The organism is Proteus sp. CD3 (assembly GCF_008808075.1).
Taxonomy (GTDB): Bacteria; Pseudomonadota; Gammaproteobacteria; order Enterobacterales; family Enterobacteriaceae; genus Proteus; species Proteus appendicitidis.
On the sequence record NZ_CP019686.1, the window covers coordinates 2,825,904 to 3,056,589 of the forward strand.

At 38.8% G+C, this 230,686-nt stretch carries 180 protein-coding genes, 5 tRNA genes, 3 rRNA genes, 1 pseudogene and 2 riboswitches (1 of these 191 running past the window's edge); of the genes and pseudogenes, 69 read left to right on the forward strand and 120 right to left on the reverse strand.

Features of this window, described 5'->3' with window-relative positions:
- Positions 1-95 carry the 3' portion of an NfeD family protein gene (locus tag BTA34_RS12735; RefSeq protein WP_151435896.1) on the forward strand. 394 nt of this gene lie to the left of the window's left edge, so only the last 95 of its 489 coding nucleotides appear in the window; its start codon lies off the left edge, out of view; it ends in the stop codon at positions 93-95.
- On the opposite strand, the gene cueR is transcribed toward BTA34_RS12735, so the two are convergent.
- The gene (cueR, locus tag BTA34_RS12740) at positions 49-462 is read right to left on the reverse strand and encodes a Cu(I)-responsive transcriptional regulator (protein ID WP_151435897.1); all 414 of its coding nucleotides are present in this window, start codon (positions 460-462) and stop codon (positions 49-51) included. The two genes, BTA34_RS12735 and cueR, sit on opposite strands and share 47 nt — an antisense overlap.
- Before the next feature lie 132 nt (positions 463-594).
- Between cueR and copA the strand changes: the two genes are divergently transcribed.
- The 4 genes from copA to ybaK all read left to right on the forward strand — a co-directional run bounded on the left by copA (position 595) and on the right by ybaK (position 6,607).
- Entirely contained in the window at positions 595-3,537 is a 2,943-nt protein-coding gene (gene copA, locus BTA34_RS12745; RefSeq protein WP_151435898.1) for a copper-exporting P-type ATPase CopA, read from the forward strand.
- A 368-nt stretch (positions 3,538-3,905) separates the two neighbouring features.
- Positions 3,906-5,165: a YadA C-terminal domain-containing protein gene (locus BTA34_RS12750; protein ID WP_151435899.1), complete on the forward strand. Its 1,260-nt coding sequence runs from the start codon at positions 3,906-3,908 to the stop codon at positions 5,163-5,165.
- A 118-nt stretch (positions 5,166-5,283) separates the two neighbouring features.
- Entirely contained in the window at positions 5,284-6,093 is an 810-nt protein-coding gene (locus BTA34_RS12755) for a TraB/GumN family protein (RefSeq protein ID WP_151435900.1), read from the forward strand.
- Between the two features lie 34 nt (positions 6,094-6,127).
- Complete coding sequence (gene ybaK / locus BTA34_RS12760; RefSeq protein ID WP_151435901.1) at positions 6,128-6,607, forward strand: Cys-tRNA(Pro)/Cys-tRNA(Cys) deacylase YbaK; 480 nt, start codon at positions 6,128-6,130, stop codon at positions 6,605-6,607.
- Positions 6,608-6,727: 120 nt separating this feature from the next.
- On the opposite strand, the gene ushA is transcribed toward ybaK, so the two are convergent.
- Positions 6,728-8,392 carry a bifunctional UDP-sugar hydrolase/5'-nucleotidase UshA gene (ushA, locus tag BTA34_RS12765; RefSeq protein ID WP_151435902.1) on the reverse strand — a complete coding sequence of 555 codons (1,665 nt, stop codon included), beginning with the start codon at positions 8,390-8,392 and terminating at the stop codon, positions 6,728-6,730.
- A 261-nt stretch (positions 8,393-8,653) separates the two neighbouring features.
- Here ushA and BTA34_RS12770 point away from each other — a divergent pair, with 261 nt between their 5' ends.
- Both BTA34_RS12770 and ybaL read left to right on the forward strand, forming a co-directional pair.
- The gene (locus tag BTA34_RS12770; protein ID WP_151435903.1) at positions 8,654-9,892 is read left to right on the forward strand and encodes an MFS transporter; all 1,239 of its coding nucleotides are present in this window, start codon (positions 8,654-8,656) and stop codon (positions 9,890-9,892) included.
- Between the two features lie 238 nt (positions 9,893-10,130).
- On the forward strand, positions 10,131-11,891 hold the full coding sequence (ybaL, locus tag BTA34_RS12775) for a YbaL family putative K(+) efflux transporter (RefSeq protein ID WP_151435904.1): 1,761 nt from the start codon (positions 10,131-10,133) through the stop codon (positions 11,889-11,891).
- A gap of 119 nt (positions 11,892-12,010) precedes the next feature.
- Here the strand turns inward: ybaL and BTA34_RS12780 are convergent, their stop codons facing one another.
- The 5 genes from BTA34_RS12780 to htpG form a co-directional block, all read right to left on the reverse strand.
- A complete protein-coding gene (locus BTA34_RS12780) occupies positions 12,011-13,321 on the reverse strand; it encodes an inosine/guanosine kinase (RefSeq protein WP_151435905.1) in 1,311 nt (436 codons plus the stop codon).
- 103 nt (positions 13,322-13,424) lie between these two features.
- Entirely contained in the window at positions 13,425-14,543 is a 1,119-nt protein-coding gene (gene wzz(fepE), locus BTA34_RS12785; protein WP_151435906.1) for an LPS O-antigen length regulator Wzz(fepE), read from the reverse strand.
- A gap of 163 nt (positions 14,544-14,706) precedes the next feature.
- Entirely contained in the window at positions 14,707-15,687 is a 981-nt protein-coding gene (gene hemH / locus BTA34_RS12790) for a ferrochelatase (protein ID WP_151435907.1), read from the reverse strand.
- A 169-nt stretch (positions 15,688-15,856) separates the two neighbouring features.
- Complete coding sequence (gene adk / locus BTA34_RS12795; RefSeq protein WP_151435908.1) at positions 15,857-16,501, reverse strand: adenylate kinase; 645 nt, start codon at positions 16,499-16,501, stop codon at positions 15,857-15,859.
- Between the two features lie 182 nt (positions 16,502-16,683).
- The gene (gene htpG, locus BTA34_RS12800; RefSeq protein WP_196735987.1) at positions 16,684-18,561 is read right to left on the reverse strand and encodes a molecular chaperone HtpG; all 1,878 of its coding nucleotides are present in this window, start codon (positions 18,559-18,561) and stop codon (positions 16,684-16,686) included.
- 217 nt (positions 18,562-18,778) lie between these two features.
- Between htpG and BTA34_RS12805 the strand changes: the two genes are divergently transcribed.
- Together BTA34_RS12805 and BTA34_RS12810 are read left to right on the forward strand one after the other, a co-directional pair.
- A complete protein-coding gene (locus BTA34_RS12805) occupies positions 18,779-19,831 on the forward strand; it encodes an ABC transporter substrate-binding protein (RefSeq protein ID WP_151435910.1) in 1,053 nt (350 codons plus the stop codon).
- A gap of 11 nt (positions 19,832-19,842) precedes the next feature.
- Positions 19,843-20,562 carry a substrate-binding domain-containing protein gene (locus BTA34_RS12810; RefSeq protein WP_151435911.1) on the forward strand — a complete coding sequence of 240 codons (720 nt, stop codon included), beginning with the start codon at positions 19,843-19,845 and terminating at the stop codon, positions 20,560-20,562.
- A 38-nt stretch (positions 20,563-20,600) separates the two neighbouring features.
- Here the strand turns inward: BTA34_RS12810 and purT are convergent, their stop codons facing one another.
- The 3 genes from purT to BTA34_RS12825 all read right to left on the reverse strand — a co-directional run bounded on the left by purT (position 20,601) and on the right by BTA34_RS12825 (position 24,014).
- On the reverse strand, positions 20,601-21,788 hold the full coding sequence (gene purT / locus BTA34_RS12815) for a formate-dependent phosphoribosylglycinamide formyltransferase (RefSeq protein WP_151435912.1): 1,188 nt from the start codon (positions 21,786-21,788) through the stop codon (positions 20,601-20,603).
- Positions 21,789-21,921: 133 nt separating this feature from the next.
- Complete coding sequence (gene rarD, locus BTA34_RS12820; RefSeq protein ID WP_151435913.1) at positions 21,922-22,833, reverse strand: EamA family transporter RarD; 912 nt, start codon at positions 22,831-22,833, stop codon at positions 21,922-21,924.
- Positions 22,834-23,066: 233 nt separating this feature from the next.
- Positions 23,067-24,014 (reverse strand): aminoimidazole riboside kinase, encoded by a 948-nt coding sequence (locus BTA34_RS12825; protein ID WP_151435914.1) that lies wholly within the window; start codon positions 24,012-24,014, stop codon positions 23,067-23,069.
- A gap of 273 nt (positions 24,015-24,287) precedes the next feature.
- On the opposite strand from BTA34_RS12825, the gene BTA34_RS12830 reads away from it, so the two are divergent.
- Positions 24,288-25,754, forward strand: a complete 1,467-nt coding sequence (locus tag BTA34_RS12830; protein ID WP_151435915.1) for a glycoside hydrolase family 32 protein — start codon at positions 24,288-24,290, stop codon at positions 25,752-25,754.
- A gap of 36 nt (positions 25,755-25,790) precedes the next feature.
- Here the strand turns inward: BTA34_RS12830 and BTA34_RS12835 are convergent, their stop codons facing one another.
- Complete coding sequence (locus tag BTA34_RS12835) at positions 25,791-26,786, reverse strand: LacI family DNA-binding transcriptional regulator (RefSeq protein WP_151435916.1); 996 nt, start codon at positions 26,784-26,786, stop codon at positions 25,791-25,793.
- A gap of 468 nt (positions 26,787-27,254) precedes the next feature.
- On the opposite strand from BTA34_RS12835, the gene BTA34_RS12840 reads away from it, so the two are divergent.
- The 6 genes from BTA34_RS12840 (at position 27,255) to allS (ending at position 33,595) form a co-directional block, all read left to right on the forward strand.
- Complete coding sequence (locus BTA34_RS12840; protein ID WP_151435917.1) at positions 27,255-27,890, forward strand: response regulator transcription factor; 636 nt, start codon at positions 27,255-27,257, stop codon at positions 27,888-27,890.
- A gap of 942 nt (positions 27,891-28,832) precedes the next feature.
- Positions 28,833-29,495 carry a CDP-alcohol phosphatidyltransferase family protein gene (locus tag BTA34_RS12845; RefSeq protein ID WP_151435918.1) on the forward strand — a complete coding sequence of 221 codons (663 nt, stop codon included), beginning with the start codon at positions 28,833-28,835 and terminating at the stop codon, positions 29,493-29,495.
- Positions 29,496-29,498: 3 nt separating this feature from the next.
- A complete protein-coding gene (locus BTA34_RS12850; protein ID WP_151435919.1) occupies positions 29,499-30,221 on the forward strand; it encodes a lysophospholipid acyltransferase family protein in 723 nt (240 codons plus the stop codon).
- Positions 30,208-31,143, forward strand: coding sequence for a phosphatidate cytidylyltransferase (locus BTA34_RS12855; RefSeq protein WP_151435920.1), 936 nt, complete (start codon positions 30,208-30,210; stop codon positions 31,141-31,143). The genes BTA34_RS12850 and BTA34_RS12855 overlap by 14 nt, the downstream gene beginning before the upstream one ends.
- Before the next feature lie 330 nt (positions 31,144-31,473).
- Positions 31,474-32,295, forward strand: coding sequence for a CPBP family intramembrane glutamic endopeptidase (locus tag BTA34_RS12860; RefSeq protein ID WP_151435921.1), 822 nt, complete (start codon positions 31,474-31,476; stop codon positions 32,293-32,295).
- A 385-nt stretch (positions 32,296-32,680) separates the two neighbouring features.
- Positions 32,681-33,595, forward strand: coding sequence for an HTH-type transcriptional activator AllS (allS, locus tag BTA34_RS12865; RefSeq protein ID WP_023582643.1), 915 nt, complete (start codon positions 32,681-32,683; stop codon positions 33,593-33,595).
- Positions 33,596-33,653: 58 nt separating this feature from the next.
- Here the strand turns inward: allS and BTA34_RS12870 are convergent, their stop codons facing one another.
- Genes BTA34_RS12870 through BTA34_RS12890 form a run of 5 tightly spaced genes read right to left on the reverse strand, consistent with a single transcriptional unit; the run spans position 33,654 to position 39,692 of the window.
- Positions 33,654-34,898, reverse strand: coding sequence for an MFS transporter (locus tag BTA34_RS12870; protein WP_151435922.1), 1,245 nt, complete (start codon positions 34,896-34,898; stop codon positions 33,654-33,656).
- A 25-nt stretch (positions 34,899-34,923) separates the two neighbouring features.
- Positions 34,924-35,829, reverse strand: coding sequence for a carbamate kinase (locus BTA34_RS12875; protein ID WP_100160113.1), 906 nt, complete (start codon positions 35,827-35,829; stop codon positions 34,924-34,926).
- Between the two features lie 47 nt (positions 35,830-35,876).
- Positions 35,877-36,704, reverse strand: a complete 828-nt coding sequence (locus BTA34_RS12880; RefSeq protein WP_151435923.1) for a DUF2877 domain-containing protein — start codon at positions 36,702-36,704, stop codon at positions 35,877-35,879.
- Positions 36,705-36,746: 42 nt separating this feature from the next.
- Positions 36,747-38,012 (reverse strand): DUF1116 domain-containing protein, encoded by a 1,266-nt coding sequence (locus BTA34_RS12885; RefSeq protein WP_151435924.1) that lies wholly within the window; start codon positions 38,010-38,012, stop codon positions 36,747-36,749.
- A gap of 12 nt (positions 38,013-38,024) precedes the next feature.
- Positions 38,025-39,692, reverse strand: a complete 1,668-nt coding sequence (locus BTA34_RS12890) for an acyl-CoA synthetase FdrA (RefSeq protein WP_151435925.1) — start codon at positions 39,690-39,692, stop codon at positions 38,025-38,027.
- A gap of 1,310 nt (positions 39,693-41,002) precedes the next feature.
- Here BTA34_RS12890 and BTA34_RS12895 point away from each other — a divergent pair.
- Positions 41,003-42,475: an anion permease gene (locus tag BTA34_RS12895; protein WP_151435926.1), complete on the forward strand. Its 1,473-nt coding sequence runs from the start codon at positions 41,003-41,005 to the stop codon at positions 42,473-42,475.
- Between the two features lie 173 nt (positions 42,476-42,648).
- Here BTA34_RS12895 and BTA34_RS12900 read toward each other — a convergent pair whose 3' ends face one another.
- Together BTA34_RS12900 and BTA34_RS12905 are read right to left on the reverse strand one after the other, a co-directional pair.
- Entirely contained in the window at positions 42,649-43,254 is a 606-nt protein-coding gene (locus BTA34_RS12900) for a histidine phosphatase family protein (protein ID WP_151435927.1), read from the reverse strand.
- A 22-nt stretch (positions 43,255-43,276) separates the two neighbouring features.
- Positions 43,277-44,770, reverse strand: coding sequence for an SLC13 family permease (locus BTA34_RS12905; protein WP_151435928.1), 1,494 nt, complete (start codon positions 44,768-44,770; stop codon positions 43,277-43,279).
- Positions 44,771-44,879: 109 nt separating this feature from the next.
- Between BTA34_RS12905 and BTA34_RS12910 the strand changes: the two genes are divergently transcribed.
- The 4 genes from BTA34_RS12910 to BTA34_RS12925 all read left to right on the forward strand — a co-directional run bounded on the left by BTA34_RS12910 (position 44,880) and on the right by BTA34_RS12925 (position 48,655).
- Positions 44,880-45,794 (forward strand): LysR family transcriptional regulator, encoded by a 915-nt coding sequence (locus BTA34_RS12910; protein ID WP_151435929.1) that lies wholly within the window; start codon positions 44,880-44,882, stop codon positions 45,792-45,794.
- A gap of 119 nt (positions 45,795-45,913) precedes the next feature.
- Positions 45,914-46,738 carry a VanW family protein gene (locus BTA34_RS12915; protein ID WP_265576088.1) on the forward strand — a complete coding sequence of 275 codons (825 nt, stop codon included), beginning with the start codon at positions 45,914-45,916 and terminating at the stop codon, positions 46,736-46,738.
- A 226-nt stretch (positions 46,739-46,964) separates the two neighbouring features.
- Entirely contained in the window at positions 46,965-47,552 is a 588-nt protein-coding gene (locus tag BTA34_RS12920; protein ID WP_196735988.1) for a YebB family permuted papain-like enzyme, read from the forward strand.
- 173 nt (positions 47,553-47,725) lie between these two features.
- Positions 47,726-48,655 (forward strand): Dyp-type peroxidase, encoded by a 930-nt coding sequence (locus BTA34_RS12925; protein WP_151435930.1) that lies wholly within the window; start codon positions 47,726-47,728, stop codon positions 48,653-48,655.
- Positions 48,656-48,727: 72 nt separating this feature from the next.
- On the opposite strand, the gene BTA34_RS12930 is transcribed toward BTA34_RS12925, so the two are convergent.
- The 5 genes from BTA34_RS12930 to BTA34_RS12950 form a co-directional block, all read right to left on the reverse strand.
- Positions 48,728-49,075 carry a hypothetical protein gene (locus BTA34_RS12930; RefSeq protein ID WP_151435931.1) on the reverse strand — a complete coding sequence of 116 codons (348 nt, stop codon included), beginning with the start codon at positions 49,073-49,075 and terminating at the stop codon, positions 48,728-48,730.
- 171 nt (positions 49,076-49,246) lie between these two features.
- Positions 49,247-51,625: a penicillin-binding protein 1C gene (pbpC, locus tag BTA34_RS12935; protein WP_151435932.1), complete on the reverse strand. Its 2,379-nt coding sequence runs from the start codon at positions 51,623-51,625 to the stop codon at positions 49,247-49,249.
- Positions 51,626-51,667: 42 nt separating this feature from the next.
- Positions 51,668-57,613, reverse strand: coding sequence for an alpha-2-macroglobulin family protein (locus tag BTA34_RS12940; RefSeq protein WP_151435933.1), 5,946 nt, complete (start codon positions 57,611-57,613; stop codon positions 51,668-51,670).
- A 341-nt stretch (positions 57,614-57,954) separates the two neighbouring features.
- Positions 57,955-59,085, reverse strand: a complete 1,131-nt coding sequence (locus tag BTA34_RS12945; RefSeq protein ID WP_151435934.1) for a DUF3829 domain-containing protein — start codon at positions 59,083-59,085, stop codon at positions 57,955-57,957.
- A gap of 205 nt (positions 59,086-59,290) precedes the next feature.
- A complete protein-coding gene (locus tag BTA34_RS12950; RefSeq protein WP_151435935.1) occupies positions 59,291-60,058 on the reverse strand; it encodes a Fic family protein in 768 nt (255 codons plus the stop codon).
- 368 nt (positions 60,059-60,426) lie between these two features.
- On the opposite strand from BTA34_RS12950, the gene BTA34_RS12955 reads away from it, so the two are divergent.
- Positions 60,427-61,044 (forward strand): Fic/DOC family protein, encoded by a 618-nt coding sequence (locus BTA34_RS12955; RefSeq protein ID WP_151435936.1) that lies wholly within the window; start codon positions 60,427-60,429, stop codon positions 61,042-61,044.
- Here the strand turns inward: BTA34_RS12955 and BTA34_RS18440 are convergent.
- Together BTA34_RS18440 and BTA34_RS18495 are read right to left on the reverse strand one after the other, a co-directional pair.
- Entirely contained in the window at positions 61,041-61,205 is a 165-nt protein-coding gene (locus tag BTA34_RS18440; RefSeq protein WP_166185107.1) for a hypothetical protein, read from the reverse strand. The genes BTA34_RS12955 and BTA34_RS18440 overlap by 4 nt on opposite strands.
- 168 nt (positions 61,206-61,373) lie before the next feature.
- On the reverse strand, positions 61,374-61,544 hold the full coding sequence (locus tag BTA34_RS18495) for a hypothetical protein (RefSeq protein WP_322618349.1): 171 nt from the start codon (positions 61,542-61,544) through the stop codon (positions 61,374-61,376).
- 313 nt (positions 61,545-61,857) lie between these two features.
- Between BTA34_RS18495 and mutS the strand changes: the two genes are divergently transcribed.
- Positions 61,858-64,422, forward strand: a complete 2,565-nt coding sequence (mutS, locus tag BTA34_RS12965) for a DNA mismatch repair protein MutS (protein WP_151435937.1) — start codon at positions 61,858-61,860, stop codon at positions 64,420-64,422.
- A gap of 85 nt (positions 64,423-64,507) precedes the next feature.
- Here mutS and BTA34_RS12970 read toward each other — a convergent pair whose 3' ends face one another.
- From BTA34_RS12970 to cysJ, 17 genes are all read right to left on the reverse strand, one after another.
- On the reverse strand, positions 64,508-65,662 hold the full coding sequence (locus BTA34_RS12970; RefSeq protein WP_151435938.1) for a hypothetical protein: 1,155 nt from the start codon (positions 65,660-65,662) through the stop codon (positions 64,508-64,510).
- Entirely contained in the window at positions 65,659-66,918 is a 1,260-nt protein-coding gene (locus BTA34_RS12975) for a hypothetical protein (RefSeq protein ID WP_151435939.1), read from the reverse strand. The genes BTA34_RS12970 and BTA34_RS12975 overlap by 4 nt, the downstream gene beginning before the upstream one ends.
- 167 nt (positions 66,919-67,085) lie before the next feature.
- Positions 67,086-68,069, reverse strand: a complete 984-nt coding sequence (gene rpoS, locus BTA34_RS12980; protein ID WP_151435940.1) for an RNA polymerase sigma factor RpoS — start codon at positions 68,067-68,069, stop codon at positions 67,086-67,088.
- Positions 68,070-68,758: 689 nt separating this feature from the next.
- A complete protein-coding gene (nlpD, locus tag BTA34_RS12985) occupies positions 68,759-69,889 on the reverse strand; it encodes a murein hydrolase activator NlpD (RefSeq protein ID WP_151435941.1) in 1,131 nt (376 codons plus the stop codon).
- A gap of 153 nt (positions 69,890-70,042) precedes the next feature.
- Positions 70,043-70,669, reverse strand: a complete 627-nt coding sequence (locus BTA34_RS12990; RefSeq protein ID WP_075673789.1) for a protein-L-isoaspartate(D-aspartate) O-methyltransferase — start codon at positions 70,667-70,669, stop codon at positions 70,043-70,045.
- Positions 70,663-71,427 carry a 5'/3'-nucleotidase SurE gene (surE, locus tag BTA34_RS12995; RefSeq protein WP_151435942.1) on the reverse strand — a complete coding sequence of 255 codons (765 nt, stop codon included), beginning with the start codon at positions 71,425-71,427 and terminating at the stop codon, positions 70,663-70,665. Before surE ends, BTA34_RS12990 begins: the two co-directional genes overlap by 7 nt.
- The gene (truD, locus tag BTA34_RS13000) at positions 71,405-72,457 is read right to left on the reverse strand and encodes a tRNA pseudouridine(13) synthase TruD (RefSeq protein ID WP_151435943.1); all 1,053 of its coding nucleotides are present in this window, start codon (positions 72,455-72,457) and stop codon (positions 71,405-71,407) included. Before truD ends, surE begins: the two co-directional genes overlap by 23 nt.
- Positions 72,454-72,939, reverse strand: a complete 486-nt coding sequence (gene ispF / locus BTA34_RS13005; RefSeq protein WP_023582677.1) for a 2-C-methyl-D-erythritol 2,4-cyclodiphosphate synthase — start codon at positions 72,937-72,939, stop codon at positions 72,454-72,456. Before ispF ends, truD begins: the two co-directional genes overlap by 4 nt.
- Before the next feature lie 4 nt (positions 72,940-72,943).
- Positions 72,944-73,690, reverse strand: a complete 747-nt coding sequence (ispD, locus tag BTA34_RS13010; RefSeq protein ID WP_151435944.1) for a 2-C-methyl-D-erythritol 4-phosphate cytidylyltransferase — start codon at positions 73,688-73,690, stop codon at positions 72,944-72,946.
- Positions 73,691-73,729: 39 nt separating this feature from the next.
- Positions 73,730-74,020 carry a cell division protein FtsB gene (gene ftsB / locus BTA34_RS13015; RefSeq protein ID WP_036913758.1) on the reverse strand — a complete coding sequence of 97 codons (291 nt, stop codon included), beginning with the start codon at positions 74,018-74,020 and terminating at the stop codon, positions 73,730-73,732.
- Between the two features lie 331 nt (positions 74,021-74,351).
- Complete coding sequence (cysC, locus tag BTA34_RS13020; RefSeq protein WP_416202681.1) at positions 74,352-74,969, reverse strand: adenylyl-sulfate kinase; 618 nt, start codon at positions 74,967-74,969, stop codon at positions 74,352-74,354.
- On the reverse strand, positions 74,966-76,417 hold the full coding sequence (gene cysN / locus BTA34_RS13025; protein WP_151435946.1) for a sulfate adenylyltransferase subunit CysN: 1,452 nt from the start codon (positions 76,415-76,417) through the stop codon (positions 74,966-74,968). The genes cysC and cysN overlap by 4 nt, the downstream gene beginning before the upstream one ends.
- Before the next feature lie 11 nt (positions 76,418-76,428).
- On the reverse strand, positions 76,429-77,337 hold the full coding sequence (gene cysD / locus BTA34_RS13030) for a sulfate adenylyltransferase subunit CysD (RefSeq protein ID WP_151435947.1): 909 nt from the start codon (positions 77,335-77,337) through the stop codon (positions 76,429-76,431).
- A gap of 12 nt (positions 77,338-77,349) precedes the next feature.
- Positions 77,350-78,771, reverse strand: a complete 1,422-nt coding sequence (gene cysG, locus BTA34_RS13035; RefSeq protein ID WP_151435948.1) for a siroheme synthase CysG — start codon at positions 78,769-78,771, stop codon at positions 77,350-77,352.
- 205 nt (positions 78,772-78,976) lie between these two features.
- A complete protein-coding gene (locus tag BTA34_RS13040; protein WP_151435949.1) occupies positions 78,977-79,708 on the reverse strand; it encodes a phosphoadenylyl-sulfate reductase in 732 nt (243 codons plus the stop codon).
- Entirely contained in the window at positions 79,705-81,435 is a 1,731-nt protein-coding gene (cysI, locus tag BTA34_RS13045; RefSeq protein WP_151435950.1) for an assimilatory sulfite reductase (NADPH) hemoprotein subunit, read from the reverse strand. The genes BTA34_RS13040 and cysI overlap by 4 nt, the downstream gene beginning before the upstream one ends.
- Entirely contained in the window at positions 81,436-83,247 is a 1,812-nt protein-coding gene (gene cysJ / locus BTA34_RS13050) for an NADPH-dependent assimilatory sulfite reductase flavoprotein subunit (RefSeq protein ID WP_151435951.1), read from the reverse strand.
- Positions 83,248-83,543: 296 nt separating this feature from the next.
- On the opposite strand from cysJ, the gene queD reads away from it, so the two are divergent.
- The gene (gene queD, locus BTA34_RS13055) at positions 83,544-83,909 is read left to right on the forward strand and encodes a 6-carboxytetrahydropterin synthase QueD (RefSeq protein WP_151435952.1); all 366 of its coding nucleotides are present in this window, start codon (positions 83,544-83,546) and stop codon (positions 83,907-83,909) included.
- Positions 83,910-83,990: 81 nt separating this feature from the next.
- Here queD and queE read toward each other — a convergent pair whose 3' ends face one another.
- Positions 83,991-84,662, reverse strand: coding sequence for a 7-carboxy-7-deazaguanine synthase QueE (queE, locus tag BTA34_RS13060; protein ID WP_151435953.1), 672 nt, complete (start codon positions 84,660-84,662; stop codon positions 83,991-83,993).
- Between the two features lie 166 nt (positions 84,663-84,828).
- Here queE and BTA34_RS13065 point away from each other — a divergent pair, with 166 nt between their 5' ends.
- Entirely contained in the window at positions 84,829-86,196 is a 1,368-nt protein-coding gene (locus tag BTA34_RS13065; RefSeq protein WP_151435954.1) for an amino acid permease, read from the forward strand.
- Positions 86,197-86,290: 94 nt separating this feature from the next.
- Here BTA34_RS13065 and BTA34_RS13070 read toward each other — a convergent pair whose 3' ends face one another.
- The 10 genes from BTA34_RS13070 to gmhB form a co-directional block, all read right to left on the reverse strand.
- Entirely contained in the window at positions 86,291-87,472 is a 1,182-nt protein-coding gene (locus tag BTA34_RS13070) for a methionine gamma-lyase (protein ID WP_151435955.1), read from the reverse strand.
- Positions 87,473-87,491: 19 nt separating this feature from the next.
- Positions 87,492-87,890, reverse strand: coding sequence for a hypothetical protein (locus tag BTA34_RS13075; RefSeq protein WP_151435956.1), 399 nt, complete (start codon positions 87,888-87,890; stop codon positions 87,492-87,494).
- A gap of 11 nt (positions 87,891-87,901) precedes the next feature.
- On the reverse strand, positions 87,902-89,095 hold the full coding sequence (locus BTA34_RS13080; RefSeq protein WP_109371461.1) for an NAD(P)/FAD-dependent oxidoreductase: 1,194 nt from the start codon (positions 89,093-89,095) through the stop codon (positions 87,902-87,904).
- Positions 89,096-89,279: 184 nt separating this feature from the next.
- Positions 89,280-90,065, reverse strand: coding sequence for an endonuclease/exonuclease/phosphatase family protein (locus BTA34_RS13085; RefSeq protein WP_151435957.1), 786 nt, complete (start codon positions 90,063-90,065; stop codon positions 89,280-89,282).
- 217 nt (positions 90,066-90,282) lie between these two features.
- Positions 90,283-90,359: transfer RNA gene (locus BTA34_RS13090), tRNA-Asp, on the reverse strand.
- 49 nt (positions 90,360-90,408) lie between these two features.
- Positions 90,409-90,524 (reverse strand): 5S ribosomal RNA (rrf, locus tag BTA34_RS13095).
- Positions 90,525-90,638: 114 nt separating this feature from the next.
- Positions 90,639-93,541: ribosomal RNA gene (locus tag BTA34_RS13100) — 23S ribosomal RNA — on the reverse strand.
- A gap of 367 nt (positions 93,542-93,908) precedes the next feature.
- Positions 93,909-93,984 (reverse strand) — tRNA-Glu (locus BTA34_RS13105).
- 84 nt (positions 93,985-94,068) lie between these two features.
- Positions 94,069-95,611 (reverse strand): 16S ribosomal RNA (locus BTA34_RS13110).
- Together the 16S, 23S and 5S rRNA genes with 2 tRNA genes alongside form the textbook arrangement of a ribosomal RNA operon.
- A gap of 392 nt (positions 95,612-96,003) precedes the next feature.
- Positions 96,004-96,570: a D-glycero-beta-D-manno-heptose 1,7-bisphosphate 7-phosphatase gene (gene gmhB, locus BTA34_RS13115; RefSeq protein ID WP_151435958.1), complete on the reverse strand. Its 567-nt coding sequence runs from the start codon at positions 96,568-96,570 to the stop codon at positions 96,004-96,006.
- A gap of 192 nt (positions 96,571-96,762) precedes the next feature.
- On the opposite strand from gmhB, the gene metN reads away from it, so the two are divergent.
- From metN to proS, 6 genes are all read left to right on the forward strand, one after another.
- Positions 96,763-97,794 (forward strand): methionine ABC transporter ATP-binding protein MetN, encoded by a 1,032-nt coding sequence (gene metN, locus BTA34_RS13120; RefSeq protein ID WP_151435959.1) that lies wholly within the window; start codon positions 96,763-96,765, stop codon positions 97,792-97,794.
- Positions 97,787-98,440: a methionine ABC transporter permease MetI gene (locus tag BTA34_RS13125; protein ID WP_023582692.1), complete on the forward strand. Its 654-nt coding sequence runs from the start codon at positions 97,787-97,789 to the stop codon at positions 98,438-98,440. Before metN ends, BTA34_RS13125 begins: the two co-directional genes overlap by 8 nt.
- Before the next feature lie 66 nt (positions 98,441-98,506).
- Complete coding sequence (locus BTA34_RS13130) at positions 98,507-99,322, forward strand: MetQ/NlpA family lipoprotein (protein WP_075671666.1); 816 nt, start codon at positions 98,507-98,509, stop codon at positions 99,320-99,322.
- Positions 99,323-99,456: 134 nt separating this feature from the next.
- Positions 99,457-99,867: an Rcs stress response system protein RcsF gene (gene rcsF, locus BTA34_RS13135; RefSeq protein WP_109373131.1), complete on the forward strand. Its 411-nt coding sequence runs from the start codon at positions 99,457-99,459 to the stop codon at positions 99,865-99,867.
- Positions 99,864-100,571: a tRNA (N6-threonylcarbamoyladenosine(37)-N6)-methyltransferase TrmO gene (gene tsaA, locus BTA34_RS13140; RefSeq protein ID WP_151435960.1), complete on the forward strand. Its 708-nt coding sequence runs from the start codon at positions 99,864-99,866 to the stop codon at positions 100,569-100,571. The genes rcsF and tsaA overlap by 4 nt, the downstream gene beginning before the upstream one ends.
- Positions 100,572-101,050: 479 nt before the next feature.
- Positions 101,051-102,766 (forward strand): proline--tRNA ligase, encoded by a 1,716-nt coding sequence (gene proS / locus BTA34_RS13145; protein WP_151435961.1) that lies wholly within the window; start codon positions 101,051-101,053, stop codon positions 102,764-102,766.
- 90 nt (positions 102,767-102,856) lie between these two features.
- Here the strand turns inward: proS and nlpE are convergent, their stop codons facing one another.
- On the reverse strand, positions 102,857-103,537 hold the full coding sequence (gene nlpE / locus BTA34_RS13150; RefSeq protein ID WP_151435962.1) for an envelope stress response activation lipoprotein NlpE: 681 nt from the start codon (positions 103,535-103,537) through the stop codon (positions 102,857-102,859).
- Between the two features lie 262 nt (positions 103,538-103,799).
- Here nlpE and rof point away from each other — a divergent pair, with 262 nt between their 5' ends.
- Positions 103,800-104,060, forward strand: coding sequence for a Rho-binding antiterminator (rof, locus tag BTA34_RS13155; RefSeq protein WP_151435963.1), 261 nt, complete (start codon positions 103,800-103,802; stop codon positions 104,058-104,060).
- Between the two features lie 33 nt (positions 104,061-104,093).
- Here the strand turns inward: rof and tilS are convergent, their stop codons facing one another.
- The 19 genes from tilS to rpsB all read right to left on the reverse strand — a co-directional run bounded on the left by tilS (position 104,094) and on the right by rpsB (position 126,114).
- The gene (gene tilS / locus BTA34_RS13160; protein WP_151435964.1) at positions 104,094-105,425 is read right to left on the reverse strand and encodes a tRNA lysidine(34) synthetase TilS; all 1,332 of its coding nucleotides are present in this window, start codon (positions 105,423-105,425) and stop codon (positions 104,094-104,096) included.
- Between the two features lie 168 nt (positions 105,426-105,593).
- Complete coding sequence (locus BTA34_RS13165; protein ID WP_151435965.1) at positions 105,594-106,337, reverse strand: SDR family NAD(P)-dependent oxidoreductase; 744 nt, start codon at positions 106,335-106,337, stop codon at positions 105,594-105,596.
- Between the two features lie 240 nt (positions 106,338-106,577).
- Positions 106,578-107,537 (reverse strand): acetyl-CoA carboxylase carboxyl transferase subunit alpha, encoded by a 960-nt coding sequence (gene accA / locus BTA34_RS13170; RefSeq protein ID WP_151435966.1) that lies wholly within the window; start codon positions 107,535-107,537, stop codon positions 106,578-106,580.
- A 12-nt stretch (positions 107,538-107,549) separates the two neighbouring features.
- Complete coding sequence (gene dnaE / locus BTA34_RS13175; RefSeq protein WP_100158749.1) at positions 107,550-111,032, reverse strand: DNA polymerase III subunit alpha; 3,483 nt, start codon at positions 111,030-111,032, stop codon at positions 107,550-107,552.
- A gap of 21 nt (positions 111,033-111,053) precedes the next feature.
- Positions 111,054-111,644: a ribonuclease HII gene (gene rnhB, locus BTA34_RS13180; RefSeq protein ID WP_151435967.1), complete on the reverse strand. Its 591-nt coding sequence runs from the start codon at positions 111,642-111,644 to the stop codon at positions 111,054-111,056.
- Positions 111,644-112,816 (reverse strand): lipid-A-disaccharide synthase, encoded by a 1,173-nt coding sequence (lpxB, locus tag BTA34_RS13185; protein ID WP_151435968.1) that lies wholly within the window; start codon positions 112,814-112,816, stop codon positions 111,644-111,646. Before lpxB ends, rnhB begins: the two co-directional genes overlap by 1 nt.
- A 7-nt stretch (positions 112,817-112,823) precedes the next feature.
- A complete protein-coding gene (gene lpxA, locus BTA34_RS13190; RefSeq protein ID WP_151435969.1) occupies positions 112,824-113,627 on the reverse strand; it encodes an acyl-ACP--UDP-N-acetylglucosamine O-acyltransferase in 804 nt (267 codons plus the stop codon).
- A gap of 3 nt (positions 113,628-113,630) precedes the next feature.
- A complete protein-coding gene (fabZ, locus tag BTA34_RS13195) occupies positions 113,631-114,083 on the reverse strand; it encodes a 3-hydroxyacyl-ACP dehydratase FabZ (RefSeq protein ID WP_006535887.1) in 453 nt (150 codons plus the stop codon).
- Between the two features lie 122 nt (positions 114,084-114,205).
- Complete coding sequence (lpxD, locus tag BTA34_RS13200) at positions 114,206-115,234, reverse strand: UDP-3-O-(3-hydroxymyristoyl)glucosamine N-acyltransferase (protein WP_109420095.1); 1,029 nt, start codon at positions 115,232-115,234, stop codon at positions 114,206-114,208.
- Between the two features lie 3 nt (positions 115,235-115,237).
- On the reverse strand, positions 115,238-115,735 hold the full coding sequence (locus BTA34_RS13205; protein ID WP_151435970.1) for an OmpH family outer membrane protein: 498 nt from the start codon (positions 115,733-115,735) through the stop codon (positions 115,238-115,240).
- A 92-nt stretch (positions 115,736-115,827) separates the two neighbouring features.
- Positions 115,828-118,230 (reverse strand): outer membrane protein assembly factor BamA, encoded by a 2,403-nt coding sequence (gene bamA, locus BTA34_RS13210; RefSeq protein ID WP_151435971.1) that lies wholly within the window; start codon positions 118,228-118,230, stop codon positions 115,828-115,830.
- Between the two features lie 39 nt (positions 118,231-118,269).
- Entirely contained in the window at positions 118,270-119,622 is a 1,353-nt protein-coding gene (gene rseP, locus BTA34_RS13215) for a sigma E protease regulator RseP (protein ID WP_151435972.1), read from the reverse strand.
- A 9-nt stretch (positions 119,623-119,631) separates the two neighbouring features.
- Positions 119,632-120,495 carry a phosphatidate cytidylyltransferase gene (cdsA, locus tag BTA34_RS13220; RefSeq protein ID WP_151435973.1) on the reverse strand — a complete coding sequence of 288 codons (864 nt, stop codon included), beginning with the start codon at positions 120,493-120,495 and terminating at the stop codon, positions 119,632-119,634.
- A gap of 1 nt (position 120,496) precedes the next feature.
- Complete coding sequence (gene uppS / locus BTA34_RS13225; RefSeq protein WP_265576340.1) at positions 120,497-121,198, reverse strand: polyprenyl diphosphate synthase; 702 nt, start codon at positions 121,196-121,198, stop codon at positions 120,497-120,499.
- A gap of 283 nt (positions 121,199-121,481) precedes the next feature.
- Positions 121,482-122,675, reverse strand: coding sequence for a 1-deoxy-D-xylulose-5-phosphate reductoisomerase (gene ispC / locus BTA34_RS13230; RefSeq protein ID WP_151435975.1), 1,194 nt, complete (start codon positions 122,673-122,675; stop codon positions 121,482-121,484).
- A 192-nt stretch (positions 122,676-122,867) separates the two neighbouring features.
- Positions 122,868-123,425: a ribosome recycling factor gene (frr, locus tag BTA34_RS13235; RefSeq protein WP_099074409.1), complete on the reverse strand. Its 558-nt coding sequence runs from the start codon at positions 123,423-123,425 to the stop codon at positions 122,868-122,870.
- Between the two features lie 111 nt (positions 123,426-123,536).
- Entirely contained in the window at positions 123,537-124,265 is a 729-nt protein-coding gene (gene pyrH, locus BTA34_RS13240) for a UMP kinase (protein ID WP_023582710.1), read from the reverse strand.
- Positions 124,266-124,401: 136 nt separating this feature from the next.
- Positions 124,402-125,253: a translation elongation factor Ts gene (tsf, locus tag BTA34_RS13245; RefSeq protein ID WP_072064261.1), complete on the reverse strand. Its 852-nt coding sequence runs from the start codon at positions 125,251-125,253 to the stop codon at positions 124,402-124,404.
- A gap of 135 nt (positions 125,254-125,388) precedes the next feature.
- Positions 125,389-126,114: a 30S ribosomal protein S2 gene (gene rpsB, locus BTA34_RS13250; protein WP_023582712.1), complete on the reverse strand. Its 726-nt coding sequence runs from the start codon at positions 126,112-126,114 to the stop codon at positions 125,389-125,391.
- Between the two features lie 596 nt (positions 126,115-126,710).
- Here rpsB and map point away from each other — a divergent pair.
- The 4 genes from map (at position 126,711) to BTA34_RS13270 (ending at position 131,627) form a co-directional block, all read left to right on the forward strand.
- Positions 126,711-127,508 (forward strand): type I methionyl aminopeptidase, encoded by a 798-nt coding sequence (gene map / locus BTA34_RS13255; RefSeq protein ID WP_075671708.1) that lies wholly within the window; start codon positions 126,711-126,713, stop codon positions 127,506-127,508.
- A gap of 157 nt (positions 127,509-127,665) precedes the next feature.
- Positions 127,666-130,311 (forward strand): bifunctional uridylyltransferase/uridylyl-removing protein GlnD, encoded by a 2,646-nt coding sequence (gene glnD / locus BTA34_RS13260; protein ID WP_151435976.1) that lies wholly within the window; start codon positions 127,666-127,668, stop codon positions 130,309-130,311.
- 34 nt (positions 130,312-130,345) lie between these two features.
- Positions 130,346-131,170, forward strand: a complete 825-nt coding sequence (gene dapD / locus BTA34_RS13265) for a 2,3,4,5-tetrahydropyridine-2,6-dicarboxylate N-succinyltransferase (protein WP_151435977.1) — start codon at positions 130,346-130,348, stop codon at positions 131,168-131,170.
- 70 nt (positions 131,171-131,240) lie between these two features.
- Positions 131,241-131,627: a DUF3461 family protein gene (locus BTA34_RS13270; RefSeq protein ID WP_006535910.1), complete on the forward strand. Its 387-nt coding sequence runs from the start codon at positions 131,241-131,243 to the stop codon at positions 131,625-131,627.
- A 145-nt stretch (positions 131,628-131,772) separates the two neighbouring features.
- On the opposite strand, the gene BTA34_RS13275 is transcribed toward BTA34_RS13270, so the two are convergent.
- From BTA34_RS13275 to syd, 6 genes are all read right to left on the reverse strand, one after another.
- On the reverse strand, positions 131,773-132,216 hold the full coding sequence (locus BTA34_RS13275; RefSeq protein ID WP_151435978.1) for a flavodoxin: 444 nt from the start codon (positions 132,214-132,216) through the stop codon (positions 131,773-131,775).
- A gap of 89 nt (positions 132,217-132,305) precedes the next feature.
- Positions 132,306-133,838, reverse strand: a complete 1,533-nt coding sequence (locus BTA34_RS13280; RefSeq protein WP_151435979.1) for a hypothetical protein — start codon at positions 133,836-133,838, stop codon at positions 132,306-132,308.
- 158 nt (positions 133,839-133,996) lie between these two features.
- Positions 133,997-135,442: a PTS glucose transporter subunit IIBC gene (gene ptsG / locus BTA34_RS13285; RefSeq protein WP_151435980.1), complete on the reverse strand. Its 1,446-nt coding sequence runs from the start codon at positions 135,440-135,442 to the stop codon at positions 133,997-133,999.
- Positions 135,443-135,744: 302 nt separating this feature from the next.
- Positions 135,745-136,509, reverse strand: coding sequence for a tRNA pseudouridine(65) synthase TruC (truC, locus tag BTA34_RS13290; protein ID WP_151435981.1), 765 nt, complete (start codon positions 136,507-136,509; stop codon positions 135,745-135,747).
- Positions 136,510-136,517: 8 nt separating this feature from the next.
- The gene (locus BTA34_RS13295) at positions 136,518-136,841 is read right to left on the reverse strand and encodes a YqcC family protein (protein ID WP_151435982.1); all 324 of its coding nucleotides are present in this window, start codon (positions 136,839-136,841) and stop codon (positions 136,518-136,520) included.
- A 464-nt stretch (positions 136,842-137,305) separates the two neighbouring features.
- A complete protein-coding gene (gene syd / locus BTA34_RS13300; RefSeq protein WP_151435983.1) occupies positions 137,306-137,857 on the reverse strand; it encodes a SecY-interacting protein in 552 nt (183 codons plus the stop codon).
- A 156-nt stretch (positions 137,858-138,013) separates the two neighbouring features.
- Between syd and queF the strand changes: the two genes are divergently transcribed.
- From queF to xni, 3 genes are all read left to right on the forward strand, one after another.
- On the forward strand, positions 138,014-138,859 hold the full coding sequence (queF, locus tag BTA34_RS13305) for an NADPH-dependent 7-cyano-7-deazaguanine reductase QueF (protein ID WP_151435984.1): 846 nt from the start codon (positions 138,014-138,016) through the stop codon (positions 138,857-138,859).
- A 90-nt stretch (positions 138,860-138,949) separates the two neighbouring features.
- Positions 138,950-140,317 (forward strand): nucleotide 5'-monophosphate nucleosidase PpnN, encoded by a 1,368-nt coding sequence (ppnN, locus tag BTA34_RS13310; protein ID WP_151435985.1) that lies wholly within the window; start codon positions 138,950-138,952, stop codon positions 140,315-140,317.
- A gap of 6 nt (positions 140,318-140,323) precedes the next feature.
- The gene (gene xni, locus BTA34_RS13315) at positions 140,324-141,073 is read left to right on the forward strand and encodes a flap endonuclease Xni (protein WP_151435986.1); all 750 of its coding nucleotides are present in this window, start codon (positions 140,324-140,326) and stop codon (positions 141,071-141,073) included.
- Between the two features lie 131 nt (positions 141,074-141,204).
- Here the strand turns inward: xni and rlmM are convergent, their stop codons facing one another.
- From rlmM to BTA34_RS13330, 3 genes are read right to left on the reverse strand one after another with little or no spacing between them, the layout of a single operon-like run.
- Positions 141,205-142,302, reverse strand: coding sequence for a 23S rRNA (cytidine(2498)-2'-O)-methyltransferase RlmM (rlmM, locus tag BTA34_RS13320; RefSeq protein WP_151435987.1), 1,098 nt, complete (start codon positions 142,300-142,302; stop codon positions 141,205-141,207).
- Positions 142,295-142,690, reverse strand: coding sequence for a DUF423 domain-containing protein (locus tag BTA34_RS13325; RefSeq protein WP_036913817.1), 396 nt, complete (start codon positions 142,688-142,690; stop codon positions 142,295-142,297). Before BTA34_RS13325 ends, rlmM begins: the two co-directional genes overlap by 8 nt.
- 43 nt (positions 142,691-142,733) lie before the next feature.
- Positions 142,734-143,654, reverse strand: a complete 921-nt coding sequence (locus tag BTA34_RS13330) for a transcriptional regulator GcvA (protein WP_023582728.1) — start codon at positions 143,652-143,654, stop codon at positions 142,734-142,736.
- A gap of 663 nt (positions 143,655-144,317) precedes the next feature.
- Here BTA34_RS13330 and csdA point away from each other — a divergent pair.
- Together csdA and csdE are read left to right on the forward strand one after the other, a co-directional pair.
- Positions 144,318-145,529, forward strand: a complete 1,212-nt coding sequence (csdA, locus tag BTA34_RS13335; protein ID WP_151435988.1) for a cysteine desulfurase CsdA — start codon at positions 144,318-144,320, stop codon at positions 145,527-145,529.
- 5 nt (positions 145,530-145,534) lie between these two features.
- Positions 145,535-145,975 (forward strand): cysteine desulfurase sulfur acceptor subunit CsdE, encoded by a 441-nt coding sequence (csdE, locus tag BTA34_RS13340; RefSeq protein ID WP_151435989.1) that lies wholly within the window; start codon positions 145,535-145,537, stop codon positions 145,973-145,975.
- Positions 145,976-146,066: 91 nt separating this feature from the next.
- Here the strand turns inward: csdE and tcdA are convergent, their stop codons facing one another.
- A complete protein-coding gene (tcdA, locus tag BTA34_RS13345) occupies positions 146,067-146,879 on the reverse strand; it encodes a tRNA cyclic N6-threonylcarbamoyladenosine(37) synthase TcdA (protein ID WP_151436772.1) in 813 nt (270 codons plus the stop codon).
- A gap of 110 nt (positions 146,880-146,989) precedes the next feature.
- Positions 146,990-148,084 carry a murein transglycosylase A gene (gene mltA / locus BTA34_RS13350; RefSeq protein ID WP_151435990.1) on the reverse strand — a complete coding sequence of 365 codons (1,095 nt, stop codon included), beginning with the start codon at positions 148,082-148,084 and terminating at the stop codon, positions 146,990-146,992.
- 283 nt (positions 148,085-148,367) lie between these two features.
- Here mltA and BTA34_RS13355 point away from each other — a divergent pair.
- From BTA34_RS13355 to BTA34_RS13365, 3 genes are all read left to right on the forward strand, one after another.
- Positions 148,368-148,444 (forward strand) — tRNA-Met (locus BTA34_RS13355).
- Between the two features lie 30 nt (positions 148,445-148,474).
- A tRNA-Met gene (locus BTA34_RS13360) sits at positions 148,475-148,551 on the forward strand.
- Positions 148,552-148,573: 22 nt separating this feature from the next.
- Positions 148,574-148,650 (forward strand) — tRNA-Met (locus tag BTA34_RS13365).
- A 212-nt stretch (positions 148,651-148,862) separates the two neighbouring features.
- On the opposite strand, the gene amiC is transcribed toward BTA34_RS13365, so the two are convergent.
- Positions 148,863-150,125: an N-acetylmuramoyl-L-alanine amidase AmiC gene (gene amiC / locus BTA34_RS13370; RefSeq protein WP_151435991.1), complete on the reverse strand. Its 1,263-nt coding sequence runs from the start codon at positions 150,123-150,125 to the stop codon at positions 148,863-148,865.
- Between the two features lie 240 nt (positions 150,126-150,365).
- Between amiC and argA the strand changes: the two genes are divergently transcribed.
- Entirely contained in the window at positions 150,366-151,700 is a 1,335-nt protein-coding gene (argA, locus tag BTA34_RS13375) for an amino-acid N-acetyltransferase (protein WP_151435992.1), read from the forward strand.
- Between the two features lie 73 nt (positions 151,701-151,773).
- Here the strand turns inward: argA and recD are convergent, their stop codons facing one another.
- The 12 genes from recD to rppH form a co-directional block, all read right to left on the reverse strand.
- Complete coding sequence (gene recD / locus BTA34_RS13380) at positions 151,774-153,684, reverse strand: exodeoxyribonuclease V subunit alpha (protein WP_151435993.1); 1,911 nt, start codon at positions 153,682-153,684, stop codon at positions 151,774-151,776.
- 2 nt (positions 153,685-153,686) lie between these two features.
- Positions 153,687-157,298: an exodeoxyribonuclease V subunit beta gene (recB, locus tag BTA34_RS13385; RefSeq protein ID WP_151435994.1), complete on the reverse strand. Its 3,612-nt coding sequence runs from the start codon at positions 157,296-157,298 to the stop codon at positions 153,687-153,689.
- Positions 157,295-160,183, reverse strand: coding sequence for a pitrilysin (ptrA, locus tag BTA34_RS13390; RefSeq protein ID WP_151435995.1), 2,889 nt, complete (start codon positions 160,181-160,183; stop codon positions 157,295-157,297). The genes recB and ptrA overlap by 4 nt, the downstream gene beginning before the upstream one ends.
- Before the next feature lie 15 nt (positions 160,184-160,198).
- Positions 160,199-163,582, reverse strand: coding sequence for an exodeoxyribonuclease V subunit gamma (recC, locus tag BTA34_RS13395; RefSeq protein ID WP_151435996.1), 3,384 nt, complete (start codon positions 163,580-163,582; stop codon positions 160,199-160,201).
- A 15-nt stretch (positions 163,583-163,597) separates the two neighbouring features.
- Positions 163,598-163,939: a hypothetical protein gene (locus BTA34_RS13400; protein ID WP_265576089.1), complete on the reverse strand. Its 342-nt coding sequence runs from the start codon at positions 163,937-163,939 to the stop codon at positions 163,598-163,600.
- Positions 163,927-164,388: a DUF2509 family protein gene (locus BTA34_RS13405; protein ID WP_151435997.1), complete on the reverse strand. Its 462-nt coding sequence runs from the start codon at positions 164,386-164,388 to the stop codon at positions 163,927-163,929. Before BTA34_RS13405 ends, BTA34_RS13400 begins: the two co-directional genes overlap by 13 nt.
- Positions 164,385-165,029 (reverse strand): prepilin peptidase-dependent protein, encoded by a 645-nt coding sequence (locus BTA34_RS13410; RefSeq protein WP_151435998.1) that lies wholly within the window; start codon positions 165,027-165,029, stop codon positions 164,385-164,387. Before BTA34_RS13410 ends, BTA34_RS13405 begins: the two co-directional genes overlap by 4 nt.
- Positions 165,023-165,532, reverse strand: a complete 510-nt coding sequence (locus BTA34_RS13415) for a potassium:proton antiporter (protein WP_265576090.1) — start codon at positions 165,530-165,532, stop codon at positions 165,023-165,025. The genes BTA34_RS13410 and BTA34_RS13415 overlap by 7 nt, the downstream gene beginning before the upstream one ends.
- Positions 165,533-165,715: 183 nt before the next feature.
- A complete protein-coding gene (locus BTA34_RS13420; RefSeq protein WP_151435999.1) occupies positions 165,716-166,567 on the reverse strand; it encodes a thymidylate synthase in 852 nt (283 codons plus the stop codon).
- Positions 166,568-166,612: 45 nt separating this feature from the next.
- Positions 166,613-167,503, reverse strand: a complete 891-nt coding sequence (gene lgt, locus BTA34_RS13425) for a prolipoprotein diacylglyceryl transferase (RefSeq protein ID WP_151436000.1) — start codon at positions 167,501-167,503, stop codon at positions 166,613-166,615.
- A 79-nt stretch (positions 167,504-167,582) separates the two neighbouring features.
- Positions 167,583-169,829 (reverse strand): phosphoenolpyruvate--protein phosphotransferase, encoded by a 2,247-nt coding sequence (gene ptsP, locus BTA34_RS13430; RefSeq protein ID WP_151436001.1) that lies wholly within the window; start codon positions 169,827-169,829, stop codon positions 167,583-167,585.
- 8 nt (positions 169,830-169,837) lie between these two features.
- The gene (gene rppH / locus BTA34_RS13435; protein WP_036934096.1) at positions 169,838-170,368 is read right to left on the reverse strand and encodes an RNA pyrophosphohydrolase; all 531 of its coding nucleotides are present in this window, start codon (positions 170,366-170,368) and stop codon (positions 169,838-169,840) included.
- Positions 170,369-170,480: 112 nt separating this feature from the next.
- Positions 170,481-170,572, forward strand: a riboswitch (TPP riboswitch).
- Between the two features lie 106 nt (positions 170,573-170,678).
- Between rppH and thiB the strand changes: the two genes are divergently transcribed.
- The 6 genes from thiB to rluA all read left to right on the forward strand — a co-directional run bounded on the left by thiB (position 170,679) and on the right by rluA (position 180,165).
- Positions 170,679-171,650: a thiamine ABC transporter substrate binding subunit gene (thiB, locus tag BTA34_RS13440; protein WP_151436775.1), complete on the forward strand. Its 972-nt coding sequence runs from the start codon at positions 170,679-170,681 to the stop codon at positions 171,648-171,650.
- Complete coding sequence (gene thiP / locus BTA34_RS13445; RefSeq protein WP_151436002.1) at positions 171,650-173,230, forward strand: thiamine/thiamine pyrophosphate ABC transporter permease ThiP; 1,581 nt, start codon at positions 171,650-171,652, stop codon at positions 173,228-173,230. The genes thiB and thiP overlap by 1 nt, the downstream gene beginning before the upstream one ends.
- The gene (thiQ, locus tag BTA34_RS13450) at positions 173,223-173,924 is read left to right on the forward strand and encodes a thiamine ABC transporter ATP-binding protein ThiQ (protein WP_151436003.1); all 702 of its coding nucleotides are present in this window, start codon (positions 173,223-173,225) and stop codon (positions 173,922-173,924) included. The genes thiP and thiQ overlap by 8 nt, the downstream gene beginning before the upstream one ends.
- 91 nt (positions 173,925-174,015) lie before the next feature.
- Positions 174,016-176,367 (forward strand): DNA polymerase II, encoded by a 2,352-nt coding sequence (locus BTA34_RS13455; RefSeq protein ID WP_151436004.1) that lies wholly within the window; start codon positions 174,016-174,018, stop codon positions 176,365-176,367.
- A 185-nt stretch (positions 176,368-176,552) separates the two neighbouring features.
- Positions 176,553-179,456 (forward strand): RNA polymerase-associated protein RapA, encoded by a 2,904-nt coding sequence (gene rapA, locus BTA34_RS13460; RefSeq protein WP_151436005.1) that lies wholly within the window; start codon positions 176,553-176,555, stop codon positions 179,454-179,456.
- A 55-nt stretch (positions 179,457-179,511) separates the two neighbouring features.
- Entirely contained in the window at positions 179,512-180,165 is a 654-nt protein-coding gene (gene rluA, locus BTA34_RS13465; protein ID WP_151436006.1) for a bifunctional tRNA pseudouridine(32) synthase/23S rRNA pseudouridine(746) synthase RluA, read from the forward strand.
- 243 nt (positions 180,166-180,408) lie between these two features.
- On the opposite strand, the gene djlA is transcribed toward rluA, so the two are convergent.
- On the reverse strand, positions 180,409-181,209 hold the full coding sequence (gene djlA / locus BTA34_RS13470) for a co-chaperone DjlA (protein ID WP_023582748.1): 801 nt from the start codon (positions 181,207-181,209) through the stop codon (positions 180,409-180,411).
- A 430-nt stretch (positions 181,210-181,639) separates the two neighbouring features.
- On the opposite strand from djlA, the gene lptD reads away from it, so the two are divergent.
- The 6 genes from lptD to apaH are packed head-to-tail and all read left to right on the forward strand — an operon-like array spanning position 181,640 to position 188,426.
- Positions 181,640-184,012 carry an LPS assembly protein LptD gene (gene lptD / locus BTA34_RS13475; protein ID WP_151436007.1) on the forward strand — a complete coding sequence of 791 codons (2,373 nt, stop codon included), beginning with the start codon at positions 181,640-181,642 and terminating at the stop codon, positions 184,010-184,012.
- Positions 184,013-184,062: 50 nt separating this feature from the next.
- Positions 184,063-185,400 (forward strand): peptidylprolyl isomerase SurA, encoded by a 1,338-nt coding sequence (gene surA, locus BTA34_RS13480; protein ID WP_151436008.1) that lies wholly within the window; start codon positions 184,063-184,065, stop codon positions 185,398-185,400.
- Positions 185,390-186,388, forward strand: coding sequence for a 4-hydroxythreonine-4-phosphate dehydrogenase PdxA (gene pdxA, locus BTA34_RS13485; protein ID WP_151436009.1), 999 nt, complete (start codon positions 185,390-185,392; stop codon positions 186,386-186,388). Before surA ends, pdxA begins: the two co-directional genes overlap by 11 nt.
- On the forward strand, positions 186,381-187,199 hold the full coding sequence (gene rsmA / locus BTA34_RS13490) for a 16S rRNA (adenine(1518)-N(6)/adenine(1519)-N(6))-dimethyltransferase RsmA (protein WP_088494662.1): 819 nt from the start codon (positions 186,381-186,383) through the stop codon (positions 187,197-187,199). Before pdxA ends, rsmA begins: the two co-directional genes overlap by 8 nt.
- Positions 187,200-187,224: 25 nt before the next feature.
- Positions 187,225-187,602 (forward strand): Co2+/Mg2+ efflux protein ApaG, encoded by a 378-nt coding sequence (apaG, locus tag BTA34_RS13495; protein ID WP_006535978.1) that lies wholly within the window; start codon positions 187,225-187,227, stop codon positions 187,600-187,602.
- Positions 187,603-187,604: 2 nt separating this feature from the next.
- Positions 187,605-188,426, forward strand: a complete 822-nt coding sequence (gene apaH / locus BTA34_RS13500; RefSeq protein WP_151436010.1) for a bis(5'-nucleosyl)-tetraphosphatase (symmetrical) ApaH — start codon at positions 187,605-187,607, stop codon at positions 188,424-188,426.
- Positions 188,427-188,864: 438 nt separating this feature from the next.
- Here the strand turns inward: apaH and folA are convergent, their stop codons facing one another.
- A complete protein-coding gene (folA, locus tag BTA34_RS13505; RefSeq protein WP_088494660.1) occupies positions 188,865-189,350 on the reverse strand; it encodes a type 3 dihydrofolate reductase in 486 nt (161 codons plus the stop codon).
- 175 nt (positions 189,351-189,525) lie between these two features.
- On the opposite strand from folA, the gene BTA34_RS13510 reads away from it, so the two are divergent.
- On the forward strand, positions 189,526-190,140 hold the full coding sequence (locus BTA34_RS13510) for a LysE family translocator (RefSeq protein WP_151436011.1): 615 nt from the start codon (positions 189,526-189,528) through the stop codon (positions 190,138-190,140).
- 41 nt (positions 190,141-190,181) lie between these two features.
- Here the strand turns inward: BTA34_RS13510 and BTA34_RS13515 are convergent, their stop codons facing one another.
- From BTA34_RS13515 to nudF, 10 genes and pseudogenes are all read right to left on the reverse strand, one after another.
- The gene (locus BTA34_RS13515; protein WP_151436012.1) at positions 190,182-191,300 is read right to left on the reverse strand and encodes a hypothetical protein; all 1,119 of its coding nucleotides are present in this window, start codon (positions 191,298-191,300) and stop codon (positions 190,182-190,184) included.
- Between the two features lie 101 nt (positions 191,301-191,401).
- Positions 191,402-194,632 carry an autotransporter Pta gene (gene pta / locus BTA34_RS13520; RefSeq protein ID WP_151436013.1) on the reverse strand — a complete coding sequence of 1,077 codons (3,231 nt, stop codon included), beginning with the start codon at positions 194,630-194,632 and terminating at the stop codon, positions 191,402-191,404.
- A 452-nt stretch (positions 194,633-195,084) separates the two neighbouring features.
- The gene (ftsP, locus tag BTA34_RS13525) at positions 195,085-196,506 is read right to left on the reverse strand and encodes a cell division protein FtsP (RefSeq protein WP_151436014.1); all 1,422 of its coding nucleotides are present in this window, start codon (positions 196,504-196,506) and stop codon (positions 195,085-195,087) included.
- A gap of 342 nt (positions 196,507-196,848) precedes the next feature.
- Positions 196,849-197,598, reverse strand: a complete 750-nt coding sequence (locus BTA34_RS13530) for a 1-acylglycerol-3-phosphate O-acyltransferase (RefSeq protein WP_151436015.1) — start codon at positions 197,596-197,598, stop codon at positions 196,849-196,851.
- Between the two features lie 64 nt (positions 197,599-197,662).
- A complete protein-coding gene (locus BTA34_RS18545; protein WP_416202682.1) occupies positions 197,663-198,388 on the reverse strand; it encodes a DNA gyrase C-terminal beta-propeller domain-containing protein in 726 nt (241 codons plus the stop codon).
- Positions 198,389-198,439: 51 nt separating this feature from the next.
- Positions 198,440-200,620, reverse strand: a pseudogene (gene parC / locus BTA34_RS13535) (DNA topoisomerase IV subunit A); the annotation flags it as partial.
- A 32-nt stretch (positions 200,621-200,652) separates the two neighbouring features.
- Positions 200,653-202,548 (reverse strand): DNA topoisomerase IV subunit B, encoded by a 1,896-nt coding sequence (gene parE, locus BTA34_RS13540; RefSeq protein ID WP_109373070.1) that lies wholly within the window; start codon positions 202,546-202,548, stop codon positions 200,653-200,655.
- 124 nt (positions 202,549-202,672) lie between these two features.
- Complete coding sequence (gene yqiA, locus BTA34_RS13545) at positions 202,673-203,248, reverse strand: esterase YqiA (RefSeq protein WP_151436017.1); 576 nt, start codon at positions 203,246-203,248, stop codon at positions 202,673-202,675.
- Positions 203,249-203,251: 3 nt separating this feature from the next.
- Positions 203,252-204,091, reverse strand: coding sequence for a 3',5'-cyclic-AMP phosphodiesterase (gene cpdA / locus BTA34_RS13550; RefSeq protein WP_151436776.1), 840 nt, complete (start codon positions 204,089-204,091; stop codon positions 203,252-203,254).
- Positions 204,092-204,317: 226 nt separating this feature from the next.
- The gene (gene nudF / locus BTA34_RS13555) at positions 204,318-204,953 is read right to left on the reverse strand and encodes an ADP-ribose diphosphatase (RefSeq protein WP_151436018.1); all 636 of its coding nucleotides are present in this window, start codon (positions 204,951-204,953) and stop codon (positions 204,318-204,320) included.
- A gap of 213 nt (positions 204,954-205,166) precedes the next feature.
- Here nudF and tolC point away from each other — a divergent pair, with 213 nt between their 5' ends.
- The 3 genes from tolC to BTA34_RS13570 all read left to right on the forward strand — a co-directional run bounded on the left by tolC (position 205,167) and on the right by BTA34_RS13570 (position 208,792).
- Positions 205,167-206,564 (forward strand): outer membrane channel protein TolC, encoded by a 1,398-nt coding sequence (gene tolC / locus BTA34_RS13560; RefSeq protein WP_151436019.1) that lies wholly within the window; start codon positions 205,167-205,169, stop codon positions 206,562-206,564.
- A gap of 327 nt (positions 206,565-206,891) precedes the next feature.
- On the forward strand, positions 206,892-207,620 hold the full coding sequence (locus BTA34_RS13565; RefSeq protein WP_072070058.1) for a DUF1190 family protein: 729 nt from the start codon (positions 206,892-206,894) through the stop codon (positions 207,618-207,620).
- Between the two features lie 8 nt (positions 207,621-207,628).
- The gene (locus BTA34_RS13570) at positions 207,629-208,792 is read left to right on the forward strand and encodes a glutathionylspermidine synthase family protein (protein WP_151436020.1); all 1,164 of its coding nucleotides are present in this window, start codon (positions 207,629-207,631) and stop codon (positions 208,790-208,792) included.
- A 65-nt stretch (positions 208,793-208,857) separates the two neighbouring features.
- On the opposite strand, the gene BTA34_RS13575 is transcribed toward BTA34_RS13570, so the two are convergent.
- The 4 genes from BTA34_RS13575 to ribB form a co-directional block, all read right to left on the reverse strand.
- Positions 208,858-209,415, reverse strand: coding sequence for a helix-turn-helix transcriptional regulator (locus tag BTA34_RS13575; RefSeq protein WP_151436021.1), 558 nt, complete (start codon positions 209,413-209,415; stop codon positions 208,858-208,860).
- A 60-nt stretch (positions 209,416-209,475) separates the two neighbouring features.
- Positions 209,476-209,700 carry a hypothetical protein gene (locus BTA34_RS13580; RefSeq protein WP_072070061.1) on the reverse strand — a complete coding sequence of 75 codons (225 nt, stop codon included), beginning with the start codon at positions 209,698-209,700 and terminating at the stop codon, positions 209,476-209,478.
- Positions 209,701-209,996: 296 nt separating this feature from the next.
- Positions 209,997-210,782: a 4,5-DOPA dioxygenase extradiol gene (ygiD, locus tag BTA34_RS13585; RefSeq protein ID WP_151436022.1), complete on the reverse strand. Its 786-nt coding sequence runs from the start codon at positions 210,780-210,782 to the stop codon at positions 209,997-209,999.
- A 178-nt stretch (positions 210,783-210,960) separates the two neighbouring features.
- Positions 210,961-211,614, reverse strand: a complete 654-nt coding sequence (gene ribB / locus BTA34_RS13590) for a 3,4-dihydroxy-2-butanone-4-phosphate synthase (RefSeq protein WP_151436023.1) — start codon at positions 211,612-211,614, stop codon at positions 210,961-210,963.
- Positions 211,615-211,738: 124 nt separating this feature from the next.
- Positions 211,739-211,898: riboswitch (FMN riboswitch) on the reverse strand.
- Positions 211,899-212,100: 202 nt separating this feature from the next.
- Here ribB and ubiK point away from each other — a divergent pair.
- Positions 212,101-212,412, forward strand: coding sequence for a ubiquinone biosynthesis accessory factor UbiK (ubiK, locus tag BTA34_RS13595; RefSeq protein WP_151436024.1), 312 nt, complete (start codon positions 212,101-212,103; stop codon positions 212,410-212,412).
- Between the two features lie 103 nt (positions 212,413-212,515).
- On the opposite strand, the gene BTA34_RS13600 is transcribed toward ubiK, so the two are convergent.
- Together BTA34_RS13600 and BTA34_RS13605 are read right to left on the reverse strand one after the other, a co-directional pair.
- Entirely contained in the window at positions 212,516-213,838 is a 1,323-nt protein-coding gene (locus BTA34_RS13600) for a 6-phospho-alpha-glucosidase (protein WP_151436025.1), read from the reverse strand.
- Positions 213,838-215,466 carry an alpha-glucoside-specific PTS transporter subunit IIBC gene (locus BTA34_RS13605; protein WP_151436026.1) on the reverse strand — a complete coding sequence of 543 codons (1,629 nt, stop codon included), beginning with the start codon at positions 215,464-215,466 and terminating at the stop codon, positions 213,838-213,840. The genes BTA34_RS13600 and BTA34_RS13605 overlap by 1 nt, the downstream gene beginning before the upstream one ends.
- Before the next feature lie 301 nt (positions 215,467-215,767).
- Here BTA34_RS13605 and BTA34_RS13610 point away from each other — a divergent pair, with 301 nt between their 5' ends.
- Positions 215,768-216,472: a GntR family transcriptional regulator gene (locus BTA34_RS13610; protein WP_151436027.1), complete on the forward strand. Its 705-nt coding sequence runs from the start codon at positions 215,768-215,770 to the stop codon at positions 216,470-216,472.
- A gap of 108 nt (positions 216,473-216,580) precedes the next feature.
- Here the strand turns inward: BTA34_RS13610 and hldE are convergent, their stop codons facing one another.
- From hldE to BTA34_RS13625, 3 genes are all read right to left on the reverse strand, one after another.
- Positions 216,581-218,005: a bifunctional D-glycero-beta-D-manno-heptose-7-phosphate kinase/D-glycero-beta-D-manno-heptose 1-phosphate adenylyltransferase HldE gene (gene hldE / locus BTA34_RS13615; RefSeq protein ID WP_151436028.1), complete on the reverse strand. Its 1,425-nt coding sequence runs from the start codon at positions 218,003-218,005 to the stop codon at positions 216,581-216,583.
- A 95-nt stretch (positions 218,006-218,100) separates the two neighbouring features.
- Entirely contained in the window at positions 218,101-220,941 is a 2,841-nt protein-coding gene (gene glnE / locus BTA34_RS13620; RefSeq protein ID WP_151436029.1) for a bifunctional [glutamate--ammonia ligase]-adenylyl-L-tyrosine phosphorylase/[glutamate--ammonia-ligase] adenylyltransferase, read from the reverse strand.
- Between the two features lie 26 nt (positions 220,942-220,967).
- Positions 220,968-221,891 carry an inorganic triphosphatase gene (locus BTA34_RS13625; protein ID WP_151436030.1) on the reverse strand — a complete coding sequence of 308 codons (924 nt, stop codon included), beginning with the start codon at positions 221,889-221,891 and terminating at the stop codon, positions 220,968-220,970.
- Positions 221,892-222,110: 219 nt separating this feature from the next.
- On the opposite strand from BTA34_RS13625, the gene BTA34_RS13630 reads away from it, so the two are divergent.
- Positions 222,111-222,731, forward strand: coding sequence for a TIGR04211 family SH3 domain-containing protein (locus tag BTA34_RS13630; RefSeq protein WP_100158810.1), 621 nt, complete (start codon positions 222,111-222,113; stop codon positions 222,729-222,731).
- Between the two features lie 26 nt (positions 222,732-222,757).
- Positions 222,758-223,996, forward strand: coding sequence for a multifunctional CCA addition/repair protein (locus BTA34_RS13635; protein ID WP_151436031.1), 1,239 nt, complete (start codon positions 222,758-222,760; stop codon positions 223,994-223,996).
- Here BTA34_RS13635 and folB read toward each other — a convergent pair whose 3' ends face one another.
- Complete coding sequence (gene folB, locus BTA34_RS13640) at positions 223,997-224,347, reverse strand: bifunctional dihydroneopterin aldolase/7,8-dihydroneopterin epimerase (protein ID WP_099074474.1); 351 nt, start codon at positions 224,345-224,347, stop codon at positions 223,997-223,999.
- Between the two features lie 104 nt (positions 224,348-224,451).
- On the opposite strand from folB, the gene plsY reads away from it, so the two are divergent.
- Complete coding sequence (gene plsY / locus BTA34_RS13645; RefSeq protein WP_023582777.1) at positions 224,452-225,108, forward strand: glycerol-3-phosphate 1-O-acyltransferase PlsY; 657 nt, start codon at positions 224,452-224,454, stop codon at positions 225,106-225,108.
- A gap of 80 nt (positions 225,109-225,188) precedes the next feature.
- Here plsY and tsaD read toward each other — a convergent pair whose 3' ends face one another.
- Positions 225,189-226,211 (reverse strand): tRNA (adenosine(37)-N6)-threonylcarbamoyltransferase complex transferase subunit TsaD, encoded by a 1,023-nt coding sequence (gene tsaD / locus BTA34_RS13650; RefSeq protein ID WP_098941951.1) that lies wholly within the window; start codon positions 226,209-226,211, stop codon positions 225,189-225,191.
- A 342-nt stretch (positions 226,212-226,553) separates the two neighbouring features.
- On the opposite strand from tsaD, the gene rpsU reads away from it, so the two are divergent.
- The 3 genes from rpsU (at position 226,554) to rpoD (ending at position 230,673) form a co-directional block, all read left to right on the forward strand.
- Entirely contained in the window at positions 226,554-226,769 is a 216-nt protein-coding gene (rpsU, locus tag BTA34_RS13655) for a 30S ribosomal protein S21 (RefSeq protein WP_001144069.1), read from the forward strand.
- Between the two features lie 112 nt (positions 226,770-226,881).
- A complete protein-coding gene (gene dnaG / locus BTA34_RS13660; protein WP_151436777.1) occupies positions 226,882-228,630 on the forward strand; it encodes a DNA primase in 1,749 nt (582 codons plus the stop codon).
- A 186-nt stretch (positions 228,631-228,816) separates the two neighbouring features.
- Positions 228,817-230,673, forward strand: a complete 1,857-nt coding sequence (gene rpoD, locus BTA34_RS13665; RefSeq protein ID WP_151436778.1) for an RNA polymerase sigma factor RpoD — start codon at positions 228,817-228,819, stop codon at positions 230,671-230,673.
- Positions 230,674-230,686: the final 13 nt, after the last annotated feature.

Below are 230,686 nucleotides of genomic sequence, written 5' to 3' on the forward strand. Positions count from 1 at the left end.
AGGTAATAGTAACTGCGATTGATGGTATTACCTTACAAGTGATTGCGCTTAAACCGACTGTTTCTGGTGATGACAACACCCTGACAAATGATTGATGATTGGGCAATCTGCACCATCATCTCCGGGGCATTCGCTGGCTAATAACAGTAATCGCTGGCGAATGGCGTTAAGCTCATTAATTGTTTTCTCAATTTCAGCCACTTTTTTTAAGGTGGCTTTTTTCACGTCAGCACTATGACGAGAAGGATTTCTTAACAACATTAATAAAGCTCGACACTCTTCTAAATTAAATCCGACCTCTCGCGCTTGTCGTAATAAAGTTAACTCTTCAATATGTTGAGCCTGATAATAGCGATAGCCGTTTTCACCTCTTCCCGGTGGCGTTATCAAGTCTTTTTCTTCATAAAACCGAATAGCTTTAGCCGTTAATCCTGTTTTACTTGCGATTTCACTAATATTCAAAATTCCCCCTTGACCTTCCCCTTGCGGAAAGGTTTAGCCTTTATCTCGATAAGAAAAAACCTTTAAAGAAAGCAAGTTACCGAATATTGAGCAATAATAGAGGTAACGCTTTTATGTCGGAGATAAATTAACATGGCAAAAACTACGATACTCGCACTACAAGGACTTTCATGCTCCCACTGTGTTAACAGTGTAAAAAAAGCACTTGATGCTCGCAATGACATAGAACAGGCAACTGTGACTATTCAATACGCTAAAATTGACAGCGATGCAACTGCTGAAAGCTTAATCAAAACAATTGAAGATGCAGGCTATGAAGCAAGTGTTGCAACACAGCCTGATGTAAAATTAAGCCTAAGTGGGCTTAACTGCATGAAGTGTGTCGGTAAAACTGAAAAAGCATTATTAGCGGTTGAAGGTGTTGCCGCTGTTAATGTGACAAAAGAGTCAGCTGAAATTTTTGGTGACGCAACTGCAGATACTTTAATTGCAGCGATTACGGCAGAAGGCTTTCAAGCAAGCTTAGCGCCCACTGACAACGCAATTCATTTAACGCTATCTGGCTTAAATTGTGGTCACTGTGTCGCTTCAGTTAAAAAAGCACTAGAAAATACAGCGGGCGTTGAAACCGTTGAAGTTGAATTAACACACGCAAAAGTCACTGGTTCTGCAACCGCTGAAACCTTAATTACCGCCATTACAGAAGCCGGTTTTGAAGCACAACTTGCAGGTACTGATTTCCCAAAAACTGAGCCGCTGACGCAAACGCATGCACAACTGGAAGCATCGTCAGCGGCTGTTTGTGATATTCCAGTTGAGAATGCTGATATTGATAATGGCGCTGAAATCGATACTGACGATGACAGCAGTGTTCAGCTTTTAATTGATGGCATGACCTGTGCAAGTTGCGTAAGTAAGGTTCACAAAGCATTACAATCTGTTGATGGCGTTGAAAATGTGCGTGTAAATCTTGCTGAACGTAGTGCATTAGTGACTGGTGATATCGATCATGATGCACTTGTGACTGCCATTGAAAAAGCAGGTTATGGCGCTGAAATTATTCAAGATGATGTAAAACGCAGAGAACGTCAGCAAGAAGTTGCTGTTGCCAATATGAAACGTTTTCGCTGGCAAGCGGCATTGGCCTTAGTTGTTGGTATCCCAGTCATGATTTGGGGAATGATCGGCGACAATATGATGCTGACAGAGTCCAATCACAACATCTGGTTAGGCATTGGTATTGCAACGCTGTTTGTGATGGTTGTTGCGGGTGGTCATTTTTATCGTAGCGCGTGGCAGAGTTTAAAAAACCGCAGTGCGACAATGGATACCCTTGTTGCATTAGGAACAGGAACCGCGTGGCTCTATTCCATTACCGTGAACTTATGGCCAGAAGTGTTCCCCGTTCAAGCTCGACATCTCTATTATGAGGCCAGTGCGATGATTATCGGTTTAATCAATCTGGGTCATATGCTTGAGCAAAGAGCGCGCCAGCGTTCATCCAAAGCACTAGAACGACTATTAGATTTAACGCCACCAACAGCAAGAGTCATAACTGAAAATGGTGAAGTTGAAATGCCATTAGCTGATGTTAAACAAGGAATGACCTTACGTTTAGCAACAGGTGATAAAGTACCGGTTGATGGTGAAATTATCCAAGGTGAAGTATGGATGGATGAGGCAATGCTAACAGGCGAGCCAATTCCACAGCAAAAAACAGTGGGTGACACTATTCATGCTGGTACAACGGTTCAAGATGGCTCAGTGCTATTTAAAGCCGCCGCCGTGGGAAGTAAAACAACGCTTGCTCGTATTATTAAATTAGTTCGCCAAGCACAAAGTAGTAAACCTGAAATAGGTCAGCTAGCGGATAAAATTTCAGGTGTGTTTGTACCTGTTGTCGTTGCTATCGCTCTTATTGCGGGTGCTATTTGGTATTTCTTTGGTCCTTCGCCACAAATTACCTATGCACTGGTGATTATCACAACCGTTCTTATCATCGCTTGTCCTTGCGCTCTAGGTTTGGCTACTCCTATGTCGATTATTTCAGGTGTAGGTCGTGCGGCTGAATATGGTGTGTTAGTTCGTGATGCAGATGCACTACAACAAGCGAGCAAACTGGATACTTTAGTCTTTGATAAAACAGGAACACTGACAGAAGGTATGCCTCAGGTCACTGAAATTCATACTTTCAACCAAGTAGATGAAACTCAAGCACTTGCATTGGCAGCATCGTTGGAAAATGGTTCTAATCACCCATTAGCTAAAGCCATTTTAACGCGAGCTGAAGGCATTGATTTACCTGAAATAAGCCAATTCCGCACGCTTGCAGGAATGGGGTTAAGCGGCGAAATTAACGGAAAAACAGTGCTTTTAGGCAACCCTAAATTGATGCTTGAATCGGGTATTGATATTAGTGAAATTAATCCACTTATTGACACTCAAGCAGCAAAAGGCGTTACTCCTGTCTTATTAGCTCAAGAAGGTAAGATTGCCGCCCTTCTCTCTATCCGTGATCCACTTAGAGAAGATACAGTAAGTGCATTGCAGCGTTTACATAATCAGGGCTATCGCCTAGTGATGTTAACCGGTGATAATCCAATTACTGCAAATGCAATAGCAAAAGAAGCGGGTATTGACCAAGTGATTGCAGGTGTTATGCCGGAAGGTAAAGCACAAGCAATTACTGAACTTCAAGCCGAAGGGCGTCGTGTTGCAATGGTTGGAGATGGTATTAACGATGCCCCTGCATTAGCTAAAGCAGATGTCGGTATTGCCATGGGCGGCGGTAGTGATATTGCGATTGAGACTGCCGCAATCACGTTAATGCGTCATAGTTTACATGGTGTTGCTGATGCTGTTGAAATATCAAAAGGCACACTACGTAATATGAAACAGAATCTATTTGGTGCGTTTGTTTACAATAGTTTAGGTATTCCCATTGCAGCAGGTATTTTATATCCGTTCACTGGCACACTGTTAAATCCCGTGGTTGCCGGTGCCGCAATGGCACTGTCTTCAATCACTGTTGTGAGTAATGCTAACCGTTTACTGCGTTTTAAACCCAAGCAATAACACTTAACAACATATAAATAAATATTATATTTAAACCTCTTTTACTTATCGGTAAAAGGGGTTTTTTATTATTTATTGAACAATGATTATTAATATTTTCAAAAGGTTAAAAAAAAGCCGATATTTCTATCGGCCAGTCAAAGAGGAATTTCTCATTATACAAGAGAGTCATTACTCCGCCCTCTTAACGCTAGAATAGCAATATATTATAACTATTTCATTATTTTTTATTATTCATAAAATAAAGACCATATTGACATTAAAATTATTCTGATAATAAGGCGGTTTATTTATATCAATTAAAAAATTAACACTCAGAATATATAAATGAAAAATCAACACCATTTTACTTTTAAAAGGATTTAAAATTGAAATATAAAAACATTTTTATCGCAACAATATCTATTGTTTATTCTTCTTGTGTTTTTTCAAACACATTAAATCCGAACGTTTCTTCTGATTTAATCACTCCTGAATATGAAGAGCTTGAAAATAAAAAAAGCTATTTAACATCAACGATTTTTAATCAGATAGTTGATAATAATTTAATTACTATAGTAAAAGGAACAAATAAAGATAAAGAAGCCTATGGTATTGAATTAAATAGTGGCGTAGCTAAAGATTTAGAAAAATACTTAAGAAGTCGAAATTTAACCGATTCTGCCGATCTTATAAAGAAAAATATCGTTAATAAAAATGGTTATATTGATATTCAATCTAACAATAGTGATTTAAAAATGGGGATGGTGGGTTATTTATTAGAAAAAGATTTATTGACCGAGAAAAACCGTAATGAAGTTATTAACCTAATCAAGCATGCGGAAACAATGATCTACAGTACTCAAGATAGTGCATTAACATTAGATGATCTAGAGTCTCCCGAGAGACTACATAAAATAATCGATAATCAAAATACCAAAAACCGTTCTTTATTGTTATTAGAAAAAAATACAAAACAAGATCTAGCTCAAATGAGTCAATTACAAGAGCAAGATTATTCCTTACTTAAAAATTTAGTTTCAGACAATAAAAAAAGATTATCAGAAGATCTTCAAAATAATTCAGAAAAAATTAAAAACAATGAAAGTATAATTAAAAAAAATACCACTACTCTTGATAAAAACAATAATCTCATAGAAAAAAACACAACTGATATTGAGAAAAATACTCATGCTATTAATAGTAATGCTAGCAATATAAGAGAAAATAGAGATGATATTAGTGATATCAAAGAAAACTATATTGACAATTTAAATATCAATGGAAGCAATATTTCATTAAAAAGCCATTTTGCTACTCTTTATACTGAGCAATCAGTCTCAAGAAATGAATTTAAAACATTGAAAAGTGACTTTGAATATTTTAAATCTGACACCCAAAACCGTTTTTATAAAGTGGAAAAACGTGCCAATCAAGGTATTGCCTCTGTTGCTGCAATGAGCAATTTACCTTTTACCGATAACGCGACATTTAGCACCGCTATTGGTATCGGTAATTATCGTAATGCCACAGCCCTTGCTTGGGGTATGCAATATCGTATTAATGAAAATATTAAAGTCAGAGCATCTACAGCATGGAATGAAACCAATAGCTGGGTCTCTGCCGGGGGTGTTGGCATTAGTTGGTAGTCATTCAGCCTAAAGTAAAAACAGAGAAAGCTAAGTAAAGCTTCGTTTTCTCTGTTTCATTCAATCAAAAATCCGTTATGCTGAGGCTTAGTGATCGACACTTAAAGGAGCATATCAAATGACGGGTATTTTTCAGAAAATCAAACATTGGGTAGGCATAAAAAATACTGTCCATTACCCTTATCCCGCCGTTGATATTACGCTACCTAATAATATCTCTTTACATCTTGTGGGCAGTATCCATATGGGTGTTCCCACAATGTCACCACTTTCCAATGTGCTTATTAACCAAATAAAAAATGCAGATGCGGTTATTGTTGAAGCTGATATTTCAACGGATGTACAGCCTTTTGATCAAGCCTCTCTTTTTAGAGAGCCTTTAGAAACGCGTTTAAATGAAACGCTTTTTTCTCAAATTACTCAATATTGTGAAGACCTCTCACTTTCTCTTTATCAAATTGAAAATAAACCACTTTGGCAAATTGCGTTAATTTTACAATCGACCCAAGCCATGCAACTCGGATTACAACCTCAACATGGCATTGATTATCAAGTCATTCAACATGCTAATGAACACAAAAAAAATATTATAGAACTTGAAGGCATTGAGAGTCAGGTCGCATTGTTATTGGATTTTCCTCATGATGGTCAACAATTACTCGAAGACACACTAAAAAATTGGCACGAGAACGCACGTACATTGCAAATCATGATCAATTGGTGGTTAAATTATAATAGTAGAGAGAAACAACCGCCGTTACCGAATACCTTTAGTAAAGCTGTATTTGATATCTTAATGGAAAGCCGTAACCAAAAATGGGTAAGCACGTTATCAGCATTACCTGCCGGTCGTTATGTAGTCACTGTCGGCGCTCTTCATTTATTTGGCGAAGAAAATTTGATCGATTTATTAACATCCCAAGTATAAAAATATTGTTCTAACCTTATAAGTAGGAATAACTATGACTCCCGCTGTAAATTTACTGGAAAAACAAAAAATCAAATTTACCCTTCATCCTTATGAGCATGATGCTAATGTCCATAATTTTGGTGATGAAGCCGTTGAAAAATTAGGTTTAGATAATCGCCAAGTATTCAAGACACTTTTAGTTTCTTTAAATGGTGATGCTAAAAATCTTGCTGTGGCAGTAACACCCGTTTCTGGTCAGTTAGATTTAAAACTCGTTGCTAAGTGTTTTAAGGCCAAAAAAGCAGATATGGCAGATCCCCAAATTGCACAAAAGGTTACGGGTTATTTAGTGGGTGGAATTAGTCCACTAGGTCAGAAAAAACGCTTACCAACAGTGATTGATGAACAAGCACTTGAATTTGACACTGTCTTTGTTTCGGGTGGTAAACGTGGCTTAGATATTGAATTATCAGCAAAAGATTTAGGCTCTGTATTAGGCGCCCAATTTGCACTTATTCGTAAAGAGTCATAACCCATAATGATTTTTTATTTTAAGGCTCTCCCTCAAAATAAGAAATTAACGTGATTTAAACTCAAAATAAAAGGCGACATTAAATGTCGCCTTTTGTCTATTAAGCGTGACTAGTAAGATTTATTTTTTGTAAACAATTTCGCCTTTAGGTTCGAAATCATCAGCTTTCAATGGAGAATGTGATTCGATATAACCTTTTAATACTTCAGCATCAACGAAACCAGTGTTTACATAACCTGGGTGCGTATCAATTTTCGGATAACCATCACCACCAATACCGTTAAAGTTGAGTGTTGCCATACGGTAAGATTTTGTTTTATCTAATGGTTTACCCGCAATTTTAACATCGCTAACTTTACAGTCTGCATCTACTGTTAAGCTAACATTGTAGAATTGTGCATAAGCACCAGAGTCAACTTTCATACATGCAACAGCTGATAAATAAGGCTCGACTTCTTCACCTTTAAAATCAACATAAACTAGTTCGTTCGCGAATGGTTGAACTTTCAGAACATCTTTGTAAGTGATATCACCAGATTCAATAGAATCACGAACACCACCACCACTCATAATGGCAAAGTCCGCATTCGCACGTTCAGCTTGAGCTGATAATAATAGACGTGCCATATTGGTTTGAACAAAGCGAACTTTACTACGATCACCTTCTAATTTACCAACAACCTCACCCACTTTAACATTCAGTTGCTCGCCACCTTTTTCTTGGTAAGGTGTCAGCAGTTTCATCATTTCAGGGTTATGAGGAATTTCTTTTGTATAGTAAACAAGCTCCGTTGTACCGTCGTCCTTCTTCACTTTCTGATTTAAGTTGATTGGGATTAATTGGTAATGTTTTAACGTAAACTCGCCATTACGGAATTCGAAGTCTGCACGACCAACATATTTACCCCATTCATGAGCCTGAACAATCCATGTACCATTTTGGTTATCTGGAGCACAAGGTGTTCCTGGTACATAATCAGCTTGTTTGTAGTTTTTATTCTCTTGAGACATACAAACAGGATCTTGTGAGTGACCACCCACAATCATATCAAGGTAACCTTTTGGTAACGCACGCGCCATTTCCACATCGCCCGGTGCGTTAGAGCCGTGATTACCATCATCGTAGTGACCCATATGAGTTGCTGCGATAATAATGTCTGGTTTTTCCGTTGTGCGCAGTTCTTCTACAACTTTTTTAGCTTCATCAGAAGGTTTGCGGAATTCAGTATCAGGGAAGTTTGCTGGGTTACCAATACGCACAGTATCATCAGTCGTTAAGCCTAATACTGCAATTTTTACACCTTGCTTATCAAAAATGGTGTAAGGCTTGAATAAACGCTCACCCGTACTTTTTTGATAAATATTTGCAGATAAGAATGGGAATGTTGCCCATTTTTCTTGTTGGCGTAAAACTTCTAATGGATTATCGAATTCATGGTTGCCAAGTGCCATTGCATCATAACCGACAAGATTCATACCTTTAAAATCAGGCTCTGCATCTTGTAAATCAGATTCTGGTACACCCGTATTGATATCACCACCTGATAACAGCAGTACGCTACCGCCTTTTTTAGCCACTTCATCACGAATGTTATCAACAACCGTTTTTTGTGCCGCTAAACCATATTCGCCATGATCGTTATGCCAGAAATGGCCATGGTGATCATTGGTATGCAAAATAGTAATTTCGTAGGTTTTATCCTTTTCCCATGCCTGAGACATCGCAGGTGCCATCGCTAAAGAAACTGTCAAGGCGCATGCTGATAATTTAAAAGATAAGCTCATGGTATATCCCCATGTATATTATTTATTGAGAAGGTTCTGCCATGGTTCTACAGTAGAAAAAGAAGACAGAAGTTAAACAGTTTTGCTGTATTTTATGACGTAGGTTATATAATTTTTTTATTATTTCATTGATCCAATAGTTTTTTTGAGACATGAATCAAACTCTATTTCTCACAAAAGCACTCAACTCCAAATAGATGTAAACTAGACCAATAAAAATAGAAACAATTTATTAACAAAATAATGTGACAGGGAATTAAAATGAGCAATGCCGAACCAACGCTTCCCATAGAAGAAACTGACGTTTTACAACGAAAAGCCAATAAGCGTAATACGGTTTTTAGTATTTTAACTGCTATCAGTTTTTCACACCTTCTCAATGATATGATCCAATCATTGATATTAGCTATTTATCCTATGTTGCAATCTGAATTTTCTCTCAGTTTTGTGCAAATAGGAATGATAACGTTGACGTATCAAATTACAGCATCCTTATTACAGCCTTTTATTGGTCTTTATACTGATAAATATCCTAAGCCTTACTCATTACCTATTGGTATGGGTTTTACGCTAACAGGGATTGTTCTCCTCGCCTTTGCTGATACATTCCCAATGTTATTACTTGCAGCAGGATTAGTCGGTACAGGCTCTTCTGTTTTTCATCCTGAATCATCTCGTGTTGCAAGGATGGCATCAGGTGGAAGACACGGGCTGGCACAATCACTCTTTCAAGTTGGGGGCAATTTAGGTAGCTCTTTAGGTCCTCTTTTAGCAGCTTTACTGATAGCTCCTTATGGCAAAGGCAATGTCGGTTGGTTCTCCCTTGCGGCATTACTGGCCATTATAGTGCTATTACAAGTGAGCCGTTGGTATAAAATTCAACAAGAAGCTCAGAAAAAACAACCAATAGTGCTAAACAACAAAGCAATATTGCCACGTAAAGCCCTTTTTGGCTCTTTAGCCATTTTACTTATTCTGATTTTTTCTAAGTATTTTTATCTTGCGAGCATCAGTAGCTACTATACTTTCTATTTAATACATAAATTTGGCGTTTCAGTACAAAATGCACAAATCCACCTCTTTGTTTTCCTCTTTGCTGTCGCCGCTGGCACCATGATTGGTGGCCCTGTAGGCGATAAGATTGGCAGAAAATACGTTATTTGGGGATCTATTCTTGGTGTTGCGCCTTTTACGCTGATACTCCCTTACGCTAGCCTTTACTGGACTGGTGTACTTACTGTATTCATTGGTGTGATTTTGGCTTCAGCATTTTCTGCTATCTTAGTTTATGCTCAAGAGTTAATTCCGGGTAAAACAGGCATGGTTTCAGGGCTTTTCTTCGGACTTGCTTTTGGGATGGGAGGGATTGGTGCTGCAGTCTTAGGATATGTTGCTGATCAGAAGAGTATTGAATATGTCTATCATATTTGTGCTTATCTCCCACTATTAGGTATTTTCACCATTTTTCTTCCTAATATTGGGGTGGATAAAACTGAATAGCTTGTAATTATCCCTGTTATCTAAATGAACTAGTAACAGGGTATTTCTTACTTTAAAAGGTAAGACTGATTAAAATAACATAAAAAAGTGCATTTGCATCAAAAAACTCAATCAACTTGCTATTTTTATAAATAATCAATAATTTTTAGCGAATTTATTGCATGAATACGTTAAACTATCAGCCTGCTATATTACTCGCCCCCCGATACATGTAGTTTTATAAAAAGAAGGAGAATTGATGCCGCATTCAACACCCCTCATTACCACCATTGTTGGTGGGTTAGCACTTGCTTATATTTTAGGCATGATCGCTCAACGGCTAAAAATCTCACCTTTAGTAGGATATCTTGCTGCGGGTGTACTCGCTGGTCCATTTACTCCCGGCTTTGTCGCTGATACATCTCTCGCTCCTGAACTCGCTGAAATTGGCGTTATTCTGCTTATGTTTGGTGTAGGTTTACACTTTTCATTAAAAGATCTGATGGCAGTAAAAGCCATCGCTATTCCGGGTGCTATTGCCCAAATTACAGTAGCAACACTATTAGGACTCGGATTATCAGCATTTTTTGGCTGGGGCTTATTTAGTGGCATTGTATTCGGTTTGTGCCTATCAACAGCGAGTACCGTTGTTCTTTTGCGCGCGCTTGAAGAAAGAGGCCTGATTGATAGCCAACGAGGTCAAATTGCTATTGGTTGGTTGATTGTTGAAGACTTAGCAATGGTGTTAGCCCTTGTTTTACTCCCTGCTATCGCCAATATGCTAGAAAGTAGCGATCAAACCAATATTTCTCAACTCATGATCAATTTAGGTATCACCATCGGTAAAGTGATAGCCTTTATCTTAATCATGATGATTGTTGGTCGTAAGCTTATTCCTTGGATTTTAGCTAAAACCGCGGCAACTGGCTCTCGTGAGCTATTTACACTAAGTGTACTCGCTCTAGCTTTAGGTATCGCTTATGGCGCTGTAACCTTATTTGATGCTTCCTTCGCATTAGGGGCATTCTTTGCGGGTATGGTGCTGAATGAGTCTGAATTAAGCCATAGAGCGGCTCAAGATACTTTACCGCTGAGAGATGCTTTCGCGGTGCTGTTCTTTGTGTCTGTCGGCATGTTATTTGACCCAATGGTATTAATTGAGCACCCTCTTGGGATCTTAGCAACACTGGCTATCATTATTATTGGTAAATCAGCCGCTGCATTAGTTCTTGTACGCATGTTTGGACATTCCAGACGTACCGCCTTAACTATTTCAGCCAGCCTTGCTCAAATTGGTGAGTTTGCCTTTATTCTTGCTGGTCTTGGTGTGGCGCTAAACGTTTTAGAGCCAGATGCACGTAATCTTGTTTTAGCCGGTGCTTTAGTCTCGATTATGCTAAACCCAGTTCTGTTCTCTTTATTAGACCGTTATCTGGCAAAAACAGAAACCAAAGAAGAAATGGAACAGCTACAACAAGAAGAGCTGGAAGAAGAGATGCCTGTCCCAGTTGATATTTGTGGTCACGCCATTATCGTCGGTTATGGACGTGCAGGAAGTATGCTAGCTGAAAAATTATTAGCTCAATCCATTCCATTAGTGATTATCGAAAATAGTCGTAATAAATTTGCTGAGTTAAAAGAGAAAAGTTTAAACACCGTACTGGGTAATGCATCGACTAAAGAGTCACTTGCTTTAGCCCGTATTGATTGTGCTAAATCTTTATTACTGACGATACCTAATGGTTATGAAGCAGCCGATGTCGCCGAAACGGCAAGAAGTATGAACCCTGATTTAAATATCATTGTTCGCGCCCATTTTGACGATATTATTGTGCGAGCTAACTATGATGAAGAAGCTTCTTTTATCCTTGAAAAAGGTGCAAATCACGTTGTTATCGATGAAGATCAAACAGCATCTGCAATGGCGGATATGCTAATTAAAGAAGTTGAGTTTGGTTGTGCTATTGATGATACACCTGAAAATGGTCAACAAATCATTGCACCAAGTGCAGCGCAATAATCAAACACAGGTAATCACTTAAATCCATAGAATTTAAGTCAATAAAAAACCTATCAATAAATGTTGATAGGTTTTTTTTATTTCACACTGATAAAACAAGACTTAGAAACAATATCAACTTAACGTTCCCAATAGGCTTCTTCCAAGCTGTCTTCTTTTTCAGGTAAACCGCGCGTCAAGCGTGGAGAATGCTGGCTTAGTACTTGATAACTCACTCGGTTAGCATATTTACATACTTGCGCTAATGATGAGTAAGTTAAATAAGTCCGAGGATGCTTACTTGAATTTGGCACATTAATGCGATGATAGCTATTTGCTGTAATATCATGCAGTAATGCTGATAATGCGGCATCACCCGCACCATTTGTATTCATGATCTTTTCAGGGCCACCCATATAAGGTTCTATATGAGAATAGACTTTCTCTGGCTCTTCACAATCTTTACGACGCATTGCTCGACTAAATTCATAACGATTAAATTCAGCAATCGCACCCGGTAATAAAGGATGTGTGGTTTGGCGCTTAAAACTGTGTTCTGTATAACCGCCCATATAAAGACCCGCAGGTCCCGCAGTACAAAGCACTAAATCAACCCATTCTAAAGCGACATCAGAAGCCAACAGAGGATCTGCATGCCCGGTTAATTCAAAAGCTTCATCTTCATTCATGGCGACAACAGAAACGTGCTCTTTTAAGAAATCACGCCACCATTGTGGATCATCGGCAATAACATATTTTGTGCCAAGGGTGAGAACGACAGGCACATCATATTTTTTCGCATACTCAATCGCTTTCATGGTTGCTAGCGGCATCGGTTCACCAGGTTTACAGCGAACTAAGTAAGCCGTTAACACCAATGCGGAGGCTTCTGCAATCACCTCTTCCGGAATGCTTTCAGGTCTAAGTTGATTCATTTGACCGGGGCTAATAGCAAATGTGCGTTCACCATTTTCCGTGATCAGCGTAAAACAGCGCCCAATAGCACCATCAACACCTTGGAGATAATTGAGATCAGTACGGCTAGAGGTGTTACATAAATAACGATAAGCATAGCTACCAATCTGAATATTATTACACATAGTGCCTAATAACACAGAGCGGTCGTCAGCCAATACAGAATAGTTATGTAGCGTATTACCAATAGTGCCACCAGCAAATTCGTGAGTTATCAGATTATTATCTGTTAACTCACGATAAAGTGCCTCTGCGACATCATCTTCAATAACAAGAGAGTGTCCCTGACTCAAGTTATAACGGTTAATAAACTCTTCATCAACTTTCGCTTCAATATCAACCAATGTTTGGTCAATACCCACGATATAAGCGCGAGAGGATTCGCTCTCCGTCATATTGATGATGGGTTGTAATAAAGGATCTCGTAAACTAACGGGAAAATAGTGTTTGGATTTTCGTTTGCCAGGGAATTTCATTGTGAACGATGCTACACAGCTAAAAAAGATGCGCAATGTTAACACAATATTATGGGAGAGACAGTAGGTGTACGTCAGTACACCTACTTATTTAAAGATATTTTTATGCGGTTTTACGACGGCTTCTTGCCATATAGCTCAGTAAAACACCCATAACAGACAGAATGAAACCAACAAAAGCGGCACCAACTAAAATCAGAGCGCGTTTAGGTGCGTCTTTTTTAGTCGGTTCGTAAGGCTTCAACATATATTTGAACGGTACAAATTGAAGCTCGTCTAATTTCACTTTTTCTAACTGTTTCATATTATATAAGCGGTTTTTCAGATCAGCGCTCACTGTTGTTGGATCAGTTATAGCTTCAGTAATCGCTAATTTACTTGTTAAAGCATCAGAACCCATGGCAATCGAATAATCAGGATCATCTTTAATTTGTGCGCCTTCACTGGAAATAGGTTTTTTCACTCCAGCGGCATTAGCAATTTCTAACGCATATTTTAAACGTTGCACATTTACATTACGCGCATTCGCGATACGCTCTAAATCCATTTCATAGGCTTTTTGCGCAAAACTCAATTTACGTTCAATTTGGTCATCAATTTCGTCTTTTACTTCCACGCGTACTTTGGTAGAAATAAAGCGAATATAACCAGAAAGTAAATCGTAAGCTTCTTCAGAGGTTGGTGCGGTAAAGCTTAAATTGATTTCACCACTAAACTCTTCTTCACTGTTTTTACTATCTGAAGCTTTTAAATTAATGTCTTTGGTGACAATTTCTTCAATTAGTTTGCGCTGATCCAATGGTGTTGGATTTTCCATTTTAGCCAGCAAACTTTTGTAATAGTCTGTACTTATTAAATATTCTTCACGTAAAACACGAGAGTTATAGTTATTGATAAACTTTTGATAAACAGATGAGCCATTCACACCAGTATCAACATCCACCAAGCTAAGTTCGGTCAATGTGGCTCTTAATTGCTTCATTTCATCAAGCATTGGCTTGGTAATTGCAGCTTGGCTCGTCCATTTTTGTGGTAAAAAGCTTGCAACAGTAAAGCCAACGATAGCAAATAATAACGTGATACCAATAATGACAAATTTTGATTTATAAATAACAGAAAATAATTCAAAAAGATCGATTTCATCATTCTGTTTTAGATAGAAATCCTCAAACTGCCCTTTATCAATTTCTGAAGATTGTGGTTTTGAAAGCTTACTATTCATTTTCCTGCCTAAATTTAGGTAATGCAGTGTCCGTTTATCAGCACTTTTAGCGATTTCCACTAAAAGACTTAAAAAATGAGAAAAGATAAGTTTATATATAACTGAAATATGATCAAATTAATATATCACCAAATCCGATAATTTTATTTATTGAATTCAGCAATTATTTTTTGCATACCTCTCGGATCATCGCTTCTAACAAGTCGATATGCTCTGGAGCATCATTTAATGCAGGAATGTATTCATACTGTTTTCCACCACCATGCATAAAGAACTCTCGGTTCTGTTCATTAATTTCTTCTAATGTTTCCAAACAATCAGATGAAAATCCCGGGCATACAACCTGCACATGTTCAACCCCTTCACTTCCCAGCTTTTCCATCGTTTTGTCCGTATAAGGCGATAACCAAGGTTCACGGCCAAAACGTGACTGGAATGTCAACATGACTTGCTCTTTAGGATAACCTAATTGCTCCTCTAATTGTTCTTTCAGTTTTTCTGTTGTGAGACAACATTCATCATAATAAATATCACCTGTTTTGATAAAACGCTCAGGAATACCATGGAAAGAGAGAATTAAGCGATCGGGTTTACCATATTGCTGAAAGCTTTTCTCAATAGAGGTGACCAGTGCTTTGATATAAAGCGGATGTGTAGGATAACTACGAATAAAGTGAAGAGAAGGCATTGTACGCATGTCTTTAAAAATTCGACTGACACCATCAAATACCGCGGCAGAAGTAGAGCAAGAGTATTGAGGGTAAAGTGGTAACAAAATAATGTTATCAACACCTTGTTGTAATAGTTTTTCAACCCCTTCATTTAATGATGGATTGCCATAACACATCCCTAACTCCACGGGGATATTAGGTAGTCGCTGAGCAACAGCGCGTTGTTGCGCTCGGCTAAAAACTAAAAGGGGAGAGCCATCATCCATCCAAATCTGTTGATATAACTTAGCCACTTTAGGTGAGCGAAACGGTAATATCGCCCCTTGTAATATTGGTTTCCAAATCAAAGGAGAAACATCAACAACACGAGGATCGCTAAGAAATTGAGCCAAATAACGTCGAACAGCCCCCGTTGTCGGCGCATCAGGTGTGCCAAGATTAACCAAAAGAACACCATACTGAGCATTATTCATACTATGACTCCTTAGAGTTATTTTATTAGGATAACCAAAAGGTAGAAGAATAAAGGAAAATAATGGATTGTGCTTGTCAATTTATTGGATCGTGCTTTTTATCTCATCTTCTTATTTTTAAGATAAAAAAAATCCCGGCTCTACCGGGATTAATCATCACAATGACGAATTAGCCAAGGATACTTTTCAGTTCAGCGTTAATTTCGCTTACTTTTTGTGTACCATCAACTTTGAAGTATTTCGCATTGTTTGCTTTAGCTTCATTTTGGTAATAAGAAACTAACGGTGCAGTTTGAGTATGGTACTCAACTAAACGTTTACGAACCGTTTCTTCTTGGTCATCTTTACGTGTTGTTAATTCTTCACCCGTCACGTCATCACGATTTTCCACTTTAGGTGGATTAAATTTCACATGATAAACACGGCCTGATGGTGCGTGAACACGACGACCAATAATACGATCAACAATAATTTCATCAGGTACAGCGAATTCCAGTACGAAATCCACGTTGATACCCGCTTCTTTCATTGCATCAGCTTGTGGAATTGTTCTTGGGAACCCATCCAACAAGAAACCATTACGGCAATCGTCTTGTTTGATGCGCTCTTTCACTAACGCAATAACTAATTCATCAGTCACTAACTGACCATTGTCCATCAGTGCTTTTGCTTTCAGTCCTAGTTCTGTACCTGCACTTACTGCCGCACGTAACATATCACCAGTTGAAATCTGTGGGATACCATAGCTTTCTTTAATGAATTGAGCCTGAGTGCCTTTACCAGCGCCTGGAGCGCCTAGCAGAATGATACGCATCGCGTAAATCCCCTTGCATTTAATTTTTTATATTTAAACTCGAAAACGCATTACCATACCATTTTGTGAGGTCATCGCTCAACAAATCACGGTAGCGATTGCATTTTATTTTTTATCGAAAAAGAAAAAACCACGCTCTCTTTTCAGATAAACGTGGTTTAAATGTTTGAAAACGAAAACAGTTACGCTTTTTGAACTAACAGTTTATTCACTAAGCGAATAAACTGGTTTGGGTCCTCTAAAGAGCCTCTTTCAGCAAATAAAGCCTGATCCAGTAGTAAATTTACCCAATCGGCAAACAGTGCTTCATCTGTGAGTTCTGCTGTTTGTTTCACTAATGAATGATTAGGGTTCAGCTCAAAGTTGTATTTCACTTCTGGCACTTCTTGTCCAGCGGCTGCAAACAATTTGGCCATTTGTGTTGTCATTTCATCAGCACTGGTGGTCACAATTGCCGGAGTATCTGTTAAACGATGTGTTAATTTCACATCTTTAACTTTATCCCCTAATAAGGTTTTAATGCGTTCAACAAAAGGCGCTAATTGTTTATCAGTTTCTTCTTGCTCTTCTTGCTTCTCTTCATCAGCAAGTTTATCAAGAGATTCATCTGCTTTACTGACAGACTGGAATGATTTGCCATCAAACTCAGTCAGGTAATTCATCATCCACTCATCAATACGATCAGATAACAGCAGTACTTCGATACCTTTTTTGCGGAACAGCTCTAAATGAGGGCTGTTTTTCGCAGCAGCATAGCTATCAGCAGTGATGTAATAGATTTTTTCTTGCCCTTCGACCATACGGCTAACGTAATCTTCCAGTGAAACAGTTTGAGCATCACTGTCGTTATGCGTTGACGCAAAACGCAGTAATTTTGCAATAGTTTCAATGTTAGATGAGTCTTCTGCCGGACCTTCTTTTAAGACTAAACCAAACTCTTTCCAGAATGCTTGATACTCTTCTGGCTTGTTCTCTGCCAATTTTTGTAACATTTGCAATGCACGTTTGGTTAATGCGCTACGTAAATTACGTGTAACAGAGCTATCTTGTAAAATCTCACGAGAAACGTTTAGTGGTAAATCATTAGAATCCACTAACCCACGGATAAAACGTAGGTAATTAGGCATAAACTGCTCAGCTTCATCCATAATAAAGACGCGCTGTACATACAGTTTTAAACCATGACGTTGTTCGCGGTTCCATAAATCCCAAGGCGCTTTTGAAGGCACATATAATAAGCTAGTGTACTCTTGCTTACCTTCTACTCGGTTATGTACCCAGCTTAATGGATCTGCAAAATCATGAGAGATATGTTTATAAAACTCTTTATACTCTTCATCACTCACTTCAGCTTTATTACGAGTCCACAGCGCTTGCGCTTTATTAATTTTTTCCCATGTTACTGTGCCGTCTTCTTCATTTTTCGTTTCAATTTCAACAGGCAGAGAAATATGGTCGGAATATTTACTAATAATGCTACGCAGGCGCCAATCATCTAAATACTCATCTTCACCTTCACGCAAATGAAGCGTAATTTCAGTACCACGATCAGCTTTTTCAATATCAGCAATGGTGTAGTCACCTTCGCCTTCAGATCCCCAAAAAACACCCTTATCTGCGCTTTCACCAGCAGCCCGAGTGCGTACTGTCACTTTATCTGCAACGATAAACGCAGAATAGAATCCAACACCAAACTGACCAATTAGTTGGCTATCTTTAGCTTGATCTTGTCCGATAGATTCTAAAAATGATTTTGTACCTGATTTTGCAATAGTACCGAGATTATCAATGACTTCATCACGAGTCATACCAATACCATTATCACTGATAGTCAGAGTACGCGCTTCTTTATCAGTGGAAATGCGCACATGCAACTCGCCGTTATTTTCATAAAGCGCTGCATCTGATAATGCACGGAAACGCAATTTATCAGCCGCATCTGATGCGTTCGAAATCAATTCGCGAAGGAAAATTTCTTTATTGGAGTAAAGAGAATGGATCATTAATTGAAGAAGTTGTTTAACTTCTGACTGAAATCCTCTTGTTTCCTGACCTTTCATACTCATTTTTACCTCAATTAATCCTAATTTGGCGAAAAAAATCAATATGAATAAAAAGTGGGGATAGTTAAGCAAGTTTCAAGGGTTGAGTAAAAAATTAAGCTAATAAAAGTGATTACACATCTTATATGATTAAAGTTTGAGCCAAAATAATACTTGCTGTCTATTTTTAGCTGTATATTTTATTATACAGCGATATTAACTTAGGTTTATGACTATGAAAGCATTATTACAGCACTGTTTATTAGGTATTGGCTTACTCTCCCTCTCTTCTTTTTCTTATGCAGATAGACAAATCGTAGACCAAATTGGTCGCACCGTTACCATTCCAGACAAAGTAGAAAGAACGGTGGTTTTACAACATCAAACACTAAACTTACTGGTTCAACTTGATGCAACGGATAAAGTTGTTGGAGTGATGTCCAACTGGAAGCAACAACTTGGTGATGGGTATGCACAATTAGCACCATCGCTAGAGAAAACGCCTAAAGTTGGCGATCTCACCAGTTTTGATGCTGAAAGCTTAGTCAAACTGCAACCTCAAGTCGTCTTTGTCACCAATTATGCCCCTAAAGAGATGATTGATAAGATTTCTGCATTGGGTATTCCTGTTGTTGCAATTTCATTACGTAAAGAGAGTAACGACGATAAATCAAAGCTTAATCCAACATTACAAAACGAAGAACAGGCTTATAACGAAGGGCTAAAAGAAGGGATTTTATTGATTGGTGATATCGTCAATAAATCAGAAAATGCACAAGCATTAGTTAACGATACCTTTAAACAGCGTGAGCAAGTTAGTCAGCGCTTACAAAATATCCCCAAAGAACAACGCGTCCGTGCCTATATGGCCAATCCTGACTTAACCACTTATGGCTCAGGAAAATACACCGGGCTTATGATGGAACATGCTGGCGCCCTTAACGTCGCAGCGTCAACAGTTAAAGGGTATAAACAAGTTTCTCTTGAACAAATTATTGATTGGAACCCTGAAGTTATCTTTATCCAAGACAGATACCCTCAAGTTGTTGATGAAATCAAACAAGATGCTCGTTGGCAAGTGATTAGTGCAGTTAAAAATAACCGAATTTATTTAATGCCTGAATATGCAAAAGCATGGGGTTATCCAATGCCAGAAGCCATGGCAATCGGTGAATTGTGGATGGCAAAAAAACTCTATCCTGAAAAATTTAGCGATATTGATATGCAAAAAGCCGCTAATGATTGGTATCAAAAATTCTATCGCACTCAATATCAAGGGAAGGAATAGGATATAACACTATGACGTTTTCCCTTTTTGCAGCAGGTAGCTTAAAAACGACACTACCTGCTTTTATTGAGCATCATCAGCAAAAAACAGGTGAAAAGTGGGCGCTTACATTTGGACCTGCTGGACTTTTGCGTCAACGGATTGAACAAGGGGAAACCTGTCATTTGTTTCTTTCAGCGGATGAAAGTAATGCAAAGCAATTAATTGATAAAGGTTTCGCTCTACAATATGCCCCTTTTATTGCCAATCAGCTTTGCATTACCGCTCGTTGTACTGCTGTAAATAAAGAAGATAACTGGCTTAGTGTATTATCAAATACCGCATTAAAATTAGCGATATCCACTCCTAAAGCAGATCCATCAGGGGATTATAGTTGGCAACTATTTGATAATATTGCGCAAATTAATCCACAGTTAAGTCAGGCATTAAAAATGCGAGCGCTTTCTTTGGTTGGAGGTAAGCATTCACTTATTATTCCTCAAGGTAGGATGGCTGCACACTATTTAATTGCCACACATCAGACGGATGCATTTATTGGTTATCAGCACTACCAAGCACAATTAAGCCAATTTCCTGAATTAAAGATATTCGATATTCCAAAGCCTTTTAATGTTACCGCACACTATTGTGCAACACTTATTCATTCTCAGGCTTATAGTTTATATCAGGAGATATTATCTCCTTATGCTAAAGCGCATTTTATTAAAGCAGGGTTTTTACCACTAAGTTAAGTTCCCTTTTTAGCGGTAAGTCACCTTATGTTATATCGTTATTTTTGAGCGTCACTGGCAATAATAGTCTTGGCACCTGCTGTTGCTTCATCCAATGCATGTTTTATTGTATCAGCATGAGCAAGCACCACACCTAAACGGCGAGTGCCAGCAATTTCAGGCTTAGCGAAAAGGCGAATTTGACGATTTGCCTTCAACGCTTTTTCAATACCAGAATATACGATATTTGTACTATAAAGCGCCGGTAAAATAACCGCTGATGCGCAAGGACCTAATTGGCGAATTCCACCAATGGGATAGCCTAAAAAAGCACGCACATGAAGCGCAAACTCTGATAAGTCTTGAGAAATTAGTGTCACCAATCCTGTGTCATGAGGGCGAGGTGAGACTTCATTAAAGAATACCTCATCACCTTGAACAAATAACTCAACACCAAATAAACCATAGCCCCCTAAGTTCTCAACCACTTTACTCGCAATATGCTGTGCTTTAGCAAGCGCGATATCACTCATTTTTTGAGGTTGCCATGATTCACGGTAATCTCCTTTCTCTTGTCGATGACCAATAGGGGCGCAAAAATGGATACCATCAACAGCGTGAATAGTCAGTAACGTTATCTCAAAATCAAACGGGATCATTTTCTCAACGATCACGCGCCCTTTTCCCGCTCTCCCACCTTCTTGAGAATAAGTCCAAGCGTGTGATAAATCGCTTTCACTACGAATAACACTTTGCCCTTTTCCGGATGAGCTCATGACAGGTTTTACAATACAAGGGAAGCCTATTTCTAGTGCTGCTTTTTTAAAGCTCACTTCATCATCAACAAATTGATAGTTCGATGTAGGTAAATACAGTGTTTCCGAGGCTAAACGACGAATACCTTCTCTATCCATTGTTAGTTTTACAGCACGGGCGCAAGGAACCACTTTTTGCCCCGCTTGCTCTAATTCAACCAGTAACGTTGTTGCAATAGCCTCAATTTCAGGAACGATAAAATCAGGTCGCTCTTGTTTAATAACTTGCTTTAATGCATCGCTATCAAGCATATTTACAACATGATGACGATGAGCAACATGCATAGCAGGAGCATTGAGATAGCGATCAACGGCAATCACTTCAATTCCTAAGCGTTGGCATTCTATCGCAACTTCTTTGCCTAATTCACCGGCACCCAATAACATCACTTTTGTTGCACTTGCCGTAAGAGCCGTACCCAGCACTGTCATTTTTTATCCTCACCATTAATAAAAACCGCAACTACGCAAACGATTGCTTTTGATATAGCATAGCGGATTTAGCTTGATAGAAAAATAGCTAGATAAAAAAATAATCAGGCAGAGAAATAGATAAATAAAAACATTACATCGTTTGGCTACGTTTTCCTTTTTGAATTTTTAGATAATTAAGGCGTTTGCGGATAAGTGCTAAGATACAGCATAAAAGCCCTAACCAAATCAGTGAGAAACTCACGCCTTTTACTTCATCAAAAGCTTCATGGAATAAGAAAACAGCCAGTAAAAATTGAATGGTTGGTTCAATATATTGTGCTAATCCGATGACAGTTAATGTTGTTCGTTTGACTGCGGCGGTAAAAAACAATAACGGCAGTATAGTGACCGGAGCTGTTAGAATATAATAAAAACGAGTCAGATTATCTGCAGAAGGTAGTGCGCTTTTCTCTGTAATCAACAGCCAAATAGTGGCAGCTATGGCTAAAGGCAGCAACCAAAGTGTTTCCATAAACAAAGACGTGATCACATCAAAACGAATAAACTTACGGATCAAGCCATATACAGCAAATGCGCCCCCCATCATGATAGCGAGTACGGGTAATTCACCGTACATCCACAATTGATAGCCCACACCGGCACAAATTAAGGTAACAGCCCATTTTTCTGCTGGATTCAGCTTTTCTTTAAGAAATATGACGCCTAATAAAATTGAGAAAAGTGGATTAATAAAATACCCCAAGCTCGCTTCTAATACTTGTTGATGAGTTAATGCATAGGTAAATGTACACCAAGAAACGGCCATAGCCATTGAGCTAAATAGACACATAAAAACAGAGCGCTTATCTTGTAAAACAGCGCGCCATCGTGTTCTATTTTTAATAAAGAGTCGGACGAGTAATAAAAGAGGGATAGACCAGATCAAACGCTGAGCCAGCATTTCTAATGGCTGCGCTCCGGGTAACAGCCGATAAAACAGAGGGGTTATTCCCCAAAGAATATAAGAAAAAATGGCTAATACCGCGCCCGATTGAGCCAACATTTAATGTTCCATCAATAAAAGTCAATAAGATTGAATATCATACGCTTAAAATAGACAGAACAATATGATCATCATCGCTGATTGATTGATCAAACATCAGTGCGACGGCATAGACAAGATAAAAAAATCTCCACAAATAACCACTCCGAGAAAAGTCGTTATAAATGGAGAAAAAAAGATACCATTAAGGGAAAACCGTGGTAAAAACCACAACCAGAAAAAAGGGTAAGTTGTTAGAAAATCTCCCTAACATGTAAAGGCGGTTGCTGCTGAACAAAATCATGTAATTTTTTACGACTTGGTGCCGCTGCTATCGCCCCTTTTTGAGTGGTGGCTAAAGCGCCACAAGCAGCTGCTTGCGTTACTATTTTTGATAAATATTGTTCATCTTCAGCAAAACCATATTCAGCAAGCGCAGCTAACAGACCTGACATAAAGGCATCGCCAGCACCTGTTGTATCAATACATTCAACGATAAAGGCACTAAATGCGACTTGCGTATTTGGCGTTAAAACTAAACAACCTTTAGAGCCTTGGGTGATCACTTTTAAACGAGCGGGATAATCTTCTAATTTTTTAAGTGCATTATTCAATGTCACTTCTTGTGTCATCCACGTAAGCTCATCTTCTGATAATTTTAAAATGTCAGCTTTATGCGCATAATTATCGATAATTTCGCGCATTTCCTCATGATCACGCCACATTTGAGGACGTAAATTAATATCAAAACTCAGTAGTGAACCGCTTTCTTTAATATTTTTGATTGCACAATCTAAGGTCGAGCGACAAATGGGATTCACTAATGCTAAAGAGCAAAAATGCAAAATATCTTTTTCAAACGCAGGTAAAGATTTTTCTGTTAAAAATTGATCAGCAGACTCAGCGACTAAAAAAGTAAAATCACGCTCACCATTTTCTTGTAAAGAGACAAGAACAGTACTGGTACGATGAAATTCATCAAATTCCATTGTCCGAGTATCAACGCCCAGATCAAACAATGTTTTTTGCATAAAATGGCCGAACGCATCTTCACCGACACGTCCAATAAAACCACTTTGTTGACCAAGCTTAGCAACGCCCGCAGCAACATTGACTGGCGCACCACCAGCACATGCTTCATATTGCATGTTTTGCAATGGGATCAAGTCAACAACAGCGTCACCTAAAGACCAGACTTTCATAATCTCTCCTGAAGATAAGCAATTATTTTTCTTAACTATATTCTGTTTTTATGACTATTCATAACGAATAAGTAAAGATATTGCTCGTAAATCCACACTGATAACGTTAACATAATGAGATAAGATGATAAAGTCAATCTCATACATCGTATTTTTTTCACTCTAAATGTTATCGTTAACAACAAGAGTCATAGTGTGATTACGTCTGTTCTTTACCCTTTATATGATCTTAAAAACACACTAATAACTCTGAAATATAATAAGGATAATGATATGAAACACCGCTTAGAACAATCAACAAAAGCCTTAAATACCTTGATTGAAAAACGAGGCAATAAATTTTATCCCCAGTTTCATTTGGCAGCACCTGCGGGCTGGTTAAATGATCCTAATGGTCTTATTTATCATGATGGTTTATATCATGCCTTCTATCAGCACCATCCTTATTCTCAAGATTGGGGACCAATGCATTGGGGACATGCCACAAGTGCCGACATGATCCACTGGCAGCACCAACCTATTGCGTTAGCGCCGGGAGATGACTACGACAAAAGTGGTTGTTTCTCAGGATCAGCTATTAGCCATGAAGGTAAACTCTATCTTTTCTATACCGGACACAACTGGTTAGCTACTGAAGGAGATGATAGTCAAATCTATGAAGCGCAATGTGTTGCTGTTAGTGAAGATGGTATTCATTTTGAGAAAAAAGGGATCGTTTTAGAACCCCCTAAAGGTTATATGCATTTTCGTGATCCTAAAGTTTGGTATCAAGAAGGTAGATGGTGGATGGTTGTTGGCGCTCGTGATGAAAAAGATCAAGGACAAGTCCTACTCTTCTCAAGCGAAACCTTATTTGAGGAAGGGCAGCAGTGGAACAACGATTACACTGTTTTAGGAAAAACGGATGATAAAAATGTCTATATGTGGGAGTGCCCTGATTTCTTTCCTATCAGCCAAGAAAACGAATTTGCGATCGTCTTCTCACCACAAGGTAAACGAGCTGAAGGCTATCAATATCGCAACCTCTTTCAATCAGGTGCATTAATTGGCCAGTGGTCGCCAAATCAACCTTTTAAACCACAAGGGCATTTTATTGAGCTTGATAATGGGCATGACTATTATGCGCCACAATCATTTATGACACCTGATGGTCGTCGCGTTTCAATGGGATGGATGGATATGTGGAATTCGCCAATGCCTTCAAAATCTGAATTTTGGTCTGGCTGTTTTACACTCCCTCGTGAAATCACATTTGATAAATCGAAAAATCGCTTACGCATGATCCCCGTTAAAGAAGTCGAATCATTGCGCCAAGAAAAACAGACTATTCAACCAGTAACACTCAGTAATCAATCTATCGAGCTAATAAATAATACTGCCGCTATCGAACTCGACTTAACGTTATCTTTAGACAGTCATGCTGAAAAATTTGGTTTATGGATAGGTGAAGGGCTAGAGCTATTTGTTGATAATCAATCACATCGTTTAGTTCTTAACCGCCATTATCCTCAGCACAATATGAGTGGCGCTAGAAGTATTCCATTACCTGAAGGTTGTGAATTGAATTTACGTATTTTCATTGATCGTTCATCAATTGAAATCTTTGTAAACAAAGGTGAATTCACCTTTAGCAGCCGATATTATGCTCAACAAGATGCTCAAACTTTACGTCTTTTTGCCATGAATGGTGATGCAACACTGATCGATGGTCAATATTGGCAGCTAAATAGTATTTACTGATATTGAGAAGATAAGTAAGAAGTAAGACGTGAGTCTTTAAATAGACTCACGTTCAACTAATTGACAAGGTACATGTACGGTATTTCTATGGTTTCGCTCTTGAATAATATGTAACGTTGCTTCTTTACCTAATTCATAATGAGGAAGTTGTACCGTCGTTAATGGTGGATAAAACAACTCTCCTGTACCAATCATATTATCGTATCCCAAAACAGCTACTTGCTCTGGAATACGTAACCCCATAGAAAGTAAAACTTGGTAAGCTAAAAATGCAATACGGTCATTACCACAAATGAGAATATCGAAGTCAGCTTTTTGATGAACACAATGCTTTTTCAATATTTCAATCACATCACGATAGTGTTCATCACCAAACATCATCGTATATTGTTGTAGATCTGCCAATGGCAATCCAGCCTCTTGCCAAGCATCTTCAACGGCTTTACGACGAATAGGACCTGCAACAGATTCTTCAGGTATATAAAAGCACAAAGGGCGGCGATACCCTTTCTCGATAACTTTTTTCATCGCAAAATACTGCCCATGATAGTCATCGGGAATATAAGTTGGAAAAGCGTGCGTTTTATCCAAGCAGTTTGCTAACACTAAATTCTTATCAAGCAGCTTTTCATGTACGGTGATTTCACGCAACCCCATCGTGGTATAAATAATACCATCTGGGCGTTGAGCCAAAAGTTGCCAAATGGCATTTTCATAACAATCTTGTGCAGTCAAATTAACAACAAATGAACTCCAACCAAATTCTCTGGCGGTTTGTTCTATCGATAAAATCATTTCCACAGAAAATGGTGTCGTTGCGGTATCAATTGCCAGAACACCAATTGAGGATACCTTTGTTCCTTGACCACGAATTTTTCGTGCAGAATAATCTGGAACATAGTTAAGTTGATCAATCGCATTTTGGACTTGTTTCAGTGTTTCTGGTTTTAATAACTCAGGGTTATTAATCGCTCTTGAGACTGTCATCAAAGAAACGGATGCAAGTCGAGCTACATCTTTCAGTGACGCCATAGTATTGGCTCGGTTGGTTTATTAAAAAGGGTCAATAGAAATAAAGTGCTATTTTACAAGAAGTAAAGTCAAAAAGCCACAAAGGGAATTGTATTGTAACCAAATTAGACTATTAATTACTTCATGGAAAAACACCTAAATATATTATTTTTTTTACTTATTAGATGAGTTTAATATAGTTAAAATCACTTACGAGAAAAAACTTAGTTACAATTAATAATAGTTATCTCATCCTTTCATTATAGAAATAAATTATTCTTATCTATAAAATACAAATATTGAAACAAAACAAAGTTCTGATATTTTATCTATAATATAATGCAAAAGTATTAATCATTTTTAATTTGATATATTCTGAATATGGCTCCGTTGCGTGAATGTTACCCTACACAAAAAACTTATAAATTAGTCAAATTTCGTTACTCACTCACTTTTAGTGTAAGAGAAGAGTAAAACCAGGAGCAACATATGGAATCAATAATCCACTTAATCACTTTTGAAGATGACAGTACAAAAGTTCAACTTAAAGCCGTTCTTTCTTCTTTAGCGGCTAATGTGAAAACCTATTCAAATGAACAGGCTTTCTTGAAATACTATTTTTCATCAACAAAAGGAGCACATAAAGAGTGCATCATAATTAATACAAAAAGTAGTGCAGCACCATCAATTGCACTGATTAAAGAACTCAACAAATTGAGAAACATCATTCCTGTTATTATTATTTCTGGGGATAGTTCCATTGAGAGTTGTCGTAGCGCATTTAAATCAGGAGCTTTTGAATATTTAACTCGTCCTCTAAATGTGAATGAGCTTCTTAATATTGTCTCGGAATCTTTCTTACATTATGAAAGTGAAGTTGAGCAATTCCGAACATATATATCTCTAAAAGATAAATTTGGTAAGTTATCTAATAGAGAAAAAGAGGTTATGGAGATGATCCTTGAAGGAAATACGAGCAAAGAAGCGGCAGAAAAGCTTTCGTTATCGCCTCGTACAGTTGAAGTTCATCGTTCAAATATGTATACGAAATTGAAAATAAGATCACTACCACAATTAGTTCAAGAGTATGATTTCTTTAAGAAATATGACTTAAGAGCAAACTAATTTACAATGTGATTTCTATTTATCAATGGGTTGTATTATCTTGCCATATAACGATATGACCTGTTTAATTTTCATTAATATTTATTAATGAAAAGAAGCTGTACTTCTAAAAACATTCTATTTTGGATGAATTACACCTAATATGGGAATAATTAATACGCTAGACACCATTCTACGATAGAAAGGGCGGCAACTTATTTTGATGCCCCCTTTCATTTGGGTTCGTTTAATTTCAATTTAAAACACTTGTATATATTATTTTCATAATCGCTATTATTAATAACTATTATGATTGTTTTTTATTAATAATAGCAATATAAGAGTAGATGAAGCCCTTCATTTGATATAAATCATTTTTCACTTATTATAAAGATGATTATTCTCATTTCTAATTTCTCATTTTCTTTATTCTTATTTCACGAAGAAAATTATTAATGAGTAAAAAATAATACAAAAGAAATCCCCGTCTCTTTTTTTATGCCCATTTAAAGACTATTTATGCGTTTTGATTTTCGATTTAAACAAAAAATTCCTTATAAGAAAATTCTAATAGAAGTGTTTTAATTACGATTATTTAAACAGTAAAATAAGAAATAATAATAATTATTTCCTTTTATACTCCCTTTTACTTAAGAAATTTATTCTCTTTATAGTTTAATTAATGTAATACATCATTTACCATTTCTACTTAATAACACTCCAATAAAGAGCATCATTAAATGATCAGAACATGTAAGTATAATTTACTAGCTTCAAATAGGTATTAACACCTAGAAAAACAAATGATTATTAATGATTGATTTACAGTCTTAATAAGAGCAAAACACGGAGGAATTAATCTGCATAAAAAAACATAAGTTAAACTTATACGTTTATTCTTATTTTCACTTTGACCAAATGCCCTTATGCTATAACCTCCTAACTCGCTTTTTACAAAGAAAAATGAACGCTCAAGATAAAAACCGCCGCCCAATAAAAGCAAGACAAACAAACTGGGCCACAAAGTGCAGCCGCTACTTACAACAAAAAGGGGCTACGCCTAACGGTATTTCCGTGTTTAGTGTCGTATTTGCATTACTGGCAGGCTTCTCACTCTTTTGTGCCCTCTTTTATACATCTGGATTATTACGCTCAATTTTACTGATCCTTGGCGCTATCATGATCCAAGGTCGCCTCATTTGTAATTTACTCGATGGTATGGTTGCCGTAGAAGGAGGCATGAAAAGCCCTGTAGGGGCTGTCTATAATGAATTACCAGACAGAATTGCCGATACTTTAATTATTTTGGGTGTCGGCTATGGGCTATCTTCTGACTTTTCTATGGCCATTACCTTGGGCTGGGTGGGTGCTTTTTTTGCAGTAATGACCGCTTATGTTCGTGTATTAGGTGGTGCTTGTGGGCTAGATCAACAATTTACAGGTCCCATGGCAAAACAACACCGAATGGCGTTATTAACCTCTGTTGCTGTTGTTGCTGCATTTATTCCCAATCTTTGGGGAATATGGCTCTTTTTTATTTCATTATGGATTATTATTTTAGGTTCAATGCTGACCACAATTTTCAGAACCCGTCGAATTTTACGGGATTTAGCACAAGGTGTCTGATTAATGAAAAATGGAAAACTTGCTTTAGATGCAAAAGTGGTATCATCCGTCTTAGTCTCTATTTGTCGATTTTTAACAGGTATTCGCGCTAAACAAACCTCCCCTATTGCAAAAGATATACCTTGTATTTATTACGCTAACCATTCGAGTCATCTTGATGGCTTAGTTATTTGGTCTTGTCTTGCACCCAATATTCGCCCTTATGTTCATCCTGTTGCCGCTGAAGATTATTGGAACAAAAACCGCTTACGCCGTTATTTATCTCGTCGTATCTTTAGAGCCATTCTTATTCCTCGTCATGCTGCCAAAATGAATTTTCCACCAGAAGAAAATTCTTGTGAAGAAAGCGTAGGACAGCCCGCTAATGACGCAGCATCATCAACACCAAATAAAGCCAATGCACTTGCTCTGATGCAAAATATTTTAGACCAAGGGGATTCTTTAATTATTTTTCCTGAGGGTACTCGAGGCAACGGCGAATCTATTCAAGATTTTAAAGCGGGTCTTTGGCATCTCTCTCGTAAAAATCCGGATGTGCAATTAGTCCCTATTTATCTGGAAAACTTAAATAGAGTTCTTCCTAAAGGCTCTCGCTTAGTTGTTCCTGTTATTTGCAGTGCAATTTTTGGCGCCCCTATTGAAGCCACTCATGAAAATGAAAGTAAACAAGAGTTTCTGGTAAGAGCAAAAAGTGCGTTAGAGGAGCTACACAATGGAACGTATTAATAACGAAGTTATCTGGATCTTTATCGGGCTCTTCTCTTTCTTAATTATCGCCAGCATTATTGGTGCTATTTTAGCGGCAGTAAAAGGTCCTACATCCACTATTACGAATCTTAATTCAAGGATCAACGCGTGGTGGGTAATGTGTATTATTGCAGGTGTTGCCATAGGGATTGGAGCAATAGGTTCTGTCGTCCTCTTTACTATTATCTCATGGCTTGCATTACGCGAGCTGATTACCTTAACACCCACACATCGTGGTGATCATGAAGCGCTATTCTGGTGTTTCTTTGTTATATTGCCTATCCAATACATTCTTGTTGGTGTGCAATGGTACAACTTAATGGCGGTATTTATTCCAGTTTACGCCTTCTTATTAATACCAACTCGTATGGCACTTTCAGGTGATACTCACCACTTCTTAGAACGTATGGCAAAAGTGCAATGGAGCGTGATGATAGCAATTTATTGCCTAAGTTACGCACCCGCACTTTTAATGTTGCCAATTGAAGGTTTCGAAGGTCGTAATATCAATTTACTGCTATTCCTAATGATTGTGGTGCAAGTTTCTGATGTTCTGCAATATGTGTTTGGTAAATTATTTGGCAAACATCCTATCGTGCCTAAATTAAGTCCAAATAAAACAGTGGAAGGCTTTTTTGGTGGCATTATCTCCGCCAGCCTTATTGGCATGATGTTGTGGTGGGCAACACCTTTCTCATGGTGGGCCGCATTTTTACTCTCTTTAGTCATTACATTGGCGGGTTTTGCGGGTGGTTTATGTATGTCTGCAATCAAAAGAGACAGCGGCGTAAAAGATTTTGGTACGATGATCGAAGGTCATGGTGGCATGATGGATAGAATGGATTCCCTCTGCTTTGCAGCACCTATTTTCTTCCATGTTATTCGCTATTTTTACGTTTAATTTTACGCTGTTTAATCAAAAGTAAACTGACCTATATAGATTAAAAAATAGATTAACATGCCGATATTAAAACTATCGGCATGTTTATACACCCTATTTTTCTTATACCAATTTAGTATCATAAATTGACTATCATTATATAAATTAAACATTTGTTTTAATTTTGGATTAAAAATCAATATTTAATCTTTTATATATAAATCAAATGATTAAATAAAACCATTACGAGTAAAGAGGTCTGATTTCTCTACTTTTTTATTTATAGTGATAGCCTAAAAGACCGCTATCTTTTACCCTAACGCCCCTTTTCATTTTAGATCCTTTACAATTATGATCACTTGGCTACTTCTTGCTTTTTCTTTGTTATTTTTGGGTTTCAATCGCACTCTTGCATTTATTACACTGATATTTACAACACTTAGCGCATTTATAACCGGTGTTATAACATGGCATACCTTGCCTGTTATTTTTAGTATTCTCTTACTAGCATTCGCCTATTCTCGCTATAAAACACAGCCTCTACTTAGAGCAATTATCATTCTCGCACTTGTCATTATCGCCAGTGGATTAACTTTTCACCTTATTCCTGGTTTTAACAATTTACGTTACCTTTCACATGCCATTATAGGGATGAAAAGCGCCCCTTTTTCTTTTTATTTAAATGCTGATAAAGCATTATTACCCTTTATTTTTCTGATCTTTATTCCTACGCTTTTTGTCTGCGCTCCATTAAAAAAAGCAAATAAATTACAGTGGGCAATGCTCATTATTGCTATTCCTGCATTGTTATTGATCGCTGTAAAACTAGGGGGATTAGCAATTGAATTGCATTTACCATCATGGTTACCCGCCTTTATTCTTGCGAACCTCTTTTTTGTATCACTTGCTGAAGAAGCATTATTTAGAGGTGTAATTCAGCAAACATTATCACGCTATCTACCTCCTTATGTTGCTCTGCTAATAGCAGCCATTATCTTTGGTTTAGCACACTTTGCAGGGGGAATATTGCTCGTTGTTTTTGCTTCACTCGCGGGAATTATTTATGGGTTAGCTTGGATGTGGAGTGGTCGGCTCTGGGTTTCAACGCTATTTCACTTTGCACTTAATCTGACTCATCTGCTCTTTTTTACTTACCCATTTAAAATAGCCTAATCGATTTTTTTTCTTATCTTATCGAAGGATTTTTTATCCTGATTTTCACCACCTTTTACTGACATCTTATCTTCATCAGTAAAAGGATGAGTGAAACGTGAAAGCAATCACACAAATAGAATACAGATATTCTTATTTGCGCCCATCATCCGATGAAATTTTTGTTAGTATGCTTTGTCGCTTATCTATAAATAATCAAAACTTCATACGGCAAACAACAATAAGCCGAAAATAATAACATCCATTAACACGATAAGAAGTTGTCTTACTTCGCGGTATAGACCTCAGGAAAAATAGGTAAGCTTTGCTCTGTTTGCTTTGTTTTCTTTTTTTAGTTCAGCATTATCTGCTGAGAATTTGCCTCTTTCGCCATCAGGACAAAAATATGTTAGACCAAGAAATGATCCGCACTTTTATACAAGTCGCCGACTGCCAAAGTTTTACCAAAGCAGCCGATATGCTTCATAAAACATCAGCCGCAATTAGTTACCGTATAAAAACATTAGAAGAAAATATCGGCACCCAACTTTTTAATCGCACCACAAGAACCGTGACACTCACGCCAGCGGGCGAATATCTCTTAGAAAAATGTCGTCAATGGATTGTATGGCTAGAATCAATGCCTGTAGAACTTCAACAAATGAACGCGGGTGTCGAGCATCAGGTCAACATTGTCATTAATAATCTGCTTTATGATCGCACTGCGGTTGCCAGTATGTTGGCTTGTCTTCATCAACGTTTTCCGTCTACCCAATTTCATATTACTCGCCAAGTCTATATGGGCGTTTGGGATGCGCTTATTAATGAAGATTACCATTTTGCTATCGGTGTTACGGGTAATGAATCCCTTAAGAATAATATTAACATTTGTGCGATGGGCGAAATTCAATGGCAATTTGTTGTCGCGCCTAATCATCCTTTAGCCAATATCAGTGGTGTATTAAGTGATGATCAAATGCGTATGTATTCTGCTGTAAACGTCGAAGATACGTCTCGCCATCTTTCTAAACGCACTGCATGGCGCTTATCGGGTCAGCACGAGATCCGTGTACCTGATTTACACACCAAATTAGCCTGTCACTTAAAAGGCGTGGGAATAGGATTTTTGCCATTAAGTTTATGCAAACCCCTGATCGATAGCGGGCAGTTAATTGCGAAAGAAGTGAAAAATCGTCGTCATAACTCCCCCCTTTCATTAGCATGGTGTGAAGATAAAAAAGGCGCGGTAGTCAGTTATTTAGTGGAGTTGTTTAAGCAAAATCATCCGAGTGTGCAATCGTTTTACGATCCTTTAAATTAAAAAGGCAAACCGAAGTTTGCCCTTTTACTGTGTATTCAGTGACTATCTGAATAGCGTGCTACACTTTTGCTTCTTCATTATTGTTGTTGCTTTCTTTAATAAAGAGGCTTGCCACAATACCGATACAAATCAGAATAGCCGCAAAGTAGAAACCGGAGTCCATGCTACCTGTTTTGTCTGATAAGAAACCGGTTAATGTTGGGGCAAAAACAGAACCCAGCATACCGATACAGTTATAGACACCAAACGATGTACCTAGTGCATGTCGCGGTGAGTTATCAGCAACCACAGCAACAAGTACTGGGTTTGTACTGATTTTACCAACAATACCGTAAAGGATCAGCGCGCCAATTAACACAGGCATTGATTCTGACATTGGCACAGCAAGAATAGCGACTAATGACAGCGGTAACATGATCAGTAATACAGGTTTACGACGACCAATTTTATCTGAAACCCAGCTAAAAATAAGTGAACCAGGAATAGCAAACCACGGCATTAATGAGGCGATAGTTGAAATTTGTGTCCCAGTAATTCCACGCTCAGTTTCTAAGTAGTACGGTAACCAAGTGACTAATACAAAGAAGCCATAGATTGAACAGAAGATAGTGACATACGCAAGGTTGATATTACGATTACCAAATAAATCTTTAAATGTCAGTTTAACTTTCTGTTTTGGTGCGCCATTTTCTGCCGCAGGTTGTGCTTTTGGCTTATCTTTGATGATCCATAACATAACCAAACCAATGATAATAATTGGTACACCAATGATATAGAACGGCGCGCGCCAGCTCATTCCCATCTCACCAACAGAAATACTTGAGATGTAGTAACCAATCGATAAACCAAATGCCATACCACTATTGATAATCGCACTACCTAATGTAATACGATGTTTTGGTATCGCTTCTGAGGATAAACCATACTGAGGACCATAATAGAAACCTTGGAATATCCCCACCATGACCCATGCAAACATAAAGGTCACGTAAGTTGGCATCATACCCGCAATAATGGTGAATCCACCAAAGAGAACAACACCTGTTACTAATACTTTTTTCTTACCTAAATAGTCACCAATCATGCCTGATGGAATATTTAGTGCAGTATATCCGATAAAGAAAATACTCATGATGGAGCCAAGTTGAGCTTTGGATAGATCAAACTCAGCACCAATATTTACCATTAAAGGACCAACAATAGCACGGCTACCATACAGCGCAATCCAACCAAAGAAGAAGATAATGGTCAGTTTGACCCAATAAGGGACTTTGCCTTTCTCATTGACTTGTGCATCGTTCATAATGACGCTCCTGAAAGCATTTTTATTAAGACTTATAAATTAAAGTGCCAGACTGACCTTCAATAACTTGTTGAATATTCTGTAATGCACCAATATGAGCTTGTTGCCCTGTTGCATTAACAAAATCACTCACTGCCATAATTTTTGGTCCCATTGCGCCATCAGCGACAGCCATTGGTGCAAGTTCTTCTGGTGTTGCTTCACGAATTGCAGCTTGTTCTGGTGTACCCCAATTTTTATAAATAGCATCCGCCTCTGTTAAAATAACAAAGTGCTCTGCATTTAATTCACGAGAAATTAAAGCCGCAGTTAAATCTTTATCAATAACAGCTTCACTACCAATAAACTCATTATTTGAATTGTTGACAGGAATACCGCCACCGCCACCACAAATAACAATATGACCTTTATCTAATAAAAGTCTTACTGCCTCGATATCAATAATCTTTTTCGGTGTTGGTGATGGCACTACACGACGATAATGTTTACCATCTTGTTTAAATGTCCATTGATACTTCGCAATTAACTCTGCTTTATCAGCTTCATCATAAATAGGGCCGATAAATTTACTTGGATCGTTAAATGCTTCATCATTAATATCAACTGAAACTCGAGTCATTACCGTTGTAATAGCTTGTTCAGGATGATTTTGATTAATTTTCTGCATCATCATATAGCCAATCATACCTTGGCTTTCTGCGACTAAAATATCCAATGGATATGCAGGAACATCTTGATATGCAAGGTTTTGCAGTGCAAGCAATCCAACTTGAGGCCCATTACCATGTACTAATACAACACGATACTCTTTAGCTAATTTATTAATTGTCTCTGACATCAATTCAATATTTTTATATTGATTTTCAGCAGACAAAACTTCTCCGCGTTGCAATAATGCATTTCCGCCTAAAGCAATAACAATTGTTTTCATAATTATCCGTATCCGAATGTTTATATAAATTCTTTTATTAAAAATATTTAATCAATATTTTGTTGTTGTTTTTTAACTTGGTAACCAATCCATAATCCCAGTAAGGTATCCGCGCCGGAATGATGACCAATAGAGAGTATTTCCAACATATCCTTAAAAATAATCTCTTTATTCTTTATTTTTTTACCTAGTTGAATGAGATAGGTAGAAAATATTCCCTGTGTGGCATATTCCAAATAATGCTTACTGACAATGGTGGTCAATTCAGATAAAGGCGGTGTGTTATTAAAAAAATTATTAAGTTTATTTTCTGGCTCCGCTAAATAATGTGCAAATAACATACCCACCAGCATATCATCTGAACTTGGCGTTAATCCGGGGCCTTTCCCTGTAAAAATAGCCCAGTTAACAGCATTGCCTAATAGCTGATTATGAAACAGCTTAGTTAATAACTTTATTTCACTAAGTTGCGCGATTTGACGGTAATTTTTCAAAGAGCCGTATAACCCCGTTGCAATCGAGGGAGATAACAGAGAAAAAAAACTTTCTAACCAACGCAAATCTAAATTCGCTTTATCCTGTAAACGCAAATTCTCATTTTGACCTGCGATCAATATGAGCTTATTTGCGAGTGTCGCTTGATGATTTTTAATATCCATCACAATCGAGGGATGGCACTGTTTTGCAAAATAATCAAAATCATCTTGTTTCAGTAACCATCCCATCGGGCTTAATCCTTTTCCTTCACGATGAAAAGTCATTAAGCGTTGTTGAGGACAAATGAAATTCAAAGCATGGTCATAAATGCCCACACATTTAATCTCACCTTCAAAATCAGTGATATGCTGGCTGGTTTGAAGTGCTTGAATTTGCATAATGCCCCCTTTATTGCTGTGCTTTGCCGTTATAAAACGAGATTAAGCGTCGATACCTAGCTCTTCAGCAAGTGCAACAATCGCTTTTTCAAAGCAACCTAAAGGCGCTCGTACAGTACCCGCACCAATCTGACCAACACCCGGCTCTTTATGCGCAATACCAGTGTTAATCAGCGGGGTGATACCCGTTTCAACCACACGGCGAGCATCTAAACCTAAACATGCACCTTGGAAATCCCAAGTTGGAATTTGCAACATCATGTTACGAGCAAGATAGATCTCTGCCATTTCTTCAGTCACTTCACGCGCCGCATCCATACCACCAGATGCACCTACAAAGCGTGTTACACCAGGAGCGGCAACCATTGCTGCGCCACCAATACCGAATGTTTCAGTGATTGCACTGTCACCGATATCTGGGTTTGCATCTGCTTGGCTAAAGCCAGAGAAGAACAGACCTTGCGGTGTATTTACTGGAGCAGTGAACCATTGGTCACCCATTCCGCTGATTTTAATACCAAAGTTACTACCATTACGTGTCATTACAGTGACGATAGTACCTTGCTTGATTTGAGCGCCCGCATCCATCGCAGCTTTACAGTAAGCCATGGCTAAGTTCAGGAAGAATTGGTCTGTAATGCTCAGGAATTTAGTCACTTTGGTGATTTCAGCTTCTTCAAAATCTAAAGTGCCTAGTACTGGTGCAAGCTGGCGCAATAACAGCGCAGATGCAGCGATATTACGTTGGTGGAATTCATCACCCATCGTAATGGCTTGCCCCATAATTGCCGTCAGATCGATACCGTTTTCAAACGTTGCAATCGCTGCTTTTAATACTGGCGCTAAGCTATTTTGCATCCAATGTAAACGCTCTTGCACATCTGGACCGTAAGCACCAAAGCGCATTACTTTACCGATACCTTCGTTCATGTTGCAGTAAGCGTAGTTACCATGAATGTGGTTTTTGATAACCAGCATTGGCATATGCGCAGAAGTAATGCCGCCCATTGGGCCTACTGCATTCACGTTATGGCAAGGAATAAACTCAATTTCACCCGCTTCTAACATTGCCAATGCTTGTTCTTCAGTTTCTGCCCAGCCTTCAAATAAAGAAGCACCGATACATGCACCGCGAACAGGGCCACTCATTTCACCCCAAGTTACTGGTGGACCCGCGTGAAGTAATTTTTTACCTGTCTCTAAAGTAGGAACAACTTCTTTTGCTAAGCTAACATCACACCAGTGAGGACGGGCTTCACGGATACGTTCGATAACTGCTTCATTCGCTTGTTCGATAGTTGAGTACATATCTGCAATTCCTTATTTCAATTTCTTTAATATTTCAGCCAGTTTTTTATTGCCACCTGCGACAGGCGCCCACTGATAATGAACAACAGGGGTGCCACTTGATTGCAGATCGTCTGCAAAGCTACGTAATCCTGCGTTGATCACAGAGATCCCGTTAAGCAGTGGCGACACTTCAGCATGTGCTTCTGCTGGATGTGGCTGGATTAATTCTTTGGCTAATAAAACGGCTTCTGGCAACGTATCCATCACAATAATGCCCGCTTCTTTTAGCTGTTTTTGCTGTTCGCTACGGTTTTGTGGATCGTCTTCAGTACCAGTGATAGTTGCGATAGTGATCAGTGGATTTGCTTCGCCACGTTTCTCATTCAGTTTTTTGATTTCCTGAATTAACGCGCCAGCTGGATCTTGAGTTGCGCCATAACCAATAACAAAATCAACCAGTAACACGCCCGCTTCGGTTTTATTGCTTAACTCACTGATAAATTTGTTACGTGTAGATGGGTCAATCATTGGGTGTGGTTTACCCTGTGTATAGAAGTCATCACCCATATCGATAATTTTGTGACCATCAGCATCTAGCATCGTGCCTTGTTTATGCTCGTTATCGACTTCAACATTGAGTTTTTCAGATAACAACATGGCGCACTCAGCGGCTAACGTACCACCGGCATAAAGACCAATGATTTTCTTACCCGCTACTTTTGGTAATTCCGCGGCAATATCTTCAACACGAGCTAATTCAGCCGCGATACGTGCAGTTTCATCTAAAGTACGAGTGAAATAGATATTGTCGTCTTGGAATTTCTCAGGGGTTGTTCCTAAGAATTGAGCCACAATCGGTTTATTATGGCGTTTCATCTCAGCAATGATTTTTTGACGAACTGCTGGTGCTGGTGGCTTAGAAACAAAAGCAATCACTCGAGTATTAGGATCAGCAGCCAGCATATTGATAGCAGTTATTGCACTAATACCACCAATTTGCTCTGTTAGATCACGACCACCTAAACCGATAGAGTGAGAAATACCTTGGCGTTGTAAAACAATTTGTGAGGTGATTTCTTGAATACCCGTACCTGATGCGCCCACAATACCTATTGAACCTTTAGGCGCAATATTTGCGAAAGCAAGAGGAGCACCAGCAATATTTGCCGTACCACAGTCAGGTCCCATCACAATCAGACCTTTGGCGGCTGCTTTTTCTTTTAATGCTTTTTCATCTGCGATAGAAACGTTGTCAGAGAACAACATAACGTTACAACCATCTTCTAAACCGGTATCAGCTAATTCAGCCGCATATTCACCCGCAATAGAGATAAGTAACATATTGGCATTCGTACTTTTTTGTTTCGCGGTACGCCAGCTACGCACTGTCGTTAATTTGTTGCCACCTTTTTGACCACTGGCTATCTCTGCCAGTGCTTCTTCCAATGCCGTAGAAATCATATCGATAATGGAAGGATCGTCTGATTCCGCTTTAATCGAAACACAAATGTCATTTGGTGTTGCTTCGTTAAACATGTCATGCCAGAAACCGGTGACATCGAGAAGAGATTTATTCGCTGGTGTTCCCATCATGACGGAAATTTCTTCCACCTCTGGGGCTTCACTTAATTTTCGGGAAATAATCATCAGGCTTACTGAATCCTGAAAGCTCCCTTTTTTAATAAAAGCATGGATCATTATGATATCCTTAACGCATTTAATATATGTAACAGCACATATCTATTTGCATTTCGTTTTTTTGATAATAAGAAGCCTATTTACTTAAGTTATTAAGCAATATAAATAAATGGTTTGATTTATTAATTTCTAATCTCTGCGTATAAACATACTGAAGAAATATCGAAATGTAGAGTGACAGAAGTCACACTTATTTATTGTAAAAAATTTTTATTTAATCGAACGATATTTATTAAATAAATTATGATGAGAAAAGTTTATTAATTTAAGAATAAAACCTAAAACTTCAGAGAAGGATTTAACGAACAAGAAACAATCACAAGGATATAAACTTCAAATAAAACAAAGACAATCAACTGTTAAGTTACAATTTTATAACATACCGCAATAAATGATTATTATCAACAAATAAAAAAAGGCTATTTTTCTTTGTTAAATTTTTAAATTATCTTTTATTTTTAATTGCATTTAATTTTATAAAAAACAAAAAAAAGCCTTGTATTTAATAAGGCTTTTAAAATAGAAAGAATATTTAATATATGACTTAAGTTACTACTTAATAGCTTCAACTTTAATTTTTAATATCATATTATCAACCATCCCTTCTTTAACTAAAAAGTCTACGTCCCAATCCAAACGTTTAATGGTTGTTTAAAAATTCCCCCACAAACAGGTGCATTAAATAACTGAGGGCTGACGACGAGAACACGTCAAGGATAAGCTACAATTTTCATTGTTAAACTTGGAGCATCTAGCGGTTATGCTCTTACTCGTAAAGCTGGATCAAGACCTTCACTAATTACAGCAACAGGACACGAGAGTTTAATGGTGTCAGTTAGGTGGTTTTGTGCTGGACAAATAACGTATCAGTTATTCAGCTATTGTTAATAACATTATAATCACATAGGTTAATAAAATTAAAACGACCTAAAATAATAACATAATCCTTTATAACATTATGAATTTAATATTATAAATGTGATACGAGATAAATTTACATACCATAATTATATTTTATTTCCACCTATCATTGAATTTAGTTTTTATTATTAACATTTAGTTATAATAAAAATAATTACAAAAACAACAATAAAAACATAAAGATAAATAATCACCCCGTATTTTAATAACATTAAGTTACATAAAATCTCTTATTTTAAAATTAAGTTAATAAATAATTTTATTTTTATGACACCAATCAATGAATATTTAATAATATGTTAATAAAATTGCCTTCAATAAAAATACTTATTAGCTTTACTTTTTACTTCCGATTATTTATTTAACCTGCAACCTAATGGAATAACCTGATGAATAAATTAACTCCATTACGACCTATACCGACATTAATCGCCGTTTCTATTACTCTTATTATCTGGTTTCTTATCCCCGTACCACAAGGGGTTGATCCCAATGCTTGGCATTTATTAGCGCTCTTTGTCGGCACTATTGCCGCCATTATTGGTAAAGCACTTCCTATCGGTGCTGTTTCTATTATTGCTATCGCATTAGTCGCTGTTACAGGTGTCACTAATCCTCATTCAACTAAAGCCGCTATTGGTGACGCATTAAGTGGATTTTCCAATGATCTTATCTGGTTAATTGGTATTTCCATTATGGTATCCATGAGTCTAAATAAAACAGGGCTAGGTGCTAGAATTGGTTATTATTTTATTTCCCTTTTTGGAAAAAGAACCATTGGAATAGCCTATTCATTAGCAATTGCCGAAACAATATTAGCCCCTGTAACACCAAGTAATACCGCTCGTGGTGGTGGGATCATTCACCCAATTATGCGATCAATTTCAGATAGTTTTAACTCTAAGGCGGAAGATGGTACAAGTGGTAAAATAGGCCGTTACCTCTCTTTAGTGAACTACAATATAAATCCAATTACTTCTGCCATGTTTATTACGGCAACAGCGCCTAATCCGCTAATTGTCAGTTTAATTATTAGTGAAACAGATCCTACACATGAGCTTAGTTGGTCTATGTGGGCAATTGCGGCTTTTGTGCCAGCTATCGTTTCATTAATTTTAATGCCTATTGTTATCTATCTACTTTATAAGCCTGAAATAACTAGTACGCCAAATGCCCCTCATTTTGCCAAAGAGCGTTTAGCGCAATTAGGTCCTATTTCATTACCTGAAAAAATAACACTTGCCGTCTTCGCTCTATTATTAATTATGTGGGCGGGTGTCCCAGCATTATTATTTGGTGATGGATTTAGTATTAATGCAACAACAGCAGCCTTTATTGGTTTATCCATTTTATTATGTACAGGCGTTTTGAATTGGGATGATATTTTAAAAAACAAAGGTGCATGGGATACCGTAGTTTGGTTCTCAGCCTTAGTCATGATGGCATCCTTCTTAGGAAAATTAGGATTAATTAAGTGGCTATCACTCAGTGTCGGCGCAAGTATTGATAGTATGGGGATCAGCTGGGTTAGTGGCATGGTGTTATTGGTGCTGATTTATGTTTATTCTCACTATTTCTTTGCCAGTACTACAGCCCATATTACCGCAATGTTTGCAGCATTCTATGCCGCTGGTTTAGCCCTTGGCGCACCACCAATGTTATTAGGTCTTATTTTGGCATTCTCATCTTCATTAATGATGTCATTAACGCATTATGGTACAGGTACTGCGCCAATTATTTTCGGTTCAGGCTATGCCACATTGGGTGAATGGTGGAAAACAGGATTTGTGATGAGTGTAGTTAACCTCATTATTTGGATAACGCTCGGTAGTGTATGGTGGAAAGTGTTGGGATATTGGTAGAGCTTTAGTTCTTTAATTTTAATAGCAAAAGAGCAAGGTTTCCCTTGCTCTGATTTAATATCGGAGTGACTTATTTTACATTTCAGATTTAAATTCTAACTTTAAATTCTGGTCTTGAATAATAAATACGTTTAAAACAATATGATTAATTTGAAAACCACTTCTTATTAACCTTAGTCAGCGACATTCTTATCTGGTATATAAGAGCCAATATTATAGGCTTCTAATTTTGGCGCTTTATCTGAATTAAGATCAAAATTAAATATCGTTATTGTGCCCGGTGTCGCGGGTAATAAAAACTCAGGAGACAGATTTAAAAACACTTTGCAGGCGGCACGAATAACACCACTATGCACAACCGCTAATAAATCACTGTCTTCTTTATGTACCCACCCTTGTAATGCCTCACCAATACGATCACAAAAATCAAACCAATTTTCACCTTTAGGTGGCGTATAAGTTCCTGCTCGCCAATTTTTGTATTTATCCGCATGGTGTCTTATGAGTTCTGGTTTTCGCTGTCCTGTCCATTCCCCCATATTTAACTCGCGCAATAACGGCTCTTTAACGGCTTCGGGGTGACCGACGATTTCTGCTGTTTGTACTGTTCGCCCTAAATCTGACGTAATAATCCTAGCGGGTGATAACAATTTAATACTCTCTTTTATCGCCATTGCTTGATTAATGCCTTTTGGTGATAAACAAGAATTAGCATGTCCTTGTAAGCGTGATTCCATATTCCATAAGGTTTCACCGTGTCTTAATAAAATTAGTCTCATTATTATTCCTTAATTTAATGGCTTAAAGACCATATCCAAGAATTTGGAACCAAGTGAATATCGCAATAGAAATTACCGATGCACCAACAAAACAGGTAATTAATCCATATTTCATTTGGTCTAACACACTAAAGTAACCACTTGAAAAATAGATAGTATTTACTTTTGAATGTGGCGGTAATGTAATGGTATATGTGAGTGTAAATGACGCGGCTAATGCTAATGTTACTGGGTCCATGCCTAATGTTTTGGCAAGTGCAATAATGGCTGGAATGAGTATGGTCGTTTTCACGGTTTTACTCGTAAAAATTAAATGGCTATACATACAGATAAAGACAACCACAATATAAACCATCGTCGTACTCATATTTTCGAGTCCGAGTCCATAAACCATTTTACCAATTAACCATTGCGCACCTTGTGTGGATTCTAAAGTATTACCTGCCGCATAAGCGCCCGCTGCAAATATCATAAGATCCCATTTGATATTGGCTTCATTCCACGTTAATAAGCCAATACGAGGCATCAGACAAAGAATGGCAGCAATAACAGCTGTCATATAAACGCTAATTTTGAAACCAAACATATCTTGGTGATAACTTTCGGTTGCCCATAAGAACACCGCCATTAAAAAAATATACATGGCTTTTTTCTCATTCTTAGTTAATGCACCAAGTTGAGAACGTTCTTTTTTTAATTTCTCTAACGAACCTTCAAAATCCACTTCCCCTTTAAAAGAGAATAATTTTAATCCAATAAAAAAGGAGATAGTCATACCAACAATAGCTAATGGGAAAGAGGCAATTAACCAATCCATATAACCAATAGAACCACCGGCTTGTGAATTGATAAATCCAACGGCAATAATATTAGCTGCAGTTCCCGTCATTACACCGGATGTTGCCAAAGCATCAGCTTGCACGCCTTGCAACATCATTAGTTTCCCGTAATTACTTTTTCCAGGAATGGCCTTATGTATCTCTAATAAGATCATACAAATAGGCACCATTAATGTTGCACGAGCAGTCGTTGAAGGAACAAAGAAAACTAAGCTGAAGTTAATTAATATCAGGACAAATAACGCTTTTTTGGGTGTTTGCCCAAATTTGGTGATCATCCATAGAGCAAAGCGTCTGGCAATATTCGATTTGATCATGGCGGACGTTAAAACAAATGCTGAAACCATCAGCCAAATAACGTCATAACCTAATGTACCGAAAACCACTTTCTCTTTTGCGACAGTTCCCGTTATTGGAAGTAAAACAATAACGAGCATTGAAGTTAAATAAATGGGTAAAGATCCACACACCCATAAAATTAACGCAGCACAAAAAATAGCAATGGCTTTTTGCCCTTCAATACTTAATCCATCTGGTGTTGGCATAAAAAATAAAACGAGTAATACCAATAAAGCTAAAGGTATTCCTATTGTTTTTAAGGTTATCTTCTTACCGTTTTGTTTTGGTGATGATGGCGCTGGTTTAGCGATATCATCTCGCTTCGCAGTCTTTTCCATAACCGATTCCTCTTAATATGTAGGGTAGGAAGTTCAGTATAGAAATATTGAGGTATAAAGATAATTGTATTAATATATTATAACTATAAAAATAATTTATGGTGTTGAGATGAATTTAAGCCAACTTGATGCTTTTTTACTACTTGCCAACGGTTTTAATGTTACTGAAACCGCAGAACGCCTATTCTGTACTCAACCCAGTGTGAGTATTAGGATCAAGAAACTAGAAGAAGAATTGCAAACGGTATTGTTTGAAAGGATCAATAATCGGCTTTATTTAACACCTCAGGGTAAGGTTTATCAGCAGTACGCAACCCAAATTATTAATTTAGTAAAATCCTCTTCTGAGCATATGCGGCAATTTGATGATCCCTCTAAAGGTGAAATTAAGTTTGGTGCTAGCCATTTTGTTGGCGTTTATCTATTACCTCAAATTATGGCGCAGTTTAGAACGCTGTATCCCGATGTGAAATTAAGCATGGATATTTCAAGCTCCACACAACTTATCCATAAACTTGATACCCAAGAATTAGAGTTTTTGATCATGTCAGATCATATCTATTTAGATCCGACGGAATATCATCTTGATACCTTTCTTATCGATCCCTTAGTGCTTATTTGTTCACCTGAACATTGGCTGGCAAAAAAGAAACATTGCAGATTTTCTGATATTGTCTCAGAAGTTTTTCTGATCAAACCCGAGCACTCTGCTACCCGTGATTTTTTATTAGATAGGATCCAAGAAAATAATAAAGAACTCAAAAATGTGATGGAAATAAATAGTTTAGAAGGAATAAAACAGGGTGTTATTCACGGTTTAGGGATCTCAATTTTATCCCGTTTGTCTATTATGCAAGAATTAAAATCAGGTCTTTTATGTGAAGTTGCATTTGATGATATCCAATTTAGCCGAGGTATTCGTTACTTTCATCATAAAGAAAAGTATATCTCTCCAGCCACTAAGAATTTTTTATCTGTTTTACAATCTCAAGCTCAAATTTTAACGAAAGATATCAATAAATAAATTTATTGGTTAAATTCTTAGCTCTATTATTTTAAGGATATCGGCGTATCAATATTCTCATTCAATCGTTATCATACTCATGTTTATCTCTTTCTATTGGCTATTTTTAAAAGGATTTTATGCGTAGAACACTCTCATCTTATCACCCTATTCTTTATACTTTGAGAGTGGCACAACGTCGTTTATTTCGCTCTCTTAGTTGGCAATTTTCAAGTCGAACATACAGCCGAAACGTTCAACCAGAACAACGACTTTCACACCGTTATCTAAAACACACTTCTAAATTAATTAGCCGCCGTGGCGAAAGTGATATCCAATTACAATACAATAAAATAACGAATCTCAAGTTAGTTGAAAAAGCATTAGATGGTATCGTGATTAAATCGGGAGAGTATTTCTCTTTTTGCTATTTAATCGGTAAACCTAGCTATAAAAGAGGTTTTATTGATGGCATGCAGCTCTCCTATGGTGAAGCAAGAAAAGGTGTAGGCGGTGGAATTTGTCAGGCCAGTAATTTAATACATTGGTTAGCACTACATTCTGAATTAAAAGTGGTCGAGAAAGCTAATCATAGTTTTGATCCCTTTCCTGATGAAGGGAGAGTACTTCCTTTTGGCTCAGGAGCCGCTATTTTTTATAATTATGTAGATTTAGTCTTATATAATCCAACACCTTATGATTACCAAATTAGATTACATGTCGCTGAACATCAGTTAGAAGGCGAACTCCTTTGTAGTGAAGCAAGAGAATATCGTTATCATATTTATGAGAAATCTTCTTCTTTTATCAAAAAAGGAGATCATGTGTATCGTTGTAATGAAATTTGGCGAGATATTTACACTAAAAACAATGTGGGTGCTTTTCCTGAATTAATTAAATCAGAATTATTGTATAAAAATCGTGTTGTCATAAAATATGATATTCCAGATGAACAACTAAGTTAATTCACTTAGATATATTATTATTACTCAATTAAAATATTAATTTATTATTCTAAATTTATCTTCTTATTCTGAATAAATAACAACTTTCCTCTTAAAATTAAGAACACCTTAAATTGGAATATTCTTTTTACATTAAGATCATTGAGTTATCAAATAGAAACCTTATCTATTTATTATGGTCAAATAATGGTGATTATGTTTCTATTTAATAGGTCATATAATGATGATAAAAATTGATTATCCACAAAAATTAGAAGTTGGTGATATCGTATTTACGTGTATTGGTACCTCTTTATTTCGTCAAATTTCTTCCGCTTCTTTATGCTGGAGTAATCATGTTGGCATTATTATTGGTCATAATGGCGAAGATTATTTAGTTGCCGAAAGTCGAGTTCCACTTTCAACCACAACCACATTAACCCGCTTTATTAACCGCTCTGCGGGTAAACGTTATGCAATACGCCGCCTATCAACACAACTCTCTGATGAGCAAAAAAATGCACTTGTTGCTCAAGTTCCTGAAAGATTAAATAAGCTTTACCACACGGGTTTTAAATACGACTCTTCCCGTCAGTTCTGCTCTAAGTTTGTTTTTGATATTTATAAATCAGCACTCTCTATTCGTATTGGTGAAATAGAAACATTCCAAGAATTATTAAGCAAAAATCCTAATGCCAAATTACAGTTTTGGAAATTATGGTTTATTGGGCAAATACCGTGGGAAAGAACCACTGTCACGCCTGCAAGTTTATGGCAACATCCACATCTCTCTTTAGTTTATCAAAGCCATGAAAATATTAATTCAGTGTGTTAGCGTCATAAAAAAGGAAACCATGGCTTTTACAATACAGTTTATTTATAAAAATCCGAATAAAGATCAACCCCTCTCTTTGTAATAGAGAGGGTTTTGGTGTAAAACTAAAAAACAATATTTTGTAAATATAGCTTAATTATTATTCATCTATTATTCGTCATTTAGGGATCACTATGAAATACCAAGATGTTACGAAATCACCCTGTGAGAATGCTTATTTTTTAGTTTTTAACCTCATCCACTCACCTGAAAACCGCGATACTTTGATCGATTTTTGTAATAATTTTTCGGGTTTGATACGTAGTATGAGAACCCGCTTTCCTGAATTGGAAACAAGTTGTGTTATGGGATTCGGTGCAAATGCATGGACTACGTTATTTCCTAATCAGCCAAAACCCAAAGAGCTAAATACCTTTAAAGAAATTAAAGGTGACACTTACACTGCGGTTTCTACTCCGGGCGATATTTTTTTCCATATTCGAGCTATCAAAGTTTCAGCCTGTTACGAATTAGCCTCTATCATCAGCCAAAAGCTAAAGAATATTGTTACGCCAGTTGATGAAGTTCATGGATTTAGATATTTTGACGGACGTTCTATTATTGGTTTTGTCGATGGAACTGAAAACCCAGAATATGAAGATGAGCGTGCTTCTTATGCCGTTATTGGCGATGAAGATCCTGAATTTACAGGAGGTAGTTACGCCTTTGTACAAAAATATATTCACGATATGGATGCATGGGAAAAACAGCCTCTTATCGAACAAGAGAAAGTTATTGGTAGACACAAATTCAATGATGTGGAGTTAACCGATGAAGAAAAAGAACCCGGTTCACATAATGTTGTCACCAATATTCAAGATGAGAACGGCGAAGATTTAAAAATTGTCAGAGCCAATATGCCTTTTTCCAATCCATCTAAAAATGAATATGGTACTTACTTTATTGGTTATGCACGTTATTTTTCAACAACTAACCGTATGTTAGAAAATATGTTTGCAGGCACACCTGAAGGCCATACAGATAAATTACTTAAATTCAGTACCCCTGTAACGGGCACATTATTCTTTGTTCCATCACCTGAATTTCTCGATGATCTAGCGTAATTTATTACAAGTAGATATATAGGCTTGTTACTTATATATCTACTTTTTATTATTGGTTTTTCTCTAAATCAATTATAAACCGAAAACATTAACGTAAAATTCTTTGCCATCATCTGTGCTTTCAATGGTATAAGTGATCGGAATTGAATTTTTACCGCCTTTACCTTCAAAAGAGAGTTCAGCTGCGCATGAGTAAGTATCTCTTTTCTCATCATGTTCACGAGTACGCACGCTTTCTACTTTGATCTTAATTTGATCAATCACGGCCGCCATTTTTTGATCACGTAATTCATCTTTTGTAATATCAATCACTAAATTTTTGGCTTCAGAGCTATTACAGTTAGGTGTTGCATCACTACATCCCACTAAAGGTAATGCTAATGCGCCTAATAAGGCTAATTTTAGAATTCTAGTTTTCATGTTGATTATTTCTTCCTTGCTCACAAGATAAAATAAATTTTTCAATATTTTACCTAATAATTATCTCGCAACAATATAGTGAGTTAATAGTCAGAATAAGATAACGATAGAAATTAATATTTTGGCGTTAAGATAATCATTAAGTAAAACCTACAAACTTTAACGCCAATATTAATGTGCCTCGATTTCTTGTTTATTAATCACACCAATAATATCAACACGAATATTTCGTGTATCCGCTCTTCCTTTATCGTCTACTGCACGAATACGGTAGCGACCACTCTCTTTCGGATACCATTCTATTGAACGTTGATTTGAACTATTACCTAAATAAGCATCATCAACAAACCAATAAATAATATTGCTGTCATTATCTGTTGTTGCATTAAATACAATTGATGTGTTTGGTGATGAAGTACGTCTTAACGTATAAGTGGTATTGCGTAATGGTGATAATATACGAGGCGGCATTCCTGTAATTGCCATATCTCCATTTTTACAATGAGCAGTAGAAGGCGGTGTTCGCTTTGGCAGCCCAGCTTGAGCAAATACTTTAGCTAAATCAGAAGGCCAATATTCAAAAATTTCAATCTTAACCTGATCTTCATTATAGGGCGGACAAACAACGTCTCCCGTCACTTTATCAATTGCTAGAGGTCGATAAATTGTATCAACTTTAATGGGTGATTTACCGGGAATAAACCATGTTTTACCTTTACGTTGACACCATGGCGTAGGTAAATTACCACTCGCCAAACAAATATCGACTTGTTTAATATTTTCAGGAAGCTTAAATCTAGGCTCTTTTAAATTCGGATAATCTGCAACCATATTATCTATGATGTTAAAAAATAGAGGTGCGGCTGCTTCAGCTCCGATTAATGCACTATTCCCTTTTCCATCAAAATTACCTATCCAAACAACTAAAACATAAGGTCCAAAGATCCCACTACTCCACGCATCTCGAAATCCCCACGATGTTCCAGTTTTCCAATAAATGGGTAATGTCATCGATTTTTGTGCCAATGTATCATCAGGTCTTCGATGTTGGCTTAGCATATCCAGTGTAATAAAACTCGCTTCTTCACTTAATAACTGAATAGGTTTAGCAATAGCATCCGTACTTTGCATTCTTAACGGTTTCAGTTGACCTCGATTGGCTAATATTGCATAGAGTTTTGCTAATTCTTGTACTGTAATTTCACCGCCCCCTAACACTAGTGATAGACCGTAATGCCTTTCACTCGCCATATTGCTGATACCTGACATTTGTAGAAACTGGTAAAGCGTTGGACTTTTCAGTTGAGAGGCTATCGACACGGCAGGGATATTTCGGCTGTAATTTAACGCTTGAGTGGCAGAAATCGGCCCTAAAAAGCGTAAATCAAAGTTTTCTGGTGCATAGCTACCAAAAGTAGAAGGTACATCTTTTAACATTGTTCGAGGATGTAAAATGCCTTGTTCTAGTCCTAATGCATAGATAAAAGGCTTTAATGTTGATCCCGGTGAACGCTTCGCATTAGTACCATTAACTTGCCCATGAATATCAACATTATAATAATCAGCCGAACCAACTAGCGCTTTAACGCCCATATCTCGTGTATCAACAAGGATCACCGAAGCATTTTTAACACCAAGGTGTTGATTTCGTTCAATAAATGCATCAACTTGTTTTTCAACTAATTTTTGTAATGGGAGATCAATCGTTGTGACTATAGTAGTGGGCTTTCTTGGATTAAACTTTTCCTGTTTTTCAATTTGCTCGATGAAATGAGGTGCTATATAGGGCATTTTTTCAGGCTGGCGTAGTCGCAGTGGTAATTGAAATAGTGCAGATAAATCGGCATCGTTAGGATGTTCTTCCAACCAATAATCGTAAAGCTGGTTACGCGTTTTCATTAAAGAAAGGCTAATACCATCACTATTGGGTTCGATTCGATAACTTGGTGATTGAGGTAATACGGCAAGTGTTAACGCTTCAGGTAATGTTAATTCTTTAGGATTTTTATTAAAGTAAATCAGGCTTGCGGCACCAATGCTTTCTATATTTCGCCCATAAGGGGCGTAGTTGAAATAAGCTTCTAAAATATCATGTTTTGAATAACTGAGTTCTAATTGAATAGCCCGTAATACCTGAACAAATTTTCCCCCGACAGTACGTGTATTTAATTGCCAGTGCATACGAGCCAGTTGCATTGTAATTGTGGAGCCACCTTGCAATCGCTCACCATAAACATAACTGACAAAAAACCCCCGAATTAAGCTATAAGGATTAAATCCAACATGATAATAAAACCAGCGATCTTCATATCGCATAGCACTATCTATCATTAAGGGCGAAATATCGTCTAAATCAGTCCATAGCCGATAACGTTCATCGTTAGCCAGTGTTAAACGTAGTAGATTTCCATTGCTATCATAATAGGCTGTTGAAGATAAAAAACCTTCTGATAGTGCTGGATGTGGAAACAGGCGAAATCCTACACAAAAGAGGGCGACTAAAAAGCCCCCCATTAATATATTTTGTAAAACTCGCTTGCTTCTCGTCATTCTAAAACAACCAGAAACAAGCGCCTGAAACACAAACTAATTTCATTTTATATTGCCATTATTTTGCATCGGTTTATTGACAGTCATAGCACCTTTACCGATCGCTAATGCTTGTATTTCCCTGTCATACATGGCTTCTGCAAATGCTGGCGGTATAGAGAATATTCCCGAATTAGTCGCTTTAATTTGGTAAACGAACTCTTGTACTTGTTGAGTTGCAGTGCCATAAATAATGACACGATCTTCTCGAATATCGCTGTATTCTGGTGACCAGCGCGTTCCTTTAGTTCCTGTTGGGGATAACCATTCAACGTCAGGGTTAGATTCATCCTCTATTGATTGTTGTACGACTTCAAAGCCACCTGGAAGTAAGTCCACCAGCACTACATTATTCACACCTTGTTTTGCATTCGCTCTGATTTTTATATGCACATAAAGCTTTTCACCTAAGGTTGCACTATTAACAACCTCACCTTTTTCATTCACATAATCACGAGAAATTTCTAATCCTCGTGAAAGAGCTTCTTTAGGTTGTTCGCTATCAAAACCAGATTGTGTCACAACATACCAAGCCGCATTATTCGTTGGATTATTAAATAAAATCTCTTTAATACCCGCTTTAAACTGACCTATCGCCGTAGCATTTGTCATAGATGAAATAACAACGGGTGGATTTTCACCACTTTTTACACTCACTGTTAATGGTTGTGTCGGTGTTGTCATATTTTGGATCTGTTGAGTGTAATGCTCTAACGCCAAGATACTCATTGCAGATGATTGCGTGGTATAGCGCTCTTCCTTAAAGCTCCTTACCATATTTTCCAGTAGTTGTGGCGGAATATCCTTCGCTTTTTCTGGGAAGTGCGTCACAATCAAATACAGCCTTGTACTATCTTGGATCAGAGGATCTAAATAGTTATGTGACCACCACGCTTTGCTATAAGCTTTGCTTAGCTCTTGCCATGTAGGTTTTAATAACTCATCCGCTTGTTTATCCATCTTTAGCATTTTGTAAGAAGCGGCCAGATATAAAGCACCTAAGTCACTCTGCCATGTTTTTGGATAATTTTTTTGCATTCGTGTTTGGATCGCCGCAATTTCACCCGTAGTCACTTTACCTTGGCGTGTTAATAAATAAACAGCAAAAGCACGCATTCTAAGTTCATCTTGATTATTTAACCCTGTATTGACGGCAAGCTTAGTTAAATATTCGTTGGATGATCGCAAAAGCGTTTCAGATACAGGGTAATTCGCTTCCTGTGCCTCAAGTAAGAATTGAACAACATATAAAGTCACAAATGGATCAGTCGATGGTGTTGAACGCCATGTTCCGATAGCACCTTGACCATTTTGGCGAGTCAGTAATGTCGCCATTGTCTGTTCAAGTTGAGTACGAATTTTATCTTGTGAATATATCGCCTTCATTTCAGGATTACGTTGATGGAATAACAACGGTATTGCCTGACTTGTTATTTGCTCTGAACAATTATAAGGATAATTAGCAAGGTATTGCGCCAATGCACTGCTTAGTACTAAAGGCGAGTAAGAAACACGCGCATCCCTTTGCGCATACTCATCATACATTTGACGAATATACGTAACACTCTGCTCTTTACCATCCATACGACCTAAACTTGATTGGGTGCGATAAGCTGAAGCTGGGCGAATAGAAAGATCTACAGTCCTTTGAGTCACTTTGCCTTCAGTGCTCACTGAGAATGTAATAGCACCATTACCTAATTGTGATTTCGCTTTTAGCCTAAAGGAAACTACCGTTTCTTTTTTCTCACCTAATTCCAGTTGATAACTGCTCTGTCCTATAACCTCTAATTGAGGCTCTGGTGTTATCGTCACATCGAGTTTTGTTGCCACACCATTAAGATCAGTCAGGTTATTTGCAATACCTAAAGTGACATCAAATTCATCATTAGGTGCTACAGTCGTAGGAATATGAGGGCTTAATACAAAATCATCACGCACAGTCGTATAACGTTGCGTGTTCCCTATACGATTTGGGGTAACAGATACGGCCATTATTCTTATTTTGCCATTAAAATACTCTGGTACTTTGTAGTTAAAGACAGCTTCTCCATCTACTTTTGTAATACCAGACCAATAAGCGACAGGCTCTTCTTTCTTACGCTTAAATGGATTCAGATAGAGATCAACGCCTTCCCCCGCATCACCACCTGGTGCTGAAGCCAGTGACATCATTTTGCTAAATTCAGGCAGAATAAGATCCAGTATTTGTGTAGTTTCAACTTCTAATGAACGCTTACGGAAGAAGTAATCCAATGGATCTTTTAATTTATATCGAGCAACTTGCAAGATACCTTCGTCAACAGCAAAAACGGCAACTTGTTGTGCAGTATCTGTTTTTACCGTAATCGGTAAAGTATCGCCCGGTTTGATAACATCTGGTGACTCTAATTCGATTGGGGCTTGGAAATTTTCACGGCTGACTTTAAACGGTACAACACCATAACTAAGTGGGCTCATAAATATTTCGTCAGAGTTTATATCTCTAACAAATTGAACATTGATATAGCCATTACCTTCCAATTGCGCAGGAACACGGATTTTTTGTACCGAATTTGTGGTTGAAGATGTAAACCATTGCCAATAATAAACCTTATCTTTTTCTATCGTAATAATGCCATTACCAATATAAGGGGCATTAATAGCGATTTCGATCTCTTCACCAGCTTTATATGTGTCTTTATTCAAAGTAAGTTGCAACTCTGCTTCACGATCAAGTGAGCGAGTCACATTCGCATTACCCGCAACGGTATAATTAATACGATTAAGTACACTACCTTCTTTATTTTTGACTAATAATACAAAGTTACCCGGTGTTTGTGTTTCTAATGCAAAAGAGCTTCCCTTTTCATCAATAGAAAATGGGACATCATCAATAAACACTTCTTTGAGTTTAGATTGATATTTATAAACACCCGAATCTTGTCGAGTTAAAACAGAGAGGTATTTTTGCTCATAGCGCTCCAACGTTAATGCCTCTTGAGCAATTTGCTTTAATGTCGGATCAATCACAATAAAATTGAGGTTGCGCTGTGCATTTTGATTAATATAGTCAAGCGTTCCATCTGCTTTTACGCCGACCAGATAATCATGAGGAGATACCATAACACGCGCAGCAGCCGTCACAGAACGACCACTCCCAGCATCAAACGCTTCAGAAATAAGTTGTAATTGATAAGTAGCATCATCATATGATGTTAACCCCAAATCAATTTCAGCCAGCCCTTCTGCATTCGTTGTTGTTTCTTCTAAATCAGTTTCAAAGCTGTCGTGATTACGACGGTTTTCATAAAATCGATAATCAGAATAACGTGAAAAATTAGGATAAATTGGTCTTAAGGTTAATTTGGAAACAACGCGCCTATCTTGTGCTGGAGTGCCAAATAAATTTTGTACATCAATCGAAGCTTTTAATTCAGAAGGTTTCACCCATCCTTGTTGTCTATCTGGCGTCAGATTAAGTGCAACTTTAAGCAAGTCTGGCTCAAACTCTTTAACCACAATTGTTGTACTGCCTAATAAACTGGCATCTTCATTATTTTTACCTACTAAATAGAGATAGATATTCCAATCTCCAGTAGGCGAGTTTTCTGATGTGGTATAGCTTAATTCGTTAAAACCAAACTCGTTTAATACCATAGATTGATTTAACATCAATGTATTACGAGGATCTCGAATTTCAATGCGTAAAGGTATTCCTTCAAGAGCTGTTTTCCAGTCAAAAGTACGTGTAATTAGACCGATATTGAAAGTTTCACCCGGTCGATAAACGCCCCTATCAGAAAATAAGAAGCTATCGAGAGTACGAGGATCTCTTGGGGTGTCATCACCGAAGATATCAAAACGAGATAGGCTAAGTTGCCTATCGTAATAAGCATTTGTAGGTAAAAATGAAATATCACCATCTTTTTCAACTAAAAAGAGAACCGCTGTCTGCTCATTTCTAAAATCTTTAAGGTTAGGGAAAACGACATGACCATCAGTACTTGTCATTTTACTCAATAACGTTGTTCCGTTTTTAGCAATCACTGAGACTTTAGCTTCACTAACAGGCTCACCGTTATAAATAGATTGTACGAAAACATCTCGAGAACCATCAATTGATGATTTAGCAATGATCCCTAAATCTGTGACAACAACAAAGCGTGTATCAGAAATTTCTTCATCTTCGTCATCTTCATAATACTCGTCGTCTTCATCGTCTGTTCTTGAGGCTTTATCCGGGTCCCATGAAGTCAGTTTTAATAAAAATATTCCACGCTTAGTATTAGGATCAGTAGATAAATAGCGACTTAAATCAATCCCTTTATATTGAATTTCACCTTTGTTTTCATTATTCAGTGCTGTTTGATAAGTAAAGTGTTCCGTGAAATATTCATCATTAAGGCGATCAAATCGTGTTGAAGTAAAATATTTATCTTTAAAGGAAACGATGTGTTGTAACTGGCTTGGAATAACTCGTTTTATATCAAGTTGTAGCCCAGGCAAATTACGAGCAGAAACAGTGATCTGCTTGTCACCCGTCATGGACAGCAAAGCACCTTCAGAAACAAAGTTCAGCATTTGCGGATAGTCAGGCACACTGACGATTTGGTAGCGATCTTCTTTTAATTGGTATCCGCCAACAGACATTATACCGCTTGGGATTTTAACCAATATGTGGCGATAAGCTGGCGCATTGTATTTAAAAGCAAAAGTGGCTTGATTTTCTTGCTCATTATCATTCATCTCAAGTGTTAACTTCTCTGACTGAGCAAGAATAGTTTTACTGACATCATTCAGGTTCCAATCATAATAATCGTCTTCATCTTGGCGAATGTCAGTATTTTTTAATTCCAAATTATGTTGAGGTAATAACCACGCAGAAACTTCATTTTTTATCTCTTTCTCATTTAATTCATCACTTAATGAAATGATAAGTACCCGCGCATCTTTTCCATTTTCAGACTCAACCAGTTCACTCTCTATATTTGAAACATTAAGGCTGTATAGACTTGGGATCTCAACATGATAGGTTTTTTCTTTTGCTGTTGTATTAGCGGTTACTGTCGTAGCAATGCCCGGTTCAATTTTAAGAAAGACCTTGCTATTAATATCTTTTAGCGCTAATTGCTCTGAGTGAACCCAAGCCGTTAGTTTTTTATTATCGTAATTAATGACATATTTCAGCTTTTCATTATCACCATATTTCATTGAAAGGCGTTTTTCAAAACTCTGAATATCGACAGGAGCGTTAAAAGAGATCTTGATTATGGCATGTTTTTGAGATGGGTTTTGAGGGTCTTGATAAAACTCACTATTTCCTAAACTGTAATCGAAAGAGGTTGTTTTAAATTCATACTTATTTGATTTTAATGAAAATTGTGGTGCTAACAATTTAGTTTCATCAAGCTGAATTTTATATTCACTGCCCATAGCAAAAGGCTTTTTGGCTGTAAAAACAAGGGTTGAACCATTTTGCCACCGCCAATTACCTTCAATTGCTGGAGTTAATGTCACACCTTCAGTTACCTCTTTATCAATAAGCGTAATAGGTGCTGCAGACCGAGAAAAAGATAAAATGATTTTCTGTGATTGAGGATTATCATTTGCATAATCGATTTGTGCTGGGCTAATAAGTTTTACATTAACATTTTGTACAACGATGGGAGCTACATCGATAGGAACGGGTCGATTGAGATAACTGTGATAACCGTAATAACTGCCAAATGACGCAATAATAAGAAAAATAATAGAAGTTAATGTGGTTTTAGGGTGACCGACTACACCATTTTCAATCTTTCGTAAGTGGCGGGTAACAAAGTCTATCCAAACAGGCGTACTCCATTGTATTTTCCCTATAAATGGGCTAAGTATCTTTTCTAAAAGACGTATACAAAAAACAATGATCCACCCAAATAAACGGAGCAGTTTAAAAGGGAGGGAAAGTAAAAAACGTAGTACGTCCATATAGATAGTCCTATATTACACTGATAGAAACACATTTTCTTATCAGTAAAATTAAGCCAAAGAACAAAATAAATAGCGCAACTATAATAAAGAATAAAGTAGAGTTTTAAAGTAAGAATGAATACTTACCATTAACTTATTATTTTATTATATAAAGATAGATTACATTCTTAATGTTTTTTTCCTAGCACTCCACTCTATTTCAAGATTCTTCTGAGTATTATTTTGGATCATCTTTTTCTAATAATCATTTAATGTTTAATTAAACACAGTAAAAAAGATAATTTTTGCGAGAAGAATCGCACTATTAAAGTGCGATTTACATTTTTATAGCCTAAATATTACTTCGCTATTAAAGAGTTATAATTCTCTATCAAATATTTATATTTATTTGAAATCGTATTAATGCTACCTGATATATCTTTATTCTCATTGAGTTTTTTCTCTAATACTTTTAACTCAATAACAAGCTGTTGATATAATTTTAAATACTCTTTAACCGAATAATCAGTACTTTTCATATTTTCTTTATTCAGCAATGCTTCATCACCAAATACTTTTTCTAGTTCAACTGACTGTGCTTCAATTTTGATAATTGCAGCAGAGAGTGCAGCCACATCAATTTTATCGAGATTTATTGAATCAAGCGTATTGGTTACTATATCCAACGATTGCATAATTTGATAGCGAACAACCAAGCCTTCTTTTTTCACTAATTCAAGCTCTTCAATATGCATTGCTTGATAATAATTTTCATATGCTTCAGCGGCTTTTTCTTTCTCATCGATTAGTTTGGCATAAGCATTTTTCACATCTTCATACAAAGTATTGGCTTGTGCAAAATCATCTAAACGATAAGTTTCTTTTACAACTAGATAATCGCCCAACTTCAGCAGTTTCTGATATAAATCAACATAACTTTCACCATAAGCATTACCCACAGCGTCTAATTCTGGGAGCGTAGGAGAAAATGTTTTCATAAATTCAAAAGACTCTTGAGCACGTTCTGCACCAGATTCACTTAAATGCATAGAGAAAGCGCTTCTTACTGACATAATAGAACTACTGGCTTTCATTCTCTTTATTTGATCAGTTTCAGTCTCAAGCACTTTAAAAGGTGTTATATCAATTGTTTTACCTTTGTCAGAACTTAAATTTTCTAGGATATTTTTGGTATTATCTAAAAGATTAACGTTAATTGTGCCGGAAATTCTGCCCGTTTTTTTCTGTATAATAGTGCCAAAATCTTCATTAAAAGTTGCTAACCACAAATTACCTTTTTCAATTTTTTGACTAAATGTAGCTTCATCAGATTGAGTATTTTTTGGATCAGGCTTAGATTGTGTTGTTTGCTCTGTTTTATTTTTATCTTGCGAAGGTGTTCCTGTATTCGAACTTTCATTTGAATTATCACAACCTACTGCTGATATTAATAAAAGACTTATTATCGATGCCAATATGCTCTTTTTCATAATCCCTCATTATATTATTAAGTAATCAACTCAATATAAACTATAATGAGTTTAATAATTAATGACTATTGTTTATTAAATTAATTTTAAGCATTACAATAATACTCTTTATAAGAGTATTAAAAGTTAATTGATAGGTGTATTTACTTAAATATAATTTTATATATTTATAAATATTTTTTAAAGCTAATATAGATACTCTATATTAGCTATTTTCAATTCCTTCTTTTAACGCTTGGGCGAGAAGCTTTAATATAAAATCAATAAAACAGGTACTATCACTTAATTTGTCAGCTTCACCCAATACTCGATAATAATCATCTTGATGTTGCTGGATAAGTGTTTCAACAGGCAACCAAGCTAACTCAGCACGCCATTTACTTAAAATAACAGATTGCCATAATCGCCCCATACGACCATTTCCATCAGAAAATGGATGAATAAATTCTAATTCATAGTGAAACACACTGCTTTTAATTAACGGATGAATATCAGTGGATTTTAGCCAATCAAATAAAGATACTATCAACCTTACTATTTGGCTTGAAGGTGGAGCCATATGAATTAATTGACTATCACGATAAATACCGACATCACCATTACGCCAAACTCCTGGATAATCGATAAGCCCTTGCATTAATAAAGCATGAGCATCAAGGAAATGTTCTGCATTATTACTCTCCCAATCAGGGATTTTCTCATAGGCTAGAATGGCATTACGGACTTCTTGGATTTCTTTAACGGGTCCTAAGACTTGTTTTCCATCCATAATTGCAGTGACTTGCTTAGTGGATAAGCTATTTTGCTCTATCGCTAAAGAGGCTTGAATGGTACGAATACGGTTTTCTTTACGTAATTGTGGTGAGGCTAATTTTCCCGTCGCTGACCAATACCCTAATAACTCACTAATTTCTGCCACAGAGTTAAGAATTGAAGGTGTAATTGTATAAGGTGGTGAATATTTGCTGCTCATTTTGTAGCTCTTTATGTTTATTTCAAGAAAATCCAGCAATTCATAATATTTATTATTGATAAAAATATGACTGGCTTGTTTTTGTCTAATTATCCATAAGATACCTTATTACTCTTACATACTCTTGATTTTTTCACACGCCTTAAAAACTGAAAAACACGAGCAAACTATTTTTATGCGAGTTATACCGTAAAATAAATGGTTTCTTTATGTTACGCACTTAAATATCGAGTACAGCTAAGTAACAAGTGAATCTATTTCTTGAAAAAAGTCTAGGAGAATATATAAGTATATGACTAGTACGAATGAACGCAGTCAACTATATTTTCACAAAAAGGCTGCAATCTTAGAAGTATGACGAGTATAAAATGAATAAATACCATGTATCTAACAGCGAAGGGAAATTTGCTGACGGCTCTGATGAAGAGGTACTGGCTAATAAGCTAGGGCTTTCAAACGTTGATGATATCAATGATGCAGAGCTTGTCCTGTTAGAAAAAATGTATCAAACCATTTTTGAAGAACAATTCCCCACAGAGCAAATTACCGTATCACTTATCCAGCGTTGGCACCGCCAATGGCTAGGGAATGTTTACGATTGGGCTGGTGAATTACGCACAGTAAATATTAGCAAGGGTGGCTTTATGTTTGCCCCTGCGGGTCGTGTTGCAACATTACTTGCTGGCTTCGAGAAAGAGTATCTAGTGAAGCACACACCCTGCACCAATATGAGCCGAGAACAAGTCATAGAAGCTATTGCAATAGTACATGTGGAATTAATTCTGATACATCCGTTTAGAGAAGGTAATGGGCGCTTATCGCGCTTACTCGCAGATGTGATGGCAGTACAAGCTGGTTTCCCGCCGTTAGACTATGAAAGTTGGACTCTACACCCCGAACAATACATTGCAGCAATCCACGCAGGGTTAAACCTTAACTATGAACCCATGAAATATTGGGTTAATGAAGCCTTAAAAGAAAACTAAATCGCAAGTTTCAAATGCCCAAACTTCTCACGCTTTGCTTTCATCTCTTCTTCAAGACGACGCGACTCCTGCCCTGTTTCAATCGCCGTAGAGGTTGCTACCGAACGAATGAGTTGAGTACGAGTTGGTTTTGTTGCTTGAATTAATTCATTTTTTTTCATGGTAGTCTCACTTCAAACTGGCGATTGAGTATTTTATCATCGTTGCTTTATATGGCAATACAGATTACTGAATACTTTCACATTGAACCCATTCATAACTCGTTTTACAGCCATAGTAGAAAATAAAAAATACCACAACGAACTAGAATTAATTGTTATTGAATCAAATCACGCTTGTACGACATCATTTAATTGTGAGATATCTGACCAAACAAGTGTTCCCTTCGGTAACTGGGCTTCTCTAACGGTAGAAAAATGTCTTAACGCCTGTTGCGCCACAAATACACACAAACCTGTATTTTCACCTGTATCAGAGCTATCTTTACTGTTGGGTTTCATCGCCTTAATGGCTTTCGTTGATAAGGGTTTAGCTGGCTGCTTTTAGTGCATAAGTGTTACCTTATTTAGTGCTGACTATAAGATAATTAAAGAGTTTTCAGAAAAAGTGCAGATTGTCATTGAGGTCTAATCAACGATATTATAGGGATTAAAATTGTTTTGCTTTCGGTCTAAAAAGATATTTGTATCATTAAAACAACAGACTGAAACCTTGTGATATGATCGTGCAAAGCTTGTGAAATAGAACGAATGCGGTGCAACAACAGATTTTCACAAATAACTCAAAATTCAATACGTTAAGACAGACGACAACATGACTGACATCCAACACTTAGACTCCCACACACCAATGATGCAACAGTATCTTAAGCTTAAAGCAGAGCATCCTGAAATCTTACTGTTTTATCGTATGGGTGACTTTTATGAACTGTTTTTTGATGATGCTAAAAAAGCCTCTCGCTTATTAGATATTTCATTAACAAAACGAGGTCAGTCTGCGGGGCAACCTATTCCTATGGCAGGCGTTCCTCATCATGCCGTTGAGAACTATCTCGCTAAATTAGTGCAATTAGGTGAGTCTGTCGCCATTTGTGAACAAATAGGTGATCCTGCAACAAGTAAAGGTCCTGTTGAACGCAAAGTTATTCGTATTGTAACCCCCGGTACTGTGACTGATGAAGCCTTACTTGAAGAGCGTCAAGACAACCTTTTAGCTGCAATTTGGCAAGATAAAAATGGTGCTTTTGGCTATGCAACGTTAGATATCACATCAGGGCGTTTCCGTGTTACTGAAATGCCAGATAGTGAAAGCATGATTGCCGAATTACAACGCACTCACCCAGCCGAATTGCTCTATCCTGAAACCTTTGAGTCAATGGCGCTTATTGAGCGTCAGCAAGGTCTACGCCGTCGCCCTATTTGGGAATTTGAGCCAGAAACAGCAAGACAACAACTGAATCTGCAATTTGGTACTCGTGATCTAACTGGCTTTGGTGTTGAAAATGCGCATTTAGCACTCTGCGCTGCTGGGTGCTTATTACAATATGTGAAAGATACACAGCGCACCGCATTGCCTCATATCCGTAATATCACGATGGAACGCCCTCAAGATTCAATTATTTTAGATGCGGCAACTCGTCGCAATCTTGAATTAACTCAAAATCTTGCCGGAGGTACTGATAACACACTGGCATCGGTACTCGACCTTTGTGTAACACCAATGGGCAGTCGTATGTTAAAACGTTGGATACACTCGCCTTTGCGCCAACGTGAACAACTCATCAAACGCCAAGATGCAATAACTGCATTACAACCTCTCTATTTTGAACTGCAACCTTTTTTACGCCAAGTGGGTGACTTAGAACGTGTTTTAGCCCGTTTAGCGTTACGATCAGCACGCCCTCGTGATCTTTCTCGTATGCGTCATGCATTTCAGCAATATCACGATATTCATCAAGTGCTCGAACAAGCCGATATGCCTTACATTAAAGAATTACAAAAGCGTATTAGCCAGTTTGATGAATTATGTGAATTACTTGAACATGCCATTATTGAAACACCGCCTGTATTAGTACGTGACGGTGGTGTTATTGCCTCTGGTTATAATGCGGAATTAGACGAATGGCGAGCATTAGCCGATGGCGCAAGTGATTACCTTGATAAACTTGAAATTCGTGAACGTGAAAAATGGGGTATTGATACACTTAAAGTTGGCTTTAATGGTGTACACGGCTATTACATTCAAGTCAGTCGTGGGCAAAGCAATTTAGTACCCATGCACTATGTTCGCCGTCAAACATTAAAAAATGCTGAACGTTACATCATTCCTGAATTAAAAGAGTATGAAGACAAGGTATTAACGTCTAAAGGTAAGGCATTAGCTATCGAAAAAATGCTTTATGAAGAGATTTTTGAAAAGCTATTACCTCATCTTACCGCATTACAAATTAGTGCAGAGGCTCTAGCTGAAACAGACGTTCTCTCTAACCTTGCCGAGCGTGCTGAATCATTAAATTATACCCGCCCAGAATTGAGTGAGAAAACGGGTATTCAAATCACTGGGGGGCGTCACCCTGTTGTTGAACAAGTCCTTAGCGAACCTTTTATTTCAAACCCATTACAATTAGCACCTCAACGCCGCTTATTGATCATTACAGGTCCTAATATGGGAGGGAAAAGTACTTATATGCGCCAAGCCGCATTAATTACTTTACTTGCTTATATTGGTAGCTTTGTACCTGCTGACAAAGCCTTAATTGGCCCGGTTGATCGTATTTTTACCCGTGTCGGTGCTTCTGATGATCTTGCTTCTGGTCGTTCTACCTTTATGGTTGAAATGACCGAAACCGCAAATATTTTGCATAATGCGACTGAAAACAGCTTGGTCTTAATGGATGAGATTGGCCGAGGTACATCCACCTATGATGGGCTATCTCTGGCTTGGGCGTGTGCTGAAAATTTAGCTAATCGTATTAAAGCAATGACACTCTTTGCAACCCACTATTTTGAATTAACCACACTACCTGAAAAATTAGAAGGTACTGCAAATATTCACTTAGATGCCGTGGAGCATGGTGACACAATTGCTTTTATGCACAGTGTGCAAGAAGGTGCAGCAAGTAAAAGCTATGGTTTAGCTGTTGCTGCATTGGCGGGTGTACCCAAAGAGGTGATCCGCCGAGCTAAGCAGAAATTAAAAGAGCTTGAAATGCTGTCAGGCAACTCTGGCTCTGGTCACGTTGAAACATCACAACTGATGTTATTAACAGAAGCTGAGCCTTCAGAGATTGAATTAGCTTTGGATAAAATCGATCCTGATGCACTCACACCTCGACAAGCCTTAGAACAGCTTTATCGTTTAAAAGAGATGACAAAATAAGTCATAATGATAAATATGAAAAATGGCGCTATGTTTATTCCACAGCGCCATTTTTATAACGTTTTAATTAAAAGATAATACTGCTTTAATTAATTAAAGCATGGCTATATTTCAATCGTTCACCCAATAGCAGTAAAGCATCTTCGTCGCCATAATTATCAAATAAACGAATAAATGAAGATAACGCAGGATTAAACATCATATCATCAGTGATTTTTTCATAAGAAGTATAATCTTTTGTTTTTAATGAAAAAATTAGCGTCACTTTATCATCGTTACGACCTTTATTTAAAATCAAATCATCATTACTTATCATCAAATCATTTAGATATTTATAACCACTTTCATAGAAAGTCTCTAAATTTCCATCAGTTTGACGTTGAACCACAGAATAGAGATCACGAGAAGCATGTTGAGCAATAAAATAGATATCACCTTTATCATTTTGAGCAACTTCTTTAACTCGCAATGGTAGCCAACGGGTTTTTGTCACTTCTTTATTGACTAAGTTTAGCGTGATTTCTAACGTGTTTGTTGTGTAATGATGATTGTAAAAAATAATAAGAGAATCCCCTGAAAGGGCATAATGAAATTGTGTAAACTCACCAAAATCTTCTGCGTAATACTGTTTTACCAGCTCTTCTGTATTAATAGAATATTCCCAACTTTCCCCTTCATCTAAACTTGTCAGTATCGTCTTATTATCAGCTAATACTAATTGCGATGTTGTTTGTGAAAAGAGTAATTTTCCACCAATAAGCGCTAAAGGAAAACGATAATAGCCATTGTTAACCTCTTGCCAAGGAATTAAATCATCAAGTATAAACTTGGCTAAGTTCACCACTTGCCGCCCCTGCTCTGTAAATAAAACACATTTATCAAGAACACAATAAGCGTTATAAAAGCTACCCTGGCCTTGTGATACAAAGCGAGTGCCTTCTTTATCAGAAAAGTACAACGTATATTTTCTCTGGTTATCTTGGCGATGAAGTCGCCCATAAATATCTACGTCATATCGTCCACTATCAGATTCAGTCTTAATTAATATCCCACTAGCAGCATAAAAGACCTTACGCCAATCATAATGAGAATAAGGATATGAAGATAACTCTGAAGCGTTTTCATTTTTCCATTGCCACTTAGAGGCAAAACCATGAAAAAGCACACCATAAAACAGCAGCAAGCTTAAAATAAATAAGCTTGTGATGATGATAAAAGGCTTACGGAAAAAAGGATTCATTGACTTAGCTCCGTAACATAAACCGTTTTTTTATTTTCAACACATTGTTGTTGAAGTAAAAAATAGGTTTGATAACTACTGTTACCTTTTTCTGATAACAAAATATAAAGATTTGAAAATAAGGCAATTAAAAAGGCAAAGCCACTAATGATTAAACCATAGATAATACCCATTCCTAAAAAGGTATCACCAATAAAAAACCAATCCCATTTATCCCAATAATTACCGTTATCGTAAACATCTGAAATAGACAAAATGGCAAAAATTGAGAAAATAAAGGCACTGATTAACCCTGTAATTAACAGTGATAATCGCTTAGTGCGTTGATGCCCAATATACATTTGTCCTGAAATTGAATAAGCGCCATTATCTGTATGATTATAAACCCCTAAGACAACTGGCCCTGAGTTCTTATCTTCAGCTTGCCAAAAGAACAATTCAACATCATCACCATCAGCAAGAAACAAATTATGATCAGAATAAAATAAGCGCTCTCTGTAACTGAATACAAAAGGATGCTTATCAATCAGACAGGATATTTGCATTATTACAGTCTCGCTATTGCGGGAATGTATTTGAAGTCTATTAATACTATGAATTTGTATTATTCCTCTAACTCGTTGTACTTTGCTTTGCTTTATTTGAGGAAACGACTTTTTGCTCAAGGTTAATGAAGGTAATGGTGCTGATTTTATTCCAGTAATAATGAGCTGTTCACCATCAGGTGCAATGCTATCTTGCTTAGCGATGACTTTATCTAGTGCCTTTATTCTCTTTTTATGTTTGGGTCTGGTGCGCTGAAAATAGCGATAAGCTTTTTCTCCGATATAACTCACTCCAGCCATCATTGCACCACATGCAATAACCATGGAAACAACGATAAAGAAATTCACTTCAAGATGGAGAATCGAGAAATAACTCCAATAGCCGCCAACAAACGTCAGAATAAATGCAAGCAATAACCATTTCTGTTGTTTTGCTGTTAGCGTGAATTTTCTTTCAGGCTCCAGCCTTCCTTTTGTATCATGATAAATCCATTGCACCCAGAAACTGCCATCTTTCAATAATTCGGCACAGATTTTAAGCTCGTCACCTTGTTTTAATCGTTTAAGAAAATCTTGAGAGTTAGCAAAATCAGCTTCATTAAGATAAAAGTTTTTACCTGATGCGATTAATCTCACCATTCCCTTCGGAGAGATTTTACTTTGGCTAAAATCGCAACGCTCTAATTTAACGTTTAAAAAATAATCTTTCATATCTTCCTTTATTGTTTTCATCAGGCTAACGAGATATAAAACTGCACTCTTGTTTTATCGTTTTGAATTGTATAATACAAGATAAAGAAAAGCCGATTAGCAAACCCACTAATCGGCTTTGGTAATAACATGTCAATTAAAGCTATAAACAGAAATTGGGTGGCTAACTATGCTTTGAAAAGTGCTTCAATACATAATCCCTGACTTTGCAGAATGTCTTTTAAGCGACGCAGCCCTTCAACTTGAATTTGACGAACTCTTTCTCTTGTCAGACCAATCTCTCTACCAACGTCTTCTAAAGTTTCTGCTTCATAGCCTAATAACCCAAAACGACGTGCTAATACTTCACGTTGTTTTGGATTCAATTCAAATAACCACTTTATGATATTTTCCTTGAGGTTATTATTTTGAATTGTTGCTTCCGGTCCTTCTTCATTTTCGTCAGAGATAATATCAAGTAATGCTTTATCTGAATCACCGCCAATTGGGGTATCAACAGAAGTAATACGTTCGTTTAAACGCAGCATCTTACTCACATCTTCAACTGGTTTATCTAATGTTTGTGCAATTTCTTCAACACTAGGCTCATGATCGAGTTTGTGTGCTAGTTCTCTTGCTGTTCTTAGATAAACATTCAACTCTTTAACGATATGAATGGGAAGGCGGATAGTACGAGTCTGGTTCATAATGGCACGTTCGATTGTTTGACGTATCCACCATGTCGCATAAGTTGAAAAACGGAAACCTTTTTCAGGATCGAATTTTTCAACAGCACGAATAAGACCTAAATTCCCTTCTTCAATAAGATCAAGAAGAGCAAGTCCTCTGTTTGTATAACGACGAGAGATCTTAACAACTAAACGTAGGTTACTTTCTATCATTCGTTGTCTTGAAGGGACATCACCACGTAGCGCCCTACGGGCAAAGAAAACTTCTTCTTCAGCGGTCAGCAACGGAGAATAACCAATTTCTCCTAAATAAAGCTGAGTTGCATCGAGCGCACGCTGGTTGACTCCTTCAATAAGTTCAATTTCATCTTGAGCATCAGACTCATTTTCTGCCTCTTTTGCAGCAACTTCATCGAACTCTTCCATGTTCTCTTCAATTTCATCTGTATATAACTCGTCTACTCTTAGCGTACTTTGGCTCATCAGCTGCTCCTACCCTTGATAATTTAGGTAAACGACTCATGATTAAAGTCTGTTTACCAGTTTATCGCTGTGTCACGACACAACGGGTTTACTGATTTTCCCTTGTAACGAATTACAAAATAAAAGATAACATAATCTATTTTACTGTTAATTTTATTCTTTCTTTATTCAATATATAACTTAACTATTGAGTGCAGGTTATTAACAGTTTTTTTATTATATTTTACGTACATTTATCTATACGTAAAATTACTCTATTTGATGCGCTATTTGTGACTACTTACATCTAAAAAAACAAATAAAAATCGATAATAATAAAATAATATCTAATAATTTATATTACACACTATTATTAAAAAGATAATCTAACAAAGAAAATACCCATCTAAACCAAGGGGTTGTTTTATAGTCCATCTTTTAATAACAACTGATCTTTATTCATTTTTTATATAACAATTTTTAGCATACGCATTCATTGGTTGAGAATCAACCGTCTAATTTAACGTTATCTATAATTTTATATTAACCTCTCATTTTTAATAATCTTTAAATAAGCATTTATACGTAGGTCAAATTTATTTTGTTTCAATATTTTAATTAATGAAAGATAAGAAAAAAACCCTCTCCTTTTTGTAAAGGAGAGGGTTTAACTTTAGGATTATTCACTATACGTGTAAAAAAACACTTATCTATTTCTTAGGTAAATAACTCATTGGGTTAAGTGATTTTTCTTTATAGCGGATCTCAAAGTGTAATCGGACAGAACTGGTTCCAGAGCTACCCATTGTGGCAATTTGCTGACCCGCATTCACATTTTGCTGTTCACGCACCAAAATGGTGTCGTTATGTGCATATGCACTGAGGTATTCGTCATTATGCTTAATGATAACGAGGTTACCGTAACCGCGTAATGCGCTACCTGCATAAACGACTTTACCCGCCGCAGTTGCTACAATTGGCGATCCTTTTGTACCACCGATATCAATACCTTTATTACCACCAGGCGCACTTGAGTAACTTTCAATAATATTACCTTGCGCTGGCCAAATCCACTTACCAGAAGCTGCCGTTGGTGCTGGTGTTGCAGCCGTTGTCGTATTTGTATTCGTTGTTGGTGGCGGTGTCGTTGTTTTCGGTGGTGTTGTTGGCGTTGTTGTTGCCGGTTTAGTAATCAATGGTCCCATAGCACCATTGTTTGTTGGTTTAGTTTGTGCCGTTTGAACACCAGCGCTACTTGATTGATTAATAACCGATGTATTGACATTAGTATTAGTCCCCGTGTTGACCTGACGGTTACCAATATTCAACACCTGCCCTACGTTTAAGCTATAAGGTTCTGGGATGTTATTCATTGATGCCAGTTCTTTTACATCACTATCAGTTATCCAAGCGATATAGAACATAGTATCACCACGTTTTACCGTGTACGTATTACCGTTGTAGTTTCCTTTCGGAATACTGTCGTAATTACGGTTATACACAATGCGTCCAGAGCCATCAGTACTCACATTTTGGGCGGCAACTGACGTTTGAGGACGAGGCTGGCTTTGAGTCTGAACCATGCCTCCATTAGACGAAGCAGAGTTCACCTTAATAGAAGGAGGAGGTGACGATTGTAAGGGGGTAGTTCTTTCAATCGGTGTCGCATTACTGTTAGTCATTACAGGTGCGGTTGATACCGTATTATTTGAAGAGCTATCATTTACAGAGGTAATTGGCGCAGGACGATAAGGTGTATCTGCACAGCCTGTTAATGCAAATCCAATTACCGAACACATGATTGCCCAGCGGACATGCTTAATTGGGCTTTCTGAATTCATACTTCCTTCTCCCTTTAAAAAGGCATTAGCATCTAGCAATTTGTCGAGTTAAACAAAAAGACTGCAATTTTTTGAAAATGTTTCATTTATTAGTGCAGATTACGACAAGCTATTAAAAAGCAGTAATAAAAAACGGTCAGATTTATCTGGAAGTTATGCTAACTCGCCTGCAATTAAAGGAACAAATCTAACAGTTTCTATAGATTGATAGTGAAAATCATTACCTAAACGTCGGATAAACTTCAGTATTTGTTGTTGTTCACCAACAGGTATGATCATCCTGCCACCATCGGCTAACTGCATCAATAACTGTTGTGGTACTTCTGTTGCACACGCTGTCACTATTATGGCATTAAAAGGGGCTTTTGATGACCAGCCTTCCCATCCATCACCATGACGTGTCGAAATATTATGTAAATCAAGATGTTTAAAACGTCGTTTAGCTTGCCATTGCAATATTTTTATACGCTCAACGGAACTCACATGATGAACTAAATTTGCTAATACTGCAGTTTGATATCCCGAGCCTGTGCCAATTTCTAATACAGAATCGGTACTTTGTAATTCCAGTAACGTTGTCATTTTGGCAACAATATAAGGCTGTGAAATAGTTTGCCCATTGCCAATAGGCAAAGCCGTATTTTCATAAGCCTTATGAGAAAGTGCTTCATCAATAAAAAGCTCTCTTGGTACTTTACTCATTGCTTCCAACAGGCTCTCATCCTTGATGCCATGCTGTTTTAACATTGTCAGTAAGTCTTTCATTGACCGACTTAACATGTTTTTTTGACCTCTGTTTTATTTAACCAATTTTGTAGTAAATCAAGTGCTTTATAAGCTGTTAAATCGACATGTAATGGGGTTATTGAAACATAACCTTCATCAATAGCGGCAAAGTCTGTATCGGGGCTTACATCATTTTTTTCACCTGGAGGCCCTATCCAATACAGACTATTTCCTCTAGGGTCGGTATGGGTATAAACATGTTGTGCAGCATGACGACTACCACAGCGTGTAATACGAAAACCTTTTACTTCATCAAGAGGAATATCAGGAACGTTAATATTGAGAATATTTCCCGCTCTTAACGGCACTTGTTGTAACATTGCTAAGACTTCACAAGTCACTTGTGCGGCTGTCTCAAAGTGTGTTTCACCATCCAGTGAAACAGCAATGGCGGGTAAACCTAAAAAACGCCCTTCGGTTGCCGCAGCAACAGTACCTGAATAAATCACATCATCACCCAAATTAGGACCATGATTAATACCAGAAACCACAATATCAGGACGAGGACGGACTAAATGGTTTACACCAAGATAAACGCAATCTGTTGGTGTCCCTTCAACAATCGCAATATCTCCATTCTCAAGCTCTTGCTTACGTAGAGGTTTGTCAATTGTTAAAGAATTAGATGCAGCACTACGATTACGATCAGGTGCAACAATTTGTACATCATAACGCTGGCGCAATGCTTTAGCGAGAGTCTGTATCCCCTTCGCCATCACACCATCGTCATTACTCACCAATATTTTCAGCATCATCCTTCCCTAATAAGATTAATTCACGTACAACGCTAGTTGCAAAGCTTCCTGCGGGTAAAAAGAATGACAGAGAAACAGTGGTGTCGTCTACCCAATTCCATGACATATTTTCGGGTAATACATTGATAGCGCGTCTTGCATTATCAACTCGTTCTTGCCGAGCCAGCGACCAGAAAGCGTCATATTCTGCCAGATTTTTAGTTTCAAAATCTAATGCTTGTGATTGTGTACCTAAATCACCTTTACCCGGCAAAGGTGCCGTAATATGAACATCATGCTCTTCATAGCGAGTTTGTGTTGGAGCCAATTCGGCTTCATCAACAACAAACCAGCTACCTCTTCCATGAAGTTGCATTGCATCACCAAGTATCACTTTTGAATATAAATCATTTTCCAATCTTTTACTGACGATATGATTAAACATCGCACTACGGGCTGCTGATAAATAAAAGCTACGTTTTCCTCGTTCTTTTACGCGGATTTCGTCCGTAGCCCAACGCATGGCTTGTCGTAAATTATCACCATTACGACCAAATCGTTGAGCGCCAAAGTAGTTAGGAATACCTTTTGCTTTTATTTGCGCTAATCGAGTATCAACAAAATCGCGATCAGAAATTTCTCGTAACACCAATGTAAAGTGATTACCTTTTAGCGTTCCTATACGTAATTTACGTTGCTGGCGAGTCGTTTCTAGAATTTCGCAACCTTCTAAAACAAGCTGACTAAAATCGGGCATCTCTTTACCCGGCATTCGCAGGCAAAACCATTGTTCAGTAACGGCATTTCTGTCTTTTAGTCCGGCATAACTGGCATCACGAGGATGGATCCCAACAAATTTTGCCAATTTTTCAGCCACAAAAGCCGTGTTACAACCTGTTTTTCTGATTTTCACCATGACATGCTCGCCTTCACCATCAAGGGTGAAGCCAAGATCTTCACAGACAATAAAATCTTCAGGAATTGACTTTAGTAAGCCTGTTGCTTGTGGTTTTCCATGTAACCAATGGAGTTCAGGTAAATCACTCATTCAGGTAATGACTCTTTCATTAATAAAACGACAGCTTCACAGGCAATGCCTTCTTTTCTACCAACAAAGCCAAGCTTTTCTGTTGTGGTCGCTTTCACATTGATATCATCAACATGGCAATGAAGATCTTCAGCGATATTGACGCGCATTTGCGGTGTATGAGGTAGCATTTTTGGTGCCTGAGCAATAATCGTGACATCTAAATTACCAATTCGGTAACCTTTTGCTCTTACGCGTGAAAATGCTTCACGAAGGAGTACACGGCTATCTGCACCTTTGTATGCAGGATCAGTATCAGGAAACAATGTGCCAATGTCGCCCATCGCTACCGCGCCTAAAATAGCATCTGTAACCGCATGTAATACGACATCACCGTCAGAGTGAGCTAACAGCCCTTGTTCGTAAGGAACTCTGACGCCGCCAATAATAATAGGACCTTCACCGCCAAATTTGTGTACGTCGTAACCGTGTCCAATTCTCATTTTATTATGTGTTCCTTATACTGGTGATTTGGCGTGAGAGGAAAAACTCTGCAAGCGCTAAATCTTCTGGCTGAGTAACTTTGATATTATCTGCACGTCCTTTAACTAATAAAGGTTCATATCCAGCAAACTCCATCGCTGAGGCTTCATCAGTGATCGTCGCTTTTTGTGAGAGTGCATTTTCTATATTTTGTTTTAATAACAATGCAGGAAAGAATTGTGGCGTTAATGCATGCCATAGGGTGGTTCTTTCTACTGTTTGTTCAATATGATTATCTTGTTGATGACTACGCTTCATTGTATCGCGAACAGGTGTCGCAAGAATGCCACCACAAAATTGTGGGTCCACAACGTTTTCATCAATTAATTGAATCAGATGATCAAGATCGCCAAAATGCAGGCAAGGTCTTGCTGCATCATGAACTAACGCCCATGTATTTTCAGAAAAGTGTTGAGTGACATACTCTAAACCTGACAATACAGAGTCAGCGCGTTCACCACCACCATTAACCGTAATTATTCTTTCATCTTGCGCTAAAGGTAAAGTGTGAAAATAGCTGTCATTAGGGCTGATCGCCACGATAATGTGCGTTATGCGTGGGTGTTTTAATAAGGCATTAATGGTATGTTCAAGAATAGTCAATCCGCCAATCTTCAAATATTGTTTTGGGCAGACTGATTGCATTCGACTTCCAATACCGGCTGCTGGAATAACGGCAACAATAGGAAGAGTTGAGTTTGTTATATTCATTATGATATTTGTATCAGGACACACTATTAATTCAATAAATTAACGACGTGGTTGAGATTTATCGCTCACAATTCGGAAAAATGTCTCATTAGGCTTTATCATTCCTAACTCACTACGAGCGCGTTCTTCTAACGCTTCTTGCCCGCCATTGAGGTCATCAATCTCTGCAAATAGACGATCATTACGCTCTTTTAACTGCGTATTTTGCGCCAATGCAGATTCAACTTCTTGAGTTACTTTGTTGTAATCATGGATACCATTTTTACCTAACCACAATGAATATTGTAGCCAACCAAGTAAAATCAGAAGTAAGACTGTTAATTTCCCCATTACCACCCCCAAGATTAATGGGCTAATCATCCCACAACTCAACAACAGACGCCACAAAAGTGCTGGAATATATTACATTATTATTCCTCTTCTCCTCACTATAAACGTGGGTAACTTCTATAAAATTCAGACTAAGGTGTGATTTTTTCTTATTAAGATGAAGTGCTATGGGGTTACTTTATCAATAAGTGAATGCTCAATTAAAGCATGAGTTGCATTAGAAATGGTATGCCGAAATAAGCGTTTTTACTCTAATTACATACATTATCTCTACACATTCCCCCCTTTTTATGGGTGGTTTGTGTAAAGATAATTTAATGTCATCATAAAATTAACGGTAAATTTGGTTTTGCCGTAGATATGCGAGGATTTGTTGGGTTAGTTCATTTATAGAAAGTGTACCGTCTAAATGTAATTCAGGATCAATGGGCTGTTCATAGGGCGAATCTATACCTGAAAATTGCGTTATCTCACCACGTCTTGCTTTTTGATAAAGCCCTTTCGGATCACGAGCTTCACAAATAGAAAGGGGAGTATCAACAAAGATCTCAATAAATCTTCCTTGCTCAAAGCGTCCTCTCACTTGTTGTCTGTCTTTTTGGTAAGGAGAGATAAAAGCCGTTAAGACAAGAAGCCCCGCATCGACCATCAATTTAGCCACTTCCCCTACACGGCGAATATTCTCGTGCCTATCTTCGGCACTAAATCCAAGATCATTACACAATCCATGGCGTAAGTTATCCCCATCTAATAAATAGCTATGAATAGGCGAATGCTTTTGTGAATACTGATAGAGCGCTTGTTCTAGTGCATCGGCAAGTGTGGATTTACCGGAGCCAGATAACCCTGTAAACCAAAGCACACATCCTTTGTGTGCTTGTTGTGATTCGCGTTCATTTAATCCAATTTTATGAGGATGCCAAACAATATCGTTGCTTATCACCACTATTTTCCTCCTAGAAGATCCCTCGCGCCCCAATGGGGAAAGTGGCGACGGATAAGTTGGTTTAACTCGATTTCAAAAGCATCGTATTGCGTCATTGTTTGTATCGCGTTATCTCTCGTTTCTCGAATAAGCCCAGCGCCTACGGTGACATTGCTTAGTCGATCAATCAGTATTAATCCTCCGGTATCAGCATTAACTTGATAGCTATCCAGCACCAAAGGCTCTTCAAATGAGACTTCAACACTACCAATCGCATTTAAACTTAAGTTATCTGTAACTTGTTGAGTGAGTTTATTTACATCCACTTGATAATGAATATTCTCTATTTTGGCGCGGCTTTTTTTACCTGCAATTTTGATATCCAGAGTATGACCTTGTACTAAAGGCTGCTCTGACATCCACACCACATCAATTAACGCATGAGTGCTAATATTGGCGGTTGTATCATTATCATCAACGATAATATCCCCACGACTGATATCAATTTCATCTGCCAGAACCAGTGTGATTGCTTGCCCTGCTTTAGCTTGCGTTAAATCACCATCAAAAGTAACAATACGTTTAATCGTTGTATGTTTTCCTGAAGGTAATATTTTGATTTGTTGCCCTTGATAAAGCATGCCTGAAGACACCGTACCGCTGTATCCTCTAAAATCTAAATCGGGACGATTTACATATTGCACAGGGAAACGCAGTGATTGAGACTTAGAGCCTAACTTAACTGGCGCATCTTCCAATAATGAAAGTAATGTTTTTCCTTGATACCAAGGCATATTCAATGAGGGTGAAACCACATTGTCACCATCAAGGGCGGAAATAGGGACAAATTCAATCGTGAGATCTGTCGGGAGTTGATCGGCAAATTTAAGATAATCTTGTTGGATCGAATCAAATATTGCTTGTTGATAATCCACCAGATCCATTTTATTGATCGCAACGATTAAATGGCGAATACCAAGGAGCGTGCTGATAAAACTGTGTCGTCTTGTTTGCTCTTGTACACCTTTTCGAGCATCGATCAACAGAATAGAAAGTGAACTTGTTGATGCACCTGTCGCCATGTTGCGAGTATATTGAGCATGTCCTGGCGTATCAGCAATAATAAACTTACGTTTTGACGTTGAAAAATAGCGGTAAGCAACATCAATCGTGATCCCCTGCTCTCTTTCTGCGGCTAATCCATCCACCAGCAAAGCAAGATCGAGCTTTTCACCTTGAGTACCGATCTTTTTACTTTCATTTTGCAATGTAGAAAGCTGATCTTCATAGATCTGTCTTGTGTCATGAAGTAAACGTCCTATTAATGTGCTTTTTCCATCATCGACATTTCCACAGGTTAAAAATCGCAGTAACCCTTTATTCTGTTGCGTTTTAAGATAGCTATCTACACCGCCCTGTTGTGCGATTTCACCCGCGACAAGTTGATTCGTTTTTACGGCTAAAAGTCCCATATTTCCTCCGATTAAAAATAACCTTGGCGCTTTTTCAGTTCCATGGAGGCAGACTGATCACTGTCAATTAAACGCCCTTGTCGTTCGCTGCTGGTGGAAATCAGCATTTCTTCAATAATGGCGGGTAGAGTTTCTGCTTGTGAAGGTATAGCCCCCGTTAATGGCCAGCAACCCAATGTTCTAAATCTCACTTTTTGCTGTGTGATCACTTCACCCGGTTTTAGATCAATTCTGTCGTCATCTACCATAATTAAGGTGCCATCACGTTCAATAACCGGTCTATTTTGGGCAAAATAGAGAGGAACTATGTCGATATTCTCTAAATAGATATATTGCCAAATATCGAGTTCTGTCCAGTTAGATAGCGGAAATACACGAATACTTTCACCTTTATTAATCTGTCCGTTATAGTTTTTCCATAATTCAGGTCGTTGGTTTTTCGGATCCCAGCGATGCTTTCTATCTCTAAATGAATAAATACGCTCTTTGGCGCGTGATTTTTCTTCATCACGGCGCGCACCACCAAATGCCGCATCAAAGCCATATTTGTCTAAGGCTTGCTTTAGCCCTTCTGTTTTCATGATATCCGTGTGTTTGGCACTACCATGAATAAACGGGTTAATGCCAAGTTCTGCACCTTGTGGATTACGATAGACTTTAAGATCAAAACCGTATTCTTTAGCCGTTTTATCTCGAAACTCATACATTTCTCGAAATTTCCAGCCAGTATCAACATGCAACAAAGGAAAAGGTAATTTAGCGGGATAAAACGCTTTACGCGCTAAATGCAACATCACCGAGGAATCTTTGCCTATTGAATAAAGCATGACGGGATTTTCAAATTCAGCGACAACTTCGCGCAGAATATAAATACTTTCTGCTTCTAATTGCTGAAGATGGGTTAATTGTGTTTCATTCATAACAACCTCGTTTTAGGCAAAATGAACCAAAGGTGAATGGATTGGTGATGTTGATTGGGATTGTCTATCGCCAAACCACGCCAGTTGGTGATGTAATGCGGCAACTTCTCCTACAATCAATAAAGCCGGAGTTGGCGCTTTTTCTGCTAATTGTGCGAGTTGCGTTAGATTTCCCGTGAAAACTTGTTGATCATGGCGTGTACCACAACTAATGACAGCAATTGGCGTTAAAGGCGAACGCCCCAACTCAATTAATCGTTGGCTAATAAGCTCGGCTTTTGTTGTTCCCATATAAATAGCTAACGTATGATTCGCCTGCGCTAATGAAGCCCAATCAGGCTCTATTCCGTCAGGTTTACAATGCCCTGTCATAAAGGTGACGCTTTGTGCATATTGACGATGCGTTAATGGAATACCCGCGTATGCACTTGCGCCACTTGCCGCAGTAACCCCAGGTATCACTTGGAATGAAATACCATGTTGTACTGCAACCTCTAATTCTTCTCCACCTCGCCCAAAAATAAAGGGATCACCGCCTTTTAATCGGACAACGCGTTTACCCAGTTGCGCATATTTCACGATCAGCGCATTTGTTTCTTCTTGAGAAACGCTATGGTGTCCCGCTCTTTTACCTACACAAATAGTGTCAGCATCACGACGAACAAGCTCTAAAACCTCTGGGCTAACTAAGCTGTCATAGAGCACGACTTCCGCTTGTTGAATAACCTGTAAACCGCGCAGCGTTAATAATCCTGCGTCACCGGGACCTGCCCCAACTAAGGCTAATTCACCTTGTTGGATCTCTTTTTGTGTCAATTGTTGTGCAAGCAAGGCTTCTGCTTGTGCCAGTTGATCACTCGCCACTAAAGCGGCAAATTTGCCACTAAACGCTCGCTCCCAAAAACGGCAACGCGCTTGAAACGAGCCTAATTGCTGCTTCACTTTATTGCGCCATTTTCCGGCAATTGTTGCCATTGCGCCTAATGAGTTTGGCAATAACGCTTCTAGTTTTTCACGTATCATTCGCACTAAAACAGGGGCTTTACCAGCCGATGAGATAGCAATCAAAATGGGATTTCTATCGATAATGGCTGGAAAAATAAATGAGCATTGAGGTTGTGAATCCACAACATTGACAAAAATATGCCGCGCTTGTGCATCAAGATAAACTTGCTGATTAAGCTCACTGTCATCCGTTGCCACAATCACAAGCATCATTCCTAATAGATGTTCAGATTGATATTTGGCTGATACCCATTCAATTTTTTCTTGTTGATAAGCAAGATGTAATTCATCACACAACTGAGGTGCAATCACTCTTAAGCGAGCGCCAGCTCTTAACAACAGCAAAGCTTTACGCGCAGCAACATGACCACCACCAACCAATAACACTGGGCGTTCTTTTAATTCCACAAATAAGGGTAGGTAATCCATACGCGCATTTCACCTTCGTTGTTCACTTTATAACTAACGACTATAAAAGTTGCTTTAGGGGTTATGAAATGACAAAAAGCTATGTGATGGAACAGAAAGGAATAAGGAAAAATAAAATATTTTCAAACAGTTATAATTTTAAATACGACAAAAAGGGCAATAGATAAGCTCTATTACCCTCATTACTTATTAGTAGTTAATGACGTTATTCGTGTAATCCACACTCACGTTTTAAGCCAAAAAATCGTGTTTCTTCTTCACTCATACCCTCTTCCCATTTTCGGGTTGTATGAGTATCTCCCACAGAGAGATAACCTTGCTCCCATAAAGGGTGATAAGGTAAGTCGTTTTCTTTAAGATATTGATAAATTTTCTTATTATCCCAATCAACGATGGGTAGAAACTTAAAGATCCCTTTTGCGATTGAAAGCACAGGCAAATGTTCACGGCTTTTAGATTGCTGACGACGAAGACCTGCAAACCATGTTTGAGCCTGTAATTCACGTAAAGCTCTTTCCATTGGCTCTACTTTATTTATCTGATTATAACGCTCGATACCTTCAATACCTTCTAACCAAAGTTTACCGTAACGCGCTTCTTGCCAAGATGAAGATATTTCAGCTCGATAGATCTTCAAGTTAAGTTGTAACTGCTGAGTCAGCGTATCAATAAATTGGTAGGTTTCAGGAAATAAATAACCTGTATCAGTCAAGACCACAGGGATATCAGAATATTGCTGAGTGATTAAATGCAGACATACCGCAGCTTGAATACCAAAGCTAGAGCTTAATACATAGGTTTTAGGCAAATTATCTAATGCCCAAGTAACCCGTTCAATGGCGCTTAATTGCTCTAACTGCTGATTAATCTGGCTCAAAGCATGTGTCTGCTCTTCAACAGGTAACTGTTTTAGCGAAGCAAGCTGAAATAAACTCATACAGCCTCCTGCACTTCATAAAAATCGATGGCTGAATTCAGTACAGGTTTAACCACATTAGTGCGAATAAGAAAATCGCCGAAACCTTCATTATTATCGCGAGAAGACGCCCATTCACCAATCAGCGTATCAAGTATTGCGATGATTTCTTGCGAGGTAATATTTTCACGATACATTCTAGGGATACGTGTTCCGATGCGATTCCCCCCTAAATGCAAGTTGTAGCGATCAGGTGCTTTACCCACCAGCCCCACTTCTGCAAGCATTGCTCGACCACAGCCATTTGGGCATCCAGTTACGCGCACAACAATGTGCTCATCACTGACGCCATGTTTTGTCATTAAGCTATCAAGTGTGTCGGTGAATGAGGGTAAAAAGCGCTCAGCTTCTGCCATCGCTAATGGGCACGTTGGAAAAGAAACACACGCCATCGCATGTTCACGCAGTGGTGTAACTTGGCTATTAATCAAACCATATCGACGAGCAATTGCTTCAATATTGGCTTTTTCATTCTCAGGTACACCTGCCACAATCAAATTTTGATTGGCAGTAAGTCGGAAATCACCTTGATGAATTTTAGCGATTTCAGCGACACCTGTTTTTAATGGAGCATCAGGCGTATCAATCAACCGTCCGCTTTCAATAAATAAAGTCAGGTGCCATTTATCATCCACACCTTTTAACCAACCAATTTGATCGCCTCGGTGAGTAAATTCATAAGGTCGAATAGCCTCAAAAGTGACACCTGAACGGCGTTCAACCTCTTGTTTAAACGTCTCTACACCAACGCGTTCTAATGTGTATTTTGTTTTTGCATTTTTGCGTTCAGTTCGGTTTCCCCAGTCACGCTGAGTTGTCACAATCGCTTCTGCAATTGCCAATGTATTCTCAATCGGGATATAACCAAACTCACTGGCTAAGCGAGGAAAGGTATTCTTATCGCCATGTGTCATGGCTAAACCGCCCCCTACAAGCACATTAAAACCGACTAAATGCCCATTTTCAGCAATCGCAATAAAATTCATGTCATTCGCATGCAGATCAACATCATTATGAGGCGGGATCACCACTGAGGTTTTAAATTTCCGTGGTAAGTAGGTTTCCCCCAAAATAGGCTCTTCGTCTGTAGTTGCAACTTTCTCTTTATCTAACCAAATTTCCGCATAAGCATGAGTGCGAGGTAATAAGTGTTCTGATATTTTTTTCGCCCACTCATACGCTTCTTGGTGTAATGAAGATTGCACTGGGTTTGAAGTACATAGAACATTACGGTTAACATCATTCGCAGTAGCTAGAGAATCCAGTCCTGTTGCTGCAAGCATTTGATGTGCGGGTTTTACATTGCCTTTTAAAATGCCATGGAATTGAAATGTTTGACGATTAGTAATACGAATACTGCCATAAAGCGTATTTTCCGTCGCAAACTTATCAATGCTAAGCCACTGTTTAGGCGAAATAATGCCACCGGGTAAACGACAACGTAGCATCATCGCATGGCGAGGTTCTAGCATTTGCTCTGCACGTTCTGCTCGAATATCTCTGTCATCTTGTTGATACATGCCATGAAAGCGAATTAACAAAAAGTTATCGCCTTCAAAGCCACCGGTTAAACCATTTTGTAAGTCTTCTGTAATAGTGCCGCGTAAAAAGTGACTCTCTTTTTTCATGCGTTCACTATCAGCCAGTTTCCCTTCAACCACTAAGGGCGCTTGAGTGTGTGATTTCATTTAATAGACATCCCTCTGATAACGCCTTTCTAGACGTAGCTCACTTAAGTATTCATCTGCTTCTTCAATATTTTTATTGCCATACTCCATCACAATATCTAACAACGCCTGTTCAACATCTTTTGCCATTCGTGACGCATCACCACAGACATAAAGATAAGCACCTTGCTGTAACCATTGCCAAATCTCATTGCCACGTTCACGCAATTTATCTTGTACATAAATTTTATGTGCTTGATCTCGTGACCATGCTAAATCGATATGAGTTAACAGACCGTTTTTGACATAACGTTGCCATTCCACTTGATAGAGAAAATCTTCTACAAAATGAGGATTACCAAAAAATAACCAATTTTTACCTGTTGCCGCGTCATTTTCGCGCTGCTGCATAAAACTTCTAAAAGGTGCAATGCCTGTACCTGGGCCAATCATAATGACCGGTGCAGTGTTATCTTCAGGGAGACGAAAATGTGCATTTTTTTCGATAAAAACATTGACGCTATCGCCTTCTTTTAAGCCATCAGCTAAAAAACCAGAGGCTCCGCCGGTATAAGCACGCGAGTTAACGTCGTAACGTACAACCCCTAAAGTAAGGTGTACTTCGTCTTCTACTTCTTGTTGTGACGATGCAATAGAGTAAAGGCGAGGTGTAAGTGGACGTAAAATATCCACAAAATCTTGTGCCGTAGGTTGAGCGCAATATTCGCGTACCATCTCATTAATAGGGTGTTTGTCTGCATATTGCTGAAGCTTGGTTTTATCCGCCACCAATGACAATAGATCTTCATGACGCGTCAATTGGGCATAGGCTTTTACGATAGGTGCGCTATTTTGAGTTAGCTCACAATGGTGCAGTAACGCTTCTTTTAAGGTGAATGTTTGAGATTTTAACGTGACAGCTTCATCACCCTTTAGCCACAACAAAGCAATAAGTTCATCAACTTTTTCAGATGAGTTATTAAACCAAACTCCCAGCGCATCACCCGGTTGATATTGTAGATCAGAGCCTTCAAGGCTGATTTCAATATGGCGAATATCTCTATCTGAATTTCTGCCTGTGATTTTTTGATTTGTCAGTAATGTGGCAGTAAAAGGTGCATCTCTATGATAGATAGAGGCATTAACCGTATCTGTCGTGCCTGACTGTGTTTGTTGTAAGACTTGCGTACTTTGTGCCGGCACTCTTGCTGTTAAGAGTTCTGTAAGCTGTTTTATCCATTCATCCGCAACAGATTGATATTCAACATCAGCATCAACTCTTGGTAATAAACGTGTTGCACCCAGTTGTGCTATGCGCTCATCAAAGTCTTTTCCTGCCTTACAGAAATGCTCATACGAGGTATCACCTAAGCTCAATACTGCATAAGCCGTTTCTTTCATTTCAGCGGCTTTTTTAGAGTTCAGGTATTTATAAAAAGCTATCGCTTCTTCAGGAGGATCACCCTCACCTTGCGTCGATGCAATGATGATCAAGGTGGTGGTTTTATGGATCTGCTTAAACTTATATTCACCTGCGGAATATAGTTCTACGTTCAATTTGTGAGCAACCAGATTATCTCGCAACTGTTCTGCAAGGTGACGCGCATTACCCGTTTGAGAAGCAGAGATCAATGTAATGGTTTCTGGCTCTGGCACTTGCACTGAAGTAGCCGTTGTCGATGTGGATACCACAGAAGGATTAAGTTGCCCCCACAAATAGCCTGATAACCATGCAATTTGCGCTGTTGAGAGATCTTTTGTTGCGTCCTGTAATTTATTCAATTGCTCCGGCGTTAATGGAAGCATTGATAATAATGGAGGTTGATTGCTCATTTATCCTGCCTTAAAAAAGCGAAGCACTTATCTGTGCTTTATTGTTCTTTGATAATATTTCTAATGTTGAGAGGGTATCTCACGACTAGAAGGTGAATTAAAGACCTGTTGGCTCTATCTAATAACCTTAAATGCTAAATTTATTTATTGGTTTCCTTTATCGATATAATAGATAAGCATAAAGGAAGCTAATAAGTGATTAAGATTAACGGAGATTAGGCGTGATACGCTAAATCGGCTACACTGATAGCGTTCGTTCTATCTGTTTCTTTTTTACTAATTAAGTCAAGAGAGTTTTGATGACAACCACCATCTTTAAAGATTTTCAGTTTGAAGCTGCCCACCATTTACCTCATGTTCCTGAAGGCCACAAATGTGGACGTCTTCATGGGCACTCTTTCCTTGTTAGATTAGAACTAACAGGTGAAGTTGATGCGCATTCAGGTTGGCTTATTGATTTTGCTGATGTAAAAGCCGCATTTAAACCTACTCTTGAGCGTTTAGATCACTACTATCTTAATGAAATTAAAGGGCTAGAAAATCCGACCAGCGAAGTGCTGGCAAAATGGATTTGGCAACAAGTAAAACCGTCATTACCATTATTATCTGCGGTGATGGTGAAAGAGACGTGCACAGCAGGATGTATTTATCGCGGTGAGTAAATCGGGTTTAACATTAAACCGTTATCACCTAAAAAGAAAATCAGCCTTTTATTGGCTGATTTTTTTATATTAAAAACGCAATCACGCAATATTTAAATACTTATGCGTTTGCATCGAGAAACGCCAATTACGTTCAATACAGGTTTTAATACATAATGCTGTCGCACTCTCTTTACAACTAATAGGCTGTAAGGCAACAACAGGTGCAGGGTGTTCTGTGCGTAATGTCAGTAAGGCATCTAACGCTTCAATATCTTTCGCACGCCCAACGGGATGTTTTATCTCATTAGCGCGATTGATAGCGCTGGGTAATACCGTAAATCCCCCTTTCATGCCTACTTTTGGGGAAAGTGTCACCCATGTTTTCTCACTACATAAAATATCGTGAGTACCACTGGTTTCTATCTGACAGGCAAAACCAGCTTGCTCTAGTCCTTCTGTTAAAGGGCGCAAATCATATAAGCAAGGCTCGCCTCCCGTGATAACCACATGTTTTGCACTATAACCTTGCTGTTGGAAAAGTGATAAAATCTGAGCGACGCTAGCTTCTCCCCACGTATCACTTTCTTGCGTTTTAATAGGAATGTCGCCAAGAGGAACTTTTTTATCGTCTTCTTTTTCCCAAGTATGTTTGGTATCACACCAACTACAACCGACAGGGCAACCCTGTAATCGAACAAAAAGTGCAGGAACGCCAGTAAAAACACCTTCACCCTGTAAGGTTTGAAACACTTCATTAATGGGGTATTGCATAAGAAACTCTGATATCCAATGAATGCTGATGATTATTACAGATAACTATCTCACCGTAAGAGGCTTTATGATAAGGTACATGGTTTGTTTTGAATAGCTAACGTGCGAGAAGACACTGAAAAAGAGGATAGAGTTCCTCCGTTGGACAGAGATGGGAATACTTTAGATGCAAAAAGAGAATCAACTTTCACGAGGATTATCAGGGCGGCACATTCGTTTCATGGCGCTTGGCTCTGCAATCGGTACAGGTTTATTTTATGGCTCGGCCGCAGCCATTGAGAAAGCGGGACCGGCTGTATTGCTTGCTTACCTTATTGGTGGTGCAGCAGTATTTATGGTTATGCGTGCATTAGGTGAAATGGCAGTTCATCATCCTGTTGCAGGCTCTTTTTCACAATATGCAAGCCATTATATGGGACCTTTAGCTGGCTTCTTAACTGGCTGGAACTACGTTTTTGAAATGCTGATTGTATGTCTTGCTGACGTCACGGCATTTGGCTTTTATATGAAACTCTGGTTCCCAGATGTTGATCAGTGGATATGGGTATTAGGGATAGTTTGCTTTATTGGTGCCTTAAACCTTTGCCATGTGAAAATATTTGGTGAAATGGAATTTTGGCTTTCTATTGTTAAAGTGACCGCCATTATCGCCATGATCATTGGTGGTGTTGTCATTATGATGTATGGTTTTGGTCAACAAACTGAACACCCTATTGGGATTTCTAACTTATGGGAGTTCGGCGGCTTTATGCCAAATGGCATAGAAGGCGTAATAGCCTCACTTGCCATTGTGATGTTTGCGTTTGGTGGGATTGAAGTCATTGGTATTACTGCCAGTGAAGCTAAAGATCCTGAAAAAACCATTCCTAAAGCTATCAATGCCGTACCGTTTCGTATCTTATTATTCTATGTACTGACGATTTTCATTCTAATGTGCATTTTCCCTTGGCAACAAATTGGTCATAACGGTAGCCCATTTGTACAGATTTTCTCAAATTTAGGGATCAATTCAGCAGCAAATATCTTAAACCTTGTGGTTATCACAGCTGCAATTTCTGCGATAAACAGTGATATCTTCGGTGCCGGTCGTATGATGTACGGTATGGCTCAAGAAGGACAAGCACCAAAATCCTTTATGAAACTCACCCGCAATGGTGTGCCTTGGATGACGGTGCTTGTGATGTCTGTCGTATTGTTGCTAGGTGTAGTACTTAACTACCTTATTCCAGAGCAAATCTTTGTTTTAATCGCTTCTATTGCGACATTTGCAACAGTTTGGGTGTGGTTAATGATTTTACTTTCTCAAGTTGCTATGCGCCGTAAGATGAGCGCAGATGAAGTGAAAACGCTTAAATTTCCAGTACCACTATGGCCTGTTGCACCAGCATTGACTATCGTCTTTATGGCGTTTGTTATCGCAATCTTAGGCTATTTTGAATCAACCAGAATGGCATTGGTTGTCGGTATGGTATGGGTAGCTATTTTAACTGTTGGCTATTATGTGGGTATCAAGCCGAGAATGACTCAGAAATAAATCACATTTCTGAATTAGACAATTTCTAGCCAAACAATAAAGGCTGTGGATTAATTCACAGCCTTTTTCTTTATTATAAATTATGCGATTTTCATTAAGCCAAAGCTTGTTTTAAATCAGCAATTAAATCTTCCACATCTTCAAGACCAATTGATAGTCGAATTAAACCATCACTAATTCCATGTCTTTGTCGTTCTTCTGCACTATAAGTGGCATGGGTCATTGTGGCAGGATGTTGCGCTAAAGATTCGCAGTCTCCTAAACTCACGGCTCTACTAAAAAGATCTAAACGATTGAGAAATTCTCTACCGGCTTTTATGCCTCCTTTTAGTTCAATAGCTATCATGCCACCGGGTAAGCGCATCTGGCGTTTGGCGAGTTCATATTGAGGAAAAGAAACTAGCCCTGGATAATGAATAGTTTCGACTTTAGGATTATCTTCAAGATATTGTGCAATACGCTGCGCATTTTGGCAGATCTGCTCCATCCTTATGCTCAGTGTTTTTACTCCTCGTAATATTAACGAGGCATCATGGGGAGATAAACAAGCCCCCGTCATATCCTTTAAACCTTCAACACGTATTTTATCCGCTAAGGCGTGCGTGGTAATAATTGCTCCCGCAGTGACATCCCCATGACCTGATAAATATTTGGTCATAGAATGCACAACGATATCAGCACCAAGTTTTAAAGGTTGCTGTAAATAAGGCGAGCAATAAGTACTATCGACCATCACTAAAATATGATGTTGATGCGCAATTTCTGATATTTTTGCAATATCACTCACTCGCATATTAGGATTAGCCGGAGTTTCAAAAAAAATTAATTTTGTTTTCTCTGTGATTGCTTCTTTTAGTTTTTCAAGGTTAGTTAAATCAACATGTTTTATTTTAACACCAAATTTAGCAAGCCCCTGATTGAAAAACGTAAAAGTGCAGCCATAAAGCGTCATATCAGCAATAAGTTCATCACCAGGCTGAAGTAACGACCAGCAACTAGACGTAATTGCCCCCATTCCTGAAGAAAAAACAACGGCACCTTCACCATGTTCTAATTGTGCTAAGCGCCTTTCTAACAATTCTAAAGTAGGGTTTGAGATCCGAGAATAAAAATGCCCTTTTTGTTTTCCCGCAAAGCAATCAGCACCATATTGTGCCGTTGGAAAAACAAAAGTGGATGTTTGAAAAACAGGAGGCACTAATGCCCCCTGAAAATCTAACGGAGAATAACCATAATGTATTGCTTGAGTATTAAAATGTTTATTACTTTGCGTCATTATATCTCCTAGCTATTAATTAATTTTCTATTCTTTGGTTATTTTCCCCGATAATTTGAACTGTTCTTAGAATAATCGAAATTCCTTTAAGCGTATCAGGATTTTTTAATAACGAAAAAGTTGAACCTAATGTATATTTTCTATCTTGATAAATAGATTCTTTTTTTGCCATATTATAAGCAGCACTTAACTCCCATACTGGAATTAATGTTTCTTCAAACGCAACAGAAAGTTTTTCAACCGTTGCATTATCCATAATATCTATTGAGTCAGAAATTAAAGATAATAAATCGACAATATTATCAAAACGTTTTAATGCTAATAATGGTCTTGCTTTTTCTAATAAATGTTGAAGATGTAATTTATCTTCATCAGATAATAGTTGAATATCTGCTGGGCTTAAGTTATTTTCACTCATTATTGTATCCCCTATAATAATCCTCTAACGGTTGCCCAATATAAACCTCTGTTATAACTATTACGCAGTAATCCACCTAGCTTTGTTGGTGGTGTAGGAATTACGTCATGTTTATAGTCATACTGTAATGGCATACCTGCTGATAATCCCATTTGTGCGACCGCTTGCACACGGCCATCATAAATCGCAGCAGGATAACCGTAGCGAAGTTCACCACAGATGTTATTTGCAATTACGCCAGCTTGGTTATGACAACTACCGCCAGCTTTACTAATCGGTAAATCAACCGTATCACCAAGAACATACACTTGATTTAATCCATAGACTTGCAATGTTTCAGGATCAGTCGGTAACCAGCCTTCACCATTATTATGTTCACTCAAACCAGTATTACGTATTGCCTCTACGGCAGTAATCGGCGGTGTACTCATCAGGATATCAAATGGCTCTTCCTCGCCCTCTTTTGAGTAAGCTATTTTCTTATCAGGATCAACATGGCTCAACGTAAAGCCTCGCTTAGCTTTAATATCTCGCTCAGAGAATACTGCTGGAAGCACTTCACAAACCTCTTGTTGCATAAACAGACAGTTTCTTAGAAGTTGGGCAACCGTAGGATAGGTATAAACAATTTCTATATTATTTCTTACCCGACGCTGGCGAAGAAGTTCATCCAGCATCAATGTTGTCTCCATAGGAGCAATACCACATTGATGAGGTACATTAGGTGTTTCAGGGAAGCTAACCGTAATAAATACACGGCCTTTTTCAATTTTAGCTAATTTATCAGCAAGTGTTCTGGCAGCTTCATATTGGTAAAAATGATTTCCCGCTTCTTTTAAGCCTTCAATTCTATGAGGGCTAGGAACGCAACCTGTTGCTAATACTAAAAAATCATAGTTATATTTTTTATTTGACTCGCAATAAATAACTTTATTATTAAAGTCAAAACGTTCTGCTTTATCGATAACAAATTCAATTTCAGGTCTTAATAAACTTCTTTCTGATCGCATTAGCTCTTCTTTTAAAAAAAGATTAAATGCAATATACATAAATGCAGGTTTGTAATAATGATTAGGATTATCTGAAATAAGCGTGATTTTAATTTTATTTGAAAAGATTTCGTCATTTAATTTTTTAGCTAGGATATTAGCAAGAATAGTTCCGCCAGTACCACCACCAATAATAACTATATTTTTTGTTGGCATTTTATTTCCTATATCTAGTGATATTAGATAGACAAAAAAAGTATAGTAAAGGGCGTTAATATAACAAATAGATTAAATAGATAGATAAATTATCTACAAAATAATATTTCTAATTGATAGATGATATAATCATATTTAATTTAAATATAAAAAATTAAATATTAACTTGTGTTATAATTACTTGCTAATAAAATGTCGCAATTAAAGGATGATGGTCGGATGCATCTGTAATTAAGACTTCGGCTTTATTCAACGATAACCCCCGATAAAAAATATAATCCAAAGGTTTACCAAAGGCTTTTGTACGCCAATCATTATCAAAAATAACCTCTTTGAGTCTTAACGTTCTTGCAAAACGTTTTAATACATTGACTCTTGGGCGACTCCACGCATTAAAATCACCCGCTAAAATCACAGGTCCTTTATGATTCATGATGTGAACAGATAAATTGCTCAACTGACGCTGATAAACATCAACACCAAAACTAAAATTAATCGCATGTACATTAATGACCATTAAATGATCACCCGTAATTAATGGATATACCGTGATTAATGCTGATTTGGGTAGCCGTAAAAAAGGCTCTTTCTCTCTGAGAGGACAGCAATAGATAGGATGGGAACTTGATAATGTCATCACACCTGCAGGATGTTGTTGAAAAGCCAAGGCAGGGACTTGGTCTGCAATTAAATGATGAATTCCAGCAAAACGCACAAGCTCAGGTGTAGTTTGCGCTTCTTGTAACAAAAGCAAATGCGTATCTGTTGAGAGCGTTTCCAACATATTACGCCAATTGAGTCGTTGCTGTTTATAGATATTCCAAACCGCAATTTTTAGAGTGCCTTCTGTGTAAAGGGGCATTCCAATAGGTAGAGTATCCTTTCTTTCACTTAAAGGCGGGCTAGGCTCAATCCTCTCTACAGGTTGACCTGCCACAAAACGCACTGAATAATTCGGTTTTTTCGCCATTAGCAACCTCAGATAAACAGCAAGATATCTTGCTATAACTAAAGTATACCAAAGCCAAGCTTCGCTCTCACCCTCTAAAAGGACACCATTATCAACAAAAGTAATTATTTTTGTACATAATAGTTATGTTTACCTAAAATTATCCGATTAATTTATGCTCAATTCTAAATTTTAAGCAAAAAAAAACCTAAGTCGTTAGACTTAGGCTTCTTAATGTTGGCGGAACGGACGGGACTCGAACCCGCGACCCCCTGCGTGACAGGCAGGTATTCTAACCAACTGAACTACCGCTCCGCGTATTCTTTGCGCGATTAATGTATTTAACACTAACGCTTTAATTGATGCCTGGCAGTTCCCTACTCTCACATGGGGAGACCCCACACTACCATCGGCGCTACAACGTTTCACTTCTGAGTTCGGCATGGATTCAGGTGGGTCCGCTGCGCTATGGCCGCCAAGCAAATTCGGTTTTATTACCCGTTACTTCCTTTCAGTCGTAACCAGCAATTTCAATCTTAAACAAGCCTACTTCATCTACTCTTCGTCTCTCAGACAAAACACCTTCGGTGTTGTCAGGTTAAGCCTCACGGTTCATTAGTACTGGTTAGCTCAACGTATCGCTACGCTTACACACCCAGCCTATCAACGTCTTAGTCTTAAACGTTCCTTTAGGTCACTCTAGGTGACAGGGAAGACTCATCTCGAGGCAAGTTTCCCGCTTAGATGCTTTCAGCGGTTATCTCTTCCGCACTTAGCTACCGGGCAATGCCATTGGCATGACAACCCGAACACCAGTGGTGCGTTCACTCCGGTCCTCTCGTACTAGGAGCAACCCCTCTCAATCTTCCAACGCCCACGGCAGATAGGGACCGAACTGTCTCACGACGTTCTAAACCCAGCTCGCGTACCACTTTAAATGGCGAACAGCCATACCCTTGGGACCTACTTCAGCCCCAGGATGTGATGAGCCGACATCGAGGTGCCAAACACCGCCGTCGATATGAACTCTTGGGCGGTATCAGCCTGTTATCCCCGGAGTACCTTTTATCCGTTGAGCGATGGCCCTTCCATTCAGAACCACCGGATCACTAAGACCTACTTTCGTACCTGCTCGAGCCGTCACTCTCACAGTCAAGCTGGCTTATGCCTTTGCACTAACCGCATGATGTCCGACCATGCTTAGCCAACCTTCGTGCTCCTCCGTTACTCTTTAGGAGGAGACCGCCCCAGTCAAACTACCCACCAGACACGGTCCCCGATCCAGATTATGGACCTAGGTTAGAACATCAAACGTTAAAGGGTGGTATTTCAAGGTTGACTCCATGCAGACTGGCGTCCACACTTCATAGTCTCCCACCTATCCTACACATCAAGGCTCAATGTTCAGTGTCAAGCTATAGTAAAGGTTCACGGGGTCTTTCCGTCTTGCCGCGGGTACACTGCATCTTCACAGCGAGTTCAATTTCACTGAGTCTCGGGTGGAGACAGCCTGGCCATCATTACGCCATTCGTGCAGGTCGGAACTTACCCGACAAGGAATTTCGCTACCTTAGGACCGTTATAGTTACGGCCGCCGTTTACTGGGGCTTCGATCAAGAGCTTCTCCCTAAGGATAACCCCATCAATTAACCTTCCAGCACCGGGCAGGCGTCACACCGTATACGTCCACTTTCGTGTTTGCACAGTGCTGTGTTTTTAATAAACAGTTGCAGCCAGCTGGTATCTTCGACTGGCTTCGGCTCTGTCCGCGAGGGACTTCACTTACCGCCAGCGTGCCTTCTCCCGAAGTTACGGCACCATTTTGCCTAGTTCCTTCACCCGAGTTCTCTCAAGCGCCTGAGTATTCTCTACCTGACCACCTGTGTCGGTTTGGGGTACGATTGTTGGTAACCTGAAGCTTAGAGGCTTTTCCTGGAAGCAGGGCATCAATTGCTTCACCACCTTAGTGGCTCGTCATCACACCTCAGCATTAAGTGACCGGATTTGCCTAATCACTCTGCCTACATGCTTGAACCGGGACGACCGTCGCCCGGACAACCTAGCCTTCTCCGTTCCCCCATCGCAGTTACCACCAGTACGGGAATATTAACCCGTTTCCCATCGACTACGCTTTTCAGCCTCGCCTTAGGGGTCGACTCACCCTGCCCCGATTAACGTTGGACAGGAACCCTTGGTCTTCCGGCGTGCGGGTTTTTCACCCGCATTATCGTTACTTATGTCAGCATTCGCACTTCTGATACCTCCAGCATACCTCACAGTACACCTTCGCAGGCTTACAGAACGCTCCCCTACCCAACAACACATAGTGTCGCTGCCGCAGCTTCGGTGCATGGTTTAGCCCCGTTACATCTTCCGCGCGGGCCGACTCGACCAGTGAGCTATTACGCTTTCTTTAAATGATGGCTGCTTCTAAGCCAACATCCTGGCTGTCTGAGCCTTCCCACTTCGTTTCCCACTTAACCATGACTTTGGGACCTTAGCTGGCGGTCTGGGTTGTTTCCCTCTTCACGACGGACGTTAGCACCCGCCGTGTGTCTCCCGTGATAACATTCTTCGGTATTCGCAGTTTGCATCGAGTTGGTAAGTCGGGATGACCCCCTAGTCGAAACAGTGCTCTACCCCCGAAGATGAGTTCACGAGGCGCTACCTAAATAGCTTTCGGGGAGAACCAGCTATCTCCCGGTTTGATTGGCCTTTCACCCCCATCCACAAGTCATCCGCTAATTTTTCAACATTAGTCGGTTCGGTCCTCCAGTTAGTGTTACCCAACCTTCAACCTGCCCATGGATAGATCACCGGGTTTCGGGTCTATACCCTGCAACTCATTCGCCCAGTTAAGACTCGGTTTCCCTACGGCTCCCCTATACGGTTAACCTTGCTACAGAATATAAGTCGCTGACCCATTATACAAAAGGTACGCAGTCACCTCACGAAGAGGCTCCTACTGCTTGTACGTACACGGTTTCAGGTTCTTTTTCACTCCCCTCGCCGGGGTTCTTTTCGCCTTTCCCTCACGGTACTGGTTCACTATCGGTCAATCAGGAGTATTTAGCCTTGGAGGATGGTCCCCCCATATTCAGACAGGATAACACGTGTCCCGCCCTACTCGTCGAGTTCACAACAACAGCATCTTCAGATACGGGGCTATCACCCTTTACTGCCGGACTTTCCAGACCGTTCTCCTGATGCTGCTGTTGATTAAGACTCTGGGCTGTTCCCCGTTCGCTCGCCGCTACTAGGGGAATCTCGGTTGATTTCTTTTCCTCGGGGTACTGAGATGTTTCAGTTCTCCCGGTTCGCTTCATTAACCTATGTATTCAGTTAATGATAATATCCATTGGATATTGGGTTTCCCCATTCGGAAATCGTCGGGTATAACGGTTCATATCACCTTACCGACGCTTATCGCAGATTAGCACGTCCTTCATCGCCTCTGATTGCCTAGGCATCCACCGTGTACGCTTATTCGCTTAACCTCACAACCCGAAGGTGTCTTTTTCGATGACTCTCTTGGTGGTGATGGCTGCGCAGATTACATTTCATCGTTGGGCAGTGCTCGCAATGCTCACATACTTTAGTATGTTCCGCTTGCTGTGCGCTGGCCGCCTCGAACTGTAAATTGCTCGCTCATCCCACTTTGATGTCAAAAACACATTCAAAGTTTGAGATTTTGAGAGACTCATCAATATACCTCGGTGATATATTGATTTGTTTTCAATTTTTCAGCTTGTTCCAGATTGTTAAAGAGCATAATAGGTAAAATAACTCACACGAATTATCTTAACTATTCTCTGATTCTCATCAGACTATAGTGTGGTACGCCTTTCACTCATACCGCGCAATTGGCGTCCCCTAGGGGATTCGAACCCCTGTTACCGCCGTGAAAGGGCGGTGTCCTAGGCCTCTAGACGAAGGGGACTTCAGTCAGCTTCGCAGACGCGCTTTTGCTCGTTTTTCATCAGACAATCTGTGTGAGCACTACACATAACACGTATCTCTTAGGTAAGGAGGTGATCCAACCGCAGGTTCCCCTACGGTTACCTTGTTACGACTTCACCCCAGTCATGAATCACAAAGTGGTAAGCGCCCTCCCGAAGGTTAAGCTACCTACTTCTTTTGCAACCCACTCCCATGGTGTGACGGGCGGTGTGTACAAGGCCCGGGAACGTATTCACCGTAGCATTCTGATCTACGATTACTAGCGATTCCGACTTCATGGAGTCGAGTTGCAGACTCCAATCCGGACTACGACAGACTTTATGAGTTCCGCTTGCTCTCGCGAGGTCGCTTCTCTTTGTATCTGCCATTGTAGCACGTGTGTAGCCCTACTCGTAAGGGCCATGATGACTTGACGTCATCCCCACCTTCCTCCGGTTTATCACCGGCAGTCTCCTTTGAGTTCCCGCCATCACGCGCTGGCAACAAAGGATAAGGGTTGCGCTCGTTGCGGGACTTAACCCAACATTTCACAACACGAGCTGACGACAGCCATGCAGCACCTGTCTCAGAGTTCCCGAAGGCACTCCTCTATCTCTAAAGGATTCTCTGGATGTCAAGAGTAGGTAAGGTTCTTCGCGTTGCATCGAATTAAACCACATGCTCCACCGCTTGTGCGGGCCCCCGTCAATTCATTTGAGTTTTAACCTTGCGGCCGTACTCCCCAGGCGGTCGATTTAACGCGTTAGCTCCAGAAGCCACGGTTCAAGACCACAACCTCTAAATCGACATCGTTTACAGCGTGGACTACCAGGGTATCTAATCCTGTTTGCTCCCCACGCTTTCGCACCTGAGCGTCAGTCTTTGTCCAGGGGGCCGCCTTCGCCACCGGTATTCCTCCACATCTCTACGCATTTCACCGCTACACGTGGAATTCTACCCCCCTCTACAAGACTCTAGCCAACCAGTTTCAGATGCAATTCCCAAGTTAAGCTCGGGGCTTTCACATCTGACTTAATTGACCGCCTGCGTGCGCTTTACGCCCAGTAATTCCGATTAACGCTTGCACCCTCCGTATTACCGCGGCTGCTGGCACGGAGTTAGCCGGTGCTTCTTCTGCGGGTAACGTCAATTGATAAAGGTATTAACTTTATCACCTTCCTCCCCGCTGAAAGTACTTTACAACCCTAAGGCCTTCTTCATACACGCGGCATGGCTGCATCAGGCTTGCGCCCATTGTGCAATATTCCCCACTGCTGCCTCCCGTAGGAGTCTGGGCCGTGTCTCAGTCCCAGTGTGGCTGATCATCCTCTCAGACCAGCTAGAGATCGTCGCCTAGGTGAGCCATTACCTCACCTACTAGCTAATCCCATATGGGTTCATCCGATAGCGCAAGGTCCGAAGAGCCCCTGCTTTGGTCCGTAGACGTCATGCGGTATTAGCTACCGTTTCCAGTAGTTATCCCCCTCTATCGGGCAGATCCCCATACATTACTCACCCGTCCGCCGCTCGTCAGCAAGAAAGCAAGCTTTCCTCTGTTACCGCTCGACTTGCATGTGTTAGGCCTGCCGCCAGCGTTCAATCTGAGCCATGATCAAACTCTTCAATTAAAAGTGTTTGATGCTCAAAGAAATCGAAAACTTAGCTATTCATAAATGAATTTACTTTTGTTGTTCACTCTTCAAGACTTGATACATCTAATATTTTAGAAGATATCGTCTCTGCGAGTGCCCACACAGATTGTCTGATAATTTGTTAAAGAGCAATGCAACATTCGCTGCCGTTTCCGGTCTTCTGCGTTGTTGCGAGGAGGCGTATATTACGTTATTCCTCTGAAGAGTCAAGAGTTTTTTCAAACTTTTTTCTTTTCTCTTCGTTGTCTCAGTCAGTTCGCTTAGCGCCCTGTGCCGTGACAACGAGGACGCATTATAGGGAGTTTTCTGAGGCTGGCAATAGTTTTTTTAAAAAAAATATTCGTTTGTTGGTAAATTAAACGAAGTGCCTATTTTTTGTGGTTTTTTAGCCATTTTGGCAAGTCTGCAAGGCTATCGAGAACAAAATCTGCACACTGTTGTGCCTCTTCAGTTATCTCTTTTCCAGTGCGAACAAGAATTTTATGACCCACTCGCGCAGTTTTTGCTGCCAACATATCTTCTTTTTTATCACCAACCATATAAGAAGAAGCCATATCGATGTTTAATTGTGCTTTTGCATCCATAAACATACCTGAGGCTGGTTTGCGACAATCACATTCTTTCTTATATTCTTCTACAGTAGCATCAGGATGATGAGGACAATAATAGATACCATCTAAATCAACACCTCTATCTGCCAAAGACCAATCCATCCACTCTGTTAGATGTAAAAATTGATCCTCACTATAATAACCACGACCAATGCCCGATTGATTAGTCACAAGTACCAAGGCATATCCCATAGCTTTTAATTCAGCCATTGCCTCAATCACGCCATCGATAAATTCAAAGTTATCAATTTCAGACACATAACCATGGTCTATATTAATAGTTCCATCGCGATCTAAAAAAATCGCAGAAATCCCCTTGCTCACAGCATTACTCCATTTAGATATTTTTATTAGTATCGCATGTTTTTTCTTATATAGAGAATGATATCCACGGCTTTCTTTCTTTATTACTCTTCAACTCTTTTTTATTGACTTAGACGTCTAGACGCCTTAACATCTATTTTAACTCGGGCAGAATAGTCTTTATGTCCCATATCTACTTATATAAAGAAAAACATGATTAAACTGACGAATATAAACAAAGTGTTTAAGCAGGGAGAGCGTTCCATACAAGCGCTATCAAACATTAACCTGCATGTGCCACAAGGGCAGATTTTTGGTGTTATCGGATCGTCAGGAGCGGGTAAAAGTACACTTATACGTTGTGTGAACATGTTAGAAAAACCAACTTCAGGAGAAGTGCTTGTTGATGGTCGTGATCTAACTAAGTTATCTGATAAAGAATTAACAAAAGCACGTCGTGGCATTGGTATGATTTTCCAACATTTCAACTTACTGTCTTCTCGTACAGTGTTTGATAATGTGGCACTGCCATTAGAACTGGATAGTACACCTCGCGCTGAAATTAATAAGCGCGTTAATGAATTACTTGAATTAGTTGGTTTGTCAGATAAGAAAGAGTATTACCCAGCAAACTTATCTGGTGGGCAAAAGCAACGTGTTGCAATTGCACGCGCATTAGCAAATTCACCAAACGTTTTATTGTGTGATGAAGCAACGAGCGCTCTTGATCCAGCAACAACACGTTCTATTTTAGAATTACTCAAAGACATTAACCGTCGTTTAGGTCTTACCATTTTATTAATCACTCATGAAATGGACGTTGTAAAACGCATTTGTGATCAGGTTGCAGTAATAAGTGGTGGTGAATTAGTTGAAAGTGATGCAGTGAGTGAAGTTTTCTCTCATCCAAAAACACCTGTTTCTCAGGCTTTTATCCAATCAACATTACAATTGGATATTCCTGAAGATTACAAAGAATGTCTGAAGCCAGAGTGGGAAGAAGGTTTATTCCCATTATTGAAACTTGAATTTAACGGTCAATCCGTTGATGCACCATTAATGTCCATTGTTGCTCGTCGTTTTGACGCAGATATTAATATTTTAAGTTCACAAATGGACTATGCCGGCGGTGTGAAGTTTGGCGTGATGTTAGCTGAGTTACACGGTAAGAATGGTAATACTGAAAAGTCGATTGCGTTTTTAGAAGAGCATCATGTGAAAGTAGAGGTTCTCGGTTATGTCTGAAGGAATGGTTTATTTATTAATTAGTGGGATCTGGGAAACCTTAGTCATGACCTTCGTTTCAGGCTTCTTTGGTTTTGTTATCGGGCTACCACTTGGTGTTTTACTTTATGTCACTCGTCCTGAACAAATTATGGCAAATCCACCTGCCTATCGTGTTATTTCAGCACTTGTGAATATTTTTAGGGCTATCCCTTTTATTATCTTACTTGTATGGATGATCCCTTTCACCCGCTTGGTTGTAGGAACATCTATTGGTTTGCAAGCAGCCATCGTGCCATTAACTGTTGCCGCAGCACCTTTTATTGCCCGTATGGTCGAAAATACACTATTGGAAATCCCACAAGGATTAATTGAAGCATCTCGTTCTATGGGTGCAACACCAATGCAAATTATTAAGAAAATTTTATTACCAGAATCTTTACCAGGCTTGATTAACGCTGCAACCATTACACTAATTACATTAGTGGGTTACTCGGCAATGGGTGGTGCTGTTGGTGCAGGTGGTTTAGGTCAAATTGGCTATCAATACGGTTACGTTGGCTATAATGCAACTGTAATGAATATTGTGATTGTTCTACTCGTTATTCTTGTTTTCATCATTCAGTTTTTCGGCGATCGCTTAGTGAAGCTGACAACACATAAATAATTAGATTGAAGGTTTCAATTATTAAATCGAAACCTTTTAATTAACAGATCAAATAAGGGTAAATGTATGTCATTGAAATTTAAATCGCTCGCAGTCGTAAGTGCTTTAGTTGGTGCATTAGCATTAGCGGGTTGTGGTGAAAAAGAAAAAGATCCAAACCATATTCGTGTTGGTGTTATTTCTGGCTCTGAGCAACAAGTTGCTGAAGTAGCAAAACAAGTTGCTAAAGATAAATATGGTCTTGATGTAGAACTCGTTACTTTCAATGACTTCGTAATGCCTAATGAATCATTAAGCCGCGGTGATATCGATCTTAACGCATTTCAACACAAACCTTATTTGGATCAGCAAATTAAAGATCGTAATTTCAAGATTACTGCTGTAGGAAATACGTTTATTTATCCTATCGCGGGTTACTCTAAAAAAATTACTGATTTAGCTGATTTACCTGATGGCGCTCAAGTGGCCATCCCTAACGATCCAACTAACTTAGGTCGTTCACTGCTGTTATTAGAAAAAGTAGGATTAATTAAATTAAAAGACGGTGTAGGCTTATTACCGACATCTTTAGATATTATTGAAAATCCTAAAAATCTAAAATTAGTAGAATTAGAAGCACCTCAGCTACCACGTTCATTAGATGATCAGAAAATCTATTTAGCGGTAATCAACACCACTTATGCAAGCCAAGTTAACTTAACGCCTGCAAAAGATGGTATTTTTGTTGAAGATAAAGACTCACCTTACGTAAATATCATTGTTGCTCGTGAAGATAATAAAGACAGCGAGAATGTGAAGAAGTTTATCCAAGCCTATCAAACAGATGAAGTGGATAGCGCAGCAAATAAAATCTTCAACGGTGGTGCAGTTAAAGGTTGGTAATACGCTAATATTTAGCTTAATCATAAAAAAGGCGAACAAATGTTCGCCTTTCTCTTTTTTACTTGGCTAAATTGCATTAAATTAGTGCCGTTTAAATTTTGTATATATAGACAATAATAAAGAGGATATAACCCATGCACATGCGCTTGCTACTTCTTGGCATCATGGCGCTGTTTATGACAGGCTGTTCAATGCAGAAATCATCTGATGTTGATCAGTCTAAGTTTACGGATATGCGTTTAAATAAACCAGGACAACCACAAAAACCAAGATCACAAACTTTACCTTCAGTGCGTATTGTTGAAAAAACAGAAGACCTTTTAGGTGCGCCTTTTAAAGATCTTGGTATTGTCGCTGGCGAGTCTTGTCGTCAAACATTACAAGATCCACCAGCAAGTTTACCTATTGCTAAAAAAAGAATGGCAACAAAAGCAGCTTACAAAAATGCGAATGCCGTTTTGTTGCATGAATGCCAAATTGTCACAGGCTTAGGCTGCTATCAATCTGCTATTTGTGAAGGCACAGCGCTACTCATTACAAAATGAATACCTACCAAATGAATCCTATAGGGTATATTTCTAGCCCTTATAAAGAAAAATTTGCCGTTCCACGCCAACCTGGATTAATCCAGGATGGCGGCGGTCAACTTATTCTGCACACACCTTATAATCACCCTGATGCCGTTCGAGGCTTAGAGCAATTTAGTCACCTTTGGTTGATCTTTGTTTTCCATCAAACAGCACAACAAGGTTGGCGCCCTCTCGTTCGCCCCCCAAGATTAGGCGGAAACGCCAAAATGGGTGTCTTTGCAACTCGTTCAACTTTTCGCCCCAATCCAATTGGTATGTCATTGGTTGAATTGAAAAAAGTAAATACCGCGGATCAGTCTGTCATTTTAGAATTAGGTAGCCTTGATTTAGTGGATGGCACTCCTATTCTTGATATCAAACCTTATTTACCGTTTGCAGAGTCTCGCCCAAATGCGATTGCAGGGTTTGCACAAGAAGCTCCTAATAACGAAATGCCTGTTTTCTTTTCACAGATTGCATCAGAACAACTGCAACAGCATGCAAGTGAATACCCTCATCTTTCACGCTTTATTACCCAAGTATTACAGCAAGATCCTCGTCCTGCTTATAAAAAGGGAGAACAAAGTGATAGAATTTATGCGGTACACTTACTCGAATTTAATGTTCGCTGGCAAGTCAATGGGCAACAGACACTTGTTCTTAGTGTAGAACCGCGGTAACTTGCTATTATCTTCATTGATATTGCTATCATGAATAATCTAATCTGAGAGTCATTCTCATGTCTTTAGACAAATCAGATTGAAAAAAATGCTTTGCCCCTTTTGGCAGACCTAAGTCACTGGTAGACTAGAGCGTGTTGACCTTTGATGGTCGATTTTTATTCGAATTAAAAGCATTTTAGGCAAGGAGAGAGGCTCGCCGCCTAGTGAACTAGGCTAGCGCCTCTCAACGCAGAATAAAATGAGTGAAATGTCTTTTAATCGAACCCGTAAGGCTGTTTTTATTTTTAAGTGGTCATTGTTAATATCAATCAATGCCCAAACCCAAAATAGTTGAATATGTTGCTTGTTTTATAAATTTCTTTTGCTGTAAAAATAAGCAGCAAAGATCAACACGCTCTAGAGTCTTTCTCTAATTATATTGATGTAGACTGGCGTGACAGTCAGCCTAAGTATTTTTGTTCTAATGGAACCTAATAATGCGTACTAGCCACTATTTGCTCTCTACTTTAAAAGAGACACCTGCTGATGCAGAAATTGTCAGCCATCAACTTATGCTTCGCGCAGGCATGATCCGTAAACTCGCTTCTGGTCTTTATGATTGGATGCCGACAGGGGTTCGTGTTCTAAGAAAAATTGAAAAAATTGTTCGTGAAGAGATGGACAATGCGGGATCACTTGAGATTTCAATGCCCGTTGTTCAACCCGCTGACTTATGGCTAGAAAGTGGTCGTTGGGAACAGTATGGCCCTGAATTACTGCGTTTTTCAGACAGAGGCGAGCGCCCATTTGTTTTAGGCCCCACTCATGAAGAAGTTGTTACTGATATTGTTCGTAATGAAATTACCTCTTACAAACAACTTCCACTGAACTTATATCAAATTCAAACTAAATTCCGCGACGAAGTACGCCCTCGTTTTGGTGTTATGCGTTCTCGTGAATTTATCATGAAAGATGCTTACTCTTTCCATATCTCTCAAGAGTCTTTACAAGAGACTTACGACAGAATGTACGAAGCTTACAGCAAAATTTTCTCACGTATTGGTTTAGATTTCCGTCCAGTCCTTGCAGATACAGGCTCTATCGGTGGTAATGCTTCTCATGAGTTCCAAGTTTTAGCAGACAGCGGTGAAGATGATATCGTTTTCTCTACTGGCTCTGACTATGCAGCCAATATCGAATTAGCAGAAGCAGTAATGCCTGCAACTCCACGAGCTACTGCAACAGAAGAATTACGTTTAGTAGATACTCCAAACGCTAAAACGATCGCTGAATTAGTTGAACAATTCAATCTACCAATTGAAAAAACAGTTAAGACACTGATTGTTCATGGTACAAAAGAAAGCGGCCATCCATTAGTTGCATTACTAGTCCGTGGCGATCACGAACTGAATGAAGTTAAAGCAGAAAAATGCGCTATCGTTGCAGCACCTTTAACTTTCGCAACCGAAGCTGAAATTCGCCAAGCTGTCAATGCTGGTCCTGGTTCATTAGGCCCTGTTAATCTGCCACTGCCAGTTATTATGGATCGTTCTGTCTCTGTAATGAGTGATTTCGGTGCAGGCGCAAACGTTGATGGTAAACACTATTTTGGTATCAATTGGGAGCGTGACCTACCGGTTGCTGAAATTGCTGACATCCGTAATGTTGTTGAAGGCGATCCAAGCCCAGACGGTAAAGGAACGTTGTTAATCAAGCGTGGTATTGAAGTTGGTCATATCTTCCAACTTGGCACAAAATATTCAGAAGCATTAAAAGCAACCGTACAAAACGAAGAAGGTCATAACCAAATCGTTACTATGGGTTGTTATGGTATCGGTGTAACGCGTATTGTTGCTGCCGCTATTGAACAAAACCATGATGCTCGCGGTATTATTTGGCCAGATGCGATTGCACCTTTCCAAGTTGCTATTTTACCAATGAATATGCATCGTTCTTATCGTGTTAAAGAAGTCGCTGACAAACTTTATGACGAATTACGCGCTCACGGTATTGATGTGCTGTTTGATGATCGTAAAGAACGTCCGGGTGTGATGTTTGCTGATATGGAACTTATCGGTATTCCACACACGATCGTGATTGGTGATCGTAACTTAGACAACAACCAAATCGAATATAAAGCGCGTCGTAGTGATGATAAATCACTGATTAATGTTGACGATGTTGTTGCCTTTATCAAAGAGCAACTCGCTTAATCATTAGGCCTCTTGATGTTAAGAGGCTTCATTGAGCAACAAAAAACCCGCAAAAGCGGGTTTTTTTATTAGTAATAGGATAACTAAAACTTAGCTTCTGCCACCACGATGATTTGCACAAGAGCCATGGCGATTAAAGCGCGGTTTATCATCTGTAACCACTAATGCTTGGTCATATTGACCATCTTCCATTGAAGGACGAATACTGTAATAGCCATTAACTTCGAGGTAAACAGGTGTTCCACCATCAACTCCGGTTAAAAAATAGCCTTTTTCCAATTCAATACCACTGGCTGCGTAAACACGCCCTGATTGGCAATCTTTAAACGTACCAGCATCAGCAAAATAGGTAAATTCACCAGCAAGTTGCTTAGGCTGAACCTTAGCTAAAGTATAATTTAGTTCTGAATTAATAACGTTGCCATCAATATCAAGCATAACTAATTTATCTTCGTGAGGTAAATAATAGCTCTTCTCACCATAGCTATTAGTCAACGTCAGCTTATCTTTACCTAATACCCAAGTTCCTGATTCAAAGAAACTACGTTTATCATCAGGTGAACCTTGATAGCTTTGCTCCATAACATAAGAGCCATCTTGATTAACAAGAATTGTCGTGTCGATACCAGAGCAATCGGCACAAGGCAGAATACTGTTGTAAGTTTGGTCTACAATTTTTCCATCAAGTGATAAGCCAATATTATTTTGGCAACCTGACAATACAAATAACCCAGCAGCAACGGCTGCAAATAAAAATTTTTTCCCCATCATCGACTCCCTACATTCTGGGTACTTTTTAATAAATCATTCTCTATTTGATTCTAACATTTTTTAAAATAAAAGGGGGCAATAAAACAAGCTTTAAGATAAATGCACCCATAATTGTTAATTATTTCTTAAATCACTTCGAATAAAGAACTATTTCAGAAAATTATTACAATAACTATTGTGCTCACATCGAATAACAGCATAATGATTTTATTCTGAATTATTCACTGGCGGCAACACCGCCACGAAAGAGTGGTGAGGGAATATGTCAACAAATACAGAATATCAACCAATTAACTGTGATGATTATGAGTATCTGGAGTTAGCATGCCAGCGTGGTTTAACGCTCCATATAGAACTCCATGATGGTGAGCTTATTGAAGGTGTCGCGGATGATCTTTTCTTAAGCAAAAAAGTTGAATACCTAAAAGTCAAAACGTCTGAAGGCTCTAAAGATTTACGACTGGATGTTATTGCCAGTTTTTCTCATCCCGAACTTGGGACAATCATTATAAAATCGGAATAACCGAATAAAGAACAACCGCCAACCGGCGGTTGTTCATTCATGAGCCTTTCGCCACTCAATAGTAATAGCGTGTTCTGATGTTGCTTTTCCCTCAAAAGTAACAAATGTATCAATAGCTGCAATCAACGTATCATTATAATAAATCAAAGGAATCCGAGTTCTACGCCAAGGTGCAACGTCAAGCTCTTGCCAAATCTTTTTACTATGTCGAGCGCGCTCTCGCCCTACAATACGCAAAGATGCTTGTGTTAAACCAAAACGTACTGTGACTTTTTCATCACGCGAAGGCTTTCTGACAGTGTTTTTGCCTGTTTCGGAGACAAGTGATAGAACGCCTAATCCATTAGGTAAACATAAAGGCTCCTTGAGCGACCACTCAATAGCATGATCAACAGGCTCTTTAATGATTGGAACTAGATAAAGGCGCTGTTTATAACGTCTGACTTCATCTTGATAAAATTGTAATCGAGGCTCTGCATCTTCTTTTGCTAAAACAACTTCTTGCCATAATCGTAAAATTTGCTGCCTTGATGGCATGGTTTTATTGTGTTTAGCAAACCAGCGCCTCAGTAAAGCATTGCGCTTTATAACACTACAATGGGTAAGTTGATTAATATCTAAGCTGCGCTCACTGTCCATTAAGGCATTAAGTTCAGAATCTAATAGTTCATCTAATAGTGCTTCTTGTTCACCACACAATGCAGCACTTCGAGTTACTGCTTGTGAAAAGTGAGGCCAACGTTGAGCGAGCAAGGGCATAACACGTAATCGTAAAAAATTGCGATCATAACGATCATCTTGATTACTATCGTCTTCTATCCAGTCAAGCCCTTGCTCAGTAGCATAAAATTCAATTTGCTCACGAGTAATATTGAGCAATGGGCGCAGTAAATAACTCTTCTCAAACACCATTTTTGCAGGCATTGAAGAAAGCCCCGCAGGACCACTGCCTCGCTTTAGAGCCAGTAAAAAAGTTTCAGCTTGATCATCTTGGTGTTGAGCCGTCACTAACACTTGTTGTGGCTGTAAATATCGGCGAAAAGCTTGATAACGTGCCTCTCTTGCACCATTTTCAAGTCCCCCCGCTTTAGGATCTACGTTCACTTTTTCACTGATAAAATCGACATGCCATTGCTGACAGCATTGTTCACAGTGGGCAAGCCAATCATCTGCTTTGATATTTAATCCATGGTGAATATAGATAGCCGTTAATTCTAAAGGTAATTGGTATTCATCACGTAAACGTACAAGCCCTTGTAATAAAACAGTGGAATCTACACCGCCACTAAAACCCACCAAAATTTTAGTGTAAGGATCAATTTGTTGTTTGATTTCTTTAAGGAGTAAGTCGTATTCCTGTTTCATTGTATCGTCATTTATCAGTGAATTCAGATGATTATGTTAAGCCTTTCTACCCGATTTTGCACGAATACAACGCGATCCTGAAAAATGAATGCAAGATTTAAGACGTTGTATCACTAATGAAGGAAAATAAGGCAGAATAAACATCATTCTGCCTTAAATAAACACGATTTATGCAGTAAAACCACCATCGACCAAATAAGAGGCTCCAGTGACAAACGAAGCGGCATCACTAGCCAAAAATACCACAACATTAGCCACTTCTTCTGGTGTACCAAGACGACCAATCGGGTGCAATGCCGTCAATTTTTGCTTATCTAGTTCACGTCCATCTAATAAAGGGGTATCAATATACCCGGGACAAACCGCATTAACACGAATACCTTTGCTTGCATAATCAATAGCAAGTGTTTGTGTCAGTAATTTAATTCCCCCTTTTGATGCACAATAAGCGGGAAACGCGTGTTGACCAACAAAGGAACAAATCGAGCTACAATTAACAATTGCGCCTGATAGTTCATTTTTCAGCCAATATTGAATTGCTGCACGGTTAATCAGAAAAAGCCCATTAAGATTAACGTCTAATACCCCTTTCCATTTTTCATATTCTAATTTATCTGCGATGTTATCAGTTAAAACACCCGCATTAGCAAAGATGAAATCCAGCCGCCCATATTTATTTACCACATAATCAATGAGTTGTTCGTTCTCTTTTTCACTTTTCACATCCATTTGAATAAATTCACCCGAAAGCCCTTTTTCTTTTAGGTATTTTTCTGCTTTTTGCCCTCGCGTTAAATTACTGCCAGTGATAACAACTGATGCACCTAAGGATAAAAACTTTTCCGCAGAAGCTAATCCAATCCCGCTATTACCACCTGTAATTATCCCAACTTTATCTTTAAACGATATCATCGCTTTTTCCTCACAAAAGAAGTAAATGACTCTATAAAATAATAGATAGGGTTGATTATTCTTTTAGTAAAAAAGCGAATTAATATTGTTTTTGAGATCAACTTAACGTATTGATATTTAATATATTATAGTTAATATAACCTCATTTTATTGTCTCAATAATGATAGTTTTTAGAGACAAAAAAAACCTCATGTTATCAACATGAGGTTTTCTTTTATTTTTTGAATCAAATGACGCTATCAGCAGTAACCGTATTCCATTAAACGTTGGTAGCGACGATTTGTTAGTTCTTCTGATTCAAATGCATCTAACTCGTCTAAATCAGCTTTAATTTGTGCTTTTAAAGATGCTGCAATTTCATCATAGTGACGATGCGCGCCACCTAAAGGCTCAGGAATAACCGTATCAATCAGCTTAAGCTCTTTTAAACGGTTTGCTGTGATACCCATCGCTTCTGCAGCTAATGGTGCTTTATCAGCGCTTTTCCAAAGAATAGATGCACAACCTTCTGGTGAAATAACAGAATAGGTGCTGTATTGCAGCATATTTACTTTATCACCAACACCAATCGCTAGAGCGCCACCAGAACCACCTTCGCCAATAACAGTACAGATGATTGGCACACCAAAGCGTGACATTTCACGTAAGTTACGTGCAATCGCTTCTGATTGACCGCGCTCTTCAGCACCAACACCAGGATAAGCACCTGGAGTATCAATAAAAGTGATAATAGGAAGATTAAAACGTTGCGCCATATCCATTAAACGAAGCGCTTTGCGATAACCTTCTGGCGCTGGCATACCAAAGTTACGGCGGATTTTCTCTTTCGTTTCACGCCCTTTTTGGTGCCCAATAACCATCACTGGACGACCATCTAAACGAGCAATACCACCAACAATGGCTTTATCATCAGCATAAGCACGGTCGCCTGCTAATTCTTGGAAATCAGTAAAGATACGATGAATATAATCCAGTGTGTAAGGTCTTAATGGATGACGTGCAAGTTGTGCTACTTGCCATGCACCAAGATCAGAAAAAATCTTACGCGTTAGCTCTAGGCTTTTTTCTCTTAAGCGTGAAACTTCTTCATCGATATTAATATCAATTTTTTCATCATGTTGGCTAACTGCGGTTAGCGAATCAATTTTCGCTTCTAACTCGGCAATTGGCTGTTCAAAATCCAGAAAATTAAGACTCATAACATTCCTATTTTAGTCAAATTCTAATTCTACCTGCTCATTACCCAGCAGAGTTCGCAGATCCGTTAAAAGCATATCTGTTGGCGTTACACGCCAAGTCGCACCAAATCGTAAACGTGCGCAGGCATCATGCTTTTCAAAATAAAGATGAACCGGTATCGTGCCTGAACGATGAGGTTCTAAAACGCCGCGAAGACGATTTAATAATTGCTCATTAATTTGCCTGTCTGATAATGAGATAGCAAGTCCTCGTGCATATTTTTCACGGGCTTCGTTGATATCCATAAGTTCGCGGACTGTCATTTTAAGCCCACCATTGAAATCATCAAAGCTGACCTGCCCAGTAGCAATTAAAATCTTGTCTTGTTCTAATAAATGTTGGTATTTATCCAATGCATCAGAAAATAACATAATTTCTAAGCGACCTGAACGATCATCTAAGGTACAAACGCCGATCCGATTTCCACGTTTCGTTGTAAATACTTTAGAAGCAAGTACTAAGCCTGCAACCTTCACCATTTGACCACGAGGTGTTGGCACTAAATCTTTTAGACGCGTTCCTGCCGCATATCGTTCAATTTCTTTTAAATAACGTGTGATCGGATGACCAGTTAAATATAAACCTAGCGTCTCTCGCTCACCTTCTAAAACAACTTGGTCTGGCCATTTAGGTATATTGGCATAAGAACGCTCAACTTGCTCAGGTGCTTCAGCTAACACACCAAACATGTCCGATTGCCCTATTGCTTCAGCCTTAGCATGTTGGTCTGCGGCTTTTAACGCATCTTCTAATGAAGACATTAAAGCAGCACGATGAGGCCCTAGCTTATCGAATGCGCCTGACATTATCAGTTTTTCCATCACTCGGCGATTCAATTTTTTCGTTTCTGTTCTAGCACAGAGATCAAAAATATCTTTAAAATGACCGCCTTGCTGACGCGCCTCTACAATCGCTTCAATTGGCCCTTCACCCACACCTTTAATGGCACCAATACCATAAACGATTTCACCTTCATCATTTACGTGGAAATGATAAAGACCGCTATTAATATCAGGAGGAAGAACCTTTAAACCCATTCTCCAACATTCATCAACCAATCCCACCACTTTTTCGGTGTTATCCATATCTGCCGTCATTACAGCAGCCATAAATTCAGCTGGATAGTGGGCTTTCAACCATAATGTTTGATAAGAAACTAATGCATAAGCTGCTGAGTGTGATTTGTTAAATCCATAACCGGCGAATTTCTCCACCAAGTCAAAGATCCTCATAGCAAGCTCACCATCGACACCGTTTTTAATAGCACCTTCTTCAAAAACAGAGCGTTGCTTTGCCATTTCTTCAGGTTTTTTCTTACCCATTGCGCGTCGTAACATATCCGCGCCACCTAGCGTATATCCCGCAAGAACCTGTGCAATTTGCATAACTTGTTCTTGGTATAGGATAACACCATAGGTTGGTTCTAGAACTGGCTGTAAACTTTCATGCTGCCACTTAACATCAGGATATGAAATCTCTTCAACACCATGTTTACGGTCAATAAAGTTATCTACCATGCCTGACTGCAATGGCCCCGGACGAAATAGGGCAACAAGTGCAATCATATCTTCAAAACAGTCAGGACGTAGGCGTTTGATGAGATCTTTCATACCACGAGATTCCAACTGGAATACCGCGGTTGTTTCTGAACGCTGCAACATGTCAAAACTGCGCTGATCCGTTAATGGGATCGCCGAAATATCAACAGGTTCGAGTGATTTTTTAGCACGTCGGGCATTAATCATCTCTAATGCCCAGTTAATGATGGTTAGTGTTCTTAAACCTAAGAAGTCGAATTTAACAAGACCTGCGTATTCAACGTCGTTCTTATCAAATTGTGTAACGGGGTTATTCCCCTCTGCATCACAATAAAGTGGCGCAAAATCGGTGATTTTCGTTGGTGAAATAACGACACCACCCGCGTGTTTACCCGCATTACGTGTTACCCCTTCTAATTTACGAGCCATATCAATAAGAGATTTAACCTCTTCGTCGGCTTCATAAATTTCGGGTAATTGAGGCTCCGCTGCAAACGCTTTTTCTAGCGTCATACCCGGATCAGGAGGAACGAGTTTTGAAATTCTATCAACAAAACCGTAAGGGTGCCCTAAAACACGTCCAACATCGCGAATAACGGCTTTTGCCGCCATCGTACCAAATGTAATGATCTGAGATACTGCATCCCGTCCATACATTTCAGCAACGTGGTCGATAACTCTATCGCGTTTTTCCATACAGAAATCGACGTCAAAGTCAGGCATCGAAACACGTTCAGGATTAAGAAAACGTTCGAAAAGTAAGTCAAATTCAAGAGGATCAAGATCTGTGATTTTCAGCGAATAAGCTACTAGTGAACCCGCACCAGAACCTCGCCCCGGACCAACAGGAACACCGTTATCTTTAGACCACTGAATAAACTCCATCACGATAAGGAAGTAACCAGGGAATCCCATCTGGTTAATTACTTTCAGCTCGATATCAAGACGTTCATCATATTCAGGGCGTCTTTTTTGTCGTTCTTCAGGATCTGGAAATAAAAAGGCTAAACGTTCTTCTAAACCTTCTTGTGATTTTTTAACAAGGAAATCTTCTGTACTCATATCCCCTGTTGGGAATTGTGGAAGAAAATATTCCCCTAAACGGATCGTGACATTACAGCGTTTAGCGATTTCAACACTGTTTTCTAATGCTTCAGGTATATCAGCAAATAATTCACACATTTCTTCTTCTGTGCGCATATATTGCTGAGGGCTATAATTCTTAGGGCGTTTGGGATCAGATAACGTAAAACCATCATGAATGGCGACACGAATTTCATGTGCGTCAAAATCATCACTGTCGAGAAAACAGACATCATTGGTTGCAACGACAGGCAAACCTTTTTCAGAAGCCAGAGCGACTGCTTCATGAAGATAAGTTTCCTCATCAGCACGACCGGTACGAATAAGTTCTAGATAATAACTATCGGGAAAATGAGTTTGGTAATACTCAAGGCACTGATCAACTAAAGCGCGATTTCCACGAAGTAGAAACTTACCCACATCCCCCATTCTGCCGCCAGAAAGCAACAATAGCCCTTCTTTATAGGTTGTTAACCACTCTTGTTTAATTGTCGGGCCGACAGCACCATAACCGTGTTTATAAGCTTCTGAAATCAGTAAAGTGAGGTTTTGGTAGCCTACATTATTACGGGCAAGAATAGTCAGATGAGCATATTCGTCACCTAATAATTCAGTTTCAAGGTAAACATCAGCACCAATGATAGGTTTAATGCCAGCACCATGTGCAGCACCATAAAATTTCACTAACCCACATAAGTTAGTGAAATCAGTAATCGCAAAAGCAGGCATTCCCAGCGAAGCCACTTTCTTCACAAGAGGCCCTGTTTTTGCCAATCCATCGATCATTGAATAATCGCTGTGTACCCTAAGATGGATAAAACGAGGATCTGCCATAGTGTTTAATTACTCTGTGGATTACTTTAAATTTAAAGCACGTTTTACAGGCGCAAAACTTTTTCGATGATAGGGTGTTGCCCCTAATAAGGCTAGTTTTTCCATATGGAAAACAGTTGGATACCCTTTATGTTTAGCAAAACCATATTCAGGGTAAAGCTTATCTAACTCTTCCATTTCTCTATCACGAGTCACTTTAGCAAGAATCGAAGCTGCACTAATTTCTTGAACTAAACTATCACCTTTTATAACTGCTTGAGAGGACATCGGTAATTTAGGGCAACGATTACCATCAATTAAGACCATATCAGGTGTTATTGATAATTCCGCAACAGCACGTTCCATTGCTTTCATGGTTGCCCAAAGAATATTTAATTCATCAATTTCTTCAGGCTCCGCACGGCCTATCGCCCAACATAATGCTTTTTCTTTTATTTCGTCATAAAGCGCATTACGCTTTTTTTCTGTTAGCTTTTTGGAGTCTGCTAATCCTTCAATTGGATTTGCTGGGTCAAGAATAACGGCAGCGGTAACGACTGCGCCGACTAATGGACCTCGACCAACCTCATCAACTCCAGCAATAAACTTTGCTTTTGGATATACAAATTCCATTATTTCTCTGCCAATTCTAATACTGCATTTGCTGCTTGTTCATCCGCATTACAACGAATGTCACTATGTAGCTGTAAAAATATCTCTTTTAATTGACGTACTTTTTCTTCATCGGTTAAAAGAGGTAAAAGTTGTTGTGCTAATGCTGAGGGTTCACACTCTTCTTGCAATAGTTCTTTGATAATTTCTCGGCCAGCTAACAAGTTAGGTAACGAGACATAAGGCGTTTTAACTAACCTTTTTGCTAACCAGAAAGTAAATGGCTTCATGCGATAGCCAACAACCATCGGGCATTTCGTTAACATGCATTCTAATGCAGCCGTACCTGATGCTAACAATGTCGCATCGCTGGCTATCATTGCTTCTCTTGCTTGCCCATCAAGAAGTTGTATTTCAAGTTCTGGTGCCACATTTTGATATATCTGTTCAAATTGAGTTCGCCGCTTAGCATTAACTAATGGCACAACAATATGAAGAGCGGGGATCTGCTGTTTTAGTAACTGCGCTGTTTTTATAAAATCAGCACTTAGCATTTCAACTTCAGCATGACGACTACCGGGAAGAAGTGCTAAACAAGGGGTTTCTTCAGGTATTCCTAGATGTTCACGAGCAGCCTTTTTATCTGGATTTAAAGGTATGGCATCAGCCATTGTATGACCAATAAAACGACAAGGAACCTGATACTTATCATAAAACGCTTTTTCAAAAGGTAGAAAAGCTAAGACAAGATCTGTCGCTTTAGCAATTTTGAAAACACGTTTTTGACGCCAAGCCCACACAGATGGACTGACATAGTGAATAGTTTTGATCCCTTTTTGCTTTAAGCGACCTTCAAGAGTGATATTAAAATCAGGTGCGTCGATCCCCACGAAAACATCAGGTTTTAATTCTGAGAATCTTTGAGTGAGATCTTTTCTGATCTTTAATAAGCGAGGTAATCGTTCAAGAACTTCAACGATCCCCATGACGGCAAGCTCTTCCATCTCATACCAAGCTTCACAACCTTCAGCTTGCATAAGAGGCCCAGCAACGCCAACAAAGCGAACATTGGGATGCATTTGTTTTAGAGCGCGGATTAATCCCGCGCCCAAGATATCACCAGACGTTTCACCAGCAACTAAGCCGATAACTAACGGACTCTGAGTAGTAGATAATTGGCCTGACAAGGTCATATCCTAATTAGCGAATGATACCGCGGTTAGATTTTGCTGAGTTTTCCAGAAAATCACTGAACAGTTTGACATGCGGATTATTATTATCAGCAACCAATTGTTCAATCTCTTCACGCGCTTCTTCCAGTGTTTTACCATTACGGTAAAGTACTTTGTAAGCATTACGAATTGCATGAAGATCTTCTTTAGCAAAACCTCTGCGCTTTAATCCTTCAATATTCAGCCCATAAGGCGTCGCGTGGTTTCCTTGTGCAATAACAAAAGGAGGAACATCTTGTGCCACGCCTGAACATCCACCGACCATCACATGAGAGCCAATTTGGCAAAACTGATGAACAGCGCTCATGCCACCGATAATCACAAAATCACCTAAAGTGACGTGACCACCTAATGTGCCGTTATTTGCAATAATACAACGATCACCAATGATACAATCATGTGCGACGTGGGTATTAATCATCAGTAGATTATCGTTACCAATTTTTGTGATATTGCCGCCTTGGGTGGTTCCACGGTGGATAGTCACACTTTCACGAATAAGGTTTCGATCACCAATAATGACTTGCGTTGGTTCACCACGATATTTCAGATCCTGATTAACTTCACCGATAGAAGTAAATTGATAAATCTGATTATCTCGGCCAATGCGAGTATGCCCATTGATAACAACGTGAGATTTAATATCAGTACCTTCACCAATCTCAACATTAGCACCAATGACGCAAAAAGGGCCAATGCGAACATTAGCACCAATTACCGCACCCTCTTCAATAATTGAGGAAGGGTGAATTACTGCGGATTTATCTATCATAGGCTAGACCTCACGGCGGCGAGCGCACATCATTTCAGCTTCGCAAGCAATTTCCCCATCAACTTTAGCGACGCCTTTAAAGCGAGCAACACCACGACGTTCTTTAATGAATTCTACCTCTAGGATCATTTGATCCCCAGGTAAGACAGGACGTTTAAAGCGAGCACCGTCAATAGCAGCAAAATAGTAGAGTTCACCAGGTTCCAGCTTTCCTACGCTTTTGAATGCTAAAATACCCGTTGCCTGTGCCATGGCTTCGAGGATCAATACACCCGGGAAAATTGGTTTTCCTGGAAAGTGACCTTGAAAGAAAGGCTCATTAAAAGATACATTTTTTACTGCTCTTAGAAATTTCTTTTCTTCAAAATCAAGGACACGATCAACCAATAAGAATGGGTAACGGTGTGGAAGTAAATCTAAAATTTCTTCGATTTGCAGAGTATGATTCTCACTCATTGCAATACTCTTCCTGTCTAATAAAACTGAGTCTAATTAATAATGACACGACCTGCTGTGACTCAAAAGTGAGTTAACCCGCAGGTCGCAAAATGGGTAACATTCGTCAATGACGTATATTGTTACTTGTCGCTACTTTCTACTTGACGTTCAAGCGACTTGAGCCTTTTTTGCATTTCATCAATTCGCAACACAAGTGCTGCGGTTTTACGCCATGCTTTATTCGATTGCAGTGGAATTCCTGAAGAATAAACACCCGGCTCAGTGATAGGACGCATTACCATGCCCATACCTGTTACCGTGACTTTATCACAGATTTCCATGTGACCATTGATAACACTTGCTCCACCAATCATACAATAGCGACCTATTTTCAGGCTGCCCGCCATGATGACACCACCCGCAACAGCGGTATTATCACCAATAATGACGTTATGTGCGATTTGGCACTGGTTATCAATGATAACACCATTACCGATAACTGTGTTATCTAATGCGCCTCGGTCAATTGTAGTACATGCACCGATTTCAACGCGATCACCAATCACCACTGAACCTAATTGTGGAATTTTGATCCAATTACCACGTTCATTAGCATAACCAAAACCATCTGAACCAATCACAGTACCTGATTGAACCAAACAATCTTTACCAATGATAACTTCATGATAAACAGATACATTTGCCCATAAACGGCTATTATCACCAATATGTGCTTTTTTACCCACAAAACAACCGGCACCAATCACAACATTATCACCAAGAATAACATCAGATTCGATAACGGCATTTGCACCCACTGATACATTTTTTCCTAATTTAGCATCAGGAGAAATAACAGCACTTGGGTGAATATCCTGTGCTGGCTGCGGTGTTGTATCCATAATCTGCGCCATTTGAGCATAGGCAAGATACGGGTTTTTCACCACAAGTGCGGCAACGGGACAAAACGGAAGATCAGCTTCTGTTAATACAACGGCAGCAGCCTGACATTCACTTAATTTTTCACGATAGCGACTATCAGAAAGAAATGTAATTTGTTCGCTATTTGCTAGGCTCATTGAAGCAAGACCGGCGATAGTGATATCACCATCGCCGTGTAACTGTGCATTCAACTGCTGAGCAAGATCAGCTAATCGAATTGAAAACATCTATTATTTAACCTGTTTTTGAACCTGAGCAGTAATATCTTTACCATCTGCGAAATAAGGTACAGTGTTAGCATCAAGGATCACATCATAGCCTTCTTTCTTCGCTACTGCATCAACAGCGTCTAATACACGTTTCATGATTTTATTGCGTTCTTCAGCTTGACGACGGCTAAAGTCTTGCTCAAAAGCTTGTGCTTTTTGTGCATATGCCTCACGTTTAGCAACCAGATCTTTCTCTGTATTTGCACGTTGTGTTGCATTCATCGTTGGTGCGTCTTTTTGATATTTCTCAACAGCTGTCTGTAATGATTTACCTAAATTCTGCAATTCAGTGTCACGTGATTTGAATTCATTTTCCAATTGTTTCTCTACCGCATCACGGTTAGGAATTTGTTGGAGAACTTGACCGATGTTCACAACACCTACTTTATCTGCGGCTTGAACACCTGCTGACATGGTCAATGCCATTCCTAGGGCAGCGGCACATAACAATTTTTTCACGATTAAACTCCTTAAAACCAAAAATAATTTTTTGTCAGAAATCGGATGCCTTTTTCAGCATTGTGAATCAGGCATCAACTTTACTTACATCGCTACCACGTTCTACCAATATTAAACTGGAATTGCTCTGATTTATCGCCTTCGTAATCTTTTATTGGCTTAGCATAAGAGAATACTAACGGACCTAAAGGAGATAACCATTGTAACGCAACACCGGTTGAAACACGTATATCACTTGCACGGCTATAATCAGGCATACCTGCTGTCCAAGCTGAGTTAGTGCTACTCCACTTAGTATCCCACACCGTACCTGCATCAACAAACAGAGACGTTCTGACTGAAGATGAGTATTTATCATCTACAAATGGCGTTGGAGTGATCAGCTCAAAACTTGCCACCGCCATTGCGTTACCACCGATAGCATCGCTAGATGGCTCACCCGGTTTTGGTGATACTACACCGTCTTTTTTCTGCAAATAAATCGCTTTAGGGCCGATATTATTTGAACGGAAACCACGAACTGTACCAGAACCACCTGCATAGAAGTTTTCATAGAATGGTAATTCTTTACCACCTAAACCATCGCCGTAGCCTAAACGCCCTTTAAGTAAGGTTACCCAAGACTCTTTCTCATTAATTGGGTAATAGTACATACCGTCCCAAGTGACTTTATAGTACTTGTTGTCAGAGCCAGGTATAGTCACACGTCCACTTAAGTTACTTCTCGCACCTGAGGTTGGGAAGAAACCTTTGTTTAAGTTATTAAATGTCCAGCCCAGACTGACCGTATAGTCATCAGCGTTAAACGATTCACGTTTATCAAAGCCAGGATTTTCACCCATACTTTCTAGGTAGCGCCACATAGCAACCTGCGGTTCCATACGTGACAGACCATTATGAGTATAGCCTAAGCCAAGACGTGCCGAGTTATATTCATTAATTGGGAAGCCTAATGTACCATCTAGACCATAAGATTTATTGGTATAACCTGATAAATCAGCATCATTAGCGCGGAAGTCATTATAGAAAACTCGACCGCCTAAACTCACACCATTAACGGTAAAGTATGGGTCAGTCACAGATAATTCTGCATAAGTTGAGTAATCATTTTTACTCGCATTAATAGCAACTGCGTTACCTGTACCTAACCAGTTATCTTGAGTAACACCCACTTGGAAGCTCACACCACTTTCAGTACCGAAACCGACACCAAAGTTAAGGGAGCCTGTGTTACGCTCTTTTACGCGGTAAACGATATCAACCTGATCAGGAGAACCAGGAATACGCTGAGTTTCTGTTTCAACCGTTTCAAAATAACCTAAACGATTTAAACGCTCTTTACCTTGTTCAACTAAATCGCTACCTAACCATGCACCTTCCATTTGACGCATTTCACGACGTAAAACAGAGTCTTTAGTGATGTCATTACCAGCGAAACGGACTTGACGAACATAGAAGCGGTTTCCTGCATCTACGTTTACATGCAGTTTCACGGTTTTATTTTCATCATTAATTTCAGGGTTTGTCATAACGCGAGGATAAGCATATCCATAACGACCTAACAGATTTTTAATATCATTTTCTGTTTTAGTGACTTGCGCGCCATTATAAAGAGAGCCAGGTGCAATTTCGATAAGCTCTTCAATTTGTTTAGTGTAACCCGCTGTATTACCATTGACCTCAGTATTTTCTACTGTGTATTTATCACCTTCTTTCAGGTTAATGGTAATGTAAATTCCTTTTTTGTCTGGCGTTAAACTGACATTCGTCGATTCAATATCAAAACGTGCATAACCACGATCAAGATAGAAACTTCTTAATGTTTCTAAGTCACCAGCCAATTTTTGCTTCTGATATTTTTCATCAGCCGCTAAGTTCCACCAAGGAACATCATCACGTAATTGGAAGCGGTTAACTAGCTCAGCCGTAGAAAATGCTTTATTACCAACAATGTTGATTTGCTGAATAGTTGCTGAAACACCCTCTGCAAACACGAGTTTTAAGTCAACACGATTACGAGGAAGAGGTGTAACAACCACTTTTACAGTTGCATTATATTTACCAACACTATAATAGAAATCTTCAAGCCCTTTCTCGATATTCGCTAGCATTGTACGGTCAAGCGTTTCACCAATACGAATGTTAGAAGCATCAAGGTTCTGTTTTAGCATCTCTTCCTTGATTGCTTTGTTACCAGAGAAAGTAATGCTGGCAATAGTTGGACGCTCTTTTACTTGAACAATCAGAGTATTTCCGTCACGCAGGACACGAACATCATCAAAGTTTCCTGTCGCAAATAATGAACGGATAGTTCGGCTGATATCATCATTACCGACCGAGTCTCCAACCCGGACAGGCATGTTCAGTAATGCTGCACCAACGGCGACGCGTTGAAGACCTTCAAATTGAATGTCCTGAACTACGAATCCGTCTGAACCGTATGCAGTGGCGCTGCCCAGCAGCAGCGACGCTATAAGCAACTTTTTCATCGCCATCGTTGTTTTGTGTTTTCCTAACCGGTCCCTGCTTACCAATTATAAGCGAGAGAAATCATTGAAAAGTGCAAGTCCCATTAAAAGCATCAGTGCCATAATACCAATACGATAACAGAAATCTTGTACACGCTCAGATACCGGCCCTCCCTTTATCTTCTCGATAACCAGGAAAAGCAGGTGCCCGCCATCTAGGACAGGCAGGGGAAACAAGTTAATGATCCCCAAATTGACACTGATAAGCGCCATAAACATCAAATAATAAATAAAACCAGAATCAGCAGACATTCCTGCGCCTTTCGCGATAGAAACAGGTCCACTAAGGTTAGTTAATTTGACATCACCTACGACTAACTTGCCAATCATTTTGACAGTTAAACCCATCAACTGCCATGTTTTATCAGATGCTTCATAGAGCGCTGAAAATGGGTTGTATTGCTGCATTATCAAATATTGCTCATCAGGAGGTAATATTTGCAATTGCGCACCAACTTGCCCAACTTCAGTACCATCTTTCAGTGCAACAGCTGTCGGTGTAATATTTAACATCAACGAGGAGCCGTTACGTTCAACAAGAAGCTCCAAGACCTTATTTGGACTTTGTCGAACAAAATAAGTAAATGGATGCCATGTATCAATTGGCTGACCGTCAACTTTAACGATACGATCCCCTGCCTGTAAACCCGCTTTTTCAGCAGCGGAGCCTTCCGTAACTTCAATAATCTTTGAGTCTAATCGTGCGCCAACAGGCATTATCCCTAGAGACAAGATAGGATCTTGTTTTTCGGGGTCAAAACTCCATTGTTGTAAATTCAGTATATTCTCACTCTCAGAAAGAGAATTTGGATCTGAAACAACGAATGAAACCTCTTTGGCACCAATTTGACCAACCAACGCTAAACGAACTGCATTCTGATCAGGCGTTTCGATACCTGCAACGGATTTTAGTTCCATTCCGGGCGTTAATTTTGCTTGTTCTGCGATAGAATTCGGACGAATGTCTGCAATTATAGGTTTTAATGCAGGAACACCTATCATAAAAACTATCCAATAGGCGACTATCGCTAACAAAAAATTGGCAATAGGTCCTGCGGCAACAACCGCAGCACGTTGGCCAACTGTTTTATTATTAAATGCAAGATGACGGCGCTCAGGTGCAACCTCAGCAACTCTTTCATCTAACATTTTTACATAGCCACCCAAAGGTATCCATGCGATAACAAATTCAGTGCCATGTTTATCTATTTTGCGCCAAATTGCTTTTCCAAAACCAATAGAAAAACGCTCAACATAAATACCACAGCGCCTAGCTACCCAAAAATGCCCAAATTCATGTACCGTAATTAAAATACCTAAAACGATAATAAACGCGGCAAGATTCCACAGGATACCCATTACTTACCTTTATAGTTTAAAGCCAGAAGAAATCAGAAAGACCAATCCTGCAAAGACTGGGATAGCCGCAGTCAAACTATCAATTCTATCAAGCACACCGCCATGCCCCGGTATCAATTGGCTACTGTCTTTAATGCCTGAAACACGTTTAAACATGCTTTCTGCTAGGTCACCAAATACGGATACTATGACAACAACGCCAGATATTAATAACAAGTTGTTGGGTACTTCAGTCACAGGTGCAAAATAAGTAAATAACCACGATGCAATACCTGCCGTAATCAACCCACCAACTAACCCTTCAAGGGTTTTACCTGGGGATACTTTAGGTGCCATTTTATGTTTTCCTATTAAACGCCCGAAAGCATAAGCACCAGAGTCAGCAGCCCAAACTAATAACATGACATACAGTAACCACCATGCGCCTGTATAAGTGTCAGTGTTATAACCCAACATACGCAGCGCCATCATGCCACAATAAAAAGGAACAATCGTCAATATACCGAACAATAGCTTAATAAAAACTGAATTTTTCCACATATTGGCTGAATTAGGATAACTTACAACTAATAAAATTGCTGCTACCCACCAAATTAAACCCGCCCACAAACCATTTTTTATCATTGGAGTGTCTAGTAGGTGGTCAAAATTAGGTAAAGAAAACTGCATAATCACTAACAATGCAGCAAAACCGATCCCTGTCGCAATACGTTTACCTTGAGAATGCCAGCCAATAAATTGCGCCCATTCCCAACCCGCTAAGCCTGATATTGCGATAATGACCAATCCAAAACCTGCTGGAGGAAGTAGAAATAGTGCAGCAATAACAATAGGGATTAAAATTAATGCAGTGATGACACGATACTTAAGCAAGTTATCCTCCCAGATTTATAGTATCTGTTTCTGATGTAGTACCACCGAAACGTCTTTCCCGTTTAGCAAAAGCATCTAATGCATTCTGAAAAACTTGTTCATCAAAATCAGGCCATAAAACCTGTGTAAAATACAGCTCAGCATAAGCAATCTGCCAAATAAGAAAATTACTTATACGATGCTCGCCACCTGTACGAATAACAAGATCGACATCAGGCTGATCCTGCAAACAAAGATGTGAAGATATTGTATTTTCATTAATATCGTCGAGACTAATTTCCCCTTTTGCGAGGGATGTTGCTAATTGTTTTACGCTTTGAGTAATATCCCATCGACCGCCATAATTAGCCGCAATATTTAAATTAAGCCCTGTATTATTCGCAGTGAGTGCCACAGAACTTTTAATTCGATCTTGTAAACGGCGGCTAAAACGGCTGATATCACCAATGACAGTCAATTTAACATTATGTTTATGCAGGCTTTTCACTTCGTTATCTAAAGCAAAAACAAATAACTCCATGAGAGAACTGACTTCCTGCTCTGGTCTATTCCAATTTTCGCTACTAAATGCATATAACGTTAGTGATTCAATTTTGTGTTTTACGGAAAAGCTAACCGCATCCCGAACTGCTTTAATTCCCGCGCGATGCCCCGTTACTCGGAGTTTCCCTTGCTTTTTAGCCCAGCGTCCATTGCCATCCATAATGATAGCAACATGCTTTGGTTTTGATGCGGATGAATCGTCACTGGATAAGTTCACTCAATTTAACCCTTTGCTAATCTGATACTAATACAGACAGTCCTCTTCGGATAACCTATGCACAAAAAAAAACCGTGTCACCCACGGCCTTTGGCAAAGCCTCAAAGTTGCTAAAGCAATAGCCTTAGTAATGAACTGTTAATTTTCATTATTGTCTTTAGTGATTCGGCAACTATACCATTAGCCAGAAAGACGAACAAACACCCTATATTAAATATAATCACCATTATACAAATTGAGTGATTATCTGATGAGTTTCTAATCTTGCTAATTTATCAATTTCTAGGACATCATTAATGCTTTGAGGCTCTGATAAGTCAAAATGTTCAACAACTTTGCGATTAATTTTAGCAATATCAGTAAATTTCACTTTTTCGTGTAAAAATGCATCAACAACTACTTCATTAGCTGCATTTAACACTGTGGTTGCCGCTTGTCCACGTTTTGATGCTTCAATAGCAAGTGCTAAACAAGGGTAACGTTGATAATCTGGACGAATAAACTCGAGAGATTGAATCTCAAAGAAATCTAATGCTTTTGCACCAGATTGAGTGCGATGAGGATAAGCCATTGAGTATGCAATTGGTGTTCTCATATCTGGCTCACCAATTTGAGCAATAATACTGCCATCACGATAGCGAACCATTGAGTGAATGACAGATTGTGGATGAATAATAACTTCCATTTCTTCTTCAGAAGCATTAAAGAAGTAACGAGCTTCAATATACTCAAGCCCTTTATTCATCATTGTTGCAGAATCAACCGAAATTTTACGCCCCATAGACCAATTTGGATGCGCACATGCTTGATCTGGCGTCATTGCTTCCAGTGCTTCTAATGGCGTATAACGAAATGGTCCGCCAGAGCCTGTTAACAAAATGCTTGTTACACCTTCATTGGCTAAAGATGCATGACCTAGGTTTTCTTGAATTGCTTTAGGTAAGCTTTGATAAATTGCATTATGTTCGCTATCAATGGGTAAAATTGTCGCGCCATATTTAGCCACCGCATCAAAGAAAAGACGCCCACTCGTTATCAGTGATTCTTTATTTGCTAACAGAATTCTTTTGCCTTTTTCAATAGCTGCAAGTGTCGGTTTTAATCCCGCAACACCAGTGATAGCAGACATAACTTGATCAGCTTCATCAAGAGCCGCAATTTCATTGATCGCATGAGAGCCAGATAGAATTTCTGTTTTACAAGATGTATTAGCGAGTAACTGCTTAAGTTGGATTGCACTTTTTTCATCAGACATCACAGCATATTTAGGCTGGAAAGCAAGGCACTGTTGCGCCATTTTGTCTGCATTTTTTCCTGCGGCTAGAGCAAGAACTTGATACTCATCAGGATTATTTTCAATTACGGAAAGAGTGCTAGTTCCGATAGACCCTGTGGAGCCTAATATAGTTATTTGTTTCATTTATTAATCAATCAGTATGTCTACAACGTTTTAATTAAAGAGAATTATATCAGTATGGCAAGGTAAATGAGGATTAAAGATGAAAACTTTAATAAATAATGTGACAAAAGAAGGTATTAAGCACGAATTTTCAAATAAATAATTAAAAATAATGCCGCTAAAAAGCGGCATTATCGAAAAAAGATATAAAAATTAGAATTCCATTAACTCTGCTTCTTTCAGCGCTAATGCATCATCAATTTTTTTAATGAACATATCAGTTAACTTCTGAATGTCATCTTGTGAACGGCGTTCATCATCTTCGCTGATTTCTTTATCTTTCAGTAATGCTTTTACTTTATCGTTAGCATCACGACGGATATTACGAACAGAAACGCGACCTTGTTCTGCATCACCACGAACAACTTTGATTAGATCTTTACGACGTTCTTCAGTTAATGGAGGCAGTGGAACACGGATAATGGTGCCAGCAGATGAAGGATTTAAGCCTAAATCTGATGCCATAATCGCTTTTTCAACAGCCGGTGCTAAAGTACGGTCGAATACAGTGATTGCCAGTGTACGGCCATCTTCTGCGACAACGTTAGCAACTTGGTTTAATGGCGTTGGCGCTCCGTAGTATTCAACTACAATGCCATCTAAAAGGCTAGGAGACGCACGACCAGTACGAACTTTATTAATCTGGCTTTTTAGTGCTTCAACGCTTTTATCCATGCGTTCTTGAGCATCTTTTTTGATTTCATTAATCACGTTATAAACCCTTGGGAACTGGTTATCTTCCAGTCGATATGAAATCATACCGACATAAATGAATTGGCGTACCTAGATGTTAACGCCAAATTATACCGTTGTCTCTGTGTATTAAGCGTGAGAAATCAAAGTTCCTTCACTTTCACCCATTACAACCCGACGTAATGCACCCGGTTTATTCATATTGAATACGCGGATAGGTAAATTATGATCTCGGGCTAATGTGAATGCAGCAAGATCCATGACTTTCAATTCACGTTCTAATACATCCTGATAAGTCAGCGTTTCATAAAGTACTGCATCAGGATCTTTGGTTGGATCGGCAGAATAAACGCCGTCCACTTTCGTTGCTTTTAATACAACGTCAGCTTCAATTTCAATACCGCGTAAGCACGCAGCTGAATCGGTAGTAAAGAATGGGTTACCTGTACCAGCCGAGAAAATAACGACTCGACCGTGACGTAATAAGCTAATTGCTTCTGCCCAACTATAGTTATCGCAGACACCATTCAGTGGAAATGCAGACATAAGGCGTGCGTTTACATAAGCACGGTGCAATGAATCACGCATTGCTAAACCATTCATTACTGTCGCGAGCATTCCCATGTGGTCACCCACAACACGGTTCATACCTGCCGCAGCAAGACCTGCGCCACGGAACAAGTTACCACCGCCAATTACGACACCGACTTGTATACCTAATTCAACGAGTTCTTTGATTTCCTGAGCCATGCGATCAAGTACGCTCGCATCGATACCGAAACCTTCTGCGCCTTGCAGGGCTTCGCCACTCAGCTTTAATAAAATTCGCTGATATACAGGTTTTGCATTGGTAGCCATGGTGTTCTGTCCTAAGCAGATTAGTTAATTGGAGGTTTTAGATAGCTTCTCTTTTTAACAAAAAAAAGCAAACAGCCAGTGGAGATTACAACAAAACAGAACCGCCATTAGGCGGTTCTGTTAACGCTAAGCGTTATTATTTGCTCATTGCAGCAACTTCTGCTGCGAAATCAGCTTCAACTTTCTCAATACCTTCACCAACTTCGAAACGAACGAAGTTGATAACATCAGCATTGTTTTCTTTCAGCAGTTCACCAACAGTTTTGCTTGGATCCATTACGAAATGCTGACCAGTCAGAGAAATCTCACCGGTGAATTTGTTCATGCGACCGATAACCATTTTTTCTGCGATTTCGCGTGGTTTACCTGATTGCATTGCGATATCCATCTGAATTTGGTGCTCATGTTCAACAACATCAGCAGGAACATCTTCAGGACGAACATATTCTGGTTTGCTTGCAGCAACGTGCATAGCAATATGTTTGATCAGCTCTTCGTTAGCGCCTTTAGCTGAAACTAAAACACCGATGCGAGCGCCGTGTAGGTAAGTACCTAATTCTTCAGCTTCTAATACAGCAACACGACGAATATTGATGTTTTCACCGATTTTAGCAACTAATGCAGTACGTGCTTCTTCGAATTTAGCTTTCAGAGCATCGATATCATCAGTTTTGTCTGCTAATACAGTAGCCATAACTTCTTTACCGAAAGCGATGAAACCAGCATCTTTAGCAACGAAGTCTGTTTCACAGTTCAGTTCAACCAGCGCACCGAATTTACCATCAGCAGCAACTTCTGCAAGGATGATACCTTCAGCAGCAACACGGCCTGCTTTTTTAGCCGCTTTAGCTTGACCTGATTTACGCATGTTGTCGATTGCTAATTCGATATCACCATTAGCTTCAACCAGCGCTTTTTTACATTCCATCATGCCTGCGCCAGTACGTTCACGCAGTTCTTTTACCAATGCAGCGGTAATTCCAGACATTTGTTTCTTCCTCGACTTTTCTATGGGCTAGCCATAGATGTTCTCATAGCAGATGTGTAAAGGGGGCCAATTGAGGCCCCCTAACCAATATATAGCAATACCTGGTTAAATAAGGGCTCTTACGAGCATGCCTTATTATTCAGCTTCGACTAAGCCTTCTTCAGCCTGAACAGCCAGATCTTGAGAACGACCTTCACGAACAGCTGTAGCTGCAGCGGTCAGATATAATTTAACCGCACGGATTGCATCGTCATTACCAGGGATAATGAAGTCGATACCATCTGGATCAGAGTTAGTATCAACGATAGCAAATACTGGAATACCCAGGTTGTTTGCTTCTTTGATAGCAATGTGTTCGTGTTCAGCATCGATAACAAACAGAGCGTCAGGTAAACCGCCCATGTCTTTGATACCACCCAGGCTGTTTTCTAACTTACCAAGTTCACGAGAACGCATTAACGCTTCTTTCTTGGTCAGTTTGTCAAAAGTACCGTCCTGAGATTGTGATTCTAAATCTTTCAGGCGTTTGATTGACTGACGAACAGTTTTCCAGTTAGTCAGCATACCGCCTAACCAGCGGTGGTTTACATAAAACTGGTCACAGCTTTCTGCTGCTTCTTTAACAGCTTCAACGGCAGAGCGCTTAGTACCAACAAACAGGATTTTGCCTTTACGAGAAGCAATTTTGTTCAGTTCAACCAGAGCTTCATTGAACATTGGAACAGTTTTTTCCAAGTTAATGATATGAACTTTGTTACGCGCACCAAAGATGAATGGTTTCATTTTTGGATTCCAGTAACGAGTTTGGTGACCGAAGTGAACACCGGCTTGCAGCATATCGCGCATTGAAACAGTTGCCATTTTAGACCTCTATAAATTTAAATTTGGGGTTATTTCGTCCACAAATCCCATACGACCGACTCATCAGCTGTAAAGATTTGACCTTTACATAAGAGCACCCCGGCGTTATGTGCCGATTTGTGTGTGTAATTAACACAATTGAATGTTTCAGATTTACTGCCATTACTCACAGTGTGATGCAATAACAGAACTCCGGCGCGCTTTATACCATAAATAACCTCAAAAAACCACCATTACTTACGTTTACCACGGGCTTATTTGGCATAAAAACACATCATTTGAACAAAGAAAAAAGCAAGATTACCGCAATGATGATAAATATTGCTCTAATATCAATTTGCTAGAAAACACCAAATAGAAAAGCGCAATATGTAAAGACAATCAGATTAAGAAGGCGTAATGTTCGTCATTATTCTCGATATCAGACAGATTGCACATATCCTCTTTATTGGCACACCTACTTTCTGCTGATATCATAAATGGTAATCAGAATTATTTCTCATCATCATTCATTTAACCTGCAATACAAAATATGAATGCAACAAAGTGTGTTATCTAATTCGTATTGTGGCTTTTAATCTAGACGAAGAACTCAAATGGCTATTGTAATCAAGACAGAAGAAGATATTCAAAAAATGCGCGTCGCAGGTCGTCTTGCGGCAGAAGTTCTTGAAATTATCGCACCGTTCGTAAAACCTGGCGTAAACACCGCTGAATTAGACCGTATTTGCCATGAACATATTGTTAACGCACAACAGGCTATTCCTGCTTGTCTTAACTATCATGGTTTCCCTAAATCAGTTTGTATTTCGGTTAACGATGTTATTTGCCACGGCATTCCTAGCGAAGAGAAAATCCTTAAAGATGGCGATATCGTTAATATTGATGTCACTGTCATTAAAGATGGTTTTCATGGCGATACTTCAAAAATGTTTATCGTAGGTAAACCAACAATACAAGGTGAACGTTTATGCCGTATCACCCAAGAAAGCCTCTACCTTGCCATTAAAATGGTTAAACCGGGTATTCGCTTACGTGAGCTTGGCAAAGCAATTCAAAAGTTTGTTGAAGGTCATGACTATTCTGTTGTCCGAGAATATTGTGGTCACGGTATTGGTGAAGGCTTCCATGAAGAACCTCAAGTTTTACACTACGATGCAGATGATAGCGGTGTTGTGCTACAAAAAGGCATGGCATTCACCATTGAGCCAATGGTAAACACAGGTGATTACCGTATTCGTACAATGAAAGATGGCTGGACTGTTAAAACGAAAGACAGAGGTTGGTCTGCGCAATACGAACATACGTTAGTCGTTACCGATAATGGCTGTGAAATCATGACATTACGTAAAGAAGAAGAACCGTTTATTTCTGCAGTATTAGTTAACGAATAAACTTCTTTTTTAGCTAAAAATGTAAAAGCGACATATTTTTTCGAGATGTGTCGCTTTTTTTATTTTATTTGCTACGAAATAGCAGAATCACTAGTCAGGTTATCGTTTTAACATTAGTCTTAATGTCATAAGCAAACATTGAGAAAGAAGACGAACAATGACTCATAAAAACGCATTTCAAACTCCGCCCCCTTCCCCTTTTTTGCTGACAGAAAATACCCAAAATTGTGCTGAACTTAAGCAATCAATCGAGCAATTTCAGTCTTGGTTAACAGATGCTTTCCATCATGATGTTGATGTCGCTTTATTACTTCAAGCCCGTAGCCATTTCATTGATCAACTCTTAACGCAATTGTGGCGCTATACACAACTATCCGATTATCCAGACCTTAGTATCATTGCTGTCGGTGGTTATGGCAGGCAAGAATTACATCCACTTTCTGATATTGATCTTCTCTTTTTAAGTGAGACACCTTTATCACCAGAAGCAGAAGATAAAGTCAGCAAACTCATAACATTACTGTGGGATGTACGTCTTGAAATTGGTGCCAGTGTTAGAACAATGGAAGAATGTCTTTTAGAAGGTCTTTCAGATTTAACGGTTGCCACAAACTTACTAGAAGCGCGTCTTATTTGTGGGAATAATTCACTTTATCAGCAATTAATTAACCATATTTTTAGCCAAGGGTTTTGGCCATCACCTGATTTTTTTGCTGCAAAAGTTGAAGAACAAAAACAGAGACATCAGCGATACCATAGCACTAGTTATAATCTAGAGCCGGACATTAAAAGTAGCCCTGGTGGACTGCGCGATATTCACACCCTAATTTGGGTCGCACATCGCCATTTTGGTGCCGCATCAGTGTCTGAAATGGTCAACTTTGGCTTTTTAACACCGGCAGAAGGACAAGAGCTATTAGAGTGCCAATACACGCTATGGAAAATTCGTTTTGCTCTCCATCTTGTACTTTCTCGTTATGACAATCGCCTATTGTTTGATAGACAACTCAGCGTTGCTCAACTTTTAAATTATGAAGGTGAAGGCAATCAGCCCGTTGAAAAAATGATGAAAGATTATTATCGCGTAACTCGTCGCGTGAGTGAGTTAAACGATATGTTACTTCAACTCTTTGACGAAGCTATTCTTGCTCTGCAACCTAATGTAAAACCACGACCTTTAGACAATGAATTTCAACTAAGAGGCTCCTTAATTGATGTTGTTGATGACAGTTGCTTCCTTGATGATCCTATCGCTATTATGCGCCTCTTTTTACGTATGGCAGAACATAAAGAGATCACAGGAATTTATTCAACAACTCTCCGCCATTTACGTTACGCTCGTCGGCATTTAGTTCAGCCGTTATGTGAGTACCCACTAGCTCGTCAAGTTTTTATGCAGATCTTGCGCCATCCTCGCGCAGTTTCTGGTGCTTTCGTTCCTATGCACAAACACAGTGTATTAGCGGCTTACTTCCCACAATGGAATAATATTGTGGGTCAAATGCAGTTTGATTTATTCCATGCCTATACCGTTGATGAACATACCATTCGTGTTTTACAAAAACTTGAAAGTTTTGATTCTTATGAAAACCACGAACAACATCCGCTTTGTGTTGATATTTATCCCAAACTTCCTCAACTTGAATTACTACGTTTAGCTGCACTTTTTCATGATATTGCCAAAGGTCGCCATGGCGATCACTCCATATTAGGAGCCAAAGATGTTGCTCATTTTGCTCAGCAGCATGGCTTAAACCAAAGAGAATCGGCATTAGTTGAATGGCTTGTTAGTCATCACTTACTTATGTCGGTTACAGCGCAACGACGTGATATTCAAGATCCTGACATTATTTTTCAGTTTGCATCAGAAGTAAAAAACGAAAGCCGATTACGTTATCTTTTATGCTTAACGGTTGCGGATATCTGCGCAACCAATAGCAGCCTATGGAATAGCTGGAAACAGAGCCTATTACGTGAACTTTTTCTATCAACAGAAAACCAGTTACGTCAAGGTATGCACTCTATTCCTGATTTACGTGAACGTATTCGCCATCATCGTTTGCAAGCACTAACTATTTTACGAATGGAACAGGTTGATGAAGATAAATTGCAAGCAATTTGGGGACGTTGCCATGCTGACTATTTTTTACGACACACTCCCGAACAAATTGCATGGCATGCGCTAGCATTAATTGAGCATAATAGTGCTGAACCTATGGTGTTAATCAGCCAACAAACTGAACATGGCGGCACTGAAATCTTTATTTGGTGTGCTGATAGACCTTCCCTTTTTGCATCTGTTGCAGGTGAATTAGATAGACGTAATTTAAGTATCCATAACGCTCAAATTTTTACTAACCGCGATAATATGGCGATGGATACCTTTATTGTATTAGAGCCTAATGGTAAACCTTTGGCGATTGATAGATATAATGCAATCCGTAACGCGCTGATCCAAGTTGTATCAGCCCCTTATAATGCCAATGCAAAAACACGCTCATTACCAGCCAAATTACGTCATTTTGATGTTCCGACGAAAATTAACTTTATCGCTTCTAACCATAATAAGCGTACTTATATGGAGCTATTTGCACGAGATCGCCCGGGATTATTAGCCATTATAGGTAAAGTTTTTGCTGATCTTTCACTTTCATTACATGGCGCAAGAATAACCACAATAGGTGAACGTGTTGAGGATTTCTTCGTATTAACCGATAGCGAAAATAATGCGTTAAACCAAAAAATGAAGGATGAAGTCGTAGAAAGGTTGACAAAAGCCCTCGTTTCAAAGGATAAAATATAGGAGCCCACGACAATACATATAGGAAATACTATTAATGCAAGCATTACAATCTATTATTGATAACGCCTTCGAACATTGTGCTGATATCACTCCAAATAACGTAGAGCCACATATTCGTGATGCCATTAATAGCGTTATTGCACTACTAGACAGCGGAAAAATGCGTGTCGCGGAAAAAATTGACGGTCAGTGGATAACTCATCAATGGTTAAAAAAAGCGGTTCTACTTTCTTTTCGTATTAATCACAATCAAGTGATAGATGGCAATGAAAGTCGCTATTTTGACAAAGTGCCTATGAAATTCGCTGATTATGACCAAGCACGTTTTGAAAAAGAAGGTTTTCGTGTTGTTCCTCCCGCAGCAGTTAGACAAGGGGCTTACATCGCTCGCAACACTATTTTAATGCCATCTTATGTCAACATTGGTGCTTACGTTGATGAAGGTAGCATGGTTGATACATGGGCAACAGTAGGTTCATGCGCTCAGATAGGGAAAAATGTCCATCTCTCTGGTGGTGTTGGTATTGGTGGCGTTTTAGAACCACTACAAGCAAATCCTACCATTATTGAAGATAACTGCTTTATTGGCGCTCGCTCTGAAATTGTTGAGGGTGTTATTGTCGAAGAAGGCGCTGTTATTTCAATGGGCGTTTATATTGGTCAAAGTACCAAAATTTATGACAGAGAAACAGGCGAAGTACATTATGGCCGAGTTCCTGCTGGCTCTGTTGTTGTGTCAGGCAATTTACCTTCTAAAGATGGAAGCTACAGTCTTTACTGTGCCGTGATCGTGAAAAAAGTTGACGCAAAAACGCGTGGAAAAGTTGGTATTAATGAATTGTTAAGATCTATCGACTAATATAAGAACAGCGGATAGAATTAATTCTGTTCGCTATTCTTTCACTCATCTTTCTATCAGGTGCCAATATATGTACGATAATTTAAAAAATTTAGGGATCCCGCATCCTGAAGATATTGACCGCTATACCCTACGCCAAGAAGCTAACAACGATATTTTAAAAATCTATTTTCGCAAAGATAAAGGTGAATTCTTTGCAAAAAGCGTAAAATTTAAATATCCACGCCAACGTAAAACAATTTCTGATGGTCAATCAGGACAAGGTTTTAAAGAAGTAAATGAAATCAATACTAACTTACGTTATGTTATTGAAGAATTAGATCAAATTTGCCAACAAGACCAAGTAGAAGTCGATTTAAAACACAAGATCCTAGACGACTTGCGCCACCTTGAGCATGTTGTAGCAAATAAAATTGCTGAGATTGAAGCTGATTTAGAAAAACTGACTCGCCGCTAATAACAAGCCATATTAGCTGATATGTATGTCCGTTTTATAAAAAGCACCGCTTACTTACTGTATAAAACAGAAATAAGCGGTGTTTTAAAATACAAAATATAATTCACTATTTTATTAACCAATCAAATATTAGATTATTTTCTACTTAATCTAATAGGTTAACCCAGTTTTCAAGCCACTCTATTGCAAATACTTCTGGCTCCGCGATATCTATACCGTCTATTTTTAATATTTCGCCAATACGCTTTGCTTGATGCTCTTGTAACAACTCATCAAATTTCATCCCTGCACCACAAAAATAGTCATAGCTACTATCGCCTAAGGCAATCAAGCCATAACTTAGGTTTGGCTGATATCCTACATTATCACGTAGTTCATGAAATAGAGGCGCGATGGTATCAGGTAAATCACCTTGCCCAGTACTTGACGTTATCACAAGCACTGTTGAATATTTTTCCCAATCTGCGAGTGTACCGTCTTCGTAAACATTAGCTTGATGTTTATGTTCAAGTAAAATACGCTGTGCCTCTTCAGCAACTGCTAATGCATTACCATAAACTGTACCTACAAAAATGCCGATTTTAGCCATAATGTTTAGCCCACTTAATATTGTTTGATAATTCACCAACTAAACATCAAACATATAATATTGTCAATTCATTCTCAATGAGAATAAATTCACTCATCCTTTTTAAAAAGAGATTGTTTAAAATTATCCCACTTACTCTTTTCTCCATATAAATAACCTAATAAACTTTCAGGATAATTTATTTTAGATAACTTTGATGTAACCATTAAACAAATATCACCGATAATGAAATATTTATTTACTTCTTCTTTATAAAGTTCAAGATAAGATGATATTTTATTAATTTCACTCTTATAATCAATTAATAAACTAACAGATTCATTATGTCTTTTAGGAAAAAATAATTTATATACTTTAGAAAAAAAACCTATTTCCTTTCTTTTTATACACTCATCTAATAATGATAAGCACTCATTTGTTTTTGTTGTAATTTCATTAATCGAACTGCAAGAACTATTTTTAATTGCTATATTGGAAACTTTATTTTTTATTTTCTTTTCATAATCATTATAAGCATTAGAGAAAGACTCCAGCGATTTTAATTCAATCGCTAAGGAATCTGTATTAGATTCCACCTTTCTCGTCATTTCTAATAATTTATTAATCTCGATTTTTTCTAATTTTTCTTCTCTAAATAAATTAATATAATCTTGATAAAAAACATTAAGTGTTCTATGTGCTTCATTAAATTTACTATAATTATTTAAGCGTTCTCTTATATATCCTCCATCATCTTTTTCATTAATAATTTTATAAAAATCTTCAAGCGAACCATCATCCTTAATAAAATTAAAGGTATTATTAGCATTACTAAGACTTGCATATTTATAATATTTATTTATTACATTATATAATTTATTAATATTTTCATTAAGAAAATTAAATGATATTTCAAATTTAGTAAGCTCAGATTTAATCTTTTCTTTATTTAATGGATTATTATCTTTATTAAAACAAATTTTAATATTATTATCATCTTTACTTTCTATTTTAACTTTATTTTCTAATTTAACTTGATTATTAGCAGCTTCTACATTACCTAACTTAACAAATATATATTTTTTCTTATCCACTATAAAAGGTAGGTTACACCCGGGGTTTAACTCTATTGTTTTATTTTTCATCTCTTCAATTAATTTACTAATAGATTTTTTATTAAATTTACACAAAAGATTCTTCTCAAAAAATAAATTAATAGCTGGATTATTATCTTTATTAAAAATTTTATCTTTCAGAGAAGAAGAGTCTGTTTTACTAATTATAGTATCAATAAAGTTTTGTATAGTATCTAATGAGTTAAGGTTTATAGCTGTAAGATAATTAATATTTTCTCTATCTAAACAATCACTACCGAATTTATTATTAGCTTTATTAATTTTATCTAAATGATGAGGATCATCTTTTATATATTCATTAATTACATCAGTTAATTCACTTTTTATTTCAGCGAGAAAATTATTATCAACATAAACGTTACTCATTTTATGTTTTAAAATAAAAAAGCTATCATTAGGTAATGAGTTTGAACAATTAGCTATTTTTTCAGATAGTAAAAACGCTACATTTTCTCTTTTATCATTTGCAGGTAAAACATTTGCTAACTTATTGAAATATACTTCCATTATTATTACTCATATTCAATTATAATATTACAATCATAATACTATTGAATAGCAGATAATAATTTCAAAAAAGAGTTTAATTCATACGCGCTATGATATAAAAAAACACGCTAAATAATAAATTTAAGCGTGTTTTTTTAGTTAAAGAGTGCTATTTATTATTCAGTAGTATCTAAAGACCTTATATATTCATCCATTTCAGTTTTTAGATTATCTGACTTAGGGCCAAAAATGGCTTGAATACCCGAGCCAACTACCACAACACCAGCAGCACCTAATCTTTTCAACTCATCACGATCGACTTTTTCAATTTCTTTAACGCCAATACGTAAACGAGTAATACAAGCATCTAAACTACTGATATTGTCCTTACCACCAAACGCAGCGACTAAAGATTGTCCCATTGCACTCTTATCAGCTTGTTTCGCGTTTTTATCTTCTACTTCTCGACCTGGGGTTTTCAGGTTTAGTTTCACGATTAAGAAACGGAAAATAGAGTAATAAGTTATCGCATAAAGTATGCCAATAATTGGGAATAAATACAGTTTACTGCTATTGCCACTCAATACGATAAAATCAATTAAACCATGAGAGAAACTTGTCCCATCACGCATACCTAACAAGATACAAATAACAAATGCTAAACCAGCTAAAATAGCGTGAATAACATAAAGAATAGGAGCGACGAACATAAATGAGAATTCGATAGGTTCAGTGATCCCTGTTAAGAAGGCAGTTAATGCCGCAGAAATCATGATACCACCGACTTTTACACGATTCTCAGGACGAGCTGAATGCCAAATGGCAATCGCGGCAGCAGGTAAACCAAACATCTTAAATAAGAAGCCACCTGATAACATGCCCGCAGTTGGGTCACCAGCCATATAGCGAGGAATATCACCGTGGAAGACTTGTCCTGCACTATTTACATATTCACCCACTTGCATTTGGAACGGTACGTTCCAGATATGGTGTAAACCAAATGGCACTAATGCACGTTCTACAACACCGTAAATACCAAAGGCGACAGCCGGGTTTTGATACGCAGCCCATTCCGAAAAACGTTGGATAGCGGTACCAATAGGAGGCCAAATAAAGGCTAGGATAATACCAACAAAAATAGCGATTAAGCCTGAAATAATAGGAACAAAACGTTTTCCGGCAAAAAATCCTAAATACTCAGGTAATTTTATGCGATAAAAACGATTAAACATAGAGGCAGCAATAATACCTGCGATGATCCCCCCTAATACCCCTGTATCAGTAAGGTGCTGAGCCTCAATTTCTGCTGGCGTTAAACCTAAAACCCAAGGAGCAACCACAATCATAGTTTTAGACATAATGCCATAAGCTACAACAGAGGCCAGTGCAGACACCCCATCATTATTGGTAAAACCTAACGCAACACCAATAGCAAAAATAAGTGGCATATTAGAGAAAACCGAACCACCAGCCTCTGCCATAACTTGAGAAACAGAAGATGGGATCCATGAAAGATCAGCGGAACCAACCCCTAATAAAATACCGGCAATAGGCAGTACAGATACCGGTAACATCAAGGACTTTCCGATTTTTTGTAAAACAACAAATAGGTTTTTAAACATCAAGCAGACTCCCGGACTGTGGGTTTTTATATGTTGTAAGTTTTTATTTGTTTAAAGTAGTGTAGGTTTAATTTCATAAACTTATCTAATGATAAGCCTTATTTATTTTACATCATAAAATAAATCGCTTAATGAATACATGATAGCTGTCACGTTTCAAACATGTGAACAGATCAATTAATAGAATTATATATTCTACAAATAATTAAAACAGATTATAAATTTGCGCAAACCATTAAGACTTAAGTAAAAAAGCCTTAATAGTCACACAAAGAAAGTAATATTGAAAATTAAGAAAGGAATTAAAAATGATGAGCTAAATCTTCACCATACTGCTCTAATTCAGGTCTTAATCCACGCCAACCAAATTGATTAATAAGGTGTTGCCAAGGCAGATCCCATTTAGCGGTTAAGTTAAGTGGTTGCAATGTGATTGGATGAATTAAGTTTAGATGGCTTGCATGTAACATCAAGCGATGAGATTGAAAATGATTTACAACACCACGGTTTTGACGCAAATCACCGTGAGCAGTATCACCAATAATTGGATGTCGAATATGAGACATATGGCGACGTAATTGATGCTTGCGCCCCGTTTCAGGACGTAACTCTAATAAACTAAATCGAGATGTAGGGTAGCGTCCAATCGCAACCTCTTTTTCAACAGTTCCTAATGGCTGACAGTGCGTCACGCACTCTTGGATTTGTGGAGGTTGAGTTGCAAATTTATCTGCAATTTTGTCGAGTTCTTCGACTAAAGGGCTATCAATAACAGATGCCTCTTCAACATATCCTCGAACAACAGCATGATAAATTTTTTCTGTTTTATGTTGCTCAAAAGATTGAGATAGCGCTCTAGCAACATCAGAAGAAAGTGCCATTAATAAAACGCCTGATGTAGGTCTATCTAGACGATGCACAGGGAAAACATGTTGCCCTATTTGATCTCTTAGTGTCTGCATCACAAACACGGTTTCATGTCTATCTAGCCAACTGCGGTGAACAAGCCAACCCGCAGGTTTATTCACCGCAACAAGATGTTCATCTTGATAAATAATATCTAGCATTATCGACCTTATGATTTAAACATTGCGTCAAGTTCACGCAAATGATTGAGTAAATCAGTAACATCTCGACTTTTATCGTCTTTAAATGCTTCTTCGTAATAAGGTGCGATTACAAATTTATTAGGTAATGGCATCTCGTTTTCAATCATTGATGACAATCGAGGAATTAATACCCACTGTAACCATTCATGAGCACTCATTGTATCAATACAGAAAGGCTCAACACTTTCAAATGCTTGATCAGTAGGAGATTCTAATTGCCATAGCTCAATGTTCTTCATCTCTTCTTCAATCAAGAGCAATTTCGCTAAAATGCGTTGTTCTAGTGTCATCATTTATCCCTTATATAAAACTTACGAATAAGGATAACATTGGGATGGAATAGCAGAAAACAAATAAAAAATAAAAGGAGCCGAAACTCCTTTTAGACAAGAAAAATAGTTGTCTGTACAACACATGCGTCCAAGCAAGACCGTTTTTATCTATCCCTGTGATTAAGTCCGTATCCACATTAATGGAAATATCCTATTTCCTGTGTCCTTGATTACTCTATATTTTATCGGTCACCAAACAGTCCCTTATTTGGTGAACGTAGAATGCCAATAATTGATTAGTTAAACAACCCACAAAACAAAAGCAATTAAATAGCCGTAACTATAAATAAAAACAATGAGTTAATAACTTATTGTTCTATTTAAATAAACCAATTTTATTTTTATCAGTGACGTTTTTTGATAAAAAAATACACGCTTTTTTGTAAGATATATCTCACAAGAAAAAAGGGCTATAGACTACGTCACTCATTATATACAGCGACTAATTCTGAGAGAAAGAGAGATAAATTTTCAGCTAAAACTTCTCTTTTCTTTTTGCCGAAAGTTTCAAGAATGACTTCACCAGAAACATTACACACGGAAATTATTTCGTTTTCTGAATCTGTGCTACCAATAAATAATGTGGGTGTAAGTTTTAAACGCTTTTGAGTCACCAAATGACCGATAATGTTCTCTTGTAAGCGAATAAAATCCTCTTCACTCCACACTTGGATCAAGCTGAAATCGACCTCTCTAAAACGAACCTGCATATCCCCAGCATACTGAGTGGTAAAGTAATTGTGCAATTCAGGACGAATAATAATCCCCATCGCTTTTTCAACTTTTTCTAGTTTATCTGTTCCTACAAAAGGCTGCGGTAGCCAGTAAACAACTTCATCGCCCGTTCTTGATATACAAATAGAAGGAACACCATAAAGATCTTCACTTGCAGGAGGTAAACCTGATTTTTCTTGCCACAAATCAACATACTTTTGCGTAAAGGCTTTTAATTCAGAGGAGATGTTTTCAGTCATGATTATCTGTTCTATCTATTTAAATAAGAATTTCCTTTATGTTACCTGATTATGTCACTAATTCAGAGCACCAAAAATAAAGCATTCATATACTATTGATGTTTCAATAGTATAATTAACCTTCTTTTATTTTCAGCTAAAGTTAGGATGTAAATTATGTCTTTATATCAAGGTGATAAATCTCTTGAAGCATTATCTTTGGGCAAAGAGACTCAATATCATGATCAATATGATGCCGGGCTATTGCAAGGTGTACCACGTAGCCTAAATCGAGATTCACTCTCTTTAACTGCTGAAAATTTACCTTTTCATGGTGGTGATATTTGGACTATGTATGAGCTATCATGGCTTAATAGTAAGGGCTTACCGCAAGTTGCTATTGGTCATGTTGAATTAGATGCAACCACTGAAAATCTTATTGAATCTAAAAGTTTTAAATTATATCTCAATAGTTTTAATCAAACTCGTTTTGAAAGTTGGGATCTCGTCGAAAAAACCTTGCTTAAAGATTTAACGACTTGTGCTAAAGGCAAAGTTAATCTAACTATTTATCCACTTTCGCATTTTACATCACAACCTATTGTTAATTTTGCTGGAGAGTGTATTGATGAACAAGATATTGAAATTGATAATTATCAGTTTGATATGCAATGGTTAAACGAATCGACAACCGATACACTGGTTGAAGAAACCCTTGTCAGCCATCTGTTAAAATCAAATTGCCTCATTACTAATCAACCAGATTGGGGTTCAGTTGCTATTCAATATAAGGGTAAAAAAATTGATCGTGAAAAACTACTACGCTATTTAGTTTCATTTAGACAACACAATGAATTTCATGAACAGTGTGTTGAGCGAATTTTCCACGATATCATGCAATTATGTAAGCCAGAAACATTAACTGTTTATGCAAGATATACGCGACGCGGTGGATTAGACATCAATCCTTGGCGCAGTAATTGTGAGTTTGTTCCAGAAATTAGTCGATTAGCCAGACAATAACGGAATAATGCCTGTATGTTAATATGATCTGTGTTATACCAAGATCAGTTGCACTTCAGTTTGTTATTTCAGGAGAAAAAGGAGTCCTACGTGATAACTCATGTCAGCCCATTAGGTTCCATGGATCTGCTTTCACAGCTAGAAGTTGATATGCTAAAGAGAACCGCAAGCAGTGATCTTTATCAGCTGTTTCGCAATTGTTCTCTCGCTGTTCTCAACTCTGGTAGCCTTACTGATAGTAGTAAAGAACTGTTATCTAAATACCAAGATTTTGATATTAACGTACTGCGCCGTGAACGTGGCGTCAAACTAGAGTTAGTCAACCCTCCTGAAGACGCCTTTGTTGACGGAAAAATTATTCGCTCACTGCAAGCTAACTTATTTGCTGTACTGCGTGACATATTGTTTGTTCACGGGCAGATCACAACAGCAAAACGTGATCTTCACCTGAACTTAGAAAATAGCACCCACATCACTAATACGATTTTCTCGATTTTGCGTAATGCACGAGCGCTTCATATTGATGAAGATCCTAATATGATTGTTTGCTGGGGCGGTCACTCAATCAATGAAACTGAATACCTTTACGGCAGAAAAGTAGGTAACGAATTAGGGTTACGCGAACTCAATATTTGCACAGGCTGTGGACCTGGTGCGATGGAAGCACCTATGAAAGGGGCTGCGGTGGGTCATGCTCAACAACGTTATAAAAATAGTCGTTTTATTGGTATGACAGAGCCTTCAATTATTGCTGCAGAGCCACCAAATCCATTAGTTAACGAACTGATTATTATGCCAGATATTGAAAAACGTCTGGAATCTTTCGTACGAATTGGACACGGAATTATTATTTTTCCGGGTGGTGTAGGGACAGCGGAAGAATTGCTGTATCTGCTTGGTATTCTTATGTCTCCCGAAAACCAAGACCAAGTATTACCACTGATTTTAACTGGCCCTAAAGAGAGCGCCGACTACTTTAATGTATTAGATGACTTTATCGCCAATACATTAGGCGACGAAGCTCGACGCCATTACCAAATTATTATTGATGATGCGCCTGAAGTTGCTCGTATCATGAAAAAATATATGCCTTTGGTAAAAGATAATCGTCGTAGTACGGGTGATGCTTATAGCTTTAATTGGTCAATGAAGATCAATACTGATTTACAGCATCCTTTTGAACCAACACATGAAAATATGGCATCACTTAATTTAAGCACCGATCAATCACCTGAGAAATTAGCGGCTGACTTACGTCGTGCATTCTCTGGTATTGTTGCAGGTAACGTAAAAGAAGTGGGTATGAAAGCGATTGAAGCTTATGGCCCTTATAAAATTCATGGTGATCGTGAAATTATGCGTCGCATGGATATTTTATTAGCAGGCTTTGTTGAGCAACATCGTATGAAACTTCCGGGTGGTACAGCTTACCAACCATGTTACGAGATTATCAGCTAATTTATTATGATACATTTGCTGATTATTGATGCTTTAAACCTGATCCGCCGCATTCATGCGGCATCAGGTTCTTCCTGCAAGACGGTGTGTGAACAAAGTGTCAATCAACTGCTTGGTCACACACAACCGACTCATGCCGTAGCCGTCTTTGATGAAGACGATAGAGACGGTAGCTGGCGACATCAACTGTTACCCGATTATAAAGCGGGTCGCACACCAATGCCTGATGACTTGCGACAACAATTACCTGAAATTAAAGCAATGTTACTTAATTTAGGTATACAAAGCTGGCACTCAGGGGGTGATGAAGCAGATGACGTTGCAGCAACATTGGCAACTAAAGTGGCAAGTGCGGGTTTTCGAGTCACGATTATTTCAACGGATAAAGGCTATTGCCAATTACTTTCTCCCTCTATTCGTATACGCGATTATTTTCAACGACGCTGGTTAGATTTAGAATTTATTAGAGCAGAATTTGGCGTCGAACCATCTCAACTTACCAACTATTGGGGCTTAACAGGCGTAAATAGTAGTAAGGTTGCTGGCGTTCCTGGTATTGGACCTAAAAGCGCTACCGAGCTTTTACAAATTCACCCAGATCTAGAATCACTCTATCTGCATATTGATGATGTTCCGACTAAGTGGAAAAACAAACTTATTACTCATAAAGAGTCTGCATTTATCAGCCGGAAAATCACAACATTGCGTACTGATATTCAATTAAACGGTAATCTACAACAGTTACGTTTAAAATAGCCAAGTTCCCACACGTTAAAACTTAACGAGTGAATATCTTTGAATAACTCGCATCCATTAAAAAGGCTAAGTTTCTATTTATAAACTTAGCCTTTTATTATCATCAATAAATCGATGTACTTTGAGCGGTTTTAGAACTCACGATCTGGTCGATAAGCAGCCCAAATATTTTGAATATGAACCGTTATCTCTTCTCTATCGTGATACAGGTGCTTAGCTTGGATCTTAACGTTGATCCCTTTTTCCGCTAACTCTGTCTTTATTTTTTCAAGAATATGAGAGACTTCCTCATAACGCTTTTTCATTGGCAGTTTTAGATTAAAGATAGCTTCACGACACCATTCATTAGCAATCCAAGTTGTCATTAATGCAGCAACTTTAGCTGGTTTTTCAACCATATCACAAACAAGCCATGTGATATTTTTAGAGGTCGGTTCAAATTTAAAGCCATCAACTTGGTGATGACGAACTTGTCCTGTATCCATCAAAGATTGTGCCATTGGGCCATTATCAACAGCATGTACCATCATACTGCGTTTCACTAATTGATATGTCCAACCACCAGGGCATGCCCCTAAATCAACCGCTTTCATTCCACTTGCTAAACGCTCTTCCCACTCCTCATAAGGAATGAAAATATGAAATGCTTCTTCGAGTTTTAATGTCGAACGACTTGGTGCATCTGATGGGAATTTTAATCGAGGAATACCCATATAAAATGCGGAGTTATTAAAACTATAAGAGTAGCCAACATAACAACATCCCGGTGCAATAAAAAACACATGGATAATAGGGCGGCTAAAATTCTCTACTTTCAGCAAAATTTTCTCATTACGTAAATGATTACGTAATGGCACCGTAAATTTACGGCAGAATTTTAATAACTCTTTGCTTTCGTTAGTATCTGCAACTTCAACTCGAAGTTCACCCGCTTTTTCGACAGCACCTTTTAGCATTCCAACTATCGGTGTAATTCTATCTTCTGGTGGTAAATCTTTAAGTAATTCACCAGTCACAAACATCTGACGAGCAAAAATTAATTCACGGAAATTCACTTCGCGCGCGATCTTGTCTGCTTCACCTTCTTGGTAGCATTCAAAAATCACATAACCACTTCCCTCTTTAACACGAGGAAAACCATAAACGCCGATTTGACCTGCTTTATCCGTAATCTCAGCCGCGCACTCTTTTTCAAAACCTTGGCGACAATATAATGCAACTTTATTCATGGCGAGACGCCGGTGCCCTTAGACGCAAAGCGCCAATAAAAATTAAAGCCCAACCAATAAGAAAACTAAATCCACCAATTGGCGTAAAATAAGATAACAATCTGACTTGTGTTAGCGCCATACAATAAAGGCTACCACTGAAAAGTAGAATACCAACACCAAAGAAAATACCCGCCCAATAAAACCATAAAATAGTTTTACGCATTAACATTGCCGCGATCCCGACAAGTAATAAGGTATGGACGATTTGGTAGCGCATCGCTAACTGAATATATTCCCAATGTTGTGGCGATAAATGAGGTGCAAGCTTATGAGTTGCAAATGCACCAAAAGCAACATAAAAGAAGCCACTAATCGCGGAAAACATAAGCAATGTACGACTATTCATTGTTTATTCCTTCCTATCTAGAAGATATTTGCCAATCGCAATATTAAGATGATGTCAGTAAACCTAGCTTTTCTTGCTCATTCGCTGCTTGAGATAAAATCCATTGGCGAAAAGCCGCAATTTTACCCAATTCAGCCTGACTATCTTGGCAAACTAAATAAAACGCATTTTTACTAACAAGGACATCTGGAAAAGGTCTTACTAATCGACCTGACTCTATTTCACTACGTGCCATTACATTATTAACTAATGCAACGCCTTGTCCATGTACAGCCGCCTGTATCACCATTGAACTATGGCTAAAAATAGGTCCTTGTTGCACATTTATCTGATTTTGTATCTCTAACTGACGTACATAAGCTTGCCAATCTCGACGAGATGTATCATGTAGCAGTGTATGATAAATCAGATCGGATGGGGTTTTTAGTGGTTTTTCACCTGTAAGTAAAGATGGCGCACAAACAGGTATCAAATATTCAGCATAAAGGCGGTCTGTACGTAACCCAGTCCAATTTCCTCTACCATAAAAAATGGCGACATCAACATCGTCAGCCAGCTTATCTTCTTCTCTATCAACAGCCTGAATTCGTACATCAATTCCCGGATAAGCTTGATTAAATCCAGATAGCCGCGGTACTAACCATTGAATAGCAAAACTTGGGGAAAGGCTAACGGTAAGCGCACCTTTCGCGCTTCGAGCTAATAATTTGCGAGTTGCCTCGTTAATTGATGAAAAGATTTCCTTAATATCGAGGTAATAACTCTGCCCTTCTTCGGTTAATAAAAGGGAACGGTTGCGTCTTCTAAATAATTTTAGCCCAAGGAATTCTTCTAATGTTTTAATTTGGTGGCTCACTGCTGCTTGTGTCACAAATAATTCTTCAGCGGCTTTAGTAAAACTTAAATGACGTGCCGCTGAATCAAAAACCCTAAGCGCATTTAATGGCGGTAAACGTTTAGACATATTCGGTTCTTAAACCCCTATTTTGGCTATTAGTAGACCCTAACTTTCATCATTAGTTTTTTTTATGCGAAGCATTATAATTTGTCCCTTGATGATTAGCCAGTAAATACCTATAGTAAGCGCACTTCCTAAGCCGGAACGAAAAGTTGTGTAGTAGCAATACTGCAAAACTTTTGGCTTTGTGGTTGTGATGTTGTGTTTGCAAGTTGTCTGGAAATTCCAGACTTAGTAGCCGATGCTACTGTTTTTTTTCACTTCCTGTACATTTACCCTGTCTGTCCATAGTGATTTTATAGTGCACCGCCAAGGCGGTGCTTTTTTTATTCCCTATTTTTCTCTACTTTTTAATTACTCTCACATACTATTTTGATGTTTTCATCCATTTTTTATAATGAAATTATCATCATTATTCTAAAAAAACTCACCACAGATGATCCCCAATAAATTAAAACAACAAAAAATAGGATATTAATCTGATCTCAGTGATTTTTTATTGAGTGAACTTTCATCATCTTAATCGTGTTATTATGGGTCTAATCGCGCATTACAAACGGATGCCCTTAGGTTTCCGTTATAAATAAATATAATTAACCGTATAATCTATATGCCCTATTTTTAACGACAAATCACGAAAATTTATTCGTCTACTATTACAGCCTAACTATGAACGCATTTTCACCTGATTTATTTCGACAACAATTTCCTGCTCTTAAAGAAAAGACTATTTATCTCGATAGTGCAGCAACTGCATTAAAACCTCTTGCCATGATAGAAGCTTCTGATGCGTTTTATCGCCATAATTTTGCGACGGTTCACCGTAGCCAATATCAGCACGCTAAAGAGACAACGCAACAATATGAAGCGACACGTCAACAGGTTGCCGACTTAATCAATAGTGCTGATAGTGATACGATTATTTGGACAAAAGGCACCACAGAATCACTCAACCTTATTGCTCAAGGTTATTTTCGCCCACGCTTACAAGCAGGTGATGAAATCATTGTTAGTGAGCAAGAGCACCATGCAAACCTTATTCCTTGGTTGATACTGGCAGAACAAACTGGCGCACGAGTGATCCGTTGGGCTATTGAGGATCATTTTTTACCTTCAATTAATAGCTTAAATGCTTTAATCAATAAGCGGACACGAATTGTTGCTGTTAGCCAAATGTCGAATGTGACAGGCGCTCAAATCGCATTAGATAAAGTGTCCCAATGCGTTCATCAATACGATAATTGCTTACTGGTTGTCGATGGAGCGCAAGGTATTGCGCATCACCCAACAGATGTCACAGCACTTGATATCGATTTCTATGTTTTTTCTGCTCATAAACTTTATGGTCCTAATGGATTGGGCATTTGTTATGGCAAACGAGAACACTTAGAGAACATGACACCTTGGCATGGTGGTGGAAAGATGCTGACTAACGCAACATTCGAAGGTTTTACTCCAGCCCCAATTCCTCAGCGTTTTGAAGCTGGAACACCTAATGTTGCGGGTGTTATTGCATTTTCAGCCACATTAGCATGGTTAGAAAAGCAAGATATGCACCTTGCTAATCAATATACTTTAGAGCTTGCAGAAGAAGCAGAGAAGCGTCTGAGTGAGCTAAATGGGTTTATCAGTTACCGAGCCGCCAACTCATCAGTTGTTTCTTTCAATTTTGAAGGTATTCATCATAGTGATTTAGCAACATTAATCACAGAGAAAGGCATTGCATTACGCACAGGGCAACACTGCGCACAGCCCCTTATTGATTCATTAAATATTTCAGGCTGTTTACGTATTTCTTTTATGCCTTATAATCAACTTTCTGATATTGATGCCTTTATTGACGCTGTTATTTTTGCGTTAACACTCTTAAAAGACGAATAATCATCATGACCAACATTACAACACAGCATCCTTTTGGCAATGAAATTACTCTAGATATCTTGCTTAATGATTTTCAAAAATCAAAAGCATGGGAAGATAAATATCGCCAATTGATTCAACTTTCTCGTAAATTGCCCGCATTACCTGATGAATTAAAAACAACAGAAAAAGAAATCAAGGGATGTGAGAACAGAGTGTGGCTAGGTGTCGAATTAAATAATGACGGCAAATACCATGTTTATGGCGATAGTGATGGTCGTATTGTAAAAGGCTTACTGACTATTATTTTAGCCTCTGTTGAAAATAAAACAGCGCAAGAAATAGCTGATATCGATATGTTAGCGATTTTTGATCAATTAGGATTGGCTAATCAAATTAGCCAATCTCGTACTGACGGAGTGAATGCAATTGTCGCGCGATTAAAATCACTCACCTCTCAGTATTAAGTTTTATACTCTAAATAATTCAAGATGTAGCTAGGCGACAAGCGAATGAGTCGCTAGGAGCATATATCAGTATGTGACTAGTGCGAATACTTTAAATATGACCAGTACGCTGCGCCTTTGCTAACATCTTCTTCAAAGCATGAGACACCGCAATAAAACCAAACGACGCCGTTACCATCGTTACGGCACCAAAGCCAGCTGAACAATCCATTCGTTTCACACCATCTGCGGTACTTTTAGCGGCACAAACCGTACCATCTCCTTGTGGATAAACGAGTTGCTCTGTTGAGAAAACACAATCGATCCCTAGTTTTCCCTTACTGTTTTTTACGACATTAAAATCAGACTTCAAACGCTCTCTTAATTTAGCCGCTAAAGGATCTTGAATTGTTTTTGCTAGATCAACCACTTGGATTTGTGTTGGATCAATTTGCCCACCAGCACCACCCGTTGTGATCACCGGAATTTTATAACGACGACAATAAGCTAATAATGCAGCCTTTGGTCTTACACTATCAATGGCATCAATGACATAATCAAAGTTGTTATTCATCATTTCAGCGACATTATCAACCGTGACAAAATCATCAATACTCGTCACTTTGCATTCTGGATTGATTGCTAAAATACGCTGTTTCATCACATCACATTTAGGCTGGCCCACGCTTTCTTTCAACGCATGTATTTGACGATTAGTGTTAGTCACACACACATCATCCATATCAATTAAGGTGATAGCACCAATACCACTACGTGCTAATGCTTCAGCAGCCCAGCTACCGACCCCACCTATACCCACGACACAAATATGAGCCTGAGCAAAATAAGACAACGCTTTTTGCCCATAGAGTCGCCCTATTCCAGAAAAGCGTTGTAAATATGAATCTGATAATGAATTTTGCATAATGCGATAACAACCTAAATAACAGAAATAATCACGGCTCTTAATATCCATAGCCATGTCGTTTGCATCATTTTACCGTTAATAATGAACAGATAAATAGTAAATCGTTTTTATGGCGCTGGGTTTAATAAGTTAAGTTGTGATTTTTTTAATACCCAAACACGCCCATAATGATTATAAAAACCTGCCATATGACCAGCATCTTTACCAATTCCATGATAAATATCGAAATGATGCCCTTTAATTGCCCCACCTACATCTAATGCCACCATTAAACGCATTTGGTATTCACCTGTAAAATTACCGCTATTATCAAGTACAGGAATTTCAGCAAGCAGCACCGTTCCGGCAGGAATAATACTTCTGTCGGAAGCCACAGAAGCAAGTGCAACAAGAGGAATAGCACTAGCGCCTCTGACTGGTGTAAAAGGCTCTGGTTTGAAAAACACAAATGACGGGTTTTCTTCTAATAATTTTCTGACTTCAGCATCATTGTGCTTATCAGCCCAATCTCTAATAGCAAGCATCGACATATCTTTTCTTTCTACTTCGCCATTATCAATAAGTACTTTGCCAATACTACGGTAAGGGTGCCCGTTTTTCCCCGCATAACCAAAGAACGTTAAAGGTTTACCATCACCAAAATCAACATAACCACTTCCCTGAACTTCCATCATAAAATTATCCATAATGGAGTTACTGTAAGCTGCAATTAAAGATTGGCTTAATGCACCATTATAAATAGCAGCACGAGAAGGCAATTTTGAACGACTATTAGCCGGCATTTTATAAAGAGGGTATTGGAATTCACCTTGTTGCGTTAAACGAGCTTCAAGAACAGGGGTGTAATATCCAGTAAACTGAACATTACCGTACTTATCGACGCCTTCCATTTGAAATGCAGAAAGATTGAATTGACGTAATTGGCGTGTATCTGCACCAGATCGTAACCAGTTTTCTACCGCCTGATAAGTCTCTTTATTGCTATTGTATAAGCGGGATGATGTTTGGTTTATCTGGTTTACTTGTTGTAAGTAATCAGGACCATTAATCGGTGTACCTTGCGTATTTGGCGAGCTTACCTCAATGAGATCTTGCTTAAGCTTTCCATCTTTATACTGTTGCCCTTGCTCTGTTGGACGATGACATCCTGTCAAAGCTAGCGCTAACATACCTAAAATTAACGATTTTCGCCAAGTAACCATTTTTGACCCGCTTAATGACTGAATTTGAGTGTTGATTTTGAGTTAGAAAGATACCAAAGCAAAATCAATAAAGATATGAATATGCTAATTGTTAAGGCTTTCTATTATCACCCAATCAATATGACTTTTAAACAACTCTCAATAACTTGAAGTATGACAAGTATAACTGCCTAAATTTGCATCTTGATGTGTTATTTCTGACCGTTTTTAAAAGAAAACTGTAAAAATTTCATAAAAAACTTGCAACTCAGCAGATCCTGAGTATAGTGCCCCTCTGTGGAGACGCGGGGTGGAGCAGCTTGGTAGCTCGTCGGGCTCATAACCCGAAGGTCGTCAGTTCAAATCTGGCCCCCGCAACCAATTCACAAAGCAGTAAGTTATAGTATCAGTCGCGGGATGGAGCAGCATGGTAGCTCGTCGGGCTCATAACCCGAAGGTCGTTGGTTCAAATCCAGCTCCCGCAACCAATTCTATAAACAACAATTCAGTCGCGGGATGGAGCAGCATGGTAGCTCGTCGGGCTCATAACCCGAAGGTCGTTGGTTCAAATCCAGCTCCCGCAACCAATTTCTCTTCAAGATTTCCTCTTATTTTATTTTCTCTCTTAATTTACAAACCTAATTTTATCCCTCATAGATTTACTAAATAAAATTTATTTTATCTCAATAATATATTGTATTAGATAGATTTATTGTGTTGAAAATACAATAAAAATGCCAATAGAAAGCGCATGATATTGGCTTTCTACTGGGCTATAAGAAAAGGAGATAGAGAAAGATTAGCTACGATCAGCTAAGGTTAATTCACCGCCATTGGCAAAATAAGCTTTGATCCCTTTAAAGATAGATTCAGCAATTTGTTGCTGGAACTTGGCTGTTTTCAGCTTTTTCTCTTCTTCAATATTACTGATAAAGGCCGTTTCAACCAGTATTGATGGAATTTCTGGCGCTTTTAATACCGCAAAACCTGCCTGATCGACTTTATTTTTATGCAGTTTATTAATCCCACCCATGAGCTTAAGTACTTCGCTACCAAATTTTAGGCTGTCATTAATTGTCGCAGTTTGCACAAGATCTAACATGGCGTGATCAACATAACGATCGCCGCTTTTACTTACCCCACCAATTAAGTCAGACTCATTTTGTGTTTGAGCAAGATAACGTGCCGTATTACTGGTTGCGCCCGTTTTTGATAATGCAAAAACAGATGAACCTCTCGCAGCGCGGTTTGTAAACGCATCAGCATGGATAGAAACAAATAAATCTGCCTGCATTTTCCGCGCTTTAGCAACACGTACTGTCAATGGAATAAAGACATCTTCATTACGTGTCATATACGCTTTCATTTTAGCGTCTTTATCAATAAGCGTTCTTAAGCGACGAGCAATTTGTAAAACCACATCTTTTTCACGCGTTTTATATTTACCAATTGCGCCCGGATCTTCCCCGCCATGACCTGGATCGATCATGATAATAATAGGTCTATCTCGCCCCGCTCGACCCGGTTTACGCGTGTCGGTTTGCGCTGGTACAGCTTGTTGTAAATCACCGTCGTTATATTCACGCAATAGCGCTAAGAGAGGATCGTCTTCCTTATCAGCACCATGGCTTGGGTAGAAATCTAACACCAAACGGTTTTTAAATTCAGCCACCGGTTTCAGCGTAAACATTTGGGGTTGTACAGGCGTTTTTACTTCAAATACCAGTCGTACTGTTTTAGGTGTATTTTGGCCAACGCGAATAAGTTTTAAATACGGATCGCTAGTCTGAACTTGATTAGCGACACCTTTCAATACGCTATTGAGTTGAATACCTTCTAAATCCACCACAATACGTTCAGGGTTTGATAATGCAAACTGACGATATTTCAGTGGCGTACTGGATTCTATAGTCACGCGAGTATAAGTCGAGGCAGGCCAAACCCTCACAGCAACAATCGATGCTGTGGCAGCAAGACCAACAGGACTAACACTTAACAATAATAACGCGCCAATTCCTTTAACAAGACGACGACGAGTTTGATTGTGCTCAGAATGACTCATGAAAATATTCCAAAAAAACGATTAACGTCAATAAACTCTAAAAAGAGATAAAAAAAGTTAAGAACAAAAAACTTTACCCAATCCACACTTCACTGTCACTTAAAAACAGCACAATTACTCACTTTTACACGAATATTCTGCCTTCAGGGAAAACAATAAGATAGGATTTTACTTGCCATTCCTCTCCAAAAAGAATAAAAATACATTAAATTAGAATAAAAATTCACTTGAGAGGGTTTTATGAAAGAGCGTAGCACCGAATTGGTTGATGGATTCCGCCACTCGGTTCCGTATATTAATGCACATAGAGGCAAAACATTTGTCATTATGTTGGGTGGCGAAGCCATTGCTCACGAAAACTTCCCATCTATCATTAATGATATTGGGTTACTACACAGCCTAGGCATTCGTTTAGTGGTTGTTTATGGCGCTCGCCCACAAATTGACACTGCGCTTGAAATACAAAAAGTATCTCCGATTTATCATAAATATACGCGTATCACAGATAGTAAAACCTTAGAAATCGTTAAACAAGCTGCGGGCACATTGCAATTGGATATTACGGCTCGCCTCTCAATGAGTTTAAGCAATACGCCATTACAAGGTGCGCATATTAATGTTGTTAGTGGTAATTTTGTTATCGCACAGCCATTAGGGGTTGATGATGGCGTTGATTATTGTCATAGCGGAAAAATTCGTCGTATCGATGAAGAAGCCATTCACCGCCAGTTAGACAGTAATGCTATTGTATTAATTGGCCCAGTTGCAGTGTCTGTTACAGGTGAAAGTTTTAATCTCACCTCAGAAGAAGTGGCAACCCAGCTTGCGATAAAACTTAAAGCACAAAAACTGATCGGATTTTGCTCATTTCAAGGTGTTATCGATGAAGAAGGCCACATTGTTTCTGAGCTGCTACCTAATCAAGCTGAAGATAAAATTCAAGAGCTACAAACAGAAGGTGATTACCATTCAGGCACAGTAAGATTCTTACGGGGAGCGGTTAAAGCCTGTCGTCGTGGTGTAGAACGCAGCCACTTACTAAGTTATCAATCTGATGGTGCGCTTATTCAAGAATTATTCTCTCGTGATGGTATTGGTACTCAAATCGTCATGGAGAGTGCAGAAAAAGTTCGTAGAGCAAATATTAATGATATTGGTGGCATACTCGAACTTATTCGCCCATTAGAACAGCAAGGTATTTTAGTCAGACGTTCAAGAGAACAATTAGAAGTTGAAATTGACCAATTCACTATTATTGAACGCGATAATATGACTATTGCATGCGCAGCGCTTTATCCTTACCCATCAGAAAAAATTGGTGAAATGGCTTGTGTTGCAGTACATCCAGATTATCGCAGCTCTTGTCGTGGCGAGGTCTTGCTACAACGCATTTCAGCACATGCTAAGCAATTAGGATTAGAAAAGCTGTTTGTTCTCACAACTCGTAGCATACACTGGTTTCAAGAAAAAGGATTTGAACCTGCTGAAATTGATAAACTCCCTATTGAAAAACAAGCTCTTTATAATTACCAACGCCGTTCTAAAATTTTGATCCTAGACTTACATAAAGAGTAACTACCAAGCACAAAAAAAGACAGGTATCCCTCTCAATGCCTGTCTTTTATTATTTTCCACGATTAGCTAACAGCTAATAACGTAATTTATCAATTAATCCACTTCGACGTTGAATACGCGTTTGTATTGCCATTTTCACCATAGACTCTGAAGCATAAAGAGAAAGCTTTTGTTTAGCGCGGGTTAATGCGGTATATAACAATTCTCGACTCACAACAGGTGAAAATTTATCGGGGAGTACTAATGCAGTATGGGTAAATTCCGAACCTTGTGATTTATGCACCGTCATTACATACGCAGTTTCATGCTGTGGTAATCGGCTAGGTTGGATCGCTTTCAATTTTCCATCCGGTAGTTGGAAAAACGCTTTCATTTCACCTTCATCGTTATTGAGCATAATACCAATATCACCATTAAACAGACCTAATGTACTGTCATTTCGTTGGATCATAATGGGGCGACCAATATAATCACTTTGATAACTGTTTGTAGGGCGACGGATCAATCGCTGGCGATGCAATAACATCTCAATTCTGTCATTTAAACCACTCACACCAAAAGGACCTTCTCTTCGTGCGCACAATAAACGGTATTGGTTAAATGCATTAAGAATAATATCAGGTGATGCTTTTTGAGAAACTAAAGTGAGATACTCTCGATAGGCATTAGCGGCATCTTGTATCATCAGTAAATAGCTTTCTTTTGACTCTAAAGCAATAAAGCTCACATCTTGAGGCGCTAATGCTATTTCAAGCTGTTGCGGGCTAACCTCAGCCTTTTTTAATAACGCAATCGCTATTTTGGTTTGTCCTTTATTAACCGCAAAAGCAAGTTGCCCTATCCCTGAATCTTCACCAAAACGATAGCTTTTACGTAATAGACACAGAGAATCACTGACGACAGAGACTGGCGTTTGAGAAACAGGAATAATATCCGTAGATTTAACCAATTCACCTTGAGTTAAATGATTAATCTGATCAAACCTTTTTTGACTGAAACCATCTTCAGAAAAACGGCAAATATCACCTAATACAGCCCCCGCCTCAACAGAAGCAAGTTGGTCTTTATCACCTAAGAAAATAACGTGGCATTTTGATGGGAGTGCATCAATCAAGCGCGCCATCATGGGTAAATCAACCATTGAGGCTTCATCAACAACTAAAATATCAAGCTGTAATGGATTATCTTTATGGTAACGCACTTGCTGGCTTTCAGGCTGAGCGCCTAATAAACGATGAATAGTTTGTGCTTGCTTTGGCATCCACTTATTTTCTTCTTCGCTTAAATTAAGTTGCGCCAACGCCTTTCCTAAAGATTCCGTTAATCTCGCAGCCGCTTTACCTGTAGGAGCCGCTAATTGAATAATCGGCTTTTCATTCGATGTGAGCATCACAAAAGCCGCTAAAATTTTAGCCACTGTTGTGGTTTTCCCCGTTCCGGGACCGCCTGAAATAATAGAAATAGGGCTTGTAATAGCAACACTGGCAGCCACTTTTTGCCAATTTGTTTCTTGGCTTTCTTTCGTGACGGGAAAAAGCTGGTTGAGCACCTTAATTAATTCATTTTCATCAATATCAACAATGGTGTGCTCTTGCCTAAAAAATTGAGCAACTTTCTCTTCATAGCTCCACATTCTTTGTAAATAAAGAAGTTCATTATCTAAAATAATCGGAGAAGGAAGATCATCGCTACTTTGACTAACGCAATGACAATGGGTCAACTCTTCTACTATTTTTTTAGCCGAAGGCTTACCCATTTTTTGCCAAATCTCTTGTGAAAACTCTTTTTGCCTACCATCAAACAGTTGATCTTTTTGAATAATGTTTAATGGTAAGCAAACGTGCCCCGCGCCAGTTTGAGCGCTCAAATAAGCAAATAAAAACAGTAAAATTGGGTTCTCATCTTCAACCAGCATTTGTGCAAATCGAAGATCTAAAGGTCGTAGTAAGTTTTGTGTAATCGCTTGTTCTAATAGTTTGATCATTTTTATTTCTCACCGACTACATCGGGTTTGCTTGTTTTACCTGCAAATAATGAATCTAACGCCAAAACAAAAGCTTCATCAGGCAAATAGGCATAAACCCCATTTCCGGGATGTTCTTTATCTATACCCCGTAAAAAAAGATAATAAATACCACCAAAATGAGTTCGGTAATCATAATCAGGAATACGTTGCTGTAAAAAACGATGTAACGCTAAGGTATAGAGTTGATATTGCAAGTCGTAGCGATGATCCATCATTGCATTCATCATCGCTTCTTGTGTGTAATCCTCACTCGATTCACCTAACCAATTCGATTTATAATCCACAACATAGTATTTACCTTCCCAAGAAAAGACTAAGTCAATAAAGCCTTTTAGCATTCCTTCTACTTGTTGAAATTGCAAAGCAGGACAACGTTTTGATAGAGGATCAAACTGACTAATTAATTGAGTCAATTGGGCTGATGATACTTCTTTCTCAATAGGTAAATAGAATTGCAATTCATCAAGTTGTTGTGATTTTGGGATATCAGCAAGACACAATCCTTGAGAATTAAGCGGTGTATGAAATAGCGTTTCCATCCATGTCACTAAAAGAGTCGCCCACTTTTCATCAAAGCCTTGGGCCGTCAATTGTTCTTGCATCCACAGCTCATCAATAGGCTGCGAAAAATCTAATACTTCCAGCAAACTATGTAAGAATGTTCCTGCTACTGCACCTCGAGGAAAATGATGAATAGAATTTTCATCAACCTCTCCTTGTTGCTTTTCACCTTTAGCATCTGTATCAAGCCCCGGTGCGATAGATTGCACCAAAGCCTCAATATCACCTAAATCAAAATGATAACCGCGATTTGAATGCTGATAGGTTAATCCTGAATAGCTCGTTATACGCCAATTATCATGGATCTGACGTTTAAATATAGCGGCTTCAAGTTTTGTTTCAGCCATTAATTGAGGCTGATAGCGATGTGCTGATATATTATCAAGCGTTGTTACACTGATATTATCATCTAATAAAGCGTGAATTGATTGATGCAATAATTCACTATTGCCTTCCTCGCCCTGCTGTAATAAATACCCTAAAGCATTCTTATGCAGATCGGTAAGCCCTGATTTACGTTTAGTCCCCTTAACCAGAGGCGCAACACCAACATAACAGCAGAATTTAGATCGTGTTAATGCCACATAAAGTAAGCGTAAATCTTCAGCCAAGCGCTCTTCATCCGCTAAGCGTAAACTTTCAGGTCGGCTGAAAATATCTAATTTCGCGTGAAATTTTTCTCTGTCATGATAAAGCGCCCCTTTTTGTTCTTGGTAATTACAAGCAAAAGGTAAGCAAACAATAGGATATTCAAGACCTTTAGATTTATGGATAGTACAAATTCGCACAAGATTTCGGTCGCTTTCCAAACGCATTTGTTGACTTTCAGATTGTGCATCAGGATGAGAGATCTGTTGTGCTAACCAACGAATAAGGGCGTGTTCACTATCAAGTTGTAATGAAGTTTCTTGTAATAATTCACCAATATGCATGATATCTGTAAGTCGGCGCTCACCATCAATACTTGCGAGTAAATTTTCTGCAATTTGATTATCCATCATGATCTTACGCAACATGGGTAAAACACCACGCTTTTGCCATAGTACATAGTAATCAGCAAATTTCTCCACGTATCTATTCCAGCGTGCCTCATTGCGGTTCAGATCATCAATTTGCTTTGCGCTAAAACCAAATAATTGGCTGGCTAAAGATGCCCTTAAAACACGTTCTTTCTCCGGTGTGACAACCGCTTGTAATAACCAAAGTAGATCTTTAGCTTCATTGGTTTCAAATACACTTTCACGATTGGATAAGAATACAGATTGTATTGAAAGCAAATTCAGTGCATCACGGACCAATATCGCTTCTCTACGGCTACGCACCAGTACCATAATATCCGCAGATGTAACCGCTTTTTTTGCGCCTTGCTCAATCAGCCAAGCCTGTTGCTGATCCCCTGCGGATAACCAATCACGAATTTGTGCGGCACATTGCGCTGCCATGATTTGCTCATAATTTCCCGTAGAAACACTTTCGCCTTCAGCAAGCCAAAAATTAACAGGCGAAATCGGTTTATCATGGTAAATAAAGACCATGTCTTGGTTTTTTTCAGCCGAACTTACTTCAATAAAAGGGATATGCTCAAATAAAAATGGCGCATTGGAGCGCATAAAAAGCTTGTTAACTGCATTCACCATACCCGGTGCAGAGCGCCAGTTAGTATTTAATGTGTAGTGATGAGATGTCTGCTTTCGGGCTTGAATATAAGTAAAAATATCCGCACCACGGAATGCATAAATTGCCTGTTTAGGATCACCAATAAACAATAACCCGCTGTTTTCATGCTCACCATAAATGGCATCAAAAATACGGTATTGTTGGGGATCGGTGTCTTGGAATTCATCGATCATTGCAACTGGGTAGCGTTCACGAATAGCTTGCGCTAAAGCCTCACCACCTTCACGTTTCAATGCTCTGTCTAAACGTGTTAATAAATCATCAAATCCCATTTCACCACGACGCATCTTTTCATTTTCAATGCCTTGGCGTATTTCAGGGATCGCGTTGGCAAGAATAACATCTCGCAGAGTCAGGCTCTGCTTTGTTAATCGTTCAATTTCAACAAAAAGAATATGCTCTGGTGCGGGACCTTTCGTTGCCTTTTCATTCAGCGTTTCTTGAGAAAAACGAACTAAACAATCAGGTAATTGATAGCTTTTCGTTTCTAATGTTGACGCCCACAGAGTAATTTCTTCAATCCATTTGGGTAAGAAACGACTGCTATAACTACGTTTATCAACACCTGAAGCGGTTATCCATGCTTCAACTTCATGATGATGTTCATGCCAACGCGCTTTCACCTTGTTAATGGCTTCAATAACCGCTTGATGACGCTCTTTGACTGATTCATTTTCACTGTCTAATGCCACACCTTCAATTTCAGGCATTTCACCTTGTAAATAAGGCTGTATTTCATAAAGCAGTTGTTCAGGGCCAGACCAAATCTGGCTTACGGCATTAGCAACATCATAAGAAAGTGGATAACAGTGCCGTCGCCAAAAGTCAGCACATACCCGTTTTTTTAGCTCATATTCATCTTGGATCAAGACTTGTTCAAACAAGACTCCTGATTCAAATGCATTGTTTGCCAACATACGTTGGCAAAAGCCATGAATGGTATAAATAGCCGCTTCATCCATTTGTCGTTCGGCTTCTAACAACCACTGTGCAGCCAGCTCTTTATTAGGGATCTGTTTAAGTAACTCATCATAAGTATGATCGCTACTTTCAACATCATGACGGATACAGGCAAGTCTTAGTTCATGAATATTTTTACGAATACGGGCTCGTAATTCATCTGTCGCCGCATCCGTAAATGTCACAACTAAAATCTCTTCAACATTGAGAGGGCGGTAGAATGCAGACTCTCCGCCTAATCCAAGAAGCAACCGTAAATACAACAACCCGATGGTATAAGTTTTCCCCGTTCCCGCTGACGCCTCAATGAGGCGTCTTTGGTACAAAGGAAGTGTATACGGGTTTAATGGCTGTGCCTGTATCACTTCACTCACTCTTTAATTTCCTCAACAGGTAAGGTTTTTTGTAATTCACTTACCGTAGCATAACGTTTCCATTGTTTATTTTCGGCATAATCAGCATCTTTGCCATCTTTACCAATAATTTGAGAAACAAAAATAAAGCCGTTTGGTTTTATAATTGCTTTTTCATAAAACTCAATAGCTTGTTTTAACGTTACTTTATTAAGCTCCGCTAAGAATTTTTCACGTCCATCATATTTTAAGTTATTACGATGGAAGTCATTTCGATAAAGAGAAACTTCTTCATAGAACGTTTGAGGTGGCTGTTTAACTTCGGTAATAATCGCCTGTTTATACTGATTAAAATCAGCCTCGTTCATTTTTTTCAAACGCTCGTAAGCTTGTTGATAAAATGCGTTATAACGCTGATTTAAATAGGCTGGTGGTTTTGCATTACTTTGTAGTAAAAAGCCGATACCTGATTGCTCACCCATAGTGGCTTGATAAGCAAATACAGCATAACCAAGTTGCTCTTCTGTTCTTAATTGATCATAGAACCAAGGCTTGATAACAGACGATAACACTGAAGAAATTGCCTGACCTTCAAGACGGCTATAGCCAGTTGGGATATAAAGCTCCCCTAATGCGTTATCTGTGCTCTTCGATTTATTTTGGAATTCAACCGCATTTAATTTATTGAATACTAATGTTTCACCGATCCAATATTCTGTGCCTTGATTACCTAATAATTCGTGTGCAGATTTAGCAATATCGCGGCTTTGCTCTGGTGTTAAGTTACCAATAATCAGCGCTTGAAGTGCGGCATTTTTAATTACGTCACGGCGATTATCAATAATATCTTGTAGTGTAATTGACTCTAATGCTTTGAGTTTTTCGGCTTCTTCATAGTACGGGATCGTATTTAATCGACGAGCCGGTAACATAGCGGCTTCAAAAGCTTTTAAGTTATGAGTCACTTCAAGTTGTTCACGATACCAAGATTTAGCTTGATCCAACTCTTCTTGAGTTGATTCAAAGCTCATATAGCTTTTCAGTGTCGCATTAACGAGTTCTGGTAAATGTTGCGTATAACCATTCATTGAAAAATCAATACCTTGTCCTGATGAGGATGAGATATTCATTCCAGCAACAGACGCTTGGTAAGATAATTCACTTAATGCTAAACCAGCGAGATAATCCGTTAAGGTTTGTGTCACTTGTTGCTTAACAGTAATGTCTGATTTTTTATTCACTAAACTTAATGTCACACTGGCTTTAGGCTCATCAGAAAAATAGTGCGATGGCATATAAAACAAGCGAGCGCTTTTATCTTGCCACAATAATTGTGGTTTGGTGATTTTGCTGTCCGCATCAATCAATGAAAGATTATCAGGGATATAAGGGTTCAGTGCTGGCAGTGATAATGAAATATCATCTGATAATGTTTGCCATGTTTTTAATTGCTTATCTGTGATTTTATCAACCTGATAAGGCGCATTAACAAAATAGGCTTGTTTGTTAGAAGGTTCATTAGGGCTTATTACCCAAATACGTGCTTTCTCTGGTGTAAGAGAATCAAGACGAGAAAGAATAGCTGAAGGTTGATAATTATCAGCAATATAGTCTGCATCTAGAATATTTTTGATTGGATAACGTAGCATCATATCCGAAATGCCTTCTATGTAATTCATATCTCTTACAATAGAGCCATAACGAAATGAGAGATCTAATACATTCGCAATTTCATCAAAATAACGCTGACTGATACCTTCTGTTTGAATTAAACGAATGTACGAAAAGATAGCGGAAATCACTTTATCTTTTTGCGCTAACCCTTTATCGGTTAACGAAACATAAATGGTAAACGAGCCTTGGTTACGATCGATATATGGCTCTGAGAACGCACTAATATTTTCGGCTAAACCTTGGTCTTGTAACCATGTTGCTAAAGTGCCTGAGCTACGATTGCCAATTAAATAGCCAATGTATTCGTCAGTTTTACTGCGAAAATCAGCAACGTTGTTATCTATACCAAACTCAATTTGTAAAGTCTTTTGCGGTTGCGCTGGTACTAAGTGGATCATTAACCCTTTTTCTTTATCCGTCATAGCAGGTACTGTGGTGACTGGCACATCTGCCTTTTTATTCGGGATACGAGCGAAAGTGTTTGCAGCTAATTTAGACAATTCATCAAGTGATTTATTGCTGTAAATTACCCCATTCATTAAATTGCCAGAGTAGTGTTTTTGATAGAATTTTATTAACTCATCTTGAAGCTTGCTATTTGGCTTATCACTTAATGTTTCTAGATTCCCGCCCATAAAACGAGAACTTGGATGTGATGGGTTTAAAGTTTCTGCTCTGACTTGCCAAAAACGCATACCATCGCGCGCACGCGCCATTGTTAATTCTGCATTAACAGCATTACGTTCACGATCTGCATTTTTAGGATCAAGTAAAGGTTCAGCTAAAGCATCAGCAAGACGATCAACCGCTTCATTAATAGCACTATTTTCCACTTCTAAATAGAATGCAGTGCGATAAGTCGTTGTACTCGCATTATGAGAGCCGCCATTCTTTTGTAAGAATTCAGACATACTGCCTGATTGAGGGTATTTAGCCGATCCCATTAGCACCATATGTTCTAAATAGTGCGCAAGACCTTGCTGACTATCTGGATCTTCTAATGCACCAACAGGTAATGCAACCGCTGTTAATGATTTAACTGCTTTTTCATCAGAAACCAGTAATACGGTCATTTCATTAGGTAGTTTGATCGCTTGATATTGTCGTGGATCGCTCTCACTTTTTTCAATACTATCAGGCAATACTTGCCAGAGTGGATCAGCCGCAAAACTATTGATACTCACTAGCATCAATAGCAACATGATCCATAGTTGCGAGCAGTATTTTCTCATCTGATATGAGCTCCCTTATTTTTTTAGAAATGGAATTATTGGTTTAAATATGGTTAATGCCGTCTGTTTGACCGTTTGTAAAAAAGGCTCGTCTAATTGAGAGAAAGCACGCTGAACATACATGTCGTTCATTTCACCATCTCGATTATAGCTATCCGTTAAATGTTGCATCAGTACTAATTCTGCTTTTTCAAGGGTCTCTTCATCATCAAGTAAAAACTCTTGTGATTTTTTATCATAGCAAGCTTGTAACCAAGCCCAACCACTTTTCGCAAATAGCGCTAATGGGCTATTTAACCCTTGTTTATAGTCACTGATTAACTTGTCTAATGTTGAATAGGCAACTTCAGGATCAACGGGTAATAAACACCATTGAGTCTCTTTTCTGCCGTAGAATCGGCTCTCGCCTGTTCCCTCTTTTAAACAATAAACTAGGTGCTCAATCCACAGCTGCAATAAGTCATTAGCTGTTAAGCTGGCAGGTCGCCAACGTAATAAACCATCAGCTTGTACCTCATTTAAACGACCAATCAATGGCATTGCACTAAAGCTTTGCTCTAATGTGACAGAATGTGTGGCTAATCGTTCACTTCTTATCTTTTCAGCTAAAGGAAGTAACTCTTCTATTTGCTGCTCCCAATAAATTTGACCAAATGCACTGGCAGGAAGTTGTCCTGCGGCTTTGATACGCTCAAACAAAGCTTCTGTTGAGGTTTGATCAATTAATGCTTTTAATAACCATTGATTTAATAGATAACGCTGAAGGGCATTTATCACAAATGGCTCTTCTTCAGGTAATTCTGTTTCTTCGATAACAAAGTTTGTTTTTAATCTTTGTTGGAAGAATGCACGAATAGGATGTCGATAAAAACGTGCAAGCGCATCAACAGAGACTTTATCTATTGTGTCATCGTCATTAAGTGGCTCGGTAAAACTTTGATGAACCTCACCTTGTCCACTAGCCGCAGGCAACCATTCAGAGGCATAAGAACGGAAGGAAGCGTCTATTCGGAAGTTTTCTTGAGCAAAAGGAACACGGCTATGTTGTGTTAATAAATGCTGATTTATACGAGTCGCGCTGTCATCAACATTGAGTTCACCATCCTCCGGCAAACGGAAATTTTGTCCAATATAATCTTGTAACTCTTTGATTAAGACTGATGGATTACATTCTCGATCGTCACGTATCGATTTTCCGATATAACTGATATAAAGGTATTTTTCAGCTGAGCTAAGTGCTTCAAGAAATAAATAGCGGTCATCATCACGACGTTTTCTATCACCACGACGGCGTTTTTCTGCCATTAAATCAAACCCTAGCGGCTGAATATTACGAGGATAAATACCATCGTTCATACCTAATAAACACACTGCTTTAAAAGGAATGGAGCGCATAGGCATTAATGTACAAAAATTAACGCTACCGGCTAAAAAACGCTGACTGATTTTTTCATCATCGAACCGTACTGTTAATTCATCACGAATAAGGACTAGCGGAATTTCATTTTGATATTGCGCTTTCAATCCATTTTCAATCACTTTTTGCCATTGTTGGATAATAAGCGCTAACACTAATTCCGTTTCTTCATCAGACTCAAAAAAGGCATCAACTAATTGTTGTCCAACTTCTAGCCATGCTTCTAATGAACGCGTTTCGCTCAAACGTGTACGCCAATCACTTAATGTATAAAGAAAATCAGCGAGATGCCCTGCAAGCTCCGCAACTAATCCACTGGATTCATCGTAAGGAAGCACACCTTTCCAAGGACCATTTTCGCTTTCCATCGCATAGCCAAGCAACATGCGCAGTAAGCCAAATTCCCATGTATTTTTGCCCGTGATTGGTAATAAGAATGAAGCCACATTTTCATCATCTAATCCCCAGCGTATGCCTGACTCATCAACCCAACGACGTAGTAACTTTAGTTCATTTTCAAAAATAGAAAAATGCCCTGCTAAAGCAGGTACTTCAAGCAGTGCCAACACTTGTTCGGCAGTAAAACGACTTTGAGGAAGCTCTAGCAATGTAATAAAAGCCTGTAATACAGGGTGCGCTTGACGAGCTTTTCTATCTGAAATAGCAAAAGGAAGATAACGTTCTGAAGGCGCATTACCAAACACAGCTTGAATATAAGGTGTATAGCTATCGATATCCGCAACCATCACGATAATATCACGCGGTAATAATTCAGGATCTTGCTCTAGCAAATGCAGCAATTGATCTTGTAACACTTCCACTTCGCGCTGTGGGCTATGGCTGGCATGAAAAGTCAGTGAGTGATCATCTGGCGAAATGACTCGTTTATTTTCACTATATTCATAAGTTTCAAGTGTTGTACCTAATTGTGAAAAATCTTCTAAATCAAGGATGTCCGCTTGCAATTGATGAAGTAAATTATCTCTTGGGATCTCAACAAACGCATCTAACACATCGGTATATTCAAGTTCAGAGAGGAAATAAAGATTATCTTTACCCAATTTTCCCCATGACGCTAATAGCGGATTACCGATATTTTGCTCGCCATCATCATTAAATAACGAAGACGCATTTTTTTCGTCTTTAAACCATGGTAATTCATGTAATTGCTTATAATGGCGTGGTTTTCTGCTATTAAGACGAGAGAGAAATTTAGGATCTTGAATATCTCCCCAATAGTAACGGCAAGGATTGGTAAAGAGTAAATAAATCTCGGTATGACGCCCTATCGCTTGTAATGCCTGTAAATAAACTTGAGGTAGCGCTGAAATCCCACAAATAAAAATACGGGGAGGAAAACAGTGTTGAAGCTCCCCTTCTTTTGCATTATTCAATGTCGAAATAAATTGCTGATAAAGATTAGAACGGTGCCATTGAGGTTGATTAAGATCTTTTGTGTATTGCTGTAATGCCACCCACAATATTTTTTGCCAGTGTTGATTTTCACTCAACCCTTCGATTAGCTCATCTTTTTCCCACGAAGCTAACCAATCTGAACGATAAACTAAATATTGGTCAAATAAGTCAGCTACACGCCCTGCTAACTGATGAAGTTTACGTTTATCTTCATCATCATCAAGGTAATGCAGTAAGGGTTTAAATTCTTCATGAGGCAAAAATTCGGGCAGCAATGCCATTAATTTCCATGTCATGGCATCTTTAGAAAAAGCGCTTTCTTTAGGTATACCTGATAATACCCGAGTAAACATTTCCCAAATAAAAGTTGCTGGTAATGGGTAACGGATATTAGCAGCAATACCCAAACTTTCGGCAAGCTGGATTTGCAGCCACTGAGACATTCCGGGGCTTTGTACAAGGATCACTTCTTGTTCAAAAGGAGAAGAAAGTGGTCTGGTCTGCATAAAGTGCACCATAAGTGACTTTAGCAATGACAACTGATTTGAGTGATATATATGAAACATCAGATCCTCATCTTATTAATAGCATGACCAGTAATACAGCTTTATTTCGGGTAATACATTATTGGCAACATAACCTTCTATTTGCTGACAACCTTCAGACTGTAAAAGTGAACGCGTCATTATTTTAGGGTTAGATGCGAAATAATCAGGGGATTTATCGGACATTTGTTCAAATAAAACAAAAAGTTCCTGCCCTGCCTGCTGAATTTGAATTAACTGCTGAAAATCAGCTTTTAATGATTGACTATACCCTATAATAGCGACAAAACTAATATTAAAAAACAGCAATATAAACATTGCGTTAAGTAAAATAGAGCCACTTTCTGATTTATTTTGAATATTATCTATAACACACACTCCTTATGCACTAAGGGGCAATAATCTAGCCATCCATTTGGATGTGCAACAATGGATTTATTTTTGTCATTCAAAAAATCAACCCATTGATAATGATATATTTTATAACTATTTACACTTTCTGCCTGTCCTTGCAACAAACCCTTTTCTAACGAAATCAAAAATAAACAGCTTTTTATTTTAGGATTTGCATGAAAATAACGGCATTGCCATTTATTTAGCTGTGGCGATAAAATTTCCCAATTCTGTTTTATTCCCCACACCAAGGCAGATTCAGCAAATAAAAAAGCCTGTCGAGCTTGTAACTCTTGCATCACTATTTGTTGAGACTGTCTGTAATGATAAGCAAAATTTCCAATTGCCGATAAACTCATAACAATAAACCCTATTACGACAAGTAAACTTGCAAATCCTTGCTCATTTTTATTGTGAATTGTATTAATACTCATAACCTGGTCACATTCCTTAGCCTAATGTCATTCTTATAATGCAATTTGATAGCAGGGGATTGTTTTAAATGAAATTTTAAAGAAACCGAAAGATAAAAAAATGGTTTCTTGTTGATAAGATGTTGCCTTGAATAAGGGCGTAAAATAAATTCAGTCACTTCAATCTCATGACTTTCGAAGAATCGTTGCCATCCTGAAGAAGTACAATTTTTTACTCCTCTTAATTGTTCTAGTTGTCCATTTTTAAGACGATATCCAAAATAATCACTTTCTTTTGAAGAGGGAGCATCCCAGCGACCATTGCCATTTACGTCATAAGCAAAAATAATGCAGCTATTTTTTTCTTGATAAGAATACTGTCCTATTTTTAATGGTGAAATATGCAACGCTTTTGGCTGCGATACATTGGCGCAATCATCATGACAATATCCCGTTCGCCTTAGTTGTGTTTCTAGCACCAATAACCTTTCTCTTAAAAAGATATCTAATTGATGCTGTTGGTAAGAATGGATCAATGTGTTCATGATTTGAGGAAAAGCCCAACTGATAGATAGAAATAAAATCCCACTTATCGCGATAGCAAAGAGGCATTCCATCAACATCATGCCAGATGAAAATGAAAATATTGACCGCTTTAACATGGCGAGAATGCCTTAATTTTCTGGCTACATGCTCTTATTCTGCCTAAAGATGAAATCACAATTTTCACTTCACCCTCTGAACTTTGAAGCACAAAACTCATTGGTCTTAAGGTTTGACGAGTCCCTCCAAACGTAAAATTTGAAACTGTTGACGGCTTAAGTTGAACACCAGAAGCTAATTGAAAAATAGTTTGTTTTTCAGGTAAATGCTGTAGAGATAACGGGATCGCGATGAGTTTATTACTGGGCGATAAATGAAACGATATTTTAATTTTTATATTAAACAATAGCGCTTGTTGTCGCTGATAAGAAAGAAAAGCAATCGTTTCACGTACACTATGTATCAATTGACGTTGGTGAGTAAATTGCTGATAGGTGGTGATTGATAAGTAGCTTAAAATCGAGGCGATCATCATGACAATAAGCATTTCAAGTAGGCTTATTCCAAATTCGCTCTCTTGCTGATGCACCCTACTTAGGCTTATATCCATGTTATTGTTCATTTATTCCTCCTTTTTAACCTACTGAGAGAATGCAGACAAAACATCTAACGGTAAATAAAGGAAAGTGCTTTTTTCGAACAACAACGCAATAACCGTATTTTCAGAATAAACACGAAAAAAGGTTATAGAAATAAAAAAGCCCCTGTTTATCACTAAACAGAGGCTTTAAAACACAAAGGAAAATCAAACCGTAAATGGATATTTTATCGCTTCATGGCATTGATAACCTTCAACAGTAAAATCATCCGTTGTTACCCATGTTTCGATATCTTCCAACGTTTTTATCTTTGGATTGATATGTAATGTTGGTAACGGCAATGGCTCTCTTTTTAACTGCACATCACGCATTAGAGGTAATTGATTTTCATAGATATGTGCATTGATTATCTTATGAAATGCTTTACCCGGCTTATGCCCTGTAATTTGAGCCACCAGCGCTAATAAAACAAAGCACTGAATTTGGTTAAAGTTCAAACCTAGTGGTACATCACAACTGCGCTGATAAGAGGTTAAATAAAGCGTATCACCGACTAATGAAAATGTGTGTGTATGCATGCAAGGGCGTAAACATCCCAGTTCCGTTTCACCCGGATTATAGAACGTTACGATCTCACCACGATCATCGATACCTTTAGTCAGGTTATCTACCACTTTACGCAGTTGATCAAAATGAGAACCATCAGGGCGTTGCCATTGGCGTCCTTGAACGCCATATACACGCCCCATATCGTCTTCACCTTTACGATGAGGATTGTTTAACCATGCGTCATTTTCATTTGCATTGGCATTCCATGTATTACAGCCAATTTCACGAAATTGAGCGGCATTGTCATAGCCACGTAAATACCCTAACAGTTCTGCAATGGCCGCTTTATAAAAACTTTTTCGTGTTGTTATTAGCGGAAATTGGTTACTCGCAACATCATATTCCAGATCGGCATTAATCACCGTTAAACAACGGGTTCCTGTCCGTTTATTATCAATCCATTGCCCTTCATCGATAATGCGTTGACACAATGCCAGATACTGCTTCATGTTGTCTCTCTTGTAATTAGCTAATAATAAAAAATTTATCTCACACTATTTGTGAGTAGGTGTTGGATTTTGTGGCGTCTTTTTATCTTGACGATAAGCCCATACCATAAAAATAATACCCAACAAAATCATTGGAATTGAAAGTATTTGCCCCATACTCACACCACCAAATAATCCTAACTGTGCATCTGGTTGACGGAAGAATTCAACAATAATACGGAATGCACCATAACCAATCAGGAATAAACCCGACACACTTCCGACAGGACGATTTTTACGCACAAAAATATTCAGAATAATAAATAACACCACACCTTCTAACAGCATTTCATAAAGCTGAGAGGGGTGACGAGGTAAAACACCATATTCTTGAATAATAGGCAGTAACGTTGTTGGATCTTGGGCAACAAGTTGGAGATCTTCAGAACGAGAACTTGGGAATAAAATGGCCCAAGGCGTATCTAATGTGACACGTCCCCATAATTCGCCATTGATAAAGTTACCAATACGACCTAACCCTAATCCAAATGGAATTAACGGCGCAACAAAGTCCGCCACTTGGAAAAATTTACGTTTAGTGCGTTTAGCAAACCAAATCATCGCACAAATAACCCCAATTAAACCGCCATGGAACGACATTCCGCCATCCCATACTTTAAAGAGGTAAAGAGGATCATTTAGAAAAACAGGTAGATTATAGAATAAAACATAACCTAAACGGCCACCAATAAACACACCAACAAAACCGACATAAAGTAATGTTTCAACTTCATTTTTATTCCAACCACTATTCGGTTTTGCAGCTCGACGATTTGCAAGCCATAAGGCAAAGACAAATCCAACTAAATACATCATACCATACCAGTGTAATGACACCGGGCCGATAGAAAACATAACGGGATCAATCTCTGGAAATTTAAGGTAGCTTATACTCATTATTCCCTACTTCACTTAATTAATAATTTCTGTGCTGGTTATTTATTACCAACATAGAAAAGGCTTATACGAAGGTTTACTAAATACCTCCGCGAATTAATCCACCTAATCCTTGCCGTTCCATAAATTCAGAAGACAATTTTTTGATCCCTATTGTCGTTTCAGCTTGCAACACCTGTTGCATAAAAGGCTGTAACATCACAGGATCAAGATGGCGCAATAAGTATTTTACCCTAGGTAAACTACGACCACTCATGCTTAACTGCCTAAAACCTAGCCCTATTAACAGCAATGCCCCTATTGGCGTACCCGCCATTTCACCACAAACACTCACTGGCAATTGATAATATTGGCATTGTGTTGCAATCAAATGCAGTGAACGCAATAGCGCAGGATGCAAATTATCATAGAGTAATGCTACATGGGTATTATTACGATCGACGGCAAGCAAATATTGAGTCAGATCGTTGGTTCCAACAGAGATAAAATCAACCCGACTCGCCAACTGTGACAGCATAAACACCAATGAAGGTACTTCAAGCATAATACCCAGCGGAGGTGGAACACATTCACATTTTAGCTCTCGACTCACTTCATCACATGCTCGTAGCAGCAATGTTCTTGCTTCGTCAATTTCATCAATACTTGTCACCATCGGCAACAAAATTTTCAAATTTTTAAATTCGAGATTTGCTTTTAGCATTGCACGTAGCTGAATAAGGAATATTTCAGGTTGATCAAGCAATATTCTTATTCCTCGCCAACCTAAGCAGGGATTTTCCTCATTAATTGGCATATAAGGAAGTTGCTTATCAGCACCAATGTCTAAAGCACGTAATACAACTGGTTTATCAGGGAAAAAAGAGAGTATTTCACGGTAGCGATTTTTCTGTTCATCTTCTGACGGAAAACCGCTTTGTAGCATAAACGGAATTTCGGTGCGATATAAACCAACGCCATCTATTCCCACACTAATGCGTTGCTCATACTTTATGTTTAATCCCGCATTCAGTTGAACGCTGACTGCCTCGCCATTTTTTAAAACTGCTTGCTGTTCAAGCTGCTCTTCTGCAATTTGGCTTAATACGCTCTCTTCATCAATAATTTGTTTATATTCTTGAGTAATAAAAGGCTCTGGCTCAATAAATATTTCACCACGATAACCATCAAGAATAAGCATGCGATTATGCAAAAGCTCAGGTTGAATATCTGCCCCCATAATCGCAGGTATTCCCATCGCTCTAACAAGAATGGCAGAATGTGAGTGAGTTGCGCCATCTCGAACAATGACACCAGCAAGTTGTTGCTCTGGTAATTCCGCCAATAAACTTGCACTTAATTCATCAGCAACCAAAATAAAACGCTCTGGCCAAATATTAGTTGAGCTGAGATCATCATCTAGATGAAATAATAAACGACGCCCTAATGCTTTAAGATCAGAGGCTCTCTCTCGCATATAACCATCTTTTAGGCTAGAAAATTGGGCGGCGACTTTCTCAACCACCACTTTAACCGCCCATTCCGCAACATATCCCTGTGTAATGATTGCGGTCATTTTATGTTTAAGCTGTGGATCATTGAGTAAATGCGAATAGAGATCAAATATGGCGGCACTCTCTTTTTGCGCATTTGCCATAAAGCGCTTACTAAAGCGGCGACATTCTGCGGTAGCATCTTCTAAAGCTATCGTAAGTCGATTTAATTCTGCCTTTATATCAAGAGCACTGGCTTTAAAGACATTTTCAAGGATAGGTTGAGAGACTTCTTGCCAACCATAAGCCATTACCACACCAGTCGAAACCGAAAGTGCTTTAATACGGCTTTGGCGATATTGCCCAAAAAGCCCTTTAGTTTGGACTTGCGATAATGTGGCACCAAGCTGTGTCGCCAGCGTCACCATAAAAGATTCTTCGCTTTCATTAAATAAGCGACGCTCTTTTTGCTGAACGACTAATACACCTAGGAGTTGGCGACGATAGACAATAGGAACGCCAAGGAAAGCACGGAGATCATCTTCTTTAACTTGAGGAAGGTATTTAAAGCTAGGATGTTCGCGAATATCAGCAAGGTTGATAAGCTCTGAAAGACGCCCCACTTCACCAACAACGCCTTCATCAAATGAAAGGCTAACGGCTCTACCTCTAGGTTTTTTTAACCCTTTGGTCGCCATAAGATAAAAACAACTACGTTGTTTATCGGCAAGATAAATAGAACACACATCCGTGTGCATTGCCTGACACGTTTCCTTGACTAAGAGTTCAAGTGCTTCTGGAAGCCCTGCTGCCATAGCTACTTTTTCTACTATTTCTCGCAAACGTGTCAGCATAGTGTTATCTAATACCTTTTACGCCGATATCCATACGATGGACGAGGTAAAGACACTTGTTCTTGCAATGGCATGACTACAGGTGCGAACTCTTTCATTACACGTCGATAAACATCACGTTTAAAAGAGACGACTTGTCTAACAGGATACCAGTAGCTCACCCAACGCCAGCCATCAAATTCTGGCGTTTTGCTTTGTTGAACATTAATGTCTTTATCATTACTTGTTAACTGCAAAAGGAACCAACGCTGTTTTTGTCCAATACAAACAGGTTTTGTGTCCCAACGCACCAAACGCTTAGGTAACTTGTAACGTAACCAGTTACGTGTGGAGGCAAGAATTTTAACATCCTTGCGACTTAACCCAACTTCTTCGAACAACTCTCGGTACATTGCCTGCTCTGGCGATTCTCCAGGATTAATTCCCCCTTGAGGAAACTGCCATGAATGTTGCCCATAGCGACGAGCCCAAAGCACTTGCCCTTGCCGATTACAAATTACAATCCCTACATTCGGGCGGTAGCCATCATCATCGATCACTAGACTACCTCAATAACCAAATTTGAAAGATAACTCATTGTTTCATACTACCCACAAACGGTAAACCTCTATCAACAGACTTTGCACAACGCGCGTATTTATCTACAATGGGAAAGTCTCAACGGGGTGCCTTTTTCGGCTGAGAAAAACTCGTGGAACCTGATCCAGCTAATACTGGCGTAGGGATTTGAGTCAGGATGTTGCAATATTCATTGGTTTGCCATCCTCACTCCTCAGATCCTACCTGACTTTTACTGAGGAACTAAACGTGTTAACTAAATCACTTCGCTTTACTTTCTTTCTGGGCGCTATGGGCATTATGAGCACTTTTTCAGCTCAAGCTTTAGCACAAAAACCCACACTTACTGTTTACACTTATGATTCATTTACCGCAGATTGGGGACCAGGGCCTGCAATAAAAAAAGCGTTTGAGCAACAATGTGATTGCGAACTAAAACTTGTCGCTCTTTCTGATGGTGTTTCTCTGCTTAATCGCTTACGTATGGAAGGTAATAAAAGTAAGGCAGATATTATTTTAGGATTAGATAACAATCTGATCCACGCAGCAAAAGAAACCGGGCTTTTCGCACCAAGTCATATCGATACATCCAAACTTACCTTACCTGAAAAATGGACTGATGATACCTTTGTGCCTTATGACTACGGTTATTTTGCTTTTATCTATGATAAAAACCGCATTGCTAATCCTCCAAAAAGTATGGCTGATCTGCTAAATAGCAAAGAAAAGTGGAAGATTTTGTATCAAGATCCTCGCACCAGCACACCGGGTTTGGGTTTAATGCTATGGATGCAGTCACTTTATCCTGAAAATACGGCCACTGAATGGAAAAAATTATCAGAGAAAACGCTGACAGTGACGAAAGGTTGGAGTGAATCTTATGGCTTATTCTTAAAAGGCGAAGGTGATTTTGTACTTAGTTACACATCATCTCCGGGTTATCACATTTTAGCGGATAAAAAAGATAACTATGCAGCGGCAATTTTCGATGAAGGGCATTACTTACAAGTCGAAGTCGCAGCAAAATTGAAATCGAGCAAACAACCTGAATTAGCTCAACAATTTATGCAATTTATGTTAACCCCTGCATTCCAAGAGACTATACCTACTACCAATTGGATGTATCCTGTTATAGATATGCCATTACCTGACGTCTATTCCGTGATGCCTAAACCCGAAAAATCATTGCAATTCGATGCAGATGTTGTCGCAAAAGAGCGCCAAACATGGACTCGTAATTGGCAAGCTGCGGTTAGTCGCTAATGGGAAGATGGCTTATCCCGGGGCTATGTGCCTCGGGTTTACTGCTTATTGTTGCGTTATTGTCATTTGGTGCATTGTGGTTTAACGCACCAAGTGGTGAGCTGTCCTCAATTTTTGCTGATGAATATTTATGGCATGTCGTCCGCTTTACTTTCTGGCAAGCCTTTTTATCTGCACTATTTTCGATATTACCGGCTATTTGGCTCGCAAAAGCACTCTATCGACGCCAATTTAAAGGGCGAACACTGTTTTTACGCCTATGCGCCATGAGCCTTGTATTACCTGTTCTAGTTGCACTTTTTGGTATTTTAACGGTTTATGGCAGAGTGGGATGGATTGCTCAAATTTGTGAATGGCTAGGGATCGACTACCAATTTACGCCTTATGGTTTGCAGGGTATTTTACTGGCACATATTTTCTTTAATATGCCATTAGCAACCCGAATGCTATTGCAAGCTCTTGAAAGTATCTCATCAGAGCAACGCCAATTAGCCTCACAATTAGGCATGAATGGCTGGCAACGTTTCCGCTTCCTCGAATTTCCTTATTTATGGCGTCAAATACTCCCCACTGCATCGCTAATTTTTATGCTCTGCTTTGCAAGCTTTGCTACTGTGTTGGCATTAGGCGGAGGTCCCGCTGCAACAACAGTTGAACTCGCAATTTATCAAGCATTAAGTTATGACTATGATTTACATCGTGCGGCACTTCTAGCGTTGATCCAACTCTTTTGTTGTTTAGGCTTAGTGCTTATCAGTCAAAAGCTAAAAGGTTCCCTTTTTGTAGGAAACAGCCAAAAGCTGCATTGGCGTGATCCCTATGATCCAATATTTAGCAAAATAACCGATGGTCTAATTATCATCCTTGCGATCCTCTTTTTAGTGCCACCCATTTTAGCCGTGATCACTGATGGTCTGAATAGCCAATTTCTACGTGTTATTCAACAACCTGTACTTTGGCAAGCTTTTACAACCTCACTGATTATTGCTATTGGTGCGGGTATTGTTTGCGTTGTATTAACGATGATGTTGTTATGGAGTAGTCGAGAACTTCGCTTACGCCATTTTAAAAAAGCAGGACAAGCCATGGAAATGAGTGGTTTGATTATTTTGGCGATGCCGGGAATTGTGTTGGCAACAGGCTTTTTCCTTCTATTCAATAATACGATTGGATTACCCGAATCACCGTATGTTTTAGTCATTTTAACCAACGCATTAATTGCCATTCCGTATGCATTAAAAGTACTCGAAAATCCGATGAATGATATCGCTTCACGTTATGGTCTTTTATGCCAATCGCTTAATTTACAAGGTATAAATCGACTGCGTTGGATAGAATTACGCGCATTGAAAAAGCCGATTTCACAAGCCCTTGCTTTTGCTTGTGTGATTTCTATTGGTGATTTCGGTATTGTGGCTCTTTTTGGTAATGAAACCTTTAGAACCTTACCTTTCTATCTTTATCAGCAAATTGGCGCTTATCACACACAAGATGGTGCCGTGACCGCCATGATATTATTGCTACTTTGCTTCACTCTTTTTAGCCTAATAGAACGATTGGCAGGAAAATCTCATGATTAAATTAGAGCATCTTGCTTACACTTATGAACACCAACATCTCTTATTTAATTTAACCGTTAATACGGGAGAGCGTATCGCCGTATTAGGTCCCAGTGGCGCAGGAAAAAGCACATTACTCAGTTTAATTGCTGGTTTTTTACCATCAGAAAAAGGAAGCCTGTTTCTTAATGGTCAAGATCATACAAAAACAGTACCAGCAAAACGTCCTATTTCCATGTTATTTCAAGATAACAATCTATTTCCTCATTTAACTGTCAGGCAAAATATTGGCTTAGGGTTAAATCCGGGATTAAAACTGACTGACGCGCAAAAAGTACTCTTAGAGGATCGCGCTAAACAAGTGGCTCTCAGTGAATATCTTGAACGCTTACCTTCTCAATTATCAGGAGGACAACGTCAACGTATCGCAATTGCGCGTTGCTTGGTACGCGAACAACCGATTTTATTACTCGATGAGCCTTTCTCTGCCCTTGATCCTGCGTTACGCATTGAAATGCTGGCACTACTTGAGCAACTTTGTGATGAAAAAGCGTTAACCTTATTGATGGTTTCTCATAGCTTAGAAGATGCTGCAAAAATTGCCTCAAGAGCGATTGTGATTGATAACGGTATGATTGTGTATGATGGTAATACGCAATCATTAATAAATGGCGAAGTGGATCAATCACTTATTTTAGGTATTCCGTTTAATTAATCTCAACCAAAATTAACTGTATAAATAACCACTATATTGACTATAATAAACACATCTTTAGTGAATTATTTGTGTTTATTGGGTGCTCATAATGGGTCATACGGAACAAGGCTTTATTCTTACTCGCCACTGGAGCGACACCCCAAAAGGTATTGTCGTCTCTTATTGGCTGGCGACAGATAATGGCTCTCATAAAGTAACTGTTCCTATGCAACGCGCTATCGGTTTTGTTGCCCGCCAACATGAAACTGTTTTACGCTCACTCGTTGGTAAAAATCCTGATATTGAAATTCGCCCTCTCGATTTAAAAGATTTCGAAAGACAACCCGTTTTTGGTGTTTATTGCAAACAATACCGCCAACTTGTTCAACTTGAGCAACAACTTAAAGAGCATCATATTCGCCTTTATGAAGCAGATATCCGCCCTCATGAACGCTATATGATGGAGCGCTTTATCACCGCACCTGTCTGGTTTCGTTATCAACAAAATAATATTGCTACATTAAAACCAGCGCCTGATTATCGCCCAATGCTTCGAACTGTTTCTTTGGATATTGAAACCAGTGAATTTGGTGAACTTTACTCCATTGGGCTTGCAGGTTGTGGTGATAATGTGGTGTTTATGCTGACTGATGAGTTACCCGCAGAATGTGAAAGCCAACAACCCCAAGGCTATCGCTTATGTTATGTCAGTAGCCGATTGCGTTTAATTGAAAAACTGAATGAGTGGATACAACATCACGATCCTGATGCGATTATTGGTTGGAATTTAATTCAATTCGATCTGCGTATTTTGTACACTCACGCCCAACGGTATGGCATCAGTCTATTATTAGGTCGTCAAAATAGCCCATTAGAATGGCGAGAGCATGGATTTAAAAAAGGTCACTTTTTTGCTTCAGCTCAAGGTCGTTTAATTATCGATGGGATCGATGCTTTGAAAATGGCGACATGGAATTTTCCCTCTTTTAGTCTCGAATCTGTTGCTCAAACACTGTTAGGTGAAGGTAAAGCCATTGATACACCTTACGCCAGAATGGATGAAATTAATCGGCGCTTTAAAGAAGATAAACCCGCACTGGCTTATTATAATTGGCAAGATTGTGTCTTAGTAAATCGTATCTTTGATGCGACATCTCTTATGGCGTTCTTATTAGAAAGAGCCTGTGTTACTGGGCTTTCCGTTGATAGAAGCGGTGGCTCGGTGGCAGCTTTTACCCACCTCTATTTACCCTCAATGCATCGCATTGGATATGTCGCGCCTAATCAAGGTGAAAAGCCTGAAGAACATAGCCCTGGGGGTTTTGTGATGGATTCGGCTCCCGGTTTATATGATTCTGTTGTTGTGCTTGATTACAAAAGCCTTTATCCCTCTATTATTCGTACTTTTCTAATCGATCCCGTAGGAATGATTGAAGGAATGCACCAACCTGATGAAAAGTTTTCTATTTCTGGATTTCGCCAAGCGCGATTTTCGCGAGAACAGCACTGTTTACCCGCGATTGTGTCACAAATTTGGCATGAAAGAGACAATGCCAAATTACATAAAAATGCCCCGCTCTCTCAAGCTCTCAAAATTATTATGAATGCTTTTTATGGTGTTTTAGGCTCTGTGGGGTGTCGCTTTTTTGATCCTCGTCTAGCGTCTTCCATTACGCTACGAGGTCATGAAATTATGAAAAAAACACGAGAATTAATTGAGGCCCAAGGTTATCAAGTTATTTATGGCGATACGGATTCAACCTTTGTTTGGCTAAAATCACCTCACACAGAACAACAAGCACAACAAATTGGGTATCAATTAGTACAAGAGGTAAATCAATGGTGGAAAACACATCTCTTTGAAAACTATCAACTAGATTGTAAATTAGAACTAGAATACGAAACCCATTATCGTCGCTTTTTAATGCCCACTATCCGAGGTATGGAAACGGGTAGCAAGAAGCGCTATGCCGGACTCAGTAATGATAAAATGGTATTTAAGGGGTTAGAAACCGTCAGAACAGATTGGACGCCCCTTGCTCAAAAATTCCAACAAGAGCTTTATACACGTATTTTTCATCAGCAACCTTATCAGCAGTTTATTCGTGATTATGTCGCGGATACGCTTGCGGGAAAATATGATGAGAGATTGGTGTATCGTAAACGGTTACGTCGAAAATTATCAGAATATCAGCACCACGTTCCCCCTCATGTCAAAGCAGCACGCAAGGCGGATGAATATAATTTATCCCAAAATAGACCTCAACAATATCAGCAAGGCGGTTGGATTAGTTATATAATTACCCTCTTGGGGCCTGAGCCATTAGAGCACATTACCACTGCACCTGATTATGAGCACTATATCAATAAGCAGTTAATGCCTATTGCAGACGCAATCCTACCTTTTATACAAGATGATTTTTCAACCTTGTTAAATGGGCAAATGACACTCTCATTTTAAGTTGTGTCATTTTGCAGGTGACGGTTTGCTTTGCATCTATTAACATAACGCCCCTTTGGAGATAATTAGCTTTTCTTTGTTCAAAGAATAAGCACTGTTTATCCCACAGATTTTAATGACAACACCGCAATACTGCATTCATTAATAATTCCTAAATTATATATTTGAGAGCTGAGTTTATATATATGCCTTTTACTCTTGGTCAACGTTGGATTAGCGATACTGAAAGCGAGCTTGGACTGGGTACTGTTGTGGCAATTGATGCCCGCATGGTTACCTTACTTTTTCCTGCCTGTGGCGAAAACCGCCTTTACTCCCGTCATGATGCACCAATAACGCGGGTGATGTTCAATGCAGGGGATACTGTCACCAGTCACGAAGGCTGGAAACTCGCTATCGATAACGTTGTAGAAGATAACGGCCTACTTATCTACCATGGTGTACGTTTAGACACTGAAGAGCCTACACAATTACGTGAAGTGTTCTTAGATAACAAACTCACTTTTAATAAGCCTCAAGATCGTCTTTTTGCCGGTCAAATCGACCGTATGGATCGCTTTGCATTACGCTACCGCGCTCGTAAGTTTATGAGCGAGCAGTTTAAGCAAGCACAAAGTGGTTTACGTGGTATTCGCGCAAGCCTTATTCCTCATCAGCTTTATATCGCTAATGAAGTGGGTAAACGTCATAACCCTCGCGTATTATTAGCTGATGAAGTTGGTTTAGGTAAAACGATTGAAGCCGGTATGATTATCCACCAGCAATTAATGGATGGTCGTGCTGAGCGCGTATTGATTATTGTGCCTGAAAGCTTACAACATCAGTGGTTAGTTGAAATGTTACGCCGTTTCAATCTGCGTTTTTCACTGTTTGATGATAGCCGTTATAGCGAATCTTTATTAGATAGCGATAATCCATTTGAAACAGAACAGATGATCATCTGCTCTTTAGATTTTGTGCGTAAAAACAAACAACGTTTTGAACACTTGGTTGAAGCAACATGGGATATGTTAGTTGTCGATGAAGCACATCACCTTGTTTGGAGTGAAGATGCGCCAAGTCGTGAATATCAAGTGATTGAAGAGTTAGCGGAATCTATTCCTTCTGTATTGCTATTAACTGCAACCCCAGAGCAGTTAGGCCAAGAAAGTCACTTTGCTCGTTTACGTCTGCTTGATCCAAGCCGTTTCCATGACTACAACGAATTTATTAATGAGCAACAAAAATATCGCCCTGTTGCCGATGCTGTCACTATTTTGCTATCAGAAGATGATTTAAATACCGAACAACAAAATATCATCAGTGAAATGATCAGCGAGCAAGATGTAGAACCATTACTGAAAGCGGCAAATACCCAAGGTGAAGAGCGTACTAAATCTCGCCAAGAACTTATCCATATGTTAATGGACAGACATGGAACGGGCCGTTTGTTATTCCGTAACACACGTTCTGGTGTTAAAGGTTTCCCAAATCGCTTACTTCACGCGATAAAAATGCCACTGCCAACACAATATCAAACCGCAATTAAAGTGGCTGAAATTATGGCAGCGAAAAAGAGCCTTGAAGTTCGTGCAAAAGAAATGCTCTACCCTGAACGTATTTACCAAGAATTCGAAGGTGAAAACGCAACATGGTGGAACTTTGACCCTCGTGTTGAATGGCTACTGGGTTTCTTAACTGCCAATCGTAATGAAAAAGTACTGGTAATTTGTGCTCAAGCAGCAACAGCACTGCAATTAGAACAAGTTTTACGTGAGCGCGAAGGTATCCGTGCGGCAGTCTTCCACGAAGGTATGTCATTACTTGAACGCGATCGTGCGGCGGCTTATTTCGCTTCTGAAGAAGAAGGCGCACAAGTTCTGCTATGTTCAGAAATCGGCTCTGAAGGACGTAACTTCCAGTTTGCGAATCAACTGGTTATGTTTGATCTGCCATTTAACCCTGATTTACTAGAACAACGTATTGGTCGTCTCGATCGAATTGGTCAAAATCGCGACATTGATATTAGTATTCCTTATCTTGAAGGTACGGCTCAATCCGTCTTATTGCGCTGGTATCACGAAGGCTTAGATGCCTTTGAGCATACTTGTCCAACAGGTCGTACTATTTATGACAGCAAATATGATGCACTTGTTAACTATCTTGCTCAGCCTAATGAATTAGCAGACTTTGATGAGTTTATTGCCGCTTGTCGTAAACAGCATGATGAAATGAAGCTCAAACTTGAGCAAGGTCGCGACCGTTTGTTAGAAATGCATTCTAACGGGGGTGAAGTGGGCGTTGAATTAGCAGGTGAGATTGCAGCGCAAGATAACGATCCTGAGTTAGTGAACTTTGCACTGAACTTGTTTGATATCGTTGGTATTAATCAAGAAGATCGCAGTGATAGCTTAATTATTTTAACGCCATCCGATCATATGTTAGTGCCTGATTTCCCAGGATTACCGCAAGATGGTTGCACTATCACATTTGATAGAGAACAAGCACTATCTCGTGAAGATACTCAATTTATCAGTTGGGAACATCCAATTATCCGTAATGGCTTAGATTTAATTTTATCGGGCGATACAGGAAGTTGTGCCGTTTCTTTATTAAAAAATAAAGCATTACCAGTGGGAACACTGTTAGTCGAACTGATTTACGTGGTAGAAGCACAAGCGCCTAAACATCTTCATTTAAGCCGTTTCTTACCTGCAACACCAGTTCGCTTATTACTTGATCTAAAAGGTAATAACCTTGCTTCCCAAGTTGAGTTTGAAAGCTTTAACCGTCAATTAAATGCTGTTAATCGTCATACTTCGAGCAAACTGGTCAATGCGGTACAAAATGAAGTTCACCATGTACTTAAAGCCTCTGAACCGTTAATGGAAGTTGAAGCGAAAGGGCTTATCCAAACAGCAAAAGAAGAAGCCGATCGCGTGCTGACTCATGAATTGTCACGCTTAGAAGCTTTACGTGCGGTAAACCCAAATATTCGTGATGATGAAGTCGAATCAATTGAAAATGAACGCACTCATATTCTTAACCATTTAGATGAAGCAACGTGGCGTTTAGATTCAATTCGCCTTATTGTTGTTACCCACCAATAATCACCGTTAAAGCGGGGAGTATTTTACTCCCCGTTGTTTTGATGAGATATCCACCATGATGGAAGTGTATAACCCGCCGACAGATCCTTGGTTACATGTTTTATATCAAGATGAGCATATTATTGCCGTCAATAAACCCAGCGGATTACTGTCAGTACCGGGCAAAGCGCCAGAGCACAACGACAGTATTATGTCGCGCATTAAAGCAGAATTTCCTAATGCTGAGTGTGTGCATCGCCTTGATATGGCAACCAGTGGCGTTATTGTTGTTGCACTAAATAAAGAAGCAGAGCGTGAATTAAAGCGCCAGTTTCGTGAGCGTGAACCCAAAAAAACCTATATCGCACGCGTTTGGGGGCATATCGAAAAAGAAGAAGGATTGGTTGATTTACCTTTGATTTGTGATTGGCCTAATCGACCAAAACAAAAAGTCTGTCATGAAACAGGGAAAGTGGCACAAACTTTTTATGAAGTGTTGGAATATGAAGAGAATGCGACAAGAGTGAAGCTTTCACCAATAACTGGGCGTTCACATCAATTGCGGGTACATATGTTAGCGTTGGGGCATCCTATTTTAGGGGATCGCTTTTATGCACATCCACAGGCAAGAGCGATGGCACCTCGCCTGCAGTTACATGCTCAGGAATTATTTATTACGCATCCTGCTTTCCGATCCCCGATACATTTTGAATGCTTTGCCGATTTTTAGTGTCTTATGACACTAAAACAGTCACTGAACTCAATGAAGCAAGGAGCAGGCAAAGCGCTAATCCCATAACCCCAACAAGAACACGGACGTTTGACATGGATATAGTTCCTTTTTTAAGAGAAGAGAGAATGAAACAATTAAATTTCACTTATATTTTACCGTGATAAATAATAAACTCAACTCAGTCTAAGTTATCTCTATCACGGAATAATTCTCTCTTTTCTCATCTTCTTTTACAAGATGTTAACGAAATCCTTTTTCTTTTTTAATCAAATCGTAAGCAACTTGTATAGACTGTGCTTTTTGTTTTGCAATTTCCATCATTTCTGGCGGTAAACCTTTTGCTACAAGTTTATCCGGATGATGTTCTCCCATTAATTTTCTATAAGCTCTTTTTATGGTTTTAACATCATCATTCTCATCGACACCAAGTACCTTACACGCATCAGAGAGCGTAGGACCTTGAGGTTGGGGCTGATAACCCTGCCCATTTTGATAATGAAAATTCTGACCAGCCTGCATCATTGCTAATATATGTTCAAAATGCGCGCGAGAAAAACCGAGTTCATCGATAATGATAAACAACATTTTTCTTTCATTTGGATGCAGTTGACCATCCGCAAAAGCAGCTTGTAATTGGATTTCCAGAAACATCTGAAGTAAGTCACGGCGTCCAACACAAATTTGCCGAACACGTTGCAATGTGGCTCTTAATGGAAAATCAGGTGATTTACCTTCTCTAAAAGCTTGTTGCGCGGCTTGGCGACCAACACCATGCAGATTCATGCGATCCATTAATTCGCTGGCAAGAGAGATATCCGTTTGAGTCACTCGCCCTTTTGATTTTGTCAGGTGGCCTAAAACTTGAAAGGTTGCAGCAAAGAAAAAAGCTTGTCTATCACGCGTATAGCGCCCACCACTTCCTAATTTACTTCGTTGCATGTCATAGAGGTGCCCAAGAAAAACACCAATAACAATGCCCCAAAAGCCTATTCCTGCAAAACTACCAATGGTAAGACCTAATAATTTTCCCCAATAGCGCATAGACTCCTCAAATCTTCAATGCTCTGACTGCAATTTTGCATTATCATACTATTCATTTGCTTGCACACCTAACACCAAGCAACCTCTAAATAGACTTTTTCTTAAAATGAAGAGATTTACTGTTTCTCTTTGGACAGAGGTAATGCTGTTTTCGTTTAAATTGTGTTAAAGTAAAACGAGTGACCAAACGAATAACTTTAGCTTTGTTATACAGCACGAAATACCGCATCAGCGCGGTGTTTTTTTGTTTCTAATAAGGCTATAACTCTATTTCAACACAGAAACATCGAAAAAATGAGGCATACGCCTATTTTTCGGTTACCGTTAGAACAATGTTCAGAACGTTGGGCTGGTGCCGCATAACTCCCTGCGTTAGTTTCTCGCTGTTTATCAGCACGAAGCCACTGATGACGGAAGCACATAAATACTTATGAAAAAAAGTTATCCCACACTGCTGGCCACCCTAGTTTGGGCCACAATATACGGTCAGCCTGCTTATGCTGATCTTGCCTCCCAATGTTTACTGGGAGTTCCTGTTTATAACAAACCATTAGTACAAGGCGATCCTAACAGCTTGCCCGTCACCATCACTGCAAATGATATGCAAGGTGAATATCCTCGCATGGTCAAATATAAAGGTGATGTTGATATTAAACAGGGGAACCAAACCTTAAGTGCCGACAGTGTTGAACTGACACAAACTGAGGGAGAAACACCATTAAGAATGGTCACAGCAACGGGAAATGTGTCTTATGATGATCCTCAAATCATCTTAAAAGGCCCTCGTGCTTGGTCTAATCTTAATAATAAAGATACGGATATTGAGCAAGGTGATTACCAAATGGTTGGCCGCCAAGGCCGTGGTTACGCAAATAAAATGCAAATGCGTGGCGAAAACCGTTATACCATTATGGATAAAGGCATGTTCACCTCTTGTTTACCAGGAGATGATAGCTGGAGCGTTGTCGGCTCCGAGGTTATTTTAGACCGCGAAGAGCAAGTCGCTGAAATCTGGAACGCCCGTTTTCGTGTCGCCAATGTACCTATCTTTTACAGCCCTTACCTTCAATTACCCATTGGTGATAAACGCCGTTCTGGTTTCTTAATTCCTAACGGAAGCTATTCCCGTAGCTCAGGTTTTGATTTCTTACTGCCTTATTACTGGAATATCGCGCCTAATTATGATGCAACCATCAGTACCAACTATATCAGTCGTCGTGGTTTAAAATTAGATAATGAATTCCGTTATTTAACCACTCCAGGTGGCGGCACAATTGCCGTTGATTGGATTAATCACGATAGCCAATACAATAAAGATAAAGCAGAAAATAAAGCGGGCTATCTTCCTCGTGATACAGCAACCCGTTGGTTATTCTACTGGGGACATAACGGTGTCATGAACAATGTGTGGCGATTCAATATCGATTACACAAAAGTCAGTGATAACAAGTACTTTACTGATTTCACCTCTCAATATGGTAACACCACTGATGGTTATGCAACTCAGAAATTCAGTACGGGTTATGCACAACAGAACTGGAATGCTACATTAACAACCAAGCAGTTCCAAATTTTCTCAGATAATAAAGATGCAAGAGCTTATCGTGCAGAGCCACAGCTTGATCTCAATTATTATAAGAATGATATCGGGCCGTTTGATTTCCGTACTTACGCGCAATTTGTTCGCTTTACTAGTGTGGGAGATAACACCCCAGAAGCAAATCGTTTCCATATAGAGCCAACGATTTCGCTGCCTGCATCAACGGGTTGGGCAAGCTTTAATAATGAATTGAAAATTATGGCAACCCATTACGATCAAGACATTCCTGAGGCTTATAAGAAAAAAAATCCTAACCAATTAGATGACAGCGTTAATCGTGTATTGCCACAGTTTAAATCTGATATGAAGGTAGTGTTCGAGCGCCAATACCAAATCAATGATATTACACAAACCCTTGAGCCGCGCGTGCAATATCTTTATGTTCCTTATAAAAATCAGTCTAATATCAATAACTTTGACTCCGCATTATTACAATCAAACTATAGCGGGCTTTTCCGCGATAGAATGTATGGTGGTTTAGACCGCATTGCTTCTGCAAACCAATTAACCACCGGTGTAACTTCGCGTTTTTATGATAGCGAATTAGTTGAACGTTTTAACGTTTCTGTAGGTCAAATCTACTTCTTTGAGCGTCCAAGAACAGGTCCTTCTTCTATTGGTAATGAGATTATTAATAGCAAAGATGAAACAGGCTCAATGGTATGGGCAGGTGATGCCTACTGGCGGATCACTGATACCGTAGGTATGCGTGGTGGTTTACAATATGACCGTCGCTTAGGTAGCGTCTCAATGGGCGATGCGATTATGGAATATCGCGCAGATAGCGATCATCTTCTACAGTTGAGCTATCGTTATGTGGATCGTGACTATATCCAAGCAACGCGTGTTCGCCCTTATGATGGTGGTATTAATAAACTTCCTGAATACCAAAAAGGTATTTCACAAGTCGGTATCGTAGGAAGTTGGCCATTAGCAGAACGTTGGGGACTTGTGGGTGCTTATTACTTTGATACCAAAGAATCAGAGCCTGTTAGCCAAATGGTTGGTCTGCAATACAACACCTGTTGCTGGGCTGTGAATGTGGGTTATGAACGGAAAATTGTTGGCTGGAAAGTTGACCACAGCGATATTGATAATAAATGGTCTGTCAATGTGGAACTCAGAGGCCTAAGTAACAATCATAGTTTGGGTAGTCAGAAAATGCTTGAACGCGGTATCTTACCTTATCAAAGAGCATTCTGATTTAATCGAACTACGGAATTGGCTGAATAAATATGTCACCCCGCAATAAGATGCGGAAAATACATAATGGGAAACTTATGAAAAATTGGAAAACGCTGTTTATCGGCTTAATGATCACGGTCGGTGCAGCCACCAGCTCAACAACATTTGCTGCTCAAGAATTAAACCGTGTATCGGCTATCGTCAATAACGGTGTCGTTCTAGAAAGTGACGTCAATAGAATGTTACAAACGGTCAAAATGAACGCCAAAAATGCAGGTCAAGAAATGCCTGATGAGCAAGTTCTTCGCCAACAAATTCTAGAGCGTTTGGTGATGGATAACATCATTTTGCAAATGGCACAGCAAATGCAAATTGATATTCCTGATGCCGCAGTAGAATCTACCATTCAGGGTATTGCTGCTGAAAATAAACTCTCTCTTGAGCAACTGAAAAAGCGTCTTGCTGCTGATGGTATTTCTTATAACGAATATCGACAAGATATCCGTAAAGAGATGATGTTAGCCGAAGTTCGTAACAACGAAGTACGCCGCCGTATTACTATTTTGCCTCAAGAAGTTGATTCTCTTGCTAAGCAAATTGAAAGCCAAGCAAGCCAAAGTGTTGATCTAAACCTAAGCCATATCTTAATTCCATTATCAGAAAATCCTGCGCCAGCAGAAATAGAAAAAGCAAAGCAAGTTATTACTCGCATTATGAATCAGCTTAAAAATGGTGCAGATTTCGGTAAATTAGCTGCAACTTATTCTGCTGATCCACAAGCTTTAAATGGCGGTAATATGGGTTGGGCATCTATTGATGAATTACCAACGCTATTTGCAAAAGAGTTAGCAAATGCACAAAAAGGTCAAATCGTAGGACCTCTTCATTCTGGTGTTGGCTTACACATTATCAAAGTAAACGATATTCGTGGTGGTTCAAATACCCTTTCTGTTACGGAAGTTAAAAGCCGTCATATTCTGCTAAAAAGCTCGCCAATCATGAATGATGAGCAAGCTTATGCCAAGTTACAGCAGATCTCTGCCGATATTCGCAGTGGTAAAATGACTTTTGCTGATGCAGCAAAAGAGTATTCTGAAGATCCAGGTTCAGCATTACGCGGCGGTGAGTTAGGATGGTCAATGCCTGATGTTTACGATCCGGCATTCCGTGATGCGTTAATGCGCTTAAATAAAAACGAATTAAGCCAACCTGTTCGCTCAAACTTTGGCTGGCATTTAATTGAATTAGAAGACACACGTAGTGTTGATAAAACAGATGCCGCAAATAAAGAACAAGCATACCGTTTACTCTTCAACCGTAAATTTAATGAAGAAGTACAAAACTGGATGCAAGAGCTACGAGTTGGGGCTTATGTGAAAATAATGAACGAGAATAATGCAAACTAAGCAAATAAAACCACTTGTTATCACCCCCGGCGAACCAGCCGGGGTTGGTCCTGACCTTATTATCTCATTAGCACAAATGAGTTGGGATTTACCTTGGGTTGTTTGTGCTGATCCTCAATTACTTAAAACAAGGGCAGAGTTGCTAAACCTGCCTCTTTCATTAGTTGAATACGATCCTGCTACGCCACCTAAAACACACATACCAAACCAAATTTGTGTACTCCCAATCGCACTTCACACTAATGTCATTCCAAGTACATTAGATGCGCGCAACGGATTATACGTTGTAGAAACATTAGCTCGTGCTTGTGATGGCTGCCTAAATGGTGAATTTTCAGCACTCGTGACCGGACCTGTTCATAAAGGCATTATCAATGATGCCGGTGTGCATTTTACAGGACACACTGAATTTTTTGCTGATCGTAGCCACTGTGAACGTGTTGTTATGATGCTGGCGACAGATACATTAAGAGTCGCATTAGCAACCACACACTTACCCTTACGAGATGTGGCCGATGCAATTACAGGCGAGCTTCTGCATGAAATTATCACCATTTTAAACCACGATTTAAAAACCAAATTCGGTATAGCAGAACCTCAAATTTACGTTTGTGGCCTTAATCCTCATGCAGGAGAAAGTGGTCATATGGGACGTGAAGAAATTGATATTATAGAGCCTGCATTAACACAATTACGTCAGCAAGGCATTCATCTTCATGGACCTTACCCTGCTGATACCTTATTCCAACCTAAATATTTAACACATGCTGATGCGGTACTTGCGATGTATCACGATCAAGGATTACCTGTGCTAAAATATGAGGGTTTCGGTCGCGCCGTGAATATAACTCTCGGTCTTCCTTTTATCCGTACTTCTGTTGATCATGGCACCGCCCTTGAGCTTGCAGGTACGAAAAGCGCAGATGCTGGCAGTTTTTGCACCGCATTAAATTTAGCCATTAATATGATACAAAATTGTAATGAATAATAGAGTCCATCAGGGGCACTTTGCCCGCAAACGCTTCGGGCAGAACTTTTTAACAGACAGCTATATTATTGAAAGTATTGTTGAATCCATTTATCCTCAACCTGGTGAAGCCATTGTTGAGATTGGCCCTGGTTTAGGCGCAATTACAGAGCCAGTAGGTGCAAGAATGGATAAAATGACGGTTGTCGAAATCGACCGTGATTTAGCCGCTCGTTTAGAAGTTCATCCTACATTAAAAGACAAGCTGACCATTATTCAGCAAGATGCTATGACGATTGATTTTGCGCAATTAGCAAAAGAGCGTCAGCAGCCCCTGCGTGTTTTTGGTAACTTGCCTTATAACATTTCTACACCACTTATGTTCCACTTATTCAGTTTTGCTGACGCAATTTCTGATATGACATTTATGTTGCAAAAAGAAGTGGTCAATCGCCTTGTTGCTGGTCACGGCAGCAAAACTTATGGTCGCTTAAGTGTGATGGCGCAATATTATTGCCAAATCATCCCTGTACTTGAAGTTCCACCTACTTCATTTAAACCAGCACCTAAAGTTGATTCAGCAGTTGTTCGCTTGATCCCATACAAAGAAAAGCCATATCCAGTAACGGATATTGCAATGCTTAGCCGTATTACTGCTCAAGCATTCAATCAACGCCGTAAAACACTACGTAATAGCTTAGGTGGATTACTCACAGCAGAAGATATGATAGCACTTGATATCGATCCAACTGCAAGAGCAGAAAATATTTCTGTTGAGCAATACTGCAAAGTGGCAAACTGGTTATCGCAAAAGCAAGACTCACAAGCATAAGATAAAGCCAGAGACAGGAGGCACTATGTTCACCTCATCAAAAGTGGCGATACAGGTACAAAGCGTTTACATTGAAAGCCAATCTTCCCCTGAAGATGAACGATATGTTTTTGCTTATACCATATCAATTCATAATTTGAATAAATGTGCAATTCGCCTCCTGCGCCGCTATTGGTTGATCACCAATGCACAAGGTAATACCACTGAAGTTCGAGGTGAAGGTGTTGTTGGCGAACAGCCGCTTATTGAGCCTGGCACACAATATCGTTATACCAGTGGTGCCGTTCTTGAAACACCAATGGGAACAATGGAAGGTCATTATGAAATGATTGACACTGATGGTCGATTATTTCAAATAGAGATCCCTGTTTTCCGCCTTGCACTTCCAACATTGATAAACTAACTATGGCAACTTATTTAATTGGTGATGTTCATGGCTGTTACCATGAACTGCGCCACCTTCTTGATAAAGTCAGTTTCGATCCTGCTCAAGACACATTGTGGCTAACGGGTGATCTTGTTGCACGAGGTCCTGACTCGCTTGAAGTACTCCGCTTTGTAAAAAGCTTAGGCACTTCACTTAAACTCGTCTTGGGCAATCATGATCTTCATCTTTTAGGTGTATTTGCAAAAATTAGCCGCAACAAACCAAGAGATAAGCTGAATGATTTACTTAATGCGCCAGATGCAGATGAATTAATTAATTGGTTAAGACGCCAACCTGTATTGCAAGTTGATGAAGACAAAAAAATCATCATGGCTCACGCAGGGATCACGCCACAATGGGATTTAGAAACAGCCAAAATGTGCGCTCGTGAAGTCGAAGCTATTTTAAGTAGTGATAGCTACCCTTTATTTATTAACTCAATGTATGGTGATTTACCAAACAACTGGTCACCAGAACTTTCGGGTCTAGCACGATTACGCTTTAGCACTAATGCATTCACTCGTATGCGCTACTGCTTTCCTAATGGTCAGCTTGATATGATTTGCAAGGATAAGCCACAAGACGCGCCTGCACCATTAAAGCCTTGGTTCGATTTGCCAAGCCAGTTACCTGAAGGTTATAGCATTATATTTGGGCATTGGGCCTCTCTTGAAGGGAACGGCACTCCTGATAATGTTTATGCGTTAGACACGGGATGTTGCTGGGGTGGAAATCTCACTTGTTTACGTTGGGAAGACAAACAGTATTTCACTCAATCTAGCCTATCTGCTCCCAAATAAATCACTTATATCCCTTCTTTCTTGAAGCGCAAAAATGGCTACATTGCCTTTTGCGCTATGTGGGCTTTATCATCACATATTACCTAAATTACTCTTTTTTATTCTAAAGAGAACGTTTTATATACAAAAACGAACACTTTAAAATATCTCTAAATTTAATCATTAATAATCAATATGTTATTTTTTTTCATAGAAAAATAAGTGTAGAAAAACACAATATTGAGAATTAAAAATCTCTATATTGATTAATATCTCATATATTATTCTTATAAAATGAGTTTATTAAAATATAAATAATGTTTATTTTAAAATCCCACTCTTTTTATAAAAGGGAATATTTAAATAGAATAATAAATCTTATTTCTTATTGTTTTTATATAAATAAAATAGGAATAATAAAAAGGGAGATATTTAATCTCCCTTTTTATTTAATTCTTGTTATTTTCTTCTTTTTAATATTTCGAAGCAGTAGTTATGTGAGTTATTTTCATCTGCTTCATGGTATTCCATAAAGGTAGAATCCCACTCATCAGGCTCATAATCTGGGAATGTTGTATCACCAATAACTTCAGCATCAATATGAGTTAGATAGAGTGTATTTGCCATAGGCAGAAATTGCTCATACACTTTACCACCACCGATAACCATAATTTCTTCATGATTTTCAGCAGCTTGCAAAGCTTCTTCTACAGATTTAACCCAAACAACATCGCTATCTGTTCCTGGCTGGCTACTTAAAACAATATTAAGACGGTTCGGTAAAGGACGTCCAATAGACTCATAAGTCACCCGGCCCATAATAACGGGTTTATTTAACGTATTCTTTTTAAACCATGCGAGGTCACCGGGTAATGTCCAAGGCATTGCCTTTTCCATACCAATAATGCGATCCATCGCTAATGCTGCGATTAAACTAATATTCATTTACACACCTACGGGTAAAGATGGGAAAAAAACTGTTCACACTATACGTAAAGCTAAAACCTGAGTCGATACAAATTATGCTTCCTTGATAATAAATAATTGCTTTATACTCGAAGTGTTAACTTAATCATATAAGATTCAATCATTATAATATTGTTATATACAAGGTGCTATTATGCTTGAAACTTCTTTAGTTGTTTTTACAATTGCTTTACTTGGTATGATCTCACCAGGTCCTGACTTTTTTCTCGTTGTAAAAAATGCTGCACGTTATCAACGTTCTGCGGCAATGATGACTGCAATGGGAATTGTGGCTGCATTACTTGTGCATATGTCATATTGTGTTGCAGGTATTGCCGTTCTTATCACAACAACACCTTGGCTCTTTTCTATTTTGAAATATGCGGGTGCTGTTTATTTGCTATGGATTGGTTTTCAAAGCTTACTGTCAAAATCTAATCATTCGATTGATGAAAAAGCAGCACAACATTCACAAATCAGTTTTAAGAAAGCCTTTATGCAAGGTTTTCTCTGTAATTTACTCAATCCTAAAGCCACATTGTTCTTTCTTGCCGTTTTCACTCAAGTATTAAGTGTCGATTCAAGCATCGGTGAAAAATTGTGGTATGCCTTTATTATTTGGGGATTAGCTATCGTTTATTGGCCTTTACTTGTTTTATTAATTCAAAGTGCTCCAGTAAGAAAAGTGCTCAATAAAATCCAAAAAAGTATTGATAAAGTACTAGGTGTAGTACTAATTGGTTTGGGAATTAAAGTGGCGTTGAGTTAAGCTGTAAAATATCATATAGCCATAAGCTATATGATATTATTTTATTCAAAATAAAATGATAAGTCATTTAATGTATTTTGATTAAACCGTAGATAACTATTAATATTAGTTTCATTAATTTTTAGCTCATTAATAGTATTTTTAATGTATGATGCTTTGTTTCTATTCTCCCCTTTGTATTCTTCAAAAATTAATTTTATTTTTTCTTTATATATATCATTACTATTATCAAAAATTTCATACACCTCAAAATCAAAATCAATTGATTTTTTATCGTTCATCATGGCTTCTTTCATATAGGATGGTAATAATACTTTCAAATTATCACCAATTATCTTTATCTTTTCATTATTTCCAAAACTATTAAGATTCACTTTAATCTTTTCCAAGGTATTTTCTAGTTTTAATAGAAATATTTCATTTCTCATTTCCTTTTCTTTTAAAACATGAATAAACTTAATTAGGTTGATAATAGATTCTTCTTTATTTACTTTGTTAATTTTTTTCAGATCACTGATATTTTTTATTGTTCTAATTTTATTCTCTTCACTTTTTCCATCATCGTAAATAAGATCCAGTAATTTAAAAATACTCTCCTTATAAAAAAGATCATTTCTTGATATAAATTTAAATTCTTCCTCATTATCAGTTTTCTTTAATATATCTTCATTCTTTTTATTTTCTATCGAGCACATCAATTTATTTAAAATTGAATACAACAACAAGAAGTCACCTCTTGTTTTTATATTGTTTTTCAAATATTTATTAATGAATTCATTTTTATCTATATCACTTTTCATCCTTCTTTGTAAAAACGAGGAAATTTTATTATTAAGATTATAATAATCTATTGTAATTCTATTAGAGTTTATAACTTTCTTATTTTTTAATGAGTTTAAAAAGTAGAAGTTATTTACTTTTTCATATTCACTATTTTTTAAAATCGAATTACAACTTGTTTTAATATTTATTATTTCCTTTATAAAATCAAAAATCCTTTGAAAAAAACCACTTTTCTTATATGAAAGAATAAAACTTCTATTTACATTATCAATTTTATCAATTAATTTTTTTATGCCACGTTCACCATTTCCCTTTTCTCCTTTATGATGAATAATATATTTTATATCTTTTAAAGTAGTATTATTAATAGTAATCATAACATCTCCTTTTTTATCACTTAAAAATAAAACAACAACATTAAATTTAATACAAAAAAAAAGCCCTTATGAATAAGGGCTTTAAATATTAAAAAATAAATTTAGAAATTAATTTTTAGTGTTGCATTGATACCACTGGAGCTTACATCACTATTATATTGACCTTGGTAAGACAGCCCGAACGTGGTTGATTTACTTAATTGCGCATCAACACCTAAGCCAACACCAAATAAATTATCCAGCTTACCACCGCGTAATGTTGCATCACCAGAATTTGATAAGAAGAGACGTGATTCAGGACGATTATCACCAAACAGATGGCTTGCAGAAATATCGCCTCTTAATGCCATATTTATATTGCCTGCCATAAATGGATAGCCTCCACGTAAACCGATAGTACCCACTTGAATATCTTGTGAGTCTGTCTTAGTGGTAAATTTCATATTACCGACATTTTCATTGATATCGTCAGTTGATACACGCAACCAGCTAAATCCAGCATATGGCTCAATAGCGTACTGATTAGTATTGAATTGAGTATAAGCACCTTCTAAGAAAATTTGAGTAATTTTTGCATCATAACTTGTAGAGTTATAACCTGCATTTTGTCCTACCCAAAGTGTTCTTTTAGCATCTCTATCTTGGTTAGTATGTGTGAAACCATAGTTTAACGAAGCCACGTCATACAGATTAGACAAACCGTAAGCACCAATATGAATATCGTTGCTGTCTATTTTACCGTGTTCATTACCTTTATATTTGGTTGAACCCGCACCAAAGAAGAGACCGGCTTTGGTATTTTCGGTCACATCAATTTCTGCGCCTAATAAACCAACATAGAAATCAACATCCATATTGCTGTGACCATAATCAGTATTGCCCCATTGGCCAATGCCTGTCATCCAAATACGTGCGTTACTGTTATCCAAATTAGCATAGCGACCTTGACCAATACCCATAGCTTGATCTTTCACTGTACGCGTTAACCCTAACACATTGACGACACTCGCACTGTTGGCATTTAAATACATATCACTGCCTAATGATCCGTAGGTCTTATTCAGATCTCTTTCATTCATAGGAAGTACTGCATTAAATAAATCACCACTGCCTGTATTGTCTAACGCATTAGCAATAGAGCGGCCATTTTCATTATTTGCAAAAGTTGCCAGTGAGGTATTTTCTTTCTTACTTAATGTACCTGTAATGGTGTTGTCTTTTACAGAGACATTTTTATCAAATAATGCATAATCATTATTTGAAGCAATATCGTTATTCGCTAACATTTTAGTTTTAACTCGATTATCAACTAAATTGTCTGCATTAACTGTACCTGTTGCGACCGTGTTATTAAGGTAGATATCTTTTAATTGACCTTCACTATCAGCACCAATATCTAAACTTGCACCTTTGTTTAAGGTCATATCACCAACATTAACATCATGCCCTACAGTGACTAAATAAGCCCCTTTATCGTTGATATTAATATTGGCTTTATGACTCTCATTTGATGCTAGTTGACCTTGTTGTGTGAAAGTGTCGTTATAACGATCGATAACACTTAATTTACCGCCATTCACATTGACCGCTTCTGTGCCAAACGATTCTGTAAAGCCATATAACGTACCTTGTTCGACTGTTGTACCGCCACGATAAGTATTATCGCCAGTCATCACTAATGTACCTTCGCCTTTCTTAACTAGAGCGCCATCATATAACCCAGCGTTAATTTTCGCTTGAATAGCATCAGCCCGTTTTTGGTAATACTCTTTACGCCATTTTTCAGCGTCTTCTTTGCTGACAATGTGTGAGGTTGGATCTGGGTTACCATCGTTGATAACAAAATCAGTTCCTAAAACATAATCACCACCAGCAGCAATGCCTTTATCTGTATATTCCTGCAACCATGCGAGATCTTCTTGTTTACGTAAATCTAGCGCGGTTTGTGAAATATCGTTTGTCCAAACATCGATAGGTGTCATGCTTAAGTTATATTCAAACTTCCCTAAGAATTGACCAGGACCATACATCCCTTTATCTAAATCAGGAGTACCCCAACCATAACGGACATCTGGCGTACCTTCAGCCGCAGTCCAGCTATCATATAAAGAGCCATCTGGATTACGGTGATTAGCCGTTGTGAACATCACATCACGGACTTGGATAGCATTCATAGATCCGTAACGTGACATCAATACACCCATCGCACCAGTAACATGAGGTGCAGCCATTGATGTCCCGCTAAAGGTATCCCAACCTGCATTTCCCTCTTCATCAACAACTGACGAATAAATGTAACGACCCGGTGCAACAACCGTCCACCATTTCGCATTTCCTGCTTCATTAAAGATTTTTTCTAATTCATAACCCGACTTATCCGCATTCTGTTTAAGACCCGCAACAGCAATCCAATGTTGTTCAGCTTCAGGATTAAAATAAGGATAAAGAGGACGATAATAAGGTTGAGCAAAGTCACGGTTACCTGTTGTAAAGACTTGAACAACATTAGTGCCTTTTACAGCGTCATAAGCGGCATCAACAAAAGAAGGTTTATCACCATAGACTTTTTTAAAATAGAAATATTCGTATTCTGTTTGTGCCGTGGTATCTACAGGCATATGTACGGTTGTATTACCGCCATCAGGCCCTGTAGTTGGAACTGTGTTAATAATACGAGGGTTTGTTCCCCAACTGTTATTAATCACTTGAGCGCCAGCATCCACCATCGCTTTCCAGCCAGTATAGAAATAAGTGTAATCTTGATAAGGACCATAGTTATTGCTATCTGTTGCGCCAGTATTTCCTAAATAAACATCTGCACCCCATGCAACCCCATGCATACCATTACCGTCACGACTTGCACCTACGGTTCCTGTAACGTGTGTCCCATGTGTATCATTCACACCTTTGATCCAGCCACCATCAACATCAAAGGCTTGGCCTTTCTCATAATGTCCCCCCATTTCTTGAGGGTAACGCATGCCTGTTGAACCATATTGACCTTTGGCTTTTACCGCATGGAAGCGCGCATCATTTAATTCTGGATGTGACAATAATGCACCAGAGTCCATTACACCGATTTTGGCACCTTGCCCATGAAAACCAAGTGCATAAGCACTAGAGGCATTCATCGCAGCAAGCCCCCAGTCTTTTTGATATTCTTGGCTTTCCCAACTTTTTGTATCTCCTAATTGCCCAGCTTCTGAATATGCTACGGAATATCCAGAAAAAAGAAGTGCTGATGCAACAATGGAAAGTTGAAATATATTATTATTTATTTTATTTTTTTTATTCATTTTGTGATGATGACTTAAAGCTATTTCTTTGTTCATTCTGTACCTTCAGTTATATTAAAATTTAATAACATTAATTAAGGATCAAAAATAAAAGACGCGAAGATTCTCTAGTTTCTAGAGAAATAATTACTTGAAGGGCATCTCAAAAATATGATTTCATGCCACAAAAATAGATAGATTGACTACACAATCACAAATTAATAGATAGATTAAACAAGATTAGATCATTTATTGTTATATTACAAACAAGCAAAATTAACCTACTTCAATATTAACCTCATTGATAATAATATTTAAATCAACTTAATAAAGAGAACTTAAATAAATAAACAAAAATATCAAATTAATTAACAATTTTTTGAGAATATTTTTCTCTATTTAACTTTAGCCTAAAAAAATATAATCCACATTATTTTTAATATAAAAAAAAACAGTATCTTTATTTTAAAAATACTGTTTTCTTTTTAATTTGGTGTTACTACTTAGTTTTATTCTGAAGGTGTGATTTCCATTTGCCCTACCATACCTTTATCTGCATTTTCTAATAACTGACTGTAATATAAGAAAGGGAAATGCGAATAAGAAGGCTGTTTTAATTCCACCAGCAATTCACTTTGAGTCTCAATCCAAACGGTATCTTTCCAACCAAAATCTGCTGGAGCTGGTTTCTGACCATTATGGTTAATCACTTTAAAACGGGCGCCTTCAATATGAAATGCTTGTGGTGTCGGCACTGTTACAAGCCAACGCTCCCACCCATTTTGCTTACCCACTAAATCAATTCTTGAAAGCTCCCAACGCGCATTATTTATTCCCGGAGGGCTGTTATGCAGTTGAATAGTTCTAGGCTGAATAGAAGTCGTGATTTGTGTGTCATCTACCGCTAATTGTGCGGGTGCTTTGTCTGTCACTAATGACATTAATCCGGTTGGTTTAATGGTTAGTATATTGGCATTACGTAATAAATCAGACGGTTCAAAAATACCTCGAAGCCTATCCATAAAGCCGGCACTTTGCCCTGCGGTAATGGTGACTTCACCACCTTCAGACATATCAACCAATATTTCACGTCGCTCACCCGGAGCCATTGGAATTGATTTCAGCTCCACGGGAGACGTTAATAACCCCTGATCAGAAGCGATAAGGTAAAGAGAACGACCATCATTTGCAGTTAATTCATAACGACGAGCATTAGATGCATTGACTAAACGTAAGCGTATCCAACCTCTAGAGACTTCGATATAAGGATCTTCACGTCCATTGACTAGCAATGTATCGCCATAGAAACCATCACTAGCGGCTTCTTTGTCGTATTGTGGTGTACCAAAATTATCAATTCGCTTATCTTGAATAATGATCGGAAAGTCATTCACTCCATAATGTTTTGGTAAAGGTAGGGATTTGCTCTCTTCATCTTCCACAATCCACATTCCCACCAATCCATTATAAACATGAGGTGCCATTTTAAAGGGCGTATTGGCGTGATACCAACATGTTGCTGCTTTCTGACGAATAGGCAATACTGGCGACCAATAAGCACCGGGTGACATTAATCTTGCCGCACCGCCGACTTGGGTCCCCGGAACTAATAAGCCGCTTACTGTCATTGATACCGCTTCATTAAGGCGGTTACTATAAATAAGTTTTATATCATCGCCACTTTTGACTTTGATTGTCGGTCCCGGAGTGGAGCCATTGATCCCCCAAACTTCCGCTTTTTGCGTACCATTAAATGCCCAATGCACATTTTGCAATGTCAAAAACAACGGCTGACCACGACGAGATTCCAACAATGGCGGTATAGGTAATTGTTTATCATTAACTGATTCAGCACGAACAGAAGAAGATATAGAGCCCAGACATACCGCTAAGCCTGAAGCCTGAATAAACTGGCGACGACTAAATGACATACTTTCTCCGCAACAAAATACAAATATTCCTATCGCATAATCAAAAATACTGTGACAGGAAAAAAGCTGCTGTGATTTAAAGACAAAAGGACTTAAATGAAATTACGGGAGCATAATAGCGCGGATATGACATAAATCCTAAAAATAGTTGATAACCAGCACTCTAAATAATTCAAAGTGCAATTAGGCGACAAGTGAATGAGTCGCTAGGAATATGTATAAGTATGTAACTAGTGCGAATAAGCGTAGTCAATAACCTTGCACCTTGAAGTATGACAAGTATAACAATATAAGCCTGAAGATCAGGCTTATATTCATACAAACAAAGAAACTAAATGAGTATTAATTTAATTTACCGGGAAAATCACGCTTATTCATTTCTTCAACTTCTTTATCTAGCTCTTCGATTTTCGCTTTCATAATTTGACGACAATCTTCTGCTAATTCTCGAACTTGATCTTTGCCGTATTTTGAAACATCAATTGGAGGCAACATTTCAACAATAACGTAACCATTATTCCAACGATTTAGCTTAATTTTACCTTGAGTTGTAGAAACACAAACAGGAATAATAGGCACCCCTGCTTGAATAGCCGCATGGAATGCACCCGTTTTAAATGGTAAAAGACCACGACCACGACTACGAGTTCCTTCAGGGAACATCCAAACAGAAATCTTCTTCGATTTAATTTGATCGGCTACTTGTGAAATAGTGCCATGCGCTTTAGAGCGATTTGCTCTATCAATTAAAATATTACCCGTGATCCAATACAATTGACCAAAGAAAGGAATAAAAATTAAGCTTTTTTTACCCACTGTTACGGTATTAGGTTGTACCGCATTGGACATCGTCACCATATCAAAATTGTTTTGATGGTTTCCAATATAAATACTGGGGCCATAGTTTTTTGCATCTTTTGGAAAACGTTCAACAAGCTTAATGCCAAAAACAGTAGATAACTTGCCAAATGCTCGTCCGTAAGTCATTACATGTTTAGGATTTCTTGGTGAAAACATGCAATAAATCATTCCAAACGTCACCACAATAATGGTGTAAAGAATGACAATAATGCCTCGAATAATGGCTAACATAAGTTTTAGCGTCCTAAATAGAAGTGGGTCAAAAGACCCACTCAATATAAATTAAGTATTAGATTTAATTTGTTTCAATATCAATATGATCGATAACTTGAGCGCCGCGAGGTAAAGAAGTTCCTCGACGTCCACGTTTTGCTTTAAAGCTAACTAATTCATTCATCGACATTGTCATTTTACGTTTACCAAAATGCAGAGTAACAGAGGCATTTTCAGGTAATACTCGTAACCAAGCGACGTTATCTTCACCACTTGCTGCTTGTGAAGCAGGAATAGAAACCATCTGATTTCCTTTTCCTTTTACCATAGTTGGTAGTTCTGCTGCTTCAAAAATCAGCATTCTACCGCCTTTAGTAATGATCATAATGAGATCAGTTAGTTCATTATTCAAGCGTTGTGGCGGTAATGGTAATGCATTTTCAGGTAAAGTCAGTAGTGATTTTCCTGCTTTATTTTTAGAAGTTAAATCATCAACCTGACAGATAAAACCATAACCGGCATCAGACGCCATTAAGATCTTATCGGTGTTTTCGCCCATAACAACATGACGTAATTGCGCACCTTTCTGGACTTTTAATCGTTCAGTTAGCGCATCGCCTTTGCTACGACCAGAAGGTAAGGCATCAACATCAACGGTATAACTTTGTCCTGTGGTATCAATTAAGTGTACCGGTTGATTACTCATACCTTCAACGGCATCAAAATAATCATCACCAGATTTAAAGCCTACCGTTTTAGCATCAATATTATGTCCTTTTTGGCAACGAATAAGCCCTTTTTCAGACATAATGACGGTAACCGCTTCAGGATGTAGATGTTTTAACGGAATAGGTTCATCACCGGCATTACCGCTAAAATAGTTGATCTCTTCAGCTTTAAGCACTTCTTGCTGACCATCAACAGTAAAGATTAATGCTTCATCTTTAGGTGCAAACAGCATTTGTTCAATCACATCACCTTGCTCTTTCCCTAAAGCAACAAGACGTGTACCACGCCCTTTTTTATTCATTTCATTCAGTTGTTCTGCTGAAATGGCTAAAATACGTGTTTTGTCAGTGATGATAATAAACCAGTGTTGCTCATTTTTCTTTTGAGGATCAACTAAGAACGGCGCTAATAATTCAGTCTCTTCAGAAACAGTAAGTAGCCCTTTACCTGTCTTATTCTTCGTTTCCATCTCATCATAAGAGAGGACCGAGCCATAACCTTCTTTTGTTGCCAGTAAATATTCTTGCCCAGCACTTCCCGCTAACATGTATTTTACGCTGGCTTCAGGTGGGAAAGTTAACTTACCGGTTAATGGTTCGCCTTGGCTACGTCCTGAAGGCATATCATTGGGGCTTAAGGTATAGCTTCGACCTGTGGAATCAAGGAACAGAACAGGCTGATTACTCATGCCTCGTACTGCACTGTGATAACTATCTCCTGCGCGATAACTCATACCACTAGGATCAATATCATGCCCTTTTGCATTACGTACCCAGCCCATTTCAGACAACACAATGGTGACAGGCTCTGATGGCAACATATCTTGCTCATTCACCACTTTCGCCTCTTCTTGAGGACGAATCGGCGAGCGTCGATCATCACCAAATTCTTTCGCGTCAGCTTCAATCTCTTTTTTCAGTAAAGTATTTAAACGACGTGGTGAACTTAACAATTTCTCAATGCTATCGCGTTCTTTTTCAAGCTCTTCACTTTCGCCTTTTAGTTTCATCTCTTCAAGTTTGGCTAAATGACGTAAACGTAACTCTAAAATAGCTTCAGCTTGAATATCGGATAACTCAAAGCGACGCATTAATTCTGCTTTTGGCTCATCTTCATGACGAATAATTTCAATCACTTCATCAATATTGAGATAAGCAATTAATAAACCTTTGAGAATTTCTAAGCGACGTAAAACTTTCTCTAAACGATGATTTAAGCGGTTGGTCACTGTTTGGCGACGATAAACTAACCATTCGTTTAAAATAGTCAGTAATCCTTTTACTGCTGGACGATTATCTAACCCAATCATATTTAGGTTAACGCGATAACTTTTCTCCAAATCAGTATTCACAAACAAGTAGTACATTACTTGTTCTAAATCAACGCGATTACTACGAGGAACAATAACAAGTCTAGTAGGATTTTCATGATCAGATTCATCACGTAAATCTTCAACTAAAGGCAGTTTTTTTGCTCGCATCAATGCTGCAATTTGCTCAAGTACTTTGGCACCAGAAACTTGATGAGGCAATGCAGTGATCACCGCACATCCTTCTTCTTTCTGCCACACAGCCCTCATTCTGACAGAGCCACGTCCTGTTTTATAAATCTTTTTGATATCGTCTTGCGCGGTAATAATTTCAGCTTCAGTCGGATAATCAGGGCCTTGAACATATTGCATCACGTCAGATAACCCTGCATCAGGATTATCTAAAAGCATCACTAAAGCTTGTCCTATTTCACGCGCATTGTGCGGTGGAATATCTGTTGCCATCCCAACCGCAATACCAGTTGTGCCATTAAGCACGATATTAGGTAAGCGTGCAGGCAACATTTTCGGCTCTTGCATCGTGCCGTCAAAGTTAGGGATCCAATCTACCGTACCATGTCCTAATTCACTCAATAATGTTTGTGAATATTTAGAAAGGCGTGATTCGGTATAGCGCATCGCGGCGAAAGATTTTGGATCATCCGGCGCACCCCAGTTACCTTGTCCATCAATTAACGGATAACGGTAAGAGAACGGCTGAGCCATCAGTACCATTGCTTCATAACATGCACTATCACCATGTGGATGATATTTACCTAGCACGTCACCAACAGTACGGGCTGATTTTTTAAATTTAGCGCTATTACTTAAACCAAGCTCTGACATCGCATAAACAATGCGACGTTGCACGGGTTTTAGCCCATCTCCAATAAAGGGTAATGCACGATCCATAATGACGTACATGGAGTAGTTGAGATAGGCATTTTCTGTAAATAAGTGGAGCGGTTGGCGCTCTACACCATCATGAGTCAATTCACTCATTCAATTTTTTCCTCAGACTCTTGTGGTATCCATTACACTTCGATGTCAACTTCATCGCCTTTCTCTTGTAACCAATTTCGGCGATCTTCAGAGCGTTTCTTCGCTAACAACATATCCATCATGCCTAGGGTTTCTTGATAATTTTCATCATCAATCACCAATTGCACTAAACGACGCGTATTCGGATCAAGCGTGGTTTCACGCAGTTGAAGTGGGTTCATTTCACCCAAGCCTTTAAAGCGCTGTACGTTAGGCTTTCCTTTTTTACGGCTTAAACGTTGCAAAATGGCATTTTTTTCTGATTCATCAAGGGCATAATGAACTTCTTTACCTAAGTCGATACGGTAAAGTGGTGGCATTGCCATATAAACGTGCCCTTCCTTAACAAGAGCAGGAAAATGGCGCACAAATAAAGCACACAATAAGGTTGCGATATGTAAACCATCCGAGTCCGCATCCGCAAGAATACACACTTTACCGTAACGCAGTTGGCTTAAATCATCACTATCAGGGTCCATACCAATGGCTACCGAAATATCATGAACCTCTTGTGATGCAAGTACCTCATCTGAAGAGACTTCCCATGTATTTAAGATCTTACCGCGTAAAGGCATAATCGCTTGATATTCACGATCTCGAGCTTGTTTAGCAGAGCCTCCTGCAGAGTCTCCTTCAACCAAAAACAGTTCGGTGTAACGTAAGTCTTGAGAAGTACAATCAGCTAATTTACCCGGCAATGCTGGCCCTGAAGTAAGTTTTTTTCTTACCACTTTTTTAGCTGCGCGCATACGACGCTGAGCGCTGCTAATCGCCATTTCAGCCAGTAATTCACCAACTTGAACATTCTGATTTAGCCATAAGCTAAACGCATTTTTTACTGCATTTGCCACAAAAGCGCTGGTTTGTCTTGAGGAGAGTCGCTCTTTGGTTTGCCCTGCAAATTGAGGATCTTGCATTTTTACTGATAATACATAAGCACAACGCTCCCATGTATCATCAGCGGTTAATTTAAGACCTCTTGGTAGTAAGTTACGGAATTCACAAAATTCACGCATTGCATCTAACACACCTTGGCGTAAACCATTTACGTGTGTACCACCTTGAACCGTCGGAATTAAGTTAACATAGCTTTCAGTGAGTAGATCGCCACCTTCAGGTAGCCATAACATAGACCATTCAACGGCTTCATTATCACCTTCAAATTTGCCTGTAAAAGGCTCTTCAGGAAGGCGAACAAATTCAGCAACGGCTTCACTTAAATAATCGGTTAAACCATCAGCGTAGCACCAATTTTCTTGGGTATTGTTTACTTTATCTACAAAAGAAACATTCACGCCCGGACACAGCACTGCTTTGGCTTTTAATACGTGAGATAAGCTTTTAGACGAAAAACGAGGAACATCAAAATAAGAGCCATCAGGCCAAAAATGCACACTCGTACCTGTGTCTCGTTTTGCACAGGTGCCAATCTCATGTAACTCTTCAACTTTATCGCCATTTTCAAAGGCAATTTGGTAAATTTTACCATCACGACGAACAGTTACTTCAATACGCTTTGAGAGGGCGTTAACAACCGAGATCCCCACACCATGCAACCCGCCAGAAAATTGATAGTTTTTATTAGAGAATTTTCCTCCGGCATGGAGATGAGCAAGGATTAACTCGATAGCAGAAACGTTAAGTTCAGGGTGAATATCGACAGGCATTCCTCGCCCATTATCGATAACTTCGATAGATTGGTCTGCATATAAAATGACATCGACCTTTGATGCGTGTCCCGCAAGCGCCTCGTCCACGCTATTATCTATCACTTCCTGTGCCAAATGGTTCGGTCTTGTTGTATCTGTATACATCCCCGGACGACGACGTACAGGCTCTAGACCATTAAGAACCTCAATATCCTTTGCGTTATAACTTGATTGAGTCATTGTTTTAATCTGCGGTTCGCTGTTAGAAAAATACTGTTTATAATAACAGGTGTTGGCGGCAATATGATATTAATTTTCGGCTAGATACATCAACCTACGTTTTACAGGTTAATCGACCGAAAGGCTAAATTATCTTTAAAAATTGAATAATTTTCGGAAAAAAACGTTCAAAACCCACAAAAGCATGGTTTCCATCCGATTCTATGGTTTGCCTACACGCGCCAAGATATGAGACAGCTTGACGATAATCAAGTATTTCATCTCCAGTTTGTTGAAGCAACCAAATAAGTTCTGGTGAGGTGATTGTGGGAATGCGTAAAGCAAGTAACTCATCCATATGATGAGGTTCTAGCTGATATTTTTGATGTGTATAAGGATTTTCATTCTCACCCAAGAAATCTTGCAAAAGATCGAAAGGACGTATCGCAGGATTAACAACAACAGCGGGTAAATTAAAACGTTGAGATAGCCAAATAGATAAATAGCCACCTAATGATGAGCCAATTAATCCAAGCTTGTCATCAGCACTCTCTTTAACTAAAGCTTCAATTAGCTGAGCAGCTTCTTGAGGATAAGGTGGCAATTGAGGTACTAACAATTCAATTTCAGGATGTGTTGCTTCAAGCCATTGGCGAAAAGCCTGTGCCTTTGCTGATTTAGGTGAGCTATTAAAGCCATGCAAGTAAAGAATACGAGGCATAACTTAATAGCCATCCGCATCAAGGTCAGGACAAAATTCAGTCCCCGCTAAACGGTAAACTTGTGTTTCAATTTTGCCCTTATCATCAGATGAAAGTGACATTTCCAAATAACGCCAGCCCGGAGAAACCGTATCTAATGTAAAATTCGTACAATGAGGGCGAAACTGAATGCACGTAGAAGGCGTCGCCAACAAACGAATACCATTCCACATTTCATCCATTTCTTGATGAATATGACCACAAAGCATCATTTTTACTTGAGGGTGATCTCTTAAACGTTCTGCCAATTCTTGAGAATTTCTTAAACTATGTTGATCTAACCATGTACACCCTGAAGGCATAGGATGATGATGCAACAAGATAATTGTATCTCTGTGCTTTTGGCTTTCGAGACAGCGTGTTAGCCAATCTAACTGGCAATCTGATAACTCACCATGAGGAACACCTTGAATTTGGCTATCTAATAACAACATTTGCCAATTATCACCAATCAACACTTGTTTAGCTGACAAAATTCCTGCCTGATTTAAAGCATCAATCATTGCAGGTTGATAGTCATGATTACCCGGCAACCAAACACAAGGCGGTGTTAGCGTCGCAATGCCATCAGCAAAATGCTGATAAGCTTTAAAGGTTTGATCTTGAACTAAATCACCTGTCGCAACAATCAAGTCAACATCAAGACCTTGCTCTCTAATCGCATTTAATACCGCATGGTAGCTACGGTAGGTATTGATACCCAGCAGAGTGTCTTCCACATTAGCAAAGAGGTGGGTGTCTGTGATTTGTAATATTCTTACGGTGTTTTTGTGTTTCACCGATAATTCAAGCTGGCTTTCCAAAAGGTTTCCTTGTTTCACTCTCATTAGCCGTTATGTTAACGTATTTTCGTAGTAAAGATCTGCCAACCAATACACATTTCAAAAGATTAGTGAGAAATATTCTCGCTTTCAATCACGTTTTTTTCACTTCATTTTACAATTTATTTCATTTGATATCGTATACTTAGAGATAGTTACTCTACTTGATAATATTACTAAAAACACCCTTTAAAGATTGATTTATGTATTAAATTATCGACCAACGTTTTCTTAATGCAATATGATGAAGTTGTAACCATTGAAGCGCAATAACAGATGCTGCATTGTCAATAACCCCTTCTTCAACCCAAAGATAAGCTTGTTCTCTGCTGACAACATGAACACGAATATCTTCATTCTCACACGCTAACCCATGAATACCTTTTGCGGTTGTTGCATCAACTTCACCGACGTAAACATGCATTCTTTCGCTCGTACCGCCTGGGCTCGAAAGATAACTCACAATAGGTTCACATCGACCAACAATAACCCCTGCTTCTTCTTGCGCTTCACGTCTAACAACATCTTCTGGGCTTTCTCCTTGTTCGACCATGCCCGCAATCACTTCAAGTAGCCAAGGTGTCTCGCTAGTTTCATACGCAGGAATACGAATTTGCTCAATTAATACCACTTCATCACGTTTGGGATCGTAAGCAAGCAAAACACCTGCATTGCCTCGTTCAAAAACCTCACGTTTAACCTCTTCACTCCATCCACCTTCAAAAAGGCGATGTTTAAAGCGATATTCAGTCATGCGAAAAAAGCCTTTGTATAAATCTCTTTGATTGAGCAATTTCACATCTTCATGACCATATAAAAATGGTGTATTTTCCCTTTTCTTCATACAATGTTCCTTAAGTTACATTTAAGAGTCTTTTTATTGCTTACGTTTAATACAGATTTAAAGAAATTTGCCAACAATTCATGTAAAGTTAATCTAAAATAAAAGGATATGGCACAAATGGCTACCCCTACTTAGGGAAACAATCTGCTAGAATTATCCCCAATCAAGATTAACAGAGGCAACTCAGCGAAACTGTTGCAACAAGGAATTAAAATGAAAAAACTGCTCTCTCTTTTGGTCACGATGAGTTTGGCAGGATTCAGCACTGCAAGTCAGGCTGAGGATCTGCTTCAAGTTTATCAAAAAGCAAAGGACAGTAACCCTGAGTTACGCAAGTCATTAGCTGAACGAAATCAAGCTCTTGAAAAAATTAATGAAGCTCGTGGCTCGTTATTACCACAATTAGGATTAGGCGCATCCGCAGATTATAAAAGCGGCTATCGCGATAATAACAACACCGAATCCAATTCTATTGGTGCAAGTTTAACGCTAACTCAAAGTGTGTTTAACATGGCGTTATGGCGTCAATTAAACATTCAAGAAAAAACAGCTGGCATGAGCGATGTGACTTATCAAACAAGTCAACAAAAGCTGATTTTAGACACCGCGACTGCTTACTTTGATGTTTTGCGTGCTATCGATTCATTATCATTTATTGAAGCGCAAAAAGAACAAGTTTACCGTCAGTTAGATCAAACAACTCAACGTTTTAATGTTGGTTTAGTGGCTATTACTGACGTACAAAATGCCCGTGCAAATTACGATAGCGTATTAGCACAAGAAGTGGCTGGCCGAAATCAATTAGATAATGCATTAGAAAAACTACGCCAAGTAAGTGGTATCTATTACATTAATCTGGCATCACTAAACATCAGCCGTTTTTCAACAACCTCACCAGACTCTATTGAAAAACTGCTAAAAGATGCTGAAGAACGTAACTTAAGTTTATTAAGTGCACGTTTAGGTCAAGATTTAGCGCGCGAAAATATTCGTTTAGCACAATCAGGTCACTTACCAACCGTAGATTTAAATGCATCAACCGGTGTATCCAATAGCCATAGTCACGGTAGCGCATTACCACCAGCAACAGCGGGTAATAGTCGCAATAGTTACAGTGGTCAAAATAGTATTGGTCTATCTGTTAGTATCCCTCTGTATACTGGCGGCAAAACAAGCTCACAAGTTGAACAAGCACAATATGGTTTTACAAGTGCTAGCGAACAATTAGAATCGGTTTATCGTTCTATTGTCCAAATCGCACGTTCTTCTTATAACAATATTTCTGCATCAATCAGTAGCATTAAAGCGTATCAACAAGTTGTTGTTTCTGCGCAAAGTTCATTAGATGCAACTGAAGCGGGTTATCAAGTGGGAACTCGTACTATTGTTGATGTGTTAAATGCCACAACAACGCTTTATGATGCAAAACAGAAATTATCCAACGCGCGTTATGACTATTTAATTAACCAATTAAATATTGAATATGCCCGTGGCACATTAAATGAAAATGACTTAATTCAGTTAAATAATGCACTGGGTGCAGAAGTTTCGACTTCACCAGATAACATTATTCGCCCATTAACAAGCCCTGCACTTAACGTTGCACCTTGATCGTGAATTAAGAATTTAGTTACTTACACAAAACCGCTTTCAGCGATAAACTGATAAGCGGTTTTTTTATGCTTCCTCTCCACATAAGATATTGTGTTATGGCTTAAATTAAGATCTCAGCAATATCTATCTTCTTGTATTAACAAAGACCTTAATTACAATTGAGCTAAAAAGAGAGGATTTACCTAATTTCATTACCCTTAACCTTATAAAGATCACAAATTTCTGGTTATCCCTGATGATTAGGCGTTTCTTATTTATTTTCTAGATTATTTAACCTATCCTAGCTTTTATTTTGAACGTTTTACCTTTTATGGATCTTACAATATGCCAATGAAACGTACCAAATCGATTAATCGTGATGCTTTCCGTAAAGCATTTCGTCCTTATCGCCTGGCGCCTGTTGCAATCGCCATCACTGCTGTATTCGCGCTTTCAGGATGTGAAGAGAGCGATGAAACAGTTTCACTGTATATGAATGCACAAGAATGTGCTCAAGCAAATCCTTCACAAGCTGCGCAGTGTGAGGACTCTTATCGCACAGCATTGCAAGAAGCACAGCGTACAGCACCCAAATATGCAACGTTAGAAGACTGCGTTGCTGAATTCGGTGATGCACAATGTACACAAACTGCATCTATTGATGGACAGCCTGTTAGTACTGAAAATGCCAATAATTTAAGCCCAGACAGCTCACAAATGGCCCAAGCTAACTCTGGCGGTAGCTTCTTTATGCCATTAATGGCGGGTTATATGATGGGTCGCTTAATGGGGGGCGGTGCGCCAGCACAACCTCTGTTTAGTTCACGTAATCCAACAAGCCCTGCAAATGGTAAATTTGTGGACGCAACAGGCCGTAACTATGGTCCTGCAGTGGGCGGTCGTCAAATGAATGTACCCAAAACAGCCATGACACCAAAACCATCAACAACCTCGACAGTAACTCGTGGTGGCTTTGGTAATACGGTTTCAAGACAAGCTGCGGCTCAACGTACCAGTGCAACAAATAATAACCGTAGCTCTACCGGTTCATCTTCTTATCGTTCAGGTGGTTAATTAAAACCATGAAACGTGAAAATATCATTGAACGCCCGGATTGGCGTGAAAAAGCAACCGAATTTGGCTTTAACTTTCATACAATGTATGGCGAGCCTTATTGGTCTGAAAATGCTTATTATCAATTCTCAATGGAAGAGGTTGAAACGTTAGAAGAAACGACGGAAGAGTTACATCAGATGTGCTTGCAAGTCGCTGATAAAGTGGCTAATAGTGAAGAGTTGCTGACTCGTTTTCAAATCCCACGTCACTGTTGGGATTTTGTCCGTGATTCATGGAAATCGTCTCAACCTTCTCTCTATTCACGTCTTGATTTAGCCTATGACGGCAAAAGCCCAGCAAAATTGTTAGAAAATAATGCAGATACCCCCACTTCGTTGTATGAATCTGCTTTTTTCCAATGGATCTGGCTTGAAGATCAAGTCAATGCAGGCCGTTTACCGCAAAATGCTGATCAATTTAATAGTATTCAAGAGAAGTTAATTGATCGATTCGCAGAGCTGCGTGATCAATACGGCATGCGTTATCTGCATATGTCTTGTTGCCAAGACACGGAAGAAGATCGTGGTACAGTTCAATATTTGCAAGATTGTGCTGAAGAAGCAGAAGTAACAACTGACTTTGTCTTTATTGAAGATCTGGGTTTAGGTGAACGTGGTGAGTTAACTGATCTGCAAGATCAGATAATCAGCAATATGTTTAAGCTTTACCCTTGGGAATTTATGTTCCGCGAAGACTTCTCAACTAAGTTAGCTGATGCAGGCATTCGTTGGTTGGAGCCATCTTGGAAGAGTATTATCTCGAATAAAGCATTACTGCCAATGCTTTGGGAGATGTTCCCTAATCATCCAAATCTGCTACCAGCCTATTTTTATGATGGTAAAGCGCCTGATTCATTATCACGTTATGTTATCAAGCCACTGTTTTCACGCGAAGGTGCAAATATTCGTATTGTTGAAAATGGCAAAGATATTGCTGTTGCAGATGGTCCTTACGGTGAAGAAGGCTTTATTGTTCAAGATTTCCATCCACTACCAAAATTCGGTGATAGCTATACATTAATTGGTAGCTGGTTGGTTAACGATCAATCCGCAGGTATTTGCATTAGAGAAGATAGAGAGCTTATTACTCAAGATCTCTCACGCTTCTATCCACATATTATTTTAGATTAATTTAAAACCGATTATATCTGTATTCAAACACCTCATGGTTAATTAACTTTGGGGTGTTTGTGTTTTTACTCGTTAATTTGTCTTCTTAGCGCCAATATCTTCTCGACAGTTTCTTGTAATTCAATGTTATTTTCATTGTTGCTTATTCGTAAAGCTAAATTCCATTTGCACAATATTTTGGCATGTTGGCTAAGTTCAGGACATTTATGTAAACGATTATTTTTTTCTAACCAATCAGCAACAACAGACCAATCCCATAATGGAGATTGACCTTTTATCCGCTGAATGGGTGAAGGGAAATTTCCATCGCCTCTTAAACCATCTTTTAATAATGCAATTGCCTGTCGTGTTAATCCTGTTAGCTCTGCAATATCACTTAAACCTACCATTGTAGAATCTACAGACTCCACTCTTATTTTCATCCCTGTTAACTCAACATTCATTATTGCAGAACTGATAGCTTCATCTAATGAATTTGCATCTCTATCAAATTCTAAATATACAGATTTCCCATAAAAGCAGACTAAAGCATCATTACAACCATTCTCAAATAAAGCATCTTCCAATCCATCAATATCACTCGATACACCTGATAATGTTAATGTAAAATTAAATAAAGGCATCGTTATTCCTCTAAATTCATCCTGATAAAAGCGACCTAAGTCGCTTTATTTACTAAAAGATCAAAAACACTGATTAACCTTTCTTATTATCTGCTTAGCATGATTTTCCATATTTGATGGCGTACACCAAATACTTATCTGATGATTTTTATGTTCATTAGCTGGATTGCCACAACGTAGTTTACAAAATGTATGTGAATGACTACCTGAAGCGATCCATACCCATTCATGCTCCAAAGCATATTCAATAGCAGATTGAATATGTTTATTTGGATGTTTCTTCATTAACCTCCAATAAGCTTAATTTAACCCCAACCGTTGACAAGTGTCAACAGTGAAATTCTCAACAAGAAATATTTATATTGAGAGCTAAAAAAGCTTATCAGAATTCTCTTTTTATAAAAATAAAACCAATACAAACAAAGGTTAAAAGTATTTATTATATTTATATAGAAAATTGGAAAGATCAACAATAAGGGAAATATAATGAATCGATACATTATATTTAATATAAAAAAGGTCAAATTCTATAAAAGTGAATTTGACCTTTAGATTTTATAAATTGGGTTTATTGAACAATCTTATCCAATTTGAAATGTCATCATACTGAGCGATTTATTAACAATATCATTATTCAGTAATGTTACTTTTTCACCTTCTTGTTTTAAACCTAATAGGTATAACGCAGGTAAAAAATGCTCTGCTGTTGGATGAGACAATCGCCCTTCTTCCGTTGATAAAATCGTAAAGAGGTCAGTTGGCTCTTTGTCACTTTGCAAACTATTTTCTATTGCTTCACTAAACGAAAGCGCCCAAGGATAAGGCGTTGCATCACTGTTTTGCCAATCCATCATTCTTAAGTTATGAACAATATTACCGCTACCAATAATTAAGACGCCTTCTTTACGCAACTCAACTAATTTTTGACCTAATTGGTAGTGCCATTGTGCTGATTGACGCGCATCAATGCTTAATTGAACAACAGGAATATTTGCCTTGGGATACATTTTTTCAAGTATCCCCCAACTTCCATGATCTAATCCCCATTGATCCATATCGAGTTTTAATTTAATCGGATCAATAAGATCTTCAATCAGTGCGGCTAAACCTATCGAGCCTCGCGCTGGGTATTTTATTGCATACAATTCTGGTGGAAATCCATAAAAGTCATGAATTGTCTTTGGTTGCGACATTGCCGTCACATAAGTTCCATCAGTATACCAATGGGCAGAAATCACTAAAATTGCTTTAGGTTGAGGAAGGTTTTCCCCTAATTTTGACCAGAGGCGAGTATATGTATTATCTTCTAATACATTCATTGGACTACCATGCCCAATAAACAGCGCTGGCATCATTTTTGTTTCCATAAACCACCTCTTATGGCGAGTGTTCTTATCACATAAGCATACTGCCTTCTTACTTGAAATATAGTCAAAGAAGTATGAAATAGTTATTCAAAAAATATGAAAAAAGCCACCTAAGTCTCCTTAAGTGGCTTGATATAAGTGTGTGTGTGTTTTCAGTGTCGTTTATAACATGTTAATTTCAGCCAGCTTTTTTCTCCTCACGAAGACGATAAGCCACTAAATCTTCAATTGTTAACACTGGCATATTGTGCTTTTTAGCAAAAGTGATCACTTCTGGCGCTCTTGCCATTGTGCCATCGTCATTTGTTAATTCGCATAACACTGCAACGGGTTTAAAACCGGCTAACGTTGCTAAATCAATCGACGCTTCAGTATGTCCGCCACGCGTTAACACACCACCAGATTGACCTCGTAATGGGAATACGTGACCTGGACGATTTAAATCACTTGGTTTTGCATTGTCAGCCGCCGCTGCACGTACTGTGGTTAAACGATCTGATGCTGAAACACCCGTTGTAACACCTTGTGCCGCTTCAATTGTTACCGTAAACGCGGTATGGAAATGACTGGTGTTATTTTCCACCATCATAGGCAAATCAAGTTGTTGACGGCGTTCTTCTGTAATGCATAAACAAACAATGCCACTGCCATGACGAATAGACATCGCCATTTGTTCTGTGGTCATTGTTTCTGCTGCGAAAACCATATCGCCTTCATTTTCACGGTTCTCGTCGTCGAGCACCATCACGCCTTTACCAGCACGAAGGGCTTCTAGAGCAAGTTCAACACGCTCAAATGGATTACCGAATTCGGAAAGTAGCGTCTGATTCATGGTAAAAAAACCTCAATAATTAATGAAAGTTACCAGAATCAGGGCAGTCTTAGGAGTGGATCTCTGCTTAATAAACACACAAGCAGAAACAACAGGAATGGATACAATGATCCTACTGATGCTATTTTATTCTCTCCCATCCAGACTTTAACTGTCGGCTCCAGAATCACACTGGATCTGCTGACCTTTGCATTACAATGGCAACACAAAGCGCTCGCGGGCTTTACCCAAGTATTTAGGTATTTACCGCCGGTGGGGACTTTCACCCCGCCCTGAGATTAACGGTGAAACTATACGCTTTAAAATTATAAGAGGCAATCATCAATCGGCGACAATCTCTGTTTCATCACATAATCGTTTTATGACATACGGTTATTTAACGATTTATAATAAAAAAGTAACAATAATATTGATATCTGGTTTAATTCCCTCTGTCCTCATATTACACTTAGCCTCAGCTTTCTATTTTATTTGTGAGGACTTCCCATGTTGGACCCGAAAAAACTTGAACAAGTCGCGCGCCAAATCCAAAACGTTCTGCCTCAGGGTATTAAAGATTTTGGTGATGATATTGATAAAAAAATCCGCACTGTTCTGCAATCTCAATTAAACAAATTGGATTTAGTCAATCGCGAAGAGTTTGATGTACAAACACAAGTCTTATTACGTACTCGTGAAAAACTGACCCGTTTAGAGCAACGTTTAAATGAGTTAGAAGCAGGTCTACTGGAAAAACCTCAAACTGAAGTTGAAGAAGTTGAAATTGTGGTAGAAACTCAACCTGACAATAAAGCTTAATCTATTCAATTTATTGCTGATTTCAGTTTAGTCATAAAGCAAAAAACCCTGTATCTAACAAAGACACAGGGTTATTTTTTAGATATAAAAAGTTAATTAATCACTATTTTAACTCTGGCCAATAGTCTTTATTAACTTCAATTAAATCGTCTAGAATTGCTTTTGCGACAGTCGCGCTTGGCACCGTTTTGGACATTGTAATAGCCTGCCAAAGTTTCAAATATGACTTTTCAATCCACGCTTCTACCACTAATTTTTCAACTGCAACTTGCTGGCCCATCATCCCTTTTTGGAATAATGGAATTTTACCCATGACTAAAGGCTCTGGCCCATGACTTCCGACAATACAAGGGATCTCAACCATTGCCTCAGGATCAAAATTAATAATTGATCCATTATTAGGAACGATCAGTAACATTCTTTCTTGCGTATTAAACGCAATAGCCGTTGCGAGATCGACAATATAAGAAGCATGTTCATCTATCTCAAGATGACCAGCAGATGATTTACCCGCAGCTGTAATTGCACGACATGCGCTAAAAACATTCTTTTCTCTGTGCTCCATCACTTCATTCGCTCGCGTATGGTTAGGATCAGAATGCTCAACAACATAATCAGGGAATAGATAATACTTCAAGTAAGTATTTGGCATCGTATCTGGATCTAATGCCCATACATCTTTTGCTTTACCAAAGGTATCATTCCAGCTTGCTTCAACAGGCTCTCCCGCCACTTTTGGAATATATCCATATTCTGCAACATGCTTTCTGATAATCGGTAATAGATCATTACCTTGTAAATCTTCAACTTGCGTCCACCAGCCAAAATGATTTAAGCCATAATAACGGACACGCATCTCTTTACGTGATTTTAATCCTGCAATTTGTGCCATGCGTGATTCAATACCAATTGGCATATCGCAGATATTTAAAATTTTGGCATTGGGTTTTAAACGACGGGTAGCTTCAGCGACAATAGCTGCTGGATTAGAATAATTTAACATCCATGCATTTGGTGAATATTTTTCCATATACTCAACCAATTCTAACACGCCACCAATAGAACGCATGCCATAAGCAATACCACCAGGTCCACAGGTTTCTTGCCCTAACACACCATGACGTAAAGGAATTTTTTCATCTTTTTCACGCATAGGGTATTTACCGACACGGATATGCGCCATCACAAAATCAACATCAGTAAAAGCTGTTTTAGGATCAGTGGTATAACAAAACTCAATTTCAGGTGCTTTTTCAGTAAGAATTATTTCACAAGCTTTAGCAATAGTTTCTTGCCGCTCGGCATCATTGTCATAAAATTTGATGGCTCTTAATGGAAAACGTTTTAAATTTTCCAGTAGCATCAAAATAATACCGGGTGTAAATGTACTTCCGCCACCTGCAATTACGACTGAGAACTTCTTCATTATATAGCCTCCGACAAGGTGATTTTTTGTGTATCTTCTTTCATCAATTGTTCAATCTTGTCTCTCACTTGAGAAACGTGTAGCCCGATAATAATTTGTAATGCATGACCTTTACGCACTACACCATGTACACCGAGCCGTTTAAAATAGGCATCTGTTTCAACTAATTCGCTATCGATAACTTCAATACGTAAACGGGTTGCACAGTTATTTAAAGATTTGATATTTACACTTCCTCCCAAGCCTTCAAGAATGCCTTTAGGCAGTGCAAGTTTGCGGTCTTCTTTTGCTATTTTTGAGTTATCTAAAGACTGTGATTTCTTATTTTTATAATCTTCTTTGCTATATAGTTTGATCTCTTCGTCGTCTTCTTCACGACCCGGTGTTTTTAAATTAAGTTTGATAATTAATGTTCTAAACACCACAAACCAAATTACTGTAAAAATAAGACCTATAACTATTTGCGTAATAATCATTCCGTAATGGTTATGAAACATGGGGATCCAATTCATAGGGAGGAAATTATCGATGATCCCTCCGCCCATATTGCCCACAACCCCAAAGTGATAAAGTGTCGTCGCTAAGGTAGCTGCAAGTACGGCATGGATCGCAAATAATAATGGTGAGATAAATAAGAATGTGAATTCTAAGGGTTCTGTTATTCCCACAAATACAGCGGTCAATGCAGAAGGTATAAGTAAGCCAGCAATTTTAGCTCTGTTTTTAGGTGCCGCAGTAAAATAAAGAGCAAGCGCTATACCAATAGAACCAAAGACTTTGCTATTACCATGTAGCGCAAAACCACCTTCAGGAAATAACTCTTTTAAAGATTGGGTACTTTGACTGAAATATTGCATATTTCTAGCCCAATCAACCTGAATACCATGTTCAGTGACTGCGGGGCCAAAAATAAAAGGTCCGTAAATAAAGTGATGTAAACCAGTAGGAATTAAAATACGCTCAAGAAAGGTATATATCCAAACCCCCAAAGAGCCTGATTCAACCATAAATACTTGCAAAGATTGAATACCAATTTGCACTTTAGGCCAGAAAAATAACGTTATCCACGCTAACGGTAACATCATAAAAAAACTAATTAATACAACATAAGATGTTCCCTGAAATATACCTAGAAATACAGGAAGTTGTTTATCGAAATAACGATTATGTATCCCAGTTACAATGCCAGCGATAATAATTGCACCAATAATACTGGTATCTAATGTTTTAATACCAGCAATCATTGTAAGACCACTATTTCCACCGACTTCATTTGTAAAGTCTATGCCAAAATAACTGCCCCAAACAATTCCCATTGCATTAATAAAATAATTCCAAGTGAGAAAACTCACCATAACGGCAAGACAAGCTCTTGCTTGTGCAGTTTTAGCTAAACCTATTGGCAAACCAATTGCAAAAATAAGAGGCATATTACGAAAAACCGTCCATCCCCCCTCTTCAATAATATGAACAATTTGAGCGAATAAACTATCGGGTTTTAATAAATCTTCACTAATAAATAATGGATTCTGTAATAGAATTGCAATGCCTACAACAATACCTGCGAAAGGAAATAGCAGGACAGGGGTAAACATGGCTCCACCAAATCTTTGTATTTGACTGAGCATAAAAATATCCTCTTATTTACTGCTACTGAAATGACATGCTCTTTAATTTATATTTCTTCTGTGAAATTAGATTAGGTTCTTTTCTCTTTATTCCCTCATCCAAAATGAACTATTCGTGATCTAATTCATACTAATCTTTCACGCTAAGTGATCTACTTTTTAGTTAAAAGGTAGATCAGTTTTTATTTTTTGATAACGTTCACATTTTAAAGGTATAAATGATTGTGCTATATATCAAAATATTAGATTCATATAAATTAAATAGACTAAGCCAGTTTTTAGAATAAAAAGAGGTATAAAAATGATCTATAAAGACATTGCAAAAAGCCTAAGAGTTCAAATAAATTCTGCCGGATATCAAATTGGCGACCCACTACCCGCAGAAAAAACATTAGCGCAACAATACAACGCATCAAGAATGACAATACGTAAAGCGGTAGATTTATTAGTTATTGCAGGATTATTAGAACGAAAACATGGCTCAGGGACTTATATTAAAGAAAAAGATGTTCATCATGAAAATGCTAGCCTAAAAGGCTTTGTCGAATTAATGGCTAATACGGCTCACAACGTAAGAAGCGAAGTGATAGAGTTTAGTGTTATTCCCTGTCCTTTGTCTATTTCCAGTAAATTGCGCATAAAATCAAATGAACGTATCTTTTATTCAAGAAGAATACGTTATGTTGACAATAAACCGCTTATTGTTGAAGACAGTTATATGCCTGTAAAATATTTTAGTAATTTAACCTTAACTCATTTAGAAGGTTCTAAATTTGATTTTATTGAAAATATTTGCCAAATAAAAATAGCGGGAAGTTACGAAACTTTTCACCCAATTATGCCAGATAACAATATTTGTCAATTATTAAAAATAGAGAATAACATTCCCATATTAAGGCTCAGCACATTATCATACAGTATTCATGGTGATTATATTAATTACTCAATAATGTATAGAAATACCCAAGATTATATTGTTGAGTATCATTTAAAACGAGAACAATAATCATTAATATCAAATAAGATTAAAGCTTCATTATTAATAATTAGATTTGTTGTGATGACAGCAAAAAAAAAGCACTCCGAAGAGTGCCTTTCATTTTTATAAATGCCATTATTTCTTTTTAATCGCATTAATAATATTTGTTGTAGAAATGCCGTCTTCAAAATTCAGCACTTTTACTTCACCACCTGCAGCCCAAACTTCTTTGCTACCTGCAATGTCTTCTGGCTTATAGTCGCCACCTTTAACTAAGATATCTGGTAATACAGAGGCAATTAAGCGCTGTGGAGTATCTTCTTCAAACGCAACAACCCAATCGACGGCACCTAATGCGCCTAACACAGTCATACGCTGTTCTAATGGGTTAACAGGGCGACTTTCACCTTTTAAGCGCTTAGTAGACGCATCACTATTTACCGCAACAATAAGGCGATCACCTAATTTGCGTGCATTCGCTAAATAGCTAACGTGCCCTGCATGAAGAATATCAAAACAGCCATTTGTCATCACAATACGCTCACCGCGCTGACGCGCCAATTCGACAGCTTGTTTTAATTGTTCTTCTTCCATCATGCCAAACCCGTTGTCAGAACGACCACGAATAGCATTTTCAAGCTCTATAGGAGATACCGTTGATGTCCCTAATTTACCCACAACAACACCTGCTGCGGCGTTAGCAAGGAAACAGGCTTCAGCTAAAGGTTTACCAGCAGCTAAAGAGGTTGCTAATACGCCAATGACCGTATCACCAGCGCCTGTTACATCATAAACTTCTTGTGCTTGAGTCGGTAAATGCAATGGCGCTTCATTAGCACGAAGTAAGCTCATTCCACGCTCTGAGCGAGTGATCAGCAACGCTTCAAGATCTAAATCTCGAACTAATTGAGTCCCTTTTTCCACCAGCTCATCATCGGTTTTACAAACACCAACCACTTGTTCAAATTCAGACATATTTGGCGTTAATAGCGTCGCACCACGATAGCGTTCAAAATCTGATCCCTTAGGATCGATTAATACAGGCACACCGGCTTTTTTCGCCAGTTGGATCATTTCTTGAACATGAGAAAGCGCCCCTTTGGCATAATCGGATAAAATCAATGCACCAATAGAAGGTAATGCTTGCTGAATACGCTCATAAATAGGTTGAGGATCAACATTGCTAAACCCTTCTTCAAAATCAAGACGGATTAATTGCTGATTACGAGAAAGAACACGTAATTTAGTGATCGTTGGGTGTGTCGCAACAGAGACAAAATCACAACGCACATTGACCTGATTTAATGTATTGCTCAATGCTTTTGCAGCTTCATCAATACCTGTTAAACCCACTAAACGCGAATTAGCACCAAGAGACGCAATATTCATCGCAACGTTTGCGGCACCGCCCGGTCGCTCTTCTGTGGTATCCACTTTAACCACTGGCACTGGGGCTTCTGGCGAAATTCGACTTGTTGGGCCATACCAATAGCGGTCTAACATGACGTCACCGACAACCAACACATTGGCCTTATTAAAATCCGGCAGCGTTACTTTCATCCCATACTCCACATTTATTTTCAAAATAAGCCGAAATAATACCATAACTTGTTAGGCAAAAAGAGATACACATAAGACTTCATGCCAACAAACCATTACTCTTGTTCACCAAGCCACTTCAATTTGCTTTTTAATACGCACTCTCGCTCTGCGATAAAACAATGATTATCCACAATGGCAGGCAATGCTTGTAGCGCCAGATGATGCAATTCATTACGCAATGTGACATAAGCATGTGTTAAAGCGAGAGCTTCATCTTCATCCATCACTTGATGCTTTGCCATAAGTTCAAAAATACGCACATTATCAGACCAACGCGTTAAAGCCGGATATTGGTGAGAAAAACGCAAGACTAAATATTGCGCGATAAATTCAATATCAGTAATACCGCCAGATGAGGTTTTTAAATCAAACTTATCAGCTTGTGTTGGTGCAAGATGTCGCACCATTTTTTTACGCATATCACGTACTTCATTTTGTAACACATCAACATCACGAGAAAGACATAACGTTTCATGGCGAATACGTGAAAACATTTGTTGTAATTTATCATCGCCATAAATCATTCTAGCGCGAATTAAAGCTTGATGCTCCCAAGTCCAAGCTTCATTTTTCTGATATTCATCAAAAGCTTGAATAGTACTAACCAACATACCGGATTCCCCCGAAGGGCGTAAACGCGCATCAACTTCATATAACACACCAGAAGATGTTCTGGTACTAAACAAATGGATAATACGCTGTGCCAAACGCAGATAAAACTGGCGAGCATCAATCTGTTTTGCCCCTGTTGTCACAGTATTTATTGGACAATCTAATAAAAAGACTAAGTCCAAATCCGAGCTATATCCTAACTCCCATCCCCCCAATTTGCCGTATCCAATCACCGCAAAACCCAGCCCATCACGATGAGCTAAATGTTCAGGTTCGCCATAACGTTTCACCATATATGACCAAGCTTGATGAACAACCGCATGAATAATAGCTTCAGCTAAATAGGTTAAGTGGTCGCTAACCTTCATTACAGGCAATACACCTGTAATATCTTCAGCGGCAATACGCAATAATTGAGCTTGTTTAAATTGGCGTAAAGCTTCTAGTCGCTGCTCTTCATCTTCTTCTGGCACTCGTAATAAATATTGGCGTAGTTCATCACGATAGGCATCTAAAGGCAGGGGTTGATAGAGAGAATTGGGATCAAGTAATTCATCTAATAATAAAGGGTGAAGCGCTAATTGTTCAGCGATCATCGGAGATGCCGCACAGAGTCGTATCACATGCGTTAAAACTTCATCCGATTCTTGCATTAACTCTAAATACGTTGTGCGACTCACAATGCTTAATAGCAAAGGCGTCACACGTTGTAGCGTCACTAACGTTTGAGGTTGCTGGCAAATTTTTGCCAATAGTTTTGGCATTAAGGCATCAAGAACATCACGCCCTCTTGGCCCTATTGTTCGCTTGCCAATATCTTGGCGAAAATTCTGCAACGTCTGATTTATTGCTTCAAGCGCTTCACTGGTTAATGTTTCATGAAATAATGACGACGTTTCCGGCAGGCGACCAAGTAACCAAAGACGCTTAAATTCAGAGATATCATCTTCATCGTCGTTTTCATCTTCTTCACCAATTAATTGCGTGAAAATAACGGAAACAGCCTGCATCTTGTGGTTAATTTCTTGATAAAGCGTTTCCCAATCATCAAATCCCATTGCCAAAGTCAATCTGGCTTTATCTTCTAATGTGTCTGGCAACGTTTGGGTTTGCTGATCACCAATAGACTGCAAAAGATTTTCTAATTGGCGCAGAAAAAGATAGCTTTCAGCTAATTGTGCCGTTTCTTCTGCGGTGAGTAATTCAAGTTTCGCAATAACGTTAAGCACCGTTAATAATGAATTACTTTGAAGTTCAGGCTCTCTACCACCGCGAATTAGCTGGAAAACTTGCGTAATAAATTCAATTTCACGAATACCACCAGAGCCTAATTTTATATTATCAATCATGCCACGACGACGAACTTCGCGACTTATCATGGATTTCATATTTCTAAGTGATTGAATAACACTAAAATCAATATAACGACGATACACAAAAGGACGCAACATTTGCCGTAAAACTTGGCAATACTCTTTCTTTTCTGCACCTAAAACACGCGCTTTGATCATCGCATAGCGTTCCCAATCACGCCCTTGCTCTTGATAATAATCTTCCAGTGCTGCAAAGCTCATTACCAAAGGTCCACTTTCTCCAAAAGGACGTAATCGCATATCAACACGATAGACAAACCCATCAATGGTATGTTGATCCAGTGCCTTAATCAGCTTTTGACCTAAGCGAGTAAAAAACTGTGCATTATCTAGTTCTCGACGTCCACCTTGCGTAAATCCATTTTCAGGATAGGCAAAAATTAAATCGATATCAGAAGAAAAATTAAGTTCAAATCCACCTAGTTTTCCCATTCCTAAAATCAGTAATGGCTGAGGTTTTCCTTCATGATCACAAGGCGTTCCCCATTGTTGGCAACATTGCTGATAAAGCGTATCTCTCGCGACACAAATTAATGTTTCGGCTAAAACACTCAAATGCTTTAGCACACAAGGAATATCGCCTAATTGAAAAAATTGTAGCCATGCAATGCGCACTAATTGTTGATGACGAAATTGGCGTAAAACTCGCATAACGTCATCTTCATTATCAATATTGGCTAATTTTGCTGTCAATTGAGGCTCATAAGTCTGCCATTCCACACTCGTTGGTGGATTTTGCCTGATATCAGTCAACCATTGAGGATTAACGCGCAAATGCTCTGTTGCAAAGGGGCTAAAAGCCAAAAACTGTTGTTCTTGTTCACAAAAAGGCGCTAACGCATTCAATTGAGAAGAGAACCCACACTGCGCTTTATCCCACAATTGTTGAAATACACCGATAACAGACATAAATAGACTCTCAAGTTGTCAGGAAATTAAGCAATAGACAGTAACCACGCCATAGAAGATAACTTAAAATTCAACCATAAAACATGATAATAGTCGGTTGCTGTTGTAAATGTTAACGGCGAAATCGCATTGAGCGATTGTTCCATAGAACCAGGTAAATCAGCTTGTTTTTTGCACCAATCTGAAAATAACGCCAACATGGCAGGCATGGTAATTGTCGGTGGCGTCGGATTGGCAAAAATCGCTTCTTCTAATGCCTGTATTGCACTTAACCATTTAGTCAATTGTTGAGCCGTTGTATCACTAGGAGAAAGATTAACCACACTCAACGATAATGCAGGTTTATCTTTCGCCAAATAATAGCCTCGAGCCGCTTTACTGCGAGAAGCAAGACGTAATCCGCCCTTTTCACCTAAATAAGCCGCTAATGCGATAACATCTGATACATGACCTTTTTTGAGTTCTAACTCGAACTCTTCAATTGGCAACTCATATTGATGAGTGCGAATAGCGCCTTTATCTAACACCACTTCAATTTGACTATCTTGAAAATCCACCAGCCAGATTTCGCGATAAAAATCAGTATTAAACAGCACATCAAGTTGCGTTTCTAATAGAGTAAGATCGGTATTTTCAGGCCAGATCTCTGCGGGGAAACGGGTTAAATCTAATTTAGGTTGAGCTAATTCCACGTTATATTCTGGACGTTGATGCAAACCTGCAACGACTTTACCAGCTGTTTTAATTGTCATTTCATAACTATCATCAACACCACGAATACGCAGCCCCATATCCCAACGGCGAATTTGATTATCTGCGGTTTCAAAGTAAAGATTAGTCAGCTTTTTAGGGGCAGTGTGCTGATGAGGTAGAGTCAGAATGCGCTGAATAATGTGAGGAATAGCGGCAGGTATGGCACTCATTTTGAGTTCAGTTTCTAATTGGCTCATTCTATTTCCCTTAAGTAAATCAATTGATTAGTAAAATATTTGACGCATTTTCATTTTGCAAGTGATAGCCTAATAACAATAATGAATAAAAGGCAGATTATCCCTATATTCTACCAGTTAAGAGTGTTCTCATTCTGGTTTACTATTTGCTTACGCAAACTTTACTCTTTAGTATCAGTAAAAATATTCTCTTGTATAGATAAAAAAGTTGAAAACATAATGCGAAAATTACCCTTACTTTTTCTTTCCTTACTTGGCTTAGGCGTTTCTCTAAGCTCACACGCAGAAACTCGTTATGTTTCCGATGAACTATCCACTTATGTACACAGTGGACCAGGAAATCAGTATCGAATTGTTGGCTCTTTAAATTCTGGTTCAACCGTTACTGTACTTTCTCGTAACGCAGCAACGGGTTATGTACAGATTAAGGACGATAAAGATCGTACCGTTTGGTTACCTGAAAGCCAACTCAGCGCCCAACCAAGCATGCGTACTCGCATTCCTGCGATGGAAAAAGAGATCCAAACACTACGCGATAAACTGGCGAATATCGACCAAAGCTGGAACCAACGTACCACTGATATGCAAAATAAAGTTTCAAACAGCGATGACATTATCAATGGCTTGAAAAAAGAAAATGAACAAATGAGAACAAAGCTCGCTGTCGCAGAGAAAAAACTCGATTTTGCTAATCAACAATTAGATGATAGACAACGCGATATCATCTTACAGTGGTTTATGTATGGCGGTGGTGTTGCTGGCGCAGGTCTTGTCTTTGGTCTGATCCTTCCACATATTATTCCGCGTCGTCGTAAACGTAATGATCGTTGGATGAACTAATATCCAGTCAAAGGAACAGTGATCCCGTGAATATATACCTTGTTGGTGGCGCTGTGCGCGACCAACTGTTACAGATACCAGTAAAAGACAGAGATTGGGTTGTTGTTGGTGCAACACCTGAAATGCTGTTACAACAAGGCTATCAACAAGTAGGCAAAGATTTTCCTGTTTTTCTTCATCCAGATACTCATGAAGAATATGCCCTTGCGCGTACGGAACGAAAATCAGGCTCAGGTTACACGGGGTTCACTTGCTATGCAGCACCGGATGTCACGCTAGAAGACGATCTTGCGCGTCGTGATCTCACCATTAATGCCATTGCTTATTCTGATGATGGTAAATATGTCGATCCTTACCACGGTATAGATGATATCAATGCGAGACAACTGCGCCATGTTTCTGAGGCATTTTCAGAAGATCCGTTAAGAGTTTTGCGAGTTGCACGTTTTGCGGCACGGTTTGCGCCTTTAGGATTTAATGTTGCACCTGAAACACTGCAATTAATGAAGACAATGGCACACAGTGGCGAGTTAAATGCATTGACTGCAGAACGTGTTTGGAAAGAGACTGAAAAAGCCCTTGAGAGCCACGCGCCTCAAGTCTATTTTGAAGTTTTACGTCAATGTGGTGCTTTAAACGTTCTTTTTCCTGAAATTGATGCGTTGTTTGGTGTGCCTGCGCCTGAAAAATGGCACCCAGAAATCGACACTGGCATTCATGCCATGATGGTACTTAATATCGCCAGCCAATTAACAGACGATATTGCGGTGCGCTTTAGTGCCTTATGTCATGATCTGGGAAAAGGATTAACACCTCCTGAAAATTGGCCTCATCACCATGGACACGGCCCAGCCGGTGTTCCTTTAGTTGAAGCCTTGTGCCAGCGTTATCGCATTCCTAATCATATCCGTGATCTGGCACGCTTAACGGCAAGATTTCATGATCATATCCATCGTATTGATAGAATGCGCCCTTCTAAAATAATACGCTTATTTGATGCTATTGATGCGTGGCGAAAACCTGAACGCGTTGAGCAATTAGCTATGGTGAGTGAGGCAGATGCAAGAGGACGCAAAGGATTAGAAAATCTCGTTTACCCACAACGCGCGTTTCTTTGCCAAGCTTTCGCTATTGCAAATAATGTGGATATCAAGCCCATCATTGAAAGTGGATTAAAAGGAAGTGCAATACGAGATGCACTAACCAAGCAACGAGAAGTCGCGATTATAAAATGGAAATCGCGACTTAATCAGGATCAGCACTAATTAAGCTTTACGCTCAATAATCACACCTACGTTTGTAGCTTGTGCAACCGCTCCGGGTTTCGCTAATTTAATTTTTACTCTTGGTACAGCAAATTGCGTTATCAATAGCTGTGCCACTTCTTCGGCAACTCGTTCAACTAATTCAAAACGTCGAGTCTCAACATAGTCGATAATTGCATTGCTCACACTGGCATAATCTAAACAATGAACCACATCATCAGTTTGGGATGCGCGTTTGTTATCCCATTCCATTTCGATATCGAACACTAATTTTTGTTTTATGGTTTTTTCCCAATCATAAACACCGATTGTGGTTATTACTGATAATTGCTCAATAAATACGATATCCATCACGTCATCTCTTATTTTTTCTGCTCATCGGATACCACTTCCGATGAAATATGCGTATTATCCATACATGCCTAACGAACTTACATAAACATTGGAGAATACAAATGAGTGCTAACGCACTTGGAATGATCATCTTCGCCTACTTGTGCGGCTCAATCTCCAGCGCGATATTGATTTGCCGACTGGCAAGACTCCCTGATCCAAGAAAATTTGGCTCTGGCAATCCCGGAGCAACTAACGTCCTACGTATTGGAGGAAAGGCAGCCGCTGCAGCCGTTCTTATTTGTGACGTCCTCAAAGGGATGATCCCTGTTTGGCTCGCCTATTACTTAAATGTGCCTCCTTTTTACCTCGGCATTGTCGCAATAGCGGCTTGTCTAGGTCATATTTATCCTGTTTTTTTCCACTTTAAAGGCGGAAAAGGCGTAGCCACTGCATTTGGTGCTATCGCTGCCATTGGTTGGGATTTAAGTGGGCTTATCGCAGGAACGTGGTTACTCACCGTCTTACTGAGTGGCTATTCATCGCTTGGTGCGATTATCAGCGCACTGCTTGCCCCTTTTTATGTTTGGTGGTTTAAACCAGAATTCACTTATCCCGTTGCTTTATTATCATGTCTGGTACTTTACCGTCATCACGACAATATTCAACGTTTATGGCGTGGTCAAGAGAGCCGAATCTGGCATAAATTAAAGAAAAAGACTGAAAAAACAGAAAAAGAGATTATTCAAGAAGCTAAAGAGCAAGAAAAAGAAGATTAATCTCACCAAATCGTAAAGATAGGATGGATAAAAAAGCCACTTTTCAGTGGCTTTTCTTTTACTACTGACGTACTGACGCGCTACTTATTTTCAAGTGCTGGCAACTCAGCTAAAGGCCAACGCGGTCTTACTGTTACGCTTAATGGACCTTCTGTACCGCCTTTAAAGCGGATCATTCCCGCTAGTGCAATCATTGCACCATTATCAGTACACAATTCTGGGCGCGCATAAAAAACTTCGCCACCTAATTGCTTCATTACGGTTTCCATTTTTGCGCGTAATGTACGATTAGCACTTACACCACCTGCCATCACTAAACGTTTAAAGCCCGTTTGTTCTAAAGCTCTACGACATTTTATCGCAAGCGTATCAACAACCGCATCTTCAAATGCCCGTGCAATATCAGCGCGAGTTTGGTCTGAATCATCATTTTGACGAATAGTATTAGCCGCAAAGGTTTTTAACCCCGAGAAACTAAAATCAAGTCCTGGTCTATCTGTCATTGGGCGAGGAAAGACAAAGCGACCTTCTGTGCCTTGTTGCGCCATTTTCGATAAAACTGGGCCGCCAGGGTAATCTAATCCCAACAGTTTTGCTGTTTTATCAAAAGCTTCACCAGCAGCATCATCAATAGATTCACCTAATAAGGTGTATTCGCCAATTCCTGTTACGCTAATTAACTGTGTATGCCCACCAGAAACCAAAAGTGCCACAAATGGAAACTCTGGTGTTTTCTCTTCAAGCATTGGTGCCAATAAATGACCTTCCATATGATGAACAGGAATAGCGGGAACATCCCACGCAAAAGCCAATGAGCGTCCAATGGTTGCGCCTACAAGTAGCGCACCAACAAGACCGGGGCCAGCAGTATAAGCAACCGCATCAATATCTTGTGCTGTAAGATTTGCTTCTTTCAGTGCCGCTTGAATAAGCGGTACTGTTTTACGGATATGATCCCGTGAAGCAAGTTCAGGAACTACTCCACCATAATCGGCGTGCAGTTTAATCTGACTATAAAGTTGATTCGCTAATAGACCGGCTTTATCATCGTAAATTGCGATACCGGTTTCATCGCAAGATGTTTCAATACCTAAAACTCGCATGACGCTTCCAAATTCTTCTTCGCTAACTCGCGTAATGAATCGATTGTATCATTATTTCGGTGATTTTATACGCCTTCGCAACATCTTTTACATACCAGCATGTGACAAATTCCTTTTTCTGGTCTATAATTATTCACCTATTTTAAGTGATTTAAATGTGTGGTTAGCGACTTTCGCTTTTTGTGTACTCCCAAAAAAGACACAAAAGTGAGAGTTTGCGTTTCAATTTTGTGCATCTCTTTACAAAGTGCCCTGCTTTGAAGTAAAATTCCGCACCATTTTAAATGTCGGCTGGCTTAAATAATGCCAGCGCAAACCGATTTCTATTGAGGTGAGAGGCACATGCCGGTAATCAAAGTACGTGAAAACGAGCCATTTGACGTTGCTCTTCGTCGTTTCAAACGCTCTTGTGAAAAAGCAGGCGTATTAGCAGAAGTTCGTCGTCGTGAGTTTTATGAAAAACCAACGACTGAACGTAAACGCGCTAAAGCATCAGCAGTAAAACGTCACGCTAAAAAATTAGCTCGCGAAAACGCACGTCGTACTCGTCTGTACTAATATTTTGCGGCTTGTACCGCAACGTATGCAGACACTGTAGTCGCAGTTAAAGGCCGTGCTTTCTTCTGAGAGCGCGGCTTATTCTCGTTCAACAACAGACGTAAAAGGGCTTATGGCTGGACGAATTCCACGTTCATTTATCAATGATTTGCTAGCTCGAACCGATATCATCGATCTTATCGACGCTCGCGTGCCGTTAAAAAAACAAGGCAAAAATCATTCAGCGTGTTGTCCGTTTCATAATGAAAAAACGCCCTCTTTCACAGTAAATAGCGACAAACAGTTTTACCACTGTTTTGGTTGCGGCGCGCATGGCAATGCTATTGATTTTTTGATGAATTACGACAGGCTCGATTTTGTCGAAACCATTGAAGAGTTAGCAGCAATGCATGGGTTAGAAGTTCCTTATGAATCAGGAACAAGCAGTAGCCCTATTGAACGACATATAAGACAAAATCTCTATCAAGTGATGGAGAAATTGAATCAGTATTATAGTAGCGCTCTCAATAAACCTGATGCACAGGAAGCAAGAAACTACCTTGCGCATCGTGGGCTTAGTGAAGATATTATTACCCGTTTTTCTATTGGATTTGTACCAGCAGGTTGGGATAACGCCCTAAAACGTTTTGGTCAAAGTGCCGATAATAAAGCCTTACTTCTTGAAGCGGGTATGGTAATAACTAACGATAATGGTCGTACTTATGATCGTTTTCGCCAACGAGTCATGTTTCCTATCCGAGATAGACGTGGTCGTGTTATTGCCTTTGGTGGACGTGTTTTAGGTGATGATTTACCTAAATACTTAAACTCACCAGAAACAGAGATATTCCATAAAGGACGTCAACTTTACGGGCTTTATGAAGCACAACAATCTAATAATAACGTCACAAAGCTATTAGTTGTTGAAGGTTATATGGATGTTGTGGCATTAGCGCAGTTTGGTATTGATTATGCCGTTGCCTCATTAGGAACTTCCACCACAGCAGAACATATCCAGTTGCTCTTTCGGACAACGGATAACATTATTTGCTGCTATGATGGAGACAGAGCTGGACGTGATGCCGCATGGCGAGCATTAGAAACCGCCCTTCCTTTTTTAAATGATGGTCGCTCTTTACGTTTTATGTTTTTACCCGAAAGTGATGATCCTGATTCATTGGTTCGTCGTGAAGGTAAAGAAGCTTTTGAAAAGCGTATGGAACAAGCACATTCATTATCAGAATTTTTATTTGATTCACTCGTTCCTCAAGTGGATCTAAGTACTCAAGAAGGCAATGGTAAGCTATATAGTTTAGCCCGACCATTAATAGATAAGATCCCAAGTGAAACTTTGCGTCTATATTTATTAAGAGAGCTTGGAAGCTTAACGGGAAATCCCGATATTGAGCAAATGGATCGTTTATTTGGTAGAACGCCGGTTAATCACGAGTTATCGTATCAACCGACAAAATTACGCACAACGCCGATGCGTATATTGATTGCCCTATTGATACAAAACCCAGAGTTCTCTAAATTAGTGCCCCCTCTCGAGGGATTAAGTACAGAAAAAATTGCAGGTCTATCACTTTTTATTGAATTAGTTTCTGTTTGCCAAGCACAACCTGGCCTGAATACAGGACAGATTATCGAACTCTATAGAGAGAATAAATTCGGTAAACAGCTTGAAAAATTGGCAATGTGGAACGATATAGATATAGATGAGATTGCAGAGAAAACCTTTACAGATACGTTAGATCATCTTTTTTTAACCGCAATGGATGAACGTTTAAACGCGCTTATTGCGAAAGAGAGAACAGAAGGTCTAACGCAAGATGAACGCGAAGAAGTCCAATTGATAATACAGGCACGCGTTAAAAAGTAAACACAGAATTAAGATTAAAAACACGGCTTAATTGCCGCTATCGGTAGGTACTAAAAACCTACATTTGCTACGCTGAGGGGACCGTAGCAATCGACAATGAAAATGCCCCTCCGTAGTTATTGTTGGCTGAACAGTTATCGCCGACCGACACCAACCCAAATTACTTTGAAGTGTGGATACCGTCTTATGGAGCAAAACCCGCAGTCACAGCTGAAGCTACTTGTTACTAAAGGTAAGGAGCAAGGCTACCTGACCTATGCTGAGGTCAATGACCATCTGCCGGAAGATATCGTCGATTCAGATCAAATCGAAGACATCATCCAGATGATTAACGACATGGGCATTCAGGTTATGGAAGAAGCACCTGATGCCGATGATCTGATGCTGGCAGAAAATTCAAATGATACTGATGATGATGCTGCAGAAGCCGCAGCTCAGGTGCTTTCTAGTGTAGAATCTGAGATTGGCCGTACAACCGACCCTGTGCGTATGTATATGCGCGAAATGGGTACCGTTGAACTGCTCACCCGGGAAGGTGAAATTGATATCGCAAAACGCATTGAAGATGGTATTAACCAAGTTCAATGTTCTGTTGCAGAATATCCTGAAGCAATTACATATCTTCTTGAACAGTATGATCGTGTTGAAGCTGGCGAAGCACGTCTTTCAGACTTAATTACTGCGTTTATTGACCCTAATGCCGAAGAAATGGCAGAAAGTGAAGATGTCAATTTAGGCAAAGAAGATGATGAAGTTGCCGATGACGCTGAAGACGAAGATGACGATGAAGACGAAGATGGCGACAATGACAGCGATAGCGATGACGATAACAGCATCGATCCTGAATTAGCGCGCCAGAAGTTTACTGAGCTTCGTGAGCAATACGAAAAAACTCGCCAAACTATCAAGGCGAAAGGTCGTAACCACAAAGATACAGAGCTTGAAATCTTATTGTTATCTGAAATTTTCAAACAGTTCCGTTTAGTACCGAAACAGTTTGATTATTTAGTTAACAACATGCGTGACATGATGGACAGAGTTCGTGCTCAAGAGCGCCACATCATGCGTCTTTGTGTTGATCAAGTTAAGATGCCAAAGAAAAACTTCATTACGCTGTTTACAGGTAACGAAACCAATGACACATGGTTCACTGCTGCTCGTGCAATGAATAAGCCTTGGTCTGAAAAGCTGGCAGGTATTGAAGAAGAAGTACAACGCAGTCTACAAAAACTGCAACAAATTGAAGTTGAAACTGGACTGACAATCGAACAGGTTAAAGATATTAACCGTCGTATGTCTATCGGTGAAGCAAAAGCACGTCGTGCGAAAAAAGAGATGGTCGAAGCGAACTTACGTCTCGTTATCTCTATCGCGAAAAAATATACCAACCGTGGCTTACAGTTCCTTGACCTCATTCAGGAAGGGAATATCGGTCTGATGAAAGCGGTTGATAAATTTGAATACCGTCGTGGTTATAAATTCTCAACTTATGCAACATGGTGGATCCGTCAGGCAATTACTCGTTCAATCGCGGATCAGGCGCGTACAATTCGTATCCCTGTTCACATGATCGAAACGATTAATAAACTGAACCGTATCTCGCGTCAAATGTTGCAAGAGATGGGACGAGAGCCTTCACCAGAAGAGCTTGCAGAACGCATGCTGATGCCTGAAGATAAAATCCGTAAGGTACTGAAAATCGCTAAAGAACCAATCTCCATGGAAACACCAATCGGTGACGATGAAGATTCACATTTAGGTGATTTTATCGAGGATACTACTCTCGAATTACCACTGGATTCTGCAACATCAGAAAGCTTACGTTCAGCAACTCACGAAGTGTTAGCAGGTTTAACATTACGTGAAGCGAAAGTCCTGCGTATGCGTTTTGGTATCGATATGAATACCGACCATACCTTGGAAGAAGTGGGTAAACAGTTTGATGTTACCCGTGAACGTATTCGTCAGATTGAAGCGAAGGCTCTGCGTAAATTACGCCACCCAAGCCGTTCTGAAGTGTTACGTAGCTTCCTTGATGAGTAATCAACTTACTTTT

Bases quoted from the DNA above. Each gene is read 5' to 3' on its own strand.
- copA (WP_151435898.1), top strand. From the start codon at position 595: ATGGCAAAAACTACGATACTCGCACTACAAGGACTTTCATGCTCCCAC.
- BTA34_RS12755 (WP_151435900.1), top strand. From the start codon at position 5,284: ATGACGGGTATTTTTCAGAAAATCAAACATTGGGTAGGCATAAAAAAT.
- ybaK (WP_151435901.1), top strand. From the start codon at position 6,128: ATGACTCCCGCTGTAAATTTACTGGAAAAACAAAAAATCAAATTTACC.
- ushA (WP_151435902.1), bottom strand. From the start codon at position 8,392: ATGAGCTTATCTTTTAAATTATCAGCATGCGCCTTGACAGTTTCTTTA.
- BTA34_RS12770 (WP_151435903.1), top strand. From the start codon at position 8,654: ATGAGCAATGCCGAACCAACGCTTCCCATAGAAGAAACTGACGTTTTA.
- ybaL (WP_151435904.1), top strand. From the start codon at position 10,131: ATGCCGCATTCAACACCCCTCATTACCACCATTGTTGGTGGGTTAGCA.
- BTA34_RS12780 (WP_151435905.1), bottom strand. From the start codon at position 13,321: ATGAAATTCCCTGGCAAACGAAAATCCAAACACTATTTTCCCGTTAGT.
- hemH (WP_151435907.1), bottom strand. From the start codon at position 15,687: ATGAATAATGCTCAGTATGGTGTTCTTTTGGTTAATCTTGGCACACCT.
- adk (WP_151435908.1), bottom strand. From the start codon at position 16,501: ATGCGTATCATTCTGCTAGGCGCTCCAGGCGCTGGTAAAGGCACTCAG.
- htpG (WP_196735987.1), bottom strand. From the start codon at position 18,561: ATGAAAGGTCAGGAAACAAGAGGATTTCAGTCAGAAGTTAAACAACTT.
- BTA34_RS12805 (WP_151435910.1), top strand. From the start codon at position 18,779: ATGAAAGCATTATTACAGCACTGTTTATTAGGTATTGGCTTACTCTCC.
- BTA34_RS12810 (WP_151435911.1), top strand. From the start codon at position 19,843: ATGACGTTTTCCCTTTTTGCAGCAGGTAGCTTAAAAACGACACTACCT.
- purT (WP_151435912.1), bottom strand. From the start codon at position 21,788: ATGACAGTGCTGGGTACGGCTCTTACGGCAAGTGCAACAAAAGTGATG.
- rarD (WP_151435913.1), bottom strand. From the start codon at position 22,833: ATGTTGGCTCAATCGGGCGCGGTATTAGCCATTTTTTCTTATATTCTT.
- BTA34_RS12825 (WP_151435914.1), bottom strand. From the start codon at position 24,014: ATGAAAGTCTGGTCTTTAGGTGACGCTGTTGTTGACTTGATCCCATTG.
- BTA34_RS12830 (WP_151435915.1), top strand. From the start codon at position 24,288: ATGAAACACCGCTTAGAACAATCAACAAAAGCCTTAAATACCTTGATT.
- BTA34_RS12835 (WP_151435916.1), bottom strand. From the start codon at position 26,786: ATGGCGTCACTGAAAGATGTAGCTCGACTTGCATCCGTTTCTTTGATG.
- BTA34_RS12840 (WP_151435917.1), top strand. From the start codon at position 27,255: ATGGAATCAATAATCCACTTAATCACTTTTGAAGATGACAGTACAAAA.
- BTA34_RS12845 (WP_151435918.1), top strand. From the start codon at position 28,833: ATGAACGCTCAAGATAAAAACCGCCGCCCAATAAAAGCAAGACAAACA.
- BTA34_RS12850 (WP_151435919.1), top strand. From the start codon at position 29,499: ATGAAAAATGGAAAACTTGCTTTAGATGCAAAAGTGGTATCATCCGTC.
- BTA34_RS12855 (WP_151435920.1), top strand. From the start codon at position 30,208: ATGGAACGTATTAATAACGAAGTTATCTGGATCTTTATCGGGCTCTTC.
- BTA34_RS12860 (WP_151435921.1), top strand. From the start codon at position 31,474: ATGATCACTTGGCTACTTCTTGCTTTTTCTTTGTTATTTTTGGGTTTC.
- allS (WP_023582643.1), top strand. From the start codon at position 32,681: ATGTTAGACCAAGAAATGATCCGCACTTTTATACAAGTCGCCGACTGC.
- BTA34_RS12870 (WP_151435922.1), bottom strand. From the start codon at position 34,898: ATGAACGATGCACAAGTCAATGAGAAAGGCAAAGTCCCTTATTGGGTC.
- BTA34_RS12875 (WP_100160113.1), bottom strand. From the start codon at position 35,829: ATGAAAACAATTGTTATTGCTTTAGGCGGAAATGCATTATTGCAACGC.
- BTA34_RS12880 (WP_151435923.1), bottom strand. From the start codon at position 36,704: ATGCAAATTCAAGCACTTCAAACCAGCCAGCATATCACTGATTTTGAA.
- BTA34_RS12885 (WP_151435924.1), bottom strand. From the start codon at position 38,012: ATGTACTCAACTATCGAACAAGCGAATGAAGCAGTTATCGAACGTATC.
- BTA34_RS12890 (WP_151435925.1), bottom strand. From the start codon at position 39,692: ATGATCCATGCTTTTATTAAAAAAGGGAGCTTTCAGGATTCAGTAAGC.
- BTA34_RS12895 (WP_151435926.1), top strand. From the start codon at position 41,003: ATGAATAAATTAACTCCATTACGACCTATACCGACATTAATCGCCGTT.
- BTA34_RS12900 (WP_151435927.1), bottom strand. From the start codon at position 43,254: ATGAGACTAATTTTATTAAGACACGGTGAAACCTTATGGAATATGGAA.
- BTA34_RS12905 (WP_151435928.1), bottom strand. From the start codon at position 44,770: ATGGAAAAGACTGCGAAGCGAGATGATATCGCTAAACCAGCGCCATCA.
- BTA34_RS12910 (WP_151435929.1), top strand. From the start codon at position 44,880: ATGAATTTAAGCCAACTTGATGCTTTTTTACTACTTGCCAACGGTTTT.
- BTA34_RS12915 (WP_265576088.1), top strand. From the start codon at position 45,914: ATGCGTAGAACACTCTCATCTTATCACCCTATTCTTTATACTTTGAGA.
- BTA34_RS12925 (WP_151435930.1), top strand. From the start codon at position 47,726: ATGAAATACCAAGATGTTACGAAATCACCCTGTGAGAATGCTTATTTT.
- BTA34_RS12930 (WP_151435931.1), bottom strand. From the start codon at position 49,075: ATGAAAACTAGAATTCTAAAATTAGCCTTATTAGGCGCATTAGCATTA.
- pbpC (WP_151435932.1), bottom strand. From the start codon at position 51,625: ATGACGAGAAGCAAGCGAGTTTTACAAAATATATTAATGGGGGGCTTT.
- BTA34_RS12940 (WP_151435933.1), bottom strand. From the start codon at position 57,613: ATGGACGTACTACGTTTTTTACTTTCCCTCCCTTTTAAACTGCTCCGT.
- BTA34_RS12945 (WP_151435934.1), bottom strand. From the start codon at position 59,085: ATGAAAAAGAGCATATTGGCATCGATAATAAGTCTTTTATTAATATCA.
- BTA34_RS12950 (WP_151435935.1), bottom strand. From the start codon at position 60,058: ATGAGCAGCAAATATTCACCACCTTATACAATTACACCTTCAATTCTT.
- BTA34_RS12955 (WP_151435936.1), top strand. From the start codon at position 60,427: ATGAATAAATACCATGTATCTAACAGCGAAGGGAAATTTGCTGACGGC.
- BTA34_RS18440 (WP_166185107.1), bottom strand. From the start codon at position 61,205: ATGAAAAAAAATGAATTAATTCAAGCAACAAAACCAACTCGTACTCAA.
- BTA34_RS18495 (WP_322618349.1), bottom strand. From the start codon at position 61,544: ATGAAACCCAACAGTAAAGATAGCTCTGATACAGGTGAAAATACAGGT.
- mutS (WP_151435937.1), top strand. From the start codon at position 61,858: ATGACTGACATCCAACACTTAGACTCCCACACACCAATGATGCAACAG.
- BTA34_RS12970 (WP_151435938.1), bottom strand. From the start codon at position 65,662: ATGAATCCTTTTTTCCGTAAGCCTTTTATCATCATCACAAGCTTATTT.
- BTA34_RS12975 (WP_151435939.1), bottom strand. From the start codon at position 66,918: ATGAAAGATTATTTTTTAAACGTTAAATTAGAGCGTTGCGATTTTAGC.
- rpoS (WP_151435940.1), bottom strand. From the start codon at position 68,069: ATGAGCCAAAGTACGCTAAGAGTAGACGAGTTATATACAGATGAAATT.
- nlpD (WP_151435941.1), bottom strand. From the start codon at position 69,889: ATGAATTCAGAAAGCCCAATTAAGCATGTCCGCTGGGCAATCATGTGT.
- BTA34_RS12990 (WP_075673789.1), bottom strand. From the start codon at position 70,669: ATGTTAAGTCGGTCAATGAAAGACTTACTGACAATGTTAAAACAGCAT.
- surE (WP_151435942.1), bottom strand. From the start codon at position 71,427: ATGCTGAAAATATTGGTGAGTAATGACGATGGTGTGATGGCGAAGGGG.
- truD (WP_151435943.1), bottom strand. From the start codon at position 72,457: ATGAGTGATTTACCTGAACTCCATTGGTTACATGGAAAACCACAAGCA.
- ispF (WP_023582677.1), bottom strand. From the start codon at position 72,939: ATGAGAATTGGACACGGTTACGACGTACACAAATTTGGCGGTGAAGGT.
- ispD (WP_151435944.1), bottom strand. From the start codon at position 73,690: ATGAATATAACAAACTCAACTCTTCCTATTGTTGCCGTTATTCCAGCA.
- ftsB (WP_036913758.1), bottom strand. From the start codon at position 74,020: ATGGGGAAATTAACAGTCTTACTTCTGATTTTACTTGGTTGGCTACAA.
- cysN (WP_151435946.1), bottom strand. From the start codon at position 76,417: ATGGGACTTTTAGCCGTAAAAACGAATCAACTTGTCGCGGGTGAAATC.
- cysD (WP_151435947.1), bottom strand. From the start codon at position 77,337: ATGAATGAAACACAATTAACCCATCTTCAGCAATTAGAAGCAGAAAGT.
- cysG (WP_151435948.1), bottom strand. From the start codon at position 78,771: ATGGATTACCTACCCTTATTTGTGGAATTAAAAGAACGCCCAGTGTTA.
- BTA34_RS13040 (WP_151435949.1), bottom strand. From the start codon at position 79,708: ATGAGTTTATTTCAGCTTGCTTCGCTAAAACAGTTACCTGTTGAAGAG.
- cysI (WP_151435950.1), bottom strand. From the start codon at position 81,435: ATGAAATCACACACTCAAGCGCCCTTAGTGGTTGAAGGGAAACTGGCT.
- cysJ (WP_151435951.1), bottom strand. From the start codon at position 83,247: ATGAGCAATCAACCTCCATTATTATCAATGCTTCCATTAACGCCGGAG.
- queE (WP_151435953.1), bottom strand. From the start codon at position 84,662: ATGCAATACCCCATTAATGAAGTGTTTCAAACCTTACAGGGTGAAGGT.
- BTA34_RS13065 (WP_151435954.1), top strand. From the start codon at position 84,829: ATGCAAAAAGAGAATCAACTTTCACGAGGATTATCAGGGCGGCACATT.
- BTA34_RS13070 (WP_151435955.1), bottom strand. From the start codon at position 87,472: ATGACGCAAAGTAATAAACATTTTAATACTCAAGCAATACATTATGGT.
- BTA34_RS13075 (WP_151435956.1), bottom strand. From the start codon at position 87,890: ATGAGTGAAAATAACTTAAGCCCAGCAGATATTCAACTATTATCTGAT.
- BTA34_RS13080 (WP_109371461.1), bottom strand. From the start codon at position 89,095: ATGCCAACAAAAAATATAGTTATTATTGGTGGTGGTACTGGCGGAACT.
- BTA34_RS13085 (WP_151435957.1), bottom strand. From the start codon at position 90,065: ATGGCGAAAAAACCGAATTATTCAGTGCGTTTTGTGGCAGGTCAACCT.
- metN (WP_151435959.1), top strand. From the start codon at position 96,763: ATGATTAAACTGACGAATATAAACAAAGTGTTTAAGCAGGGAGAGCGT.
- BTA34_RS13125 (WP_023582692.1), top strand. From the start codon at position 97,787: ATGTCTGAAGGAATGGTTTATTTATTAATTAGTGGGATCTGGGAAACC.
- BTA34_RS13130 (WP_075671666.1), top strand. From the start codon at position 98,507: ATGTCATTGAAATTTAAATCGCTCGCAGTCGTAAGTGCTTTAGTTGGT.
- rcsF (WP_109373131.1), top strand. From the start codon at position 99,457: ATGCACATGCGCTTGCTACTTCTTGGCATCATGGCGCTGTTTATGACA.
- tsaA (WP_151435960.1), top strand. From the start codon at position 99,864: ATGAATACCTACCAAATGAATCCTATAGGGTATATTTCTAGCCCTTAT.
- proS (WP_151435961.1), top strand. From the start codon at position 101,051: ATGCGTACTAGCCACTATTTGCTCTCTACTTTAAAAGAGACACCTGCT.
- nlpE (WP_151435962.1), bottom strand. From the start codon at position 103,537: ATGATGGGGAAAAAATTTTTATTTGCAGCCGTTGCTGCTGGGTTATTT.
- rof (WP_151435963.1), top strand. From the start codon at position 103,800: ATGTCAACAAATACAGAATATCAACCAATTAACTGTGATGATTATGAG.
- tilS (WP_151435964.1), bottom strand. From the start codon at position 105,425: ATGAAACAGGAATACGACTTACTCCTTAAAGAAATCAAACAACAAATT.
- BTA34_RS13165 (WP_151435965.1), bottom strand. From the start codon at position 106,337: ATGATATCGTTTAAAGATAAAGTTGGGATAATTACAGGTGGTAATAGC.
- accA (WP_151435966.1), bottom strand. From the start codon at position 107,537: ATGAGTCTTAATTTTCTGGATTTTGAACAGCCAATTGCCGAGTTAGAA.
- dnaE (WP_100158749.1), bottom strand. From the start codon at position 111,032: ATGGCAGATCCTCGTTTTATCCATCTTAGGGTACACAGCGATTATTCA.
- rnhB (WP_151435967.1), bottom strand. From the start codon at position 111,644: ATGGAATTTGTATATCCAAAAGCAAAGTTTATTGCTGGAGTTGATGAG.
- lpxB (WP_151435968.1), bottom strand. From the start codon at position 112,816: ATGACCTTGTCAGGCCAATTATCTACTACTCAGAGTCCGTTAGTTATC.
- lpxA (WP_151435969.1), bottom strand. From the start codon at position 113,627: ATGATAGATAAATCCGCAGTAATTCACCCTTCCTCAATTATTGAAGAG.
- fabZ (WP_006535887.1), bottom strand. From the start codon at position 114,083: ATGAGTGAGAATCATACTCTGCAAATCGAAGAAATTTTAGATTTACTT.
- lpxD (WP_109420095.1), bottom strand. From the start codon at position 115,234: ATGTTTTCAATTCGATTAGCTGATCTTGCTCAGCAGTTGAATGCACAG.
- bamA (WP_151435971.1), bottom strand. From the start codon at position 118,230: ATGGCGATGAAAAAGTTGCTTATAGCGTCGCTGCTGCTGGGCAGCGCC.
- rseP (WP_151435972.1), bottom strand. From the start codon at position 119,622: ATGGGTATCCTGTGGAATCTTGCCGCGTTTATTATCGTTTTAGGTATT.
- uppS (WP_265576340.1), bottom strand. From the start codon at position 121,198: ATGGATGGCAATGGACGCTGGGCTAAAAAGCAAGGGAAACTCCGAGTA.
- ispC (WP_151435975.1), bottom strand. From the start codon at position 122,675: ATGAAACAAATAACTATATTAGGCTCCACAGGGTCTATCGGAACTAGC.
- pyrH (WP_023582710.1), bottom strand. From the start codon at position 124,265: ATGGCTACCAATGCAAAACCTGTATATCAGCGAATTTTATTAAAGCTG.
- tsf (WP_072064261.1), bottom strand. From the start codon at position 125,253: ATGTCTGGAATTACCGCTGCATTGGTAAAAGAACTGCGTGAACGTACT.
- rpsB (WP_023582712.1), bottom strand. From the start codon at position 126,114: ATGGCAACTGTTTCAATGCGCGATATGCTGCAAGCCGGTGTTCACTTC.
- map (WP_075671708.1), top strand. From the start codon at position 126,711: ATGGCTATTGTAATCAAGACAGAAGAAGATATTCAAAAAATGCGCGTC.
- glnD (WP_151435976.1), top strand. From the start codon at position 127,666: ATGACTCATAAAAACGCATTTCAAACTCCGCCCCCTTCCCCTTTTTTG.
- dapD (WP_151435977.1), top strand. From the start codon at position 130,346: ATGCAAGCATTACAATCTATTATTGATAACGCCTTCGAACATTGTGCT.
- BTA34_RS13270 (WP_006535910.1), top strand. From the start codon at position 131,241: ATGTACGATAATTTAAAAAATTTAGGGATCCCGCATCCTGAAGATATT.
- BTA34_RS13275 (WP_151435978.1), bottom strand. From the start codon at position 132,216: ATGGCTAAAATCGGCATTTTTGTAGGTACAGTTTATGGTAATGCATTA.
- BTA34_RS13280 (WP_151435979.1), bottom strand. From the start codon at position 133,838: ATGGAAGTATATTTCAATAAGTTAGCAAATGTTTTACCTGCAAATGAT.
- ptsG (WP_151435980.1), bottom strand. From the start codon at position 135,442: ATGTTTAAAAACCTATTTGTTGTTTTACAAAAAATCGGAAAGTCCTTG.
- truC (WP_151435981.1), bottom strand. From the start codon at position 136,509: ATGCTAGATATTATTTATCAAGATGAACATCTTGTTGCGGTGAATAAA.
- BTA34_RS13295 (WP_151435982.1), bottom strand. From the start codon at position 136,841: ATGACACTAGAACAACGCATTTTAGCGAAATTGCTCTTGATTGAAGAA.
- syd (WP_151435983.1), bottom strand. From the start codon at position 137,857: ATGACTGAAAACATCTCCTCTGAATTAAAAGCCTTTACGCAAAAGTAT.
- queF (WP_151435984.1), top strand. From the start codon at position 138,014: ATGTCTTTATATCAAGGTGATAAATCTCTTGAAGCATTATCTTTGGGC.
- xni (WP_151435986.1), top strand. From the start codon at position 140,324: ATGATACATTTGCTGATTATTGATGCTTTAAACCTGATCCGCCGCATT.
- rlmM (WP_151435987.1), bottom strand. From the start codon at position 142,302: ATGAATAAAGTTGCATTATATTGTCGCCAAGGTTTTGAAAAAGAGTGC.
- BTA34_RS13325 (WP_036913817.1), bottom strand. From the start codon at position 142,690: ATGAATAGTCGTACATTGCTTATGTTTTCCGCGATTAGTGGCTTCTTT.
- BTA34_RS13330 (WP_023582728.1), bottom strand. From the start codon at position 143,654: ATGTCTAAACGTTTACCGCCATTAAATGCGCTTAGGGTTTTTGATTCA.
- csdA (WP_151435988.1), top strand. From the start codon at position 144,318: ATGAACGCATTTTCACCTGATTTATTTCGACAACAATTTCCTGCTCTT.
- csdE (WP_151435989.1), top strand. From the start codon at position 145,535: ATGACCAACATTACAACACAGCATCCTTTTGGCAATGAAATTACTCTA.
- tcdA (WP_151436772.1), bottom strand. From the start codon at position 146,879: ATGCAAAATTCATTATCAGATTCATATTTACAACGCTTTTCTGGAATA.
- mltA (WP_151435990.1), bottom strand. From the start codon at position 148,084: ATGGTTACTTGGCGAAAATCGTTAATTTTAGGTATGTTAGCGCTAGCT.
- amiC (WP_151435991.1), bottom strand. From the start codon at position 150,125: ATGAGTCATTCTGAGCACAATCAAACTCGTCGTCGTCTTGTTAAAGGA.
- argA (WP_151435992.1), top strand. From the start codon at position 150,366: ATGAAAGAGCGTAGCACCGAATTGGTTGATGGATTCCGCCACTCGGTT.
- recD (WP_151435993.1), bottom strand. From the start codon at position 153,684: ATGATCAAACTATTAGAACAAGCGATTACACAAAACTTACTACGACCT.
- ptrA (WP_151435995.1), bottom strand. From the start codon at position 160,183: ATGAGAAAATACTGCTCGCAACTATGGATCATGTTGCTATTGATGCTA.
- recC (WP_151435996.1), bottom strand. From the start codon at position 163,582: ATGTTTCATATATATCACTCAAATCAGTTGTCATTGCTAAAGTCACTT.
- BTA34_RS13405 (WP_151435997.1), bottom strand. From the start codon at position 164,388: ATGAGTATTAATACAATTCACAATAAAAATGAGCAAGGATTTGCAAGT.
- BTA34_RS13410 (WP_151435998.1), bottom strand. From the start codon at position 165,029: ATGTTAAAGCGGTCAATATTTTCATTTTCATCTGGCATGATGTTGATG.
- BTA34_RS13415 (WP_265576090.1), bottom strand. From the start codon at position 165,532: ATGAACAATAACATGGATATAAGCCTAAGTAGGGTGCATCAGCAAGAG.
- BTA34_RS13420 (WP_151435999.1), bottom strand. From the start codon at position 166,567: ATGAAGCAGTATCTGGCATTGTGTCAACGCATTATCGATGAAGGGCAA.
- lgt (WP_151436000.1), bottom strand. From the start codon at position 167,503: ATGAGTATAAGCTACCTTAAATTTCCAGAGATTGATCCCGTTATGTTT.
- ptsP (WP_151436001.1), bottom strand. From the start codon at position 169,829: ATGCTGACACGTTTGCGAGAAATAGTAGAAAAAGTAGCTATGGCAGCA.
- thiB (WP_151436775.1), top strand. From the start codon at position 170,679: ATGGGCATTATGAGCACTTTTTCAGCTCAAGCTTTAGCACAAAAACCC.
- thiP (WP_151436002.1), top strand. From the start codon at position 171,650: ATGGGAAGATGGCTTATCCCGGGGCTATGTGCCTCGGGTTTACTGCTT.
- thiQ (WP_151436003.1), top strand. From the start codon at position 173,223: ATGATTAAATTAGAGCATCTTGCTTACACTTATGAACACCAACATCTC.
- BTA34_RS13455 (WP_151436004.1), top strand. From the start codon at position 174,016: ATGGGTCATACGGAACAAGGCTTTATTCTTACTCGCCACTGGAGCGAC.
- rapA (WP_151436005.1), top strand. From the start codon at position 176,553: ATGCCTTTTACTCTTGGTCAACGTTGGATTAGCGATACTGAAAGCGAG.
- rluA (WP_151436006.1), top strand. From the start codon at position 179,512: ATGATGGAAGTGTATAACCCGCCGACAGATCCTTGGTTACATGTTTTA.
- djlA (WP_023582748.1), bottom strand. From the start codon at position 181,209: ATGCGCTATTGGGGAAAATTATTAGGTCTTACCATTGGTAGTTTTGCA.
- lptD (WP_151436007.1), top strand. From the start codon at position 181,640: ATGAAAAAAAGTTATCCCACACTGCTGGCCACCCTAGTTTGGGCCACA.
- surA (WP_151436008.1), top strand. From the start codon at position 184,063: ATGCGGAAAATACATAATGGGAAACTTATGAAAAATTGGAAAACGCTG.
- pdxA (WP_151436009.1), top strand. From the start codon at position 185,390: ATGCAAACTAAGCAAATAAAACCACTTGTTATCACCCCCGGCGAACCA.
- rsmA (WP_088494662.1), top strand. From the start codon at position 186,381: ATGAATAATAGAGTCCATCAGGGGCACTTTGCCCGCAAACGCTTCGGG.
- apaG (WP_006535978.1), top strand. From the start codon at position 187,225: ATGTTCACCTCATCAAAAGTGGCGATACAGGTACAAAGCGTTTACATT.
- apaH (WP_151436010.1), top strand. From the start codon at position 187,605: ATGGCAACTTATTTAATTGGTGATGTTCATGGCTGTTACCATGAACTG.
- folA (WP_088494660.1), bottom strand. From the start codon at position 189,350: ATGAATATTAGTTTAATCGCAGCATTAGCGATGGATCGCATTATTGGT.
- BTA34_RS13510 (WP_151436011.1), top strand. From the start codon at position 189,526: ATGCTTGAAACTTCTTTAGTTGTTTTTACAATTGCTTTACTTGGTATG.
- BTA34_RS13515 (WP_151436012.1), bottom strand. From the start codon at position 191,300: ATGATTACTATTAATAATACTACTTTAAAAGATATAAAATATATTATT.
- pta (WP_151436013.1), bottom strand. From the start codon at position 194,632: ATGAACAAAGAAATAGCTTTAAGTCATCATCACAAAATGAATAAAAAA.
- ftsP (WP_151436014.1), bottom strand. From the start codon at position 196,506: ATGTCATTTAGTCGTCGCCAGTTTATTCAGGCTTCAGGCTTAGCGGTA.
- BTA34_RS13530 (WP_151436015.1), bottom strand. From the start codon at position 197,598: ATGTTAGCCATTATTCGAGGCATTATTGTCATTCTTTACACCATTATT.
- BTA34_RS18545 (WP_416202682.1), bottom strand. From the start codon at position 198,388: ATGTCTGAAAAAGGGCTTATTCGTTGCCAAAAAGGACATAATATTGAT.
- parE (WP_109373070.1), bottom strand. From the start codon at position 202,548: ATGACTCAATCAAGTTATAACGCAAAGGATATTGAGGTTCTTAATGGT.
- yqiA (WP_151436017.1), bottom strand. From the start codon at position 203,248: ATGCCTCGTATTCTTTACTTGCATGGCTTTAATAGCTCACCTAAATCA.
- nudF (WP_151436018.1), bottom strand. From the start codon at position 204,953: ATGAAGAAAAGGGAAAATACACCATTTTTATATGGTCATGAAGATGTG.
- tolC (WP_151436019.1), top strand. From the start codon at position 205,167: ATGAAAAAACTGCTCTCTCTTTTGGTCACGATGAGTTTGGCAGGATTC.
- BTA34_RS13565 (WP_072070058.1), top strand. From the start codon at position 206,892: ATGCCAATGAAACGTACCAAATCGATTAATCGTGATGCTTTCCGTAAA.
- BTA34_RS13570 (WP_151436020.1), top strand. From the start codon at position 207,629: ATGAAACGTGAAAATATCATTGAACGCCCGGATTGGCGTGAAAAAGCA.
- BTA34_RS13575 (WP_151436021.1), bottom strand. From the start codon at position 209,415: ATGCCTTTATTTAATTTTACATTAACATTATCAGGTGTATCGAGTGAT.
- BTA34_RS13580 (WP_072070061.1), bottom strand. From the start codon at position 209,700: ATGAAGAAACATCCAAATAAACATATTCAATCTGCTATTGAATATGCT.
- ygiD (WP_151436022.1), bottom strand. From the start codon at position 210,782: ATGGAAACAAAAATGATGCCAGCGCTGTTTATTGGGCATGGTAGTCCA.
- ribB (WP_151436023.1), bottom strand. From the start codon at position 211,614: ATGAATCAGACGCTACTTTCCGAATTCGGTAATCCATTTGAGCGTGTT.
- ubiK (WP_151436024.1), top strand. From the start codon at position 212,101: ATGTTGGACCCGAAAAAACTTGAACAAGTCGCGCGCCAAATCCAAAAC.
- BTA34_RS13600 (WP_151436025.1), bottom strand. From the start codon at position 213,838: ATGAAGAAGTTCTCAGTCGTAATTGCAGGTGGCGGAAGTACATTTACA.
- BTA34_RS13605 (WP_151436026.1), bottom strand. From the start codon at position 215,466: ATGCTCAGTCAAATACAAAGATTTGGTGGAGCCATGTTTACCCCTGTC.
- BTA34_RS13610 (WP_151436027.1), top strand. From the start codon at position 215,768: ATGATCTATAAAGACATTGCAAAAAGCCTAAGAGTTCAAATAAATTCT.
- hldE (WP_151436028.1), bottom strand. From the start codon at position 218,005: ATGAAAGTAACGCTGCCGGATTTTAATAAGGCCAATGTGTTGGTTGTC.
- glnE (WP_151436029.1), bottom strand. From the start codon at position 220,941: ATGTCTGTTATCGGTGTATTTCAACAATTGTGGGATAAAGCGCAGTGT.
- BTA34_RS13625 (WP_151436030.1), bottom strand. From the start codon at position 221,891: ATGAGCCAATTAGAAACTGAACTCAAAATGAGTGCCATACCTGCCGCT.
- BTA34_RS13630 (WP_100158810.1), top strand. From the start codon at position 222,111: ATGCGAAAATTACCCTTACTTTTTCTTTCCTTACTTGGCTTAGGCGTT.
- folB (WP_099074474.1), bottom strand. From the start codon at position 224,347: ATGGATATCGTATTTATTGAGCAATTATCAGTAATAACCACAATCGGT.
- plsY (WP_023582777.1), top strand. From the start codon at position 224,452: ATGAGTGCTAACGCACTTGGAATGATCATCTTCGCCTACTTGTGCGGC.
- tsaD (WP_098941951.1), bottom strand. From the start codon at position 226,211: ATGCGAGTTTTAGGTATTGAAACATCTTGCGATGAAACCGGTATCGCA.
- rpsU (WP_001144069.1), top strand. From the start codon at position 226,554: ATGCCGGTAATCAAAGTACGTGAAAACGAGCCATTTGACGTTGCTCTT.
- dnaG (WP_151436777.1), top strand. From the start codon at position 226,882: ATGGCTGGACGAATTCCACGTTCATTTATCAATGATTTGCTAGCTCGA.
- rpoD (WP_151436778.1), top strand. From the start codon at position 228,817: ATGGAGCAAAACCCGCAGTCACAGCTGAAGCTACTTGTTACTAAAGGT.